The organism is Pseudomonas sp. S3_B11 (assembly GCF_054667715.1).
In genome coordinates this window covers 3,666,447-3,892,738 of the sequence record NZ_CP162749.1, presented here as the reverse complement: position 1 = coordinate 3,892,738, position 226,292 = coordinate 3,666,447, and the positions used below count along the sequence as shown (strand labels likewise).

At 60.9% G+C, this 226,292-nt stretch carries 199 protein-coding genes, 3 tRNA genes, 1 other RNA gene and 7 pseudogenes (2 of these 210 cut by a window edge); 99 read left to right on the top strand and 111 right to left on the bottom strand.

Features of this window, described 5'->3' with window-relative positions:
* Positions 1-1,559, bottom strand: the 5' portion of a protein-coding gene (gene xdhB, locus AB4O22_RS17505) for a xanthine dehydrogenase molybdopterin binding subunit (RefSeq protein WP_460096838.1). It extends 841 nt beyond the left edge of the window; 1,559 of the gene's 2,400 nt are visible here — the first part of the coding sequence; it begins with the start codon at positions 1,557-1,559; its stop codon lies beyond the left edge, outside the window.
* On the bottom strand, positions 1,552-3,006 hold the full coding sequence (gene xdhA / locus AB4O22_RS17500; RefSeq protein ID WP_460096837.1) for a xanthine dehydrogenase small subunit: 1,455 nt from the start codon (positions 3,004-3,006) through the stop codon (positions 1,552-1,554). The genes xdhB and xdhA overlap by 8 nt, the downstream gene beginning before the upstream one ends.
* 382 nt (positions 3,007-3,388) lie before the next feature.
* Here xdhA and AB4O22_RS17495 point away from each other — a divergent pair, with 382 nt between their 5' ends.
* The 6 genes from AB4O22_RS17495 (at position 3,389) to ffs (ending at position 12,685) form a co-directional block, all read left to right on the top strand.
* Positions 3,389-4,048, top strand: coding sequence for a GntR family transcriptional regulator (locus AB4O22_RS17495; RefSeq protein ID WP_003199566.1), 660 nt, complete (start codon positions 3,389-3,391; stop codon positions 4,046-4,048).
* A gap of 2 nt (positions 4,049-4,050) precedes the next feature.
* Complete coding sequence (gene smc / locus AB4O22_RS17490) at positions 4,051-7,539, top strand: chromosome segregation protein SMC (protein ID WP_460096836.1); 3,489 nt, start codon at positions 4,051-4,053, stop codon at positions 7,537-7,539.
* 258 nt (positions 7,540-7,797) lie between these two features.
* Complete coding sequence (zipA, locus tag AB4O22_RS17485; RefSeq protein ID WP_003199570.1) at positions 7,798-8,643, top strand: cell division protein ZipA; 846 nt, start codon at positions 7,798-7,800, stop codon at positions 8,641-8,643.
* Between the two features lie 118 nt (positions 8,644-8,761).
* Positions 8,762-11,119 (top strand): NAD-dependent DNA ligase LigA, encoded by a 2,358-nt coding sequence (gene ligA / locus AB4O22_RS17480; RefSeq protein ID WP_460096834.1) that lies wholly within the window; start codon positions 8,762-8,764, stop codon positions 11,117-11,119.
* 128 nt (positions 11,120-11,247) lie between these two features.
* Positions 11,248-12,408 (top strand): zinc-binding metallopeptidase family protein, encoded by a 1,161-nt coding sequence (locus AB4O22_RS17475; RefSeq protein WP_013692610.1) that lies wholly within the window; start codon positions 11,248-11,250, stop codon positions 12,406-12,408.
* Between the two features lie 180 nt (positions 12,409-12,588).
* An RNA gene (ffs, locus tag AB4O22_RS17470) (signal recognition particle sRNA small type) lies at positions 12,589-12,685 on the top strand.
* A 193-nt stretch (positions 12,686-12,878) separates the two neighbouring features.
* Here ffs and AB4O22_RS17465 read toward each other — a convergent pair.
* Positions 12,879-13,385 (bottom strand): DUF4823 domain-containing protein, encoded by a 507-nt coding sequence (locus AB4O22_RS17465; RefSeq protein WP_223473049.1) that lies wholly within the window; start codon positions 13,383-13,385, stop codon positions 12,879-12,881.
* Positions 13,386-13,597: 212 nt separating this feature from the next.
* Positions 13,598-13,912, bottom strand: coding sequence for a helix-turn-helix domain-containing protein (locus AB4O22_RS17460; protein ID WP_003199578.1), 315 nt, complete (start codon positions 13,910-13,912; stop codon positions 13,598-13,600).
* Between the two features lie 338 nt (positions 13,913-14,250).
* Between AB4O22_RS17460 and AB4O22_RS17455 the strand changes: the two genes are divergently transcribed.
* Positions 14,251-15,999 carry a putative bifunctional diguanylate cyclase/phosphodiesterase gene (locus tag AB4O22_RS17455; RefSeq protein ID WP_223473048.1) on the top strand — a complete coding sequence of 583 codons (1,749 nt, stop codon included), beginning with the start codon at positions 14,251-14,253 and terminating at the stop codon, positions 15,997-15,999.
* On the opposite strand, the gene AB4O22_RS17450 is transcribed toward AB4O22_RS17455, so the two are convergent.
* A complete protein-coding gene (locus AB4O22_RS17450; RefSeq protein WP_223473047.1) occupies positions 15,945-16,715 on the bottom strand; it encodes a substrate-binding periplasmic protein in 771 nt (256 codons plus the stop codon). The genes AB4O22_RS17455 and AB4O22_RS17450 overlap by 55 nt on opposite strands.
* A gap of 143 nt (positions 16,716-16,858) precedes the next feature.
* On the opposite strand from AB4O22_RS17450, the gene dnaX reads away from it, so the two are divergent.
* The 4 genes from dnaX (at position 16,859) to recR (ending at position 21,324) form a co-directional block, all read left to right on the top strand.
* Positions 16,859-18,934, top strand: coding sequence for a DNA polymerase III subunit gamma/tau (gene dnaX / locus AB4O22_RS17445; protein ID WP_223473046.1), 2,076 nt, complete (start codon positions 16,859-16,861; stop codon positions 18,932-18,934).
* Between the two features lie 64 nt (positions 18,935-18,998).
* Positions 18,999-19,337, top strand: coding sequence for a YbaB/EbfC family nucleoid-associated protein (locus AB4O22_RS17440; RefSeq protein ID WP_223473045.1), 339 nt, complete (start codon positions 18,999-19,001; stop codon positions 19,335-19,337).
* 283 nt (positions 19,338-19,620) lie between these two features.
* Positions 19,621-20,655, top strand: coding sequence for an NADP-dependent oxidoreductase (locus AB4O22_RS17435; RefSeq protein ID WP_003199583.1), 1,035 nt, complete (start codon positions 19,621-19,623; stop codon positions 20,653-20,655).
* Positions 20,656-20,721: 66 nt separating this feature from the next.
* Positions 20,722-21,324, top strand: coding sequence for a recombination mediator RecR (recR, locus tag AB4O22_RS17430; protein ID WP_003199585.1), 603 nt, complete (start codon positions 20,722-20,724; stop codon positions 21,322-21,324).
* Positions 21,325-21,453: 129 nt separating this feature from the next.
* Here the strand turns inward: recR and AB4O22_RS17425 are convergent, their stop codons facing one another.
* From AB4O22_RS17425 to ccoN (AB4O22_RS17350), 16 genes and pseudogenes are all read right to left on the bottom strand, one after another.
* Positions 21,454-22,002, bottom strand: coding sequence for an adenine phosphoribosyltransferase (locus AB4O22_RS17425; protein ID WP_003199587.1), 549 nt, complete (start codon positions 22,000-22,002; stop codon positions 21,454-21,456).
* Positions 22,003-22,078: 76 nt separating this feature from the next.
* Entirely contained in the window at positions 22,079-22,813 is a 735-nt protein-coding gene (fnr, locus tag AB4O22_RS17420; RefSeq protein ID WP_003199588.1) for a fumarate/nitrate reduction transcriptional regulator Fnr, read from the bottom strand.
* 94 nt (positions 22,814-22,907) lie between these two features.
* Entirely contained in the window at positions 22,908-24,290 is a 1,383-nt protein-coding gene (gene hemN / locus AB4O22_RS17415) for an oxygen-independent coproporphyrinogen III oxidase (RefSeq protein ID WP_460096830.1), read from the bottom strand.
* Positions 24,291-24,468: 178 nt separating this feature from the next.
* Positions 24,469-25,152, bottom strand: coding sequence for a sulfite exporter TauE/SafE family protein (locus AB4O22_RS17410; protein ID WP_013692616.1), 684 nt, complete (start codon positions 25,150-25,152; stop codon positions 24,469-24,471).
* On the bottom strand, positions 25,145-25,363 hold the full coding sequence (gene ccoS / locus AB4O22_RS17405; RefSeq protein WP_003183505.1) for a cbb3-type cytochrome oxidase assembly protein CcoS: 219 nt from the start codon (positions 25,361-25,363) through the stop codon (positions 25,145-25,147). The genes AB4O22_RS17410 and ccoS overlap by 8 nt, the downstream gene beginning before the upstream one ends.
* 24 nt (positions 25,364-25,387) lie before the next feature.
* Positions 25,388-27,838 (bottom strand): heavy metal translocating P-type ATPase, encoded by a 2,451-nt coding sequence (locus tag AB4O22_RS17400; RefSeq protein ID WP_223473043.1) that lies wholly within the window; start codon positions 27,836-27,838, stop codon positions 25,388-25,390.
* Positions 27,839-27,988: 150 nt separating this feature from the next.
* Entirely contained in the window at positions 27,989-28,528 is a 540-nt protein-coding gene (locus AB4O22_RS17395; protein ID WP_003199599.1) for a FixH family protein, read from the bottom strand.
* Positions 28,529-28,539: 11 nt separating this feature from the next.
* Complete coding sequence (ccoG, locus tag AB4O22_RS17390; RefSeq protein ID WP_003199601.1) at positions 28,540-29,955, bottom strand: cytochrome c oxidase accessory protein CcoG; 1,416 nt, start codon at positions 29,953-29,955, stop codon at positions 28,540-28,542.
* A gap of 407 nt (positions 29,956-30,362) precedes the next feature.
* Positions 30,363-31,346: a cytochrome-c oxidase, cbb3-type subunit III gene (gene ccoP / locus AB4O22_RS17385; RefSeq protein ID WP_003199603.1), complete on the bottom strand. Its 984-nt coding sequence runs from the start codon at positions 31,344-31,346 to the stop codon at positions 30,363-30,365.
* Positions 31,343-31,528, bottom strand: coding sequence for a CcoQ/FixQ family Cbb3-type cytochrome c oxidase assembly chaperone (locus AB4O22_RS17380; protein ID WP_003183474.1), 186 nt, complete (start codon positions 31,526-31,528; stop codon positions 31,343-31,345). The genes ccoP (AB4O22_RS17385) and AB4O22_RS17380 overlap by 4 nt, the downstream gene beginning before the upstream one ends.
* A gap of 6 nt (positions 31,529-31,534) precedes the next feature.
* Positions 31,535-32,143, bottom strand: coding sequence for a cytochrome-c oxidase, cbb3-type subunit II (gene ccoO / locus AB4O22_RS17375; RefSeq protein ID WP_003199605.1), 609 nt, complete (start codon positions 32,141-32,143; stop codon positions 31,535-31,537).
* Complete coding sequence (gene ccoN, locus AB4O22_RS17370; protein WP_003199607.1) at positions 32,143-33,585, bottom strand: cytochrome-c oxidase, cbb3-type subunit I; 1,443 nt, start codon at positions 33,583-33,585, stop codon at positions 32,143-32,145. Before ccoN (AB4O22_RS17370) ends, ccoO (AB4O22_RS17375) begins: the two co-directional genes overlap by 1 nt.
* A 481-nt stretch (positions 33,586-34,066) precedes the next feature.
* Complete coding sequence (ccoP, locus tag AB4O22_RS17365; RefSeq protein ID WP_003199609.1) at positions 34,067-35,020, bottom strand: cytochrome-c oxidase, cbb3-type subunit III; 954 nt, start codon at positions 35,018-35,020, stop codon at positions 34,067-34,069.
* A pseudogene (locus tag AB4O22_RS17360) lies at positions 35,017-35,219 on the bottom strand (cbb3-type cytochrome oxidase subunit 3). The gene ccoP (AB4O22_RS17365) and the pseudogene AB4O22_RS17360 overlap by 4 nt, the downstream one beginning before the upstream one ends.
* Positions 35,220-35,222: 3 nt before the next feature.
* Positions 35,223-35,831, bottom strand: a complete 609-nt coding sequence (gene ccoO, locus AB4O22_RS17355; RefSeq protein ID WP_003199612.1) for a cytochrome-c oxidase, cbb3-type subunit II — start codon at positions 35,829-35,831, stop codon at positions 35,223-35,225.
* Between the two features lie 10 nt (positions 35,832-35,841).
* Complete coding sequence (ccoN, locus tag AB4O22_RS17350) at positions 35,842-37,266, bottom strand: cytochrome-c oxidase, cbb3-type subunit I (protein WP_003199614.1); 1,425 nt, start codon at positions 37,264-37,266, stop codon at positions 35,842-35,844.
* Between the two features lie 96 nt (positions 37,267-37,362).
* Between ccoN (AB4O22_RS17350) and AB4O22_RS17345 the strand changes: the two genes are divergently transcribed.
* Complete coding sequence (locus tag AB4O22_RS17345) at positions 37,363-38,055, top strand: alpha/beta family hydrolase (protein ID WP_003199616.1); 693 nt, start codon at positions 37,363-37,365, stop codon at positions 38,053-38,055.
* Between the two features lie 109 nt (positions 38,056-38,164).
* On the opposite strand, the gene AB4O22_RS17340 is transcribed toward AB4O22_RS17345, so the two are convergent.
* The 3 genes from AB4O22_RS17340 to acnA form a co-directional block, all read right to left on the bottom strand.
* Positions 38,165-39,730: a methyl-accepting chemotaxis protein gene (locus AB4O22_RS17340; RefSeq protein WP_460106030.1), complete on the bottom strand. Its 1,566-nt coding sequence runs from the start codon at positions 39,728-39,730 to the stop codon at positions 38,165-38,167.
* 86 nt (positions 39,731-39,816) lie between these two features.
* Positions 39,817-40,605: a CPBP family intramembrane glutamic endopeptidase gene (locus AB4O22_RS17335; RefSeq protein WP_013692618.1), complete on the bottom strand. Its 789-nt coding sequence runs from the start codon at positions 40,603-40,605 to the stop codon at positions 39,817-39,819.
* Between the two features lie 328 nt (positions 40,606-40,933).
* On the bottom strand, positions 40,934-43,675 hold the full coding sequence (acnA, locus tag AB4O22_RS17330; protein WP_003199621.1) for an aconitate hydratase AcnA: 2,742 nt from the start codon (positions 43,673-43,675) through the stop codon (positions 40,934-40,936).
* A gap of 172 nt (positions 43,676-43,847) precedes the next feature.
* On the opposite strand from acnA, the gene rlmM reads away from it, so the two are divergent.
* Both rlmM and tusA read left to right on the top strand, forming a co-directional pair.
* Complete coding sequence (rlmM, locus tag AB4O22_RS17325) at positions 43,848-44,921, top strand: 23S rRNA (cytidine(2498)-2'-O)-methyltransferase RlmM (protein WP_460096827.1); 1,074 nt, start codon at positions 43,848-43,850, stop codon at positions 44,919-44,921.
* A 190-nt stretch (positions 44,922-45,111) separates the two neighbouring features.
* Entirely contained in the window at positions 45,112-45,363 is a 252-nt protein-coding gene (gene tusA / locus AB4O22_RS17320; RefSeq protein ID WP_003183455.1) for a sulfurtransferase TusA, read from the top strand.
* Here the strand turns inward: tusA and AB4O22_RS17315 are convergent.
* On the bottom strand, positions 45,360-46,763 hold the full coding sequence (locus AB4O22_RS17315; RefSeq protein WP_223473039.1) for an MATE family efflux transporter: 1,404 nt from the start codon (positions 46,761-46,763) through the stop codon (positions 45,360-45,362). The two genes, tusA and AB4O22_RS17315, sit on opposite strands and share 4 nt — an antisense overlap.
* A 294-nt stretch (positions 46,764-47,057) precedes the next feature.
* Between AB4O22_RS17315 and pdxB the strand changes: the two genes are divergently transcribed.
* On the top strand, positions 47,058-48,212 hold the full coding sequence (gene pdxB / locus AB4O22_RS17310; RefSeq protein ID WP_460096823.1) for a 4-phosphoerythronate dehydrogenase PdxB: 1,155 nt from the start codon (positions 47,058-47,060) through the stop codon (positions 48,210-48,212).
* Between the two features lie 120 nt (positions 48,213-48,332).
* Here pdxB and AB4O22_RS17305 read toward each other — a convergent pair whose 3' ends face one another.
* Entirely contained in the window at positions 48,333-48,512 is a 180-nt protein-coding gene (locus AB4O22_RS17305) for a PA1571 family protein (protein WP_003199629.1), read from the bottom strand.
* Between the two features lie 249 nt (positions 48,513-48,761).
* Between AB4O22_RS17305 and AB4O22_RS17300 the strand changes: the two genes are divergently transcribed.
* Complete coding sequence (locus AB4O22_RS17300; RefSeq protein WP_013692620.1) at positions 48,762-50,543, top strand: ABC transporter transmembrane domain-containing protein; 1,782 nt, start codon at positions 48,762-48,764, stop codon at positions 50,541-50,543.
* Between the two features lie 89 nt (positions 50,544-50,632).
* Here AB4O22_RS17300 and AB4O22_RS17295 read toward each other — a convergent pair whose 3' ends face one another.
* Positions 50,633-52,561, bottom strand: a complete 1,929-nt coding sequence (locus AB4O22_RS17295) for a transglycosylase SLT domain-containing protein (protein ID WP_223473036.1) — start codon at positions 52,559-52,561, stop codon at positions 50,633-50,635.
* A gap of 214 nt (positions 52,562-52,775) precedes the next feature.
* Here AB4O22_RS17295 and AB4O22_RS17290 point away from each other — a divergent pair.
* Positions 52,776-54,694: pseudogene (locus tag AB4O22_RS17290) on the top strand (ATP-binding cassette domain-containing protein).
* A gap of 124 nt (positions 54,695-54,818) precedes the next feature.
* On the opposite strand, the gene AB4O22_RS17285 reads toward AB4O22_RS17290, so the two are convergent.
* On the bottom strand, positions 54,819-55,259 hold the full coding sequence (locus AB4O22_RS17285; protein ID WP_003199636.1) for a universal stress protein: 441 nt from the start codon (positions 55,257-55,259) through the stop codon (positions 54,819-54,821).
* A gap of 102 nt (positions 55,260-55,361) precedes the next feature.
* On the opposite strand from AB4O22_RS17285, the gene AB4O22_RS17280 reads away from it, so the two are divergent.
* From AB4O22_RS17280 to AB4O22_RS17250, 7 genes are all read left to right on the top strand, one after another.
* A complete protein-coding gene (locus AB4O22_RS17280) occupies positions 55,362-55,799 on the top strand; it encodes a hypothetical protein (RefSeq protein WP_003199638.1) in 438 nt (145 codons plus the stop codon).
* Between the two features lie 487 nt (positions 55,800-56,286).
* A complete protein-coding gene (fadB, locus tag AB4O22_RS17275; protein ID WP_003199641.1) occupies positions 56,287-58,434 on the top strand; it encodes a fatty acid oxidation complex subunit alpha FadB in 2,148 nt (715 codons plus the stop codon).
* 30 nt (positions 58,435-58,464) lie between these two features.
* A complete protein-coding gene (gene fadA / locus AB4O22_RS17270; protein ID WP_460096818.1) occupies positions 58,465-59,640 on the top strand; it encodes an acetyl-CoA C-acyltransferase FadA in 1,176 nt (391 codons plus the stop codon).
* A gap of 109 nt (positions 59,641-59,749) precedes the next feature.
* Positions 59,750-59,986, top strand: a complete 237-nt coding sequence (locus AB4O22_RS17265) for a DUF1653 domain-containing protein (RefSeq protein WP_025212748.1) — start codon at positions 59,750-59,752, stop codon at positions 59,984-59,986.
* Between the two features lie 115 nt (positions 59,987-60,101).
* Positions 60,102-62,714, top strand: coding sequence for a type I DNA topoisomerase (gene topA / locus AB4O22_RS17260; protein ID WP_223473035.1), 2,613 nt, complete (start codon positions 60,102-60,104; stop codon positions 62,712-62,714).
* Between the two features lie 233 nt (positions 62,715-62,947).
* Complete coding sequence (locus AB4O22_RS17255; RefSeq protein ID WP_003199647.1) at positions 62,948-63,472, top strand: DUF6586 family protein; 525 nt, start codon at positions 62,948-62,950, stop codon at positions 63,470-63,472.
* A gap of 106 nt (positions 63,473-63,578) precedes the next feature.
* Positions 63,579-63,812, top strand: a complete 234-nt coding sequence (locus AB4O22_RS17250; RefSeq protein WP_003183419.1) for a hypothetical protein — start codon at positions 63,579-63,581, stop codon at positions 63,810-63,812.
* 71 nt (positions 63,813-63,883) lie between these two features.
* On the opposite strand, the gene sulA is transcribed toward AB4O22_RS17250, so the two are convergent.
* Both sulA and lexA read right to left on the bottom strand, forming a co-directional pair.
* A complete protein-coding gene (gene sulA / locus AB4O22_RS17245; RefSeq protein WP_014339358.1) occupies positions 63,884-64,357 on the bottom strand; it encodes an SOS-induced cell division inhibitor SulA in 474 nt (157 codons plus the stop codon).
* A 10-nt stretch (positions 64,358-64,367) separates the two neighbouring features.
* Positions 64,368-64,976, bottom strand: a complete 609-nt coding sequence (gene lexA / locus AB4O22_RS17240; protein WP_003199651.1) for a transcriptional repressor LexA — start codon at positions 64,974-64,976, stop codon at positions 64,368-64,370.
* A gap of 241 nt (positions 64,977-65,217) precedes the next feature.
* Here lexA and AB4O22_RS17235 point away from each other — a divergent pair, with 241 nt between their 5' ends.
* The 3 genes from AB4O22_RS17235 to AB4O22_RS17225 all read left to right on the top strand — a co-directional run bounded on the left by AB4O22_RS17235 (position 65,218) and on the right by AB4O22_RS17225 (position 70,439).
* Positions 65,218-65,925, top strand: a complete 708-nt coding sequence (locus tag AB4O22_RS17235; RefSeq protein WP_003199653.1) for a TetR/AcrR family transcriptional regulator — start codon at positions 65,218-65,220, stop codon at positions 65,923-65,925.
* Between the two features lie 183 nt (positions 65,926-66,108).
* A complete protein-coding gene (gene nagZ / locus AB4O22_RS17230; RefSeq protein ID WP_223473090.1) occupies positions 66,109-67,107 on the top strand; it encodes a beta-N-acetylhexosaminidase in 999 nt (332 codons plus the stop codon).
* Positions 67,108-67,148: 41 nt separating this feature from the next.
* Positions 67,149-70,439 (top strand): DEAD/DEAH box helicase, encoded by a 3,291-nt coding sequence (locus AB4O22_RS17225; protein WP_460096815.1) that lies wholly within the window; start codon positions 67,149-67,151, stop codon positions 70,437-70,439.
* Positions 70,440-70,519: 80 nt separating this feature from the next.
* On the opposite strand, the pseudogene AB4O22_RS17220 reads toward AB4O22_RS17225, so the two are convergent.
* From AB4O22_RS17220 to mfd, 3 genes and pseudogenes are all read right to left on the bottom strand, one after another.
* Positions 70,520-73,211: pseudogene (locus AB4O22_RS17220) on the bottom strand (SNF2-related protein).
* Positions 73,212-73,222: 11 nt separating this feature from the next.
* On the bottom strand, positions 73,223-73,789 hold the full coding sequence (locus AB4O22_RS17215; RefSeq protein ID WP_223473032.1) for a CsiV family protein: 567 nt from the start codon (positions 73,787-73,789) through the stop codon (positions 73,223-73,225).
* A 10-nt stretch (positions 73,790-73,799) separates the two neighbouring features.
* A complete protein-coding gene (gene mfd / locus AB4O22_RS17210; RefSeq protein WP_460105427.1) occupies positions 73,800-77,249 on the bottom strand; it encodes a transcription-repair coupling factor in 3,450 nt (1,149 codons plus the stop codon).
* Positions 77,250-77,417: 168 nt separating this feature from the next.
* Here mfd and AB4O22_RS17205 point away from each other — a divergent pair, with 168 nt between their 5' ends.
* Positions 77,418-78,881 carry a glyceraldehyde-3-phosphate dehydrogenase gene (locus AB4O22_RS17205; RefSeq protein WP_003199666.1) on the top strand — a complete coding sequence of 488 codons (1,464 nt, stop codon included), beginning with the start codon at positions 77,418-77,420 and terminating at the stop codon, positions 78,879-78,881.
* Between the two features lie 108 nt (positions 78,882-78,989).
* Here AB4O22_RS17205 and tcuC read toward each other — a convergent pair whose 3' ends face one another.
* On the bottom strand, positions 78,990-80,288 hold the full coding sequence (gene tcuC / locus AB4O22_RS17200; RefSeq protein ID WP_013692626.1) for an MFS transporter: 1,299 nt from the start codon (positions 80,286-80,288) through the stop codon (positions 78,990-78,992).
* 269 nt (positions 80,289-80,557) lie between these two features.
* Here tcuC and AB4O22_RS17195 point away from each other — a divergent pair, with 269 nt between their 5' ends.
* Both AB4O22_RS17195 and sthA read left to right on the top strand, forming a co-directional pair.
* Entirely contained in the window at positions 80,558-81,547 is a 990-nt protein-coding gene (locus tag AB4O22_RS17195) for an FAD:protein FMN transferase (RefSeq protein ID WP_460096810.1), read from the top strand.
* Between the two features lie 211 nt (positions 81,548-81,758).
* Positions 81,759-83,174, top strand: a complete 1,416-nt coding sequence (sthA, locus tag AB4O22_RS17190) for a Si-specific NAD(P)(+) transhydrogenase (RefSeq protein WP_460158231.1) — start codon at positions 81,759-81,761, stop codon at positions 83,172-83,174.
* 20 nt (positions 83,175-83,194) lie between these two features.
* On the opposite strand, the gene AB4O22_RS17185 is transcribed toward sthA, so the two are convergent.
* Positions 83,195-83,917 carry a glycerophosphodiester phosphodiesterase gene (locus AB4O22_RS17185; RefSeq protein WP_003199672.1) on the bottom strand — a complete coding sequence of 241 codons (723 nt, stop codon included), beginning with the start codon at positions 83,915-83,917 and terminating at the stop codon, positions 83,195-83,197.
* A complete protein-coding gene (locus AB4O22_RS17180) occupies positions 83,914-84,510 on the bottom strand; it encodes a PilZ domain-containing protein (RefSeq protein WP_003199673.1) in 597 nt (198 codons plus the stop codon). Before AB4O22_RS17180 ends, AB4O22_RS17185 begins: the two co-directional genes overlap by 4 nt.
* Positions 84,511-84,604: 94 nt before the next feature.
* Between AB4O22_RS17180 and AB4O22_RS17175 the strand changes: the two genes are divergently transcribed.
* The 3 genes from AB4O22_RS17175 (at position 84,605) to AB4O22_RS17165 (ending at position 87,854) form a co-directional block, all read left to right on the top strand.
* Positions 84,605-85,855 (top strand): lipoprotein-releasing ABC transporter permease subunit, encoded by a 1,251-nt coding sequence (locus tag AB4O22_RS17175; protein ID WP_003199675.1) that lies wholly within the window; start codon positions 84,605-84,607, stop codon positions 85,853-85,855.
* A gap of 7 nt (positions 85,856-85,862) precedes the next feature.
* A complete protein-coding gene (gene lolD, locus AB4O22_RS17170) occupies positions 85,863-86,546 on the top strand; it encodes a lipoprotein-releasing ABC transporter ATP-binding protein LolD (RefSeq protein ID WP_162843734.1) in 684 nt (227 codons plus the stop codon).
* Positions 86,547-86,609: 63 nt separating this feature from the next.
* On the top strand, positions 86,610-87,854 hold the full coding sequence (locus AB4O22_RS17165; RefSeq protein WP_003199679.1) for a lipoprotein-releasing ABC transporter permease subunit: 1,245 nt from the start codon (positions 86,610-86,612) through the stop codon (positions 87,852-87,854).
* Between the two features lie 167 nt (positions 87,855-88,021).
* Here AB4O22_RS17165 and AB4O22_RS17160 read toward each other — a convergent pair whose 3' ends face one another.
* Complete coding sequence (locus AB4O22_RS17160; RefSeq protein WP_003199681.1) at positions 88,022-89,371, bottom strand: heavy metal sensor histidine kinase; 1,350 nt, start codon at positions 89,369-89,371, stop codon at positions 88,022-88,024.
* Positions 89,368-90,048, bottom strand: coding sequence for a heavy metal response regulator transcription factor (locus tag AB4O22_RS17155; RefSeq protein ID WP_003199682.1), 681 nt, complete (start codon positions 90,046-90,048; stop codon positions 89,368-89,370). The genes AB4O22_RS17160 and AB4O22_RS17155 overlap by 4 nt, the downstream gene beginning before the upstream one ends.
* 157 nt (positions 90,049-90,205) lie before the next feature.
* On the opposite strand from AB4O22_RS17155, the gene copI reads away from it, so the two are divergent.
* A complete protein-coding gene (gene copI / locus AB4O22_RS17150) occupies positions 90,206-90,751 on the top strand; it encodes a copper-resistant cuproprotein CopI (protein WP_027912665.1) in 546 nt (181 codons plus the stop codon).
* A 61-nt stretch (positions 90,752-90,812) separates the two neighbouring features.
* Positions 90,813-91,643 (top strand): NADPH-dependent 7-cyano-7-deazaguanine reductase QueF, encoded by an 831-nt coding sequence (gene queF, locus AB4O22_RS17145; protein WP_460096807.1) that lies wholly within the window; start codon positions 90,813-90,815, stop codon positions 91,641-91,643.
* A gap of 186 nt (positions 91,644-91,829) precedes the next feature.
* Here the strand turns inward: queF and AB4O22_RS17140 are convergent, their stop codons facing one another.
* Positions 91,830-92,093, bottom strand: coding sequence for a DUF4404 family protein (locus AB4O22_RS17140; RefSeq protein WP_003199688.1), 264 nt, complete (start codon positions 92,091-92,093; stop codon positions 91,830-91,832).
* A gap of 109 nt (positions 92,094-92,202) precedes the next feature.
* The gene (locus AB4O22_RS17135) at positions 92,203-92,823 is read right to left on the bottom strand and encodes an HAD family phosphatase (protein ID WP_460096805.1); all 621 of its coding nucleotides are present in this window, start codon (positions 92,821-92,823) and stop codon (positions 92,203-92,205) included.
* 202 nt (positions 92,824-93,025) lie between these two features.
* On the opposite strand from AB4O22_RS17135, the gene AB4O22_RS17130 reads away from it, so the two are divergent.
* From AB4O22_RS17130 to rssC, 3 genes are all read left to right on the top strand, one after another.
* Positions 93,026-93,715, top strand: coding sequence for an MlaA family lipoprotein (locus AB4O22_RS17130; RefSeq protein ID WP_003199692.1), 690 nt, complete (start codon positions 93,026-93,028; stop codon positions 93,713-93,715).
* 345 nt (positions 93,716-94,060) lie between these two features.
* Positions 94,061-95,242 carry a two-component system response regulator RssB gene (gene rssB / locus AB4O22_RS17125; protein ID WP_003199694.1) on the top strand — a complete coding sequence of 394 codons (1,182 nt, stop codon included), beginning with the start codon at positions 94,061-94,063 and terminating at the stop codon, positions 95,240-95,242.
* The gene (gene rssC / locus AB4O22_RS17120) at positions 95,242-95,724 is read left to right on the top strand and encodes an anti-sigma factor antagonist RssC (RefSeq protein ID WP_003199696.1); all 483 of its coding nucleotides are present in this window, start codon (positions 95,242-95,244) and stop codon (positions 95,722-95,724) included. The genes rssB and rssC overlap by 1 nt, the downstream gene beginning before the upstream one ends.
* A gap of 133 nt (positions 95,725-95,857) precedes the next feature.
* Here rssC and tal read toward each other — a convergent pair whose 3' ends face one another.
* Together tal and dusA are read right to left on the bottom strand one after the other, a co-directional pair.
* On the bottom strand, positions 95,858-96,784 hold the full coding sequence (gene tal / locus AB4O22_RS17115) for a transaldolase (RefSeq protein WP_003199698.1): 927 nt from the start codon (positions 96,782-96,784) through the stop codon (positions 95,858-95,860).
* Positions 96,785-96,962: 178 nt separating this feature from the next.
* Positions 96,963-97,949, bottom strand: coding sequence for a tRNA dihydrouridine(20/20a) synthase DusA (gene dusA, locus AB4O22_RS17110; RefSeq protein ID WP_460096803.1), 987 nt, complete (start codon positions 97,947-97,949; stop codon positions 96,963-96,965).
* 175 nt (positions 97,950-98,124) lie between these two features.
* Between dusA and AB4O22_RS17105 the strand changes: the two genes are divergently transcribed.
* The 3 genes and pseudogenes from AB4O22_RS17105 to AB4O22_RS17095 form a co-directional block, all read left to right on the top strand.
* A complete protein-coding gene (locus AB4O22_RS17105) occupies positions 98,125-98,400 on the top strand; it encodes a BrnT family toxin (protein ID WP_028237683.1) in 276 nt (91 codons plus the stop codon).
* Positions 98,378-98,686, top strand: a complete 309-nt coding sequence (locus AB4O22_RS17100; protein ID WP_028237682.1) for a BrnA antitoxin family protein — start codon at positions 98,378-98,380, stop codon at positions 98,684-98,686. The genes AB4O22_RS17105 and AB4O22_RS17100 overlap by 23 nt, the downstream gene beginning before the upstream one ends.
* A gap of 112 nt (positions 98,687-98,798) precedes the next feature.
* Positions 98,799-98,933 (top strand): annotated as a pseudogene (locus AB4O22_RS17095) (DNA adenine methylase); the annotation flags it as partial.
* A 256-nt stretch (positions 98,934-99,189) separates the two neighbouring features.
* Here the strand turns inward: AB4O22_RS17095 and AB4O22_RS17090 are convergent.
* The 4 genes and pseudogenes from AB4O22_RS17090 to AB4O22_RS17075 form a co-directional block, all read right to left on the bottom strand.
* A complete protein-coding gene (locus AB4O22_RS17090) occupies positions 99,190-99,912 on the bottom strand; it encodes a metallophosphoesterase (RefSeq protein ID WP_060613676.1) in 723 nt (240 codons plus the stop codon).
* Positions 99,913-100,006: 94 nt separating this feature from the next.
* Positions 100,007-100,606 (bottom strand): putative adenosine monophosphate-protein transferase Fic, encoded by a 600-nt coding sequence (locus AB4O22_RS17085; RefSeq protein WP_223473000.1) that lies wholly within the window; start codon positions 100,604-100,606, stop codon positions 100,007-100,009.
* Entirely contained in the window at positions 100,606-100,776 is a 171-nt protein-coding gene (locus AB4O22_RS17080; protein ID WP_003199786.1) for a YhfG family protein, read from the bottom strand. Before AB4O22_RS17080 ends, AB4O22_RS17085 begins: the two co-directional genes overlap by 1 nt.
* A gap of 136 nt (positions 100,777-100,912) precedes the next feature.
* Positions 100,913-101,095 (bottom strand): annotated as a pseudogene (locus AB4O22_RS17075) (BrnA antitoxin family protein); the annotation flags it as partial.
* 662 nt (positions 101,096-101,757) lie between these two features.
* Here AB4O22_RS17075 and AB4O22_RS17070 point away from each other — a divergent pair.
* Entirely contained in the window at positions 101,758-102,033 is a 276-nt protein-coding gene (locus AB4O22_RS17070) for a hypothetical protein (protein ID WP_013692639.1), read from the top strand.
* A gap of 312 nt (positions 102,034-102,345) precedes the next feature.
* Here the strand turns inward: AB4O22_RS17070 and AB4O22_RS17065 are convergent, their stop codons facing one another.
* A complete protein-coding gene (locus tag AB4O22_RS17065; protein WP_223473198.1) occupies positions 102,346-103,278 on the bottom strand; it encodes an IS110 family transposase in 933 nt (310 codons plus the stop codon).
* Positions 103,279-103,932: 654 nt separating this feature from the next.
* Here AB4O22_RS17065 and AB4O22_RS17060 point away from each other — a divergent pair.
* Both AB4O22_RS17060 and AB4O22_RS17055 read left to right on the top strand, forming a co-directional pair.
* Positions 103,933-104,220 carry a metal-sensing transcriptional repressor gene (locus AB4O22_RS17060; protein WP_003199793.1) on the top strand — a complete coding sequence of 96 codons (288 nt, stop codon included), beginning with the start codon at positions 103,933-103,935 and terminating at the stop codon, positions 104,218-104,220.
* 7 nt (positions 104,221-104,227) lie between these two features.
* Complete coding sequence (locus AB4O22_RS17055) at positions 104,228-105,118, top strand: nickel/cobalt efflux transporter (RefSeq protein WP_460096801.1); 891 nt, start codon at positions 104,228-104,230, stop codon at positions 105,116-105,118.
* A gap of 10 nt (positions 105,119-105,128) precedes the next feature.
* On the opposite strand, the gene AB4O22_RS17050 is transcribed toward AB4O22_RS17055, so the two are convergent.
* Positions 105,129-106,076: a LysR substrate-binding domain-containing protein gene (locus AB4O22_RS17050; protein ID WP_003199798.1), complete on the bottom strand. Its 948-nt coding sequence runs from the start codon at positions 106,074-106,076 to the stop codon at positions 105,129-105,131.
* Between the two features lie 182 nt (positions 106,077-106,258).
* Between AB4O22_RS17050 and AB4O22_RS17045 the strand changes: the two genes are divergently transcribed.
* Positions 106,259-107,554: a dicarboxylate/amino acid:cation symporter gene (locus AB4O22_RS17045; protein WP_003199800.1), complete on the top strand. Its 1,296-nt coding sequence runs from the start codon at positions 106,259-106,261 to the stop codon at positions 107,552-107,554.
* Positions 107,555-107,564: 10 nt separating this feature from the next.
* On the top strand, positions 107,565-109,061 hold the full coding sequence (cuyB, locus tag AB4O22_RS17040; RefSeq protein ID WP_100263698.1) for a cysteate racemase: 1,497 nt from the start codon (positions 107,565-107,567) through the stop codon (positions 109,059-109,061).
* A gap of 4 nt (positions 109,062-109,065) precedes the next feature.
* On the opposite strand, the gene AB4O22_RS17035 is transcribed toward cuyB, so the two are convergent.
* Positions 109,066-109,974, bottom strand: coding sequence for an AraC family transcriptional regulator (locus AB4O22_RS17035; protein ID WP_041931128.1), 909 nt, complete (start codon positions 109,972-109,974; stop codon positions 109,066-109,068).
* Positions 109,975-110,160: 186 nt separating this feature from the next.
* Between AB4O22_RS17035 and AB4O22_RS17030 the strand changes: the two genes are divergently transcribed.
* The 3 genes from AB4O22_RS17030 (at position 110,161) to AB4O22_RS17020 (ending at position 113,206) form a co-directional block, all read left to right on the top strand.
* Positions 110,161-111,210: an NAD(P)-dependent alcohol dehydrogenase gene (locus AB4O22_RS17030; protein ID WP_003199809.1), complete on the top strand. Its 1,050-nt coding sequence runs from the start codon at positions 110,161-110,163 to the stop codon at positions 111,208-111,210.
* 388 nt (positions 111,211-111,598) lie between these two features.
* The gene (locus tag AB4O22_RS17025; protein WP_460096799.1) at positions 111,599-112,816 is read left to right on the top strand and encodes an MFS transporter; all 1,218 of its coding nucleotides are present in this window, start codon (positions 111,599-111,601) and stop codon (positions 112,814-112,816) included.
* 153 nt (positions 112,817-112,969) lie between these two features.
* Positions 112,970-113,206, top strand: a complete 237-nt coding sequence (locus AB4O22_RS17020) for a hypothetical protein (RefSeq protein ID WP_223472372.1) — start codon at positions 112,970-112,972, stop codon at positions 113,204-113,206.
* Positions 113,207-113,252: 46 nt separating this feature from the next.
* Here the strand turns inward: AB4O22_RS17020 and AB4O22_RS17015 are convergent, their stop codons facing one another.
* The 3 genes from AB4O22_RS17015 to AB4O22_RS17005 all read right to left on the bottom strand — a co-directional run bounded on the left by AB4O22_RS17015 (position 113,253) and on the right by AB4O22_RS17005 (position 114,486).
* Positions 113,253-113,741, bottom strand: coding sequence for a hypothetical protein (locus AB4O22_RS17015; RefSeq protein WP_460096797.1), 489 nt, complete (start codon positions 113,739-113,741; stop codon positions 113,253-113,255).
* Between the two features lie 140 nt (positions 113,742-113,881).
* Positions 113,882-114,169, bottom strand: a complete 288-nt coding sequence (locus AB4O22_RS17010; protein ID WP_058545613.1) for a helix-turn-helix domain-containing protein — start codon at positions 114,167-114,169, stop codon at positions 113,882-113,884.
* A gap of 2 nt (positions 114,170-114,171) precedes the next feature.
* Positions 114,172-114,486, bottom strand: coding sequence for a type II toxin-antitoxin system RelE/ParE family toxin (locus tag AB4O22_RS17005; protein WP_114731147.1), 315 nt, complete (start codon positions 114,484-114,486; stop codon positions 114,172-114,174).
* Between the two features lie 131 nt (positions 114,487-114,617).
* Here AB4O22_RS17005 and arsN2 point away from each other — a divergent pair, with 131 nt between their 5' ends.
* Positions 114,618-115,049 (top strand): arsenic resistance N-acetyltransferase ArsN2, encoded by a 432-nt coding sequence (gene arsN2 / locus AB4O22_RS17000; protein ID WP_460096795.1) that lies wholly within the window; start codon positions 114,618-114,620, stop codon positions 115,047-115,049.
* Here the strand turns inward: arsN2 and chrA are convergent.
* A complete protein-coding gene (gene chrA / locus AB4O22_RS16995; protein ID WP_460096794.1) occupies positions 115,046-116,404 on the bottom strand; it encodes a chromate efflux transporter in 1,359 nt (452 codons plus the stop codon). The two genes, arsN2 and chrA, sit on opposite strands and share 4 nt — an antisense overlap.
* A 196-nt stretch (positions 116,405-116,600) precedes the next feature.
* Here chrA and AB4O22_RS16990 point away from each other — a divergent pair, with 196 nt between their 5' ends.
* The 6 genes from AB4O22_RS16990 (at position 116,601) to AB4O22_RS16965 (ending at position 125,264) form a co-directional block, all read left to right on the top strand.
* Positions 116,601-117,260, top strand: coding sequence for a ribonuclease T2 family protein (locus tag AB4O22_RS16990; protein WP_028237671.1), 660 nt, complete (start codon positions 116,601-116,603; stop codon positions 117,258-117,260).
* A 202-nt stretch (positions 117,261-117,462) separates the two neighbouring features.
* Positions 117,463-119,034, top strand: a complete 1,572-nt coding sequence (locus tag AB4O22_RS16985; protein ID WP_460096792.1) for a GGDEF domain-containing protein — start codon at positions 117,463-117,465, stop codon at positions 119,032-119,034.
* A gap of 205 nt (positions 119,035-119,239) precedes the next feature.
* Positions 119,240-121,816 carry a bifunctional diguanylate cyclase/phosphodiesterase gene (locus tag AB4O22_RS16980; RefSeq protein ID WP_460096790.1) on the top strand — a complete coding sequence of 859 codons (2,577 nt, stop codon included), beginning with the start codon at positions 119,240-119,242 and terminating at the stop codon, positions 121,814-121,816.
* A gap of 69 nt (positions 121,817-121,885) precedes the next feature.
* Positions 121,886-122,680, top strand: a complete 795-nt coding sequence (xth, locus tag AB4O22_RS16975; protein WP_223472376.1) for an exodeoxyribonuclease III — start codon at positions 121,886-121,888, stop codon at positions 122,678-122,680.
* A gap of 115 nt (positions 122,681-122,795) precedes the next feature.
* On the top strand, positions 122,796-123,620 hold the full coding sequence (locus tag AB4O22_RS16970; protein WP_460096788.1) for an arylamine N-acetyltransferase family protein: 825 nt from the start codon (positions 122,796-122,798) through the stop codon (positions 123,618-123,620).
* Positions 123,621-123,743: 123 nt separating this feature from the next.
* Entirely contained in the window at positions 123,744-125,264 is a 1,521-nt protein-coding gene (locus tag AB4O22_RS16965; protein WP_460086948.1) for a nucleobase:cation symporter-2 family protein, read from the top strand.
* A gap of 75 nt (positions 125,265-125,339) precedes the next feature.
* On the opposite strand, the gene AB4O22_RS16960 is transcribed toward AB4O22_RS16965, so the two are convergent.
* The gene (locus AB4O22_RS16960; protein WP_003199833.1) at positions 125,340-125,693 is read right to left on the bottom strand and encodes a hypothetical protein; all 354 of its coding nucleotides are present in this window, start codon (positions 125,691-125,693) and stop codon (positions 125,340-125,342) included.
* A 262-nt stretch (positions 125,694-125,955) separates the two neighbouring features.
* Here AB4O22_RS16960 and AB4O22_RS16955 point away from each other — a divergent pair, with 262 nt between their 5' ends.
* Positions 125,956-126,777: a shikimate 5-dehydrogenase gene (locus AB4O22_RS16955; RefSeq protein ID WP_460096786.1), complete on the top strand. Its 822-nt coding sequence runs from the start codon at positions 125,956-125,958 to the stop codon at positions 126,775-126,777.
* A gap of 6 nt (positions 126,778-126,783) precedes the next feature.
* Here the strand turns inward: AB4O22_RS16955 and AB4O22_RS16950 are convergent, their stop codons facing one another.
* The gene (locus AB4O22_RS16950) at positions 126,784-127,431 is read right to left on the bottom strand and encodes a YceH family protein (RefSeq protein ID WP_013692649.1); all 648 of its coding nucleotides are present in this window, start codon (positions 127,429-127,431) and stop codon (positions 126,784-126,786) included.
* Between the two features lie 130 nt (positions 127,432-127,561).
* Here AB4O22_RS16950 and AB4O22_RS16945 point away from each other — a divergent pair, with 130 nt between their 5' ends.
* A complete protein-coding gene (locus AB4O22_RS16945) occupies positions 127,562-128,071 on the top strand; it encodes a DUF1993 domain-containing protein (protein WP_003199840.1) in 510 nt (169 codons plus the stop codon).
* Between the two features lie 210 nt (positions 128,072-128,281).
* Here the strand turns inward: AB4O22_RS16945 and sstT are convergent, their stop codons facing one another.
* Positions 128,282-129,514, bottom strand: coding sequence for a serine/threonine transporter SstT (gene sstT, locus AB4O22_RS16940; protein WP_003199842.1), 1,233 nt, complete (start codon positions 129,512-129,514; stop codon positions 128,282-128,284).
* A gap of 282 nt (positions 129,515-129,796) precedes the next feature.
* Between sstT and AB4O22_RS16935 the strand changes: the two genes are divergently transcribed.
* The gene (locus AB4O22_RS16935; protein ID WP_003199844.1) at positions 129,797-130,948 is read left to right on the top strand and encodes an MFS transporter; all 1,152 of its coding nucleotides are present in this window, start codon (positions 129,797-129,799) and stop codon (positions 130,946-130,948) included.
* On the opposite strand, the gene nhaR is transcribed toward AB4O22_RS16935, so the two are convergent.
* Complete coding sequence (gene nhaR, locus AB4O22_RS16930) at positions 130,945-131,841, bottom strand: transcriptional activator NhaR (protein WP_460096784.1); 897 nt, start codon at positions 131,839-131,841, stop codon at positions 130,945-130,947. The two genes, AB4O22_RS16935 and nhaR, sit on opposite strands and share 4 nt — an antisense overlap.
* Before the next feature lie 139 nt (positions 131,842-131,980).
* Between nhaR and AB4O22_RS16925 the strand changes: the two genes are divergently transcribed.
* Together AB4O22_RS16925 and AB4O22_RS16920 are read left to right on the top strand one after the other, a co-directional pair.
* On the top strand, positions 131,981-132,232 hold the full coding sequence (locus AB4O22_RS16925) for a hypothetical protein (RefSeq protein WP_003199848.1): 252 nt from the start codon (positions 131,981-131,983) through the stop codon (positions 132,230-132,232).
* Between the two features lie 26 nt (positions 132,233-132,258).
* Positions 132,259-133,008: a TerC family protein gene (locus AB4O22_RS16920; protein WP_003199850.1), complete on the top strand. Its 750-nt coding sequence runs from the start codon at positions 132,259-132,261 to the stop codon at positions 133,006-133,008.
* A gap of 70 nt (positions 133,009-133,078) precedes the next feature.
* Here AB4O22_RS16920 and AB4O22_RS16915 read toward each other — a convergent pair whose 3' ends face one another.
* Positions 133,079-133,243, bottom strand: a complete 165-nt coding sequence (locus AB4O22_RS16915) for a hypothetical protein (protein WP_003199851.1) — start codon at positions 133,241-133,243, stop codon at positions 133,079-133,081.
* A gap of 223 nt (positions 133,244-133,466) precedes the next feature.
* Between AB4O22_RS16915 and AB4O22_RS16910 the strand changes: the two genes are divergently transcribed.
* On the top strand, positions 133,467-134,144 hold the full coding sequence (locus tag AB4O22_RS16910; protein ID WP_223472383.1) for a peptidase C39 family protein: 678 nt from the start codon (positions 133,467-133,469) through the stop codon (positions 134,142-134,144).
* A gap of 99 nt (positions 134,145-134,243) precedes the next feature.
* Complete coding sequence (locus AB4O22_RS16905; protein ID WP_223472384.1) at positions 134,244-134,438, top strand: DUF6021 family protein; 195 nt, start codon at positions 134,244-134,246, stop codon at positions 134,436-134,438.
* A 173-nt stretch (positions 134,439-134,611) separates the two neighbouring features.
* Here AB4O22_RS16905 and pbpG read toward each other — a convergent pair whose 3' ends face one another.
* On the bottom strand, positions 134,612-135,550 hold the full coding sequence (gene pbpG, locus AB4O22_RS16900) for a D-alanyl-D-alanine endopeptidase (protein ID WP_003199856.1): 939 nt from the start codon (positions 135,548-135,550) through the stop codon (positions 134,612-134,614).
* Positions 135,551-135,861: 311 nt separating this feature from the next.
* Positions 135,862-136,716, bottom strand: a complete 855-nt coding sequence (folD, locus tag AB4O22_RS16895; protein ID WP_003199858.1) for a bifunctional methylenetetrahydrofolate dehydrogenase/methenyltetrahydrofolate cyclohydrolase FolD — start codon at positions 136,714-136,716, stop codon at positions 135,862-135,864.
* 279 nt (positions 136,717-136,995) lie between these two features.
* Here folD and AB4O22_RS16890 point away from each other — a divergent pair.
* The 10 genes from AB4O22_RS16890 to AB4O22_RS16845 all read left to right on the top strand — a co-directional run bounded on the left by AB4O22_RS16890 (position 136,996) and on the right by AB4O22_RS16845 (position 147,490).
* Positions 136,996-137,072: transfer RNA gene (locus AB4O22_RS16890), tRNA-Arg, on the top strand.
* A 41-nt stretch (positions 137,073-137,113) separates the two neighbouring features.
* Positions 137,114-137,189: transfer RNA gene (locus tag AB4O22_RS16885), tRNA-His, on the top strand.
* 58 nt (positions 137,190-137,247) lie between these two features.
* Positions 137,248-137,332: transfer RNA gene (locus AB4O22_RS16880), tRNA-Leu, on the top strand.
* A 423-nt stretch (positions 137,333-137,755) separates the two neighbouring features.
* Positions 137,756-139,066 carry a trigger factor gene (gene tig, locus AB4O22_RS16875; RefSeq protein WP_003199860.1) on the top strand — a complete coding sequence of 437 codons (1,311 nt, stop codon included), beginning with the start codon at positions 137,756-137,758 and terminating at the stop codon, positions 139,064-139,066.
* A 93-nt stretch (positions 139,067-139,159) separates the two neighbouring features.
* Positions 139,160-139,795 (top strand): ATP-dependent Clp endopeptidase proteolytic subunit ClpP, encoded by a 636-nt coding sequence (gene clpP, locus AB4O22_RS16870; RefSeq protein WP_003199862.1) that lies wholly within the window; start codon positions 139,160-139,162, stop codon positions 139,793-139,795.
* A gap of 112 nt (positions 139,796-139,907) precedes the next feature.
* The gene (gene clpX, locus AB4O22_RS16865) at positions 139,908-141,191 is read left to right on the top strand and encodes an ATP-dependent Clp protease ATP-binding subunit ClpX (RefSeq protein WP_003183176.1); all 1,284 of its coding nucleotides are present in this window, start codon (positions 139,908-139,910) and stop codon (positions 141,189-141,191) included.
* Between the two features lie 161 nt (positions 141,192-141,352).
* Entirely contained in the window at positions 141,353-143,749 is a 2,397-nt protein-coding gene (gene lon, locus AB4O22_RS16860) for an endopeptidase La (protein WP_003199864.1), read from the top strand.
* Positions 143,750-143,896: 147 nt separating this feature from the next.
* Positions 143,897-144,169, top strand: coding sequence for an HU family DNA-binding protein (locus AB4O22_RS16855; protein ID WP_002552737.1), 273 nt, complete (start codon positions 143,897-143,899; stop codon positions 144,167-144,169).
* 224 nt (positions 144,170-144,393) lie between these two features.
* Positions 144,394-146,265, top strand: a complete 1,872-nt coding sequence (locus AB4O22_RS16850) for a SurA N-terminal domain-containing protein (protein ID WP_460096782.1) — start codon at positions 144,394-144,396, stop codon at positions 146,263-146,265.
* Between the two features lie 391 nt (positions 146,266-146,656).
* Positions 146,657-147,490, top strand: a complete 834-nt coding sequence (locus AB4O22_RS16845) for a DUF2242 domain-containing protein (protein WP_460096780.1) — start codon at positions 146,657-146,659, stop codon at positions 147,488-147,490.
* Positions 147,491-147,794: 304 nt separating this feature from the next.
* Here AB4O22_RS16845 and AB4O22_RS16840 read toward each other — a convergent pair whose 3' ends face one another.
* The 3 genes from AB4O22_RS16840 to AB4O22_RS16830 form a co-directional block, all read right to left on the bottom strand.
* Positions 147,795-148,832, bottom strand: coding sequence for an AraC family transcriptional regulator (locus AB4O22_RS16840; RefSeq protein ID WP_003199937.1), 1,038 nt, complete (start codon positions 148,830-148,832; stop codon positions 147,795-147,797).
* Between the two features lie 2 nt (positions 148,833-148,834).
* Complete coding sequence (locus AB4O22_RS16835) at positions 148,835-149,965, bottom strand: carbon-nitrogen hydrolase family protein (protein ID WP_003199939.1); 1,131 nt, start codon at positions 149,963-149,965, stop codon at positions 148,835-148,837.
* 172 nt (positions 149,966-150,137) lie between these two features.
* Positions 150,138-151,355 (bottom strand): DUF3422 domain-containing protein, encoded by a 1,218-nt coding sequence (locus AB4O22_RS16830; protein WP_013692652.1) that lies wholly within the window; start codon positions 151,353-151,355, stop codon positions 150,138-150,140.
* A gap of 240 nt (positions 151,356-151,595) precedes the next feature.
* On the opposite strand from AB4O22_RS16830, the gene AB4O22_RS16825 reads away from it, so the two are divergent.
* Complete coding sequence (locus AB4O22_RS16825) at positions 151,596-153,635, top strand: oxidoreductase (protein ID WP_003199946.1); 2,040 nt, start codon at positions 151,596-151,598, stop codon at positions 153,633-153,635.
* A gap of 187 nt (positions 153,636-153,822) precedes the next feature.
* Positions 153,823-154,731, top strand: a complete 909-nt coding sequence (locus tag AB4O22_RS16820) for a 1-aminocyclopropane-1-carboxylate deaminase/D-cysteine desulfhydrase (protein ID WP_027912603.1) — start codon at positions 153,823-153,825, stop codon at positions 154,729-154,731.
* 6 nt (positions 154,732-154,737) lie between these two features.
* On the opposite strand, the gene AB4O22_RS16815 is transcribed toward AB4O22_RS16820, so the two are convergent.
* Positions 154,738-155,286 carry a cytochrome b gene (locus AB4O22_RS16815; RefSeq protein WP_003199949.1) on the bottom strand — a complete coding sequence of 183 codons (549 nt, stop codon included), beginning with the start codon at positions 155,284-155,286 and terminating at the stop codon, positions 154,738-154,740.
* 126 nt (positions 155,287-155,412) lie between these two features.
* Positions 155,413-156,819, bottom strand: coding sequence for a type VI secretion system Vgr family protein (locus AB4O22_RS16810; RefSeq protein WP_460105431.1), 1,407 nt, complete (start codon positions 156,817-156,819; stop codon positions 155,413-155,415).
* Between the two features lie 219 nt (positions 156,820-157,038).
* Here AB4O22_RS16810 and AB4O22_RS16805 point away from each other — a divergent pair, with 219 nt between their 5' ends.
* A complete protein-coding gene (locus tag AB4O22_RS16805) occupies positions 157,039-157,743 on the top strand; it encodes a YebC/PmpR family DNA-binding transcriptional regulator (protein ID WP_003199952.1) in 705 nt (234 codons plus the stop codon).
* A 3-nt stretch (positions 157,744-157,746) separates the two neighbouring features.
* On the opposite strand, the gene AB4O22_RS16800 is transcribed toward AB4O22_RS16805, so the two are convergent.
* The 8 genes from AB4O22_RS16800 to AB4O22_RS16765 all read right to left on the bottom strand — a co-directional run bounded on the left by AB4O22_RS16800 (position 157,747) and on the right by AB4O22_RS16765 (position 166,051).
* Positions 157,747-159,099 (bottom strand): leucine-rich repeat-containing protein kinase family protein, encoded by a 1,353-nt coding sequence (locus AB4O22_RS16800; RefSeq protein WP_223472391.1) that lies wholly within the window; start codon positions 159,097-159,099, stop codon positions 157,747-157,749.
* A gap of 250 nt (positions 159,100-159,349) precedes the next feature.
* Complete coding sequence (locus tag AB4O22_RS16795) at positions 159,350-160,411, bottom strand: ABC transporter substrate-binding protein (protein WP_003199958.1); 1,062 nt, start codon at positions 160,409-160,411, stop codon at positions 159,350-159,352.
* An 18-nt stretch (positions 160,412-160,429) separates the two neighbouring features.
* A complete protein-coding gene (locus tag AB4O22_RS16790) occupies positions 160,430-161,545 on the bottom strand; it encodes an NAD(P)/FAD-dependent oxidoreductase (protein WP_223471592.1) in 1,116 nt (371 codons plus the stop codon).
* A complete protein-coding gene (locus tag AB4O22_RS16785; protein WP_223471593.1) occupies positions 161,542-162,897 on the bottom strand; it encodes an FAD/NAD(P)-dependent oxidoreductase in 1,356 nt (451 codons plus the stop codon). Before AB4O22_RS16785 ends, AB4O22_RS16790 begins: the two co-directional genes overlap by 4 nt.
* Before the next feature lie 166 nt (positions 162,898-163,063).
* Positions 163,064-163,354: a (2Fe-2S)-binding protein gene (locus AB4O22_RS16780; RefSeq protein ID WP_003199964.1), complete on the bottom strand. Its 291-nt coding sequence runs from the start codon at positions 163,352-163,354 to the stop codon at positions 163,064-163,066.
* Between the two features lie 7 nt (positions 163,355-163,361).
* Entirely contained in the window at positions 163,362-164,156 is a 795-nt protein-coding gene (locus AB4O22_RS16775; RefSeq protein WP_003199966.1) for an ABC transporter permease, read from the bottom strand.
* 3 nt (positions 164,157-164,159) lie between these two features.
* On the bottom strand, positions 164,160-165,029 hold the full coding sequence (locus tag AB4O22_RS16770) for an ABC transporter permease (protein ID WP_223471594.1): 870 nt from the start codon (positions 165,027-165,029) through the stop codon (positions 164,160-164,162).
* Positions 165,026-166,051: an ABC transporter ATP-binding protein gene (locus AB4O22_RS16765; RefSeq protein WP_460096776.1), complete on the bottom strand. Its 1,026-nt coding sequence runs from the start codon at positions 166,049-166,051 to the stop codon at positions 165,026-165,028. Before AB4O22_RS16765 ends, AB4O22_RS16770 begins: the two co-directional genes overlap by 4 nt.
* A gap of 244 nt (positions 166,052-166,295) precedes the next feature.
* Between AB4O22_RS16765 and AB4O22_RS16760 the strand changes: the two genes are divergently transcribed.
* Entirely contained in the window at positions 166,296-167,132 is an 837-nt protein-coding gene (locus tag AB4O22_RS16760) for an IclR family transcriptional regulator (protein ID WP_460096774.1), read from the top strand.
* 138 nt (positions 167,133-167,270) lie between these two features.
* Here AB4O22_RS16760 and AB4O22_RS16755 read toward each other — a convergent pair whose 3' ends face one another.
* Both AB4O22_RS16755 and AB4O22_RS16750 read right to left on the bottom strand, forming a co-directional pair.
* Entirely contained in the window at positions 167,271-168,023 is a 753-nt protein-coding gene (locus tag AB4O22_RS16755) for an anti-sigma factor family protein (protein ID WP_223471597.1), read from the bottom strand.
* Positions 168,020-168,526 carry a sigma-70 family RNA polymerase sigma factor gene (locus AB4O22_RS16750; protein WP_003199976.1) on the bottom strand — a complete coding sequence of 169 codons (507 nt, stop codon included), beginning with the start codon at positions 168,524-168,526 and terminating at the stop codon, positions 168,020-168,022. Before AB4O22_RS16750 ends, AB4O22_RS16755 begins: the two co-directional genes overlap by 4 nt.
* 168 nt (positions 168,527-168,694) lie before the next feature.
* On the opposite strand from AB4O22_RS16750, the gene AB4O22_RS16745 reads away from it, so the two are divergent.
* Together AB4O22_RS16745 and AB4O22_RS16740 are read left to right on the top strand one after the other, a co-directional pair.
* Positions 168,695-169,777 carry a catalase family peroxidase gene (locus AB4O22_RS16745; RefSeq protein WP_460096773.1) on the top strand — a complete coding sequence of 361 codons (1,083 nt, stop codon included), beginning with the start codon at positions 168,695-168,697 and terminating at the stop codon, positions 169,775-169,777.
* Positions 169,774-170,310: a cytochrome b gene (locus AB4O22_RS16740; protein ID WP_003199979.1), complete on the top strand. Its 537-nt coding sequence runs from the start codon at positions 169,774-169,776 to the stop codon at positions 170,308-170,310. The genes AB4O22_RS16745 and AB4O22_RS16740 overlap by 4 nt, the downstream gene beginning before the upstream one ends.
* Before the next feature lie 56 nt (positions 170,311-170,366).
* Here AB4O22_RS16740 and AB4O22_RS16735 read toward each other — a convergent pair whose 3' ends face one another.
* The gene (locus tag AB4O22_RS16735) at positions 170,367-171,518 is read right to left on the bottom strand and encodes a M14 family metallopeptidase (protein WP_003199982.1); all 1,152 of its coding nucleotides are present in this window, start codon (positions 171,516-171,518) and stop codon (positions 170,367-170,369) included.
* Between the two features lie 493 nt (positions 171,519-172,011).
* On the bottom strand, positions 172,012-172,353 hold the full coding sequence (locus AB4O22_RS16730; RefSeq protein ID WP_460096772.1) for a DUF6124 family protein: 342 nt from the start codon (positions 172,351-172,353) through the stop codon (positions 172,012-172,014).
* Positions 172,354-172,484: 131 nt separating this feature from the next.
* On the opposite strand from AB4O22_RS16730, the gene AB4O22_RS16725 reads away from it, so the two are divergent.
* Positions 172,485-173,132, top strand: a complete 648-nt coding sequence (locus AB4O22_RS16725) for a LexA family protein (protein ID WP_223471601.1) — start codon at positions 172,485-172,487, stop codon at positions 173,130-173,132.
* Between the two features lie 29 nt (positions 173,133-173,161).
* Here AB4O22_RS16725 and AB4O22_RS16720 read toward each other — a convergent pair whose 3' ends face one another.
* From AB4O22_RS16720 to AB4O22_RS16705, 4 genes are read right to left on the bottom strand one after another with little or no spacing between them, the layout of a single operon-like run.
* Positions 173,162-175,111: an acetyl/propionyl/methylcrotonyl-CoA carboxylase subunit alpha gene (locus tag AB4O22_RS16720; RefSeq protein WP_223471602.1), complete on the bottom strand. Its 1,950-nt coding sequence runs from the start codon at positions 175,109-175,111 to the stop codon at positions 173,162-173,164.
* A complete protein-coding gene (locus AB4O22_RS16715) occupies positions 175,108-175,926 on the bottom strand; it encodes a gamma-carboxygeranoyl-CoA hydratase (protein ID WP_223471603.1) in 819 nt (272 codons plus the stop codon). The genes AB4O22_RS16720 and AB4O22_RS16715 overlap by 4 nt, the downstream gene beginning before the upstream one ends.
* 13 nt (positions 175,927-175,939) lie before the next feature.
* Entirely contained in the window at positions 175,940-177,547 is a 1,608-nt protein-coding gene (locus AB4O22_RS16710; protein WP_003199993.1) for a carboxyl transferase domain-containing protein, read from the bottom strand.
* A gap of 11 nt (positions 177,548-177,558) precedes the next feature.
* Positions 177,559-178,722 (bottom strand): isovaleryl-CoA dehydrogenase, encoded by a 1,164-nt coding sequence (locus AB4O22_RS16705; RefSeq protein WP_003199994.1) that lies wholly within the window; start codon positions 178,720-178,722, stop codon positions 177,559-177,561.
* A gap of 210 nt (positions 178,723-178,932) precedes the next feature.
* Here AB4O22_RS16705 and AB4O22_RS16700 point away from each other — a divergent pair, with 210 nt between their 5' ends.
* Together AB4O22_RS16700 and AB4O22_RS16695 are read left to right on the top strand one after the other, a co-directional pair.
* The gene (locus AB4O22_RS16700) at positions 178,933-180,630 is read left to right on the top strand and encodes an AMP-binding protein (RefSeq protein ID WP_460096770.1); all 1,698 of its coding nucleotides are present in this window, start codon (positions 178,933-178,935) and stop codon (positions 180,628-180,630) included.
* A gap of 64 nt (positions 180,631-180,694) precedes the next feature.
* Positions 180,695-180,916 carry a hypothetical protein gene (locus AB4O22_RS16695; RefSeq protein ID WP_223475015.1) on the top strand — a complete coding sequence of 74 codons (222 nt, stop codon included), beginning with the start codon at positions 180,695-180,697 and terminating at the stop codon, positions 180,914-180,916.
* A 368-nt stretch (positions 180,917-181,284) separates the two neighbouring features.
* Here AB4O22_RS16695 and AB4O22_RS16690 read toward each other — a convergent pair whose 3' ends face one another.
* The 3 genes from AB4O22_RS16690 to AB4O22_RS16680 all read right to left on the bottom strand — a co-directional run bounded on the left by AB4O22_RS16690 (position 181,285) and on the right by AB4O22_RS16680 (position 183,792).
* The gene (locus tag AB4O22_RS16690) at positions 181,285-182,184 is read right to left on the bottom strand and encodes a hydroxymethylglutaryl-CoA lyase (protein ID WP_223471606.1); all 900 of its coding nucleotides are present in this window, start codon (positions 182,182-182,184) and stop codon (positions 181,285-181,287) included.
* A 154-nt stretch (positions 182,185-182,338) separates the two neighbouring features.
* Positions 182,339-182,740, bottom strand: coding sequence for a MerR family transcriptional regulator (locus AB4O22_RS16685; protein ID WP_003200000.1), 402 nt, complete (start codon positions 182,738-182,740; stop codon positions 182,339-182,341).
* 122 nt (positions 182,741-182,862) lie between these two features.
* Positions 182,863-183,792, bottom strand: a complete 930-nt coding sequence (locus tag AB4O22_RS16680) for a LysR family transcriptional regulator (protein ID WP_003200002.1) — start codon at positions 183,790-183,792, stop codon at positions 182,863-182,865.
* Positions 183,793-183,968: 176 nt separating this feature from the next.
* On the opposite strand from AB4O22_RS16680, the gene AB4O22_RS16675 reads away from it, so the two are divergent.
* Positions 183,969-185,198 (top strand): acyl-CoA dehydrogenase, encoded by a 1,230-nt coding sequence (locus tag AB4O22_RS16675; RefSeq protein ID WP_223471607.1) that lies wholly within the window; start codon positions 183,969-183,971, stop codon positions 185,196-185,198.
* 42 nt (positions 185,199-185,240) lie between these two features.
* Here AB4O22_RS16675 and AB4O22_RS16670 read toward each other — a convergent pair whose 3' ends face one another.
* The 11 genes from AB4O22_RS16670 to AB4O22_RS16620 form a co-directional block, all read right to left on the bottom strand.
* Positions 185,241-186,110, bottom strand: coding sequence for an isocitrate lyase/PEP mutase family protein (locus AB4O22_RS16670; RefSeq protein ID WP_003200006.1), 870 nt, complete (start codon positions 186,108-186,110; stop codon positions 185,241-185,243).
* 185 nt (positions 186,111-186,295) lie between these two features.
* Positions 186,296-186,478, bottom strand: coding sequence for a hypothetical protein (locus AB4O22_RS16665; RefSeq protein ID WP_003200007.1), 183 nt, complete (start codon positions 186,476-186,478; stop codon positions 186,296-186,298).
* Positions 186,479-186,513: 35 nt separating this feature from the next.
* Positions 186,514-187,155 carry a transposase gene (locus tag AB4O22_RS16660; protein WP_223471608.1) on the bottom strand — a complete coding sequence of 214 codons (642 nt, stop codon included), beginning with the start codon at positions 187,153-187,155 and terminating at the stop codon, positions 186,514-186,516.
* On the bottom strand, positions 187,152-187,925 hold the full coding sequence (locus AB4O22_RS16655; RefSeq protein WP_223471609.1) for a hypothetical protein: 774 nt from the start codon (positions 187,923-187,925) through the stop codon (positions 187,152-187,154). The genes AB4O22_RS16660 and AB4O22_RS16655 overlap by 4 nt, the downstream gene beginning before the upstream one ends.
* Positions 187,926-188,065: 140 nt before the next feature.
* A complete protein-coding gene (astA, locus tag AB4O22_RS16650; protein WP_223471610.1) occupies positions 188,066-189,100 on the bottom strand; it encodes an arginine N-succinyltransferase in 1,035 nt (344 codons plus the stop codon).
* Positions 189,101-189,161: 61 nt separating this feature from the next.
* The gene (locus AB4O22_RS16645) at positions 189,162-190,178 is read right to left on the bottom strand and encodes an arginine N-succinyltransferase (protein WP_460096768.1); all 1,017 of its coding nucleotides are present in this window, start codon (positions 190,176-190,178) and stop codon (positions 189,162-189,164) included.
* Between the two features lie 110 nt (positions 190,179-190,288).
* Positions 190,289-191,638 carry an APC family permease gene (locus tag AB4O22_RS16640; RefSeq protein WP_460096767.1) on the bottom strand — a complete coding sequence of 450 codons (1,350 nt, stop codon included), beginning with the start codon at positions 191,636-191,638 and terminating at the stop codon, positions 190,289-190,291.
* Between the two features lie 72 nt (positions 191,639-191,710).
* Positions 191,711-192,463, bottom strand: a complete 753-nt coding sequence (locus AB4O22_RS16635) for an N-formylglutamate amidohydrolase (protein WP_460096765.1) — start codon at positions 192,461-192,463, stop codon at positions 191,711-191,713.
* Positions 192,447-193,799 carry a type I glutamate--ammonia ligase gene (locus AB4O22_RS16630; RefSeq protein ID WP_460096764.1) on the bottom strand — a complete coding sequence of 451 codons (1,353 nt, stop codon included), beginning with the start codon at positions 193,797-193,799 and terminating at the stop codon, positions 192,447-192,449. Before AB4O22_RS16630 ends, AB4O22_RS16635 begins: the two co-directional genes overlap by 17 nt.
* Positions 193,796-194,440, bottom strand: coding sequence for a cysteine hydrolase family protein (locus AB4O22_RS16625; protein ID WP_223471613.1), 645 nt, complete (start codon positions 194,438-194,440; stop codon positions 193,796-193,798). Before AB4O22_RS16625 ends, AB4O22_RS16630 begins: the two co-directional genes overlap by 4 nt.
* 2 nt (positions 194,441-194,442) lie before the next feature.
* On the bottom strand, positions 194,443-195,297 hold the full coding sequence (locus AB4O22_RS16620) for a MurR/RpiR family transcriptional regulator (RefSeq protein ID WP_057447774.1): 855 nt from the start codon (positions 195,295-195,297) through the stop codon (positions 194,443-194,445).
* A 299-nt stretch (positions 195,298-195,596) separates the two neighbouring features.
* Between AB4O22_RS16620 and AB4O22_RS16615 the strand changes: the two genes are divergently transcribed.
* Both AB4O22_RS16615 and cobF read left to right on the top strand, forming a co-directional pair.
* On the top strand, positions 195,597-196,175 hold the full coding sequence (locus AB4O22_RS16615; protein ID WP_223471614.1) for a histidine phosphatase family protein: 579 nt from the start codon (positions 195,597-195,599) through the stop codon (positions 196,173-196,175).
* Positions 196,172-196,930 (top strand): precorrin-6A synthase (deacetylating), encoded by a 759-nt coding sequence (cobF, locus tag AB4O22_RS16610; RefSeq protein WP_223471615.1) that lies wholly within the window; start codon positions 196,172-196,174, stop codon positions 196,928-196,930. The genes AB4O22_RS16615 and cobF overlap by 4 nt, the downstream gene beginning before the upstream one ends.
* A gap of 161 nt (positions 196,931-197,091) precedes the next feature.
* Here cobF and ftrA read toward each other — a convergent pair.
* A pseudogene (ftrA, locus tag AB4O22_RS16605) lies at positions 197,092-198,060 on the bottom strand (transcriptional regulator FtrA); the annotation flags it as partial.
* A 101-nt stretch (positions 198,061-198,161) separates the two neighbouring features.
* Here ftrA and AB4O22_RS16600 point away from each other — a divergent pair.
* The 4 genes from AB4O22_RS16600 (at position 198,162) to AB4O22_RS16585 (ending at position 201,605) form a co-directional block, all read left to right on the top strand.
* Positions 198,162-198,596, top strand: coding sequence for a rhodanese-like domain-containing protein (locus tag AB4O22_RS16600; RefSeq protein WP_223471616.1), 435 nt, complete (start codon positions 198,162-198,164; stop codon positions 198,594-198,596).
* Positions 198,597-198,882: 286 nt separating this feature from the next.
* The gene (locus AB4O22_RS16595) at positions 198,883-199,662 is read left to right on the top strand and encodes an ABC transporter substrate-binding protein (RefSeq protein WP_223471617.1); all 780 of its coding nucleotides are present in this window, start codon (positions 198,883-198,885) and stop codon (positions 199,660-199,662) included.
* 49 nt (positions 199,663-199,711) lie between these two features.
* Positions 199,712-200,824 (top strand): succinylglutamate desuccinylase/aspartoacylase family protein, encoded by a 1,113-nt coding sequence (locus tag AB4O22_RS16590; protein WP_460096762.1) that lies wholly within the window; start codon positions 199,712-199,714, stop codon positions 200,822-200,824.
* A 64-nt stretch (positions 200,825-200,888) separates the two neighbouring features.
* Positions 200,889-201,605 carry an alpha/beta hydrolase gene (locus AB4O22_RS16585; protein ID WP_223471619.1) on the top strand — a complete coding sequence of 239 codons (717 nt, stop codon included), beginning with the start codon at positions 200,889-200,891 and terminating at the stop codon, positions 201,603-201,605.
* 132 nt (positions 201,606-201,737) lie between these two features.
* Here the strand turns inward: AB4O22_RS16585 and AB4O22_RS16580 are convergent, their stop codons facing one another.
* The 3 genes from AB4O22_RS16580 to AB4O22_RS16570 form a co-directional block, all read right to left on the bottom strand.
* The gene (locus AB4O22_RS16580) at positions 201,738-202,325 is read right to left on the bottom strand and encodes a DcrB/PsbP domain-containing protein (protein ID WP_460096760.1); all 588 of its coding nucleotides are present in this window, start codon (positions 202,323-202,325) and stop codon (positions 201,738-201,740) included.
* Positions 202,326-202,411: 86 nt separating this feature from the next.
* Complete coding sequence (locus tag AB4O22_RS16575; RefSeq protein WP_027912582.1) at positions 202,412-203,197, bottom strand: hypothetical protein; 786 nt, start codon at positions 203,195-203,197, stop codon at positions 202,412-202,414.
* Positions 203,198-203,400: 203 nt separating this feature from the next.
* Positions 203,401-204,330 (bottom strand): LysR family transcriptional regulator, encoded by a 930-nt coding sequence (locus AB4O22_RS16570; protein ID WP_028237659.1) that lies wholly within the window; start codon positions 204,328-204,330, stop codon positions 203,401-203,403.
* 143 nt (positions 204,331-204,473) lie between these two features.
* Between AB4O22_RS16570 and AB4O22_RS16565 the strand changes: the two genes are divergently transcribed.
* Positions 204,474-205,076, top strand: a complete 603-nt coding sequence (locus AB4O22_RS16565) for an NADPH-dependent F420 reductase (protein ID WP_028237658.1) — start codon at positions 204,474-204,476, stop codon at positions 205,074-205,076.
* 59 nt (positions 205,077-205,135) lie between these two features.
* On the opposite strand, the gene AB4O22_RS16560 is transcribed toward AB4O22_RS16565, so the two are convergent.
* The 3 genes and pseudogenes from AB4O22_RS16560 to AB4O22_RS16550 form a co-directional block, all read right to left on the bottom strand.
* On the bottom strand, positions 205,136-205,417 hold the full coding sequence (locus AB4O22_RS16560; protein WP_028237657.1) for a hypothetical protein: 282 nt from the start codon (positions 205,415-205,417) through the stop codon (positions 205,136-205,138).
* Between the two features lie 221 nt (positions 205,418-205,638).
* Positions 205,639-206,664 carry a purine-nucleoside phosphorylase gene (locus AB4O22_RS16555; RefSeq protein ID WP_223471623.1) on the bottom strand — a complete coding sequence of 342 codons (1,026 nt, stop codon included), beginning with the start codon at positions 206,662-206,664 and terminating at the stop codon, positions 205,639-205,641.
* 46 nt (positions 206,665-206,710) lie between these two features.
* Positions 206,711-207,660, bottom strand: a pseudogene (locus tag AB4O22_RS16550) (nucleoside-specific channel-forming protein Tsx).
* Between the two features lie 299 nt (positions 207,661-207,959).
* Here AB4O22_RS16550 and selD point away from each other — a divergent pair.
* Both selD and mnmH read left to right on the top strand, forming a co-directional pair.
* Positions 207,960-208,994 carry a selenide, water dikinase SelD gene (selD, locus tag AB4O22_RS16545; protein WP_003200050.1) on the top strand — a complete coding sequence of 345 codons (1,035 nt, stop codon included), beginning with the start codon at positions 207,960-207,962 and terminating at the stop codon, positions 208,992-208,994.
* Positions 208,994-210,097, top strand: coding sequence for a tRNA 2-selenouridine(34) synthase MnmH (mnmH, locus tag AB4O22_RS16540; RefSeq protein ID WP_038856125.1), 1,104 nt, complete (start codon positions 208,994-208,996; stop codon positions 210,095-210,097). Before selD ends, mnmH begins: the two co-directional genes overlap by 1 nt.
* A 136-nt stretch (positions 210,098-210,233) precedes the next feature.
* On the opposite strand, the gene AB4O22_RS16535 is transcribed toward mnmH, so the two are convergent.
* Positions 210,234-210,905, bottom strand: coding sequence for a histidine phosphatase family protein (locus AB4O22_RS16535; RefSeq protein WP_460097723.1), 672 nt, complete (start codon positions 210,903-210,905; stop codon positions 210,234-210,236).
* Between the two features lie 319 nt (positions 210,906-211,224).
* Between AB4O22_RS16535 and AB4O22_RS16530 the strand changes: the two genes are divergently transcribed.
* From AB4O22_RS16530 to AB4O22_RS16520, 3 genes are all read left to right on the top strand, one after another.
* Positions 211,225-211,923 carry a glutathione binding-like protein gene (locus tag AB4O22_RS16530; RefSeq protein ID WP_003200057.1) on the top strand — a complete coding sequence of 233 codons (699 nt, stop codon included), beginning with the start codon at positions 211,225-211,227 and terminating at the stop codon, positions 211,921-211,923.
* 190 nt (positions 211,924-212,113) lie between these two features.
* A complete protein-coding gene (hemB, locus tag AB4O22_RS16525; protein WP_003200059.1) occupies positions 212,114-213,088 on the top strand; it encodes a porphobilinogen synthase in 975 nt (324 codons plus the stop codon).
* Between the two features lie 254 nt (positions 213,089-213,342).
* Positions 213,343-214,437 (top strand): DUF1615 domain-containing protein, encoded by a 1,095-nt coding sequence (locus AB4O22_RS16520; protein ID WP_053162241.1) that lies wholly within the window; start codon positions 213,343-213,345, stop codon positions 214,435-214,437.
* 109 nt (positions 214,438-214,546) lie between these two features.
* Here the strand turns inward: AB4O22_RS16520 and AB4O22_RS16515 are convergent, their stop codons facing one another.
* Positions 214,547-215,059 carry a phage infection protein gene (locus AB4O22_RS16515; RefSeq protein ID WP_460096756.1) on the bottom strand — a complete coding sequence of 171 codons (513 nt, stop codon included), beginning with the start codon at positions 215,057-215,059 and terminating at the stop codon, positions 214,547-214,549.
* Positions 215,060-215,251: 192 nt separating this feature from the next.
* On the opposite strand from AB4O22_RS16515, the gene AB4O22_RS16510 reads away from it, so the two are divergent.
* Positions 215,252-215,881, top strand: a complete 630-nt coding sequence (locus AB4O22_RS16510; RefSeq protein ID WP_223471629.1) for a glutathione S-transferase family protein — start codon at positions 215,252-215,254, stop codon at positions 215,879-215,881.
* Positions 215,882-215,991: 110 nt separating this feature from the next.
* Here AB4O22_RS16510 and AB4O22_RS16505 read toward each other — a convergent pair whose 3' ends face one another.
* From AB4O22_RS16505 to AB4O22_RS16485, 5 genes are read right to left on the bottom strand one after another with little or no spacing between them, the layout of a single operon-like run.
* Entirely contained in the window at positions 215,992-216,528 is a 537-nt protein-coding gene (locus AB4O22_RS16505; protein WP_223471630.1) for a PqiC family protein, read from the bottom strand.
* Positions 216,529-216,545: 17 nt separating this feature from the next.
* Positions 216,546-218,204, bottom strand: coding sequence for a PqiB family protein (locus AB4O22_RS16500; protein WP_223471631.1), 1,659 nt, complete (start codon positions 218,202-218,204; stop codon positions 216,546-216,548).
* Positions 218,185-218,829 (bottom strand): paraquat-inducible protein A, encoded by a 645-nt coding sequence (locus AB4O22_RS16495; RefSeq protein WP_027912575.1) that lies wholly within the window; start codon positions 218,827-218,829, stop codon positions 218,185-218,187. The genes AB4O22_RS16500 and AB4O22_RS16495 overlap by 20 nt, the downstream gene beginning before the upstream one ends.
* An 11-nt stretch (positions 218,830-218,840) precedes the next feature.
* Positions 218,841-219,437 (bottom strand): paraquat-inducible protein A, encoded by a 597-nt coding sequence (locus AB4O22_RS16490; RefSeq protein WP_003200073.1) that lies wholly within the window; start codon positions 219,435-219,437, stop codon positions 218,841-218,843.
* Between the two features lie 25 nt (positions 219,438-219,462).
* On the bottom strand, positions 219,463-219,948 hold the full coding sequence (locus AB4O22_RS16485) for a CBS domain-containing protein (RefSeq protein ID WP_460158230.1): 486 nt from the start codon (positions 219,946-219,948) through the stop codon (positions 219,463-219,465).
* 313 nt (positions 219,949-220,261) lie between these two features.
* On the opposite strand from AB4O22_RS16485, the gene AB4O22_RS16480 reads away from it, so the two are divergent.
* On the top strand, positions 220,262-222,625 hold the full coding sequence (locus AB4O22_RS16480; protein WP_460096754.1) for a DNA polymerase II: 2,364 nt from the start codon (positions 220,262-220,264) through the stop codon (positions 222,623-222,625).
* A gap of 185 nt (positions 222,626-222,810) precedes the next feature.
* Here the strand turns inward: AB4O22_RS16480 and AB4O22_RS16475 are convergent, their stop codons facing one another.
* A complete protein-coding gene (locus tag AB4O22_RS16475; RefSeq protein ID WP_223471633.1) occupies positions 222,811-223,632 on the bottom strand; it encodes an aldo/keto reductase in 822 nt (273 codons plus the stop codon).
* Between the two features lie 155 nt (positions 223,633-223,787).
* Complete coding sequence (locus AB4O22_RS16470) at positions 223,788-224,939, bottom strand: aldose epimerase family protein (protein ID WP_003200080.1); 1,152 nt, start codon at positions 224,937-224,939, stop codon at positions 223,788-223,790.
* A 298-nt stretch (positions 224,940-225,237) separates the two neighbouring features.
* On the opposite strand from AB4O22_RS16470, the gene AB4O22_RS16465 reads away from it, so the two are divergent.
* Both AB4O22_RS16465 and AB4O22_RS16460 read left to right on the top strand, forming a co-directional pair.
* Positions 225,238-225,987, top strand: coding sequence for a hypothetical protein (locus AB4O22_RS16465; RefSeq protein WP_460096752.1), 750 nt, complete (start codon positions 225,238-225,240; stop codon positions 225,985-225,987).
* 107 nt (positions 225,988-226,094) lie between these two features.
* Positions 226,095-226,292 carry the beginning of a sulfite exporter TauE/SafE family protein gene (locus AB4O22_RS16460; protein ID WP_003200084.1) on the top strand. 588 nt of this gene lie beyond the right edge of the window, so 198 of the gene's 786 nt are visible here — the first part of the coding sequence; the start codon lies at positions 226,095-226,097; its stop codon lies beyond the right edge, outside the window.

Sequence of the window (226,292 nt, the reverse complement as noted above, 5' to 3'; positions counted from 1 at the left end):
GCGGTGATTTGCACGCGGTCCATTTCCACCTGGAACACCTCGGCCACCACTTGCGCGACCTTGGTGTTCAAACCCTGGCCCATTTCGGTGCCGCCATGGTTCAGGTGGATGCTGCCGTCGGTGTAGACGTGGATCAGCGCCCCGGCTTGGTTGAGGAAACTGGCGGTAAAGGAAATGCCGAATTTGACCGGGGTCAGCGCCAGGCCCTTTTTCAGGATCGGGCTATTGGCGTTGTAGCGACGGATCGCTTCGCGGCGTTCGGCGTACTGGCTGCTTTCTTCAAGCTCGGCGGTCATTTCCTCGAGCATGTTGTGCTCGACGGTCTGGTAGTAGTGGGTGACGTTGCGTTCGGTCTTGCCGTAATAGTTGGCCTTGCGCACGGCCAGCGGATCGAGCCCCAGGTGCCGGGCGATGGCATCCATCACCTCTTCGATGGCGACCATGCCTTGGGGCCCGCCGAAACCGCGGTAAGCGGTGTTCGACGCGGTGTTGGTCTTGCAGCGGTGGCCGTTGATGGTCGCATCGCCCAGGTAGTAGGCGTTGTCGGCATGGAACATCGCCCGGTCGACGATCGAGGCCGACAGGTCCGGCGAGCAACCGCAGTTGCCGGCCAGTTCCAGGGCGATGCCGTGCAGGCGTCCGGTGCTGTCGAAGCCGACGTCGTATTCGATGTAGAAGGGGTGGCGCTTGCCGGTCATCAGCATGTCTTCGACACGGGGCAGGCGCATCTTGGTCGGCTGGCCGGTGAGGTGCGCGATGACGGCGCACAGGCACGCCGGGCTGGCGGCCTGGGTTTCCTTGCCGCCAAAGCCGCCGCCCATGCGGCGCATGTCCACCACGACTTTGTTCATCGACACGCCCAGCACCTCGGCCACCAGTTTTTGTACTTCAGTGGGGTTCTGGGTCGAGCAGTAGACGAGCATGCCGCCGTCTTCGGTGGGCATCACCGAGGAAATCTGGGTTTCCAGGTAAAAGTGTTCCTGGCCGCCGATGTGCAGCGAGCCCTGGATGCGATGCTCGGCGCTCGCCAGTGCCGTGGCCGAATCGCCGCGCTGGTGGGTGTGGCTGTCGAGCACGAAGTGCCGCTTGCGCAGGGCCTCGACCACGTCCAGCACCGGTTCCAGGTCTTCGTATTCGACGATGGCCGCCATCGCCGCCTTGCGCGCGGTGTCCAGGTCCTTGGCGGCGACGGCCAGCAGTGGTTGGCCGACGAACTGCACGTCATCGATGGCCAGCAACGGATCACCCGGCAACAGCGGGCCAATGTCCTTCAGGCCAGGGATGTCTTGGTGGGTAATGGCGATGCGCACGCCTTCGAAGGCGTAGCAGGGCGTGGTATCGATGCGAATGATCCGGGCGTGGGCGCGGTCCGACAGCCGGGCATAGACGTGCAACTGGTTCGGAAATTCCAGGCGATCATCGATGTACTGGGCCTCGCCGGACACATGCTTGGCGGCGCTGTCGTGCTTGACGCTGCGGCCCACGCCGGTGGTCAGGTCGCGGGCGAACAGCTCGGCGAGTTCGGCTTGGGTCTTCTCTACGGTGTGATGGTTAGACATAAGCGGTCACCCGAGTCTCGATGTGCGGCGTTTGCAGTTCGATGAAGTATTTGCGCAACAGGTTGCGGGCGCTGAGCAGGCGGTATTCCTTGCTGGCGCGGAAGTCCGACAGCGGCGTGAAGTCTTCGGCCAGTGCGAGGCAGGCGCGTTCGACGCTGCTGTCGGTCCACGGCGCACCGATCAATACCGCTTCGCAATGCTTGGCGCGTTTGGGCGTCGCGGCCATGCCGCCGAAGGCCACGCGGGCGTCGCGGACCACGCCGTTGTCGATGCGCAGGTTGAACGCCGCGCACACGGCGGAAATGTCGTCGTCCAGGCGCTTGGAGACCTTGTAGGCGCGGAACGCCTGTTCGGCGCTGGCCCGTGGCACGATGATCTTTTCGATGAATTCGCTTTCCTGGCGGGCGGTGATCCGGTAGTCGATGAAATAGTCTTCCAGGGCCAGGGTGCGGCGGGTCTGGCCCTTGCACAGCACGATCTGCGCGCCGAGGGCGATCAGCAGGGGCGGCGAGTCGCCAATCGGTGAGGCGTTGCCGATGTTGCCGCCCAGGGTGCCCTGGTTGCGGATCTGCAGCGAGGCGAAGCGCTGCAGCAATTCGCCAAAGTCCGGGTATTCGGCTTTCAGGGCTTCGTAGCAATCGGAGAGGGCGGCGGCGGCGCCGATCTCCAGGTGATCGTCGAAGCGTTCGATACGCTTGAGTTCGGCGACGTTGCCCACGTAGATCATCACCGGCAGTGTGCGGTGAAATTGCGTGACTTCCAGGGCCAGGTCCGTGCCGCCGGCCAGCAGGCGCGCCTGGGGATAGGCATCGTAGAGACCGGCCAGGTCGGCGACGGTCAGCGGCACCAGGCAGCGTTTGTCGCCACTGTTAAGCTCGCCGGTCTCGGTCGGCGCAATGGCTTTGAGGCGGGCGATGGTTTCGGTTTCGCGGGCATCGAACTGGTCTGGCTGCTGGCCACAGCAGGCCTGCTCGGCAGCGGCCAGGATCGGCCGGTAGCCGGTGCAACGGCAGAGATTGCCGGCCAGGGCTTCGTGGGCTTTATGGGCGTCGGGTTGCTCGCTGTTCTTTTGCAGGGCGAACAGCGACATGACAAAGCCCGGTGTGCAGAAGCCGCATTGCGAGCCGTGGCAATCGACCATCGCCTGCTGGACGCTGTGCAGTTGGCCCTGGTGCTTGAGGTCTTCGACGCTGATCAGTTGCTTGCCGTGCAGGGACGAGACGAAGGTCAGGCACGCGTTGAGGCTGCGATAGCGAATGCGTTCGCGGCCATCGGCGTCCGTTTCCAATTCGCCCACCACCACGGTGCACGCGCCACAATCGCCGCTGGCGCAGCCTTCTTTGGTGCCTGGTTTACCAACGTGTTCGCGTAAATAGTTGAGCACGGTCAGGTTCGGGTCCAGGGCGTGCTCGCTACGGAGTTCCTGGTTGAGTAAAAACTGGATCACGGAAGGCCTCGCAGACTCATTATTGTTGTACCGACGTGGGCTGAATTTATCAGTTCTGACTTTTCGGTCAATGATTTTCTGACTTAAAGGTCAAGAAATTCCACTTGGTCGATGAACAACGATCTATGGACACTGTAGAACCCTGTGGGAGCCGAGCTTGCTCGTGATGACAGCGGTACATTCAGTATGGATGCAAGATGACAGACCGTTATCGCGAGCAAGCTCGCTTCCACAGGTTCTTCCACAGGTTCTGTTTCAGCAGGAAAGCTCAAACTTTTTTTGCTTGAATCGTGCCAAAAACCCGGTACAGGCCCTGCGCCATGACGTATCGAGTGCGCTACACTGCGCCGCTTGTGCAAATCGAAGAGTTTGAAGGACAACCATGACGTTCAAGGCCCCGGACAGCCTCGCCGAGCAAATCGCCCATCACCTCGCCGAACGCATCATTCGCGGCGAAATGAAACCGGGAGAGCGCATCCAGGAGCAGAAGGTCACGCTGGCACTCAACGTCAGCCGCGGCTCGGTCCGCGAGGCCTTGCTGATCCTGGAACGACGCCACTTGATCGCGATCCTGCCGCGCCGTGGCGCCCACGTCACCGAACTCACCGAACACAAGGTGCGCAGCCTCTGCACGCTGATGAGCGAGCTGTACATCCTGCTGGGCAACGCCGTGGCCCATGGCTGGAAAGAGCAGGCCGACATGGCGCCGTTCGTAGCGATCCAGCAGCGTCTCAACGACGCCTACGCGCGCCAGGATATCCGTACCTTCGTCGATGAAAGCTTCAGCGTGATGCGCGCCGCCTATCCCTTTGCCGACAACCCGTACTTGCAGGAAACCGTCGAGAACCTGCAACCGGCCATGAGCCGTGCCTATTTCCTGGCCCTGGACCAGCGCAAGGCGGAAATGAGCGAGTTCCTCGACCTGTTCCAGCGCCTGCTCGCCGCTGTGCTGGCCCGTGATTTACCGCAGATCCGCATCGTGCTCACGGCCTACGCCCAGCGCAGTTGCGACCTGGTGGTCTCTGCCTTGACGAAGGCCTGAACGTGCGGCTCAAGTGCATCAAGCTGGCGGGGTTCAAATCCTTCGTCGACCCGACCACGGTGAACTTCCCCAGTAACATGGCGGCGGTGGTCGGGCCCAATGGTTGCGGCAAGTCGAACATCATCGATGCCGTGCGTTGGGTGATGGGCGAGAGCTCGGCCAAGAACCTGCGCGGCGAGTCGATGACCGACGTCATCTTCAACGGCTCCACCAGCCGCAAGCCGGTGAGCCAGGCCAGCATCGAGCTGGTGTTCGATAACTCCGACGGTACCCTGGTCGGCGAGTACGCGGCGTATGCGGAAATCTCCATTCGTCGCAAAGTGACCCGCGACAGCCAGAACAGCTATTTCCTCAACGGCGCCAAGTGCCGGCGTCGCGACATCACCGATATCTTCCTCGGTACCGGCCTGGGCCCGCGCAGCTACTCGATCATCGAACAGGGCATGATCTCCAAGCTGATCGAGGCCAAGCCCGAAGACCTGCGCAACTTCATCGAAGAAGCCGCCGGTATTTCCAAATACAAGGAGCGGCGGCGCGAGACTGAAAACCGCATTCGTCGCACCCACGAGAACCTCGCGCGCCTGACCGACCTGCGCGAAGAACTCGAACGCCAACTCGAGCGTTTGCACCGTCAGGCCGAGGCCGCGAAGAAGTACCAGGAATACAAGGGCGAGGAGCGCCAGCTCAAGGCCCAGCTGTCGGCCCTGCGCTGGCAAGCGTTGAACGAGCAGGTCGGTCAGCGTGAGGCGATCATCGGCAACCAGGAAGTCAGCTTCGAAGCCCTGGTGGCCGAGCAACGCAACGCCGACGCCGCCATCGAACGCCTGCGTGACGGACACCACGACCTGTCCGAGCGCTTCAATCTGGTGCAGGGGCGCTTCTATTCCGTGGGGGGCGACATCGCCCGGGTCGAGCAGAGCATCCAGCATGGTCAACAACGACTGCGGCAGTTGCAGGATGACTTGAAGGAAGCCGAGCGGGCGCGCCTGGAAACCGAATCGCACCTGGGCCACGACCGCACGTTGTTGCTGACCCTTGGCGAAGAACTGGACCGGCTCACGCCAGAGCAGGAAATCACCAGTGCCGCCGCCGAAGAGGCTGCCGCGGCCCTGGAAGAGGCCGAGCTGACCATGCACGGCTGGCAAGAGCAGTGGGACAGTTTCAACCTGACCTCGGCCGAGCCACGGCGCCAGGCTGAAGTCCAGCAGTCGCGCATCCAGCAGTTGGAAACCAGCATGGAGCGCCTGGCCGAGCGTCAGCGCCGCCTGTCCGAAGAGCGCGCCTTGCTCGCGGCGGATCCGGAGGACGCGGCGATTCTGGATCTGAGCGAGCAACTGGCGGCCAGTGAAGCCACCCTCGAAGACTTGCAGGCCAGCGAAGATGCCCAGGTCGAACGGCTCGAGCAACTGCGCCAGGCCTTGCAACTGGCCTTGCAGAACCAGCAGCAGGGCCAGGGCGAATTGCAGCGGCTCAATGGACGCCTGGCCTCGCTGGAAGCCTTGCAGCAAGCCGCGCTGGACCCAGGCACCGGCACCGCCGAATGGCTGCGCGATCAGCATCTGGCCGAGCGTCCGCGACTGGCCGAGGGTCTGAAGGTCGATGCCGGTTGGGAGCTGGCGGTGGAAACCGTGCTGGGTGCCGATCTGCAGGCGGTGCTGGTGGATGACTTTGGCGGCTTCGATTTGTCGGGTTTCACCCAGGGCGATCTGCGCCTGCTCAGCCCGGCTGGCGACGGCGTACGAATCCCCGGCAGCTTGCTGGACAAGGTCGAGGCCCAGGTTGACCTGTCGCCCTGGCTGGGGCAGGTCAAACCGGTGGACAGTCTTGAGCAGGCCTTGGCCCTGCGTGGGCAATTGGCGGTCGGCGAAAGCCTGATCAGCCGTGACGGGTATTGGGTCGGCCGGCATTTCCTGCGGGTACGCCGGGCCAGCGAAGCCGAGAGCGGCATGCTTGCCCGTGGTCAGGAAATCCAGCGCCTGGGCGAAGAGCGCGAGGAGCGCGAGGCCAGCGTCGAAGCCCTGGAAACCGAATTGCAGAACCTGCGGGCGCAACAGCGTCAGCAGGAGAACGGTCGCGAACACCTGCGGCGGCTATTGCAGGATGAAGCGCGCCAGCAAGGCGAGCTCAAGGCGCAATTGTCGGCCGGCAAGGCCAAGGTTGAACAGCTGGCGCTGCGCCGCACCCGCCTGGAAGAAGAAATCGCCGAACTGGGCGAGCAGCGGGCGTTGGAGCACGAACAGATCGGCGAGGCGCGCTTGCAACTGCAGGAAGCCCTCGATGCCATGGCGCTGGACACCGAGCAGCGCGAACTGCTGCTGGCCCAGCGCGACAGCCTGCGCGAGCGCCTGGACCGGGTGCGCCAGGAAGCACGCCAGCACAAGGACCATGCCCATCAGTTGGCGGTGCGCCTGGGCTCGCTCAAGGCCCAGCACGATTCCACGCGCCAGGCCTTGGAACGGCTGGAAATGCAGTCCGAACGCCTGACCGAAAAACGCGAGCAGTTGAGCCTCAATCTGGAGGAGGGTGAAGCGCCGCTGGAGGAGCTGCGCCTCAAGCTCGAAGAGTTGCTCGACAAGCGCATGAGCGTCGACGAAGAGCTCAAGACGGCGCAGATCGCCCTGGAGGACGCCGACCGTGAACTGCGCGACGCCGAAAAGCGCCGCAGCCAGGCCGAGCAGCAATCGCAACTGATTCGCGGCCAGATGGAACAGCAGCGCATGGAGTGGCAAGCCCTGACCGTGCGGCGCAAAGCCTTGCAGGACCAATTGCTGGAAGACGGCTACGACCTCGACGGCGTGCTGGCCACCCTGGTGGCCGGGGCGAACGAGAAGGACGCCGAGGAGGAGCTGGAGCGCATTGCCCAGCGCATCCAGCGCCTGGGGGCAATCAACCTGGCGGCCATCGACGAGTACCAGCAGCAGTCCGAGCGCAAGCGCTACCTGGACGCCCAGAACGACGATCTGGTGGAAGCGCTGGAGACCCTGGAAAACGTCATTCGCAAGATCGACAAGGAAACCCGCAACCGCTTCAAGGATACCTTTGATCAGATCAACGGCGGTTTGCAGGCACTTTTCCCAAAAGTTTTCGGTGGCGGCAGCGCTTACTTGGAACTGACGGGCGAAGATTTACTCGATACAGGGGTGACAATCATGGCGCGTCCTCCTGGCAAGAAGAACAGCACCATCCATTTGCTCTCCGGTGGCGAAAAGGCGCTGACCGCGCTGGCCCTGGTCTTTGCCATCTTCAAATTGAACCCGGCGCCGTTCTGCATGCTCGACGAAGTCGACGCACCACTGGACGACGCCAACGTAGGCCGTTACGCACGGCTGGTGAAGGAGATGTCTGAAACGGTGCAGTTCATCTACATCACCCACAACAAGATCGCCATGGAAATGGCCGATCAGTTGATGGGGGTGACCATGCATGAGCCGGGCTGTTCGCGGCTGGTGGCGGTGGATGTGGAGGAGGCCATGGCAATGGTGGATGCCTGAAGAACGGTTTGTAGGGCTTCTACTTGGAACGCTGTAGGTATTTTTTACCCTAGGGCCTGTTGTTCAAATCACAGATTGGACACAAGCCTGTGCGACAGACGGTGTAAAGTTATCTTTGGTCGTGCTAGTTTAATGTCAATTTTTCGTATGCGTGGGCAAAACGCCATTCAGAACATAGAGTTGGCGCCACGTTTTAAAGCGGTTTGCAAATAGCTAAGCCCCTTATTTTTCAGCATTTTTATAGAGGCACGGGATTACATGGAAATCGGTCTGCGCGAGTGGCTGATCGTCATCGGCATCATTGTCATTGCCGGTATTCTTTTCGACGGCTGGCGCCGCATGCGCGGCGGTAAGGGGAAACTGAAGTTTCGCCTGGACCGCAGCCTTTCGAACCTGCCCGATGAGGATGACAGCGCCGAACTGCTAGGCCCGCCCCGGGTGCTGGACACCCACAAGGAGCCGCAGCTGGACGAACACGACTTGCCGTCGATGAGCGCGCCTGCCCGTGAGCCTCGGGAGTCGAGTTCCAAGCGCGGCAAGCGCAACAGCGAGCCGTCCCAGGGTGATTTGAACCTGAACCTCGACCTGGATGGTGGCCCGAGCTTCAGCAGTCGCGACAGCGATTTCCCGGACGAGAACAAAACCTCGAGCGCCGACAAAGACCAGGCCCAGGCTGAAGAAGTGCTGGTGATCAGCGTGATCTGCCGCGACCCGGCCGGCTTCAAGGGCCCGGCGTTGCTGCAGAACATCCTGGAAAGCGGCCTGCGTTTCGGCGAGATGGACATTTTTCATCGTCACGAGAGCATGGCCGGCAACGGCGAGGTGCTGTTCTCCATGGCCAACGCCGTCAAGCCTGGCGTGTTCGACCTGGATGACATCGATCATTTCAGCACGCCGGCGGTGAGTTTCTTCCTCGGCCTGCCGGGCCCGCGTCATCCCAAGCAGGCCTTCGACGTGATGGTGGCCGCGGCTCGCAAGCTGTCCCAGGAGCTCAATGGCGAACTCAAGGATGACCAGCGCAGTGTGCTGACTGCCCAGACCATCGAGCACTATCGCCAGCGCATCGTCGAATTCGAGCGCCGGGCATTGACCCAGAAGCGCTGAGGCTAAAGATCGCTGGCCTGTAGGAGCTGACGAGTGCAGCTCCTACAGCTCCTGCACGCGATCGAAGTATTGAGAATGAGCAGCCTAGGCTGCTCTTTTGCTTTATGAGAGAGCACCCATGAACGCCGTTGAAACCCGCATCCAACAGCTGCGCACCGAGCTGGATCAGCACAACTACCGCTACCACGTCCTCGACGAACCGAGCATCCCGGACGCCGAGTACGACCGCTTGTTCCACGAGCTCAAGGCCCTGGAAGAACAACACCCGGAGCTGGTGACCGATGATTCCCCGACCCAGCGCGTCGGCAGCGTGGCCCTGTCGGCGTTCAGCCAGGTGCGCCACGAGATCCCGATGCTCAGCCTGGGCAACGCCTTCGACGAAACCACCATGCGCGAATTCGACCGGCGGGTGACCGAAGGCCTCGATCTGCCCATGGGCGATTTGCTGGGCGGTGGCGCGGCGGTGGAATACAGCTGCGAGCCGAAACTCGATGGCCTGGCGGTCAGCCTGTTGTATCAGGACGGCATGCTGGTGCGCGGAGCCACGCGCGGTGATGGCACCACGGGCGAAGACATCAGCGTCAACGTGCGTACCGTGCGCAATATTCCCCTCAGGCTGCAGGGCAGCGGCTGGCCGCCATTGCTGGAAGTGCGCGGCGAGGTGTACATGTCCAAGGCCGGCTTCGAGCGCCTCAACGCTACGCAACTGGAAGCGGGTGGCAAGACCTTCGCCAACCCGCGCAACGCGGCGGCGGGGAGCCTGCGCCAGCTGGATTCGAAGATCACCGCCAACCGCCCGCTGGAATTCTGCTGCTACGGTATCGGCCAGGTGACCGCGGACATTGCCGATACCCACATCGGCAATCTCAAGCAGCTCAAGGCCTGGGGCTTGCCCATCAGCCGTGAATTGAAGCTGGCCCACGGCATTGACGAATGCCTGGATTACTACCGCGACATCGGTGAGCGGCGCAACGCGTTGCCGTATGAAATCGACGGGGTGGTGTTCAAGGTCAACAGCATCGCTTCTCAGCGCGAACTGGGTTTCCGCGCTCGGGAACCACGCTGGGCCATCGCTCATAAATTCCCGGCCTCTGAAGAACTCACCGAGTTGCTGGACGTCGAGTTCCAGGTCGGCCGCACTGGCGCCGTGACGCCCGTGGCGCGCCTCAAACCGGTCAAGGTCGCTGGCGTGACCGTGGCCAACGCCACGTTGCACAACATGGACGAAGTGGCGCGCCTGGGCCTGATGATCGGCGACACCGTGATCATCCGCCGTGCCGGCGACGTGATCCCGCAAGTGGTGCAAGTGATCACCGAGCGCCGCCCGGACGATGCCCGCCCTGTGGAGATCCCCCGGCAGTGTCCGGTGTGTGGTTCCCATGTCGAGCGCACGCAACTGATCAAGCGCAGCAAGGGCCGTGAAACCATCAGCGAAGGTGCAGTGTACCGTTGCGTCGGTCGCCTGGCCTGTGGCGCGCAGCTCAAGCAGGCGATCATTCATTTCGTGTCGCGCCGGGCCATGGACATCGAGGGCCTGGGCGAGAAGAGCGTCGAGCAACTGGTGGATGAGGGGCTGGTGGGTTCGCCCGCCGATCTGTATGCCCTGATCTTCGAGCAGGTGGTCGACCTGGAAGGCTTCGCCGAACTGTCGAGCAAGAACTTGCTGGCGGCCATCGTCGACAGTAAGAAGCCGAGCCTGGCGCGTTTCATCTACGCCCTCGGCATCCCGGACGTGGGCGAGGAGACCGCCAAGGTCCTGGCTCGCTCTCTTGGTTCGCTGGAGCGCGTACAAGCGGCTGTGCCCCAGGTGCTCACCTACTTGCCCGATGTCGGCCTGGAAGTGGCCCACGAGATCCACAGCTTCTTCGAAGACCCACACAACCGCCAGGTGATCAAGGACCTGCTGCGCCACGGTCTAGAGATCCAGGACCAGGGCGAGTTGGGCGCCGAGTTCTCCGCCAGCACGACCCTGGGTGGCTTTCTCGACAAGCTGAACATCCCTTCGGTCGGGCCGGGCGGGGCGCAGAAACTGGCAGACAAGTTCGGTTCACTCGAGGCGGTGATGAACGCCGACTGGCTGGACATGCGTCAGGCGTTGCCGGAAAAGCAGGCCAACGCTGTGCGCGAGTTCTTCGCCGTTGCTGCCAACCGTCAGCAGGCCGAGGCAGCGGAACAACAGTTGCGCGACTTTGGCATGCATTGGCAGAGCGAGAAGAAGGTCGTCGAGGGCTTGCCCGAGGCAGGTCACACCTGGGTGCTGACCGGTTCGCTGGAGTTGATGAGTCGCGACGTCGCCAAGGACAAGCTGGAGAGCCTGGGGGCCAAGGTCGCCGGTTCCGTGTCGGCGAAAACCCACTGCGTGGTGGCGGGGCCGGGTGCCGGTTCGAAATTGACCAAGGCCAATGAGCTGGGGCTCAAGGTGCTGGATGAAGAGGCGTTTGTCGTCTTTCTGAGTCAGCATGGCATCACGGTTTAGCCGGGTTGGCTCTTGTGGCGAGGGAGCTTGCTCCCTCGCCACGGTTTATCGGGCACTATGACGCAACGCGTGGGAACGATCATGGAAGTGGGGTGATCTAGTCTTGCAGGCTCCAGGGAGAGATCGCCATGTACCGCTTCTTCGAACAACTGAGCTCACGCATCGCCGCGCCGTTCCTGGGCGATCGGTCACGTAACAGCAAGGTCTGGCCGTGCCGCTGTGGCCAGTCGTTGTTTTTTCGCAATAGCCAATGCCTGGCCTGCCTGGCGGCGCTGGGTTATCAACCTGAGCAGAGTCGCCTGACGTCCTTGCAACCCGGCGAGCAAGCCGGGACCTGGACCCTGGACGCCGATCCCCAAGCCGGGCTGTTCCGCCGTTGCGCCAACCTCGACACTGCGGCGGCCTGCAATTGGCTGCTGCCGGACAATGGGCGCGATACCCTGTGCATCGCCTGTAGCCTGAACCGTACTATTCCCGACCTGTCGATCCCGGAAAATCCCGAACGCTGGCGCAAGGTCGAGACCGCCAAGCGTCGTCTGGTCGCGCAGTTGATTACTTTCGGCTTGCCGGTCATCCCGAAAACCGTCGACGAAAATATCGGCTTGGCGTTTGATTTCATCGGTGTCGATCCCGACGGCACGCCACCCACCACCGGTCACGCCAGCGGACTGATCACCCTCGACATCAAGGAAGCTGACGATGCCCATCGCGAATACGTGCGCCAGCAGATGCGCGAGCCGTATCGCACCTTGCTCGGGCATTTCCGGCATGAGGTGGGGCACTACTACTGGGACCGGCTGGTCGCCAACAGCCATTGGCTCGAGGCTTTTCGCGAGCTGTTCGGCGATGAGCGCGCCAGCTACGCCGACGCCCTGGAGCAGCACTACCAGCAAGGCGCGCCGCTGGACTGGCAAACCCGCTACGTCAGCGCCTATGCCACCATGCACCCGTGGGAGGACTGGGCCGAAACCTGGGCCCATTACCTGCACATGATGGACGCGGTGGACACCGCCCTGGGTTTCGGCATGAGCGCTCGGGAAATGGATTTCGACTACCAGCCGTTCCCGCCCGAGACCTTGTACGACGCCGAACATGCAGGCGGTGCGGCTTTTCTTTCGTTCGTCAACGCCTGGATCGAACTGGCTGGCATGCTCAACGAACTGTCCCGCAGCATGGGCCAGCCGGATTTCTACCCGTTCGTCGTGCCGGCTGCCGTCATCACCAAGCTGCATTTCATCCACCTGGTGATCCAGGAAGAGGGTGGTCGGGCGGATGAGGTGTTGTTGTAGTTCTGTGAGAGCAGCCTGCATCCATGCCTGATGTGCCGACATCATCGCGAGCAAGCTTTGCTCCCACAGCAAGTGCTTGAACATCTTCAGTTTTTTAATCCGGCACGAACGGTTGTAACTTCTTGCCAGATAGGTACAATGGCGCGGCTCGCCGTCAGGCGGGCGTCGTTATGGTGACCCCATCGGTCCCCCCGCAACGATTACCCGTGAACCTGGTCAGATCCGGAAGGAAGCAGCCACAGCGGGAACATTGTGTGCCGGGGTGTGGCTGGTGGGGTTGCCTCCATAACGCCCAAACCTTCGTTCGCAAGGTTTGTCAAATTCCAATCATTTCTTTTGTTTCGCTGATCGATATCGGTCATTGCTTTCTGCTATCCGGATTTTGCCGCGGCCAGGGCAAACGAGTGCTGAAGGGGAAGTCCGGCCCGTCCTGCATCGACGGACCGAGTTCCTATCGTAGACCGATTGGATCAGTATTGAGCTTTCACATACTCAGCAATCGGCTCATGCAGCAAATCCTGTGGATGATCCCCGCCAAAGGTCGCCCATTTGCTTTTGCCGGACAGGACCGAGGACCCCAGCGGCTGCTCTCCTGTCGGGCCATAAATGGCGAGTTTTACTTCAATCTTGTCGGGAAGCCCCGACCATTCTGTGGCGCGTTCTTCCCAATGCAGGATTTCCGGGATGACGTAGTAACCAGAAGGTCCGTTCTGTCTCAGGCAGCTCAATTCACGGCACGCGCCCATTACCGTCACGCGGTTGGTGTAATAAGAAAAGGCCGTTTTAACGGCGGCAGCTGTCATATCGCCGGATGCCGGGTAAGGCGTTGTTTCGTAGCTGCCGTCGACCGGTGTGGCGATGGTGACGGGCATTTGTCGATCAAGTTTTGCCTGGTTGGAGAATACGTCTTGCTGTGCGTATTTGGCGGTGCAGCCGGTAGCGAGTATCGAGACAAGAATGATCGAAAATTTATGCACAGTGTCCCCTTGGATTTTATTGTGTCGACGAGTCATAGGCGCCATAGGGACGCAGGAATCAGCGCGTTGATAGTCGAGGTTCGTAGCTGGCGATGTCAACGTGACATTATGTCTTGCGTCACCCTCGGAATTAGTCGAGCGGGCAAACGAACGCCAAAGAAAAGCCCGGCCTGCCTCCCCTCGGCAGCCCCGGCTTCTCTTTCACATCTGCATCAAGGCTTGGACAAGGCCTGGTCGACCGCCGCGATCAGCTTGCCCAGGTCCTTGGAGGTGGCTTTGTGTATGACGCCGAACAGATACGCCCGCTGTTCGTCCTCATCGCCCATGTCGGCAAAAAAGGCTTTCAGTTGTACATCCAGCACATTGGCAAGCAGGAACAAGGCTTCGACGCTGGGGGTGTAGGTGCCGGTTTCGAAGCGGCTGATGGTTTTGGGGTCAAAACCGGTTTTTTCGCCAAGTTCAGCCTGAGTAAGCCCCGCTACTTTGCGGTAGCGTCTGATGGCTGGACCCAAACTTGAAATTTGCATCGCTTAATTCCCATTTAGAATCAAGAACTTAACGATAGATTTTCGCATTAGACAACCGCGTGATCCATCACCTTGCTTTGCAAAGTGTGATGTGTTTCGTAGAATCGGCCTTTGGCACGGGTATTTGGTGACTTGCTTCAGAAGCCGGGGTGTGTGCAAAGACCGGGCCTTGCGTTTCTTGCCGCGATACACGGCAAGGGCTGAAGCTCTCCCTTAGCACCGCCAGGGCCCGCGCTCCAGCTTCCCTCAAAGTGTTTGAGCCTAGTTGATTTTCGCCTGTCTTGAAGGCGGTGCAACCGCGCGCGACAAATGAGCCTGACTCATGGATGACTGCTTCGATGGATAAGAAGTACCGCAGAGCCGTTGACGCCGCCGCGATTTTTTCCGAAACCGATCTGAGCGGGCGCATCACCTACGTCAACGATCAATTTTGCAGCCTTTTTGGTTACCGGCGCGATGAGTTGTTGGGTGTGAACCATCGCCTGCTCAATTCCGGCCAGCACCCTGACGAGTTCTTCGGCGCCATGTGGCGCACCATTGCCCTGGGCCAGGTCTGGAAAGGGGAAATCTGCAACCGGGCCAAGGACGGTACGCTGCACTGGGTCGACACGACCCTGGTACCAGTGATCGATGACGATACAGGACAAATCGAACGCTACCTGGCAATTCGCTTCGATGTCAGCGAAAAGCGTCGCCTGCTGCATTCCCTGCAATGGCGGGTTGGTCACGATGTGTTGACCGGGTTGCCCAACCGCACTTATCTGTCCGATCTGCTGGACCAGGCCCTGGAGTTTTCCCGTGCGGAAAACTTGCCTCTGGCGGTGTGCATGCTCGACCTCGATGGCTTCAAGGCGGTCAATGACGGTTATGGTCATGCCAGTGGCGATCGGCTGTTGGTGGAGGTCGCCAGGCGCCTGCGCAGTATCGTGCGTGGCGAGGACGTGGTGGCGCGGCTGGGTGGGGACGAGTTCGTGCTGGTGCTGCGCCATGTGCGTGGGATGGATGAGTTGCATGCCGCGTTGAGCCGGGTGTTGATCGCCGTTTCCATGCCGTATGGCATTGACGGTAAGGACATCAAGGTCTTCGCCAGCATTGGCGTCACATTGTTCCCATGGGATAACGACGACGCCGAGACCTTGTTGCGCCACGCCGACCAGGCGATGTACGTGGCCAAGCAAAGCGGTCGCAACCGTTTCCACTTGTTCGATGTGTCCCGGGACAAGGAAGTGCGAGCCACTTACCAGACCGTCGAGCGGGTCCGCCAGGCACTGGCCGGTAACGAGTTGCGGCTGCATTTCCAGCCCAAGGTCAACATGCGTCATGGCACCGTGGTCGGCATGGAGGCGCTGCTGCGCTGGAAGCATCCGCAACGTGGCCTGGTGCCGCCACGGGAGTTCCTGCCGCTGGTGGAAGAGACCGACCTGATTGTCGAGATCGGCGAGTGGGTCATGGAGCAGGTACTGACCCAGTTGCAGCAATGGCAGCAAGCGGGGCAGGGCTGGCCGGTGAGCATCAATATCTCGGCGCGGCATTTCCAGCGGGCGGATTTTGTCGAGCGGTTGCGACAGGTGTTGGAACGGCATCCGGCGGTACCGCCACGCCTGTTGGATCTGCAGATTGTCGAATCGGTCGCATTGGAAAACCTTGCCCACGTCAGCGCCTGCCTCCAGGCCTGCCATGCCTTGGGCGTGGGGTTTTCGCTGGGTGGTTTCGGCACGGGCTACTGCTCGCTCAACGACCTCAAGCACTTGCGCACGCAAACCATCAAGATCGACAAGACCTTTGTCCGCGACATTCTCCATGACCGCGACGACCTGGCACTGACCGAAGCGGTGATCGGCCTGGCCCGGGCGTTTGGCCGTGAGGTGGTCGCCGAAGGGTTGGACAGCCTTGAGCATGGCCAACTGTTGCTGAACCTGGGCTGTGAGGTGGCACAAGGTTATTTCATCGCCCGGCCCATGCCGCCCGAACGGATACCCGGCTGGGTGCAGGGGTTCATCCCGCCGTCGCAATGGCAGCAGCGGCCAGGCGATCAGGGGGAGGGTGCCTCGCTCCTGGCCTGCGATGCGTCACTGCGGCCCGTGTAAAGCTGGATGATCGCGTCGATCTCCCCGGAGGTTTTCATGTTCAACAGGGTCCTCAGAATGCGTTGTGCTGGAATGTTCGGATCGTTGCGCACATAACAGCTCAACTGCTGTTCCTGAAGCACTGCCACCTCATGGAGTTGCCGATCAGCGGTATGACGTTGATTGAACCAGTCCAGCGCCCATTGGTTGCTGATCCCGTAGCGATAACGCCCGGCCAGCAGTTTCGCCAGCACTTGTTCCTGGCTGCGGGCGTCGTCGCGGTGCAGTTGGCTGCGGTCGAACAAGGGTTGCAAGGTCGGGTAGGTATAGCCGAGCACCGTGCCGATGGGCTGTTCCGGCAACGTGGCTAGTGTGACCGCCGCAGGGGCGCTTGCCGTGGCGACGAGCAGGTCGCGCTGGAAAAACAACGGGACGCTCCATAGGTAATCGCCACTGTCCTTTACCCAGTCGGGGCTGACGTAGCAACGCATGTCGATCTCGCCGTGTTTCATGGCGCCGTCCAGCCGGGCGCGGGATAGGACATGGAATTGCGCCGGCAGTCCCATCCGGGTCGCCAGGCTGGTCATTATGTCGGGAAGGATGCCCTGGGTCGGGCGACCCCGTTCGATCTGCACCATGGGCATCGCCCAGCCGTCGGTAACGGCAAAACGCAAAGGTACTTCATCAGCAAAACAACCTGTACCCAACAACAGCAAAGCCCCCATGGCTGAGCGCATAAACTCTCCTGACTGTGCAAAACCGCGTCGACAACCGAGTCCCTGATCCAATCTTAGTCAGATTAGACGAGCACACCGGATGCAATTTCGCCCCTGCTCCGCTAGCATTAGCCGCTTATGTTCCTTCGATGCGACGGTTTTCGATGAGTTATCAGGTTCTTGCACGTAAATGGCGTCCGCGCTCGTTCCGCGAAATGGTCGGCCAGACCCATGTGCTCAAGGCCCTGATCAATGCCTTGGACAGCCAGCGGCTGCACCATGCCTACCTGTTCACCGGCACCCGCGGCGTGGGCAAGACCACCATCGCGCGGATCATTGCCAAGTGCCTGAACTGTGAAACCGGCATTACCTCCACGCCCTGCGGCGAGTGTTCGGTCTGCCGGGAAATCGACGAGGGCCGTTTCGTCGACCTGATCGAGATCGACGCCGCCAGCCGTACCAAGGTCGAAGACACCCGCGAGCTGCTCGACAACGTGCAGTACGCGCCGAGCCGTGGGCGCTTCAAGGTCTACCTGATCGACGAAGTGCACATGCTCTCCAGCCATTCCTTCAATGCGCTGCTCAAGACCCTTGAGGAGCCGCCGCCCTACGTCAAGTTCATCCTGGCGACCACCGACCCGCAGAAACTTCCTGCAACGATTTTGTCGCGGTGCCTGCAGTTCTCCCTGAAGAACATGACGCCGGAACGGGTCGTCGAGCACCTGACGCATGTACTGGGCGTCGAGAACGTGCCCTTCGAGGACGATGCGCTGTGGCTGTTGGGCCGCGCCGCCGATGGTTCGATGCGCGACGCCATGAGCCTGACCGACCAGGCCATCGCTTTCGGTGAAGGCAAGGTCATGGCCGCGGATGTCCGGGCCATGCTCGGTACCCTCGATCACGGCCAGGTCTATGACGTTTTGCATGCGCTGATCGAAGGCGACGCGAAGGCGTTGCTCGAAGCGGTGCGTCACCTGGCCGAGCAGGGCCCGGACTGGAATGGCGTGCTCTCGGAAATTCTCAATGTGCTGCACCGGGTCGCCATCGCCCAGGCCTTGCCTGATGGCGTCGACAACGGCCACGGCGACCGTGATCGCGTACTGGCCCTGGCCCAGGCGTTGCCGGCCGAAGACGTGCAGTTCTATTACCAGATGGGTCTGATTGGTCGTCGCGACCTGCCCCTGGCACCGGATCCGCGCGGCGGCTTTGAAATGGTCCTGCTGCGAATGCTGGCGTTCCGGCCAGCCGATACGACGGACGTCCCGAGGCAAGCGCTAAAGCCAGTGGGGATCAGCCAGGCCACAGCTGATTCCGCCAAGCCAGTGGCTGCCGCGCCCGTCGTTGCGCCGGCAGTGGCTTCGGCTCCGGTAGCGCCGGCACCTGTGGCAGCACCGGCTCCGACACCCGTTGTCGCGGCCCCTGAGCCAGAACCTGAACCGGTCGTCGAGGCGCTGCCCGAACCGGTCGCTGAAGCCGTTGTCGATCTGCCCTGGAACGATCCGATCGAGCCCGAGGTTGTCCAGCAACCTGCCGTGGAGCCGGTTCTGGAGACCATCGCCGAGCAACCCGAGTTGCCGCCGATGCCTTTGCCGACGCCCGACAGTGTGGTGCCCGATGCACCGGAGTGGGTCGCCGCGCCGGTGCCCGAACCAACAGTGGCCGACGTCGATGTCGCCACGCCAGGCCTCGATCAGGACGACGAACCGCCGCTGGACGAGGATTACATCGAGCCAGACATGGATTCGGCCTACAGCTACCTGGACGACCTGGCCAGTGAGCACGCCGCTGAGCCGGCCCCGGAGCCCGAGCCGGAACCCGCGGCGATGCCGGCCACCGGGCTGGCCCTGCAATGGCTGGAGCTGTTTCCTAAACTGCCGATCAGCGGCATGACCGGCAGTATTGCCGCCAACTGCACGCTGATGGCCGTGGAAGGCGACCACTGGCTGCTGCACCTGGACCCGGCCCACAGCGCACTGTTCAACGCGACCCAGCAACGTCGCCTCAACGATGCGCTGAACCAGTATCACCAGCGCACCCTGACGCTGACCATCGAGCTGATCAAGCCCGAGCAGGAGACCCCGGCCCAGGCCGCGTCCCGGCGCCGTGCCGACCGTCAGCGCGAAGCCGAGGAGTCGATCCACGGTGATCCATTCATCCAGCAGATGATGCAACAGTTCGGCGCCGTGGTCCGTCACGATACTATCGAACCTGTCGAGGCCCCGGTCACCCAGGGCTCATAACTGAAGGCGCCGGGCCGAACGGGCCGGGCGCGTTGTTTATCCAAGTACTTTCGAGGTGATTCCCATGATGAAAGGTGGCATGGCCGGCCTGATGAAGCAGGCGCAGCAAATGCAGGAAAAAATGGCCAAGATGCAGGAAGAACTGGCCAACGCCGAAGTCACCGGCAAGTCCGGCGGCGACATGGTGACCGTGGTCATGACCGGTCGCCACGACATCAAGCGCGTCAGCATCGACCCAAGCGTGGTCGAAGGCATGAGCGAAGACGACAAGGAAATGCTCGAAGCCCTGTTCGCCGCCGCCGTCAATGACGCGGTGCGCAAGATCGAAGCCAACAGCCAGGACAAGATGTCTGGCATGACGGCCGGCATGCAACTGCCGCCGGGCATGAAACTGCCGTTCTGATTCGCCATCCCGGTCGGGATGGGCTACACACAATGCCAGGCATCGCGCCTGGCATTTTTGTTTCTGTCTAGGGGCGAGCGAAACCTTGCCTGTGAGAGCAAGGCTCTGTGGGAGCAAGGCTTGCCCGCGATGCAGACGCCTCGATTTGTCGGAACTGCGCGCCATCGTTCATCGCGGGCAAGCCTTGCTCCCACAAGTACCCGCTGAACAAACATCGAACGCCGCCCCCTCGGCAATGGTCTGCTCCCTATACGTGCCACTCAACGATCAAGGAGACGCTTCCATGTCACAAGCATCGACCTCCAACCAGCGCATCGTCCTTGCCTCCCGTCCTCACGGCGCCCCAACCGCGGACAATTTCCGCCTGGAGCACGTGACGCTGCCGGACCTGGCGCAGGGGCAGATCCTGCTCAAGACGCAGTTTTTGTCCTTGGACCCTTACATGCGCGGGCGAATGAGTGACGCGCCTTCCTACGCTGCTCCGGTAAAAATCGACGAGGTGATGACCGGCGGCGCCGTGAGCCGCGTGGAGCGCTCGATGCACCCGAAATTCCAGGAGGGTGATCTGGTGGTGGGGGCCACCGGTTGGCAGAGCCACAGCATCAGCGACGGGCGCAACGTGATGCCCGTCCCTTCGGGGCTGCCGAGCCCGTCGATGGCCCTGGGTGTGCTGGGCATGCCGGGCATGACCGCTTACATGGGGCTGATGGACATTGGCCAGCCCAAGGCCGGGGAAACCCTGGTGGTCGCGGCGGCCTCGGGTGCGGTGGGCTCGGTGGTTGGCCAGGTGGCGAAGATCAAGGGCCTGCGTGTCGTCGGCGTCGCGGGTGGCAGCGAGAAATGCAAGTACGTGGTCGACGAGCTGGGGTTTGACGCCTGTGTCGATCACAAGAGCGCACGTTTTGCCGAGGAGCTGGCGCAGGCTTGCGACAAGGGCATCGACATCTATTACGAAAACGTCGGTGGCAAGGTCTTCGATGCCGTCGTGCCGCTGCTCAACGCCAAGGCGCGGATCCCGCTCTGTGGCCTGATCGCTTCCTACAACGATCATCAAGCACCGAGCGGCCCGGATCGCTTGCCGCAGTTGCAGCGCACTTTGCTCAACAAGCGTGTGCGGATCCAGGGGTTTATCGTGTTTGATGACTACGGTGACCGTCAGCCGGAGTTCATCAGCGCCATGGCCCCTTGGGTGCGTGATGGCAAGGTCAAGTTCCGTGAGGATGTGGTCGATGGCCTTGAGAATGCGCCACAGGCGTTTATCGGGCTGTTGGAGGGGCGCAACTTCGGCAAGTTGGTGGTGCGGGTCGCGCAGGATTGAGTATTTGACGCTAATCGGAGGCACGGGTATAAACCGCGTCTCGTTGTTATGTCGGACATTTCCTCCATGAGCTTCAGCCCTTTGATTCGCCAACTGATCGATGCCCTGCGAACGTTGCCGGGTGTAGGTCAGAAAACTGCCCAGCGCATGGCGTTGCAATTGCTCGAGCGTGATCGCAGCGGCGGTTCGCGCCTGGCCCAGGCCCTGAGCCAGGCCATGGAAGGCGTAGGGCATTGCCGTTTGTGCCGCACCCTCACCGAAGACGACCTCTGCCCGCAATGTGCCGACCCGCGTCGGGACGACAGCCTGCTCTGCGTGGTGGAAGGGCCGATGGATGTGTATGCGGTAGAGCAGACCGGTTTTCGTGGCCGTTATTTCGTGCTCAAGGGCCATTTGTCACCGCTCGACGGCTTGGGGCCTGAAGCCATCGGCATTCCGCAGTTGATCGCGCGGATCGAAGAAGCGGGTACGTTCACGGAAGTCATCCTCGCTACGAACCCGACGGTCGAAGGCGAAGCCACCGCCCATTACATCGCCCAACTGCTCAACAACAAAGGCCTGATCGCCTCGCGCATCGCCCACGGCGTGCCGCTGGGTGGGGAGCTTGAGTTGGTGGATGGCGGGACACTGGCGCATTCGTTTGCGGGGCGCAAGCCGATCGCGTTGTAACAGCAACCAATCCCTTGTGGGAGCGAGCTTGCTCGCGATAGCGGTAGATCAGCCAATATCTATGCTGGCTGACACATCGCTATCGCGAGCAGGCTCGCTCCCACAGGGGTTGTGTTTCGTTGCCGAGGATTATTTTTCGCTGAGCGAGAACTGCGTCAGGCAGAACGTGGGAATCCCCATGTCTTCCAGGCGCTGGGAGCCGAGCAGCTCCGGCAGGTCGATGATCGCCGCGGCTTCGTGGACCTTGGCGCCCATGCGGCGGATCAGGTTGGCGGCGGCGATCAGCGTGCCGCCAGTGGCAATCAGGTCATCGAACATCACCACCGAATCACCCTCGCACAAGCTGTCGGCATGCACTTCAAGGAAGGCTTCGCCGTATTCGGTCTGGTAACCCTCGGCCAGCACATCGGCCGGCAGCTTGCCTTGCTTGCGGAACAAGATCAGCGGCTTGTTCAGCTGGTAGGCCAGGATCGAGCCAATCAGGAAACCCCGCGCATCCATCGCGCCGATGTGAGTGAACTCGGCCTCGACATACCGGTGGGCGAAACTGTCCATGACCAGTCGCAGGGCGGTCGGGGATTGGAACAGGGGGGTAATGTCGCGAAAGATCACGCCGGGCTTGGGGAAATCGATCACGGGGCGGATCAGGGATTTGATATCGAAGGAGTCAAAGACCATCGTGGAGGTGTCCTGGCTGAGCTGCAAACGCGGCAGTATAGCGCGGCTGGGAACATCCCTCAGCCGCGCGCGGCCATCAGCCTTCGATCGAGCCGCCGGCCAGGGCGCAGAGCTGGATCGGGTCGAGAATGTGAATTTCCTTGCCTTCGGCGGCAATCAACTCGTTCTGCTGGAAGCGGGTGAAGACCCTGGACACGGTTTCCACCGCCAGGCCCAGGTAATTGCCGATTTCGTTGCGCGACATGCTCAAGCGGAACTGGTTGGCCGAGAACCCACGGGCGCGGAAGCGTGCCGAGAGGTTGACCAGGAACGTGGCGATACGCTCGTCGGCGGTTTTTTTCGAAAGCAGCAGCATCATTTGCTGATCGTCACGGATTTCCCGGCTCATGACCCGCATCAACTGGCGGCGCAGTTGCGGCAGCTGTATGGCCAGCTCGTCCAGGCGATCGAAGGGAATTTCGCACACCGAGGTGGTTTCCAGCGCCTGGGCCGAGACCGGATGGGACTCGGTGTCCATGCCGGACAGGCCCACCAGTTCGCTGGGCAGGTGGAAGCCGGTGAGCTGTTCTTCGCCGCCATCGCTCAGGTTGAAGGTCTTCAAGGCGCCCGAGCGCACCGCATAGACCGAATCGAAGGTATCGCCCTGGCGAAACAGGAATTCACCTTTTTTCAACGGGCGGCCCCGTTTAACGATGTCATCCAGCGCGTCCATGTCCTCCAGGTTCAGCGAAAGCGGCAGGCAGAGGGGGGCCAGGCTGCAATCCTTGCAATGGGCCTGGTTGTGGGCGCGCAGTTTGACTGGCTCGGACATTTCTTAAATCCTTGTGGGAAATCACGCATAAGGCGTAAGGGTACCCCAGAGATGGCACTCCGGCCAGTGCGATGTCGTCGTCAAATTGTCGCGCTCAAATGACTCGGGAGAAGCGTTGGCGATTGTGCTGGTCCAAGTAGGCATCGAATACCATGCACACGGATCGCACCAGCAGGCGCCCGGCGGGCAATACCCGGATATGGGTGTCATCCAGCTCGATCAGCCCATCCGCGGCCATGGCCTGCAATTGCGGCCATTGCGGCGCGAAGTAACCACGAAAGTCGATGTTGAAGGTTTGCTCGATCTCGGCGAAGGGCAGGTGGAAATGACAGATCAACTGCTGGATCACCGCGCGCCGCAACCGGTCGTCGGCATTGCAGATCAGCCCGCGACTGGTCGCCAGTTGCCCGTCGGCGAGGGTGTTCTGGTAATGGTTCAGGTCACTGCTGTTCTGGCAATACAAATCGCCGATCTGGCTGATGGCTGACACGCCAAGGCCGATCAGGTCGCAATGGCCATGGGTGGTGTAGCCCTGGAAGTTGCGCTGCAACGTGGCCTCTTCCTGAGCGATTGCCAGTTCGTCGTCGGGCAGGGCGAAGTGGTCCATGCCGACGTAGCGGTAGCCGGCGGCGGTCAGTTGTTCGATGGTGCCTTGCAGCATCGCCAGTTTCTGCTCCGGGGTCGGCAAGTCCTGGCTGTTGATGCGCCGCTGGGGCATGAAGCGTTCCGGCAGGTGGGCGTAGTTGAACACCGAGAGCCGGTCCGGTTGCAGGTGGATGACTTCCTGGACGGTGCGGGCGAAGTTTTCCGGGGTCTGCTTGGGCAGGCCGTAGATCAGGTCAATGTTGATCGAGCGGAATTGCAAGGTCCGGGCGGCTTCGACCACTGCGCGGGTTTCCTCGAGGCTTTGCAGGCGATTGACGGCCCGCTGCACCGCTGGATCAAGTTCTTGCAGGCCGATACTGACCCGGTTGAAACCCAGTTCGCGCAACAGGCCCATGGTCGACCAGTCGGCTTCCCTGGGGTCGATTTCGATGCCGTAGTCGCCGGAATCGTCGTCCAGCAGGTTCAGGTGCTGGCGCAGCTTGGCCATCAGTTGGCGCAGCTCATCGTGGCTGAGGAATGTCGGGGTACCGCCGCCAAAGTGCAACTGTTCTACGCGCTGGGTGGGGTCCAGGTGGCAGCCGATCAGTTGGATTTCCTGTTCCAGGCGTTGCAGGTAGGCGTGGGCGCGGCCGCGGTCCTTGGTGATGACCTTGTTGCAGGCGCAGTAGTAGCAAATGTTCGCGCAGAACGGTATGTGCACGTACAGCGACAGCGGCCGCAGGGCCTTGCGGCTGTCGCGCAGGGCGTGGAGCAGGTCGAAGGTACCCACCTGGCTGCCGAACTGCGCCGCCGTGGGGTACGAGGTGTAGCGTGGTCCCGCCAGGTCGTAACGGCGGATAAGATTTGAGTCCCAACAAATGGTGTCGAGCATGCGGGCATTCCCCGGATAGACTGGCATGGGGCGAGTCTAGGGGCGCGTGGGCGTGGCCGTTTTGATTTGCGTCAACGGGGCATCGGAGTTGTCGATGCAGGCCTCATCGCGGGCAAGCTCGCTCCCACAGGAGACTTTCCATGTGGGAGCGAGCTTGCTCGCGATTGGGGCAACTCGGTCAGTGCCCCATGAGCCAATGTTGATGCGGCCCCGGCAGTGTCCATACCCCGAAAATAATCACCAACAAACCACCGGCCATGCGCACGCTGCGTTTGCGCAGCAGGGCGGTGACGCGTTCGGCGGCCAGGCCCGTGGCGAGCAGCACCGGCCAGGTGCCCAGGCCGAAGGCGAGCATCAGCAGCGCGCTGTCCAGTGCATTGCCTTGGCTGGCGGACCAGAGCAGGGTGCTGTAGACCAGGCCGCACGGTAGCCAGCCCCACAGCGCGCCGAGCAGCAAGGCCCGAGGCAGGCTCGACACCGGCAGCAAACGGTTGGCGACGGGTTGGATGTGTCGCCACAAGCCGCGTCCCACACCTTCGATGCGAGTCAGGCCGCTCCACCAGCCCGCCAGGTACAGGCCCATGGCAATCAACAGCAAGCCGGCCAGCACCCGCATGATCATCGCTGCCGGGCTGTTGGACACGGCCCAACCGGCCAGGCCGATCAGCAACCCGGCGGTGGCGTAGCTCAGGATCCGTCCCAGGTTGTACGCCAGCAGCAACCGGAAGCGCCGGCTACGCTGTTCCTTGGGAATCGCCAGGGTCAGGGCGCCCATCAGGCCGCCGCACATGCCCAGGCAGTGTCCACCGCCGAGCAGGCCAAGGATGACCGCAGAAACCAACAGGGGTGCCAGGTCAAGCATGGGGCGGGGCCTTGTCGTCCGGCTTGCGGGCTTCGCCGCTGGCTTCGTCCACCGCCGCCTTGTGGTTCGGGTCCTGATCGTCGAACAGAATGCTGTGGGCCGGACCGTCGAGGTCGTCGTACTGGCCGCTGTCCACGGCCCAGAAGAAAATGTACACGGCGATGGCCACGATCAGCAGCGCGGCCGGGATCATCACGTAGAGAGCTGGCATGTCGGAACTCCATGCCCGCGCGGCTCAGGCCGGCAGCGGGCGGGTATCGGGCGTGGCGTCGAAAACCTGCGTCTTGGGCTGACGTGTCAGCCTCAGCGCATTCAACACCACGGTCAACGAACTGATGGACATGCCGACCGCCGCCCACACCGGGGTAATCCAGCCAAGGGCGGCGAACGGCAACATGAGGCCATTGTACAACCCTGCCCACACCAGGTTCTCAATGATCACCCGGCGGGTGCGTCGAGCCAGACTGAAGGCGTGGATCAGGGCGTCGAGGCGGTTGGACAGCAGCACCGCGTCGGCGCTGGTCTTGGCCAGGTCGGTGGCCGAGCCCATGGCGACACTGATGTCCGCTGCCGCCAGCACGGGCACGTCGTTCACCCCATCGCCGAGCATCAGCACCTTGCGGCCCTGTTGATGCAACTGCTGCAACACGGCCAGTTTGTCGTCCGGGCGCAGGCCGCCGCGAGCCTCATCGATGCCCAGTTCGGCGGCGACGCTGGCAACCATGGGCGAACTGTCACCCGACAACAGCAGCGTCCGCCAGCCCCGTGCCTTGCAGGCCGCCAGCAGCGCCGGGGCTTCGACGCGCAAGCGGTCATCGAGGACGAACCAGGCCAAGGGCCCGATCTCATCGCCGAGCAACAGCCATTGCCCGGGTTCGTCCGGCATTTGCGGTACGACGGCGCCACTCAGTTCGCAGACAAAACCCGGCTGACCGATGCGCAGGCGCTGTTCCGCCACGAGGCCTTCCAGCCCCAGCCCCGGGGTGCTTTGTACCTGCTCGGCGGCCAATGGCGCGCGGCCGAAGGCGCGGGCGATGGGGTGTTCCGAGCGGTTCTCCAGGGCAGCGGCCAAGCCCAGGCATTGATCACTGTCGAGGGCCGCCAATGGCCGAATGGCGCGCAACGCCAGGCGGCCTTCGGTGAGGGTACCGGTCTTGTCGAAAATCACCGTATCGATCTGGTTCAGGCCTTCCAGCACATGCCCGCGCGTCAGCAGCAGGCCGAGCTTGTGCAAGGTGCCGGTAGCGGCGGTGAGGGCGGTCGGCGTGGCGAGTGACAACGCGCAAGGGCAGGTGGCGACGAGCATCGCCAGGACGATCCAGAACGCGCGCGAAGCGTCCAGTTGCCACCACACCAGCCCGATGACGGCAGCGGCGACCAAGGAGAACAGCAAGAACCATTGGGCGGCGCGGTCGGCGATTTCCGCCAGTCGCGGCTTCTCGGCCTGGGCCCGCTCCAGCAGCCGCACGATGGCGGACAACCGGGTGTCTTGCCCGAGGGCCAGCACCTCGACCGTCAAGGCCCCTTCGACGTTCAGCGTGCCGGCGGTGACCGCGTCGCCCACCTGGCGAGGTTGTGGCAGGTATTCACCGGTCAGCAGCGATTCGTCGATGCTGGACTGGCCATCCAGGATCTTGCCATCGGCCGGCAGGACTGCCCCGGGATGCACCAGCACCCGGTCACCGGTGCGCAATTCGCTGAGCAGGATGCGTTCACTCTGGCCGTTATCCTCCAGGCGCAGGCACGAGGCCGGCAACAGATTGACCAGTTGGGCGGTGGCGGCAGCCGTGCGTTCCCGAGCCCGGCGTTCCAGGTAACGGCCGGCCAGCAGGAACAGGGCGAACATGCCAACGGCATCGAAGTACAACTCGCCGACCCCGGTGATCGACGTCCAGATCCCGGCAACGTAGGCACTGCCGATGGCCAGGGACACGGAAACGTCCATGGTCAGGTGGCGGGTGCGCAGGTCGCGCATGGCGCCTTTGAAGAACGGCGCGCAGCTATAGAAGACGATGGGCGTGGTGAGGAACAGGGCAACCCAGCGCAGGATGGTGTGCATCTCCGGGCTCAGGTCGATGTTGAATTCTGGCCAGGTGGCCATGGTCGCCATCATCGCCTGGAACCACAACAGACCGGCCACGCCCAATTGGCGCAGGGCCAGGCGGTTTTGTGCGGCGAGTTGTTCACAGGCCTGGTCGGCCTGGTACGGGTGCGCTACGTAGCCGATCTGGCGCAATTCGGCGAGCAGCGTGCTCAGCGGTAGTTGAGCGTCGGCCCAACGTACATGCAGGCGATGATTGGACAGGTTCAATCGCGCTTCGGCCACGGCCGGCAGGCTGCGTAATTGTTTTTCAATCAGCCAGCCGCAGGCGGCGCAACTGATGCCTTCCATCAACAGGGTGGTTTCGGCCAGTTCGCCTTCATGGCGCACGAATGATTGCTGTACGTCAGGGCGATCGTAGAGCGCCAGTTCATCGGTCAACTGGACGGGCAGGGATTCGGGATTGGCCGACGCTTCGCTGCGATGCTGGTAATAACTTTCCAGGCCTCCGGCGACAATGGCCTCGGCCACCGCCTGGCAGCCCGGGCAGCACAGCTCGCGGGTTTCACCGAGGACAACGGCGGTGAAGCGACTGCCCGGGGGGACGGGCAGGGCGCAGTGGTAGCAGGGCTGTGGAGTGGTCATTGCGTGTTCACAGAACGTTGTCCAATGATCGTTCCCACGCTCTGCGTGGGAATGCATCCTGTGACGCTCCGCGTCACGCTTAGAAGGGACGCAGAGCGTCCCGGGCCGCGTTTCCACGCGGAGCGTGGGAACGATCAGAAGCGCCGTCGTTTATTTCTTCAGGTCTTCAGCGCCTTGCAGCGGTTCATCGCCAAGCAAGAGGTCCTGGCCGTGATTGATCTGTTCTTCTTCGAACAGGCGCCAGGTCTTGTCGTTCTCCACACCCAGCAATTCGACAAAGCGCCGGCCTTCGACCTTGTCGGTCAACTGGCCGACGTAGCGCCCCGGTTCACTGTCGTTGCGGGTCAGGACGATCTTGCGGTCCTTCTCCGGCTGGGTCGGCGAGATCAGGCTCAGTTCCAGGGTCTGGGGACGGCTGTTGCCGTTCAGGCGCAGGTTCACTTCACCGGTGAGCTCGTCCAGTTGCACGTTGGCACGCAGTTGCAGGGTCTGGGCCAGCAATTCGCGCTCCAGCGAGCGGTTGATACCCTTGCCGGCTTCGTAATAGTTGTCGTTGACCAGGTTGTCCGGGTTCTTCACCGCAATGGTCACCATCGTCAGGCTCAGTGTCACCGAACAGGTCAGGATCGCGATGATGATCCACGGCCAGAGGTGCTTGTACCAAGGGCTGGAGGCGGTTGCTGCAGGCATGTTCAGTTCTCTCAACGAGTTTGTGGGCCGATGAACCGGCTCTTGGCTTCGACATGTACGCTTTCGTCATCGGCATCCTTGAGGATGAAGGTCACCTCGTTGGTGCTCGATGGCAGTTGTTCCGGTGCGCTGGACAGCTCGACCGGCTGGCTGTAGATCTCGCCGGCCGCGACCTTGATTTCCCGCCGGCCTTGCAGCTTGAGGTCGGGTAGGCCGGCGGCTTCCAGGACATACGTGTGGTCGCGTTGGTCTTTGTTCATGATCTTCAGGCTGTAGACGTTCTCGATCCGGCCTTCGGCGTTTTCACGGTAGAGCACGCGGTCCTTGCTGACGTCGAAACCCACCAGCGAGCGCATGAAGAACGCCGCCGCCAACAGGCTCATCATGGTCAGCAGCACCAAGGCATAACCGATCAGGCGCGGGCGCAGTTTATGGGTTTTCTGCCCCGAAAGGTTGTGTTCGGTGGTGTAGCTGATCAGGCCGCGTGGATAATCCATTTTGTCCATGATGTTGTCGCAGGCATCGATACAGGCCGCGCAGCCGATGCACTCGATCTGCAGGCCGTCGCGGATGTCGATACCGGTAGGGCAGACCTGGACGCACATGGTGCAGTCGATGCAATCCCCCAGGCCCAGGGCTTTGTAGTCAACGCCTTTCTTGCGCGGGCCACGGCTTTCGCCACGACGCGGGTCGTAGGAAACGATCAAGGTGTCCTTGTCGAACATCACGCTCTGGAAGCGTGCGTAAGGGCACATGTAGATACACACTTGCTCACGCAGCCAGCCAGCGTTGCCGTAGGTGGCGAGGGTGAAGAAACCCACCCAGAAATACGACCAGCCATCGGCCTGGCCGGTAAAGAACTCGAACACCAGTTCGCGGATTGGCGTGAAGTAACCGACAAAGGTCATGCCGGTGACGAAACCTATCAGCAGCCACAGGCTGTGCTTGGCGAGCTTGCGCAGGAATTTGTTGGCGCCCATGGGGGCCTTGTCGAGCTTGATGCGCTGGTTGCGGTCGCCTTCGGTGACTTTTTCGCACCACATGAAGATCCAGGTCCACACGCTCTGTGGGCAGGTATAGCCACACCACACTCGTCCGGCATAGACCGTGATGAAAAACAGGCCAAAGGCGGCAATGATCAACATCCCCGAGAGCAGGATGAAATCCTGGGGCCAGAAGGTGGCGCCGAAAATAAAGAATTTGCGCTCTGGCAAGTTCCACCAGACGGCCTGATGACCACCCCAGTTCAGCCAGACCGTACCGAAATACAGCAGGAACAATAGCGCGCCGCCAGCCATTCGCAGGTTGCGGAACAGGCCAGTGAAGGCGCGGGTGTAGATTTTTTCCCGAGAGGCATACAGGTCGACGCTTTTGTTCGCGTCCTTGGCAGGCGGGGTGACGTCATGTACCGGAATCTGGTTACTCATCGAATGCATCCCACGGCAGTGGAAAAGTGCCGGGGCCAGTACGTGCCGACCACGGTCAGAAAGGGTGTTGCGGTGGCGCAATGATACGCCTGTCGCTCTAGCCCAAGGGTGCGACCTTTGGTCGCGTTGGGGGTCTGCATAGAATGGTGTAGCGGATGTAACAAGTCATGACTCAGATCAATTGACTATAGACTTTCTGTGGCGTTGGCGAGCCGAAGGGCATCTTGTGATGACTGCCGAATATGCATCAGCCAACCCACGGGTCGAGCACTGCCACGCCGATGTAGGCATGTTGCTACCGGGGCGGGTGGCCGACAGGCGAAACAGATTTACCCAGGTTTTCGGCCGGTAACAAAAAGGCCCCGCCAATCAGATTGGCGGGGCCTTTGGTGTATCAGCTACTCGTCTTACTGGGCGTCAGCGGCCGGAGCCTTTTCGCCATGAGACAGGCTATAGACATAGGCGGCCAGCAAGTGGACCTTGTCGTTGCCTTGCAGGTCAGCCTGGGCAGGCATCTGGCCCTGGCGGCCGTAGCGGATGGTCTGCTGCAGTTGAGCGAAGCTCGAACCGTAGATGAACGCCGCAGGGTGCGTCAGGTCAGGTGCGCCCATGGCGGGCGTGCCTTTGCCGGCTGGGCCATGGCAGGCCACGCAGTTGGCCGCGAACAGTTTCTGGCCGTTGGCCGGATCGGCCTTGGCGCCTTCCGGCAGTTTGCGGCCGTGCAGGCTGGTCACCAGGTAGGAAGCCACGTCAGCGACGCCTTGCTCGCCAACCACGGCAGCCCAGCCCGGCATCACGGCGTGACGACCGCCCATGATGGTGGTCTTGATGGTTTCCGGCTCACCGCCCCAGCGCCAGTCGGCGTCGGTCAGGTTGGGGAAGCCATAGGCACCCTTGGCGTCGGAACCATGGCAAACCGAGCAGTTGGAGGCGAACAGGCGGCCACCCATCTTCAGGGCTTGCGGGTCCTTGGCGACTTCTTCGATCGGCATGGAGGCGAACTTGGCGAAGATCGGACCGAACTTGGCGTCCGAGCGAGCCATTTCCTTTTCCCACTCGTGAACACCTGTCCAGCCGGTCTGGCCGTTGGCGAAGGCGGTCTGCTTTTCGGTGTCCAGGTAGTTATAGCCTGGCAGCAGGCCTTTCCAGTTGCCCAGGCCAGGGTAGAGCACCAGGTAACCGAGGGCGAACACGATGGTGCCCACGAACAGCATGAACCACCATTTCGGCAGTGGGTTGTCGTATTCCTCGATCCCGTCGAACGAGTGGCCGACGGTCTCGTCCGTCTGCTCGGCGCGCTGGCCCTTGCGGGTCGACAGCAGCAGCCAGGTCAGGGAGAAGATCGTTCCCAGGCTGAGGACTGTGACGTACAGACTCCAGAATGTAGTCATTCTTTGTTACTCCTAGAAGCTTGCTCGACGTGCTTGATGGCTTCGGGATCATCCGCGAACGGCAGCAAGGTCGCGTCGTCAAACTCCGACTTGCGCTTGGGGCTGAACACCCACAGGGCCAGACCGATGAAGGCCACCATCACGACGACGGTGCCCAGGCCGCGAATCATCCCGATATCCATAAAGAATCACCGTTTGCTTTTGATGATGGTGCCCAGGCCTTGCAGATAGGCCACCAGCGCGTCCATTTCAGTCTTGCCCTTGACGGCATCCTTGGCACCGGCGATGTCTTCGTCGGTGTAAGGCACGCCCAGGGTGCGCAGGACTTCCATTTTCTTGGCGGTGTCTTTGCCGTCGAGCTTGTTTTCTACGAGGAACGGGTAGGCCGGCATTTTCGACTCAGGCACTACGTTGCGCGGGTTGTACAAGTGCGCACGGTGCCAGTCGTCGGAGTAGCGGCCGCCAACGCGGGCCAGGTCCGGACCGGTACGCTTGGAACCCCACAGGAATGGGTGGTCCCAGACGCTTTCACCGGCGACCGAATAGTGGCCATAGCGTTCGGTTTCGGCGCGGAACGGACGGATCATCTGCGAGTGGCAGCCGACACAACCGTTGGCGATATAGATGTCACGGCCTTCCAGCTCAAGGGCGGTACGTGGCTTCATGCCTTCGACCGGCTTGTTGGTCACGTCCTGGAAGAACAGCGGAACGATCTGGGTCAGGCCGCCGATGCTCACGGCGATGACCATGAAGAAGGCCAGCAGGCCGATATTCTTCTCTACTGCTTCGTGCTTCATCAGTGAGCTCCAACTACGGCGATCTTGGCGGCGGCTTCAGCTTCAGCCGGGTCAGAGGCACGAACGGTGCGGTACACGTTGTAGGCCATGAACAGCATGCCGCTGGCGAAGAACGCGCCGCCCAGGGCTCGGACGATATAGCCCGGGTGGCTGGCTTGCAGGGCTTCGACGAACGAGTAGGTCAGGGTGCCGTCGTCGTTGATCGCACGCCACATCAGGCCTTGGGTGATGCCGTTGACCCACATCGAGGCGATGTAGAGCACGGTGCCGATGGTCGCGAGCCAGAAGTGCGCGTTGATCAGGCCGGTGCTGTGCATCTGCGCACGACCGAACAGTTTCGGGATCATGTGGTAGATGGCGCCGATGGAAATCATCGCAACCCAGCCGAGCGCACCAGCGTGTACGTGGCCGATGGTCCAGTCGGTGTAGTGGCTCAGGGAGTTGACGGTCTTGATCGCCATCATCGGGCCTTCGAAGGTCGACATGCCGTAGAACGCCAGCGACACAACCAGGAACCGCAGGATCGGGTCGGTGCGCAGCTTATGCCAGGCGCCCGACAGGGTCATCATGCCGTTGATCATGCCGCCCCAGCTTGGCGCCAGCAGGATGATCGACATCGCCATGCCCAGGGACTGCGCCCAGTCCGGCAGTGCGGTGTAGTGCAGGTGGTGGGGACCGGCCCAGATGTACAGGGTGATCAGCGCCCAGAAGTGGACGATGGACAGGCGATAGGAATAGATCGGACGCTCGGCCTGTTTCGGCACGAAGTAGTACATCATCCCCAGGAAGCCCGTGGTCAGGAAGAAGCCTACGGCGTTGTGGCCGTACCACCACTGGATCATCGCATCCGTCGCGCCCGAATAGGCCGAGTACGACTTGAAGAAGCTGACCGGCAGGGAAGCGTGGTTGACGATGTGCAGCATGGCTGTCACGACGATGAACGCACCGTAGAACCAGTTACCGACGTAGATGTGCTTGGTCTTGCGCTTGACGATGGTGCCGAAGAACACCAGACCGTAGGTCACCCAGACGATGGCCAGCAGGATAGCCAGGGGCCATTCCAGCTCAGCGTATTCCTTGGTGGTGGTGTAACCCAGTGGCAAGGTCACGATCGCACCGACGATGACCGCTTGCCAGCCCCAGAAGGTGAAGGCGGCGAGGCTGTCGGAGATCAGTCGCGTTTGGCAGGTTCGCTGCACGACGTAGTAAGAAGTGGCAAACAATGCACAACCACCGAAGGCGAAGATCACCAGGTTGGTGTGCAGCGGGCGCAGGCGTCCAAATGTCGTCCATGGCAGATCGAAGTTCAACTCCGGCCAGACCAGTTGCGAGGCGATGAAGACACCGAGCCCCATGCCAAGGATCCCCCAGACCACCGTCATGATGGCGAACTGGCGGACTACCTTATAGTTATAAGCAGTCGGACTGATTGCTGTGCTCATTCTAAGGTTCCACGGTTTGGGTGTTTTATTAGGATAAAAATCGGTCGCAAGTATGGAGAAAGCGGGGGGTCATTGCAACGCGCCATGACCTGGGTCAATGCTTTCCAAAGCTGATTCTGCGGCCTTTCCATGTTCCTTGTAGGGACAAAAATGGCCCACGGCAAAATGTCGCAACGAAGGAATGAGGCGAGGGGGTCAGGTCGGTTGTAACGGGGTGTGTTCAAACACAGCGTTCGGGTGATGCCAGGCAACTGTCGCAACAGCCGGTATTCACCTGCCTTTGCGGCCTTTTTGACGAACGATTGTCGAACGCATCGGGTCGGGTCGACCTGAAACCGGCAGTCGCCAGCGCACGCAAAGGCAAGCTTAGACCCGATTCCGGGGAACCGAAAGAAAGACTATGGGAGGGTGCGACAATGCGTCGCGCAGGGACACGGAGCAGCCGCATCCAGACGGATGCGGCTGTTCACGCGGTCAAGATTTATTCGCTTTTGTGTTCGGCTTGCAGGCGCTCGGCACCGGCGGTGTGGGACAGACTGTAGACGTAGGCGGCCAGCAGCTGCACCTTGTCATTGCCCAGCAACTCATTCTGCGCTGGCATGTGGCCCTGGCGACCATGGCGAATGGTCTGCTGCAACTGTGCCAGGCTGGTGCCGTAGATGAAGCCGGCCGGTTTCGTCAGGTTCGGCGCGCCCATGGCTTCGGTTCCCTGGCCGTTGGCGCCGTGGCAGGCGACACAGGTGGTGCTGAAGGCCTGTTGGCCGGCTTGCAGGTCGGCACCACTGTCCGCCGGCAGAGGCAGACCGGCCAAATCGTGGCGTACGTACGCGGCCACGTTCTTGACCCCGGCCTCTCCCAGCACTTCACCCCAGGCCGGCATCGCCGCCATGCGGCCGCCCATGATGGTGGTCTTGATGGTGTCGGCAGCGCCGCCCCAGCGCCAGTTGCTGTCGACCAGGTTCGGGAAGCCGAAGGCACCCTTGGCGTCCGAACCGTGGCAGACCGAGCAGTTGGAGGCGAACAGGCGGCCACCCATCTTCAAGGCTTGTGGGTCCTTGGCCACTTCCTCCACAGGCATGGCGGCGAATTTGGCGAAGATCGGCCCGAACTTGGCGTCGGCCTTGGCCATTTCCTTTTCCCATTCATGGGCGCCGGTCCAGCCGTTCTCGTAGCCTGGCAGGATGCCTTTCCAGTTGCCCAGGCCCGGATAGAGGACCAGGTAGCCGACGGAAAACACCAGGGTGCCGGCGAACAACAGGAACCACCACTGCGGCAGCGGGTTGTCGTACTCCTCGATGCCGTCGAAGCTGTGGCCCATGGTCTGGTCGACGCTGCCCTTGGTCTCGCCCTTGCGAGTGCCGATCAGCAACCAAGTCAGGCCGATGAGGCTGCCGATGGTCAGTACGCAGATCCACGTACTCCAGAAGGTGGTCATGGCCGGGTACTCCTTGTTGCAGGGTCTTGGGGGTGGCGATGTCGGCAGGTGGCTCGTCGGCGAACGGCAGCAGGCGCGCTTCGGCGAACTCTGGACGACGTTTGCTGCTGAATACCCACAGGGTCAGGCCGATGAAGGCGATGAACACCACGACCGTGCCCAGGCCGCGGATCATTCCAGTACTCATTTCAAGAACCATGGCTCACCTCTTGCTCTTGATGGCAGTGCCGAGCACTTGCAGGTAGGCCACCAGCGCGTCCATTTCGGTCTTGCCCTTGAGCGAGGCCGTCGCGCCTGCGATGTCGTCATCGGTATACGGCACGCCCAGGGTGCGCATGGCGCGCAGCTTGCCTTCGGTGTGGCTGCTGTCTACCGCGTGGGTCACCAGCCACGGGTAGGCCGGCATTTTCGACTCGGGCACGACGTTGCGCGGGTTGTACAAGTGGGCGCGGTGCCAATCATCGGAGTAGCGCGCGCCGACCCGTGCCAGGTCCGGCCCGGTGCGCTTGGAGCCCCACAGGAATGGATGGTCCCAGACGCTTTCGCCGGCGACGGAGTAGTGGCCGTAGCGCTCGGTCTCGGCGCGGAACGGACGGATCATCTGCGAGTGGCAGCCGACGCAGCCTTCACGGATGTAGATGTCGCGGCCTTCCAGTTGCAGGGCGGTGTAGGGCTTCATGCCGTCTACCGGTTTATTGGTCACGTCCTGGAAGAACAGCGGCACGATCTGGGTCAGGCCGCCAATGCTCACGGCCAGGACCATCAGCAGCATCAGCAGGCCGACGTTTTTTTCGATTGTTTCGTGTTTCATGGTGGACTCCTCAGGCCATCTGCGCGGCAGCGGCGGCTTCGGCAGGCTGGTAGGCCCGCACGGTGCGCCAGGTGTTGTAGGCCATCAGCAGCATGCCGAGGAGGAAGATCGACCCGCCCGCCAGCCGCACGACGAAGCCTGGGTGGCTGGCCACCAGGGTTTCGACGAAGGAGTAGGTGAGCGTGCCGTCCTCGTTCACCGCACGCCACATCAGGCCCTGGGCGATGCCGTTGACCCACATCGAGGCGATGTAGAGCACGGTGCCGATGGTTGCGAGCCAGAAGTGCGCGTTGATCAGGCCGATGCTGTGCATCTGTGGCCGGCCGAAGACTTTCGGGATCATGTGGTACAGCGCGCCGATGGAAATCATTGCCACCCAGCCGAGCGCGCCGGCATGTACGTGGCCGATGGTCCAGTCGGTGTAGTGGGAGAGGGCGTTGACGGTCTTGATCGCCATCATCGGACCTTCGAAGGTCGACATGCCGTAGAACGCCAGGGACACCACCAGGAACCGCAGGATCGGGTCGCTGCGCAGCTTATGCCAGGCCCCCGACAGGGTCATCATGCCGTTGATCATGCCGCCCCAGCTTGGCGCCAGCAGGATCAGCGACATCACCATGCCCAGCGACTGTGCCCAGTCCGGCAGCGCGGTGTAGTGCAGGTGGTGGGGACCTGCCCAGATGTACAGGGTGATCAGCGCCCAGAAGTGCACGATGGACAAGCGATAGGAATACACCGGGCGCTCGGCCTGCTTCGGCACGAAGTAGTACATCATCCCCAGGAAGCCTGCGGTGAGGAAGAAGCCCACGGCGTTGTGGCCGTACCACCATTGCACCATCGCGTCCGTGGCCCCGGCGTACACCGAGTAGGACTTGGTGAAGCTCACTGGCAGTTCCAGGTTGTTGACGATGTGCAGGATCGCCACGGTCAGGATGAACCCGCCGAAGAACCAGTTACCGACGTAGATGTGCTTGGTGTTGCGCTTGGCCACGGTGCCGAAGAACACGATGGCGTAGGCCACCCAGACGATGGTGATCAGGATGTCGATCGGCCATTCCAGCTCGGCGTATTCCTTGGAACTGGTGTAGCCCAGTGGCAGGCTGATGGCCGCCAGCAGGATCACCAGTTGCCATCCCCAGAAGCAGAACGCGGCGATTTTCGGCGCGAACAGCTGCGTCTGGCAGGTGCGTTGCACCGAATAGAACGAACTGGCGAACAGGGCGCAACCGCCGAAAGCGAAGATCACTGCGTTGGTGTGCAGTGGGCGCAGGCGGCCGAAGCTGGTCCATGGCAAATCGAAGTTGAGTTGTGGCCAGACCAATTGGGCGGCGAGAAAAACCCCGAGCCCCATGCCGACGATGCCCCACACCACCGTCATAATGGCGAATTGGCGGACCACCTTGTAGTTGTAGGCGGTACTGATAGAAGTGTTCATGGTTCCCCATCCACGGTTCAGCCGAAGTGAGCGCCTGCGCAAGGCAGTGCGGCGTTCTTCGCCTGGAGTTATAGGCAGACTAAAAGCGAGGTCAGCATGGACAAACAGCACAAGGCCAGTATTGACGGGGATCAATGGGCGCGATGTGTAGCCGAACATGGCTGGTTATGGACAGCCGGACAATCGGTCGCTGGCGCCAAGGCGCCAACCCTGATCCTGGCCCATGGTGCCGGTGCGCCAATGGACAGTGGCTTTATGGAGGAAATGGCCGCGCGCCTTGCCGCGCATGGTGTCAACGTGTTGCGTTTCGAGTTTCCCTACATGGCCCAACGGCGCCAGGACGGGGGCAAGCGTCCGCCCAACCCGGCACCTAAGCTGCTGGAATGCTGGCGGGAGGTGTACACCACGGTGCGGCCTTATGTCGCTGGGCGGCTGGCGGTGGGGGGCAAGTCCATGGGCGGGCGCATGGCGAGCCTGCTGGCCGATGAGTTGGGCGCCGATGCGCTGGTGTGCCTGGGGTATCCCTTCTATGCGGTGGGCAAGCCGGAGAAACCACGGGTCGAGCACCTGGCGGCGTTGAAAACCCGGACCATGATCGTCCAGGGCGAGCGCGATGCGCTGGGCAATCGGGAGGCGGTGCAGGGCTACACCTTGTCACCGAGCATCGAGGTGTTGTGGTTGGTGGCGGGGGATCATGACCTCAAGCCGCTGAAGGCTTCGGGGTTCAGTCATGAGCAGCATCTGGAGGCGGCGGCGCAGAGAGTGGCCGGGTTTCTTCTTCAGAAATGATGATGCTGTTGCCGGCCTTATCGCGAGCTTGCTCGCGATAGCGATCTATCAGGCAACAAAAAACCCGGAAGCTTTCGCTGTCCGGGTTTTTTGATCAAGCCAACATCTATCAGCGATTAAACCGCTCCACCAACGAATACTGCGTGTTGGCCGTGCGGGTCAGCTCTTCGCTCAGCAGCGCCGAGCTGTGAGCCTGGCCAGAGGTCTGGTCGGCGAGAGCCGAGATGTTGCTGATGTTGCGGCTGATCTCCTCGGCCACTGAGCTTTGCTCCTCGGTGGCGGCGGCGATTTGGGTGGTCATGTCGGTGATGTGGGCCACCGCTTCGCTGATCCCCACCAGCGCCTCGTCCGCTTCCATGACCCGGGCCACGCCTTCTTCGGCCTGGCGATGGCCAGCGTCCATGGTCTGCACGGCGTTGGTGGCGGTCTGCTGGAGCTTGGCGATCAGGGCGTGGATCTGCCCGGTGGATTCGCTGGTGCGTTGTGCCAGTTGCCGCACTTCGTCAGCCACCACGGCAAAACCACGGCCCATCTCCCCGGCACGGGCCGCTTCGATGGCGGCGTTGAGGGCCAGCAGGTTGGTCTGGTCGGCGATGCCTTTGATCACGTCTACCACGCCACCGATCTCGTCGCTGTCCTTGGCCAACTGGGTCACGGTCTGCCCGGTTTCGCCGACCACCACCGACAGGCGCTCGATGGCTTCGCGGGTTTCGCCGGCGATGTCGCGGCCGCGGCTGGTCAGGCGGTTGGCTTCCTGGGTGGCATCGGCGGTGCGCTGCACGTGGCTGGCGACTTCCTGGGTCGTTGCGGCCATCTGGTTGACGGCCGTGGCGACCTGTTCGGTTTCCACCCGCTGGCGCTCCAGACCGCTGGAACTGTCATGGGCCAGGGTGTTGGACTGGCGAGCCTGGTCGTTAAGGTGCTCGGCGGTGTCCTGCAGGCGGGTCAGGCAGGTTTTCAGGCGCGCCTCCTGGCTGAGGATCGACATCTCCAGGCGTGCCTGGACGCCGCGGCTGTCGGTGTACATCCGGGCGATCAGCGGGTCGGACGTGGTCTGTTCGGCCAGGCGCAGCAGGCGCTTGATCCCGCGTTGCTGCCATTGCAGGCCCATCAGCCCCAAGGGCACCGCCAGCACGGCCGCCAGGGCAAAGCCCCAGGAGGAATCCAGGAACGCGCCGACGACGAAACTCAACTGGCTGACCAGGATAAACGGTAGCCAGTCCTGCAGCATGGGCACCCATTTGTCGCTGCCCGGAACCGCGGACTTGCCTTGGTTGATGCGTTGATAAAGCGCTTCGGCCCCGGCGATCTGTTCGGCGGAGGGCTTGACCCGCACCGATTCGTAGCCGACCACCTGATTGCCCTCGAACACAGGCGTGACATAGGCGTTGACCCAGTAATGGTCGCCGTTCTTGCTGCGATTCTTGACGATGCCCATCCATGGCAAGCCTTGTTTCAGCGTACCCCACATGTGTGCGAACACCGCGGATGGGACGTCGGGATGGCGCACGAGATTGTGCGGCGAACGAATCAGTTCTTCCTTCGAATACCCGCTGATGTCAACGAATGCGTCGTTGCAGTAGGTGATCACGCCCTTGGCGTCGGTGGTCGAAATCAATCGTTGCTGGGCCGGGAAGGTCCTTTCGCGTTGTGTGACGGGTTGGTTGTTACGCATGTGTGTAGATCCGCAAGGCTTTGAAAGGCTATGAAAGGTTGTCGGCGGTGTCAGGTTTAAATTGAAGTTATTTTTGCCTGTCGCTATCACGCCAGCATCGGGTAGGTAAATAGGGCGAAATGAAGCAGATTGAGGAGAAAATGCGTGGCAATCGCCGCACCCAGGCCGCCAAAACGATATGCCAGGCCGTAGCCGACCCCCGCCAGGCCCGACAGCAGCACCCATTGCCAACCTGCGCCAGCGTGTACCAGGCCGAACAGCAGCGAGGTCAGGAGCAGCGCCAGGTTGTCGCCGTAACTCAGGTGTTTGAAGCGCTGGCTCAAGCCTCCCTGAATGTAGCCGCGAAACAGCGCTTCCTCCACGAGCGTCACCAATAAAAGATTATTGAGCACCCACAGCCAGGCGTGCTCCGGCCACTTTGGTGCCCAGTGGATCATGCCCAGCAGCATCGCCCCGCCGAGGGCCAGCACCGCGCTCAGCGCCAGACCCAGGGCCGTGGCATAGACCGACAGGCGCAACGAGCGCCGACCGACGATCCAGGGGCAGGCCAGCAGCAGCCAGAATCCGATCAGGGGCTTGTCCTGGTTGAGGTACATGGCAAATGGCGCGGCGTCGTCGGTCAAGCGTTGCGCGGGGATCACCCGCCCGTTGAAGAAGCCGGGCATCCAATGCAAGGCCAACGCCAGGGCCATTACCACAAATAGAATGTGACCGAGAAACCGGCCGATTGGCATGGGTTGCTGGCGAACGGCATACCCGGCGAACAGCAATAGCGCGACTGAGATGAGGGCGGTCCAGGCCAACTGACCGTAAGCCAGGGCCAGGCCATAGCCGATGGCGAGCATGGCCAGGTAGGGCCAAGGTAAAGCGGGCATATAACATCCTTTTAGACGGTAGAGCTTTGGGCGAAAGTGGCCGCCGCGTCTATGACGCCGCCAGGTCGCGCAAAGAACACGTTTTGTATCCATGCAGGTTCATGCGTAGGAGGGTGCAAGCCGTTGGCTGACTCTGTTCCGTGAGTGCCGACGGGATTATAGGCAGGCTCGTGCAAAAACGCCGCCTGTTAAAACGCTAATGACGGTCAGGCAGCCGCAGAACCTGTGGGAGCGAGCTTGCTCGCGATAGAGGCTTGTCAGTCAACATCGATGTTGGCTGTTCTACCGCTATCGCGAGCAAGCTCGCTCCCACAGGGGGTGCTTATCTTTAACTGGCAATCAATTGCCGCAACACATAGTGAAGGATCCCGCCGGCCTTGAAATATTCCACTTCATTCAAGGTATCGATCCGGCACAACACTTCGATTCGCTCCTGGCTGCCGTCCTCGCGGGTAATGACCAGGGGCAGGTTCATGCGCGGCGTCAGTTCGACGTTGTTGAGCCCGAGGATGTCCAGGGTTTCCTTGCCCGTGAGGTTCAGGCTCTTGCGGTTCTGGTCGAGCTTGAACTGCAACGGCAGCACGCCCATGCCCACCAGGTTGGAGCGATGGATACGCTCGAAGCTTTCGGCGATCACCGCCTTGACCCCCAGCAGGTTCGTGCCCTTGGCTGCCCAGTCCCGGCTCGACCCGGTGCCATATTCCTGGCCGGCGATCACCACCAATGGTGTGCCTGCGGCCTGGTACAGCATGGCGGCGTCGTAGATCGGCATTCGTTCGCCACTGGGAATGTAGATCGTGTTGCCGCCTTCTTCGCCGTCGAGCATTTCGTTGCGAATGCGGATATTGGCGAAGGTGCCGCGCATCATCACCTGGTGGTTGCCGCGCCTGGACCCGTAGGAGTTGAAGTCTCGCGGCTCCACGCCTTGTTCGCGCAGGTAGCGACCGGCCGGGCTGTCCGCCTTGATATTGCCAGCCGGGGAGATGTGGTCGGTGGTCACCGAGTCTCCCAGCAGGGCCAGGACCCGGGCGCCTTCGACGTTCCTGACAGCCGGTGGCGGCCCGTCGATGTCGTCGAAGAACGGCGGGTGCTGGATGTAGGTCGAGTCGTCCTGCCAGACGTAAGTCGCCGCTTGCGGCACTTCGATGGCCTGCCATTGCTCGTCACCGGCAAACACGGCGGCGTATTCCTTGTGGAACATGCTGGTGTTGACCTGGGCCACGGCGGCGGCCACTTCCTGGCTGCTGGGCCAGATGTCCCGCAGGTACACCGGCTTGCCGTCCCGGTCGTTGCCCAGCGGCTCGCTACTGATATCGATACGCACCGTGCCGGCCAGGGCATAGGCGACCACCAGTGGCGGCGAGGCCAGCCAGTTGGTCTTCACCAGTGGATGCACCCGGCCTTCGAAGTTGCGGTTGCCTGACAATACCGAGGCCACCGTCAGGTCGGCTTTCTGGATGGCTTTTTCGATGGGCTCCGGCAATGGTCCGGAGTTGCCGATGCAGGTGGTGCAACCATAGCCCACCAAGTCGAAACCAAGTTTATCCAGGTACTCGGTCAGGCCGGCCGCCTTGTAGTAGTCGGTGACCACCTTGGAGCCCGGCGCCAGGGAACTCTTGACCCAAGGCTTGCGGGTCAGGCCTTTCTCCACGGCTTTTTTCGCCAGCAGCCCGGCGGCCATCATCACGCTGGGGTTGGAGGTGTTGGTGCACGAAGTAATGGCGGCAATCACCACCGCGCCGTTTTTCAGGCGATGGGTGTGGCCTTCGAATTCATATTCGGCTTCGCCCACCTGATCGGCATTGCCCACCGCGACGCCACCGCCACCTTCACTTTCCAGGCGACCTTCTTCTTTGCTGGTGGGTTTGACCTGCAACCCCAGGAAGTCGCTGAAAGCCTGGCCGACATTCGGCAACGAGACCCGGTCCTGCGGGCGTTTCGGTCCGGCGAGGCTGGCTTCGACGCTGCTCATGTCCAGCTCCAGGGTGTCGGTGAACACCGGTTCCTGGCCGGGCAAGCGCCACAGGCCCTGGGCCTTGCAATAGGCCTCGACCAATTTCACCGTTTCCGCTGGGCGTCCCGACAGGCGCAAGTAATCCAGGGTCACATCGTCCACCGGGAAGAAACCGCAGGTGGCGCCATATTCCGGGGCCATGTTGGCGATGGTGGCGCGGTCGGCCAGGGGCAGGTCGGCAAGGCCGTCGCCATAGAACTCGACGAATTTGCCCACCACGCCTTTCTTGCGCAGCATCTGCGTGACGGTCAGCACCAGGTCGGTGGCGGTGATGCCTTCGCGCAGCTTGCCGATGAGTTTGAAGCCAATGACCTCGGGAATCAGCATCGACACCGGTTGGCCGAGCATGGCGGCTTCCGCCTCGATCCCGCCGACGCCCCAGCCCAGCACGCCGAGGCCATTGATCATGGTGGTGTGGGAGTCGGTGCCCACCAGGGTGTCGGGGAACGCGTAGGTGCGACCGTCTTCCTCTTTGGTCCACACGGTGCGGCCCAGGTATTCGAGGTTGACCTGATGGCAGATGCCAGTGCCCGGCGGCACCACGCTGAAGTTGTCGAAAGCGCTCTGGCCCCAACGCAGGAAGGCGTAGCGTTCGCCGTTGCGTTGCATTTCGATGTCGACGTTCTGCTCGAACGCCTGGCTGCTGGCGAATTTGTCCACCATCACCGAGTGGTCGATCACCAGGTCCACCGGCGACAGCGGGTTGATCCGCTGGGGATCGCCGCCGGCCTTTTCCACGGCGGCGCGCATGGCGGCCAGGTCGACCACGGCGGGGACGCCGGTGAAGTCTTGCATCAACACCCGGGCGGGGCGGTATTGAATCTCGCGGTCGGAACGGCGCTCCTTGAGCCACCCGGCCAGGGCCTTGAGGTCGGTGCCGGTGACGGTTTTTTCATCTTCCCAGCGCAGCAGGTTTTCCAGCAGTACCTTCAACGACATGGGCAGTTTGTCCAGGTCGCCCAGGCTTCGGGCAGCATCCGGCAGGCTGAAGTAGTGGTAGGTCCTGGCGTCGACTTGCAGTGTTTTAAGGGTTTTCAGGCTATCGAGGGACGGCATTGAAATCACTCCTTTGAGTCCGCACGGCTACGGACTGACGGAACGGACAGAGCCTTTAACCTAGCCCTGTTTTGAGCGTATGACTAATCACTGGACTCTATGGGCAGGTTCGCGGTTCCGAACTCCGCTATCATGCGGCGGTTTTCGTGACAGGCTTTGCTACGGAGTTTCAATGAACACGCTTTTCATGCACTGCCGGCCAGGCTTCGAAGGCGAGGTCTGTTCCGAGATCGCCGAACACGCGGCCCGGCTCAACGTGGCCGGCTACGCCAAGGCCAAACCGGCCAGTGCCTGCGCTGAATTTGTCTGCACCGAAGACGACGGCGCCGAGCGGCTGATGGGCGGCCAGCGTTTCGCCGAACTGATTTTTCCGCGCCAGTGGGCGCGCGGTACGTTCATCGATTTGCCGGAAACCGATCGCATCAGCGTCATCCTGGCCCACATGGCCGCTTTCCCGACCTGTGGCAGCCTGTGGCTGGAAGTGGTGGATACCAACGACGGCAAGGAACTGTCGAACTTCTGCAAAAAATTCGAAGGCCCGTTGCGCAAGGCGCTGATTGGCGCCGGCAAGCTGGTGGACGACTCGCGCAAGCCGCGCCTGCTGCTGACTTTCAAGAGTGGCCGCGAAGTGTTCTTGGGCCTGGCCGAATCCGATAACTCGGCGATGTGGCCCATGGGCATTCCCCGCCTGAAGTTTCCCCGGGAAGCGCCGAGTCGTTCCACCCTCAAGCTTGAAGAGGCCTGGCACCATTTCATTCCCCGGGATCAGTGGGACGAGCGCCTGCACAGCGACATGACCGGCGTGGACCTCGGCGCCGCGCCGGGTGGCTGGACCTGGCAACTGGTCAACCGGGGCATGCTGGTGACCGCCATCGACAATGGCCCGATGGCCGAAAGCCTGATGGACACCGGCCTGGTGCAGCATCTGATGGCAGACGGCTTCACGTTCAAGCCCAAGCAGCCGGTGGACTGGATGGTCTGCGATATCGTCGAGAAACCGGCACGCAACGCGGCGATGCTGGAAGAGTGGATTGGCGAAGGGCATTGCCGCGAGGCCGTGGTCAACCTCAAGCTGCCGATGAAACAGCGTTATGCCGAGGTCAAGCGCCTGCTCGAGCGCATCGCCGAGGGGTTCAAGGCTCGGGGGATCAAGGTCGAGATCGGTTGCAAGCAGCTGTACCACGACCGCGAGGAAGTGACGTGCCATCTGCGGCGGTTGGACACGAAAAAGCCGAAGTCCCGCTAGTCCCTTAGAGCCAATGAAATCCCCTGTGGGAGCGAGCTTGCTCGCGATGGCGTCGGCACATTCAACATTGATGCAAGCTGACCCACCGCCATCGCGAGCAAGCTCGCTCCCACATTAGGGTACGGCGTTAAGCCAGGGGTGACCGAACGCCGACATTGCGCGACAATGCGGCCAGTTTCAGGAGTAGAACATGAGTGAAATGAACGACACGCCGGTCGACGGCACGCTGGATGCCACGGGGCTCAATTGCCCGGAACCGGTGATGATGCTGCACCAGCACATCCGCGACCTGGCCCCCGGTGGCCTGCTGAAAGTCATCGCCACCGACCCCTCGACTCGCCGCGACATCCCCAAGTTTTGCGTGTTCCTGGACCACGAGCTGGTGGCCCAGCAGGAGGAAGCGGGCACTTACCTCTACTGGATCCGCAAGAAACTCGCTTAATCCGTCGAGCGGCTGACGCGGATCTGCTTGCGCGCGCTGCGTGCCAGGCGGATCGACAGCATCAGCGCCGCGCAGCTCAAGCCCACGATCAGGCCTTGCCACAATCCGCTCGGGCCGCTGGCGGCACCGAGCCAGTCGGTCAGGCCCAGGGCGTAACCCACCGGCAGGCCGATGCCCCAATAGGCGAACAGGGTCAGGATCATCGTTACCCGGGTGTCCTGGAAGCCGCGCAACGCGCCTGCCGCCGTGACCTGGATCGCATCGGAAAACTGAAACAGCGCCGCGTAGACGATCAGCATCGAAGCCACGTCGATCACCACCGGATCTGCGGTATAGATCGCCGCGATAGGCCCGCGCAGCGCGAACATCAGGCTCGCCGACAGGCAGGCGTACGCCAGGGCCGTGCCCATGCCCACCCCGGCAGCGAAGCGCGCTTCGCGAGGCTGACGACGGCCCAGGGCCTGGCCGACCCGCACCGTGACGGCCATGCCCAGGGAGTAGGGGATCATGAACACCAGGGAACTGAAATTCAGCGCGATCTGGTGCCCGGCCACTACTGTGGCGCCAAGGCTGCCGATCAGCAGCGCGATCACCGCGAAAATACTCGACTCGGCGAACACCGCAATGCCAATCGGCAAGCCGATGCCCAGCAGACGCTTGATGACCACCCATTGCGGCCAGTCGAAACGGCTGAACAGCCGGCTCGACTGATAGGCCGGTGCCCAGCGAGCCCAACCGGCCATGCCCAGGGCCATGACCCACATCACGATGGCTGTGGCCCAGCCGCAACCGACGCCGCCCATGGCGGGCACGCCCAGGTGCCCGTAGATGAAGATGTAGTTGAGCGGAATGTTCAGCGCCAGCCCGCACAGCCCCAGCACCATCGCCGGCCGCGTGCGCCCCAGGCCGTCGCTGAAGCAGCGCAGTACGTGGTACAGCGCCACGGCCGGCAGGCCCGTGCCGATGCCCCGCAGGTATTCCATGCATGGGCCAATCAGTTCGGGGTCGACATTCATGATGTGCAGGATCGGTTCGGCGCTGAACAGCGCCAGTGTGGCGATCAACCCCACCACCAATGCCAGCCACAGCGCCTGGCGTACCAGCGGCCCGATTTCGTCGAACGTACCGGCGCCGAAGCGCTGGGCAACTTTCGGCGTGGTTGCCAGCAATGTGCCGGTCATCAACAGGAACACCGGCACCCAGATAGAGTTGCCCAGGGCTACGGCCGCCAAGTCCCGCGGGCCAACCCGACCGGCCATCACCGCATCGACAAACCCCATGGCGGTGGTTGCCAGTTGCGCCACCATGATCGGCAAGGCCAGGGCCAGCAAGGTCCTGAGTTCCAGGTGAACCCGGGCCGGGCGGGAGAGGGTGGTGGCGGTATCGATTACAGGGTTCACAGGGAAAGCGTCCGAAAAGGTTAAGCGCAAGGCGGCGAATTCTACGCTTTGACGCAGTGGTCAGGAAAAATCCTGTGTTGTGGATTTGTAATCGCTTTTTCAGTTTTCGAGCACCTGTGGGAGCAAGGCTTGCCCGCGATGAAGATGATGCGGTCTGCCGAGTAACCGAGGCGTCGGCATCGCGAGCAAGCTTTGCTCCCACATACATTCCCTCGCCACAACATCATTCGCTCCGGGTAATGCACAGGCCCAACGGAACGCCTACACTGCCTACCCCGCCAAAGGAGCTCTGCCATGCTGATCGTCGCCGACGAAAACATCCCCCTGCTTGACGCATTTTTCCAAGGATTCGGCGAGATCCGCCGGGTACCGGGCCGGGGGATCGACCGGACGATGGTCGAGCAAGCCGATGTGCTGCTGGTGCGTTCGGTCAGCCAGGTCAATCGGGCGCTGCTGGAAGGCAGCAAGGTGCGCTTTGTTGGCACGTGCACCATCGGCACCGATCACCTGGACCTGGACTATCTTGCCGAGGCCGGTATCCGCTGGGCCAGCGCGCCGGGCTGCAACGCCCGTGGCGTGGTGGACTATGTGCTGGGCAGCCTGATGACCCTGGCAGAAATCGAAGGCGCGCAACTTGAGCAACGAACCTTCGGTGTGGTCGGCGCAGGCCAGGTGGGCGGGCGGTTGATCGAGGTGCTCAAGGGGTTGGGCTGGACCGTGAAGGTCTGCGATCCGCCGCGTCAGGCCGCCGAGGGGGGCGACTATGTGAGCCTGGAGCAGATCATCGAGCAGTGCGATGTGATCAGCCTGCACACACCGTTGACCCGCGACGGCGGGCAACCGACCTGGCACCTGTTCGACGAAGCGCGTCTGAACCAGCTCAAGCCCGGGACCTGGCTGATCAATGCGGCCCGCGGCCCGGTGATCGACAACGCCGCGCTACGCGAAGTGTTGCTGGAACGCGAAGACCTGCAAGCGGTGCTGGATGTCTGGGAGCAGGAGCCCACCGTGGATGTGGACCTGGCCGATTTGTGCGTGATCGCCACCCCGCACATTGCCGGTTACAGCCTCGATGGCCGCCAGCGTGGCACCGCCCAGATCTACCAGGCCTTGTGCGCTTTCCTGGAGCGGCCGGTTGAAGTCAGCCTCAGCGACCTGTTGCCTAGGCCTTGGCTGGGTGGCATCGCCCTGGATGCCGAAACCGATCCGGCCTGGGCCTTGGCGGCGTTGTGCCGGAGCGTGTACGACCCCCGTGGCGACGACGCGAACTTTCGCCGCAGCCTGGTGGGCACAGTAGGCGAACAACGCAGCGCGTTCGATGCCTTGCGCAAGCACTACCCACCACGGCGGGAAATCGACAGCCTGAAGGTTCGTATCGAAGGGCAGTCGGCGGCTTTGCAACAGATCGTGACTGCGCTGGGTTGTGGGAGCAAAGCTTGCTCGCGATGAACGATGACGCGGTCAGGGGACCGAGGTGCCTGCATCGCGGGCAAGCCTTGCTCCCACAACGTTTCTCGCAGGCATAAAAAACCCGACATCAAGGTCGGGTCCAATTGAAGACGGGCTGTATCACTTTTGTTCGGCAGGCTTGACCAGTCGTTTTTCCAGCTCGCTGCAGGCTTTCTGGATCATGTCTTCGGTGATCGGAACTTCGCGCCCTTGGGCATCGATGAACGAGCAGCCCAGAGACTGGTCCGGTTGCGTGCGGATTACTTGAATCTTGTCGTCGCTGCTGTGTTGCAAGGACATGGCCTGTCTCCTCATCAGGTTGTGTGCCTACTTTAATGTCGCCAGGTGACCGAGCCATGACACTCCTTGTAGGGTCATGGCGACACCTCCACTCAATCAGAAACACAGTTGCGTTTCCAGCCAGACTTTAGACCGATAACATCTAGCCTCTAGTCGTTGTGGTCATATTTAACCTGACTCATTCTGATTCAATTTGGTTCCGCTACGCTTTGGCGTCGCTGGCCGGCCTTTTTCCTGCTGCATTATCGGATGCCCTTGATGCTTTCTTCCCGACATCGCCGTGCCATACGCCTGGCCAGCGGCTTCATCGCCCCTTACCGCAAACAGGTCGTCGGCGCCTTGCTGGCCCTGATTGTCACCGCCGGTATTACCTTGTCCATGGGCCAAGGCATCCGGTTGCTGGTGGATCAGGGCTTCATGACCCGCTCACCGCACCTGCTCAATCAATCCATCGGCCTGTTCATGGTACTGGTGGTGGGGTTGGCGATCGGTACGTTTTCACGTTTTTACCTGGTGTCCTGGATCGGCGAGCGGGTGGTGGCCGATATCCGGCGGCAGGTCTTCAACCATCTGGTGTACTTGCACCCCGGTTTCTACGAAAACAACCGCAGTTCGGAAATCCAGTCGCGGCTGACCGCCGATACGACCTTGCTGCAATCGGTGATCGGTTCGTCGCTGTCGTTGTTTTTGCGCAACGCCTTGATGGTGGTAGGCGGCATCGTGCTGCTGTTCATCACCAATCCCAAGTTGACCAGCATCGTGGTGATTGCCCTGCCGCTGGTATTGGCACCGATCCTGGTCTTTGGTCGTCGGGTGCGCAGCTTGTCGCGCCAGAGCCAGGACCGGATTGCCGACGTCGGCAGCTACGTCTCCGAAACCCTTGGGCAGATCAAGACCGTGCAGGCCTACAACCACCAGGTCCAGGACGAACAACGATTCTCCGTGACGGTGGAACAGGCTTTCGACACTGCCCGCAAGCGCATCGCCCAGCGGGCCTGGCTGATCACCCTGGTGATCGTGCTGGTGCTGGGCGCGGTGGGGGTGATGCTCTGGGTCGGCGGCATGGATGTGATCGCCGGGCGGATTTCCGGCGGTGAGCTGGCGGCATTCGTGTTCTACAGCCTGATCGTCGGCAGTGCCTTCGGCACCCTGAGCGAGGTGATCGGCGAGCTGCAACGGGCGGCGGGTGCGGCAGAGCGCATTGCCGAGTTGCTGCGTTCGGAGAACATTATCCAGCCGCCGGCTTCAGGTCTTGTCACGTTGCCGGAGCGGGTCCGGGGCGACCTGCGCCTCGAAGGCGTGCGTTTTTCCTATCCCTCCCGGCCTGACAGCTATGCGGTCGACGGCCTCGACCTGACTATCAAGGCCGGTGAGACCCTGGCCCTGGTCGGGCCTTCCGGTGCGGGCAAGTCAACGGTGTATGACCTGCTGCTGCGTTTCTACGATCCGGTGCAAGGGCAGATACTGATCGACGACGTGCCGTTGACTCAACTTGATCCGTTGGACCTGCGCCGTCACTTCGCCCTGGTTTCACAAAATCCGGCACTGTTTTTCGGCACGGTCGAAGAGAACATCCGCTACGGCAACCCTGGCGCAACGTCCGAGCAGGTGCGTGAGGCCGCGCAGATTGCCCACGCCCACGATTTCATCGAAAAAATGCCCGACGGCTACCAGACCCACCTGGGTGACGGTGGTCTCGGGTTATCCGGCGGTCAACGCCAACGCCTGGCCATCGCCCGGGCGTTGCTGGTGGACGCGCCGATCCTGCTGCTGGACGAAGCCACCAGCGCCCTCGATGCGCAAAGCGAACACCTGATCCAGCAAGCCCTGCCCAACCTGATGAAAAACCGCACGACCCTGGTCATCGCCCACCGCCTGGCCACGGTGAAAAACGCTGACCGGATCGCGGTGATGGATCAAGGCAAGGTGGTTGCGGTGGGCACTCACCAGGAGCTGGTTGCCAGCAATGCGCTGTATGCGCGGCTGGCGGCGTTGCAGTTCAATGTGGGGTTGGAGGCGGCAACCGACTAAGTATGGTCCCTTGTGGGAGCGAGCAAAAAAAAGCCCGCATCTTTCGATGCGGGCATTTTTTTCTCCTCAGGAACAGCTTCCGCTAATAATCACTGATCATCGAAATACCGCTCATGCCAATCCACCAGCGGTTGCGGCGAGTTGAGTTTCTGGCCGTAGATCACCGAGTACGACAATACGTTCTGCACGTATTGGCGGGTTTCGTCGAACGGGATGCTTTCGACCCAGACGTCGAAGCTCAAGTGGTCGGCGCCGCGCAGCCACTGGCGCACGCGACCGGGGCCGGCGTTGTAGGCCGCCGAGGCCAGGACGCGGTTGCCGTTGAACTGGCTGTGAACCTGGCTCAGGTACGCCGCGCCCAACTGGATGTTCTTGTCCGGGTTCAACACTTGCTGTGGTGAGGCCAGGGGAATGCTGAACTTACGCGCGGTTTCCTTGGCGGTGCCAGGCATCAGTTGCATCAGGCCGGCGGCACCGACGCCGGAACGGGCGTCGTCCATGAAGGCGCTTTCCTGGCGGGTAATGGCGAACGCCCAGCTTGGATGCAGGCCGCGGATCTTGGCTTCGCGCACCAGGGTGTCGCGGTGGGCCATCGGGAAGCGGATGTCCAGGTCGTCCCAGTACTTGGCCTGGCTGATGGTGCGAATGGCCGGGAAATACCACTTCAGGTCATACGCCAGTTTGGCCTGGGCGACCATTTCGTCGCGGTTGAAATGACGGCTGACGTGATACCACTCGCGGCGCCCGTCGACGATGTCCCCGCGGGCATGAAATTCCAGCGCCCGACGCACGCCAGGGGTGTTGCGCACTTTGTTGATCAGCGCCTGGCTCATCACCAGCGGCTTGTTGACCAGCGAGTATGGCAATTGGGAGCGATCGGCGGCCAGGAAACCATAAAAATCCCGTTCACGGGCCAAGTGCTTGTAGAGTGCCAGCGCCTCGGGGTTCTGCGGCTGCGCCAGTTCCAGCGTACGGGCTTGCCAGTACCGCCAGCGGTTGGTGCTCGACAGCGACTCGGGCAGGCGACGGGTCAGTTGGTAGGCATCGTCCCAGCGGGCCAGGCGCAGGAGCAGGCGCAAACGCCATTCCGAAACGGTGTCATCGCGCAGTTCCGGGTCGTATTTCGTCATCACGTCCAAGGCCCGGCTGTCGAAGCGCTTGGCCAGGGTCAGGCCGATTTCCCGGGCAATCGCAACTTTTTCATCACGGGAAAAATGCATGGTGCTGGCGTAGCCGTCCAGCAGTGCCATGGCCTTTTCCGGATCCTGGCGGGCCAGGCGGCGCAGGCCGAGGCTGACGATATCGGACATCGGTTCATCGGCCGGGATGAAGCGCGAGGGCTGGTTGAGCAACTCGGGCTTTTGCGCCACGTCCACCAGCAGCTTGCCGCGGGGGGCGAGGGTGGTCAGGCCGCTGACCAGGCTGTTGGCCAGCGGGTAGTTGCGGGCCTGGGCCGCCAGTTTTGTGCGTTCCCAGCGTTTCTGTTCGGTCAACTGGCCCTGGGAGGCCCATAGACCGAACAAGGCATCGCACGCCTGGGGCTGGGATTTACCGGAGAGCCACAGCTTTTCGGTATTGGCATAGCCTTCGGCCTTCAAGCCATGGCTGAGCTGGTACTGGGCGTTAAGGCAGTCCAGTTCGGTGAAATTGAGCTTGGGATCGTAATACTTGACGAAGGTCTCCCAGTCGCCGCGTTCGGTCAGCCAACGCAGCCAGCGCAATTTCATCCAGTTGGCCTGGGGCAGGTCACCATGTTCGGCGAGGAACTTCTCGATTTCGGCGTTGCTGGCGCTCTTGAGGCGAGCGGTCAATTCGTCGTAGGCCAGGTAGGGCTCCAGCGGATAATCGCGCAGGGCCTGGCTGTAGCGAAAGTAAGGGCCGGAATCACCCTTGGCCAAGGCGCGCTTGGCCTCGTCGTAATATTGGCGTTGAGTGGAGATATCCACCGCCTGCGCGGATTGAACGGCAGTGGCACATACAAAAAGACACGATAAAACACTGAAAAGGCGACTGCGCATGAGACGTCCGGGCATAAAAAAACATGACAAGCCCAAGGGGTAACCCAGGGTAACTGTCTGTAGCTTAGCCTTTTGCCAGCAGCCGGCGAAAGCTTTGCAGGGCCGTCGGTGCAAGTTCGCAACATTTGTTATGCAGAGTGCTTCGGTGGCGAAATTGGCGGAACCTTGAGGCCTCATCTCAGGTAGAATGCGCGCCCGGTTTTTGGAGAAGCTCATGACCCTGCTCAAATTCAGCGATGTGTCCCTTGCTTTCGGCGCTATGCCGTTGTTGGACAAGGTGTCCTGGCAGATCGCCCGTGGTGAGCGGGTGTGCATCATCGGCCGCAACGGCACTGGCAAGTCCAGCATGATGAAGCTGGTCAAGGGCGATCAAAAGCCCGATGACGGCTCGGTCTGGCGCGCGCCAGGCCTGAAAATCGGCGAATTGCCCCAGGAACTGCCGGTGGCCGACGAGCGGACCGTATTCGATGTGGTCGCCGAAGGCCTGGACGGTGTCGGCGCGCTGTTGGCCGAGTACCACCACCTGAGCCAGAACATCGTCACCGATGCCGACCTGGACAAGTTGATGCACGTGCAGCACGACCTTGAAGCCCGAGACGGCTGGCGTCTGCAGCAACTGGTCGACAGCACCCTGAGCCGCCTGCAATTGCCGGCCGACAAGACCCTGGCCGAGTTGTCCGGCGGCTGGCGTCGTCGCGTCCTGCTGGCCCAGGCCCTCGTGTCCGAGCCGGACCTGCTGCTGCTCGACGAACCGACCAACCACCTGGACATCGGCGCCATCGCCTGGCTTGAAGAAGCCTTGAAGGACTTCCAGGGTGCGGTGCTGTTCATCACCCACGACCGTTCCTTCCTGCAAAACCTGGCGACCCGCATCCTTGAACTGGACCGTGGCGGCCTGATCGACTGGAACGGCGACTACGCCAGCTTCCTGGTGCACAAGGAAGCGGCGCTGGCGGCGGAAGAAACCGCTAACGCGTTGTTCGATAAGAAACTGGCCCAGGAAGAAGTCTGGATTCGCCAGGGTATCAAGGCGCGTCGCACCCGCAACGAAGGCCGTGTGCGGGCGCTCAAGGCCTTGCGCATGGAGCGCAGTGAACGTCGCGAGCGCACCGGCAAGGCCAACATCCAGCTGGATACCGCTGACAAGTCCGGCAAGCAGGTGATGGTCCTTGAGAATGTGAGTTTCGCGCACCAGGGCGGCCCGTTCCTGATCAAGGACTTCTCCATGGTGCTTCAGCGTGGCGATCGCATCGGCCTGCTGGGTGCCAACGGTACCGGCAAGACCACCTTGCTCAAGCTGATGCTCGGTGGCCTGGTGCCGACCAATGGCAAGGTGGAAGAGGGCACGAAAATCGACGTCGCCTACTTTGACCAGTTGCGCCATCAGTTGGACCTGGAAAAGACCGTGATCGACAACGTCGCCGAAGGCCGCGATTTCATCGACATCGATGGCCAGAGCCGCCATGTGCTGAGCTACCTTGGCGATTTCCTGTTCAGCCCCCAGCGTGCCCGTACGCCGGTCAAGGCGCTGTCGGGTGGCGAGCGCGCCCGTCTGTTGCTGGCCAAGTTGTTCAGCAAACCGGCGAACCTGCTGGTGCTCGACGAACCGACCAACGACCTGGACGTGGAAACCCTGGAGTTGCTGGAAGAGGTGTTGCTGACCTTCAACGGCACCGTGCTGATGGTCAGCCACGACCGGGCATTCCTCGACAACGTGGTCACCAGCACCCTGGTGTTCGAAGGCGAAGGCCTGGTGCGTGAATACGTCGGTGGCTATCAGGACTGGCTGCGCCAGGGCGGCTCGCCGCGTCTGCTGGGAGTAACCGAAAGCAAGTCTGGCAAGGCCGACCTGAATTCGGCCGTGGTCAAGGCCGAGCCAGCCCCGGTAGCTGCCGCGGCGACCCCGGCACCGGCCAAGAAAAACTCAGCTACAAGCTGCAGCGTGAGCTGGAGGCGCTGCCGGGTGACATCGACGCGAAGGAACAGCAGATCGCCGCGGTGGAAGCCGAGATGGCTGACGCCGGCTTCTACCAGCGACCTGCTGCCGAAACCGCCAAGGTCATCGCGCACCTGGAGCAGTTGCAGGTCGAGCTGGACGCACTGGTCGAGCGCTGGGCTGAACTGGACGCTTGATCCGCTGTTGAAAAAAATCCCGGAATTCAGCAATGAACGCCGGGATTTCTATTTGAGACGCTATTCCCCTGTAGGGGTGAGCCTGTGGGAGCAAAGCTTGCTCCCACAAGGTCAGGGTCTGGGGTTATGTGCGCTTGACCAGATGTACCGCCAGCACATCGCAAGGCGCGCCATGCAGCACGTCGTTGGCGGTCGAGCCCAGCAACAGCGCCAGGCCGTGGCGACCATGGCTGCCGACCACAATCAGGTCGCAGCCCTGTTCCTTGGCCAGGTGATGGATCTCCTGGCGCGGCTGGCCGTAGGTCAGGTGGCTGAATTCCTTCTTCAGGGCAGGGTATTTCACGATCAGTCGGTCAAGGCGTTCCTTGGCCTGGTCGAATTGCTGCTGCTGCAATTGGGAAAGGTCCATGGGCACGTCGCCGCCGAAGGCCATGGCCATCGGTTCGACGATATGCACCAGCGACAGCTTGGTGTCCCGGCTTTCGCAAAGGGCGAGGGCGCGCTTGACGACCGGATCGCATTCTTCAGTGAGGTCGACGGCGACCAGAACGTGTTCGTAGTACATGGAAAGCACTCCAGAGAATTGCGATACGGTAAGTATGGCTGGTTTCAAGCGCATTGACGGCGACGTGGCTCAATGGGCTCATCAGAATTCGGGAGTACGAATATGACGGTCTGGATAGTGGTGTCAATCCTGTTGGTGGTGTTAAGTCCACTGGCATGGTTGCGTCCGTCCCGTGTTCAGAGCGGTCGCATGGCCCTGCGCATGGAAGCACGACGCCTGGGCCTGGCCATGCAGCTGGCGCCGCAGGAGTGGCCGCACTGGCTCGGCCAGCAGCCGCCAAACCCCTGCGCCCAGTACCACCGGCCCCGGCGTGGCAAGGAACCGGCGGTCTGGAGCTATTGGCAGACTGCGCCAGGCGTCTGGGTCAACCAGTGGCGAGAAGTCTGCCAGGATGAGTCCCTGCTCAATCATTTCGAAAAATTGCCGGCCAACGTCTACAAGGTCGAAGCCGATCGGCAAATGATCGCCTTGTACTGGGGCGAGAAGGGCGAAGCGACTGTTTTGCAAGATATTTGCGCGGTGCTCAAGGCGCTGGCCTGAGGCATAAAAAAGCCCGACAGTCTCATCGGGCGGGTTGGCCAGGCAGGCCGGTAATCAATCTCGTGTCAGGACGTGCGTTCGTAACGTCCTTTGTTCCCAATTTTCAATCGCGTCCCGACAGCGTAGACGGCTGGATCCGATATGCCTGGAATTAGGGCGATTTTTCTAATTATTGATCCTATGAATAGCTGCTCATGCGGCGCCGTGTTGCGGATCCGTACGGTACGGAAATGACCGAGAAGTCGCGTTCACGCCTGTGTTTAGGGCGATTGACAATTGTCGGAAATTCCGTGAAGGTGACGTACCCAAATCAAACGGGCGTATGAATTGAGCGTTTGTATTTTCAGAATGCTCCTACAGACCCCGACTATCGCGTTGACGGGTGTGCCTGGCGGATTGGCGTAGCATCGACGGTAAACGTCAATGCCGAACCAGTGGTCAGCGTTCAACGTGTACTGTTCAGCTTCCATATCGTGGAGATCAGTTGATGATTTACGAAGGTAAAGCCATCACGGTTAAGGCTCTTGAAAGTGGCATCGTCGAATTGAAATTCGACCTCAAGGGTGAGTCCGTCAACAAGTTCAACCGTCTAACCCTGAATGAATTGCGTCAGGCCGTGGACACTATCAAGGCAGATGCTTCGATCAAGGGTGTGATCGTCAGCAGCGGCAAGGACGTGTTCATCGTCGGTGCCGACATCACCGAATTCGTCGACAACTTCAAGCTGCCCGATGCCGAACTGATCGCTGGCAACCTCGAAGCCAACCGTATTTTCAGCGACTTCGAAGACCTCAACGTACCGACCGTCGTGGCCATCAACGGCATCGCCCTGGGTGGCGGCCTGGAAATGTGCCTGGCGGCGGATTACCGCGTCATGTCCACCACGGCCAAGATCGGCCTGCCGGAAGTCAAGCTGGGCATCTACCCAGGCTTCGGCGGCACCGTGCGCCTGCCGCGCCTGATCGGTGCCGACAACGCCATCGAGTGGATTGCCGCCGGCAAGGAAAACCGTGCTGAAGACGCGCTGAAGGTCGGCGCCGTGGATGCCGTGGTCGAACCTGGCAAACTCCAGGAAGCGGCCCTTGAAACCATCAAGCGCGCCATCAGCGGCGAGTTCGACTACAAGGCCAAGCGTCAGCCGAAGCTGGAAAAGCTCAAGCTCAACGCCATCGAACAAATGATGGCCTTCGAAACCGCCAAGGGTTTCGTGGCCGGTCAGGCAGGCCCGAACTACCCAGCGCCGGTCGAAGCGATCAAGACTATCCAGAAAGCCGCGAACTTCGGTCGTGACAAGGCTCTGGAAGTCGAAGCCGCCGGCTTCGTCAAGCTGGCCAAGACCTCGGCTGCGCAAAGCCTGATCGGTCTGTTCCTCAATGACCAGGAACTGAAGAAAAAGGCCAAGGCCTACGACGAAATCGCCAGTGACGTGAAGCAGGCCGCCGTGCTCGGCGCCGGCATCATGGGTGGCGGTATTGCCTACCAGTCGGCGTCCAAAGGCACGCCGATCCTGATGAAGGACATCAACGAACACGGGATCGAACAAGGCCTGGCCGAAGCCGCCAAGCTGCTGGTCGGCCGTGTCGACAAAGGTCGCATGACCGCTGCGAAGATGGCCGAAGTGCTCAACGGCATTCGTCCGACCCTGTCCTACGGCGATTTCGGCCATGTCGACCTGGTGGTCGAAGCCGTTGTCGAGAACCCGAAGGTCAAGCAGGCGGTACTGGCTGAAGTCGAAGACAAGGTCAAAGAGGACACCATCCTGGCCTCGAACACCTCGACCATCTCCATTTCGCTGCTGGCCAAGGCCCTCAAGCGTCCGGAGAACTTCGTCGGCATGCACTTCTTCAACCCGGTGCACATGATGCCGCTGGTGGAAGTGATCCGTGGCGAGAAATCCAGCGAACACGCCGTTGCCACCACCGTGGCCTACGCCAAGAAAATGGGCAAGAACCCGATCGTCGTCAACGACTGCCCGGGCTTTTTGGTCAACCGCGTGCTGTTCCCGTACTTTGGCGGTTTCGCCAAGCTGGTCAGCGCCGGTGTGGACTTCGTGCGCATCGACAAGATCATGGAAAAATTCGGCTGGCCGATGGGCCCGGCGTACCTGATGGACGTGGTCGGCATCGACACCGGCCACCACGGTCGCGACGTCATGGCCGAAGGCTTCCCGGACCGCATGAAGGACGACCGTCGTTCGGCCGTCGACGTGCTCTACGAAGCCAAGCGCCTGGGCCAGAAGAACGGCAAGGGCTTCTACGCCTATGAGACCGACAAGCGCGGCAAGCAGAAGAAAGTCGCCGACTCGTCGGTGCTGGAAGTGCTCAAGCCGATCGTCTACGAGCAGCGCGAAGTCACCGACGAGGACATCATCAACTGGATGATGATCCCGCTGTGCCTCGAAACCGTGCGTTGCCTGGAAGACGGCATTGTCGAAACCGCCGCCGAAGCCGACATGGGTCTGGTCTACGGTATCGGTTTCCCTCCATTCCGTGGCGGTGCGCTGCGCTATATCGATTCGATCGGTGTGGCCGAGTTCGTTGCCCTGGCTGACCAGTACGCTGATTTGGGCGCGCTGTACCACCCGACCGCGAAGCTGCGTGAAATGGCCAAGAACGGCCAGAGCTTCTTCGGTTAAGCGCCCAACGACTAGAGCGAGAGAACATTTATGAGCTTGAATCCTAGAGACGTCGTGATTGTCGACTTCGGTCGTACGCCGATGGGCCGCTCCAAGGGCGGCATGCACCGCAACACCCGCGCCGAAGACATGTCGGCGCACCTGATCAGCAAACTGCTGGAGCGCAACGTCAAGGTCGACCCCACCGAAGTCGAAGACGTGATCTGGGGCTGTGTGAACCAGACCCTGGAGCAGGGCTGGAACATCGCCCGCATGGCCTCGCTGATGACCCAGATTCCTCACACGGCGGCGGGCCAGACCGTCAGCCGCCTGTGCGGTTCGTCCATGAGCGCACTGCACACCGCCGCCCAGGCGATCATGACCGGCAACGGTGACGTGTTCGTCGTCGGTGGTGTCGAGCACATGGGCCACGTGAGCATGATGCACGGCGTCGATCCGAACCCGCACATGTCGCTGTACGCGGCAAAAGCCTCGGGCATGATGGGCCTGACAGCGGAAATGCTTGGCAAAATGCACGGCATCACCCGCGAACAGCAGGATGCCTTTGGCGTGCGCTCCCACCAGCTCGCCCACAAGGCGACCGTGGAAGGCAAGTTCAAGGATGAGATCATCCCGATGCAGGGCTACGACGAGAACGGTTTCCTGAAGCTGTTCGACTACGACGAAACCATTCGTCCGGAAACCACCCTGGAAAGCCTGGCGGCCCTCAAGCCGGCATTCAATCCAAAGGGCGGCACCGTGACAGCCGGTACCTCGTCGCAGATCACCGATGGTGCCTCGTGCATGATCGTGATGTCGGCCCAACGTGCCCAGGACCTGGGTATCCAGCCGATGGCGGTGATTCGTTCGATGGCCGTGGCGGGTGTGGATCCGGCGATCATGGGCTATGGTCCAGTACCGGCCACGCAGAAAGCCTTGAAGCGCGCAGGCCTGGGTATTGCCGATATCGACTTCTTCGAGCTCAACGAAGCTTTCGCCGCACAGGCCCTGCCAGTGCTGAAAGATTTGAAAGTGCTCGACAAGATGAACGAGAAGGTTAACCTGCACGGCGGCGCGATCGCCCTGGGTCACCCGTTCGGTTGCTCCGGTGCGCGTATCTCCGGCACGCTGCTCAACGTCATGAAGCAGAATGGCGGCACCTTTGGTGTGTCCACCATGTGCATTGGCCTTGGCCAGGGCATCGCCACTGTCTTCGAACGCGTCTAAGCGTTGCGTTGATGGAAGCCGGGGCCAAGTGCCCCGGTTTTTGTTTTTTCGGGTTTAGTAAAAAAAGATTTTGTTTTTATTTTGAAAAAATTTGAGTGAGGGCCAAAGCATGCCGATACAACCTGGGCTCTACCAGCATTACAAAGGTCCGCAGTACCGCGTATTCAGCATCGCGCGGCATTCCGAGACCGAGGAAGAAGTGGTCTTCTATCAAGCCCTGTATGGCGATTACGGCTTTTGGGTGCGTCCTTTGAGCATGTTCCAGGAGTCCGTCGAGGTTGACGGCGAACAGGTGCCACGCTTTGCTTTGGTGCAGGCCGAGGAGAGCATTTTTTCCAAGCCTTGAGGCCGGTAAGCGGGCAACCCTGCGCTTGACCTCACCTTGCAGCCACTATATATAGCGGTGCCGCGTCAGGCGCCAACCGCCTTTCACTTTTTAGAATTCAGGAATTTTCTGATCCATGGGCAAATCGCTGGTCATTGTGGAATCCCCGGCTAAGGCCAAGACCATCAACAAGTATCTGGGCGACCAATACGTGGTGAAGTCGAGTATCGGCCATATCCGAGACCTGCCCACCAGCGGTTCGGCTAGCGCCAGCAAGGAGCCAGCCGCCAAGCGCGGCAAGGCTGCTGCCGGTGAAGCGCCGGCGCTGTCGCCGAAAGACAAGGCGCGCAAGCAGCTGGTCTCACGCATGGGGGTCGATCCGGAACACGGCTGGAAAGCCAAGTACGAGATCCTCCCGGGCAAGGAAAAGGTCATCGAAGAGCTGCGCCGGCTCGCCAAGGATGCTGACACCATCTATCTCGCGACGGACTTGGACCGCGAAGGGGAAGCCATTGCCTGGCACCTGCGCGAAGCCATTGGTGGGGATGACAGCCGCTACAAGCGCGTGGTGTTCAACGAAATTACCAAGAAGGCCATCCAGGAAGCCTTCTCCCAGCCGGGCGAGCTGGATATCGATCGGGTCAACGCTCAACAGGCGCGTCGCTTCCTCGATCGCGTGGTGGGCTACATGGTCTCGCCCCTGCTGTGGGCCAAGATCGCCCGCGGCCTGTCGGCCGGTCGCGTGCAGTCGGTCGCCGTGAAACTGGTGGTGGAACGCGAGCGGGAGATCCGTGCGTTCATCCCTGAAGAGTACTGGGAAGTCCACGCCGACCTCGGCACCGCCAAGGGCGCCACCGTGCGCTTCGACGTGGCCCGGGAGAAGGGCGAGGCATTCAAGCCGCTCAACGAAGCCCAGGCCATGGCCGCGCTGGAGAAGCTCAAGGCTTCCAGCTACAGCATCGTCAAGCGCGAAGACAAGCCGACCAGCAGCAAACCGTCGGCGCCGTTCATCACCTCCACGTTGCAACAGGCCGCGAGCAATCGCCTGGGCTTTGGCGTGAAGAAAACCATGATGATGGCCCAGCGTCTGTACGAAGCCGGCTACATCACTTACATGCGTACCGACTCGACCAACCTTTCGACCGATGCCGTGGCGATGGCGCGCACTTATATAGAAAGCGAGTTCGGCAAGAAGTACCTGCCGGACACGCCGAACGTCTACAGCAGCAAGGAAGGCGCGCAGGAGGCTCACGAAGCGATTCGTCCGTCCGATGCCAACACCGAGCCAAGCAAGCTGTCGGGCATGGAGCGCGATGCCGAGCGTCTCTACGAGCTGATCTGGCGCCAGTTCCTGGCCTGCCAGATGCTGCCGGCGCAATACCTGTCGACCACGGTCAGCGTCGGTGCCGGCGACTTCGAGCTGCGCGCCAAGGGCCGCATCCTGAAGTTCGACGGCTATACCCGCGTCATGCCGCAGATCACCAAGCCTGGGGATGACGACGTCCTGCCGGACATGGCCCAGGGCGACGTGATGAAGCTGATCAAGCTTGATCCGACCCAGCATTTCACCAAGCCACCGGCTCGTTACTCCGAAGCCAGCCTGGTCAAGGAGATGGAAAAGCGCGGCATCGGTCGTCCTTCGACCTACGCAGCGATCATCTCCACCATCCAGGACCGCGGTTATGTGGCGCTGCACAACCGTCGTTTCTATTCGGAGAAGATGGGTGACATCGTTACCGAGCGTTTGTCCGAGAGCTTCTCGAACCTGATGGACTACGGCTTCACCGCCGGTATGGAAGAGAACCTCGACGATGTGGCCCAGGGCGAGCGCGACTGGAAAAACGTTCTCGACGAGTTCTACGGCGACTTCAAGAAAAAGCTCGAGGTGGCCGAAAGCCCTGACAGCGGCATGCGCGCCAACCAGCCGGTCATGACCGATATCCCGTGCCTGACCTGCGGGCGTCCGATGCAAATCCGTACCGCCTCGACCGGCGTGTTCCTCGGTTGCTCGGGCTACAGCCTGCCACCCAAGGAGCGCTGCAAGGCGACGGTCAATCTGGTGCCGGGTGACGAAATCGCCGCGGACGACGAGGGTGAATCGGAATCCCTGGTGCTGCGTGGCAAGCATCGCTGCCCGATCTGCAGCACGGCGATGGACGCCTACCTGCTGGATGAAAAGCGCAAGCTGCACATCTGCGGTAACAATCCGGACTGTGCTGGCTACGAGATCGAAGAGGGCACTTATCGCATCAAGGGCTACGAAGGTCCGAGCCTGGAGTGCGACAAGTGTGGCAGTGAGATGCAGCTCAAGACCGGCCGTTTCGGCAAGTTCTTCGGTTGCACCAACCCGACCTGCAAGAACACCCGCAAACTGCTCAAGAGCGGTGACGCGGCGCCGCCGAAAATGGACCCGGTGAAGATGCCTGAGCTCAAGTGCGAGAAGGTCAACGACACCTACATCCTGCGCGACGGTGCTTCCGGCCTGTTCCTGGCGGCCAGCCAGTTCCCGAAAAACCGTGAGACCCGTGCACCGTTGGTGATGGAAATCGTGCCGCACAAGGACGAGATCGATCCCAAGTACCATTTCCTCTGCGAAGCGCCGCAGAAGGATCCGGAAGGGCGCCCGGCGGTCATTCGCTACAGCCGCAAGACCAAGGAGCAATACGTGCAGACCGAAGTCGACGGCAAGCCGACCGGCTGGAAAGCCTTTTACGACGGCGGTAAGTGGACGGTGCAAGACAAGAGTTGATGGCAGCACTCGCGTGTGACAAAGGGACTTGCTGTGGCGAGGGCGCTTGCTCCCGCTGGACCGGTCCGACGTTTCGGACGCAGCCGTCCCAATAAGTCCCATGTGAACAAAAGGCCGCATGACAACCCATAGGTTTTCATGCGGCCTTTTGTTTTTGGCTTGCAGTGGCCTCGGTTGATCCATGACACTGTCGCACTTGCGTGAAGCTTTCATTTCGTTGGGGAGATGCCGCCATGGCCCACGAACTCTATACCCGCACCAATCAGAAAATCTATTTCGCCGGTCTGTCGCTCGAGGCGCTTACCAGGGCCGAGGACGGACGTGCGATGAATTCCCCGGCGCTGCTCCAGGCAGGGCGCGAATCCGTGCTGTTTCACCTGTACGGTGCATTGTTGGGGTTGTGCCATGAAATCGCCGGTTTCTATCGCCTGCCTCAAGCGAATGCACCGCGGGCCGAGCTGTTGTTGACCCGCGAAGTGCTGGAAACCATTGCTATCCCGGAATTGGCCGAAATGGTCGAGCTGGCGCACAACCCGGAAACCTGGCTGGCGAAGCTATTGGCGGCCCATGCGGCGCTGTTCGAACCGCCACGTGCCCCGCGCAAGCCCAAGGGGGACGTGACCCAGCCGTTGATCGTGGCGGTCAATCTGGACGAACAAGAACCCGAGCAGGAGTTGAGCCGGGAGGAGCTGGAGAGTTGGCGTCAGAACCTCAAGAGCCTGGCGATACGCTTTCGTGAAGGTTTGAACGAGTGCTGAGTTTCCCCACGGCCCGTTACGTTCGTTGATAACGCTTGGTCAAGATCCCGAGCGGAGCCTGGCCGATGACTATATAATCCTCGCCTTTCGTGGAGAACAGACTTTTATGCCTACGTCCTTTCTAGAAATTGTCGAACTTCCTGATGGCCGCATCGAGCTGCGCAGGGCTGAGGACGAGGGTTCTCTGGTTACCCTGAACTTCTCCGAAGATGCCAAGGTATTCCTCCAGGGCCAACACGTCGAAGTCGCCAAGGCGATGCTGAGCGTGGGCGTTCAGATGGCAGGTCGCCTGGTTGAAGGCGAATTCAACAAGGAAGAGGGGCCGCGGGTTCTTCATTGATCCCGTCTGTCGGCTTTTTTGGATAGTGTGGCTGGTCGGCTTCTCTGCCTTGGAGAAGCCCCGCGTTTGTCTTAGCCCAATCGAATGTTCAGACTTTGTGCGTCCCCGGTACGGGCGGCGCTGATCAACTGTTGCCGTGCGGTGGCGGTCAACGGGTTGAGCCAGCTGACCACGGTGTGGCTGCGGCCCAGGCGCAAGGCTTCGCAGGTCAACTGTTGGGCGCTTTGGGTGCCCCGCGGCTGCAACAACAGGATGCGTTCGCGGTTCAGGCCGGCATCCCGCAGCCAGGCCTGGGTGACGCTGGCCGGTGGTGCGATCAGCGTCAGCCAGCGAGCATCCTGGTCCTGGCTGAGTTCTCGCAGAATCGGCGCCAGCAGGTTCAGGCAGTTTCCAGCCGCACCACGTAACGACAGTTCGCTGAAAGCCTCGGGCTCGACGCCCCAGGGCGACTCGATGACCTCTTTCAGGACTGGAGCCAGCGGTTGGGCCATGAATGCCTCGAACAGCGGAAGTTGTGTGTGTTGTGGTGTGTGAGGGAACTGCATAAAGCCTCCTTTAGCGGCGAATGACGCCGACGCTCAAGCCTTCGATGACCAGGTCCTGATCTTTCAGATTCACTTCGATGGGCGCGAACTCCGGGTTCTCGGCGATGAGCCAGACCTTGCTGCCGTCGCGCTTGAAGCGCTTGACGGTCACTTCGTCGCCGATTCGCGCCACCACGATCTGGCCATTGCGGGCTTCGCGGGTGGTGTGCACGGCCAGGAGGTCACCGTCGAAGATGCCGATGTCCTTCATGCTCATGCCGTGTACACGAAGCAGGTAGTCGGCCCGAGGATGGAAGAACGAAGGATTGATGTTGCAGGACTCCTCGACATGCTGCTGGGCCAGGATCGGTGCGCCTGCCGCTACCCGGCCGATGATCGGCAGGGTGGTTTCGTCGGCCTTGGCTTCGAAGCCGGGGATGCGAATGCCACGGGATGCGCCCGGGGTCATTTCGATAGCACCCTTGCGCGCCAGCGCCTTGAGGTGTTCTTCAGCCGCGTTGGGCGACTTGAAACCCAGTTCCTGGGCGATTTCCGCGCGGGTTGGCGGGTAGCCGTTGTCTTCGAGGCAGCGTTTGATGAAGGCCAGAATCTCTGCTTGGCGTGGCGTCAGCTTTAGCATATTGATCGCTCTGTCTTTTTATACAGTGACTGGGATTATATACAGTGGACGGCGCTTGGCAATCCTCCTTTTTTCACCGGCCGCTGGACGGTCGGTCAGGCTGTTGGATGCGACATGGCTACCACCCGTGAAAAGGTGTGGTTAAATACGTGACCGGGCGTTCGCAAAACGCCCCGGCAGGCTTGACAACCCCTAGGCTGAAACGTATGTTTCAAACAAGTGTTTGTCAGGCGGAGTAACCATGGCCCAGTCGGAAACCGTTGAACGCATTCTCGATGCTGCCGAGCAGTTGTTCGCGGAAAAAGGTTTCGCTGAAACCTCGTTGCGTCTGATCACCAGCAAGGCCGGGGTGAACCTGGCGGCGGTGAACTATCATTTCGGCTCCAAAAAGGCCTTGATCCAGGCGGTATTCTCGCGGTTCCTCGGACCTTTCTGCCTCAGCCTCGATCGCGAGCTGGAGCGCCGGCAGGCCAAGCCTGACGTCAAGCCGACCTTGGAAGAGCTACTGGAAATCCTGGTCGAGCAAGCCCTTGTCGTGCAACCGCGCAGCGGTAACGACCTTTCCATTTTCATGCGCCTGTTGGGCCTTGCTTTCAGTCAGAGTCAGGGCCACCTGCGACGTTACCTGGAAGACATGTACGGCAAGGTTTTCCGGCGCTACATGCTGCTGGTCAACGAAGCCGCACCGCGTATTCCGCCCATCGAGTTGTTCTGGCGAGTGCACTTCATGCTCGGCGCCGCGGCGTTCAGCATGTCCGGTATCAAGGCGTTGCGCGCCATTGCTGAAACCGACTTTGGCGTGAACACCTCGATCGAACAGGTGATGCGCCTGATGGTGCCGTTCCTGGCAGCCGGCATGCGTGCCGAAAGTGGCGTCACCGATGAAGCCATGGCTGTCGCGCAATTGCGTCCGCGCAGTAAATCGACGCCGGCGCTGGCCAAGGCGTAAGTGCATGGGTGGGCGCGGCTGCCTACATCCGCTAAGCTAGCCGCCCATGCCGACTCTCGTTTCGAACCCGTTCCATTTTTTGTTGCATGACCGCGACCTGCCGGGCCTTGGGCCCAGCGGTGTGGTCGTGCCTGTGTTGTCGCGCGGGTTCATCGTTATTAAGGAAATGCTATGACTGCTGGCCTGCAAGGCTCGTTGATGGTGGACGTCGCCGGTACCTGGCTGACGGCCGAAGATCGCCACCTGTTGCGCCAGCCTGAGGTAGGCGGGCTGATCATCTTTGCCCGCAATATCGAGCATCCACGTCAGGTGCGTGAGTTGAGCGCGTCGATCCGCGCCATCCGCCCTGACCTTTTATTGGCGGTGGATCAGGAAGGTGGTCGTGTCCAGCGGCTGCGCCAGGGTTTTGTGCGGTTGCCGGCGATGCGGGCGATAGCCGATAACCCGAACGCCGAGTACCTCGCCGAGCAGTGCGGCTGGATCATGGCCACAGAAGTGCTGGCGGTCGGTCTCGACTTGAGCTTTGCCCCGGTGCTGGACCTCGATTACCAGCGCAGCGCCGTCGTCGGCAGTCGTTCCTTCGAGGGTGACCCCGAGCGCGCTGCGTTGTTGGCCGGTGCTTTCATCCGCGGCATGAACGCCGCCGGGATGGCCGCCACTGGCAAGCATTTTCCGGGGCATGGCTGGGCCGAGGCCGATTCCCACGTGGCGATTCCGAACGATGAGCGCAGCCTGGAGCAGATTCGCGCCAACGACCTGGTGCCATTTGCCAGGCTGAGCAAACAACTGGCCGCCGTCATGCCGGCCCATGTCATCTATCCGCAGGTTGACCCCAATCCAGCCGGGTTTTCCCGCCGCTGGCTGCAGGACATCCTGCGCGGCGAGTTGCAATTCGATGGGGTGATCTTCAGTGATGACCTGTCGATGGCCGGGGCTCATGTGGTCGGTGATGCTGCCAGTCGTATCGAGGCTGCTTTGGCGGCGGGTTGCGACATGGGCTTGGTGTGCAATGACCGTGCTGCCGCGGAGTTGGCCTTGAGCGCTGCCCAGCGCCTGAAGGTCAAGCCTTCGGCACGGATCGCCCGCATGCGCGGCCAGGCCTGTGCCTCCACTGAATACCGTCAGGACCCTCGCTGGCTGGCGGCGCTCGGCGCGCTGAGGGCTGCCCAGCTGGTTGATTGAGGAAGTGTCGTGACTGATATGCGTAATGCTCGGCGGTGCCCATGACCCAGCCAATTGAGGCGCTTCTTGAGACGGATTGGGGAGAAGACTTCCATCAGAGTTACCTTCAGCGCGGGTTCGACTACGCCGAGAGAGACCGAGTACGGATACTGCGGATAGACGAGCAATCGATTCACGCCGAATGCGAGGGTGGCGGCGATAATGTCTATCAGCAGGTGATCGAGCTCACTCGTTATCGGGGCTACGACGGCGTTCGTTACGAATGTTCGTGCCCGGTCGGTAACAGCTGCAAGCACTGCGCTGCCGTCATGTTCCATTTGATGTGGAATCCGCAAGCGCTGGAGGCCGGCTCCGCCAGCGAGCGCCTGAGTTCTGAACTTGAAACCTGGATCAAGGGTATTCCCGAGTGGGACGCCGATTCGCTACCGAGCAAAAAAGACGCCGATGTCCGGATCTTCTACAAACTCAAGAAGACGCACATAGGACAGTGGATTTTGGAACTCTTCAAGGGGCGCCAGCTCGATGATGGTTCCCTGAAGGATCTGAAAGCGTTTGGCCAACTGACGGACATGCTGAATCGTTCTCCGAATTATATGTCCGACGTCGACAAGCAAATTGGCCAGTCGCTTATCAGCAGTCAGCATTATCACAGCCAGAACAGCTTTCCGTTGCAAGGTCGCAGCGGCGCCGAAGTGCTGGCGCTGGCATTAAAATCCTCGCGCTTGTTCCTGGATTTCGACCCGCCGCAGCCATTGGGCGCAGGTCCGCTAAAAAATGCGCAGTTTTTCTGGGCTGAGCAGGCCAATGGCAACTATCGGTCTCGGTGGCGCAGTGGCGATCAGGTACTGGATAACCTCCTGGTGCTTGAGCCGCTTCATTATCTGGATTTATCGCGCAGGGAACTTGGCCGGCTGTCCTATGAAGTGGACGACAAATTGGCGTGCCATTTATGCCGTGCGCCGGAGGTACCCGCTCGGGATGTTGTGCTTTTCAGCCATAGGATCAACGCTGTCGACCGACCTATCCCGCCGCCGAAAGAACTGACTGAGCGCATCATCGAAGGTGTTGAACCGCGAGCGTTGTTGACGTTGGGAAGTGCAATCACCTTCCGGCACTGGAAATCTGTTCCAGAACATCGCGCGGCACTGACCTTTATTTATGATGGTCATGTGGCGGACGACAAAGCGTCCACCGAACTGTCGATCCTGTCCGGAACCGAAATTTTGCGCATTCAGCGTAAACCGGATGTCGAGCAAGCCTTTCGCACCGTTCTGCGTAAGGTAGGTTTCAAGAAAACCAGTCGCAAGAGCCTTGCGCTGGCGGACATCGGGGGTGAGCTATTTCAAATGGCGGATGACCACGCCTGGTTGGCCTTCATGGACAAAGGCCTGCCGCGATTGCGTGCCGCCAATTGGCAGATCGATATCGAAGCGGGTTTTCATTTCGATCTGCAACCGGTGGAGCAGTTGTACGCCGACATCGACGAGTCTCCCGGTCGAGAGTGGTTCGATTTACAACTAGGCATTGTCGTGGATGGAAAACGGCACAGCCTGCTGCCGATCTTGCTTCATCTGCTCCGCTCAAGCCCCGAGATGATGGATCCGGACAACCTTGATCGGCGTGGTGATGAGGAGTTGATGTTGCTCGATCTCAACGGCGGAAAGTTCGGGGCGGGTCCTGGTGTGAAGGTCGCGTTGCCATATGGGCGGGTCAAGCCGCTGATGGCAACGCTTGGTGAGTTGTACATGAAGGAGCACCGGGGTGACTCGATACGGTTGAATGCCTTTGATGCGGCCAGGTTGAATGTGCTTGAAAGCGTGCCATTGACCTGGCAAGGCGGGGAGCGGTTGCGTACGTTCGCCAAGCGACTACACGAGTCGACTCATGCTCATGTCCCGGCGCCGATGGGGCTCAAAGCCACCCTGCGACCTTATCAACTGGAAGGGTTCAATTGGATGCAGACCCTGCGCGAGCTGGAAGTCGGCGGCATCCTGGGCGATGACATGGGCTTGGGTAAAACCTTGCAGACCCTGGCTCACCTGCTTTGTGAGAAGCAGGCCGGGCGCCTGGATGTCCCGGCGCTTGCAGTCATGCCCACCAGTCTGATTCCCAACTGGCTCGACGAAGCGGCACGCTTCACGCCGCAGCTCAACGTCGTGGCGCTTCATGGTGCAGCCCGGCAAAAAGATTTCGCCAGCCTTGCACAGTACGACCTGATTCTGACGACTTATGCCTTGTTGCCGCGGGATCTGGAGGCGCTGAAACCCCAGGCCTGGAGTGTGCTGATTCTCGATGAAGCGCAGAACATCAAGAATCCCACCAGCAAGGCCGCCCAGGCTGCTCGCGAACTCAATGCCCGGCAGCGCTTGTGCCTGTCCGGTACGCCCCTGGAAAATCACTTGGGCGAACTCTGGTCGCTGTTTCATTTCCTCCTGCCCGGCTGGTTGGGGGATAACAAAAGCTTCAACCGAGACTACCGGACGCCGATCGAAAAACATGGCAACAGCGAGCGAATGCACCATCTGACGGCGCGAATAAAACCATTTCTACTGCGGCGTAAAAAAGAACAAGTCGCTACTGAGCTGCCACCCAAGACTGAAATCGTCCATTGGGTCGACCTCAGTGACGGACAGCGGGATGTCTATGAAGCCGTGCGTGTGGCCATGGACAGGAAAGTGCGCGACGAAATCGCTCGCAGCGGCGTGGCCCGTAGCCAGATTATCATTCTCGACGCGTTGCTCAAGTTACGCCAGGTCTGCTGCGACCTGCGGCTGCTCAATACCGTACAGACCGCCAAAGCGCTACGTTCCGGCAGCGGCAAGTTGATCAGTTTAATGGAGATGCTTGAAGAGTTGCTCAGCGAAGGGCGCAAGATTCTGCTGTTTTCCCAGTTCACCTCGATGCTGTCCCTGATCGAGGAGGAACTGCAAAAGCGCAGCCTGACCTATTCCTTACTGACCGGATCCACCACGGATCGCCGCACCCCGGTGAGGGAATTTCAGAGTGGCAAGGTGTCGCTGTTTCTAATCAGCCTCAAGGCCGGCGGTACGGGGCTCAATCTGACGGCTGCCGACACGGTGATTCACTTCGATCCGTGGTGGAACCCAGCGGTGGAAAATCAGGCGACCGACCGGGCTTATCGGATCGGTCAAAACAAGCCAGTGTTCGTCTACAAGCTGATTGCCCGAGGCACGGTGGAAGAGAAGATACAGGCGCTTCAGGAGGATAAGGCCGCGTTGGCGGGCAGTCTGCTGGATGGCGGCGCGACGGGTGGGTGGAAGCTTGAGCAGAGCGATATCGAAGCGTTGTTTGCACCGTTGCCCAAGACCTGATTCACCGGCACATTCACTGGCTATGTCGCCTGATAGTCAGCCATCGCGAGCAGGCTCGCTCCCACAGGAAACGGTGTGAATCAGCGCTTTTCCAGTTTGTCCGGCAGCGGCGCGAACAATGCTTCGATATCGTCGCTCTGCAGTTTCCAATCCCCGGCCACACGCCCGTCCAGCACACCGGCCGCGAGGTCGGATTTTTCCTTTTGCAGTAGCTGGATCTTCTCTTCCACCGTGCCTCGGGCAATCAGCTTGTAGACGAATACCGGCTTTTCCTGGCCGATGCGGTAGGCACGGTCGGTCGCCTGGTTTTCGGTCGCCGGGTTCCACCATGGGTCGTAGTGAATCACTGTGTCGGCCTCGGTCAGGTTCAGGCCTACACCGCCAGCCTTCAGGCTGATCAGAAAGATCTGACGCTTGCCGCTCTGGAATTCCTTGACGGGCGTGCGTCGGTCGCGGGTCTGGCCGGTCAGAATGGCGTACTCGACGCCGCGTTTCTTCAGCTCCTCTTCAATCAGCGCCAACATGGACGTGAATTGGGAAAACAACAGCACCCGGCGACCTTCTTCAAACAGTTCTTCGAGCATTTCCATCAGGCTGTCGAGCTTGCCCGAGGTGCTGCCTCGGGCGGGCAGGGTGGCGTCGTTGATCAGGCGCAGGTCGCAACACACCTGGCGCAGCTTGAGCAGCGCTTCGAGAATGATGATCTGGCTGCGGGCCACGCCTTTGCGGGTGATCTCGTCGCGGACCTTCTTGTCCATCGCCAGGCGCATGGTTTCGTAGACGTCCCGCTGGGCATCGCTGAGTTCGACCCAATGGATGATCTCGGTCTTGGGCGGCAGCTCTGTCGCCACTTGCTCCTTGGTCCTGCGCAGCAGAAAGGTTTTATCCGACCATTGAGGTGCTGCAGTCGTACATCGCTGCCGCGCTTTTCTATCGGTACACGGTAATCGCGGTTGAAACTCTTGACGTCCCCAAGCCACCCCGGCAGCAGGAAGTGAAACAGCGACCACAATTCGCCCAGGTGATTTTCCAGCGGCGTGCCGGACAGGCACAGCCGCTGGCGGGCATTGAGCTCGCGGGCGGCCTGGGCGGCTTTGCTGGTGGGGTTCTTGATGTACTGGGCTTCGTCGAGGATCAGCACGTGCAACGGCTGCGCGGCGAGGCGCTCGACATCCTTGGGCAGCAGGGCATAGGTGGTGAGGACCAGGTCGTATTCGGCCAGCCGGTCGAAATGTTTTTTCGCCCGGCGCCATACAGGGCCAGCACCTTGAGCTGCGGCGTAAAGTGAGCCGCCTCGTCGAGCCAGTTGGGGATCAGGCTGGTGGGCATGACGACCATGCACGGTCGGTCGAGGCGTCCGGCGTTTTTTTCGCTGAGAATGTGCGCCAGGGTCTGTAGGGTTTTACCCAGGCCCATGTCGTCCGCGAGAATACCGCCGACTTCCAGCTGTCGCAGCGATTGCATCCAGCTCAAGCCTTCGAGTTGATACGGCCGCAGCGTCGCGTTCAGGCCCTCTGGCGCAGTGGTGGTGTAATCCTTGATGTCCCGCAGGCGTTGGGCCAGGCCGCGAATGTGTTCGCCACCTTCCCAGGTCAACGGCATGTCCTGCAGCGGGTTCAGGCGCAGGGCGTCCGCGCTGTTGAGGCGCAGTTTGGTAGTGCCGGGCTCTTGCAGGTAAAACTCGCCCAGGGTCGCCAGCACCGGCTTCAGCCGGCCATAGGGCAGGGCCACCTGCTGCGGGCCGAACTCCGAGTTCGGACGGTTGGGCAGGTTGACCAGAATGAGTTCGTCGTCCCGACGCCGGGCCAGGCGTTCCGGGTTGAACAATTCGATGTGCGAGCGCATCAGGTTCAACAGGATCGGCAGCAGGCTCAGGCGCTCACCGTTGACGATGATCCCCAGTTCGAGGTCGAACCAATCCCGCTCCGGCGTTTCCTCGACGGTGGCGTACCACTCGTCCACAGCCGTCAGGTCGAAGCCGAAGTCCTCGTCGATCTGCAGTTCCCAGCCCTGGCTGCGCAGTTTCGGCAGGTCGTTGAGGGTGAAGGTCAGCCAGGCACTGTCGTTGACCATCTCGTACAGTTCGCCGGCGCTTTCCGGCAGGGCCTTGCTTTGTCGGGTCGCGACCTTGAAGCCGAGGATTCGCAGCTGTTCGCGGTAGGACTGTTCCACGTCGGTGTGGCGTTTTATCCGCAGTGTCTGGGTTTCCTGGCGAATCAGCACGTCGGTGTTGCGCTGGCCGCTGACGTATTCGTCCAGGTAACTGAAGGACAGCGCGGCGCGGTGTTGAATGTAGCGCTGCATTTTGCCGTTGCGCGGCTCGAAGGCGCTGAACTCGATACTGGCCAGCCACAGGCGCGGCACCGGTTGCACGTTGTCCACCAGCACTTGTGGCGGGGCCTTGGGGCTGCGGTTGTCCAGCACGGCCTGGAGTTTCTCCAGTAATTGCGCGTCTTTTTCGGCGGCTGGGTAGGCCAGGGTTTCCTGGACTTGCAGCAACACGGCTGCGCAGTGCTTGCAGTTGATGCGCACCGGGCAGGAGCACGCGGCTTCGAGCAGAATCAGCGTGCCCTTGGCTGACTCTTTAAGGCGAATGGTCTGACGGTAGACGTTACCGCCAGAGCCTTCGCAGCTGGCGGTGATGGTGCTGTCGCCGGCCTCGACAATCCTGACGCGGTTTTCCAGCGCATAACGGCGCCCGCGCTCCAGGCTCTGTTCCTTGAATCGATTGACCCAGGAAGGTGCCAGGGGTTTGCTCAGGGGCGAGGGCATAGGCGCGCCAATCAGTCCGGAATGACTTCAGGTGCCTGCCGTGGCGCGGGCGCGGTCAACGAGGTGATCTTGATCAGCAGGCCAAGATGACCGTTGTCGAGGAAGTTCAGTTGGCCATTCTTGGTATGGCTCTGCTGCTTGAGGCGCTCGCTGGCGGTGACCAGGCCATTGGCGTTGATCTGGTTGATCCAGAAATCGGCATCCACGTCGGTGAAACGGCCCAGCTTCAGTTCCAGGGTGCCTTCGATGGGGAATTGCCCGAACTGTTCGGCACCGTCGCTGATGGCGACTTTGCGTCCCTGCTCACCGAGGGTCTGCTGCCAGGCCTTATGCATCAATACCGTGTATTGGCCGTTGGCGGTGAGTTTCTCGACGATGTTGCCCATGGCCGGTGTGCGCTGGCTATCCGCGTCCAGGCGTTGCGCGCCGGCGTCCCAGTCTTCCGGTGCGGCACGGCTGACAATCGCCGGCTCGGCGTTCTGGCGCACCAGGATCATTTCAACCTGATACAGGTCATCGGCAAACGCCAGGGGAGCGACCAGGGTCAACAACAAGGTCAGTGAGCAAAACAGGCGCATGTGGCGTCCTTCAAGCAGTGGTCGGAGTGAGGCGCTCGAACAGCGCTTCTACGATATTGAAACGCTCTTCCGCGCGCTCCATGGGCACCATGAATTTGAACATCGTGGCACCTTCGAACTTGTAGCGTTTGGGCTGGCCCTGGATCAACTTGATCAGCACCAATGGATCGACCGGGGTCTGGGCCTCGAACTCGATCCGGCCGCCGTTGGGGCCGCCGTCGACTTTCTTGATGCCCAGTTGTTCGGCCTTGAGCTTGAGCTGCGTGGTACGCACCAGGTTCTTGGTCGGTTCCGGCAGCAGGCCGAAGCGGTCGATCATCTCAACTTGCAAGTCCTTGAGGCCTTCCTCGTCGCTGGCCGAGGCGATGCGTTTGTAGAGGATCAGCCGTGCGTGAACATCCGGCAGGTAGTCTTCCGGGATCAGTGCCGGCACCCGCAGGTTGATTTCCGGCCCGCCGCCCAGGGGTTGATCGAGGTTCGGCTGTTCGCCCTTGCGGATCGACTTGACCGCGCGCTCGAGCATTTCCATGTACAGGGTGAAGCCGACGGCCTGGATCTGGCCGCTCTGGCCGTCGCCGAGCAATTCGCCGGCACCGCGGATTTCCAGGTCGTTGGTGGCCAGCACGAAGCCGGCGCCAAGGTCCTGGGTATTGGCGATGGCTTCCAGGCGCTTTTCCGCATCCGGGGTGATTTGCTGGCGCGGTGGCGTCAACAGGTAGGCATAGGCCTGGTGGTGGCTACGACCGACCCGGCCGCGCAACTGGTGCAACTGGGCCAGGCCGAATTTGTCGGCGCGCTCGATGATGATGGTGTTGGCGCTCGGCACGTCGATGCCGGTCTCGATGATGGTCGAGGCGATCAGCACGTTGAAGCGCTTGTGGTAGAAGTCGCTCATCACCTGTTCGAGTTCACGCTCGCGCATTTGCCCATGGCCGATGCCGATCCGCGCTTCCGGCACCAGTTCGGCCAGGTCGGCGGCGCATTTCTCGATGGTCTTCACGTCGTTGTGCAGGTAATAGACCTGGCCGCCACGCAGCAACTCACGCAGCAAGGCTTCCTTGACCGTGCTTTTGTTCTGCTCCATGACAAAGGTGCGCACCGACAGGCGCCGGGCCGGCGGCGTGGCGATGATCGACAGGTCGCGCATGCCCGACACCGCCATGTTCAGCGTGCGCGGGATCGGCGTGGCGGTCAGGGTCAGGATGTCGACTTCGCTGCGCAGGGCCTTGAGCTGTTCTTTCTGGCGCACGCCAAAGCGGTGCTCTTCGTCGATGATCACCAGCCCCAGGCTCTTGAACTTCACGTCGTCCTGCAGCAGCTTGTGCGTGCCGATGACGATGTCGATCTTGCCCTCGGCCAGGTCGGCCACGGCGGCGTTCACTTCCTTGGTGGATTTGAAACGGCTCATCACTTCCACGGTCACCGGCCAGTCGGCAAAGCGGTCGCGGAAACTGTTGTAGTGCTGCTGGGCGAGCAGGGTGGTCGGCACCAGGATCGCCACCTGCTTGCCACCGTGCACGGCAATGAACGCGGCGCGCATCGCCACTTCGGTCTTGCCGAAGCCCACATCGCCACACACCAGTCGGTCCATGGGTTTGGGCGTGAGCATGTCGGCGCGCACGGCTTCGATGGTGGTCTGCTGGTCGACGGTTTCTTCGAACGGAAAACCGGCGCTGAAGGTTTCGTAGTCGGCTTTCGGATCGGCGAAGGCATAGCCCTCGCGGGCCGCGCGGCGGGCGTAGATGTCCAGCAGCTCGGCGGCCACGTCGCGCACCTGTTCGGCCGCCTTGCGCTTGGCTTTCTGCCAGGTTTCCGAGCCCAGGCGATGCAGCGGGGCCAGGGCGTCGTCGCTGCCGGTGTAGCGGGCGATCAGGTGCAGGTTTGCCACCGGCACGTAGAGCTTGGCGCCTTCGGCGTATTCCAGGGTCAGGAACTCGGCGGCCTGGTTGTCGATTTCCAGTGTCGCCAGGCCCAGGTAGCGGCCCACGCCGTGGTCGATGTGCACCACGGGTGCGCCTTCGCGCAGTTCGGTGAGGTTCTTGATGACGGCGTCGTTGGCGGCGTCGGCGCGTTTCTCGCGACGGCGGCGCTGCATGACGCGCTGGCCGAACAAAGGACTTTCGGCGACCAGTGCCAGGGCCGGATCGTCCAGGACCAGGCCGTCGTTCAACGGCGCGATGGTAATCGCCAGGCGATCCTTGCCGGCGACGAAGTCCGGCCAGCTGTCCACCGTCTTTGGTCGCAGCTTCAGGCGCTCAAGCAGCTCCAACAGCACTTCGCGACGACCCGCGGATTCGGCGGTGAACAACACGCGACCGGGGAATGCATCGAGAAATCCGGCCAGCGCCGCCAAAGGTTGCGTGGCCTTGGCTTCGATGGCCAGGTCCGGCAATGCCTTGGCCGGGAAACGTTCACGGCCGACGCCGGTTTCCACGTCCTGCTGGCTCGCCACCACCCGCGGCCAGCTCTTGAGGCGGGCAAAACAGTCTTCCACCGGCAGGAACAGTTCGGCCGGCGGCAATAGAGGCCGGGAAGGATCGACGCGACGCTCTTCGTAGCGGTTGCGCACGTCGTTCCAGAAGTTTTCCGCGGCCTGCTCGATGCCCGGCAGGGAAAACACCTGGGTGTCCTGGGGCAGGTAATCGAACAGGGTGGAGGTTTCTTCGAAAAACAGCGGCAGGTAATACTCGATGCCGGCGGGGGTGATCCCGCTGCTCAGGTCCTGGAAGATCGGGCAGCGCCGGAAATCCACATCGAAGCGCTCGCGAAAGCGCGCCTTGAAGCGGGTTACGGCATCTTTCTGCAGCGGGAACTCCTTGGCCGGCAACAGGCGGATCGACTGCACTTTGTCGATGGACCGCTGGTTTTCCGGGTCGAAGGTGCGCAGGGTCTCGATTTCGTCATCGAACAGGTCGATGCGATAAGGCAGTTTGCTGCCCATCGGGAACAGGTCGATCAAGGCACCGCGAACCGCGAACTCGCCGTGCTCGTACACCGTGTCGACGCAGCGATAGCCACTGGCCTCAAGGCGCGTGCGCATTTGCTCGACATCGAGCTTCTGGCCGATGTCCAGCACCAGGCTGCTGCCAAGCAGGAATTGGGTCGGTGCCAGGCGATGTAGGGCCGTGGTGATCGGCACTACCAAAACGCCATGACTGAGTTCCGGCAGCCGGTAAAGGCTGGCGATTCGCTGGGAAATGATGTCCTGGTGTGGTGAAAACAGATCGTAGGGCAGGGTTTCCCAGTCCGGGAAATGCAAGACCGGCAAATCCGGGGCGAAGAAACTCAGCTCCTGTTCCAGCCGCTCGGCGCTTTGGCTGTCGGCGGTCAGCAGCAGGGTGAAGCGCTTTGCAGCGCTGGCAGCCTCGGCGATGGCCAGGCTCAGGGCGGCACCGGGCAGGTTGCCCCAGTGCTGTTTACCTGCCGCGGCAGGGAGAAGCGGAAGACGCAGAACGGGCACGGAAGGTTGAGCTCCAGCGTTGCGACAAAGTCGACAATTGTAGCGGGGGAAGGGGCCTGCTGTCAGTCGCAGACTACCCAGGCAGACAGGAAAACCACGGTGCGACAGGCGCGCATTGCTCCGCCGAGGACTCGGCGGCATAATGTAGCCCCTTTTTTCAGCCCCTACATGTGGAAGGTTACCGTGACTCAGAAGCCCGACCAGTGTCTTGGTGAATGGATTGATCGTGAAGCTCTCGCAGAAGCGATGATCCCTCTCATCGGTCAGCTCTACCGCAATAACAACGTGGTGAGCTCGATCTATGGCCGCAGCCTGATCAACCAGTCTGTCATCGCGATCCTCAAAGCCCACCGCTTTGCTCGCCACCGTTCTTCCGACGACAGCGAACTCTCCGTCCACGAAACATTCCCCCTGCTCAAAGCCATGAGCGAGCTCAAGCTCGGCGCGGCTTCGGTGGATCTGGGCAAGTTGGCGTTCAAATTCCGCAACGAAGGCAATGGCCGTAGCGCCGAGCAGTTCGTTCGTGAAGAGATGGCCGATGTGGTTGGCCAGCAGAACGCTTCGCCTCGCAAAGGCACTGACGTGGTCCTGTACGGCTTCGGTCGTATCGGCCGTCTGCTGGCGCGCATCCTGATCGAAAAAACCGGTGGCGGCGACGGCCTGCGCCTGCGGGCCATCGTGGTGCGCAAGGGCGCCGAGAACGACCTGACCAAGCGCGCCAGCCTGCTGCGTCGTGATTCGGTCCATGGTTCGTTCAACGGCACCATCATCATCGATGAAGAAAACAACACCATCCTCGCCAACGGCAACCTGATCCAGGTGATCTACGCGAAGAACCCGACCGAGGTCGACTACACCCAGTACGGCATCAAGGACGCACTGCTGGTGGACAACACCGGCGTATGGCGTGATGCCGAGGGCCTGGGCCAGCACCTGACCTGCCCGGGCATCGCCCGCGTCGTGCTGACTGCGCCTGGCAAGGGCAAGCTGAAGAACATCGTTCACGGCATCAACCACGGCGAAATCACCGCTGACGACAAGATCATCTCCGCTGCTTCTTGCACCACCAACGCCATCGTGCCGGTGCTCAAGGCAGTGAACGACAAGTTCGGCATCGTCAACGGTCACGTCGAAACGGTCCACTCGTACACCAACGACCAGAACCTGATCGACAACTTCCACAAGGGCGACCGCCGTGGCCGCAGCGCCGCGCTGAACATGGTCCTCACCGAGACCGGTGCTGCCACCGCCGCTGCCAAGGCCCTGCCTGAGCTGGCTGGCAAGCTGACCGGCAACGCGATCCGTGTGCCGACGCCGAACGTGTCGATGGCCATTCTCAACCTGAACCTTGAGAAAGCCGCCACCCGTGAAGAGATGAACGAGTACCTGCGCTACATGGCGCTGCACTCCGATCTGCACAAGCAGATCGACTTCGTCAATTCCCAGGAAGTGGTGTCCACTGACTTCGTGGGCTCGCGCCACGCCGGTGTCGTGGATGCTGAAGCCACCATCAGCCAAGACAACCGCGTTGTTCTGTACGTCTGGTACGACAACGAATTCGGTTACAGCTGCCAGGTGGTTCGCGTGATGGAAGACATGGCCGGTGTAAACCCGCCAGCATTCCCGCGCTAAGCCTTAGCCGCTTGTGAAAACGCCCCGATTTGTCGGGGCGTTTTTGTATCTGAAGGTTTGTGTTGGCTGGGCCGGCCTCTTCGCGAGCCTGCTCGCGATAGCGATGTGTCAGGCGCCGCCGACGACTGAAGCTTGTGCAGTCCGCAGTGCATGCCGATTGCCCTTGAACAGCACCAGAGTCGCAATCAACCCCAGCACCGCCGCACCACTGAGCCATATCCCTGGTGCAGCCTTGTTGTCGAGCACATGAATCAGATATGTACAGGCTGCCGGGGTAAATCCGCCGAACGTCGCTGTCGCCAGGCTGTAGGCCAGGGAGAAACCGGTGGTGCGCACCTCGACCGGCATGATTTCCGTCAAGGCCACTACCATTGCACCGTTGTACGATCCATACAGGAATGACAACCACAGCTCGACGATCAGCAAATGGCTGAAGCTGGGGTTCGCCACCAACCAGGACAGCGCCGGATAGGCGGTGAGGATCGCCAGGACAGTCGCACCGAGCAGCAGGGGTTTACGTCCGATCTTGTCGGAAAACGCCCCCATCACGGGCAGCCAGAAGAAATTCGACAAGCCGATGCACACCGTGACCAGCAGCGCATCCAGGTCCGACAGGTTCAGCTCGGCCTTGCCGAAGGTCGGTGTGTAGGCGGTGATCAGGTAGAACGACACGGTGGTCATCACCACCAGCGCCATGCCGGCCAAGACAATGCCGAAGTTCTGACCGATAGAACGGACAATTTCCGACAGGCTGGGACGATGTTTTCTCGCTTGGAACTCAGGTGTTTCTTCCAGTGAGCGACGAATCACGAATATCGCCGGCACAATCATGCACCCCACCAGGAACGGTACGCGCCAGCCCCATTCGCCCATTTCCTGGGGGCTCAGCCAGTGATTGAGGCCCACCCCCAGCAGGCCGGCAAACACCACGGCAGCCTGTTGGCTGGCGGATTGCCAACTGACAAAGAAACCCTTGCGCCCCGGCGTGGAAATTTCCGCCAGGTAAACCGACACGCCGCCCAGTTCCACGCCCGCGGAGAAACCTTGCAGCAATCGACCCAGCAGCACCAGCAAGGGGGCCGCCACGCCCAGGGTGGCGTAGCCCGGCACGCAGGCGATCAGTATGGTGCCCATGGCCATCAGCGCCAGGGTGATGATCAAGCCTTTGCGCCGGCCGTGGCGGTCGATGTAGGCACCGAGAAAAATCGCTCCGAGGGGACGCATCAGGAACCCGGCACCAAACGTGGCCAGGGACAGCATCAGCGAGGCGAACGCACTGTCGGCGGGGAAGAACGTCTTGGCGATGGCCGTGGCGTAGAAGCCATAGACCATGAAGTCGAACATCTCCAGGAAGTTGCCGCTGACAACGCGAAAAATCGCCTTGCCGTTGCTCGTTTGGGAAGACATGTGTAGGTACTCACTCTGGCAAATCTTGTATGGAAGCGCTGCGTCCCCTGCGGGAGCCTTGGTGCCTTGGAACCTGTGGGAGCAAAGCTTGCTCGCGATGAACGATGACGCGGTCTTGCAGCTAAACCGTATCGTCTGCATCGCGAGCAAGCTTTGCTCCCACAGGGCTCCATTGGCTCCCACAGTTTTTGCGTGCGCTGGAGTTCATAATGGCCGGCGCGGTTTTGAGGGGAGATGAAGATTTGTTAACTGGACGATGGATTGGGCTTATGGTGCTGGCCGGCGTGTTGTCGGGTTGCGGCAACGGCGACACCCTGGAACGCTTCGACGGCCCGACCATGGGCAGTCACTATTCCATTCAGTACGTCAGACATTCCGCCGGGCCCGCTGTGAAAACGGTGCAGGCCGAAGTGGAAAGCATCCTCGCCGAAGTGGATCGGCAACTCTCGACCTATCGCAGCGACTCGGACATCGAGCGTTTCAACGCGCTGCCGGCCAACAGCTGTCAGGTCATGCCTGGCCCGGTCCTGGAGTTGGTCCGCGTGGGTGAGCAGTTGTCGGTTCAAAGCGACGGCTCCTTCGACCTGACCGTGGAGCCGCTGCTGAACCAGTGGGGCTTCGGTCCCCAGTCCCGGGAAGAGAAAGTGCCGACCGCAGAAGCTTTGGCCCTGGTGCGCCAGCGCGTCGGCCATGGTCATTTGCGCATCGAGGGTGATCGGTTGTGCAAGGACGCTGCGGTGGAAGTCGACTTCAACAGTATCGCCGCAGGCTATGCCGTCGACCGCATCGCCGCCAGGCTCCAGGCCCTGGGGATCGACAGTTACCTGGCCGAAGCCACCGGCGAACTCAAGGCCGCGGGGCACAAGCCCGATGGTTCGGCCTGGCGCATTGCCCTGGAGGAGCCTCGGGACGACCGGCAAGTGGCCGAGCGTGTCATCGAGGTCGACGGCTACGGGGTTTCGACCTCGGGCGACTACCGTAAATATTTCGAACAGGGCGGCAGGCGTTATTCCCACACCTTTGATGCACGTACTGGTGCGCCGGTCCTACACAACCTGGCGTCAGTCACGGTGATTCATCCTTCGGCGTTGATGGCCGATGGACTATCGACGCTGTTGCTGATTCTCGGTCCTGAACGGGGTTGGGACTATGCCCAGAAACATGGCATCGGGGTATTTTTCGTGTTGCGCGATGGCAATCGTTTTGTCTCCCGTACCAACGATGCATTTGAACGGATCGGCAGCGGAAGAACCCAATGATGGCAGCGCCCTGAAAGGTTACCTGTGGCGAAATAGCACAGGCAAAACTAGCCTACGACGCGACCAAGGGGTAATGTGCGCGGCGTTGACGCTTCTATAGACTGTGGCCGGGCTCGTGAACCGGCCCCAAATTGTTCCTTCATGCCGCAGGCCGGCATGATTTAGCCGTCGGTGCCAAGTGAGGCACAGCGGCCTGTTCTGAGGAGTACGCATGGCTGTCTACAACTACGACGTGGTGGTACTGGGCTCCGGCCCGGCGGGGGAAGGCGCGGCAATGAACGCGGCCAAGGCAGGGCGCAAGGTGGCGATGGTCGACAGCCGTCGGCAGGTCGGCGGCAACTGCACCCACTTGGGTACCATCCCGTCCAAGGCCTTGCGTCACTCGGTCCGGCAGATCATGCAGTTCAACACCAACCCGATGTTCCGGGCCATCGGCGAACCGCGCTGGTTCTCCTTCCCGGACGTGCTCAAGAGCGCCGAGAAGGTGATCTCCAAGCAGGTGGCCTCGCGCACCGGCTACTACGCGCGTAATCGCGTTGATGTGTTCTTCGGCACCGGCAGCTTTGCCGATGAGCAGACGGTTGAAGTGGTCTGCGGCAATGGCGTGGTCGAGAAGCTGGTGGCCAAGCACATCATCATCGCCACCGGTTCGCGCCCGTATCGCCCGGCCGACATCGATTTCAACCACGCACGTATCTACGATAGCGACACCATCCTGAGCCTGGGTCACACCCCGCGTAAGCTCATCGTCTACGGCGCCGGCGTGATCGGTTGCGAATACGCCTCGATCTTCAGCGGCCTGGGTGTGCTGGTGGAGCTGGTGGATAACCGCGGCCAGTTGCTGAGCTTCCTGGACTCGGAAATCTCCCAGGCCCTGAGCTATCACTTCAGCAACAACAACATCACCGTGCGCCACAACGAAGACTACGACCGCGTCGAAGGCGTCGACAATGGCGTGATCCTGCACCTCAAGTCCGGCAAGAAGATCAAGGCCGATGCCTTGCTCTGGTGCAACGGTCGTACCGGCAACACCGACACCCTGGGCCTGGAAAACATCGGCGTGAAGGTCAACAGCCGCGGCCAGATCGAAGTCGACGAGAACTACCGCACGTGCGTGCCGAACATCTACGGTGCCGGTGACGTGATTGGTTGGCCGAGCCTGGCCAGTGCCGCTCACGACCAGGGCCGTTCGGCCGCCGGCAGCATTGTCGACAACGGCAGCTGGCGCTTCGTCAACGACGTACCGACCGGCATCTACACCATTCCGGAGATCAGCTCGATCGGCAAGAACGAGCAGGAGCTGACCCAGGCCAAGGTGCCGTACGAAGTGGGCAAGGCGTTCTTCAAGAGCATGGCGCGGGCGCAGATCGCCGGCGAGCCGCAAGGCATGCTGAAGATCCTGTTCCACCGCGAGACCCTGGAAGTGCTGGGCGTGCACTGCTTCGGCTACCAGGCCTCGGAGATCGTGCACATCGGCCAGGCGATCATGAACCAGCCGGGCGAATTGAACACGTTGAAGTACTTCGTCAACACCACGTTCAACTACCCGACCATGGCCGAAGCCTATCGGGTAGCGGCCTATGACGGGCTCAACCGGCTTTTTGAGCGGCTCCGGCCGGTGGCCTGAGCCGGCCGGGGAGACCGATTTCAGCAATTCTCGAGGGTGGCAGTGGCCAAACCGGGAAAGTCTGTAATCAGGCTGTCAGCGCCAAAGTCGGCGAGCCTGCGCATCAGCGCGGGCTCGTTGACGGTCCACACCGACACATGCAGCCCCTGGCGCTGCGCCTTGATCAGGCGTTCCGGCGTGCACAGGGTCCAGTTCAGCGCCAGAATCTCGCAGCCGTAACTCTGGGCGACCTTCAACGGGTCGAGCCAGGCGTATTCGGCCACCAGTCCGCGGGAGATGTCCGGGGTCAGGTCCAAGGCTGCCTTGAGCACTTCCCGGGAGCTGGACGTGATGGTGATTTTGTCCAGCAGCCCGAAACGCTGGGCCATTTCGCGGATGCCCAGCACCGTGGCGGCGGCGCGGGTGCGCGAGGCGCTCTTGACCTCCAGTTGCCAGTGCTCGAAATCACACTTCTCGAACAGCTCCTCCAAGCGTGGGATCGGGCACGGCTTGATCCAGCCCGGGCCACCCTTGCGCGCATCGTAGGTCACCAGCTCGGCGGCGGTATGCTCCACCACCTTGCCCCGGCGATCGGTGGTGCGCTTGAGGGTCGGGTCGTGGATCACCATCAACTCGCCGTCCATCGAAAGGTGCAGGTCCAGCTCGCAACGGCGTACGCCGTGCTTGAGGCACTCCTGAAAGCCGGTCAGGGTGTTTTCCGGTGCTTCGCCCTTGGCGCCGCGGTGGCCATAAATGAGGGTCACGGTTCTTCCTTATTGATACCTGAGTCGTTCTGTTCCCGGGCCAGGCGCCGCTCTTGCGCCTGTTTCTGCAGGATATAGCGGGCCAGCAACTGGCGCTGGGCGTCGGTCGGGCGTTCAAACTCGGTGCCGACGTCGAAGCCGTCGCCCTTGGGGTCGCAGTGGGTGACCCGTGCCCGCAGCAACAAGCCGAGGGCTTGCGGCATCAGCACCAGTTTGATCGACAGGTGGGTGCCGACCGCGATCGGCGTGGGGTGTTGGAAGTCGATGCCGCCTTCGGAAATGATCACCGGCTGCGGCTCGCCGATTTCGCCGAGCACCGTCAGGGCAATGACCTGGCTGAGCAGGTCGATGCGTTTGTTCATTGCCTTGAGGTATGCCGCGATGCTGCGTTCGCGCTCGCTGATCTGGCGCAGCAGGTGCTGTGACTCGAATTCGCTCAGGTGCAATTCACTGAGCAGATTGAACAGTGGAGAAGCATCCTGCAACACTTCCTGATCAGCAGCTTCAGGAATGGACAGGGGCCGAATTTCCAGTGCGATCGTGTCCTCGATACGGTAGTATTCGCGGCGATCTTCTTCATCTAATGTCGACATGGCGAACCCATGGTAGCGGCGGTGGTCTGAGTGTAAAGCTGGTTTGTGACCCCCGCCACAAGGACGTTCCTTTTCCCTCCGAACAAGCCCCGACATGTTCAGACCTCTCTTCGTATTTATCGGCACGCGTTATACCCGTGCAAAGCGTCGCAATCATTTCGTATCGTTCATTTCCCTGACGTCCATCATCGGGCTGGCCCTTGGCGTGGTCGTGATGATCGTCGTGCTCTCGGTGATGAACGGCTTCGACCATGAGATGCGCACCCGCGTGCTGGGCATGGTGCCCCACGCGACCCTCGAATCCGGCGAAGCCATCAGCGATTGGCCGAGCCTGGCCGCCAAGGTCAAGCAGAACCCGCAGGTGCTGGCCGTTGCGCCGTTCACCCAGATGCAGGGGCTGCTGACCAATGACGGCAAGGTGTCCAAGGTCTTGCTCAATGGCATCGATCCTGGGCTCGAGCGGCAGGTGTCGATCATCGACAACTTCATGCAACAGGGAAAACTCGATGACCTGGCGCCAGGCAGTTTCGGCATCGTCATCGGCGACAAGGCCGCGGCCAAACTCGGCGTGGCCATCGGCGACAAGCTGACCTTCGTCGCCCCGGAGGTCACCGTGACCCCGGGCGGCATGTTCCCGCGCATGAAACGCTTTACCGTGGTCGGCATTTTCCATGTCGGCGCCGGCGAGCTGGATGGTTACCTGGGCGTCACCAATCTCCAGGACCTGGCGCGCCTGCATCGCTGGAAGCCGGACCAGGTCCAGGGCCTGCGGCTGAAGTTCGACGATCTGTTCCAGGCACCGCGCGTTGCGTGGACCATCGCCCAGCAGCTCGGCGAAGACCGTTACTACGCCCGGGACTGGACCCGTACCCACGGCAACCTGTACCAGGCGATCCGCATGGAAAAAGCCATGATCGGCCTGCTGCTGTTGCTGATCGTCGCCGTGGCGGCGTTCAACATCATCTCCACGCTGGTGATGGTGGTGAACGACAAGAAGGGCGACATCGCCATCCTGCGCACCCTCGGTGCCACGCCGGGGCAGATCATGCGGATCTTCATGGTCCAGGGCACGGTCATCGGCGTGATCGGTACGTTCGTCGGCGCTCTGGTCGGGATGTTCGCCGCGCTGAACGTCAGTGCCGCGATTGCCGCCCTCGAAGGCCTGATCGGGCACAAGTTTCTCAACGCCGACGTGTACTTCATCGACTACCTGCCATCGCAATTGCAGGCCGATGACGTGTTGATGGTCTGCGGCGCCGCGTTGGTCCTGAGTTTCCTCGCCACCCTGTATCCTGCCTGGCGTGCCGCGCGCACCCAGCCTGCGGAGGCGTTACGTTATGAGTGAGTCGGGCATGAGTGAAAAAGCAATCTTGAGCTGCCGCAACCTGGGCAAATCCTACGAGGAAGGTCCGGAGTCGGTGGTGGTGTTGTCGGGCCTGCAACTGGAGTTGCATCCTGGCGAGCGCGTGGCGATTGTCGGCACCTCCGGGTCGGGCAAAAGTACCTTGCTCAACCTGCTGGGCGGCCTGGATACGCCGACCGCCGGCAGTGTCTGGCTGGCTGGCGAAGAACTTTCGGCACTGAACGAGAAGGCCCGTGGCCTGTTGCGTAACCGTTCCCTGGGCTTCGTCTACCAGTTCCACCATTTGCTGCCCGAGTTCACCGCGCTGGAAAACGTCTGCATGCCGCTGTTGATCGGTCGCACGGCGATTCCTGAGGCCCGCCAGCGTGCCACGGCGTTGCTGGAGCGGGTAGGGCTGGGGCATCGCCTGGAGCACAAGCCGGCCGAATTGTCCGGTGGTGAGCGCCAGCGCGTGGCGATTGCCCGGGCCCTGGTCAACAAGCCTGGCCTGGTGATGCTTGATGAGCCGACCGGCAACCTCGACTCCCACACCGCCCAAGGCATCCAGGATTTGATGCTGGAGCTCAGCACGTCGATGCGCACCGCGTTCCTGGTGGTGACCCACGACATGAACCTGGCCCGGCAGATGGACCGCGTCCTGCACTTGCAGGAAGGTTGCCTGACGCCCATCTGACCGACCGAAACCCGGCGTTTGCTACACACGCCGGGTCTTTTATTTTTATACGGTGCCCCGCGAATGTTCAGACCGTTATCGATCTTTATCGGCACGCGCTATACCCGCGCCAAGCGCCGCAATCGCTTTGTTTCGTTCATCTCCATGACCTCGATGATCGGCCTCGCCCTGGGTGTGCTGGCGATGATCGTGGTGTTGTCGGTGATGAACGGCTTCCAGCGCGAAATGAGCTCGCGCATCCTCGGCATGGTGCCCCACGCCACTATCGTCGGCGTCAATCCGATCGACGATTGGCAGCCGGTGGCCGCCGCGGCGTTGAAAAACCCTGAAGTGACTGCCGCCGTGCCGTTTACCGAGATGGAAGGGATGCTGAGCCATAAGGGCTCGATGCAGCCGATCCAGATCAGCGGCGTCGACCCGGCCCAGGAAGGCAAGGTGTCCATCGTCGCCCAGCATATCGTCCAGGGGCGTCTCGATGCCTTGAAGCCGGGCGAGTTTGGCGTGGTGATCGGCGAAATCACCGCCCGGCGTTTTCGTCTGAATGTCGGCGACAAAATCACCCTGATCGTGCCGGAAGTCAGCACGGCCCCCGGCGGCATCACCCCACGGATGCAGCGTTTGAATGTGGTGGGTGTGTTCAAGGTGGGCGCCGAGCTGGACGGCTCCATGGCGCTGATCCACCTGGCCGATGCCGCACAGATGCAGCATTGGCAGCCGAACCAGGTGCAAAGCGTGCGTCTGGCGGTGAAGGACTTGTACGCAGCGCCGAAGGTCTCCGGTGACATTGCTACCGGTCTTGGCGCGGCCTACAAGGCCGACGACTGGACCCACACCCAGGGCAGCCTGTTCAGTGCCATGAAAATGGAAAAAACCATGATCGGCTTGCTGCTGCTGATGATCGTCGCGGTGGCGGCGTTCAATATCATCGCCACCCTGATCATGGTGGTGAACGACAAAGGCGCGGACATCGCGATCCTGCGCACCATCGGCGCCACGCCGCGGCAGATCATGGCGATCTTCATGGTCCAGGGCACGGTGATTGGCGTTGTCGGTACGCTGATTGGCGGCGTGCTGGGGGTGATCGCGGCGCTGAACGTCAGTGCGCTGGTGGGTTGGCTGGAACGGGTCAGTGGCCAGCACATCTTCAGTTCCGATGTGTATTTCGTCAGCAACCTGCCGTCGGAGCTGCAGCGCGGTGATGTACTGCTGATCTGCTCGGCCGGGTTCATTCTGAGCTTCCTTGCCACCGTGTACCCGGCGTGGCGTGCGGCGAAGATCGAACCGGCGCAGGCGTTGAGGTATTCCTGATACGACACAGACCTCCGTGGCAGAAGGGCTTGCTGAAGATTCCGCTGTGGGAGCAAGGCTTGCCCGCGATGCAGACGACGCGGTCTGCGGGAGAAACAAGGCGCCGGCATCGCGGGCAAGCCTTGCTCCCACAGATATGTTCCTTCGCCACAGGGGGGGCGTCGGGCTTAATCTCCCTTCGGTAATTCGATCAGGAACCGCGTCCAGCCATCGGCCGATTCACAGCGGATCTGTCCGCCATGGGCGCGGATGATCGAGCGGGTGATGGCCAGTCCGAGCCCCGCGTGTTCGCTGCTGCCCTCCTGGCGGGCTGGGTCGGCGCGGTAGAAGCGGTCGAACAGGCGCGGCAGCAAGTCCGCTGCAATCCCCTCGCCACTGTTTTCCACGCTGATGTTCACCCCTTGAGCCTCATCGACAATTCGCACCCGCACTTCGCCGTCAGCGGGGGTGAAGCGCAGCGCGTTGTCCAGCAGGTTGGAAAGCGCCCGGCGCAACATGTTGCGGTCACCCTCGATGCGGCCATCGCCCTCGCGGCTCAGGCGTACGTTGGTGTCTTCGGCCAGCGGCGCGAAAAAGTCCAGCAGCACGTCCACTTCCTCGGCCAATTGCAGCGGTTCGCGATTGAGCGCCAGCAGGCCGTGGTCGGCCTTGGCCAGGTACAGCATGTCGTTGACCAGTTGCGCCATCCACTGCAGTTCTTCGAGATTGCTGTGCAACGCCTCGCGGTAATCCTCCAGGGGGCGTTCGCGGGTGAGGGTGACCTGGGTGTGGGTCAGCAGGTTCGACAGCGGCGTGCGCAATTCATGGGCAATGTCGGCAGAGAACGCAGAGAGTCGCTGAAACGCATCGTCGAGGCGTCCGAGCATGGCGTTGATGCTGTGGGCCAATTCCGCCAGTTCGGCGGGCATTTGCTCTTCCGGCAGTCGGGCGTTGAGTGAGCGGGCCGAGACACTGCCGGCAATGGCGCCCATGCGCCGCAAGGGGCGCAAGGCCCGTCGGGCGGCCCAGGCGCCGAGCAGGGCAGTGGCCAGGGCCGAGAGACCGACGGTCAGCCAGATCAAGCGCTGCATGCGTTGCAGGAAGTGCTGGTGATGGGTGATGTCCAGCAGCAGGGTCAGTTGCGGCGAGTCGGCTCGATCGGGATACAACGGCGCATTCAACACCCGGTAATCGGTGTCGGCATCGTTGAGGGTCGACAGGCCGGGCCGCTCTGGCAATTGAGCGGGAATCCGGATCGAGCTGTCGTACCAGCGCACACCATCGCTGCCCTTGATGCGCAGCGCCAGGTCGGCCTGACGGCTCAGTTCATCCTCCAGGCGGGCCTGGGTCTGCTCGGCGTCGAGATCTTGCAGGGCCCGGCGCAGGCCGATCAGCTTGCCTTCGAGCAGTTGCTGGTCCAGCTCGATGAAATGCGCCTCGCTGCCACGGCTGAACAACACCCCGGCAAACAATGACACCACGGCAGTGCAGGCGGCGAACAGCAGCGCCAGGCGGCTGCTCAGTGACCACCGCCTCACAGGCTGCGCTCTTCAAGCACATAGCCCATGCCCCGCACGGTATGGATCAGTTTGCTGGGGAAGTCATCGTCAATCTTGATTCGCAGGCGTCGTATCGCGACTTCGATGACGTTGGTGTCGCTGTCGAAATTCATGTCCCAGACCTGGGACGCGATCAGCGATTTGGGCAGCACTTCGCCCTGGCGGCGCAGAAGCATTTCCAGCAAGGCGAATTCCTTGGCGGTGAGGTCGATGCGCCGACCGCTGCGTTCGACGCGACGGCGGATCAGGTCCAGGCGCAAGTCGGCCAGTTGCAGGCTGGTTTCCTGCTGTGTCGAACTGCCTCGACGCAACAGGCTGCGCACCCGTGCCAGCAACTCGGAAAAAGCAAAGGGCTTGACCAGGTAATCATCGGCGCCCAGCTCCAGGCCGTGTACGCGATCCTGTACCGCATCCCGCGCGGTGAGAAACAGCACCGGTGTATCCAGCCCGGCGCCACGGACGGCTTGCAGGATCTGCCAACCATCGCGGCCGGGCAACATCACGTCGAGGATCAGCAAGGCGTATTCACCGCTCAAGGCCAATTGCTGGCCGGTGATGCCATCGGCCACCAGATCGGCGTTGAACCCGGCTTCGCCCAGGCCCTGGCGCAGGTATTGGCCGGTTTTGGTTTGGTCTTCGACGATCAGCAATTTCATGGGCAGCTCAGGGCATGGTTTGAACGTGGGCGTTATACCGCGGCGGCCGGGGTCGTGGCACAACCTGACAGAGTTGTAATGCAACTGTCAGTCAATTGGCAGCCGCACCGATCTAGAGTCTTGGGCAAGTTGAACCTTACCTTGTCGGAGTATGAACATGTTGATGGTAAACCGTCTGATCCTGGCCGCCTCTGCGTTGGTATTGAGTACCTCGTTGTGGGCATCGCCCGGTGCGCACTTTGATTTCGGCCAGCCCGCACCGGCGGCCAAGGCCAGTCGCACCATCGAGGTGGTGATGGGGGACATGTCGTTCAATCCTGGCACGCTGGATATCAAGGCGGGCGAGACGGTGCGGTTTGTATTGATTAATAAAGGCCAGTTGTTGCACGAATTCAACCTCGGTAACGCCGCGATGCATGCCCAGCACCAGCAGGAAATGCTCAAGATGCAACAGAGCGGCATGTTGACACCCACCGGGATGAAGCCGGGAATGGACCATGCCTCGATGAATCCGGCCTCGATGGGGCACAGTGGTAAAGACGGCATGATGGGCCACGACGACGCTAACAGCGTGCTGGTTGAGCCGGGCAAGTCCGCCGAGCTGACCTGGGCTTTTGGCAAGGCTACCCGGCTGGAATTTGCCTGCAACGTCCCCGGTCATTACCAGGCCGGGATGAAGGGCGACCTGACAGTCAGTCAGTAAGCACTCAAAGGCTGCGGCAAAGGCTGATAGAATCGGCTGATTCTTCAGTCAGGTTTCCGTCATGCATCCCGCAGCCGAACATTCGCCGCTGGGCAAATCCAGCGAATACATCGCCACGTACACGCCGTCATTGCTGTTCCCGATCCCGCGCACGGCGAAATGGGCGGAACTGGGCCTGACGGCCGAGACCCTGCCGTACAAAGGCGTGGATTTCTGGAACTGTTTCGAGCTGTCCTGGCTGTTGCCGTCCGGCAAGCCGGTGGTGGCCATCGGTGAATTCGCGATTCCGGCGGATTCGCCGAATATCATCGAATCCAAATCCTTCAAGCTGTACCTCAACTCCTTGAACCAGACCCCGTTTGCCGATACCGCGAGCCTGGAAGCGACCCTGCGCCAGGACCTGTCGGCGGCTGCCGGCAAAGCAGTGGGCGTGCGGATCCGCAGCCTCAAGGATGTGGAGCGTGAAGGCATCGTGGCATTGCCCGGTACGTGCATCGATGATCTGGACATCAGCGTCGACTCTTACGCGCACCCGCGTCCGGAGCTGCTGCGTTGCGATGCTTCGCGCATCGTCGAGCAAAGCCTGCACAGCCATCTGCTCAAGTCCAACTGTCCGGTGACCAGCCAGCCAGACTGGGGCAGCGTGGCGGTGGAATATCGCGGCGCGGCCTTGGACCCGGTCAGCCTGCTGGCCTACATCGTCAGCTTCCGCCAGCATTCGGATTTCCATGAGCAATGCGTGGAGCGGATCTTTCTCGACCTGCAGCGCTTGCTCAAGCCAGAGAAATTGACGGTGTACGCGCGGTATGTGCGTCGGGGAGGGTTGGATATCAACCCGTATCGCAGTACTGAAGACGTTCAACTGCCAAACCATCGCCTGGTCCGCCAATAAACGTTCCTTGTGAAAGTGAGCTCTTGTGGGAGCGAGCTTGCTCGCGATGAGTCCGGTACATTCGACATTGATGTCAGCTGACACACCGACTATCGCGAGCAAGCTCGCTCCCACAGGGATTGCATTGCAGGTCGTGAAACTAAAAAGCCCCGCTAGCGATAGCAGGGCTTTTTGCATTTAAAGGGTTCAGATCCCCATATTGCCCAAGGCTTGCACGATGTTGCGCAAGGTCCCGGCAAGGGTAGGGTGTTCCACCTCGAAGCGCTCGACAGCCAGGTTCACATTGTCGGCGAGGTTGTTGTCCGGTGCTTTGGTTTCCAACTCAAGCTCAAGTTCGATCTTTTGCATCAGCGCGTGCAGGTCATCGCGCTCGATTTCGGAAAGCGGTGGATTCTGGTCCAATTGCTCGCGCAGTTTGTTGAGCTGTTCTTGCAATTCGCGGGCAGGCATTGGCGTACTCCCTTTATTGATAGGCACTGCCATGGACCGCGACGCCGGGTCAAAAGTCCATGGCCTGCCTTAAGAGTAATCTACCCTCGTGTTCCCTGCATGATCCCGGTCATGGCTTCTCGCCTTTGAGTCGGCGCAGGCTGATGTCCGCCAGGCAGGTGTCGAGCTCGCCCAGGTGATCGATCACCGAATGCACCCCCAGGCCGAACAATTGCACGGTGGCCTTGGCGCGCTTGGTTTCCCGTTCCTGTTGGCTCAGCGCCTGCCATTCGCCAGGCGTCAGGCCACACAGCGAGCCGCAGGACGCCAGGCCGATGGTCCACAAACCGGCGTTGAGCCCTGACTGCAACAACCGGGGTTCGCCACTGACCAACACGCAACCGTCCAATTGCTGGACGTTCAACGCCATCAGCGCCTGCCAGCAGGCATGTGGCGCCGGCCAAGGATTATTTGTTGCAGGAAGTTGCGGCGGTTTGATCCATGTCGGCAATGAAGCCGCCAGGGCATGGCTGACGGCAGGTGGCAATTCGTCGAGCCAGGCGCAGGGGATTTCCTGGAGCTGCAAGTGGTGCAAGCTCTCCAGGGCGCCAGGTGTTGGCTGTGCATGCTCATCCGGCGCTGCCCCTGGCTGACGGATGCGCGCGCCGAAGTCCACCAGGCATCCGCTCAGGCCAAACAGTACCGCGGTCAGGCTGGGGGCGGGGAGGGGCAGGGCTTCGGGGCGGGGCATGGGAACGTCCTTGAAATAACCAGCAGCCTAAAGGGCCTCGATGACAGTCCGGTGACAGTGAAGTGAAGGGTGCCAGTCGTGGAAACGTCCTACGGCCTACTTGTTTTTTCGGTGCTGCCTATCCACGCGTTCCGTCTTATACTAGCCACCTTACCGCCTGGGCTCGGCGCCCTTGCCTGATTAATCCAAGGAGTTTTCCCCTATGCGCTGGAGCCATCGTCTAGCTCAGCTGTGTTTGTCTGCCAGCGTCGTGCTGGTTCCGTTCGCTGCCCAGGCCGCCACGGAAGAAGATCCTTGGGAAAGCATCAACCGTCCGATCTTTACCTTCAACGACACCATTGATACCTATGCGCTCAAGCCACTGGCCCAGGGTTATCAATACGTGACGCCGCAGTTCCTCGAAGACGGCGTCCACAACATGTTCCGCAACATCGGTGACGTGGGCAACCTGGCCAACAACGTGCTGCAGGCCAAGCCGGCCGCGGCCGGGGTCGACACTGCGCGGTTGATCTTCAACACCACCTTCGGCCTGCTGGGCTTCTTCGATGTGGGCACCCAGATGGGCCTGCAGCGCAGCGATGAAGATTTTGGCCAGACCCTGGGCTACTGGGGGCTGGGTAGCGGGCCGTATGTGATGCTGCCGCTGCTGGGGCCAAGCACCCTGCGTGACGCCCCGGCGAAGCTGGTCGATGACTACACGGCCCCGTATCGTTATATCGATAACGTCTCGGTGCGTAACTCTATTCGAGGCCTGAACGTCGTCGACACCCGCGCCAGCCTGTTGTCGGCCGAGAAGATGGTGAGCGGCGACAAGTATGTCTTCATCCGCAACGCCTACCTGCAAAACCGCGAATTCAAGGTCAAGGACGGCCAGGTCGAAGACGATTTTTAATTCCGACCAGTAAAACCACGAAGGCGGCCCAAAAGGCCGCCTTCTGTGCTTTGGCGTCGTGTTTGAGCGGGTTTGATCCTTCCATTGAGTTACGCTTCGCTCGGTTCTTATAACTCTCTGTACTTTGACAAATAAAGACGGCAAGCGGCTATCTGCCTGAGCTTGAAACGCCCCGCGGATGGGAGTACCGTCTGCGCCTTAGAAGGGCACCTCTGATGTAGCTGTGTGTAGGGCAAAGGCCTGAAACCGGTACGACAGAGAGGCTAGAAAGCGAATCCAGTAGTGCGTGCAAGGCCAGACGGCCCAGCCCGCTACGCCAACCTAATTCTGGCGCCGTTTGCCCACATGCCAAAAACCAGTGCCACGCTGCTGATAATCGATGATGACGAAGTGGTGCGAGCCAGTCTCGCAGCCTACTTGGAAGACAGTGGTTTCAGCGTCCTGCAGGCCAGCAATGGCCAACAGGGTCTTCAGGTATTCGAGCAAGACAAGCCCGACCTGGTCATCTGCGACCTGCGCATGCCGCAGATGGGCGGACTCGAACTCATTCGCCAGGTCACCGAGCTTTCCTCGCAGACCCCGGTGATCGTGGTTTCGGGCGCGGGCGTGATGAACGACGCGGTCGAGGCGTTGCGCCTGGGCGCGGCGGATTACCTGATCAAGCCCCTTGAAGACCTGGCGGTGCTCGAGCACTCGGTGCGCCGGGCCTTGGACCGTTCGCGCCTGTTGGTGGAAAACCAGCGTTACCGCGAGAAGCTGGAAACCGCCAACCGCGAGCTGGAAGCCAGCCTGAACCTGTTGCAGGAAGACCAGAACGCCGGGCGCCAGGTGCAGATGAACATGCTGCCGGTCAGCCCCTGGGCCGTCGACGATTTCCGTTTTGCCCACCAGATCATCCCGTCGTTGTACCTGTCGGGCGATTTCGTGGATTATTTCCGGGTCGACGAGCGGCGAGTGGCGTTCTACCTGGCGGATGTTTCCGGCCATGGTGCTTCTTCGGCATTCGTGACGGTGCTGCTGAAGTTCATGACCACGCGCCTGTTGTTCGAGTCCAAGCGCAATGGCACGCTGCCTGAGTTCAAGCCTTCGGAGGTCCTTGGGCATATCAACCGAGGCCTGATCAGTTGTAAGCTGGGCAAACACGTCACAATGGTCGGTGGAGTCATCGACGAGGAGACGGGTTTGTTGACCTATAGCATCGGCGGTCACCTGCCTTTGCCTGTGTTGTATACGCCAGACAGTGTGCGTTACCTGGAAGGGCGTGGTTTGCCGGTGGGCCTGTTCAACGAGGCCACCTACGAAGACCACGTACTGGAATTGCCGCCGACATTCAGCCTGACGCTGATGTCTGATGGCATTTTGGACCTTTTGACAGAACCTACACTCAAAGAGAAAGAAGCGGCCTTGCCTGAACGGGTGAGCGCAGCGGGCGGCAGCCTGGAAGGCTTGCGTCAAGTGTTTGGATTAGCCACGCTAGGGGAGATGCCGGATGATATCGCCCTGTTAGTGTTGAGCAGGAACCTTTGATGAGTACCGGTAGAATCCAGTTCGCCGAGCAGGACGGCACCTTTGTCCTGAAGTTTGTCGGTGAAGTGCGCCTGACCCTGTGTTCGGCGCTGGATGCGACTATTGAGCGGATCTTCACTTCGTTGAATTTCAACGCCATCGTGATCGACCTGACCGAAACCCGCAGCATCGACAGCACCACATTGGGCCTGCTGGCCAAACTGTCGATCCTGTCGCGGCAGAAGGTCGGCCTGCTGCCGACTGTCGTCACCACCCACAACGACATCACCCGTCTGCTGCAATCGATGGGCTTCGACCAGGTGTTCAACATCGTGGGCGACCCTGTGCCGTGCCCGGAGTGCCTGGACGACCTGCCTGACCAGGACCAGTCCGAAGAGGAAGTGCGGGTCAAGGTGCTCGAAGCCCACAAGATCCTGATGGGGCTCAACGATTCCAATCGTGAAGCCTTCCATGACCTGGTGAATGCGCTGGAAGGGCCTTGACCCTTGGGACCGTGTAGATCGAACTGACGCTTTCGCGAGCAGGCTGGTCAGCCGCCACATCCCTCAGGCCAAGCCACATAAAAAAGGGCGAACCCACCAAGGTTCGCCCTTTTTGCATGCCTTGTGAATCAGCTCAAAGCTTGGCTTGCAGCAACGCCTCCAGCTTCTCCTGGTCCCGGGCAAACTGACGAATGCCTTCGGCCAGTTTCTCGGTCGCCATGGCGTCCTCGTTGGACAACCAGCGGAACTGCGCTTCATTGAGGATCAAGCGCGCCTCCCCGGCTTGCCCTGGCGCCAGCTTGCGCTCCAGCTTGCCTTCGTCGGCGGCCAGTTTTTCCAGCAGGTCCGGGCTGACGGTCAGGCGGTCGCAGCCGGCCAGTTGCTCGATCTGGTTGAGGTTGCGGAAGCTCGCGCCCATGACCACGGTCTTGTAGTCATTGGCCTTGTAGTAGTTGTAGATGCGTGTCACCGACTGCACGCCCGGATCATCAGCGCCGGTGTAGTCGTTGCCATTGGCTTTCTTGTACCAGTCGTAGATACGGCCCACGAACGGCGAAATCAGGAACACCCCGGCATCGGCGCAGGCGGCGGCCTGGGCGAAGGAGAACAGCAAGGTCAGGTTGCACTGGATGCCTTCACGCTCCAGTTGCTCGGCGGCGCGAATGCCTTCCCAGGTGGAAGCGATCTTGATCAGCACGCGCTCGCGGCCAATGCCGGCCTTTTCGTACAGATCGATCAGGCGATGGGCACGCTTGAGCATGGCCTCGGTGTCGAACGACAGGCGCGCGTCCACTTCAGTGGAAATACGCCCTGGGATCACTTTCAGAATTTCTTGCCCGACCGCCACGGCAAAACGGTCGCTGGCCAGGCCCACATCGCCCTTGCAGTCCGCCACACAGGCGTTCAGTTGCTCGGCATAACCTTGAATGGCCGAGGCCTTGAGCAGCAGGGAAGGGTTGGTGGTAGCGTCCACGGGTTTGACGCGGGCGATGGCCTCGAAGTCGCCGGTATCGGCCACGACGGTGGTGAACTGTTTGAGTTGTTCCAGCTTGGAAGTCATGAGCGTGCTCTGTCCTATGGGTCCGTTGACATTACCCGAGGGCTGGCAGCCACTCAAGGGCGTGAAGGGGTATCGACGGGCCCCAGCGGCAACAACCTGAAAACGGCTGTTTGAAAGGCCGGGGCGGTATCGGTAGATACGATGCCAAAACAGCGCGCAGGTTCAAAGCAAGTGACGGTTAACGCCCTTGCAGCAGTTGCCCCGCCTGATCCAGCAACGCCAGCGGATCCTTGGTTTTGTGAATATCCACCGACAACAACTGCCGAAACCGCCGTGCCCCCGGAAAGCCGGTACCCAGCCCGAGCACGTGACGGGTGATGTGGTGCATCGCGCCACCGGCGGCCAAGTGATCGGCAATGTAAGGCCGCAACTGCGCCAGCGCCTCGGCCCGGGTGATGATCGGCGCTGTGCTGCCGAACAGCTGTTGATCGACTTCGGCCAGCAGATACGGGTTGTGATAAGCCTCGCGCCCCAGCATCACGCCGTCGAAGGTCTGCAAATGCTCGTGGCACGCCTCCAGCGTCTTGATCCCGCCGTTGAGCACAATCTCCAACTCCGGAAAATCCGCCTTCAACCGCGCGGCCACGTCATAACGCAGCGGCGGGATGTCGCGATTCTCCTTCGGCGACAATCCCTCCAGAATCGCAATCCGCGCATGCACGGTAAAACTCGTGCAACCGGCCTCACGCACCGTCCCGACAAACTCACACAACTGCTCGTAACTGTCCCGCCCATTGATCCCGATGCGATGCTTGACCGTCACCGGAATCGACACCGCATCGCGCATGGCTTTCACACAGTCAGCCACCAAACCCGGATGCCCCATCAGGCAGGCGCCGATCATGTTGTTCTGCACCCGGTCGCTGGGGCAGCCGACGTTGAGGTTCACCTCGTCGTAGCCGTGCTCCTGGGCCATACGGGCGCAGGCGGCCAGGTCGGCTGGGACGCTACCGCCTAGTTGCAGGGCCAGGGGGTGTTCGGATGGGTGATGGCGCAGGAAGCGTTCGTGGTCACCGTTGAGTAGCGCGCCGGTGGTGACCATTTCGGTGTAGAGCAGGGCGTGCTTGGAGAGGATGCGTAGGAAGAAGCGACAGTGGGCGTCGGTCCAGTCCATCATCGGGGCGACGGAGAAGCGGTGGGAGAGCGGGGCAGTTTGTAGGGGCATTGGGAATCTGATTCATCGGGGCGAATGGACGCAGTTTATCAGGGATGCTTGTCGGGTACTTGGCGGGCTCTCAAGCCTGGCAGCTCAATCTTTGATGACAACCAGGCAGAGCGCATGCTCGGTCAGCGTTTCAACTCACCTTGTGTTGACGATTTAATGTGGCTACGATAATTGCATGCAGATTACTTATGACCCAGCCAAAGACGCTCGCAACGTCGAAGAACGTGGACTTCCGTTTGCCCTCGTGCGGGACTTTGAATGGTCTACAGCATTGATCCTGGAAGATGATCGATTCGACTACGGCGAGTGTCGTTATCGGGCGATGGGGTACATAGGGGATCGGCTGCATGTCGTAGTGTTTACCCCACGGGGTGACGCGGTCCACGTCATCAGCTTTCGTAAAGCCAACAAACGGGAGGTCAAAAATTATGACCAAGAAACCCAGTCCTGAGAGGGTCGATACGGCAAACCCCGAATGGTCGACCGAAGACTTTGCCAAGGCCAAACCAGCCAGCGAGGTGCTTGGTGGGTTGTTTGGCAAAGCTCAGGCAAAGGAAATGCTCAAGCCAAAGCGTGGTCGACCCAAGTCGGTAGCCACTAAAGAGCACGTCAATGTTCGTTTCGATGCTGACGTGCTAGAGAGATTCAGAGCTTCTGGCCCGGGCTGGCAAACACGGATGAACGCCGCCTTGGCCGATTGGCTCAAGACGCATACACCGGAAGAACTGAAGGCTTAGTCGCTAAATATTATTCGTAAAAAATTAGCCGTCGATGAGGCGGCTTTTTGTTGTCTGCTGATTGGATTTGTTTCGGTAGCGGTACAATAGATCCTTCCCCTTTTTCGGGTTTGATTGTGCTGAGTGCTACCACTGCGCTCATACGTTTCACTACATGGGCCCGCCGTACTGGCAGACCGCTGGATATGGCGTGGACTTCCCGTTCGAGAACTACGAACGGATGACTGACTTCATGCCTGGCTGTCAGCGGTGATGATCACGAAGCGTTAGCGTCAGCATAGTCCAGCGGGCGATCCGTCGACGAAGCACAGGTAAGCGGCTCACGACCGCGACCTGCATCAGCCCGGGCCTGCTCAGCCACTTGTCAGAATATTCTTACTAGGGCTGCAGAGTCTTTGATTTCTCAAACGCAATCGCCTGCTACGCGCCCTGGTAGCCTCGGCCCCTATCATCTGATAGCGATTTTACCTCGAAGAAAAACTGAGTAGAGGCGATGCCTTGTCTCACTGGTTCATATTTATACTAATGATTGTTTCGGTTTGGATATCAACTAGGCTTAACGCACCATCGGAAAATGAGCAGCCTGTGTCGATATAAATGACGTTGCCCAGGCGTGTAACGCCGGGTACTGTTGAGTGCCCAACATAGAGCCGGTCTATTCCTTTGATGGAAGTGTGGTCTTGTTGCTCGATTTTCTCTCTTGCATACAGCGCTGTTCTCAAGGCGTGCCGCTGATGTGGCTCCCCAGAACTTCCAGTGATAGCGTCTTTGGCTTCCTGCCAGCCATCGTTACTTCGGATGACAGGAGCTTCGGCATGGACTATTCCAATTGTTTGATCACTTGATAAATTGATCTCAATGATCAGTGGAAGTGCTTGCAGGGCTTTTGATAGTTCTTGCTGAATGTCGGGTTGTAACTCGTAGAGCCAGGCACCACCGTTTCGGATATGTCGGGGTATGTCCCCATGGCCGGAGATGCAGTCAATAAGCATCTGTTCATGATTGCCGCGCACGGCATGGAACCACGGCTTCTCAAGCCAATTCAATATGTCTATGGAGTCGGGACCTCGGTCGATGAGGTCTCCCACGGAAAAGATGCGATCCAGCTCAGTGTTGAAGTCTAGTTTGTTCAAGGCTGCTGTTAGAAGTTTGAAATGCCCGTGAATGTCGCCCACCACAAAGTCGCGACCTTTTTTGTTGGGTGGGAAAGATCTCGTCCTGTACATTTTCAGTGCTTCAGCAGATGTTGATTGGCGGTGACTGTATCACTTGGCGAAATAAACAGTAAGACGCTGGGCGGGGGGGAATAACGTCGTACGGTCAAGCTTGAATCGCCTGCCCAATGCATTTCTCAAAAACCTGCTCCATAGGCTCCATGACGCCGTTATAAGCCGCGATATTGGCGTAGATCCACTCGTCCTTCTCTATCCCCCACCAACTGATTTCAAATCCGGCATTCATGATCAGGTGTTCAAACAGGATGCGTTGCGCACGACCGTTGCCTTCGCGGAAGGGGTGTACGACGTTGATGTCGGAATAGGCCTCTGCCACAGCGACGATCAGCTCAGCCCGCTCCATGCCCTCGAACCAGTTTGCCGCGGCCATCTTGGCGATGATCTTATTGGCTTCCTTCTCCATGTACTCAGGTTGGCAGAAGCGGGTGGTTTGTTTGGACATGCCAACGGTGCGCAGCTCTCCAGCCCATTCGAACAGGTCTGAAAAGAGGACTCGATGAATGTTTTGGAGGTAGGCCAGGCTGTAGGAGGGAGGGCTGAACTCGACGTTGTCGGCTGCGATGGCCGAGAGCTGTTGTTCGGCTTCGCTTAGGGTCGGTTCGTCTCGAATATCGAGTTTGTTGCGAAGGACAGTGGAGCCGGGATAGCAATAAGCGTCCTCGCCGACTCCATATTTGTCAGCCATCAGGTTCTGGTCTGGGTAAAGGCCTTCAAGACCTCTTCACGCGTTGGCATTTTGCGTTCGCCGTCGGCGAAGGTCGTTTTGAAACCTTCCAGACGGAGGCTGGCCGCGTAGTTGGATCTACGCGTCCTGGCGGCATAGGCTTTTTTGGTTTCAAGGCTGACATTGCCCATGGGCTGGACCTCAAATCGCGCTGGTGGGCGGATTATAGCCCATCCGATTGGCATGGCCTACGTCGCGCCTGGACGAATCAGGTTTGACCGTGCGAGGCCGCTTTCGGGCTGACTATTCCAGACTGTGAGCAGTCTTTGATAGCAGGCCCTGGCGCAGTAGATGGTTGATGACGGTTTGATATCCAGTGCCGAGACTTTCGGCGTACTCGTAAGCGGCCTTGATCACTTCATCATCAAGCATGATGGTTATGCGGGTTTTTCCTTCGCTGTTCGTAACGGGACCCCGCTTGGCCGTGCTGAAGTCATATTCTTCTTTCATAAGTTATCCCTGGGTACTGCGCAGTTTATTTTTGAGGCTATTCGTGCGCCCATGGCTGCGCTTCACCGTACGATAGAATCTTTGATGATACCAAGGCGTTGGTCGCTCATTCGTTTCGAGATTTGTCCTTGTCGCCCATAGCTGCGCTGCCCAATCCATCGCCGGACACTCTCATCGGAAATTTCCCTCAAGACGCGTCGCTCCCCGCTGACTATCCACCCAATCACCCCGTGCGCTAAGTTCTCTCCTCGCTGCAAATTCAGCGAGAGGGTGTGGAAGCCCTCACGAAAACCTAGCGCGTTGCACCGCTAAATTAAAAAGCAGACGCTTTTCCTAGGTCTGCTGTTAAATTACGGCGGCTGTACGCGGGGCGCCTTCGGGTGCGCCGGGTCCTAGGTTCTCGGTCTTCCACACCCGCGTACAGCTGCCACCCACCAGGTGGAAGTGGTGAAGGCAGTTCCTTTACATAACCTAGGTACAAGCCAATGAAAAAGCTCACCCCCAACCCTCCGAAAACCACAATCTATCCAAGGTGGCTTTCGTCTAGCGTCACCCAAGAATATCTCCTGCCAAATATCCGAATCTCGATCCGGGATTCGCTTCCTTTGCCAGCGGCATCCCAATCCGCCACTGACCTCCCATCCCTGCAGGAGTAACCCCTCATGTCCCGTTACATGCCCATCACCGGTATCGAAAACAATTTCCATGCGCTCTTGATCGACACAGAAGCTCCGCTGGACGTGCTGCACGACACCGCCGCTTACCGCATCGCCGCTGTCACCCAGTTGTTGGAAAACCTCGCCATGCGTTCCGACATCAGTACGGACGCCGTGATACTCCATGATTTTGCCCAAGTGCTAGCGATCCCACTGCGCGATGGGTGTGATTTGCTGGATGTGATTGGGCGGCGATTGCAGGCGCAGGTTTTGGCGTCGTAAGGGAAGTGGGCGACTTCACGAGGTCGCCTGCACTGTCTTGCTCATCACCCTTTGCAGTCTGCAATCCTGTGGGAGCGAGCCTGCTCGCGATAGCGATGGGGCAGTTGATGGAGGCGTTGGATGTGATGCCGTCATCGCGAGCAAGCTCGCTCCCACAGTTTTTCCGGGTTGTTCACAGATAGTGCGTTCACCACAAATCTTTGTGTGGGAGCAACTGTCTTGGATGATTTATTTAGCCATCTTTTCCAGGGACAGCGAGGCTCCCACAGCTCTGGGCTATGCAAGTCTGAAGGGGATTCCCATAATCACAATTCAGGCGATGCGGCCCTTCCACTCAGAACCATCCCGGATCATTGCGTTTAGACGTACCAACAAGACTCGCATACATGCGATGAGCGCAACCTTGGCGCATTTACCTCTCTCGCGCAGCGCCTTATACCGCGCATTGAAGTCAGGCTGAAACCTGATCACAGACCAGCAGGCCATATACAGAGCGCGTCTGGCGGCGAACCTACCGCCACTGATGTAGCGTTTGCCTTTGTGCGTACCGCTATCGTCGTTGTAGGGGGCGATACCTGCTAATGCAGCGATCTGACGCCGGCCAACCTCGCCGAGCTCTGGAAGATAGGCCATTACACTAGCCGCCGTAACGAGACCGATCCCCTTGACCGAGCGCAGACGAGTAACTTTTTCACGGTCCAGGCTTTCAGCGCTTTGACGGATCAATTTTTCTATCAGCTTAACGGCTTCACATAGATAGTCGATATGACTCTGCAACGCGGGTTTGACTGCCTCAGACGAGGCCGTTTTAAGTCTGCGCTTGTCGTCATCTCTTTGCTGAACAAAGTTTTCCCGTTGCTGGACCAGTGCGCGTAAGTCGTCCTGTTCGGCACTTGTGACCCGGCTGTTAGCAGATTTGATAACCGCTGCAAATTGTGCCAGGAGGCGCGCATCTATCGGGTCGGTTTTAGCTTGTTGTCCCATTGCTTTGGCAAAGTTCTTGGCACGGCAAGGGTTGATCCGAATGACCTCAAAGCCTGCAGCCTGAAGCGCTTTCATGACGTTTCGTTCGTAACCGCCTGTGGCTTCCAGCAACACGCGACCGACCTGATGGAGCAGTAGCCAACCAATTAATCCAGGAAAATCACCCTCGGCGTTAGGGCAACTCACCCCGACATCTAACAGATCAACCTGAACCTGAAGACTGTCTTTGGAAACATCAATACCTGCTGGATAGGAAAACATAGCCAAACCCTCTTACACTCAAGGTGAGAGCGCTCTGGCTTGGCCCACGCTTGTAACTGTTCGAGGTGGGCTCGTTCAACTGTTCGGGCTCAATGACCAGAGTGGAGAGGTGAGTGGCAGCATGGGCTCCCACACGTGCTTTAAGCACTTCGGGCGTTCAGCTTGCCGCCCACCGCTCTCACCTTCAGTCTAATCGCAGCGCAAGACACAAGCGGGCTTGCTCGCGAAAGCGGTGTGTCAGTTTGCAGGATGCTGGTTGTGCTGGCGCCTTCGCGAGCAAGCTCGCTCCCACAGTTTTTCCGGGGTGTTCACAGATAGTGCGTTCACCACAAATTCCTGTGTGGGAGCGGGCTTGCTCGCGATAGCGGTGGGTCAGTTGGTGAGGATGTTGGATGTGATGCCGTCATCGCGAGCAAGCTCGCTCCCACAGTTTTTTCCGGGGTGTTCACAGATAGTGCGTTCACCGTAAATCCATTGTTGGAGCGAGCTTGCTAGCGATAGCGGTGGGGCAGTTGGTGGGGATGTTGGATGTGCTGCCGTCATCGCGAGCAAGCCCGCTCCCACAGGTTAGTCGGCGTTTCGATGGGTTTGCTTGTATCCTCCCTGGGGGGATAGGATGACGGGGTAAATTCACCGAAACACAGGGCTCAAGTCATGAGTGCGCACGACCACGAACATCCCCACCAAAGCCATGCGGCGATCGTCAAGCGTCTCAAGCGGGCAGACGGTCATTTGCGCAGCATTATCACGATGATCGAAGAGGGTCGTGAGTGCGTGGATATTGCCCAGCAGTTGCATGCGGTGGAGAAAGCGGTGTGCCAGGCCAAGCGGACGTTGATCCAGGATCACATCGATCACTGCCTGGAGGACACCGTTTCGTCGTTGCATAAAGGCGAGCGCGCGCCGCTGGAAGCCTTCAAACAAATCACCAAGTATCTCTAGGCCCGACATGCCCAATTTTGCTGAATTGCTACAACAGGGTGGCACTCACGCCTGGCTGTATTTCCCCAGCGCTATCTTGCTGGGCGCCTTGCATGGCCTGGAGCCTGGTCATTCGAAAACCATGATGGCGGCGTTTATCGTGGCGATTCGGGGCTCGGTCAAGCAGGCGGTGTTGCTGGGCTTGGCGGCTACGCTATCCCACACTGCGGTGGTGTGGCTGGTCGCGATCGGCGGCATGTACTTGGGCCAGGAGTTGGACGCCGAAACCACCGAGCCTTATTTCCAACTGGCATCCGCTGCGCTGATCATTGCCATCGCGCTGTGGATGCTGTGGCGTACCTGGCGCGGCGAGCAGATGTTCAGGTTCGCGCAAAGTCACGACCACCATCATCACGATCACGATCACGATCACGATCACGATCACGATCACGATCACGATCACGATCATCATCACCACCACCACGAACATGACCACGGGCATCCCGAACCCAAAGGCCTGGCGCTGTCGCTGGAGGGTTACCAGGACGCCCACGAACAGGCGCATGCCAATGATATCCGCAAGCGCTTCACCAACCGGGAGGTCACCACCGGCCAGATCATCGTGTTCGGCCTGACGGGCGGGCTGATTCCTTGCCCCGCGGCCATTACCGTCCTGCTGTTGTGTCTCCAGGTCAAAGAAGTCGCGCTGGGCGGCCTGCTCGTCCTGTGCTTCAGCATCGGCTTGGCGATTACCCTGGTGACCGTGGGGGCTGCGGCGGCCATTGGCGCACGGCAGGCGTCCAATCGCTGGCCTTGGCTGGGCACCGTTGCTCGCCGGGCACCTTACTTGTCCAGCGTGTTGATCATCGGCGTCGGTCTCTACGTGGGCATCCATGGCTGGATCGGCTTGAACGCGTAGCCTCCACCGATCAGTTCGCACCTTCTGACACAGAGGGTGCGCTGCCCGGCCGCTGCAACGAAGCGCCTTCCAAGGTCTTCCACAGCTTACGCATCGTCGGGTTGCGATTGGCAATCGCACAGTACGAGCGAATCTCCAGGCGCGTGCTCCATTGCTCGCCACCGGCCCGCACCAACAGCCCGCGCTCCAACTCGTCGGCCACCGCACTCTGCGGCAACCAGGCCACGCCGTAGCCCTCGATGGCCATGCGCATCAGCAGCATCGCCATGTCCGCTTCATAGCAGCGTTCCAGCGCGATCGGTTCAGGGCCGTTGTTGATGACGATATCCGCCACGCGTCCGAGGAACGTCGTTGCCGTGTAGGCCAGGTAGGGCACTGGTTTACCGGCGCGGCCGGGCAGGCGGAACAGCGGTTCGCCCTTGCGGTTGGGCGCGCACAGGGGGATGAACGCATCGTGGCCGAGCACCAGGCTGCCAAAACGCTCGGGGTCCAGCAGGATGGGCGCAAGCGGATGGTGGTAGACCATCATCAAGTCGCAACTGCCTTCTTCCAATGCAATGACGGCGTCATGAATGTTGGCGGCCACCACCCGGGCGTTGAACTGTTCGTTGTGTTGCTGGAACTGCGAGAGCCACTTGGGCAGGAAGGTCATGGACAGGCTGTGGCCGGCGGTGATCTGGATCGAGCGTCCGGGCATTCGTTCCACGTCGCGCAGCGTCGAGCGCAACCTCAGTAATCCGGCGAGGGCCTCTCGGCTTTCATCGCAGAAGGTGACTCCCGCGGGTGTGAGTTGGACAGGGTAGGTGCCCCGGTCCACCAGCTTGACGCCCACCCATTCCTCAAGTGAGCGGATACGCCGTGACAAGGCCGATTGCGTCACGCAACGAACCTCGGCCGCACGGGAGAAGTTTTTCCATTCACCAATCGCCAGAAGATCATCCAGCCACTTGAGTTGCATATCGGAATCCCCGTTGTGAGGGCTCGATTTTACTGTGCAACTCCCCGGCATAGCGCGGCCTTTTGCTAACTATTCCAAAAGCGCATGGGGCTAGCTGGATTACTCATCATCCTCCCGAATACGCTCCTTAGAATCGATCCCTGCCAAGTAAAAAACTCCAAGAACTACTTGAGGACAGCACCGTGAAGAAGAATAAGCTCCCACGTCGAATTGCAATGGGCATTGCCCTGGGCGTACTTGTTGGTTGGGCGTGTCACCATTTCGCAGGGAGCGAGCAAAGTGCCAAAGAGATCGCCACTTACTTCTCGATGGTCACTGACATTTTCCTGCGCATGATCAAGATGATCATCGCGCCGCTGGTCTTCGCGACATTGGTGGGTGGTATCGCCAGCATGGGCAATTCCCGTTCCGTTGGCAGGATCGGGGCTCGGGCGATGGCCTGGTTCGTCACCGCTTCGCTTGTGTCGCTGCTGATCGGGATGGGCCTGGTCAACCTGTTTCAACCCGGTGCCGGGTTGAACATGGACGTGGCCCAGCACGCAACGGCGGCCGTGCCGGTCAATACCGGCGACTTCAGTCTCAAGGCGTTCATCGGCCATGTGTTTCCGCGCAGCATTGCCGAAGCGATGGCCAACAACGAGATCCTGCAGATCGTGGTGTTTTCGCTGTTCTTCGGCTTTGCACTGGCCGGTGTGAAACGGGCGGGCTACACCCGGATCACCGATTCCATCGAAGAGCTGGCGAAGGTGATGTTCAAGATCACCGACTACGTGATGGCGTTCGCGCCGATTGGGGTGTTTGCCGCGATCGCCTCGGCCATTACCACCCAGGGGCTTGGCTTGCTGGTGGATTACGGCAAGCTGATTGCTGAGTTCTACCTGGGGATCATGATTCTCTGGGCGTTGCTGTTCGGTGCCGGTTACCTGTTCCTTGGTCGCTCGGTTTTCCACCTCGGCAAGCTTATTCGCGAACCGATTCTCCTGGCCTTTTCCACCGCCAGCAGTGAGTCCGCCTACCCGAAAACCATCGAGGCGCTGGAGAAGTTTGGCGCGCCAAAGCGCGTGTCCAGCTTCGTGTTGCCCCTGGGTTATTCGTTCAACCTCGACGGTTCCATGATGTACCAGGCGTTCGCCATCCTGTTCATTGCCCAGGCCTACAACATTGATTTGAGTTTCACGCAGCAGATCCTGATTCTTCTGACACTCATGATCACCAGCAAGGGCATGGCCGGTGTCGCGCGGGCTTCGGTGGTCGTGGTCGCGGCCACGTTGCCGATGTTCAATCTTCCCGAGGCGGGGCTGTTGTTGATCATCGGTATCGACCAGTTCCTCGATATGGCCCGCACGGCCACCAACGTGGTGGGTAACAGCATCGCGACGGCGGTTGTCGCCAAGTCCGAACCACACGAAGAGGTCGACGAGGACGAGGGCGTACATGCCCCGGTTCGGTCGCGATCCGAGCCGGTGCCGGTGGCTTGAGGAGACGTTCATGAAGGCTAAAGCGAAGTCGAGTCACAAGGCTTCTGTGGTGCGCAAGTTGGGCATCGTCGGCGGGCTTGGGTCACTGGCCGGGGGCGATCTGTTCTACAAATTGGTCAAGTCCCGGGCAGTGCTCGAGGATCAGGGGCGCTACCATTTCCTGTTCGAGCAGCACCCGTTCAAGGACGTGCTGCTGCCGCTGGACCAGGGCGCGAGCATGACGTCGCGCAAGTTCTATGTGTTCCAGGTGTGCAAGTCGTTCGAGGACAGTGGCTTCGATGCGGTGATGCTCCCGTGCTTCGCCAGCCATACCTTTCGCGCTGAAATCGAGGAGGAGTTGGGCATTCCCGTGCTGGACATGATGGCCGCCTTGACCCGGCACGTCAGCCACACGGTGCCGCCCAAGACGACTTTGGGGGTGATCGCCTCCGACTTCGTGCGCCATTGCGGATTGTTCGAGCGACATTTCGGCAAAGACTTCCAGATTGTTTACCCCGACGCAGACGCTCAAGCGGGGTTGATGGAGGCGATGTACGGTCTCAACGGCATCAAGGACGGTCACCTCGAAGGCGTGCCGCTTGAAGCGGTCTATCGGGCGTGTCTCTCATTGCAGGCCCAGGGTGCGACGGTGATCCTGCCCGGCATGACCGAGCTGTCCCTGGTCTGTGCCGATTTGCAGCGTCGCGGGATCACCGTGCTGGACGTCAATGAGATCTACGCCGACTTCGCAACGCTGGACCAGCAGCCCAGGCGCCCACCTTTCAAGCTGGGCATCGTGGGCGGCGTTGGGCCAGCCGCCACGGTGGACTTCATGGCCAAGGTGGTGGCCAATACCCCGGCGGGGAAGGACCAGGACCACATCAAGATGGTGGTCGAGCAAAACCCGCAGATACCGGATCGGACGGCCAACCTGCTGCGCGATGAAACCGACCCGACGATGGCGATGTATGCCGCCTGCAAACGTCTCGAAAGTGCTGGCGCCAATGCCATTGCGATTCCCTGCAACACTGCCCATGCCTTCGTCGAGCGGATCCAGGCGCACCTGAGGGTGCCCATCGTGAATATGTTGAGTGAGACGGTGGAGTGGATCGCGCGCACCTATGGTTCGGGCAAGGCGATTGGCCTGCTGGCGACTTCCGGTACGGTGCAGAGCCAGGTCTATCACCAGGCGGCGCGCCAGGCCGGGCTCCAGGTCCTCACGCCAGGTGTCGATTACCAGGCGATGGTCATGGACGCCATCTACGGACCGCGGGGTATCAAGGCCGGCTTCACACAGGGGCTCTGCAAGGAGCAACTGTTGCTGGCGGCCGAGCATCTGTGCGAGCTGGGGGCGGGGGTGTTGATCCTGGGGTGCACGGAGTTGCCGCTGGTGCTGGCGCATTGCGAGGCGTTCGAGATCAATGGGCACAGGGTGGCGCTTGTTGATCCGACGATGATCCTGGCGCAGAGGTGCGTTGCGTTGGCGCAAAAGGCACCGCTCAGTGGGAGCAAGCTTTGCTCCCACTGATGAATCAACCAGCCTTGGCCGACCCGCGCAGCGCCGCAATGTCGCGCTTGGGCGGCACGCCAAACAAGCGGGCGTATTCGCGGCTGAACTGGGAAGGGCTTTCATAGCCCACCTTGAAGGCCGCACTCGCCACGTCTACGTGTTCGTTGAGCATCAAGCGTTTTGCTTCGTTCAACCGCAGCCACTTCTGGTATTGCAGCGGGCTCATCGCCGTGAGCTGGCGGAAGTGGTGGTGAAACGTCGGCGCGCTCATTTGCACCCGCGCGGCGAGGTCGTCTACGCGCACGGGTTCGGTGTAGTTCAATTTCAACCAGTCGATGGCCTTGGCGATCCGGTAGCCCTGGCTATCGACCGAAACGATCTGCCGCAGCCGGGCGGCCTGGTCGCTGAGCAGCAACCGGTAGTGGATCTCGCGCTGGATCAACGGCGCCAATATGGGGATCGCTTCGGGTTCATCCAACAACCCCAGCAGACGTGCGAACGGCGCCAGCAGGTCGGGTGTCGCGGTGCCGATTCCCGCGCCGATCCCGACCGCTCGATCACGCGGCGGCGACAGGCTGCCTTGGGCGATCAGATCGGCCACCATGCGCAAGTCGAGCCTCAGGACCAGGCCCAGGCAGGGCTGTTCCGGGCTGGCCTGCATCACCTCGGAATTGGCGGGGATGTCCAGGGAGGTCATGAGGAACCGCCCGGTGTCGTAGCCATAGGCTTCGCCGCCGATCCAGACCTGCTTCTCGCCTTGGGCCACCAGCACGATGCTCGGTTCGATCATGCAAATCACCGGCGGCGCTGGGGCTTCACGCCGAAAGAAGGCGAGGCCGGCGATGGGCGTTTCAAAGTCGCCCGGGTGTGAGGTCCGGCCGCCGATGATGGCGGCCAGAGTCTCTTGTACGGATCTGCGTTGGATGGCCATGTCGGGTCCGGGTGTCATCTCAGCTCAAGCGCTATAGGCAGAACATTAACTCGGCAAACGAAGCGCTGCCTATGCGAAATGGAGAAGCTCATAGAATCAGGCAAGAATTTAACCGTAATGCACTACCTGCCGGCCGGGATGAGCCCTGAAGATAGAACCTCATTCAATCCAGCAAGGAGTCTTCTGATGCGTGTACAAGCCTACGGCGCCCACGCGGGCGACAAGCCCCTTGAACCCCTGCAGATCACTCGTCGCACGCCGGGCGCGCATGACGTCCAGATCGACATCGCTTTTTGTGGTATCTGCCATTCGGACCTGCACCAGGTGCGTGCCGAGTGGGCGGGTACCCAGTTCCCTTGCGTGCCGGGCCACGAAATCGTCGGTCGGGTCGCGGCGGTCGGCGCCCATGTGTCCGGCTTCAAGACCGGCGACCTGGTGGGCGTCGGCTGCATCGTCGACAGCTGCAAGCATTGCGACGACTGCGACAGCGGTCTGGAAAATTATTGTGACGGGATGATCGGGACCTACAACTTTCCCACCCCGGATGAGCCCGGTTGGACGCTGGGTGGCTATTCGCAAAACATCGTGGTGCATGAGCGCTATGTGTTGCGCATTCGTCACCCCGAAGCCCAACTGGCCGCCGTCGCGCCGCTGCTCTGCGCAGGCATCACCACCTATTCGCCGCTGCGCCACTGGAACGTCGGGCCGGGCAAGAAAGTCGGCGTGGTCGGCATCGGTGGCCTGGGCCACATGGGCATCAAGCTTGCCCATGCGATGGGGGCTCACGTCGTGGCGTTCACCACCTCCGAGTCCAAGCGTGAGGATGCCAGGCAGTTGGGGGCCGACGAGGTCGTCGTGTCGCGCAATGCTGAAGAAATGGTTGCGCACACCAAGAGTTTCGATTTCATCTTGAACACCGTGGCGGCCCCTCACGACCTGGACGCGTTGCTGGTGCTGCTCAAGCGCGACGGCACGATGGCCCTGGTGGGCGCCCCGGCAACCCCCCATCCTTCGCCGAATGTCTTCAACCTGATCATGAAGCGGCGCACCCTCGCCGGGTCGATGATCGGCGGCATCCCCGAGACCCAGGAGATGCTCGATTTCTGCGCAGAGCACGGCATCGTCGCCGACATCGAACTGGTCCGGGCCGAGCAGATCAACGCGTCCTACGAGCGCATGCTCAAGGGCGATGTGAAGTATCGCTTCGTGATCGATAACGCGACCTTGGTCGGCTGAAGACAGGCGCTAACCGACCGCTCGCGATAGCGGTCCGCCTGCGACAGAGATGTTGGATGTGCCACCGTCATCGCGAGCAAGCTCGCTCCCACAAGGGAATATGTGGCGGGCACGAAACGCATGAACACCCCCCATTCAAAACTGTGGGAGCGAGCCTGCTCGCGAAAGCGGTCTGCCTGAGGCGGTGATGTTGGATGTGCCGCTGTCATCGCGAGCAAGCTCGCTCCCACACGGGGAGGTGTGGCGGGCACGAAATATGTGAACACCCCCATTCAAAACTGTGGGAGCGAGCTTGCTCGCGATAGCGGTCTGCCTGAGACAGTGGTGTTGAATATGCCGCCGTCAATCTGCCCACAGATCCATCAAAGAAACACAGGATTGTCCTCCAATGACAGATAACTCATCGCCACAAGTCCAGCCCGCCTGGGGCGCGGTACTTGCCATGGCCCTCGCCGCATTCGTGCTCGTTGCCTCGGAGTTCATGCCAGTCAGCTTGCTGACGCCGGTAGCGGCGGATCTTCACGTCAGCGAAGGGCAGGCCGGTCAAGGCATTGCCGTCTCTGGCGCCTTTGCCCTGATCACCAGCCTGTTCATCGCATCGATCGCCGCCCGGGTCGACCGCAAATGGCTCCTTTTGGGGCTGACATTGCTGATGATCGTTTCAGGCACCGTGGCGGCGTTTGCACCAAACTATGCGGTATTCATGCTCGGTCGCGCGTTGATCGGCGTGGCGATTGGCGGCTTCTGGTCGCTGTCGGCGGCCACGGCCATGCGGCTTGTGCCGGACGATCAGGTTCCGCAGGCACTGGCCATCGTCAATGGCGGCAATGCCTTGGCGACGGTGATCGCTGCGCCGCTGGGCAGTTTCCTGGGGGCGATCATCGGTTGGCGTGGCGCGTTTTTCTGCATCGTGCCCGTCGCCGCCATCGCCCTGGTCTGGCTGCTGTTACGCCTGCCCTCCATGCCTTCGCAGGCGAAGCAAGGCAGTACCAATGTCTTCAAGTTGATGACCCGGGCGCCGGTCGCACTCGGCATGCTGGCGGTCAGCACATTTTTCATGGGCCAGTTCATGTTGTTCACCTACCTGCGACCGTTCCTTGAAACGGTGACGCAGGTGAGCGTTTCCATGCTGTCCTTCATGCTGTTGGTGATCGGTGTGGCGGGATTGCTGGGCACCTTTCTGATCGGGGCCTGCCTGAAAAACAACCTCTATCGGACGCTCATCGTCATCCCGCTGTTGATGGCCGCGATTGCCATTGCCCTGGTGGGGTTCGGTGGCTCGATCACGATCACGACCGTCCTGCTCGGCCTTTGGGGCCTGGTGGCCACGGCGGCGCCCGTAGGTTGGTGGACCTGGCTTTCGCGGACGCTGCCGGAAGATGCCGAAGCCGGCGGCGGCCTGATGGTGGCGATCGTCCAGCTCGCCATCGCCGCGGGCGCGACAGTGGGCGGCCTTCTGTTCGACCTGAGTGGCTATCGCGCGACCTTCGAAACCAGTGCGGCGTTGTTGGGCGTTGCTGCTGTTCTTACGGTGCTGGCCGCTCGGTCAGCGCTTCGGGAATCTTCATCGGCTACGGATGCAGCACTCTATGGCTCGGCGGGTTGAGGCGAGCCGTGTAAGCCAAAGAAGATTGGAAGGACGACCGTTGGGCGCCTTGAGTTGGTGGCACATTGATGGCTTGTTATGCTCTGGGTTTGTTATCCATGACGTTGGTTGATTGTGACTACCGAGCGAATTTCCCAGTTAGAGCAAGCCCTTATGGCCGTGATCGCCGCTGCCGGGAAGATAGGGATCAACAGCGATGAACTGTGTGCACACGCCGTGGGCGGGCTGATGTTCGATCCGTACTGGAGCTGGGCGGATACCCGATACGCGCAAGGCGCGGCTGACGAAATCGACAATGCCTTGCATAAACTCGTGGGAAGACCGGTGGAGGAACTGACGCTACCGGTGCCAGGGAGCGATCCAACCGTCGAATCAGCGTCGCAGTTCTAGTGGGTTCTCCAAAGAAATGGGCGACCTCAAGGGTCGCCCATTTGCGTTAAAGCCCCAGGCCTTGCTCGACCAGCGCGAGCAAGGTGTCCTCGTCCAGCATGACGGGTTCAGGATGCGGTTGTGCGGACAGGCGCAGTGCCTGGATATGCCAGAGCGATTCACCATGTTCGCCGAGTGTGCGCACGATGCAGTGTTCCTGCTCCTTCATATGGACTTCAATGCAGCCTTCGCCCTTGGACGAGAAACGCGCAATCGGGTCGAATGAAATGCGCTGATGATTGCCTTCGATCACCAGTTGATCGATGGCGTAGCTGTACGTCGAACCGCTGGAATGACTTTCAAATACATGGGTGGGGTTGCGTCGAATGTCCAGGCCAGCCTCACACACGGGCGCCAACCAGATTTCGATCTGGCGATACAGTTCGTAGACCTGGGCGGGCCAGTGCTCGATCGCCAGGTCGGCGCAGTTGTCGGTATCCGCGCGGGTTTGCTGGGTTTTCCTCAGTTTGGCCGCTAGCTCGTCTGCCTTGCTCATGTCGATTCCCTGTCGTGATGATAGGTTGAGCTTAGCTGATGGGCTGGGGTGTTCATTTGCGCTGGGTCATGGAGTGGGGAAGCAAGCGCCTTCACAACATGGAAGCGGTGCCTGAGAGGTTCTGTTCATTTCGGTAACGCTTAAACTGCCAAAGCGCTGATCACGTGTTTCGGATCATTATGAATCGCCCGCAACAGCGCTTTAGCGGGGCCGGTTGGCTCGCGTCGTCCTTGCTCCCAATTGCGAAGCGTGCCCAATTGGACGTCGATCAGTGCTGCAAATTTGGCTTGGGTCAGGCCGGTAGCCTTGCGTATTTCTTTCACCTGCAGCGCATCGACGATGAACTCCCGGGACGGCTGGCGCTCGCCTCGAACGATTTCATCCATCTGTTGTACGCTTTCCATCAGCTCATCGAAAAATTTGCTCATGGTTATCTCCAGTGCTCGACAATCATTTTTAATGCTTTGCGTTGATCGACAGTCAAATCTTGCTGTTCATTTTTCGGGTATATCATCAACAGCGCGATCCGCGAAGCATGGACAAAGTGGTAGTAGATCACCCTGGCCCCACCCCGTTTGCCATGGCCTTTGGCTGCGATGCGGATCTTTCGGATCCCCCCGGTGGCTTCCATAACATCACCAGCGGAGGGGTTGCAGACCAATAGTTTCTGTAGGACAGCGAAATCATCGTCATCCATCAGTTCTTTGACTCGCCGGGTAAAAATTGGAGTTTCAATAAAAATCATTGCTAATGTACGCCAGTGGCTTACTTTTGAGCAATCCTATTGAACTTCACCTTCCGATTCACCCCGTGAGTTGTAACCAAATTCGGGAATGCCCCGATGATCAGGGCAGGACACAGGACCGAGCACCAACCATGCGCATGACAACACTGAGCAATAACGATCTGGGACCGTTGCGCGATGCGCTCACCCTGGCCGGCCTTCCCGTGGACGACCTGACGTCTCCCGGTCGACAGTTCTTCAGCTTCAGCCACCAAGGCGTTGACGTGGCATTTGGTGGCCTTGAGGGGGAGGGGCGCGACCGGTTGCTACGTTCGCTGGTTGTCCTTGAGGGGCAGCGGGGGAAGGGCACTGGCGCGGCGGTGTTGGCCGCTATCGAGGCGTTTGCGAAACGTGAGGGTGTAGAGCAGCTCCATCTGCTGACTGACAGCGCCGCGGCGTTTTTTACCGGCCAGGGCTATCAGGCGCGGGACCGCTCGCTGGCGCCTGCTTCGATCGGTGCGACGGCTCAATTCAAAACCTTGTGCCCGGCTTCGGCGACGTACCTGAGCAAACGCCTCGTCTAGCGCAGCAAGTGCACCGCCAGCCCAGCCAGCCCGCACGCCAGCAACACCTGGATCACCCCCAGCTTGTAGCGAAACAGCGCAATGGCCGCTGCGATTGCGATGATTGCCGACGGCCAGTCCAGGGCACCTGCAAAACCGTTGGGCCAGAGTACGTGGTAACCGAAGAAGCACGCCAGGTTGAGGATCACCCCGACCACCGCCGCGGTGATCGCAGTCAGCGGCGCGGTGAATTTCAGCGCGTTGTGCGTCGATTCCACCAACGGGCCGCCGGCCAGGATGAACAGAAACGAGGGCAGGAACGTGAACCAGGTCACCAGCGTGGCCGCGACGGCCCCGGCGAGAAACGCCTGTTCGGGACCAAACACCTGCATCACGTAGCCTCCGACGAAACCAACGAAGGCCACGACCATGATCAGCGGCCCGGGCGTGGTTTCGCCCAGGGCCAGGCCATCGATCATTTGTGTCGGCGTCAGCCAGCCGAAGTGTCCGACGGCGCCCTGGTACACGTAGGGCAAAACCGCATAGGCGCCGCCAAACGTCAGCAATGCAGCCTTGGTGAAGAACCAGGCCATTTGCGTCAGCGTGCCTTCCCAGCCGAACACCGCGGTCAGCAGGCCCATTGGCAACGCCCACAACAGGGCACCGATGATCACCAGCCGGGCGAGCCTGAAGGCGCTGAACCGGACGTGGTCCGGGGGCGGGGTGTCATCGTCGATCAATGCCGGGCCGAAGGATTGGTGCTTGTCATCGTGGCCGCCCAGGCTGAATTTTTCCGGTACCCAGCGACCGCCCAGGTAACCGATGACGGCGGCACCCAGCACGATCAGCGGGAAGGGCACGTTGAAGGCGAATATCGCGGCGAACGACGCCGCGGCGATCGCCCACAGCCAATTGTTCTTGAGTGCGCGGGAGCCGATCCGGTGGGCGGCATGCACCACGATTGCCGTTACCGCTGGCTTGATGCCGTAGAAAATGCCCGCCACTATCGGCACTTCGCCAAAGGCGACGTACAGCCAGGACAACGCGATGAGAATGAACAACGAAGGCAGCACGAACAGTGCCCCGGCGATGATCCCGCCCCAACCGCGGTGCATCAGCCAGCCCAGGTACGTGGCCAGTTGCTGGGCTTCTGGTCCCGGCAGCAACATGCAGTAATTAAGGGCATGCAGGAATCGTCGTTCGGAAATCCAGCGTCGGCGCTCCACCAACTCCTGGTGCATGATCGAGATCTGCCCCGCAGGGCCGCCGAAGCTGATGAAGCCCAGTTTGAGCCAGAACCAGAAGGCCACGCGCAGGCTGACGGCGTCGGGTCTGGTCAGGGGGCGTTTGTCATCGGTTCGGGTCGGTTTGCTCATGGGCGACGGGGCACGTAAAAGTCAAAGGCGATCTACGTTATGAGGCGTTACGCAATTTAGATAGCCCCCCGGCAAGCTTTGTTTGTAAAAAAGGTCTGCTTGTGAAAAACAGCCCTTCAAACAGTTGAAACACAAGGTTGAAACAATCATCGCCCGATCATCCCGCTTTCGCACAGTCGCCCCAAGGAGTGGGTCAATGAAACAACGTCTTGCCATTGTCGTGCTGATCGTACTGACACTGGGTTCCATGGGCGCGGCCAATGCCCGCGAATCCGGCAACGCACGGGCGCAATCCGTGGCCGGGGTGTTTGATTACTACTTGCTGGCGCTGTCCTGGTCACCGACGTTCTGCCTGACTCACCAGAAGGATGCGCAGTGTTCCGGCAAGGGCTACGGCTTTGTGCTCCATGGCCTCTGGCCGCAATACACCCGGGGTGGGTGGCCGCAAGCCTGTGCGCCCCAGGTGCCGTTGACGGCGGCGGAGCAGAACAAGGGCCTGACCTTGTTTCCCACCCGCAAGTTGATGGCACATGAATGGTCCAAGCACGGCACTTGCAGTGGCCTGGGTGCCATGGGCTACCTGGAAGTTGCCGACAAAGCCTTGGGCGCGGTGAAAATCCCACCGCAGCTGCAACCATTCAATTCCTCGTATTATTTCGAGGCTGATGAAATCATCCGGCTGTTCCGCCAAAGCAATCCAGGCATCGCTCCCGACGGCATTGCGGTGATTTGCAGCGGGCCGCAACTGTCGGAAGTGCGGGTGTGCATGGACAAGGACTTGGCGTTCGCCGCGTGTGGCAGGGGCGTCAGGACACAATGCCGCGCCGGGGAGATCCGGGTGCCGCCGGTACGGTGAGAGCGACGGCCCTAGCCACCAGTGTTCATCGTTCTGAAGAGGGCATTTTTATCGGCTGGCAGGCGGGGTTTTGGATCCACTGCAGCCACCCATCGGCTCTGCTGCACGGGCAAATTGCCGCCTCACAAGCGGTAGGCTAAGCTCACGAATATTGGGGGCTTTGAGCGAATTCGCTCATGTTTTGCCCCCTTCAGGAATTCGCTTGCCAATCTCTATTTTCGATCCTTTCCATGTCCCTGGCGGTGCCTTGAAGCGCCTGCCGTTGCTCAAGGCAGCGGTTACGTTTATCGCGGCGGTGTGCCTGTGCCTGTGCGGTCTGCTTTACCTGCAACTGGAGCAATCGCGCAGCCACGATCTGGAGTCGGCCCGCGTCGCTTCGGCGACCCTTACCCGGGCCATGGCCCAGCAGGCCCAGGACACCTTCCTCCAGACTGATCTGGTGTTGGCCAGTCTGACGGATTGGATCCAGGTCGATGGCTACGGCCCCGCCGTACAGCCACGCTTGCAGCAGACCTTTGCCCGCCGTGTGCAATCGCTTGAGCAATTGCATGGCCTGTTCCTGTTCGACAAGCACGGTCACTGGGTGGTGACCTCTTTTGACAACCTGCACAGGGGCGCAGGGGTGGCGGACCGGGATTATTTTGCTTTCCACCAACAGAATGCCTCCTTGATCGCTCATATCGGCCCGGCGATTCGCAGCCGGCAAAACGGCGAATGGATCATTCCCGTTTCCCGCCGTTTGAACGATCAGGATGGCAACTTCCAAGGCGTGTTGATGGCCGGCATCAAAATGTCGTACTTCGACCGATTCTTCAAAAGCTTCAGCCTGGATGAGCAAGGCGAGATGGCCCTGGCTTTGTCTGACGGGATACTCTTGGCCCGGCGCCCCTTCGATGAGGGGCGGATCGGTCACCCGCTGGCCGAGGAACACATCTACAACCATATCCTGACCGGCGGGATGTCTGGCGATGCACTCATTCGTTCGACCATCGACGGTGTCGTCAGGCTGTATGGGCACCAGCATCTACAGGCTTATCCGCTGGTGGTCACTGCTGCGATGTCTGAGGACGCGATCCTGTCGGGGTGGCATGACCGGGCTTTCCAATCCAGCCTCATTGTCGGCCTGGTGGTGCTGGGTATTTGCTTGTTCGGCTGGGTATTCGTGCGCCAGGTACGTAACAGCGAACGGATCGAAGCGGACTTGCGCAAGGCTCAGCAAGCGTTGGAGCTGATTGCCACCCATGACAGCCTCACCGGGCTGGCGAACCGGCGCCTGTTCGAACGGGCCCTGGACATCGAGTTCGGCCGGGGCGCCCGTCAGCGCAGCCCCTTGAGCCTGATCATGCTCGATATCGATTTTTTCAAGCGCTACAACGACGCCTATGGGCACGTGGCCGGGGACCATTGCCTGGCGGAAGTGGCCAAGGTGCTCAAGGACTGTTGCCATCGCAAGGCCGATCTGGCGGTGCGTTATGGCGGCGAAGAGTTTGCGGTTTTGTTGCCCGACACCAATCTTTCGGGGGCCATGGCGTTGGCCGAGCAGATCCGCCGCAGCGTCATCGACAAGCACATCACCCATTCCGGCTCCCCGACCGGCTACCTCACGGTGAGCCTGGGCTGCTATGCCTTTGTGCCCAGCGGCCTGGACAGCATCGAAGTCTTCATCCAGCGGGCCGATGCGGCGCTTTACCAGGCCAAGCACGGCGGCCGCAACCGTGTGGCGGTGTTATCGACGGAAGGTGGGCTCGATACGCTGGCGCGCTCGGATCGTTGAGATCGGTTGGAATCATCGGCAACGTGCCACGGTCCATTGTTCAGACACTGCGCTGGTGCCATTTACGAGGTGTGTAGGTTCTTTCGCAAAAAACCGTGGGCTCGCCAAGTGATCAGGCAGCGGGTGCTAAGGTTGGGAGCATGACTGGCCGCGGATCCTCACCGTCCTCGATCCAAGCCAGCGTTGACAGGACAGGAGCAGATCAATGGATTCCGCTGCCGATACGCCTTCAAGCACTGCGCGTCACACACCGATTACCCGTCGCCTGGTCGTGGCGGTCGGGGCACTATTTGTCCTGGGCGTCCTGGTGGCGGTTGCCGCGTTGTTCGATATTGCGCAAAAGCTGGACGCGGAGGATGTGCGCAAGACGCATTTCTATATCGAGCGCGCCCTCGAGAATCGCACCGCCGCCGCGAAAAACTACATCGCCAGTTACGCCTACTGGACCACGGCCTACGAGCGCCTCAACGGCGAGGTCGACGTGCAATGGGCCTACGCCGAACAGAACATGGGCAAGACCCTGTTCACCAATGATGAATACGAGGGTGTGTTTGTCATTGATCGGCAACGCACCAAATACGCCGTGGTGCGCGGGCGCAATGTCCAAGGTGATGCCGCGGTTTATATGAATGCGTCGCTGACCAACCTGGTGGACCAGCTCCAGGCGCAGCCCGACCTGACGATGTCCACGACCCGCTACACCTTGTTCGAGGGCTGGCCGGCCATCGTCACGGCTTCGGTGATTCTGCCCAATGACGAACGGCCCCAGGTCGAGTCCAAAGGCACCTCGGTCTTGCTGTTTGTCGACCAACTGACACCGGTCAAGCTACGCAAGCTGGGCAAGAGTTATGGCCTCGCCGACTTGAACCTCAAGAAAGACATCGAGCTTGAGCCCGGCCAGCCGGCCGTGCCGCTGGACAGTACCGGTTTCAGCCTGGTGTCCCGCCTGGAGCGGCCGGGCCAGCAATTACTCTGGTCCCTGGTGCCGCCGCTGGGTGGCGCATTGTTTATTCTCGCACTGCTGACTGCCTACTTTTCTCGCTATGCGTTGCGCACGGCACGGCATGTGGACGCCAGTTACGACAGCCTGGAACATTCGGCGCATGCCCTCGAGGCCAGCGAAGAGCGCTTTCGGGCCGTGGCCGAGGCGGCTTCCGACTGGATTTGGGAAATCGACGGGCAGCAACGCATCACTTATCTGTCGGGGCGTTTCAATACGGTCACCGGGTTTTCCGACCAGCAATGGCTGGGGCAGGACATCGAGCAACTGCTGTATTGCGATACCACACCGATTGCCCTCTGGCTGGGCAAGTTGACGGAGGAACAGAGCGCCAGCAACTTGCGCTGTTCCTATCGCGATCATTCCGGGCAATTGCGTTTCTGCCGTGTATCGGCACGCCCGATCTATAACAAGGCTGAGGTGGTGGGCTATCGCGGCACCGCCAGCGACATCACCGATGAAGTGGCGGCCCATGCCCAGGTCCAGCATCTGTCGATGCACGATGCGCTGACCGGCCTGCCGAACCGTAACAAGCTGGCGCGGCACCTCGATGATGCGCTGGTGGCCAAGGAGCATTCCGCACCGTTGACCTTGCTGATGGTCGACCTGGACAATTTCAAGCCGATCAACGACTCCCTCGGCCACCCGGCCGGCGACGCGGTGTTGCTGGAAGTGGCCCAGCGATTGCGCGACTGCACCCGCGAGCAAGACCTGGTGGCGCGCCTGGGAGGGGACGAGTTCGTGGTGGTGCTCAACGGGATGGAGCACACCACTGAGATCGACCGATTCTGTGAGCGGCTGATCGACAGCCTGCAGCAGCCGATCCTCTACGAAACCCATTCGTTGCACATCGGTGCGAGCATTGGTATCGCTGTCAGCCGCCGCCAGGGTTATGTACCCGGAGAACTGATCCGCTGCGCCGACATTGCCTTGTACCAGGCCAAGTCCGAGGGCAAGAAAACCTGGTGTTATTTCGCCTCGCAGATGAACGATCAGATCCAGCATCGTCGCCAACTGGAAAGCGACCTGCGCCAGGCTGTGAAGAAAAACGAATTCGTCCTGCATTTCCAGCCGCGCTACACCGTCGATGGTCGGGAGATCGTGGCGGTCGAGGCGTTGGTTCGCTGGCAGCATCCGACCCAAGGCTTGTTGAGTCCCGACGCCTTCATTCCGTTGGCCGAGCAAACCGACCTGATTGTCCCGCTTTCGCGATGGGTATTGCGCGAGGCCTGCGAAACCGCGCTGACCTGGCCGGGAGAATTGATGGTCTCGGTCAACCTGTCGCCGGCGCAGTTCGAGCGCAGCGATGTGGTGGAGGATGTTCGACAGGTGTTGATCGAAACCCGTTTCCCGGCGAGCCGCCTGGAACTGGAGATCACTGAAAACGTGATGCTCAACGACGTTGATGGCGCCCTGCAGGTCATGAATGCCCTAAAGGAACTGGGCGTGCGCTTGAACATGGACGATTTCGGTACCGGTTATTCGTCCCTCGGTTATCTGCGCACCTATCCATTCGATGGCATCAAGATCGACAAGCGCTTCATTGCTTCGATGAGCAATAGCAGCAATGACCGCGCCGTGGTGCAGGCGATCATCAACCTGGGCAAGGCCATGGGGCTGACGGTGACTGCCGAGGGCGTGGAAACCCAGGCCCAGCTCGGCTCACTGGGCTCGGACCAATGTCACGAAGTGCAGGGTTATTTCCTCAGCCGGCCGATCGACAAGCAAGCCTTTGCACACTTATTGGCGAGTGGCCTGCCGTTGCCGAAAACGGGTTCCTGAAAACCTGTTGCAACCACCCAGTCCGGTTGTCGGTCACAACTGTGACTTGGCATTTCGAGTTCTGGCGCTATGAAAAACCTTCGGATCGCGACCTTCAACATCAATGGCATCCGGGCCCGGCTGCCCAACCTGCTGGAATGGCTGGAGCGGGAAAAACCCGACATTGCCTGTTTGCAGGAGCTCAAGGCGGTGGACAAGGATTTCCCGGCGGCGGAGCTGGAGTCGGTAGGGTACGGGGCGATCTGGCATGGGCAGGCGTCCTGGAACGGCGTTGCGATCCTGGCCCGTGACTCGCAGCCGCTGGAGAGCCGCCGAGGCTTGCCCGGTGGGGATGACGACAATCACAGTCGCTATCTGGAGGCGGCGGTGCATGGCGTGCTGGTGGGCTGCCTGTACCTGCCCAACGGCAATCCGCAACCGGGTCCGAAGTTCGATTACAAGCTGGCGTGGTTCGAACGGCTGATCGACTACGCCCAAGGGTTGCAGGCCAGCGATCACCCCGTGGTGCTGGCCGGTGATTACAACGTGGTGCCCACCGACATGGACATCTACAACCCGCGCTCCTGGCTCAAGGATGCGCTGTTGCAGCCAGAAAGCCGCGCGTGCTACCAGCGGCTGCTGGACCAGGGCTGGACCGATTCGTTGCGCCACCTGTATCCGGACGAGCGGATCTATACCTTCTGGGACTATTTCCGCCAGCACTGGCAGAAAAACTCCGGGCTGCGCATCGATCACCTGCTGCTCAACCCGGCGGCCAGCGCCTACCTGAGCGAGGCCGGCGTGGACGCCTGGGTCCGGAACCAACCCCATCCCAGTGACCATGCGCCCACCTGGATCCGGCTGGCGTCACGCAAGCGGCGGTGACCAGGGAGGCATCCGGTCGATTGTTGTCTCTGTGAGGGGAATGCCTTATACCTGGCGCCCAATAGCAGTGCGCTTGTCGTGAGCGCAGCGCCGACCCTGGAAAAGGACACCCCTCATGAGTCACCCCCAACTGAGCGACACGGCCCGCTATCTGCGGCGCCTGGGTTTCGACGCCCCCCCAGCGCCGACCCTCGACACGTTGCGCCAACTGCAACAGCGCCATACCGCCGAATTCCCTTTTGAAACCCTGTCGACGTTGCTGCGTCAGCCCGTGCCCGTCGACCTTGAATCGGTCGAACGAAAAGTGTTCGAACAGGGGCGCGGTGGCTATTGCTATGAACTCAACCAACTGTTTTTGGCGCTGTTGCTGGAGTTGGGTTTCGACGCCCGCGGCATCACCGGGCGCGTGGTGATGAACGCGCCTGAAGGCTCTTGGGCTGCCCGGACCCACCGGTTGAGCCTGGTGACGTTTGACGGCGAGCTCTACATCACCGACGTCGGCTTTGGTGGCATGGTGCCCACTGCGCCGTTGTTGCTGGACAGCCGTGAAGCCCAAACAACGCCCCATGAGCCGTACCGCATCGAAACCCATGCGGACGGTTACATGTTGCGCGCCAACGTCGCCGACGAATGGCGGCCGATGTACCTGTTCGATCTGCAACGCCAGGAAGACATCGACTACACCCTCGGTAATTGGTACGTCAGCAGTCACCCGGAATCGCCGTTCATGGGCCGGTTGATGGTCGCGCGTACCGGTGACGGGTTGCGCAAGACCCTGAACGGCAACAGCTATGCGGTGCACCGGATAGGGCAGGAGAGCGAGCGCCGGGTGATCGCCGATGCCGATGAGTTGATCGACTTGCTCGAACAAGAGTTTGGCCTGCGCGTACCGCCGCGCGAGCTGTTGCGGCCGGCGATAGTGGGGTTGCTCCAGCCATAAAAAGGCTGTTGGCCGGGGAGCCTGTTCCTGCGTATGGCAACAAGTTGTATACAACTCTATGGACATTTGTCCTGAGTTTTGAATACAGTGTGCCCATAACAAAAAACAGGGAATCCCCGAACCATGAAAACGCCCCATGTTTCACTCCCACGGCCCGAGGACGAAAACCTTGGCGTCGGCGCGAATATGGCTTACGGCCTGCAACATGTGTTGACCATGTACGGTGGCATCGTCGCCGTGCCATTGATCATCGGCCAGGCGGCCGGGCTCTCGCCCGCGGACATCGGTCTGTTGATTGCCGCGTCATTGTTCGCGGGGGGCTTGGCAACGTTGCTGCAAACCCTCGGCCTGCCGTTTTTCGGCTGCCAACTGCCCTTGGTGCAAGGCGTATCGTTCTCGGGCGTGGCGACGATGGTGGCGATTGTCGGCAGCGGCGGGGAAGGCGGCTTTCAAGCCATCCTTGGCGCGGTGATCGCCGCGTCCCTGATTGGTTTGCTGATTACCCCGGTGTTTTCACGCATCACCCGGTTCTTTCCGCCACTGGTCACCGGCATCGTGATCACCACCATCGGCCTGACCCTGATGCCGGTGGCGGCGCGCTGGGCCATGGGGGGCAATAGCCATGCCGCTGATTTCGGCAGCATGGCCAACATCGGCCTGGCCGCAGTGACCCTTGTGCTGGTGCTCCTGCTGAGCAAAATGGGCAACGCAACCATTTCGCGGTTGTCGATTCTGTTGGCGATGGTGATTGGTACCGTCATCGCTGTGTTCCTCGGCATGGCGGACTTTTCATCGGTCAGCCAGGGCCCGATGTTCGGCTTCCCGACACCGTTCCATTTCGGCATGCCGACTTTCCACATCGCCGCGATCCTGTCGATGTGCATCGTGATCATGGTGACCTTGGTGGAAACCTCCGCCGACATCCTGGCGGTGGGCGAGATCATCGACACCAAAGTCGACTCCAGGCGCCTGGGCAACGGCTTGCGGGCCGACATGCTGTCGAGCATGATCGCGCCGATCTTCGGTTCCTTCACCCAGAGTGCCTTTGCCCAGAACGTCGGGCTGGTGGCGGTGACCGGGATCAAGAGCCGTTTCGTGGTGGCGACCGGCGGGGTCTTCCTGGTGGTGCTCGGCCTGCTGCCGTTCATGGGCCGGGTGATCGCGGCGGTGCCGACCTCGGTACTGGGCGGTGCTGGTATCGTGCTGTTCGGCACGGTGGCTGCCAGTGGCATCCGCACGCTGTCCAAAGTCGACTACCGCAACAACGTCAACCTGATCATCGTCGCCACTTCCATTGGTTTTGGCATGATTCCCATCGCTGCACCGAACTTCTATGACCATTTCCCGAGCTGGTTCGCGACCATCTTTCATTCGGGCATCAGTTCTTCGGCAATCATGGCGATCGCGCTGAACCTGGCGTTCAACCACTTCACCGCCGGTAACTCCGACCAGCAGTCGGTTTTCGCCGCCGGCACCGAGCGAGTGTTGTGCTACCAGGACCTGGCGGCGCTTCGTGAAGGTGATTACTTCAGCGATGGCAAGCTGCACGACTGCGATGGCAACGAGATTCCCGTGGTGACTGAGCCTGTTCACGGGGCGGCGGAGCATGCGCCGGTCCGTTTGAAAAGCAGCGAGCACGTCTGACAATTACACTGTGGCGAATATGAAAAAGCCTGTGATCATTGATCACAGGCTTTTTTTTGCCACCCGGGAAGCTGATTACCAGCGACCGTAATGACCACGAGGCGGGCCATAGTAGTAGCCCCGTGGTGGCCCGTAATACACCGGCGCTGGGCGATAGTAGATCGGTTGCTCTACATACACCGGCTGTGGCTGGTAGTAGACCGGCGGTGGTTGCTGCACATAGACCGGCTGCGGTTGGTAGTAGACCGGTTGTTGCTGCACATACACCGGCCGATCACGGTTGATGAGGGCCGAGCCAACGATGGCCGAACCGACGATTGCGCCAAACACTGCGGGCCCCTCCCAACCACCACGACCGTGGGCGGATGCCTGGCCGGTGACCGCGAGTGCCCCCATGAGCAGGGCGATGATGGGAAGTCTACGATTCATGGCTGTTCCTCGTTTCGGCCCCGGCGCCTGTGGTCTGTAACAGACCCGATGAGGGTCGCGGGGATACTTGCTCTGACAACGATTTTCTCAGGATTTGCGACGCCGTTGGGTAAATATTGTGTAAGGTCTGTAGCGCTTTTCCTTACCGCGCCGCGTCATCCAGGGGCCTGAGACCGGGCTGGGGCTGGCGGTATCATCATCGAATAAAACCTTTCGCAGCGGTGATTCCGTCTGTCCGAAAGTGAATTGCAAGGAGACACGCATGCAGATCAATCCCAACAAAGACACCCGACTGTGCATGTCGCTATCGGGGCGTCCCGGAAACTTCGGCCTGCGCTTTCATAATCACCTGTATGAACAATTGGGCCTGAATTTCTATTACAAGGCGTTCAGCAGCCAGGACCTGCCTGGAGCCGTGGGCGGTATCCGTGCCCTGGGAATTCGTGGATGCGGCGTGTCGATGCCGTTCAAGGAAGCCTGCATTGCCCTGGTGGATGAGCTGGATCCTTCCGCCACGGCGATCCAGTCCATCAACACCATCGTCAATACCAACGGCCATCTGAAGGCCTACAACACCGACTACATCGCCATCACCCAGTTGTTGCAAAGCCACGCGGTGCCCAAGGACTCGACCTTTGCCTTGCGCGGCAGCGGCGGCATGGCCAAGGCTGTGGCCAGTGCCTTGCGCGATGGGGGTTACAAGAACGGGCTGATCGTTGCCCGCAATGAAGCCGCCGGGCGAGCCCTGGCCGAGTCCCTGGGGTATGAATGGCAAGCTGACCTGGGTACCCGGCGGCCACAGATGCTGATCAACGTCACGCCGATCGGCATGACCGGGGGGCCGGAAGCCGACCAGTTGGCGTTTGAGCCCGAGACCATCGTCGCGGCCGAAACTGTGTTCGATGTCGTGGCGATCCCGTCGGAAACGCCGCTGATCGTGCGCGCCAGGGCCGAAGGCAAGCGGGTCATCACCGGGCTGGAAGTCATTGCGATCCAGGCACTGGAGCAGTTCGTGCTGTACACCGGCGTGCGGCCCAACCTGGAGCAATTCGAAAAAGCCGTGGCCTTCGCCCGGTTGGCGTAGGCGCTGCTATTCCAGCCGCGACAGGCGTTCTTCCAGGGCCGCGATCCGCGCTTCGAGTTCTTCGATGCGCTCCAGCGAGACAGCGCCGCCGGCTCCACGCTCCACCGGGTGCTGGCGGGCGGCGAGAATCGCCTCGATGTCCGCCGGGTCGCCCATGGCGTGCACATAGCGGTCTTCGCGCTGGCCGGCCTGGCGTGGCACCAGCAGCGCCAGTCCCCGGGCGATCAGGCGTTCAAGCTGGTGCACCACTTGTTCGGCGTCTTCGAAGTCGTGCATCCGACCGCTGCGGGTCAGTAGCTCATTGACGGTTTGCGGGCCACGCAGGAACAGCAGGCCCATCAGGATCACTTGGGCCGGTACCAGCTCCAGGGCTTTGTCGACCCGATGTTCCCAGCGGTCGGCGCGGCTGCCCATCACCAGTTTGGTAAAGCCGCGACCTTCCAGTGCCCGCAGGCTCTGGCCGACCTGGCCCGGATTGAGGTTCATCACCGGTTCGCGGCTGGTTTTCTGGTTGCAGGCCAGGACCAGGGCGTTGAGCGTCAGCGGGTAGGTCTCGGGGTTGGTGGCCTGCTTCTCGACCAGCGCGCCGAGGATGCGGATTTCCGTGCTATTGAGCCGTGGTTCTTCAGCCTGGCTTTGTTCTTCGATGCTCATCGCGCGTTCCCTATGCTGTGGAAGCCGCCTAGCCTAATCCTTGCGCAATAAAAGACAAGCTGTGCAACAAGCCGTGGCTATAATCGCAGCCGTTTGATTCATTCTTTCCTGCCACCTGCATGAGATCGCCATGACTATTTCCCTGTACGCCGCTTCCGTCCCGGTTTTCAAGCAGATGCTCAACGCGTTGAGCGACGTTCTGAACAAGGCCGAAGCCCACGCCACCGCGAAGAACATCGACCCGAACGCCTTCCTGCAAGCTCGCCTGTACCCGGACATGTTCCCACTGGTGCGCCAGGTGCAGATCGCGGTGGACTTCGCTAAAGGTGTGTCTGCACGCCTGGCCGAGATCGAAGTGCCGAAGTATGAGGACAGCGAGACCACGTTCGCCGAGCTGCAAGCCTTGATCGCCAAGGTCTTGGCCTTCATCGATGGCATCCGCCCTGAGCAGATCGATGGCAAGGAAGGCATCGAAATCGTCACCCGTCCGGGCACGCCGAAGGAAAAACGCTTCAGCGGCCAGAACTACCTGCTGACCTACGGCCTGCCGCAGTTCTTCTTCCACGTCACCACCACCTACGCCTTGCTGCGCCACAATGGCGTGGAAGTGGGCAAGCGCGACTACATGGGCGCGTTCTAACCCCGCAGGCATGAAAAAGCCCGGGACGGTGTGGGCCGTTCCCGGGCTTTTTTGTGGCTGACTGGCACATCCTCGGCGGATGTACCGCCGCTATCGCGAGCAAGCTCGCTCCCACAGGGGGCAGTGGCGCTCACACAATAGCTGCTACACAACACATCCCCTGTGGGAGCGAGCTTGCTCGCGATAGGGACCGAACAGCCACCGCAACTGTTACGCCGTACGCGCGAGCTTCTCTTCCTCACCCAGGCATGCGGCCGCTGTGAACAGCACATCCGTGGACGAGTTCAACGCCGTCTCCGCCGAGTCCTGCAGGACACCGATGATGAAACCCACCGCGACCACTTGCATGGCGATTTCGCTGGGAATGCCAAACAGGCTGCATGCCAGGGGAATCAGCAACAGCGAACCGCCGGCCACCCCGGATGCGCCGCACGCGCAAATCGCCGCGACAACGCTCAGCAGCACGGCCGTTGGCATATCCACTGCGATACCCAGGGTATGCACGGCCGCCAGGGTCAGCACGGTGATGGTAATGGCGGCGCCCGCCATGTTGATGGTCGCGCCCAGCGGGATCGACACCGAATAGGTGTCTTCGTGCAGGCCCAGGCGTTTGCTCAGTTCCAGGTTCACCGGAATGTTCGCCGCCGAGCTGCGGGTGAAAAACGCCGTGATACCGCTCTCGCGCAGGCAGGTGAACACCAGCGGGTAGGGATTGCGACGCAGTTTCCAGAACACGATGAGCGGGTTGACCACCAATGCCACGAACAGCATGCAGCCAATCAGTACGGTGAGCAGGTGCAGGTAGCCGAGCAGGGCGCCGAAACCGGAGGTTGCCAGGGTCGAGGCGACCAGGCCGAAGATCCCCAGTGGGGCGAAGCGGATCACTAGGCGCACGATCACGGTCACGCCGTTGGACAGGTCTTCGAGCACGGTACGGGTGGTCTGGCCAGCATGACGAATGGCGATGCCCATGCCGATAGCCCAGGCCAGGATGCCTATGAAGTTACCGTCCATCAGCGCCCGGACCGGGTTATCCACCACGCTCAGCAGGAGGCTTTGCAGCACCTCGCTGATGCCACCGGGCGCCGTGACTGCGACGTCTTGGGTCGACAGCACGAGGCTGGACGGAAACAGCGTGCTGGCAACCACCGCGACCACTGCGGCGGCGAAAGTGCCCAGCAGGTAGAGGAACAGAATCGGCCGGATATGGGTTTCCTGGCCATGCTTATGGTTGGCGATCGAAGCCATGACCAGCACGAACACCAGGATCGGCGCCACGGCCTTGAGCGCGGACACGAAGACCTTGCCGATGAATGCGGTGGACTTGGCCACGTCGGGCGCCAGCCAAGCCAGGACGATACCGGCGATCAGGCCGATGACGATTTGCGTCACCAGACTGGTGCGTTTGAGGCGTTGCATAGGGGTAACGGACGAAGCTGTCATAGCGGCATCTCTGATTTTATTGTGTGCGACGGTCGACGAGTCAGGGCAACAAGCGGGCAGGCCACATGAGCGGACCGTGAGAAAAGTACGGCGTTTTGCAGGCCGCGGACTTTATCACAGCCCGATGAAAAATCTGACGGACCTGTGACGATCCGTCACTCGGGTGTTCAGCGCGTTTTGTCTGGTGGACGCATTCTGTTAGGCTTTGCCCTCATCACCTTTCTATATCCGCCAGCGAGCCCACGGGCTGACGCTGGTGTCGTCGTTTCGCTGGAGTTCTGCATGTTGTTACCCATTTTCCTGTTGTCGGCCGCCGGTTTTACGGTGCTGACCACGGAATTCGTCATCGTTGGCCTGTTGCCCTCTATCGCCCGCGATTTGCAGGTCAGCATCCCCCAGGCCGGGCTGCTGGTGACGTTGTTCGCGTTTACGGTGGCGGCGTTCGGGCCATTCCTGACGGCCTGGTTCGCCCGCTTTGAGCGGCGCAAGTTGTTTATCAGCGTGCTGGTGATGTTCGGCCTGGCCAACATGCTCGCCGCAGTCGCCCCCAACATCTGGGTGATGGCCGTTGCCCGGTTGATCCCGGCCCTGGGCCTGCCGGTGTTCTGGGCGCTGGCCAGTGAAACGGCGGTGGACATTGTCGGGCCACAGTTGGCCGGGCGGGCCATCGCCCGGATCGGCTTTGGCATCGTCTGTGCCACGGTGTTCGGCATTCCCGTGGGCACGTTGATTTCCGATGCGTTTGGCTGGCGCAGTGCGTTCGCGATCCTGGCGGTCATCGCCTTCGCCAAGGCGTTGCTGCTGTTTATCTACCTGCCGAAAACCAATCTGCACCAGCATCAGGTGAGCTTTCGTTCGCAATTCAAGATCCTGCGCAGCCCGTTGATGCAAGGGCATGTGCTGTTGTCGATCCTGGTGTTCAGTGGCATGTTCACCGCCTACACCTATCTGGCGGATATCCTCGAACGCCTCGCCGGGTTCGATGGCACCCTGGTGGGCTGGTGCCTGATGGGCTTCGGCGCCGTCGGGCTGCTGGGCAATTCCCTGGGCGGTCGGGCGGTGGACCGGCATCCGTTGATCGCATCGATGGTCTTCTGCCTGTTCCTGATCGGCGGCATGGTGGCGTTGGTGCCGAGCATTCATTCACCCCTGGCGCTGGCGGCGGCGATGGGCATCTGGGGCGTGACCCAGGCGGCCTTGTTCCTGGTCAGCCATGTGCGGCTGATGAAGGCGGCCCCGCAGGCCCCGGCCTTTGCCGCATCGTTGAACATCGCCGGGGCCAACCTGGGGATTGGCCTGGGGGCGATGGTTGGTGGCCGGGTCATCGATACCCTGGGCCTGGGCAGTGTCGGGTTTGCGGCGGCCGGGTTCATCTTCGTATCGATCCTGCTGGCGTTGCTGCTGATGACCTTCAAACCTCGTGTCGCCTGCTAAGCGCTGAACAACTCGCGACGCGCGCCCTCGGCAATCGCGACGATTCCGGGGTGGCTGACCTTGCGCTCCACGGAAATGGCGTAGAAGGATTCGCTCACCGCATCGGTCTGGCCGATCACTTCTACGCCGTACTGGCGCTTGACCTCTTCGGCGATCACGCTCGGGCCGATGAAAATCCCGCTGCCTGATTGGCCGAAGGCCTGCATCAATGCGCTGTCGTCGAACTCGCCGACGATGCGCGGCTGGATCTGTTGCTCGGCGAACCAGCGTTGCAAGCGGCTGCGCACCACGGTTTCCGGCCCGGGAATCAGCAGCGGAGCGTCATGCAGGCCGTGGGGGAAATCCCGCCCGTGGCGTTCGGCCAGCGCGGTGGTGGCGAAAAAGCTGATCCCGCATTCCCCCAGTTTCTGGCTGTAGCCCTTGATGTCCAGGTGAGTCGGCATCGGGCTGTCGGAAATCACCAGGTCCAGACGCTGGATCGCCAGGTCCGCCAGTAGCCGTTCGAGCTTGTCTTCGCGACAGGTGATGCGCAGCGGTTCACTCAGCTCCATGGTCGGCGCCAGCAGCCGGTAGACGATGGATTTGGGCACCACATCCGCCACCCCGACCCGAAACAGGGTTTGCTGCTCGTTGGGCTGGGCGCGCAGCATCAATTCCAGCTCACCGCCCAACTGGAACATGTGTTCGGCGTAGGGCAAGGTCTGGCGGCCGGCCTCGGTCAGTTCCAGCTGCCGTCCGACGCGGCGAAACAGCTTGATGTTATAGGTCTGCTCGAACAGGGAAATCTGCCCGCTGATGGTCTGTGGGGTCAGGTTCAACTGCTCGCAGGCGCGCACGATGCTGCCGGTTTTCGCCACCACCCAGAAGTAATGCAATTGTCGGTAATTGAGCATGGGTTTTCGCGGATTCGTAAAAAGCGAAGTATAACCGCTGAAAATACGAATTTTCCTGAAGTATTCGCGTCTCTAGAATGCCTGGCCATTGGCGGGCCATTTTCGTGCACCTTCTATTCTCTCAAGAGGCATTTATTTCATGACATACAAATCCCTGGGACTTGCAGCCTTGTTGACGATGTCTGCAATGACATTGGCGGGCTGTGAACAGGCTGAAAAAAGTGCCCAGCAACTGATGGGACAGGCAGCGCAAACCGCCAAGCAGGCCATCGACGACACCCACAAAGCCGCCGAACAGGCGATCAGCGAAGCCACCGGCGGGTTGATCAGCCCGAAGAAAAAGCCGGCGGACGAAGCTGACGAAACACAAACCCCGACCAAAACCATCTAACACGTCACATCAGTCAGGACTGACCCATGGATTATCTTCTGCAGCTCGCCGCCAGCCCCACCGCGTGGATCGCCCTGGCAACTCTGGTGGTCATGGAAATCGTGCTCGGCATCGATAACCTGATCTTCATTTCGATTCTGACCAACAAGCTGCCCGCCCAGCACCGTGCCAAGGCACGGCGGATCGGTATCGGCATGGCGCTGATCCTGCGCCTGGGCTTGTTGAGCACCATTGCCTTCATTGTGCAGTTGACCGAACCGGTCATCGAAATCCTGGGTCAGGCGTTCTCCTGGAAAGACATGATCCTGATTGCCGGTGGTCTGTTCCTGCTGTGGAAGGCGACTACTGAAATCCACCACAGCATGGACCCGGCACCGGATGATCCCAAGTCGGCCACGTCCGGCGTGACCCTGGGCTTTGCTGCAGCGATTGGTCAGATCCTGATGTTGGACCTGGTGTTCTCCATCGACAGCATCATCACGGCCGTGGGCATGACCGAGCATTTGCCGATCATGATCATCGCGGTCGTTGTGTCGGTACTCGTGATGCTGCTGGCAGCCGAACCGCTGGCCAAGTTCATCAATGACAACCCGACGGTGGTGATGCTGGCCCTGGGCTTCCTGATCATGATCGGCATGACGCTGATCGCCGAAGGCTTCGGTGCCCATGTGCCCAAGGGTTATATCTACGCGGCCATGGCGTTCTCGGCGGCGATCGAGGTGTTGAACATGTTGTCCCGTCGGGCCAGGGAAAGGGCGTTGGCCGACAACGCCTGATGCCAGGCAAACAGAAGCCACCCGGGTCGAGGCCCGGGTGGTTTTTTTTGAGGGTTTGAAAAGCGAATGCTCAGTGTGCGGTGGCGTGGCGTCGCGCGGATTTTGTGGTTTTTTCCGATTGCGCAGGTGGCGCGTGATGATGGCGGCGGGTGATCCGAAGCACGCCCCACAGCATGGCCGTGGCTACGCTCAGCCAGCCGAATATCAGCATCAGAATTGTCGTGGTCAGGCTCATCTGTGCCTCCTTTTATCCCCAGTCCGGGATCACGCACCTAATACATGGACAGTCTAGTCGCTCAAGTGTTGCAGGTAATCGATCCGTGGCGGTCGGGCACGGATCGGTTCGTTCTATCGCGCTCGTAAAACTGCCGTTATGGCTATACCCAGGGCTGTGCGCGCCTTATGATCGTCGACCCAAGCCTGGCCCGGATGCCGGGTGCCTGAACAAGAGAGTCATCATGTCGCCGGTCATTTCATCTTTTCGATCACTGGTCCTGACGCTGTCCTGCCTCGTTGCCCTGGCGGGGTGTGCGGGCAGTGTGTCGCCGCAGATCCAGCGCCTGCCCGAACGGGTGGAGCTCAACAGCGTGCCGTTCTACCGTGGTGAAATGCACCAGGGAGCTCCGCAGTCCCTGGCCGCCTTGCTGACGTTGCAAGGCACTGTCATCACTCCGGGGCTGCTGGAAAAACCGTTGCACCTGCCCGGTGGCGAAGCTGGTTTGCAGCAGAATATGCCCACCCTGGCGCGGGAGTACGGGTTGCTGGTGTATCCCCTCGGCCCCAGGCTGCCGGCATTGTTGGAGCAGGTCGCGGCGGGTTATCCGGTGCTGGTGCGCTATATCGAGGGTTCGGTGTTCTGGCCCGCGCCTCGGTATGGAATTCTCGTCGGCTACGACCGTCGGAAGCAGACGGTGTTGCTGCGTGCAGGCATGAACCCGCGGCAGTTGATGAGCTTCAGTGCCTTCGAATCGGACTTCCAGAGCGCGGGCGGCTGGGCGGTGCTGGTCCAGCGACCTACGCAGCTTCCGGCCAATGTCGACTCGCAGCGGTGGCTCAAAGCGGCGGCCGAATTGGGCGGGGCAGGGCAGGAGCAAGCGGCGGCGCGGGCCACCAAGACCTTGGAAGCGGCGCATTGACCGTTCACCCCGTTCGTCACTTGCCGGGCACAACCTGGCAGGCCTGAGGCTCTTATCGTCAGGGTTGGCATTTTCCGACCGTGATTGGAGGAGGCACGCATGGCACAGTCGAAAACACCTACGGGGCCACATTCGTCAGAGCATTCCAGCGGTGATGACCTGGGGTTTGATCCGGATTCGCCGGATCTTGAGGACCCCCAGGTTGATCCGGTAGGGCCGGCCAAGGCGCCTCTGGACAAGAAGGATGAGCGCAAGCCCAAGCCCTATGATCCGTTGGGTGACCTGAAGGCCTAGGCATTATCTGTTCCGAGAGGCGTGGGTTGGGGTGTATATCCGTTATTTAGGTAACGGATATAAACACCAAAGCAATAAAACAAAAAAACGGCGCTCCCCATTTCTGAAAGAAGCGCCGCTTTTTCTAAGTGAACAGCATTACGACGAGTCGGGGCTTTTCTGTGTGCCGCGGATTATTGGGAGGCTTCCACCACACCACTCTGGCGGCTCTTGAGATTCTTGGCAGCCTTGTATTGCAGGGCCACTGACGGCACGTCGGTGCTTTTTCCGGTCTCGACCCAGCTACGAATCCGGCTGGCATCGGCGAAGTGCGTGAACTTGCCGAATGCATCGAGGATCACCAGTGCCATCGGGCGATTGCCCATCTTCGTCACCAGCACCAGGCAGTGGCCGGCCTCGTTGGTGAAACCGGTCTTGGTCAACTGGATATCCCAGTTGGCCTTGTGGATCAAGTGGTCAGTGTTGCGAAAGCCCAGGCTATACACAGGCTTGCGGAAGGTAACGGTCTTTTCCTTGGTGGTGCTCAGTTCGCTCAGCAATGGATACTTGCGAGCGGCGATCAGCAGCTTGGTCAGGTCCCTGGCGGTCGAGACGTTGTGAATCGACAGGCCCGTCGGTTCGACGTAATGGGTGCTGGTCATGCCCAGCGCCTTCGCCTTGGCGTTCATGGCGGCAATGAACGCCGCATAGCCACCTGGATAGTGGTGGGCGAGGCTGGCGGCGGCGCGGTTTTCCGAAGACATCAGGGCGATCAGCAGCACGTCCCGGCGCGACAGCTCGCTGTTGAGTTTGACTCGGGAAAACACGCCCTTCATCTCTGGGGTGTTGGCAATGGTGATGGAGATGTACTCATCGAGGTTCTGTTTGGCATCCAGCACGATCAGGCCGGTCATCAACTTAGTCACCGACGCGATGGGTACCACCACGTCCGGGTTGCTCGAATAAACGACTTTATCCGTCTGCAGGTCCAGCAACATCGCGCTGCCCGAGGCGACTTGCAGCTTGGTCGTGTCCCGAGGGGCCGCGATGGTTTCCTGTGCAACGACATTTTGCGTGATAAAGCTGCCTGTGAAAGCGATGAATAGGCTGATGATGGAAAGACGGATTTTCACGCGAGTAGACTCGATAGAGTTGAAGGTGCCGTTGAGCAACGACTTTTAAAAAAACGTCGCATTTTAGGAGTATGGGCGACAGCAGCGCTATATGCCTGTATCGCCAGGGCTTGTGAATAAATAAAGTTTCATGGAGGGGGATTTTGGCGAAACGAATCTGAAAAACTTGTAATTTGGCGGCTAAAGTCCGGTCGCCAGAAACACCTGTGGGAGCGAGCTTGCTCGCGATAGCGATGTGTCAGTCAACTGGATGTTGGCCGGTCCATCGCTATCGCGAGCAAGCTCGCTCCCACAGGTTTTTGTCGGGCGTATCAGCTGTGCAGCGTTTCAGCCGCGTACAGCGTGTTTTCCAGCAGGCAGGCGCGGGTCATCGGGCCTACGCCACCCGGTACCGGCGTGATCCAGCCGGCGCGGGGCAGGGCGGTCTCGTAGACCACGTCGCCCACCAGCTTGCCATCTTCCTGGCGATTGATGCCCACGTCGATGACGATGGCGCCTTCCTTGATCCACTCGCCTTTTACCAGGCCGGGTTTGCCGGCGGCCACCACCACCAGGTCCGCGCGGCCGACATGGCCAGCCAGATCCTTGGTGAAACGATGGGTCACGGTCACGGTGCAGCCGGCCAGCAGCAGCTCCATGGCCATTGGACGACCAACGATGTTGGACGCACCCACCACCACGGCGTCAAGGCCGTACAGGTCCACGCCAGTGCTTTCCAGCAACGTCATGATGCCTTTAGGGGTGCAGGGACGAAGCAACGGGATACGCTGGGCCAGGCGACCGACGTTATAAGGATGGAAGCCATCGACGTCTTTGTCCGGGCGGATACGCTCCAACAGCTTGGAGGCGTCGAGGTGTTCAGGCAGCGGCAGCTGGAGCAGAACGCCGTCGATGTTCGGGTCATCGTTCAGGCGATCGATCAGATCGGCCAGCGCTTGCTGGGTGGTTTCGGAAGGCAGGTCGTAGGCCTGGGAAAGGAAGCCGACCTCTTCACAGTCTTTACGCTTGTGCGAGACATAAACCTGAGAGGCAGGATCGCTGCCGACCAGGATCACCGCAAGGCCGGGCGTACGCAGGCCTTGCTGGCGGCGCTCGGTAACTCGTTGGGCGATCTGCTGGCGCAGGCTGGCGGCGATCGATTTGCCGTCGATAAGTTGTGCAGTCATTGCGCGTGGTTAACCATCGAGAGGGGAAAAAAGAGAACGCATTCTCGCATGCCGGGGCGTGGGGGCAAAGGCGCTTGGTCTGCAAATTCCCCTAACCCCTTTAATTAAATGAATTTTTTTAAAAAAGTGTTGACGACCTATCAGGCCGTCTATAACATTCGTCGCACTTGTCGGGCACAGCCTAGCACTGGTTAAGAAGGTGGAGCGGAGTTGGTTGTTTCAACTCGGTAAAACTGAAAGCACTTAGTTTGTAATCGTCCAAGAATACAGATTAAAAAGGCGCCCGTAGCTCAGCTGGATAGAGCATCCGCCTTCTAAGCGGATGGTCGCAGGTTCGAGTCCTGCCGGGTGCGCCAATTAGGCAGCTTTGGCACAAGTAAGGCAACAAGGCAATATGGTGGGCGTAGCTCAGTTGGTAGAGCACGGGATTGTGACTCCCGTTGTCGTGGGTTCGATCCCCATCGTCCACCCCATATTCTAGAAAGGCGCCAGATCTAACAATCTGGCGCCTTTGCTTTAAAAGCTTGATACGCGGATGTGGTGGAATTGGTAGACACACTGGATTTAGGTTCCAGCGCCGCAAGGTGTGAGAGTTCGAGTCTCTCCGTCCGCACCATACAAGTCGCTATTTAAATAGCAGAAAACGGCGCAGTACCTGAAAAGGGCTGCGCCGTTTTTGTTTTCAGTGGTTTTGTGTTTGGCGTCGGTACGGTTTCTTGGAGCTGCGCGCAGCGGTCGGTTCGTCGCGAATGTGTTTCGTGATGATGCGTGACATGTCCGTCGGTCCCTTTGTGGGGGCGGGCGTCGCGTGATCGGGCAAGCCGCTTCTATATATAGAAGCGTTGGCGCAGAGCCCTGGGCTGAGTCGACTGTATTTGCAATCCGGGTGGGGCATGACCGTTTGTCCCGTCCTAAATCCGGCGCCTGTTTCCAGCGCGTTTTCAGTAGGGTGACTTCTTGAGTTTGACCTACTAGAATGCATGCCCTTGATTCTGGGGTCGGAAACGCCCGGCCAACGTCTGTGCAACGAGGAATATCCATGCAAGTTTCTGTTGAAAATACTTCTGCTCTTGAGCGCCGCATGAGCATCACCGTGCCGGCTGAGCGCATCGAGACTCAGGTCAACAAGCGTCTGCAGCAGACTGCCCAAAAGGCCAAAATCCCAGGTTTCCGCCCAGGCAAAGTGCCAATGAGCGTGATTCGTCAGCGTTACGAAGCTGATGCGCGTCAGGAAGCCGTGGGCGACGTGATCCAGTCTTCGTTCTACGAAGCGGTCGTCGAGCAGAAGCTGAACCCGGCCGGCGCTCCGTCCGTCGAGCCTAAAGTGCTGGAAAAAGGCAAGGACCTGGAATTCGTCGCCACGTTCGAAGTGTTTCCTGAGTTCACGGTTGCCGGTTTCGAATCCATCGCTGTCGAGCGCCTGAGCGCTGACGTGTCGGATGCCGACCTGGACAAGATGCTGGACATCCTGCGCAAGCAGAACACCCGTTTCGAAGTGACTGAGCGTGCTGCCCAGAACGAAGATCAACTGAACATCGATTTCGTCGGCAAGGTCGACGGTGAAGTGTTCGCGGGCGGTTCCGCCAAGGCTACCCAGCTGGTGCTGGGTTCCGGTCGCATGATTCCTGGCTTCGAAGACGGCCTGGTTGGCGCCAAGGCCGGTGAAGAGCGCGTTCTGAACGTGACCTTCCCTGAGGACTACCAGAACCTGGACCTGGCTGGCAAAGCCGCCGAGTTCACCGTGACCGTCAACACTGTTTCCGAGCCGAAACTGCCTGAGCTGAACGAAGAGTTCTTCGCCCAGTTCGGCATCAAGGAAACCGGTCTGGAAGGTTTCCGCACCGAAGTTCGCAAGAACATGGAGCGTGAGCTGCGCCAGGCCATCAAGTCCAAGGTCAAGAACCAGGTCATGGACGGTCTGCTGGCCTCCAACCCGATCGAAGTGCCAAAGGCCCTGCTGGACAACGAAGTGAACCGTCTGCGCGTGCAGGCTGTTCAGCAGTTCGGTGGCAACATCAAGCCGGACCAGCTGCCTGCCGAACTGTTCGAAGAGCAAGCCAAGCGCCGCGTCGTGCTGGGCCTGATCGTCGCCGAAGTGGTCAAGCAGTTCGAACTCAAGCCTGACGAAGCCCGCGTTCGCGAGCTGATCCAGGAAATGGCCTCGGCCTATCAAGAGCCTGAGCAAGTCGTGTCCTGGTACTACAAGAACGACCAGCAACTGAACGAAGTCCGTTCGGTTGTGCTGGAAGAACAAGTTGTGGATACTGTTCTGCAGAAAGCTAGCGTGACCGATAAAGCGGTCTCTTACGAAGAAGCGGTCAAGCCGGTGGAAGCTCCACAAGCCGATTGATGGTTCTGCGGTAAGAAATAAACACCCATAAGCCAGCCTTCGCGCTGGCTTATGCGTATTCAAGACATAACTATTTGGGAGTGACTGCGAGACATGTCCCGCAATTCTTTTTATCAGCAGAGCTCTGACATCCAGGCCGCAGGCGGCCTGGTCCCGATGGTTATCGAGCAGTCCGCCCGCGGCGAACGTGCCTATGACATCTACTCGCGTCTGCTCAAGGAACGCGTCATCTTTCTGGTGGGCCCGGTAGAGGACTACATGGCCAACCTGATCTGTGCGCAACTGTTGTTCCTTGAAGCCGAAAACCCGGACAAGGATATCCATCTCTATATCAACTCCCCTGGCGGTTCGGTGACGGCGGGCATGTCGATCTACGACACCATGCAGTTCATCAAGCCTAACGTTTCGACGACCTGTATCGGTCAGGCTTGCAGCATGGGTGCGTTTTTGCTGACAGCTGGTGCCCATGGCAAGCGTTACTGCCTGCCGAACTCGCGCGTGATGATTCACCAGCCGCTGGGCGGTTTCCAGGGCCAGGCATCGGATATTGAAATCCATGCCAAGGAAATCCTCTTCATTCGCGAGCGCCTCAATACCTTGATGGCCAAGCACAGCGGGCGCACGCTAGAAGAAATCGAGCGCGATACCAACCGCGACAATTTCATGAGCGCTGAAGCCGCACGTGAATATGGTCTGATCGATGAAGTGATCAACCAGCGCCCCGCTTAAAATAAGCAGCTCAAAATGAGGTTGATCGGCAGGTCCGATCACCTGCGGGCTTGAAAAAGCCCGCAATTGCCTTCATCTTGTGTTGCAAGCCTATCGGATTTGGATCGATCGAATGACTGACACCCGCAACGGCGAGGACAACGGCAAACTGCTTTATTGCTCCTTCTGTGGCAAAAGCCAGCATGAAGTGCGCAAATTGATTGCCGGCCCCTCGGTCTTCATTTGCGACGAGTGCGTCGACCTGTGCAATGACATCATCCGCGAGGAGGTGCAGGAAGCCCAGGCCGAGAGCAGCGCGCATAAATTGCCTTCGCCTAAAGAAATCAGCGGCATCCTTGATCAGTATGTGATTGGTCAGGAACGTGCGAAAAAGGTACTGGCCGTAGCGGTGTACAACCACTACAAGCGCCTGAACCAACGTGACAAGAAGAATGACGACGTCGAACTCGGCAAGAGCAACATCCTGCTGATCGGCCCGACAGGCTCGGGTAAGACCCTGCTTGCCGAAACCCTGGCCCGCTTGCTGAACGTTCCGTTCACCATCGCCGACGCAACCACCCTCACTGAGGCGGGTTATGTGGGTGAGGATGTCGAGAACATCATTCAGAAGTTGTTGCAGAAGTGCGACTACGATGTGGAAAAGGCCCAGATGGGCATTGTCTACATCGATGAAATCGACAAGATTTCCCGCAAGTCCGACAACCCGTCCATCACCCGGGATGTTTCCGGTGAGGGCGTGCAGCAGGCCTTGCTCAAGTTGATCGAAGGTACGGTCGCTTCCGTTCCACCCCAAGGTGGTCGCAAGCATCCGCAGCAGGAATTCCTGCAAGTCGACACCCGTAACATCCTGTTCATCTGCGGTGGTGCGTTCTCCGGCCTGGAAAAGGTTATTCAAAACCGTTCCACCCGTGGTGGCATTGGTTTCAACGCCGAAGTGCGCAGCAAGGAAGAAGGCAAGAAAGTCGGTGAATCTCTGCGTGAAGTCGAGCCTGACGATTTGGTCAAGTTCGGTCTGATCCCGGAATTCGTCGGTCGTCTGCCGGTCCTGGCGACGCTGGACGAGTTGGATGAAGCGGCGTTGATGCAGATCCTGACCGAGCCGAAGAACGCCCTGACCAAGCAGTATGCCAAGTTGTTCGAAATGGAAGGTGTAGACCTGGAATTCCGTTCCGACGCGCTGAAATCGGTCGCAAAACGTGCCCTGGAGCGTAAGACCGGTGCCCGTGGATTGCGCTCGATTCTCGAAGGCGTATTGCTCGACACGATGTACGAGATCCCCTCGCAGTCCGAGGTGAGTAAAGTCGTGATCGATGAAAGCGTCATAGAAGGCAAGTCCAAGCCACTGTATATCTATGAAAACAGTGAGCCGGCTGCCAAGGCCGCACCGGACGCTTAAGCGTTCGGCTGCCGGAACAAAGGAGGGGCCTTCGGGCCCCTTTGCTTTTTGCGCGTTTTAGACGTGTCTTAGCGCTTGTTTTTTTTCAAGGCTGCCCCCATCTTGGTTTCAAGCTTACTTCCATCTGTTTCCGGCCCGAGGGCCGCCGTAGAGGCGAAATCATGAAGACAACCATCGAATTGCCTCTCCTGCCATTGCGCGATGTCGTGGTGTATCCGCACATGGTTATCCCGCTGTTCGTGGGGCGCGAGAAGTCCATCGAAGCCCTTGAGGCTGCGATGGCGGGTGACAAGCAGATTCTTTTGCTGGCTCAGAGAAACCCGGCCGATGATGATCCCGGCGAAGACGCACTGTATCGCGTAGGTACGATTGCAACGGTTCTGCAATTGCTCAAGCTGCCCGACGGCACCGTCAAGGTCCTGGTCGAAGGCGAACAGCGCGGTGCTATCGAGCGTTTCAGCGAAGTGGACGGCCATTGCCGGGCCGAGGTGTCGCTGATCGAAGAGGTCGATGCGCCCGAGCGTGAGTCAGAGGTGTTTGTCCGCAGCCTGCTGTCGCAGTTCGAACAATACGTGCAACTGGGCAAGAAGGTGCCTGCAGAGGTCCTGTCGTCGCTTAACAGCATCGATGAGCCTGGGCGACTGGTCGATACGATGGCGGCCCATATGGCCCTCAAGATCGAGCAGAAGCAGGAAATTCTCGAAATCATTGATTTGTCGGCCCGTGTCGAACACGTGCTGGCACTGCTCGACGGCGAAATCGATCTGTTGCAGGTCGAGAAGCGCATTCGCGGTCGCGTCAAGAAACAGATGGAGCGCAGCCAGCGCGAGTACTACCTGAATGAGCAGATGAAGGCCATTCAGAAAGAGCTGGGCGATGGTGACGAAGGCCACAACGAAATCGAAGAGCTGAAAAAGCGCATCGATGCCGCCGGCTTGCCCAAGGATGCACTGGCCAAGGCCCAGGCTGAGTTGAACAAGCTCAAGCAAATGTCGCCGATGTCTGCTGAGGCCACCGTAGTGCGCTCCTACATCGACTGGTTGGTCCAGGTGCCGTGGAAAGCCCAGAGCAAGGTGCGTCTGGACCTGGCGCGTGCCGAAGACATCCTCGACGCCGACCATTACGGCCTGGAAGAGGTCAAGGAGCGTATCCTTGAATACCTCGCCGTGCAGAAGCGCGTGAAGAAGATTCGTGGCCCGGTCCTGTGCCTGGTCGGTCCTCCTGGGGTCGGTAAAACCTCCCTTGCGGAGTCGATTGCCCACGCGACCAACCGCAAATTCGTACGCATGGCTCTTGGCGGCGTGCGCGATGAGGCGGAAATTCGGGGGCATCGCCGTACCTACATCGGTTCGATGCCAGGAAGATTGATTCAAAAGATGACAAAGGTCGGCGTGCGCAATCCGCTGTTCCTTTTGGACGAAATCGACAAGATGGGTAGCGACATGCGCGGCGATCCCGCCTCTGCGTTGCTCGAAGTCCTCGATCCTGAGCAGAATCACAACTTCAACGATCACTACCTGGAGGTCGACTACGACCTGTCGGATGTGATGTTCCTCTGCACCTCCAACTCCATGAATATTCCGCCGGCGTTGCTGGACCGGATGGAGGTGATTCGTCTTCCGGGCTACACCGAGGACGAGAAGATCAACATCGCCGTGAAATACCTTTCGCCCAAGCAGATCCAGGCCAACGGCCTGAAAAAAGGCGAGCTGGAATTCGACGAGGAAGCGATTCGCGACATCATCCGCTACTACACCCGCGAAGCCGGTGTACGTGGCCTGGAACGGCAGATTGCCAAGGTCTGCCGCAAGGCGGTCAAGGAACATGCGCTGGAAAAACGCTTCGCGGTCAAGGTCACTGCGGACCTGCTGGAGCACTTCCTGGGCGTACGCAAGTTCCGCTACGGCCTCGCCGAGCAACAGGACCAGATCGGCCAGGTGACTGGCCTGGCCTGGACCCAGGTCGGTGGTGAGTTGCTGACCATCGAAGCGGCCGTGGTGCCGGGCAAGGGGCAACTGATCAAGACCGGTTCCCTGGGCGACGTGATGGTCGAATCGATCACCGCTGCGCTGACGGTGGTTCGCAGCCGCGCCCGGAGCCTGGGCATTCCCCTGGACTTCCATGAGAAGCGCGACACGCATATCCACATGCCTGAAGGGGCTACGCCCAAGGACGGCCCAAGCGCTGGTGTAGGCATGTGCACGGCCCTGGTCTCGGCATTGACCGGTATCCCGGTGCGCGCCGACGTCGCCATGACGGGTGAAATCACACTGCGCGGCCAGGTCCTGGCGATTGGCGGCCTGAAGGAAAAACTGCTGGCGGCACACCGTGGCGGGATCAAGATCGTGATCATTCCCGAAGAGAATGTCCGCGACCTGAAGGAAATTCCTGACAACATCAAGCAAGATCTTCAGATCAAACCCGTTAAATGGATTGACGAGGTCCTGCAAATTGCGCTGCAATACGCGCCGGAGCCCTTGCCGGATGTGGCTCCGGAGATTGTCGCGAAGGAAGAAAAGCGAGAGTCTGACTCTAAGGAAAGAATTAGCACGCATTAATACGCATTTGCCTGGGGGGCTTCCTTGACAGTTTTTTAGAGCCCTTGTTATAAAGCGGCTCTTAAGTGTCTGCAGGCCATTCAGCACTCGTTTTGCTTTCACCAAAAAAACTTAGAATCATCTCAAATAGATATAAGGGGACTTAGAGTGAACAAGTCGGAACTGATTGATGCTATCGCTGCATCCGCTGATATCCCGAAAGCTGCTGCTGGCCGTGCGCTGGACGCTGTAATCGAATCCGTCACTGGCGCTCTGAAGGCTGGCGACTCCGTTGTTCTGGTTGGTTTCGGTACCTTCTCCGTGACCGATCGTCCTGCTCGTATCGGTCGCAACCCGCAGACCGGTAAGACGCTGGAAATCGCTGCTGCCAAAAAGCCAGGCTTCAAAGCTGGTAAAGCACTGAAAGAAGCCGTTAACTAAGGTTTCGTTGAGTTTATCCGGGTCGGGGTCATGCCTGGCTTGGCAGCGGAGCGGTAACACGGCCGGTTGCAACCGGTCTGGCACACCAGGGCTTGAAGGTTAGAGCCCGGTCCGCTCCGCCAGTTACGAGAAGGCGCATCCTCGGATGCGCCTTTCTTCTATCCGGATTCTACCCACGCTCCACGGTTGCCTAAATTTGAAGTTCAACCGTTTCTGGGGGACGCATGCTGCAGAATATCAGGGACAATTCACAAGGCTGGATTGCCAAGACCATCATCGGGGTCATCGTCGCATTGATGGCGTTGACCGGTTTCGATGCCATTTTCAAAGCCACTACCAACAGCAACGAAGCGGCCAAGGTCAACGGCGAAAACATCAGCCAGAACGAGCTGAGCCAGGCGGTCGACATGCAACGCCGTCAGCTCATGCAACAGCTGGGCAAGGATTTCGACGCCTCCCTGCTGGACGAAAAAATGCTGCGTGATTCGGCGCTCAAGGGCCTGATCGACCGCAAGTTGTTGCTGCAAGGCGCACACGATGCGAAATTCGCTTTCTCCGAAGCTGCGCTTGATCAAGTGATCCTGCAGACGCCTGAGTTCCAGGTCGATGGCAAATTCAGTCCCGAGCGTTTCGATCAGGTGATCCGCCAACTGGGTTACAGCCGTATGCAGTTCCGCCAGATGCTGGCTCAGGAAATGCTGATCGGTCAGTTGCGCGCCGGCCTGGCAGGCAGCGGTTTCGTCACCGATGCCCAAGTGCTGGCATTTGCACGCCTTGAAAAACAGACGCGTGATTTCGCCACTTTGAACATCAAGGCTGATCCTGCCTCCGTCAAGCTGACCGATGATGAGGTCAAGGCTTACTACGACCAGCACGCCAAGGAATTCATGACGCCTGACCAGGTGGTCATCGATTACCTCGAACTGAAGAAGGCCTCTTTCTTCGATCAGGTCAGCGTCAAGGACGAAGACTTGCAGGCGGCCTATCAGAAAGAAATCGCCAACCTGTCCGAACAGCGTCGGGCTGCGCACATCCTGATCGAAGTGAACGACAAGGTGACCGAAGCCCAGGCCAAGGCGAAGATCGAAGAGATCCAGGCTCGCCTGGCCAAAGGCGAGTCGTTTGAAGCGTTGGCGAAGGAGTTTTCCCAGGACCCGGGTTCGGCTAACAACGGCGGCGATCTGGGCTACGCCGGTCCTGGTGTCTACGATCCGGAATTCGAAAAGGCCTTGTACGCCTTGAACAAGGACCAGGTCTCGGCACCGGTACGCACCGATTTCGGTCTGCACCTGATCAAGCTGCTGGGTGTCGAAGCGCCTGAAGTGCCTACGTTTGCCAGCCTCAAGGACAAGCTGACCCGCGAGCTGAAGACTCAACAGGTGGAGCAGCGTTTCGTTGAGGCGACCAAGCAGTTGGAGGATGCCTCGTTCGAAGCGTCCGACCTGGCGCAACCCGCCCAGGACCTGAAGCTGACCGTCCACACATCGGCCCCATTTGGTCGTGAAGGCGGCGAAGGGATTGCGGCCAATCGTGCCGTGGTTACTGCTGCGTTCAGTCCGGAAGTGCTGAATGAGGGCGCCAACAGCACCGCCATCGAGCTGGACCCGGAAACCGTCGTGGTGCTGCGTGCCAAGGAGCACCGCAAGCCTGAGCAACTGCCGCTGGAAAGCGTGGCAGGGCCGATTCGTGCTCAATTGACCAAGGAACACGCTAGCGCGGCAGCCAAGACCCGGGCCGACGAGCTGATCGCCGGCCTGCGCGATGGCAAGGTTGCACTGGACAAGCCGGTCGACGGCCAAGGCTGGAAAGCCACCCAGGCGGCAACCCGCAACCAGGAAGGCATCGATCCGGCGGTGCTGCAAGCACTGTTCCGCATGCCCAAGCCTGAGTCCAAGGACAAGCCGACGTTCACCAGCGTGACCTTGCCTGATGGCAGCCTGATGGTCGTGCGTTTGAATGGCGTGAACGAAGCGGCGGCACCGACTGACGAAGAGAAGGCGGAATATCGCCGCTACCTCGCGTCCCGTGTTGGTCAGCAGGACTTTGCGGCGTATCGCAAGCAGCTGGAGAGCCAGGCGGAGATCAAGCGTTTCTAATTGCTTGATGCTTTTTCAAACCTGGTTGTGATGCTGTTCAGTTAGAAAAAACGGCGCTTCTTCAGAAATGGGGAGCGTCGTTTTTTTTGGCTTGGGTTTTGTGTGTAGATCCATTACCGCAGAAATGGATATACACACTGAACTACGCCGCTCTGAACGTGATATCAAAATCTTCATTAACGGCGCAACTGAACAGGATTAAGCTAAATCCCGGATTTTTTTGTGTCTGCTTGTTGCTCGGGGCGGGTGTTCGTCGATCTATCCGCTTGGCGTCTTTTTCCTGCAGACAACCCCCAGTAAACTTGTAACCCCCTTGAAACAAGATTAGCCACGCTGCCAGGTCGCGTTCTGTTGCACAATACGCCCCGGACCGTTTTTCTCAGGATGTTCAATGTTCAAATCATTTCCCATGCGCACCGTCGGGCTTGCACTGGTGCTGGCCGCCGCAGCCGGTTGCTCGTCGAAGAAAGCCGCCATTTACGAGCACGAGAACTTCGATGACTCCGGCACGTTCTCGCGCACGTATCCGGTGAACGACGCGGCGACCTGCGAGGCCGGGCGTCGGGCGTTGCTCAGCCAGGGCTACATCATCACCAGCAGCGATCCGAAGCTGGTCAGCGGTCACAAGAGTTTCCAGCAGACCGGCGACACTCACATGGAAATCAGTTTCAACCTGGTCTGTGCCGAGGATGGCGGTGCCGGACACCGTGCGACGATGTTCGCCAACGCCTTGCAGGACCGTTATGCCCTGAAGAAAACCAACAACTCCGCCAGCCTGGGTGTGGGCGTGCTGGGTTCGGTGTCGATGCCGATCGGCTCCTCGGATGATTCGATGGTCAAGGTCGCCAGCGAAACCGTGTCGGCGGCCAAGTTCTATGAGCGCTTCTTTGCCCTGGTGGAGCTGTTCCTGCCTCCCGAGGCGAAGAAAGCGGCCGACAACGCCGAGAAACCGAAAACTGAATTGGGCATTCCGGAAACCAAGGTCGAACCTGCCGCCCTGATGCCTGCTCCAGCGCCTGCACCGGAGCCTGTCGCCCCCGCGCCCGCGCCGCCCCCTGTTGAAACAGCTCCTACGGTGTCGGAGCCCGTCGCACCGCCGAGCGAGCCTGCACCGATTGCGCCCGAGTCGTTCGAGTCTGCGCCGACGACGGAAACCGTTACACCACCACCGTCCAGTTCGTTGCCGGCCCCGACCGAGCCGATCCAGCCGCTTCCGGCATCCTGAGGTCCAGTGGCAGGGAGTAACGCCCTGTCACACTTCACACGGTAATTTCCTGACCCTGTGCTACGTTTAATTCATGAAGCCTTTGCTTCATGTTTTGTTCATAAAGCAGCTTTATGCTGATGCCAGCGCCATCAGGCATTGGTTTCAATGACAGGGGAAGGACACGTAATGGATGATTATCAGGAAGAGCTGCTGGAATACCAGGCGTATGAACTGGACCCGTTGGAACCCGCCGAAGATGCGACGGAGTTGTGAGGATTGCGACAAGCTACAAGTGGTAAGCACCAAGCCAGGTTCTTGAAGCTCAAACCCCTCTGTGACTACGACGAAACTCTCCGGGCGTCTGGTTGTTCCAGCGCTTGAAGGCTCGTTGAAATGCCTCGGCTGAGGCGAATCCCAATAGATAAGCGATTTCGCCGAACGCCAGTTCGGTATCGCGTATGTAGGTCATGGCCAGGTCGCGGCGGGTGTCGTTGAGGATGGCGCGAAACTGCGTGCCTTCCTCGGCCAGCTTGCGACGCAGGGTCCAGGTCGGCAGCTTCAGGCGGGCCGCCACTTCTTCCAGGTCGGGTTCCCGGCCGCCGTTGAGCAACGGTCCCAGCAGTTGGATGATGCGCTCGCGCAGGCTGCGGGTGCGGGTCAGTTGTTCCAGTTCCCGTTCACACAACTGAAGCAGATGGTGCCAGGTGCTGGGGCAATGCTGTGGGTTGCGCTGGGCGAGGCTGTCCAGGCCCAGGCGCAGTTGATTCTGTTCGGCGCCAAATTGGATCGGGCAGTCACCGAGCGTGCGGTAGGCCTCCAGGTATGCCGGCTCCTCGAATTCGATTTCGATGCGTTCTGGCCGCAGCGCGATGCCGCTGACGCTGGACAGTTGCGCAAGCCAGCCGGCAATGATCGAGTCCACGACAAAGCGGTTGTAGGCGTTATACGGGCTGATGGAATAGAACCGTAGCCAAGCGCCTCGGGCATCTTCATGGAAACTCGATTGGCCGCGATAGTTGGAGCCATACAGCGGCTCGAAGCGGATCATGCAGCGGGCGGCCTCGCGCACGGTTGGCGCCTGGGCCGCGGTGACGCCCGCGAGTCCGGCCTGGCTCAGACGGCCGAGTTGGCCCATGCGCAGGCCCAAGGCCGGGTCCTGGGTCTGTTGAATCGCGGCGTGGCCCAGGCGCATGTAGCGTGGGATCGACAGCCTTGCCCCGGGCTCGGCCAGGCGCGCGGCATCGAGACCGTACTGTTCGAGCAAAGGTTGAGGGTCTTGCCCATGGCTGGCGACGGCGTCAGCCAGGCTATGGACGAAGCCCACTGACAGGTCGCCCAGGCGCATCGGCCGCGGTTTCATGTTCACAACCACAGGTTCAGCAGGCGGGCGCCACGGGCGTTGCCATCGGAGAAGTGTTGGCCGTCGTGGCTGATGAAACTCTGGCCGGCACTGCCGCTGTCCCAGAACTGGCCCCGCAGGAACACGCTGACGCCGGCCCGGGCCTGGCTGATGGGCAGTTGGCCGGTCAGTGTCAGGCGATGCCAGGCTTGGCCCTCGCTCACTTCACCGGGCTTGAGGCTCACCTCGCTCGGCGTGGACAGGCCTTTATAACCGCTCCAGGGTTTTTCCCACGTATCGCGACCGGTGATGAAGGCGGGCACGGCAATCAGTTGTGCGCCCTGGTCGTTGAGTTGCCGGTAGTGGAGCGGATACCAACTGTCGCTGCCGATCAGCACGCCCAGGCGCCCGGCGGGGGTGTCGATGACTTGGACAGCGGTCGGTCGGTCGGCCCCAAGCACGTCGCGCTGTTCAAACACTGGATGTCGTTGGCGTTGTGGCTGGCCGATCGGCCGGCCATCGCTGCCGAACACCAGGCTGCTGTTGTACAGCGCACCGCGACCGATCTTCAGTTCACCGTCGCTGACACTGGGCTCGGGAAGCACGATGGAGCCGGCCACCAGGGTGATACCGAACTCCTTGGCCAGCCCACCGAACAGTGCTTGATAGTCATGGGCCATGCGCTCGGCTTTCATGCGCAGGTAGGCATCGTCCAGTCGGCTATCGCCTTGAGCGCTGACCAATGCCTGGATAAACGCCAGCGGATTGCTGACCGCCAGCCAGTTCATGGCGTCCTTCAGGCTGGTGGCCTGGTACAACTCGTCTTTTTCGCCGCCGACCATCAGCCAGGTGCCGATGTGCTCGGGCAGGACCACCACGGTCTTGGCATTGAGAAAGCCCTGGTCGCGAGCCGTCTGCAGATAGGCCGCCAGTTTGCGATGCAGGCGCTCGGGGCTCTGGTAGTCGGTGGGGAACAGTTCGGGTTGGATGCCCAGCAGGTTGCCGCGGTCGGCGGGCGTGCCCTGGTCGACCGCCAGGCTGATGCGCAGGTCTGACAGGTAATGACCCGCCGGACGATCCGTCGTCCACAGTGCGTAGGTGATCAGGGCGGCAATCAAGGCCAAGGAAAACAGCAGGTACAGAAATTTGCGCATGGGGGAACAGTCAGCGGCCGTGTGCAGGTTCGTGATTTTTCATCAAGAGCTACGGGGCAGGGTACGGTAAAACAAGGGATTAGCGAAGGGCGGGCGCTGATTTGTACGCACGGTAAGCACACACAGGGGGTGTCCAGGAATCTTGGGACACCCTCTGCGCTGGCAAGGCGCGCTAGTGACTTTTGGCTTTCCGGATCCGGATCAGAATCAGCAACATGATCAGCAGCACCGGTGGCGTCATGCCCACCAGCGCTTCGCGGGCCGAGAGGTTTGCGCCCAAGGTGTGCAGCCCGCTATAGACCAGTTTGAACAGGTTGATCAGGTAGTAGGTGATGGCAATGATCGACAGACCTTCCACCGCGCGCTGGATCTTGATCTGTGCATCGGCACGCGCATTGAGGCTGCGCAGGATCTCGGCGTTCTGGTCTTCCATCTCGACTTGTACGCGGGCTTGCAGCAGGTCACCCAGGTTGGCGACGCTCATGGCCAGTTGTTCAAGGCGCTGTTCGGTGGCTGCGCAATAACGCACCGTGGGTTTGAAACGCCGTTCGATGAACACGCCCAGCCGCTGGCAATCGCCCAGGTGACTTTCGCGCAACTCCCCCAGGCGCTCGAACACCAGTTGGGCGTAGGCGCGGGTGGCGCTGAAACGGTGGCGATTCTTGACCGTGCTACTGACGACCTGGCGAGACAGCAGGGCGATGTCCTCCAGCAGGGCCTTGGCATGCACGCCGCTGGCATTGGCGTTGCGTTCGGACAGGCTCACCAGGGTGCGATCGAATTCGTTCAGTTGCGGGTCCAGTGCCTTGGCGGTATTGAGCGACAAGGACGCCATCATGCGATAGGTCTCGATTTCCAGCAGGCGCCGGATCATGCGGCCCTGGCGATAAGCGTTGAGCCGTCGGTTGATGAACAGCAGGCGATTGGTGCCATCCTCGGTCAGGCGAAAATCGCTCCAGACCACCGCATCGCCACCGCCCACGCAAGAGCCGCAAGGGTCCTTGAAACCGTAGCTGGGCAGGTCGAGACCGGCTTCGGCGCGCACCACCACCTGAACCGCATTGATGAGGTGCTGGGAATGGCCTTCGATACCCTGGGCAAGGCATTCGGGCAGCGTTGTCCAGTGCAGTTCATTGGTGCTGGCGGGAACAACCAGGGTCAGGGTGAAGAACTCGGCGTGGCGCTCCCACTTGAGCGGATGTCCTTCAAGGCGGGTGATGCCTTGTGCGGCCTCTGCTGCGACGGTTTCAGGGCACAGTCGTTCGAGCAACGCGTTGCACTGGGCATTGTCGCCAAGAAACGCCAGGTGGAAGACGTGGGCCGGCTCGTCGAAATACAGCGACGGGCGGGCGTGCAACTCGTTGTGCAGCATTTTTCGTTGGGGATGCATGCAATGAGCACCATGTTATTAGGGTTATTTTTGGTTTCAGCACCTGGGCCAGCGTTGATAGGACTGGCTCACCCCGCCGAGAGTCACGCACGACTGATCGGCACCCTGCACATTTGGATCATTAAGTTGTCAGTTACGGTCATTGAGTGCCCGCATCCCGACTCTTACGCTGTGGGTCATGACAGACGCAGGCCGCAGAGCTTGCGCTTTTCCCCGTGATCGCCCGTTGTGGAGTTACCGATGACCGCCTCTCATTACCCGCATCTGCTGGCCCCGCTGGACCTGGGTTTCACCACCTTGCGCAACCGTACCCTGATGGGCTCGATGCACACCGGCCTGGAAGAGAAACCCGGCGGCTTCGAGCGTATGGCGGCGTATTTTGCCGAGCGCGCCCGGGGCGGCGTGGGTCTGATGGTCACCGGCGGGATCGGACCGAACGACGAGGGTGGTGTCTACTCCGGCGCGGCCAAGCTGACCACCGAAGAAGAAGCGCTCAAGCACCAGATCGTTACCCGGGCCGTACACGAGGCCGGTGGCAAGATCTGCATGCAGATTCTCCATGCCGGGCGCTACGCCTACAGCCCCAAGCAGGTGGCACCGAGCGCGATCCAGGCACCGATCAACCCATTCAAGCCCAAGGAGCTGGACGAGGAGGGTATCGAGAAACAGATCAGCGATTTCGTCACCTGCTCGGTACTGGCCCAGAAGGCCGAATACGACGGCGTCGAGATCATGGGCTCGGAAGGTTATTTCATTAACCAGTTCCTGGCGGCCCACACCAACCACCGTACCGACCGTTGGGGCGGCAGCTATGAAAACCGCATGCGCCTGCCGGTGGAAATCGTCCGTCGAGTGCGCGAGGCGGTAGGCCCGAATTTCATCATCATCTTTCGCCTGTCGATGCTCGATCTGGTGGAAGGTGGCAGTTCCTGGGACGAAATCGTCCAGTTGGCCAAGGCCATCGAGCAGGCTGGCGCGACGATTATCAACACCGGTATCGGTTGGCACGAAGCGCGAATTCCCACCATCGCCACCAAGGTTCCGCGCGCCGCGTTCAGCAAGGTCACGGCCAAGCTGCGTGGTTCGGTCAGCATCCCGCTGATCACCACCAACCGCATCAACACCCCGGAAGTGGCCGAGCAGATCCTGGCCGAAGGCGATGCCGACATGGTCTCCATGGCCCGGCCGTTCCTGGCCGATCCGGAGTTCGTCAACAAGGCCGCTGCCGGTCGCGGCGATGAAATCAACACCTGCATCGGCTGCAACCAGGCGTGCCTGGACCACACCTTTGGCGGCAAGCTTACCAGTTGCCTGGTCAACCCGCGGGCCTGCCACGAAACCGAGCTGAACTACCTGCCGGTGACCCAGGTGAAGAAAATCGCCGTGGTCGGTGCCGGCCCGGCCGGGTTGTCCGCTGCCACGGTGGCGGCCGAGCGTGGGCACCAGGTGACGCTGTTCGATTCGGCCAGTGAAATCGGTGGTCAGTTCAACATTGCCAAGCGCGTGCCGGGCAAGGAAGAGTTTTTCGAAACCCTGCGCTACTTCAAGCGCAAATTGCAGACCAGCCATGTCGAGCTGTGCCTCGACACCCGGGTGGATGTGGCGCAATTGGTGGCTGGCGGTTATGACGAGATCATCCTCGCCACCGGCATCGCACCGCGCGTGCCGGCGATTCCTGGCGTGGAGCATGCCAAGGTGTTGAGCTACCTGGACGTGATCCTCGAGCGCAAGCCGGTGGGCCGCAGTGTCGCGGTGATCGGTGCCGGCGGTATCGGCTTCGACGTGTCGGAGTTCCTGGTTCATCAAGGCGTTGCCACCAGCCAGGACCGCGAGGCGTTCTGGAAGGAGTGGGGCATCGACACCCACCTCGAGGCTCGCGGCGGCGTGGCCGGGATCAAGGCCGAACCTCATGCGCCGGCGCGCCAGGTGTTCCTGCTGCAACGCAAGACATCCAAGGTCGGTGACGGCCTGGGCAAGACCACCGGCTGGATTCACCGCACGGGCCTGAAGAACAAGCAGGTGCAGATGCTCAACAGCGTCGAATACCTGAAGATCGACGACGAGGGCCTGCACATTCGCATCGGCGAAACCGGTGAGCCGCAAGTGCTGGCCGTGGACAACATCGTGATCTGCGCCGGCCAGGATCCGCTGCGTGAATTGCAGGAAGGCCTGGAGGCGGCGGGGCAGAAGGTTCATCTGATCGGCGGTGCCGACGTGGCGGCGGAACTGGACGCCAAGCGGGCGATCAACCAGGGTTCGCGGTTGGCGGCGCAGTTGTAAGGCAGCGCCCCAGGAAAACCCTTGTGGGAGCGAGCTTGCTCGCGATAGCCGCAGGTCAGTCAACATTCATGCTGCTGACTAACCGCCATCGCGAGCAAGCTCGCTCCCACAGGGGATGTGGTGAACCTGAAATCACCCGCTGCCAAGCTGTTAAGATGCCGGCCTGTTTCCCCTCGGGCCCGCTGCCATGCTGCTTCCCGCCCTCGATTGGCATCCCCAACCCCGACTCGAACCCCTTCACCTGGACTGGCTCGCCCGTGCCGGTGTTGAGGTGGCGGTGTTGCGCCTGGACCGGATCGATCCACTGATCAGCGGCAACAAGTGGTTCAAGCTGGTCCATCATTTGCGCGCCGCCCATGAGGCCGGTGCCGAGGGGGTCATGAGCCTGGGCGGGGCCTATTCCAACCATTTGCATGCGTTGGCGGCGGCGGGCAAGCGCTTCGGGTTTCCCACGGCGGGGCTGTTGCGTGGTCAGCCCCAGGACACGCCGACGGTGCGCGACCTGAAAGCGTTTGGCATGGACCTGCACTGGTTGGGGTATGGCGGGTACCGAGAGCGACACGCGCCGGGTTTCTGGGCGCCGTGGCAGATCCGCTATCCACATTTGCATCCGGTGCCCGAGGGCGGTTCAGGATTACCCGGCGCACAAGGCTGCCAGGTATGGGCAGCCAGTGTCCGTGAACAACTGGCGACGTTGGGATGGGCGGATTTTCACGGTTGGTGGCTGGCCTGCGGCACCGGTACGTCGTTGGCCGGGCTGGTGCTGGCCGAAGCGGGACAGCGCCCGGTCTATGGCGTGCTGGCGGTGCCCCAGGACCATGGCGTGGCGCAGCAAGTCGAACGCATCGTGGGGGAGGCGGGGCTTGGCAGTCCACTTTATGAATTGTTCGACGGCAGCCGTGGCGGTTTCGCCCGGGTCGATGCTGAACTCACCGCGTTCATCGACAGCACGGCGGCCATCGAACTGGAGCCGTTGTACACCGGCAAAGCCTTGATGTTGCTTAGAGCACGGGTCGAGGCCGGAGGGTTTGCCCCAGGCACCCGTTTGATCTTCGTCCACACCGGCGGTTTGCAAGGCCGCCGAGGGTTCGAGTAACGGCGATCAGCCGCGCTTGGGCATCATCCGCAGCAGCGTGTTGTCCCGTACCACATAGTGGTGGTACAGCCCCGCCAAGGCATGCAGGCCAATCAACCAATAGCCGATAGTGCCGCCCAGCACATGCCAACCTTCCAGCTGCTTGGCAAATTCCTTGTCCTGATCGATGAGCAAGGGCAGATCGAAACCATAGAACATCACCTGATGCCCTTCGGCGCTGGTGATCAGCCAGCCCAGCAGCGGCATGGCGATCATGAACAGGTACAGCGCCCAGTGCATCAGGCGAGCGAGAACGGTTTGCCATGCAGGTGACGCCGGGAAAATCGCCGGTGCCTTACCCATGCTGCGGGCGAACAGGCGTAGCCAGACCAGCAGGAACACCGTCAGGCCGAGCATGAAGTGTGCTTCCTTGATCAGGGTCCGGCCGCCACTGCCCTTGGGGAAAATCCCTCGGAACTCGATGCAGGCATAAACCACGGCCAGCAGAACCAGCATCAGCCAATGCAAGGTTACCGTGACGGTACTGTAGCGGCTTTCTGAGTTTTTCCAGGGCATTGCAGGTATCTCCAACGATCAGGGTAGAGCGCCGTCTAGAGCGGCGTTATCCGTTTACTGTAAGCCCGTTTCGCTGGGTTTGCATGAGCCAGATCAGTTTTGCCGGCATGAAGTTACAGGGTTGAGTCAGGGCGTGAAGTCCGGCGGATTCAGCAGCCAGTCCAACAGCAGCCCCGCATCATGATTGCCACGGGGCGATTTCGGGCGCGTGGCGGTATGGTCTGCGCCGGTATCGACAGCCCCTGGGCACAGCACCGGTCGATCAGGGTCGCCATCGAGAAAACTCACCAGCACTTTGCTGCCGGCCATCAGGTTGGGGCTGCCATCCAGCGTCAGCCGCGATACGGGCAGCGTGATGCCGTCCTGGTCCGGCGTCCATAGGCTGACACGCACCTGGCCACGTTCATCGGGGCTGGCCGGCTGGCCGGCGCGGCCGAGTACATGGGCCAGGTGGTACCCGGGGATGCAGGGTTTGGCATGCTTGAGGGCTGGCCTGAACGCGGTGGACCAGGGAATGGCGGTGAACCGGTTGCGGTAGTCACGGGACGACGGTGCGGCGGGCTGGTCCGGTTCCAGGATCGAAAACTGCCGTCCGCGGTGCTGGACCTCGGTGATCAGCCATTGATCGTTGAAGGCTGCAACCGGGTGTTCGCAGATCTGCACGATGTTGCCACCGTGCAGGGTCGGTTGGGTACTGTGGCCATGGATTTCCCGTTGCCGGCAGCGCAGCCGTTCAAGGTGGCGGCGACTGGCCTGGTAACGGTGTGCCAAGGCCGGGTTGTCGCGCATGGCTTTGTGATCGATCCGCTCAAGAGGTTGATTCGCCGCCGAGGCGTTGGCTTCGGGCGGGGCCCGGTCACTGAACCCGACGGGCAGGCCAGGCATCATCGGATGGTGACGCAAATACAAGCGTTTGGCGGCCGGTAGCTGGCTGTCGTTCGGACGCTGGGGCAGTTCGACGGGGCGCGCGGGAAAGCTCTTCGGGTCTTCGGCAAACACCAGGGCATGACCCTGGGGAGCGTGTTCGAAGTGGTAATGAATGCCTTCTTCCTCGCACAGCCTTTGCAGGAGGGTCAGGTCGCTTTCGTCGTACTGTATGCAAAACGGGCGACATGGATACTGCCCATGGGGCAGTTCGAAACGGTAACTGTCGACGGGTAGCGCGTGTTCTTCCAGCAGCCGTTGCAGCACCTGCACCACGCTGAGTCGATGGAAAACCCGGCGCCGCGGGCCTTGCTCCAGTTGCTGGAGGTAGGGGACCAACGTCAGGCGATAGCCGATGCGCCGCGGCGCCAGGGTACTCAGGCTAACGCTGTGGACAATCCCATGGACGCCCGATTCGCCGTCCAGGCGCAGGAAAGCCGGATGCCCCAAGAACAGCTCAGGATCTATCGGCGGGGCCAGGCCGATCAGTTCGAGGTCAAAGCGGTATGGCTGGTTGAGGGCTTCGCGGCCGTTGAACCGCAAGACTTGCAGTTGCAAGTCGCTTTGCGTGAGCGTCAGGCTGAAGGGACTTTCCGTGTCGTTGCGCATCGCAGTTCCTACTGGCGGGAAGAGAGGCGCAGAGGGTACGAAACTGCGGGGGGAAACGGTGCTTGTGAGTCGCTATTTCAGAAATGCCCTACAACACGCTGTGAAAATGTCGATCCGGCGGGGTGAATTTTTTGGTCGATCAGCCGGTTTAGGCCGTATAAACTTGCGCCACAGCGCCGACCGGCAGATGTCTCGGCGCGTCAGACAAGAGAGTGAGTAATGGGCGCACAGTGGAAGGTTAAACACAAAGAAGCGGCTGCCAACGCCAAGGGCAAGATCTTCGGCAAATTGGTGAAGGAAATCACCATTGCCGCACGCAACGGCGCTGATACCGCTACCAACGCGCACTTGCGACTGGTGGTCGAACAGGCGAAGAAGGCCTCGATGCCCCGCGAGACCCTGGAACGTGCGATCAAAAAAGGTTCTGGCCAGCTCGGTGAAACCGTGCAATACCACCGCGTCACCTACGAAGGGTTCGCGCCGCACCAGGTACCGCTGATCGTTGAATGCGTGACCGATAACATCAACCGTACCGTTGCCGAAATTCGCGTCGCGTTCCGCAAGGGCCAACTTGGCGCCTCGGGTTCGGTGGCGTGGGACTTCAACCATGTCGGCATGATCGAAGCCGCGCCGGACAGCCCGGACGCCGATCCGGAAATGGCCGCCATCGAGGCCGGTGCCCAGGATTTCGAGCCGGGCGAAGAGGGTGCGACCTTGTTCCTCACCGATCCTGCCGATCTCGATGCCGTCCAGAAGGCCTTGCCGGAGCAGGGCTTCACTGTGTTGTCGGCCAAGCTGGGCTACCAGCCGAAAAACCCGGTCAGTGGCCTGACCGACGAGCAGATGGCTGAAGTCGAAGCCTTCCTCGAAGGCCTCGACAACCACGATGACGTGCAGGACATGTTTGTCGGGTTGGCGGGTTAAGCGTTACCCGCAATGTCCTGTGGTGAGGGAGTTTGCTCCCTCGCTACGGTCGCGCAGTAAACCTTCAATCTCATCAAAGCCCGGCCGCGCCAGCACATCCGGCTGACAGCAGCGCGCCTCCAGATCCTGCAGCCACGCAAGATCCTGCGCACCGAGCCCCGGTTCGATCCGCGCCAGCAATTCCCCCAGCAAAATCCCGAAGGCCCGCACTTCGATGCGTTGCAGTTCGCGGGTTTGCACGTTGTCCGTGGTGGCGTGGAACGACGCCGCGCCAAAATCCCCCAGCAGGCAATCGCCCTGGTCATCGCACAGAATATTGTGCCCGTAGAGATCCCCGTGGGTGATGCCCTGGCGGTGCAGGTGCGCCGCCACCGAGGCGATGCCATGGGCGATGCGCAGGACCTCCGGAGCGCTCAGGCGCAGTTCATCGGCATAGACGTCGCGGCTGCACGACGCCAGGCTCGGCAGTCCGGCGAGGTTACGGTAGCTGGGTTCGATCAGCGCCATCACCAGCCCGGCCTGTTGCTCGGGGTGCCCGGCAACCTGGCCCAACACCTCAATCAGGTTCGGGTGTCGACCGGCAGTGATGCAGGCATGCATCTCATGCAGGGGCGAGCCGTCGCTGGTCATCTGGCCTTTGTACAGCTTCACGGCGACCTTTCGTGCCGCCTGGCCGGGCGCCTGCCAAAGCGCCTGATGAATCACCCCCGACGCACCTTCGCCCAGTTGTTGCTGCAGTTCCAGATGTGACCAGTCGATAGGCGTCGTGGTATTCAGGGCCGCCGCTTCTGCCTGGGCTTCCAGCGGGTTGCCGGCGTAGGCCAGCCAACTGAGGCTCGGCAGCTTGAGCAGCCATTGCGGCAGTTCGCTCAGTTGGTTGGCGGCGATGCGTAGCAGTTCGAGGCGATGACACTGGCCCAGGCTCGCCGGCAACTGCTGTAAACGGTTGCCGGCCAGCATCAGTTTTTGCAGATAGGGGCGTTGGCCCAGTTCATCCGGCAATTGGCTGACGCAGTTGTCGGTCAGGATCAGCCAGCGCAGCAGTGGCGGCAATGCGGCGCCCGTGACGTGCGTGATGCGGTTGGCCTTGAAACCGACCATGGTCAACGCGCTGCAACGGCCCAGGCATTCGGGCAGTTCTGTGAAGCGGTTGTCCGAACAGAACAGCACGCGCAGGCGAGTCAGCCGATGCAGGTCGTCGGGCAGCGTGTCCAACTGATTGCCGCTGAGGTTGAGAATCTCGAGGGAGTCGGCCAGGTCGAAGATTTCCCGGGGAAATTCCGTCAAGCCGCAGGCCAGGTCCAGCCGGGTAATGCCTGAGAGCTGGCCGGCGCGTAGTTGAGCGAGGGTGTGCATGGAGGGGTTCGCTGTTGATCAAGGGGAGGGGCTGGCGCCCGTAGCCAGACAGTTAACCAATAATCAGCGCAGTACAACACCCTGTGGCGAGGGGATTTATCTGTGGGAGCAAGGCTTGCCCGCGATGAAGGCGGCGCGGTCTCTGAGAAAACGAGCCACCTGCATCGCGGGCAAGCCTTGCTCCCACAGCAATTTTTTCACAGTGGTTTTTCCTTCAACAGTGTTGGTCCCCTCGTCACAGTCGATCGCGCTAGCGCTCGATGCTGCGGTTCCAGCGGGCGTTCCAGGCCGGGCGTTGTTCGTTGACCTGATCCCAATCCACGGCAATCGCCGTTTCCAGGTATTGCTTCATCGCTTCCACCTGGCCGCGGGTCTTGTCGGTGGTCGGGGTGTTGGGGTTGGACGGGATCTGGTCGCCTTCTTCCAGGGCGATGGCCTGGGCTTGCGGGGTCAGCAGGAAAGCGGCGAGCTTTTGCGCCAGTTCCGGTTGGGTATTCTGGGCGATGGCACATTCGGCGACGTTTAGGACCACGGCGCCTTCCTTCGGCTGGGCATATTCGACCGGCATGCCCTTGATTTTCAATGCGGTCACCTGGGTTGGCGTCAGTGGGAACAGCGCGGCTTCGTCGGTCTGCAGCATTTCGGATATCTTCGCCGAGCTCGGGATGTACTCCAGCACGTTGCGCCCCACCGTGTTCGGCCAGGCCTTGAAGCCCGGTTCGACGTCGGTTTCGCTGCCGCCCTGGATCCGGTTGAACATCAAAAAGCCGTGCAGGCCGAACGTGGATGAGGCCATCGACTGGAACACCACTTTGTCCTTGAAGCGTGGATCGGCCAGGTCCATCCATGAGGTGGGCGTATTCCAGCCCTTTTCCTTGAAAAGCCGGGTGTTGTAGGCCAACCCCGTCACCCCGAGGCTGACGGCCACGGCCTGATCCTTGATGCGCCCCTTGGCCGGGATCTGCGCCAGGGGCGGGCTGTCCTCGAGCTTGTCGCACAGGCCCATGGCGATGGCGCGATACATGATGCCGTCATCGAGGAACATCACATGCATCTGCGGGTTGCCTTTGCTGGCCTGGACTTTGGCCAGGATGTCGGCGGAGGTGCCGGGTACGATGACCACTTTGACGTTGTTGGCTTTCTCGAAAGCCGGCAAGACCTTGTCGGCATAGAGCCGCTCCATCGTTCCGCCGTTCATGCCCAGGTAGAGCGTCGGCTCGGCCAACGCCTGGGTGACCGGGAGCAGGGCGCCCAGGCAAGCGGAACCCAGCGAGCAGAAACCGAACAGTGCACTGCGTTTGACGTTATTCATTGGCGCGACCTTCCTCTATCAAGCAACGGAGATGGAGTGAAACCGGGTGATGGAAAACGCATCCAGCGGCGTGGTCGAAGCCCCGCTGCAGATGATCTCGGTGAGCGCCTGGCCCACCGCCGGGCCGATCTGGAAGCCCGCGCCGGCAAAGCCGAATGCGTGCAACAGACCAGGCTGGGTGCTGCTGTGGCCGATCACCGGTTGGCGATCTGGCAGGTAACCTTCGGTGCCGCTCCAGGTACGAATCGCCTGGGCGCCCTCCAAAAACGGGTAGAGCTCGACGGCCTGGCGCAGGATTTCCAGCACTGCGCTCTGGCCGGGTCGGGCGCGTGCAGCGTCCAAGGCAAAACCCTGCCCGCCGCCCAGCACGCAATTGCCGCGCGAGACTTGGCGGGCATAGATACCGCCGCCCTCGACGCCAGTGCTGGCGTCCATGACCAAAGGCAAGGGTTCGGTGACCAGCATCGCTGGGTGCCCGGCGTGCATCGGCACCGCTTCGCCGAATTGCGCGGCGAACTGGCTCGCCCAGGCACCGGCGCAGTTCAGCAGCCAGGGCGCGTGGTACGTCAGGCCCGTTGCGGTGTGTACGACAAAGCGCTGGCCGTCGTGCACAACGTTGCTGACGGCGCATTGTTCGTGGACTTGCGCGCCATGCCGGCGAGCGGCCTGGGCAAAGGCTGGCGATACCAGGCGCGGATTGGCATGGCCGTCGTCCGGGCACAGCGACGCCCCGACCGCAACGGCGCCGACCCACGGAAAACGGGCGCGCAGGGCCTTGCGATCGAGCAGCTGCAGATCCAGGCCAAAGCCCTGGCTGGCGGCGGCATAGTCGTGCAGCGCTTGCAGATCTTCAGCGCTGCGGGCCAGCTTCAGATGACCGCTGCGCTGGTACTCACCGTCGATGCCAATCAATTGTGGCAACTGGCTCCAGATCTCATGGGCCCGTTGCGACAAGGGCAATTGCGACAGCGGCCGGCCCTGGCGGCGCACACCGCCGTAGTTCACGCCGCTGGAATGCGAGCCGCAGAAGTCGCGCTCCAGCAACGCCACCCGGCGTCCGGCCTTGCTCAGGAACAATGCGGCCGAGGCGCCGACGATGCCGCCGCCAATGATCACTGCATCCACTTCGATCATGGCTCGACCTCCAGGCCGAACGGCACGGGCTTGATCGGCGCCTGGGCCCGCAAGCGGCCGATGCTGGACACGGTGCGGCCACTTTCGCGGGCAATGATTTCCGCTGCGGCGGCACCGCACATTCGTCCCTGGCAACGGCCCATGCCGACCCGGCAATGCGCCTTGACCCGATTGATCTCCCAATGGCCTTCGCCCACCACCCGGCGAATGTCGCCGGCGCTGACTTCTTCGCAGCGGCAAATCATCAGGTCATCGACAGCGTCTGCGGCCCATTCTTCAGGAAAGGCAAACGCACGTTCCAGGCCCTCTCGGAAATGGCCGGTACGTTCGAGGGATTGTTCCAACTGAGTGCAACGCTGCGGGTCGATCAGATAACCAATGTCTTCGAGCAAGGCGAGGGCCGCCCGTTCACCGGCCATCTCAGCGGCGTCGGCGCCCATGATGCCGGCGCCGTCACCGGCCAGATAGATCCCCGGCACGCTGCTGCGACCAGCGCGATCCCGTCGTGGCAGCCAGGCGCGGTTGAGGGCGTTCCAGGAAAACTCGCAACCCAGCAGGTCGGCCAGTTGGGTTTCACTGCGCAAGCCGTGGGCGAAGGCCACAGCGTCGCAGTCAAGGGTGTGTTCGCCGTTGGCGTTGCACCATTTCAGCGACTGCACCCGGCGTTCGCCGTCGAGACGCGACAGGCTCGCGCCTTGATGCACGGCAATGCCATGGGCAGTCAGCCAGGCGCGATAATAGAGGCCCTTGGCGAGGGTAGCCGGTTGTGCGAGCAGGCCGGGCAGGGCGCGGACCTGGGCGCTAAAGGGCGAACTGTCGAGGACCGCGACCACGTTGGCGCCGGCCCGGGCGTATTGATAGGCCACCAGATACAGCAAGGGGCCGCTGCCGGCGAACACCACCCGCTCACCGATGGCGCACCCCTGGAACTTCAGGGCGATCTGCGCCGCGCCCAGGCTGTACACCCCGGGCAGAGTCCACCCGGGTACCGGCAGGATCCGGTCGGTGGCACCGGTTGCGACGATTATGCTGGCGTACTCGAGGCGGTCGGCGCGGCCTTCATGCAGGGTATCGAGCAGGCCGGCTTCGGCGTTCCACACCAGGGTGTCGGGACGGTAATCGAGCTGTTCGCGCAATGCGTCGAGCGTCTGGTGGATGGCGTTGGCCTTGTGCGCTTCGAAGCCATAGAGCTTGCCTGGCGAGCGCTTGAAGTTGGCCGGTTGGCGCCGATAGATCTGCCCGCCACCGCGGGCGGCTTCGTCCAGCAGGATCGGGTATAGGCCGTGGGCGACCAATGTCTGCGCGGCACGGATACCGGCGGGGCCGGCGCCGATGATGGCTATAGGTTTCATTGCCACCTCATTGGCCGGGCCGGGGGATTTGTGCTGTGCTTGAAGCCGTCATCGCGAGCAAGCTCGCTCCCACAAGGGGTCTGTGGTGGATGCGGCTCTTGTGCGCGCCGCGATACCCCTGTGGGAGCGAGCTTGCTCGCGATGAGGCCAGGCCAGTCGACAGTGTTCATACCTGACGCCCCGGTTCGCGGCTGATGTGCTGGCCGGCTTCGAGCAGGGTCGAGCAGGCGCGTACGCGGCGGCCGTCGCCCAGGCGGACCCAGCAGTCCTGGCAGGCGCCCATCAGGCAGAAACCGGCCCGGGGTTCGGCGCTGAAGTCGCTGCCGCGCAGGTGTTCGCTGCAGGTCAGCACGGCGGTCAGCAGCGTGTCCCCCAGCAGGCCGGTGGCAGGCTGGCCGTCGAGGGTAAAGTCCAGGGCCGGGCGGTCGCCTTCGGCCAGTCGTTTCAGCAGCGCCATGGTGTCCTCATTGTTTGCCTACCAGGACCCGATCCAGGCCATAGACCCGGTCGAGCAGAATCATGGTCAGCGCGGTGAGCGCGATGACCAGTGCCGAAACCGCCGCCATCATCGGGTCGATGGATTCGGTGGCGTACACGTACATGCGCACCGGCAAGGTTTGCGTGGCCGGCGAGGTGACGAAGATCGACAGGGTGACTTCATCGAAACTGTTGATGAACGCCAGCAGCCAGCCCCCGGCTACCCCCGGCAGGATCATCGGCAAGGTGATTTGCCGGAACAGCGTGAAGCGCCCCGCCCCCAGCGATTGCGCGGCCTGTTCGGCGCTGCGGTCCAGGCCGATGGCCGAGGCCAGCACCAGGCGCAGTACATAGGGCGTGATCACCAGCACGTGGGCGAAGATCAGCCAGGCAAAGCTGCCGTTCACGCCCATCAGCGCAAACAGGCGCAGCAATGCGACCCCCAGCACCAGGTGCGGAATGATGATCGGCGACAGGAACAGGCCGTTGAAGAAGTCCCGGCCGGGGAACTCGAACCGGGTAATCGCGAGGGCCGCCGGCACCGCGATCAACGTCGCCAGCGAGGCCGCGCTGAACGCCAGGACCAGGCTGTTGTAGAACGCATCGACAAAGTCCGCGCGTTCGAACACGGCGCGAAACCAGCGCAGGGAAAACGTCGTGGTCGGCAGGCTCAAGGTGTTTTCCGGGGTGAAGGCGACGAGGCAGACCACCACCAGCGGCGCGAGCATGAAGACCACCACCAGGGCGTGAAACAGCAGCGCGAAAGGACCGTTTCTGGACATGAATTACCCCAATGACTTCTTGTAGCGGCCTTCGATCATCCGGTTCCACGACAGCATGATCAGCAGGTTGAGCAGTAGTAGCGCGACGGCAATGGCCGCGCCCATTGGCCAGTTCAGTTCCGACAGGTACTGGTCGTAGATCAACGTGGCGACCATCTTCAAGCGCCGTCCGCCGAGCAGACCGGGAATCGCGAAGGAACTGGCGGCGAGGCCGAACACAATCAGCGTGCCGGACAGCACGCCGGGCATGATCTGCGGCAACACCACTTTGCGGATCACCGTGAACTGGCTCGCTCCCAGGGACAGCGCGGCCTGTTCGGCGGCCGGGTCGAGTTTCTGCAGCGAGGTCCAGACCGGAATGATCATGAACGGCAACATCACGTGGACCAGGGCGATGACCACGGCGAACGGCGTATAGAGCAGCTTCATCGGCGAGCCGCCGAAGGCTTGCTGGGCCTGGTTGACCAGGCCGTCGGCGCCGAGCAGGAGGCTCCAGCCAAAGGCGCGCACCACCACTGAAATCAGCAGCGGGGTGAGAATCAGGATCAGGAAAATCGAGCGCCACGGTGCGCCCATGCGGCTGAGAATGTACGCCTCGGGCACGCCGATCAGCACGCACAGGAAAGTGGTCAGGGCGCTGATCCAGAACGTGCGCAAAAAGATCTCGTAGAAGTACGGATCGCCCAGCAGGCTGGTGTAGTGCTCGAAGGTATAGGCGTCGCCGTTGATGCCCGAACTGTAGTCGAAGACGTTGAACGACAGGACCAAGGTCAAGCCCAGGGGAATGACCAGCAAGCCCAGGTACAAGGCCAGGGCTGGCGCGGACATCAGGTAGCCTTGGCGACCGCGGCGCATCGCATCGATCAGCTTCATGCCGGCACCTCGTCCGCAGTCAGCACCCGCAGCAGCGCCGGGTCCCAATCCAGGCCCACCGCCGTGCCTTCGACCAAGGGCGCGGAGCCGTCGTTGCGGCGCACCACGCAGAGTTCACCCAGGCTGGTCGAGACGCCGTACAGCCATTGGCTGCCAAGGAAGAAGCGGCTGACGAGGGTGCCTTGCAGTCGCCCTGAACCGGCCTCGCACAGGTCGATTTTTTCCGGGCGCAGGCTTAGCGTCAGCTCGCCATTGCCCTGGCTGCAGGCTTGAACGACGCCCGCACTGTCCCGCATGCCGGGCAGCAGGTTGGCTTTGCCGACGAAGCCGGAAATGAACTCGGTGCGAGGGTGCTCGTAAAGGGTGTACGGCGCATCGATCTGGGTGATGCGCCCGGCCTGCATCACCACGACCCGGTCACTGATCGAAAGGGCTTCGGACTGGTCGTGGGTCACCATCAGCGTGGTGATCCCGACTTCGCGCTGGATGCGGCGGATTTCGTATTGCATCTCTTCGCGCAAATTGGCGTCGAGGTTGGACAGTGGCTCGTCGAGCAACAGCACCGGCGGCTCGATCACCAGCGCCCGGGCCAGTGCCACGCGTTGGCGCTGGCCGCCCGAGAGTTCTCGCGGGTAGCGGTCGGCGTGGCGGTCCAGGCGTACCAGTTTCAACACCCGGTCCACCCGTTGTTGCAGTTCGGTATTGGCCACTTTGCGCATGCGCAGGCCGAAGGCGACGTTGTCCTTGACGGTCATGTGGGGAAATAGCGCGTAGCTCTGGAACACCACACCCAGGCCACGGCTGGCGGGCTTGGCGTGGGTAATGTCGCGGCCATCCAGCAGGATGCGCCCGCTGCTGACCTCGACGAAGCCGGCGATCATCTGCAGGGTCGTGGTTTTGCCGCAGCCGGAAGGTCCCAGTAGCGAGACGAACTCGCCTTTTTCCACCGACAGATTGGTGGCGACCACGGCGTCGATATCGCCGTAACGTTTGCCAAGTCCTTCAAGTTGCACAAAAGCCATAGCTGCGCTCCACCTGAGATTGTTATGCGTCGCCCGCGGGCGCGCTTTTTTATGGGCAGATACGAAAGGGTGTTGCTGGGGTGCGTTGGCGCTCGACCTTGAGTCGGCTGCCGCTGTTGTTCGAATCGCCCCTGTCTGGACGAAGAGTAGGACGAAGAATAGGATGGGCTCAATGGACTATTTCACTGAAGCGAAGACTATTTTCAATTTCATTCAGTGAGTAAATTGAATAATGAGAAATGGCATGTCTAATTCCACTGATCGGAATAATGAGAAAGGCGAAGTCGGTGTCGGTGCGGTCTCCCGACTGTTTGCCGTGCTGCGCAGCCTGGGTGACACCGCCGAGGATGGGGAGCGGGTGACACAATTGGCCCAGCGCATCGGCCTGTCCCAGCCCACCACGCATCGCTTGCTGCGCAGCCTGATGGACGAAGGCATGGTCGAGCAGGACGCACGCAGCAAACGCTATCGCCTGAGCCTGGAGTTCTTCACCCTGGCCGCCCGCGCCGGCAACACCGGCAACCTGCGCGAATTGGTGCGCCCGGCGATGCTGCGGTTGTCGGCCTCCCTGGGGGACTCGTTATTTTTGCTGGCACGCAGTGGTTTCGATGCGGTCTGCCTGGATCGCAGCGAGGGGCCGTTTCCGATCCGCACGTTCACCGGCGACATTGGTGGCCGCGTGGCGTTGGGCGTGGGGCAGGGCAGCCTGGCGATCCTGGCGTTCCTGCCGGAGGAAGAGCGCGACACGGTGATTCAATACAACCTGCCGCGGCTCAAGGATTTCCATTTGTACGATGAAGTCTTCCTGCGTTCGGAAGTGGAGAACGTCCGTACGCTGGGCTACGCCGGGCGCAATACCGGCGTATTGCAAGGCATGGCCGGGGTGGCCGTGCCGATCCTGGACCGCGACGGCCGCGCCGTGGCCGCCTTGAGCGTGGCAACGGTGAGCGACCGCCTGGGGCCCGATCGCCTGCCAACGGTGGTGGACATGCTCAAGCGCGAGGCGGCCCTGATCGGACCGCGGATCAACCCGTTCGACCCGTTGCTGCGCAGGCCTTCGCAGGTGTTTGGGCAGGGGTGAACACACTCTCAAGAGCGGCCTGTATCCCCTGTGGGAGAGAGCTTGCTCGCGATAGCGGAGGTTCAGTTAGAAATGATGTCGACTGATACACCGCCATCGCGAGCAAGCTCGCTCCCACAGAGATTCCCACAAGGGGGCTCAGAACTTCAGGGTCTGCTTGAGCCGTTGCACCGTCGGCGTATCACTGGGAATGACCATCGCATAGTTGTAGCCCGGCCCGGACCAGTACTCGGCTTGCAATTCGCCCTCGCGGCGACTGCCCCGGGGCAGGAGGAAGTTTTTCGGGCCGGGTGGGCGCACGTAGAAGCTGATTTTCTGACCGCTCGGGTCCTGATAGACCACCATTGCCGCCGCGCCTTGTTCGGTGCTGAGCAAGCGCCCGCTGACCGGCTTGAAGCCTGCGCCCGACAGGTCTGGCAGCCGGTCGGCCTGGGTGAAGTAGCGGTCGAGCCAGCCTTGCATGCTCAGCTCGTCACTCGTCTGGTAATCGGCCGGAAGGATGCCCTGTTGGGCAATCAAGCGGTATGCCTGCAGGGCGTCAGCCATCGGGGCAGCAGCGCTGAGCAGGGTCATTTGCCGCGCCTGCCAGCCACTGACCCCGCCCACGCTGACAGCCAGCAGCAACACCGCGGCGCTGGCCAGGTGGCGGCGGGAGCGATGTTTCAGGTGCTGGCGAATCATGGCCGGGTCGAGGTCGGGGTTGGGCGGCTGTTGCAAAGCGCCGCTCAGGGCCGTGCGCAGGTGTTGCGCGTCCTGTTGCCAGGCGCGGACCCGGGCGGCGACTTCCGGCTGGTTGGCCAGGTAGGCCTGCACCAGGCGCTGGTCGGCCTCGCTCAGTTGGCGATCGACGTAGGCGTGCAGGTCGCTGTCGCTGGGGGGCATGCTGATCATTTGAGTATCCGCAGGGTAGGGCGGGTGATTTCGCCGTCGCTGAGTTGGCGCAGGGCCTGGCGAGCGCGGGACAGGCGGGACATGACCGTGCCGATCGGCACGTCGAGGATGTCGGCGACTTGCTGGTAACTCAAGCCTTCCACCGACACCCACAACAACAGTGCACGTTGTTCCGTCGTGAGTTGATCGAAGGCCTGCAGGGATGATTGCGCGATCACGCTGCGCTCGGCCGAAGGGTGGGCATCGTCGCGGCCGGTGAAAAACTCCAGCATGCGCGCATACCGACGGGAGCGGCGATGACCGTCGAGAAACTGCCGGTACAGAATCGAAAACAGCCAGGCCCGCAGATCGCCGTCCGGGCGCTTGTCGTTCCACTTGGACAACGCCCGTTCCAGGCATGCCTGCACCAGGTCATCGGCGTTGCTCGGGTTGCGCGTCAGCGACACGGCAAAACGCCGTAGCCTGGGGATGAGCTCGCGCAACTGTTCGTCGAGTGCGTTCATGAAAGTGTGGTTTCTATGGGCAGTCATTGCGCCGGGACTGGAAAGACGACCCGCGAACGAGATTATTCCAGTGCAGGAAAAATAAATACGAGGTGTGGGAATAAACCTGTCACGCCTTCGTCTGACGGGTCCTTTCCAACAAATGGCCCCGAGCCCTGGAGCTTTCTCATGGTAGATCCTTCACCCTCGTCGAGCCGGCCACCCTTGAGTGCCGCCGGCCTGATATTGCGTCTGAGCGGCATCGCGGTGATTGTTGCCGCGCTGGCCGGGGCGTTTGCCTACGTCAATGGCAGCCTCGACCCACAGCGCCTGACACCGCAGGCGTTGGTCAATGTGCTGGAAAAAAACAACGGCGTTCATCCGGGCTTCCGACGCAACCATTCAAAAGGAGTCTGCGTCGCGGGCTATTTCCAAAGCACGGGCGAGGCCAGCGCCTATTCCAGCGCCCAAGTATTCTCGCAGCCGCAAACGCCAGTGGCTGGGCGTTTCGCCTTGCCCAGCGGCAACCCCTATGCGCCGGACGGCAGTGTGCCGATTCGCAGCCTGGCACTGCGTTTTACCCAGGCCAACGGCCAGCAATGGCGCACTGGCATGAACAGCATGCCGGTGTTTCCGGTGGGCACGCCCGAAGCCTTCTACCAACTCCAGCAAGCCCAGTCGCCGGATCCTGCCACCGGAAAACCGAACCCTGCGGCCGTACCGGCGTTCTTTGCCGCGCACCCCGAAGCGATGCCGTTCCTGCAATGGATCAAGACCGCCAAGCCGTCGGCCAGTTATGCCACCGAAACCTACAACGGCATCAACGCGTTCTATCTGGTCAACCCCGCCGGGCAGCGTCAGGCGGTGCGCTGGGGCGTGGTGCCGATGAGCCAGGACGCTGCGGATGCGACGCCACCCCAGGGGGGCGACTTCCTCGAGCAAGACTTGGTGAAGCGTCTCGCCGCCGGGCCGTTGCGCTGGCAGTTGAATATCTCCCTGGCCAACCCGGGGGACCCGGTGAACGATGCCAGCAAGACTTGGCCCGCCGACCGCAAGGTACTCAATGCCGGCACGCTGGTGCTCGAGCGCACTCAGGCGCAGGACAACGGCGAATGTCGCGACATCAACTATGACCCGCTGATCCTGCCCCAAGGGATCGAAGGTTCCGAAGACCCGCTATTGGTCGCGCGTTCCGCCGCCTATGCCAGTTCCTATCTGCGCCGTACCAGCGAAGTGAGCCAGTTGCCCGCCAAACAGGAGTCCCGCCCATGAGCGCCCCTCGTCACTTTGCACCGCTGGCCCGGCTGCTGCACTGGCTGATGGCAGTGATGATCATCGCCATGCTGTTCATCGGCGCGGGCATGGTCGCCTCGGTCTCCGAACGCCATGAATGGCTGCTGCAGTTGCACAAACCATTGGGTATCGCGATTTTACTGTTGGTGATCGTGCGCCTGGTGGTGCGTTTTACCACCCGTCAACCGCCGCTGCCGGCGGATCTGCCGGCCTGGCAAGTGCTGGCGGCAAACGCCTCGCATGTGCTGTTGTACGCCCTGATGCTGGTCCTGCCGCTGTTGGGCTGGGGCATGATTTCGGCGGCGGGGGACCCGGTGATGCTCGGCGACTCGTTGCAACTGCCTTCGATTCTGCCAGCCCACGCCCAGACGTTCGCACTGCTGCGCAAGGCCCACGGGTACTTGGCTTACCTGTTGTTCGTGACGGTGCTGGTGCATCTGGCGGCGGCGTTGTTTCACGCTTGGGTGCGCCGGGATGAGGTATTGGACAGTATGTTGCGCGGCAAGGGTTGATGGGTTGTGGCCAGGAGCAAGCTCCCTGGCCACAGAGGATTGATCAGGTCATTGGATCAGCGCAATTCGTCGACCATGGCCTCGATGGTGCTCAATACATCCTTGCCCAGTTGCATCGAGCGTTTGCCAGACCAGCCGGTGATCGGGTTCGGGTGATCGTTGTGGTCCTTGAACGGCATTTCCAGGGTCAGGGACAGGCAGTCATATTTCTGCCCGACCGCGTTGCAGGCCAGGGTCATGTTGGCCTGGCCCGGTTCGTCGCGGGTGTAGCCGTGAATGGTCTGGAAGTCTTTGGTCTGGTGCTTGAGATGGCTGCGAAAGCGCTCTTCGAGTTCGGCAATGCGTGGCGTGTAGCCCGGGTTGCCTTCGCAACCGGCGGTGAAGACGTGGGGAATTTCCTCATCGCCATGAGCATCGAGGAACAGATCGACGCCGTACTTTTCCATTTGCTGCTGGACGAAAAAGACCTCGGGACTGATTTCCGGACTGGCGTTCTGCCAGGCACGGTTGAGGTCCTGGCCCATGGCGTTGGTCCGCAGATGCCCGTGGAACGCGCCGTCCGGGTTCATGTTCGGCACCAGGTACAGATCGGCCTTGGCGAGCAACTGGTTCAGTTGCGCATCGTCCTGCTGCTGGAGGCGTTCGATCACGCCCTCCATGAACCACTCGGCCATGTGCTCGCCGGGATGCTGCTGGGCGATGATCCAGACTTTGCGCCGGCCTTGCGCACCGCTGCCTTTGCGCAGCAGCTGAACGTCACGGCCTTCCACGCTTTTACCGACGGCCAACAGTTCGGCGCCGGCCTTGTGCTGCGCTTGCTCGATCAGCCAATCGTGCCGGCCGCGACTGTAGGGTTCGAAGTAGGCGAACCAGGCGTTGGTCTGTTCGGTCTCCAGATAAAAACGCAGGGCGTCGCCTTCAAATTGGGTCGGAATGCGGAACCAGTTGACGTGATCGTAGGAAGCAACGGCCTGGTAGCCCGTCCAGGCCTTGTTGTAAGACGATTGGCTGGCGTTGAGCAGCCGGAAGGAATACTCCTGGCCGACGTGCAGGCCGCTGGCCTTGAAGTGGAACCACTGGAAATGGGCGCTGCGGGTGTCGGGCCTGATCTTGAGCAACGACTGCAACGGGTTGCTGATGTCGACGACCTCGATGTTACCGCTGTCGAAATTGGCACTGATATCAAAGGAAGATTTAGCCACGGTCACGATTCCTGGAGAGGATTTTCATGGCCATTACTGTACACGCAAGAAGGGGGAGCCGAGACGATTTACGTCACGTAAAAGAGGGGGCGTCCTCCCTGGACGCCGAGCCAGCTTAGAGAGTCTGCAATTGATTCTCAAGCGCTGGCTGCCGATAGTTTCAGCCTGCGTGGCGGGGCTGCTCTTGCAATCAGATATTCATTTGCTATCATCGCCGCCACCAAATTGGCAGCACCCAAAAAGACTTCTTTAGCCTGAAGCCATAAGCCGAAAAATCGGCAAAAAAAAGACCCGGCAAAAAGCCGGGTCAAAAACCGTGATTAGCCTGATGAGGAGATATTCCAGAAGTCCGACCTAAGGTCTTCTGGTCTATCGACTGATCTCGCGATCAGCTGATGCAATAATAATCATTATCATTTGCAAGTCAAATGGTTTTATCGCATCGATTGGAAAATTTTCTCGTCGTCCGCGTTCGCGGCGACATTCCCAAGCGTTACCCCTAGCGAGTCGGGTAGCGATCCAGGGATCGGTCAAGTATCACCTTGACCAGATCAATCATGTGCACCACCGAAAATGCCAGGTCACGGCTCGAACCGTTCAACTGGTTGGCGGACTCGTGGGCGGTCGCCGCTGCACAGCGCAGCAGGTCGCAGGCATGAACAAGGGCTTCTTCTGCGCCGATGCTGTGGTGGACGTCGAAGAAACGATGTTCTGCCTGTGCCTGCGAAACACCTGGTTTCAAGTAGTAGTCGAGGGCGCGTTTGGCCGCCGGGCAATCCTGCAAGGAAGGGAACGTGCTGTCGAAAGGGCTGCCGGGTTGGTCTTTGTCGGGTGTATCCATGGTGATAAAAATCTCCGTGTGTGGGGCTGAACTCCTGAATCCAGAGTAGTACTTATCGTAATTGTGACGATAATTTAAATACTACAATTTGTGTTTTGAATGGCCGGAGTCATCCACGTATCGTGCCGCACATGGATAAATGGATAGAGTTGGTCAAGGCCAAGATGAAGGAGCTGCGCATCACGCAAGTGGTGCTGGCAGAACGGTTGGGAATGTCCCAGGGCGGCGTCGGCCATTGGCTGACCAGGCGCCGGCAACCCAGTGTCGAAGACATGAACCGGGTCCTGCGGGAGCTGGGGCTGGAGTTTTTGGAAGTGGCGATGGTGATTCGCGAGCCGGACACCTCCACGGACGAAGGCATGACCCTGGCGCAGAAGTACAACCCGTACTTCCGCTACCCGGTCAGTGAGTGGCACGAGGTTGGCGAGGTTCGCGAAGGCGATCCTGGCGCCTACAGCCAGGTGCGCTACGAACTGACGGACTACCACGCCCTGGGGGCCGCGTTCTGGCTGGTGGTGGTGGGCGACGCGATGACCGCACCCAGCGGGTTGAGCATTCCCGAGGGCATGTCGATCCTGGTGGATCCGGCGATCGAGGCGGTGCCAGGCAAACTGGTGGTCGCCTGCTTGCCTGGCAGCAGTGACGCGACCTTTCGCAAATTGATCGAAGAGAGCGGGCAGCGTTACCTGGTTCCGCTCAATCCGACTTACCCGAAAAACCTGTACACCGAGCAATGTCGCCTCATCGGTGTGGTGGTGCAGGCCACCATCAGGTTCTGACTGGATCGGCCCAAGGAGCGGGCCGATGCCTATTCTTCGAACGCCACCAGGGCGCTGCCTTCGCTGACCATTTCGCCTTCCTGGCAATACAGCGCCTTGATCACCCCGGCCTTGGGCGCACGAATGCTGTGCTCCATTTTCATGGCCTCCAGGACCACCAGTTGAGCCCCGGCTTCTACCGGCTGGCCGACACTCACCAATACCCGCACGATACTGCCGTTCATGGGCGCGACCAGGCCGCCTTGATGGCTGTGGCTGGCCTCGGCGGCGGCCAACGGGTCGTACAGGTCGATCCGGTGCAGGTCACCCGCCCATTGCAGATACAGGCTGTCGCCTTGGCGAATGACCCGATGACTGCGGCGCATGCCGTGGTGCTCGATCACCAGTTGCTCGCCCTTGAGTTCCGCGCAATGGGCGCTAACGTCCAGCGTCAGCGCGCGATCCTGGCCTTCGCAGCTCAGGTGCAAGGTGGTTTCCCTTGGCAGCCCCAGACGCAGCCCGGTGGTGCTGGCCCAAGGCGAATCGACATCATCGCAGCGCACGCGCGGTGTCAGGCTCAAGGCGAAGCCCTGGGCGGCTGCGAACCAGAACGCATCATCCAATTCGCCCGGCTCTGGCAGCAATTGCGCCTGGTAACGTGGGATAAATCCGGTGTCCAGTTCTGCTGCCGCGAAGGCGGGGTGGGCCACGATTCGGCGCAGGAACCCGATGTTGGTTTTCAGCCCGCCAATGGCAAATTCGTCGAGCATGCTCAACAGCCGCAAGCGCGCCTGCTCACGGTCTTCACCCCAGGCAATCAGCTTGCCGAGCATCGGGTCGTAGAACGGCGAGATTTCATCGCCTTCTTCAACCCCGCTGTCGACCCGTCGGCCCGGACCCTCGGCCGATTCGCGATACAACGCAAGGCGTCCGGTGGCCGGCAGGAAATCGTTGACCGGGTCTTCGGCATATAGCCGCACTTCGATGGCGTGACCGAGCAGCGGCACTTGCGCTTGAGTGATCGACAAAGGTTCGCCTTGGGCGACGCGGATCTGCCAGGCTACCAGGTCCAGTCCGGTGATCGCTTCGGTGACTGGATGCTCGACCTGCAAGCGGGTGTTCATTTCCATGAAGAAGAATTCGCCCCGCGCATCCAGCAGGAACTCCACCGTGCCGGCCCCGACGTAACCAATCGCTTGGGCTGCGCGCACGGCGGCTTCACCCATGGCCTGGCGCAATTGCGGGGTCAGGCCGGGGGCGGGGGCTTCTTCCACCACTTTCTGGTGGCGGCGCTGGATCGAGCAATCGCGCTCGTTGAGGTACAGGCAGTTGCCGTGTCGGTCGGCAAATACCTGGATTTCCACATGGCGTGGCTTGAGCAGGTACTTTTCCACCAGCATCCGTGAGTCGCCGAACGAGGACTGCGCTTCACGCTGGGCCGAGGCCAGGGCTTCGGCCAGTTGGCTGACGTCCTCGACGACTTTCATGCCCTTGCCACCACCGCCGGCCGTGGCCTTGAGCAATACCGGGTAGCCGATGTGCTCGGCGGCGTCGCGAAAGTTCTCCAGGTCCTGGGCTTCGCCGTGATAACCGGGCACCAGGGGCACCCCGGCGGTTTCCATCAAGGTCTTGGCCGCCGATTTGCTGCCCATGGCATCGATGGCCGAGGCCGGTGGGCCGAGGAAGATCAGCCCGGCGCTTTCAATCGCCCGGGCGAACCCGGCGTTCTCGGATAGAAAACCATAACCGGGATGGATGGCCTGGGCGCCGCTGGCTTTCGCTGCGGCGATCAGTTTGTCGATTTGCAGGTAGCTGTCGGCGGCCTTGCTGCCGCCCAGGTCGACGCGGATGTCGGCTTCACGGCTGTGGCGGGCATCGCGGTCGGTGGCGCTGTGGACGGCAACGGTGGTCAGGCCCATGGCCTTGGCGGTGCGCATCACGCGGCAGGCGATTTCGCCACGGTTGGCCACCAGCAACGTGGTTAGGGCAGGGGCGTTCATCGACGCGGCTCCTTGTTATTCGATTCGGCTTGCCAGTTTGGCGCACGCTTTTGCAGGAAAGCCCGCAGGCCTTCCTGGCCCTCCGGGCTGACGCGGATGCGGGCGATGGCGTTTTCGGTGTAGCGCCGCAGCGCCGGGGTAAGGGCGCCGTTACCGACTTCACGCAGCAGTTCCTTACTGGCGCGCATGGCCGCCGGGCTGTTTAGCAGCAGGTTGTCGATCCACTGTTCGACCTGCTGGTCCAGGGCCTCGGCCGGGTAGCTTTCCGACAGCAAACCGATTTCTTTCGCACGTTGCCCGTCGAAGCGTTCCGCCGTCAGGGCATAACGACGCGCGGCACGCTCGCCGATGGCTTGCACCACGAACGGGCTGATCACCGCTGGCGCCAGGCCAATACGCACTTCCGACAGGCAGAACTGTGCTTCATCGGCGCCAATGGCCATGTCACAAGCGCTGATAAGCCCCAGTGCGCCACCGAACGCGGCGCCCTGGACGACGGCAAGCGTGGGAATCTTCAGCTTGGCGAGGTTGTACATCAGCTCCGCCAGTTCCCGGGCATCATCGAGGTTGGTGTGGTAGTCGAGCTCGGCCGATTGCTGCATCCAGGCCAGGTCAGCGCCGGCGCTGAAATGCTTGCCGCGACCGCGGATCAGCAGGAAGCGCAAGGTTGGATCGCTGCTGACGTGGTCCAGCGCCAGGATCAGTTCGCGGATCATTTCGGCGTTGAACGCGTTGTTTTTCGACTCGCGGCTGAGCCACAGGGTGGCAACGCCCCGTGGGTCGGTGTGCAGTTCGAGGGTGTTGAAATTATCCATGGGCATTCCCCGTTTACATCCGGAACACGCCGAAGCGGCTCGGTTCGATAGGCGCGTTCAGTGACGCGGACAAGGCCAGGCCCAGCACATCGCGGGTCTGGGCCGGGTCGATGACGCCGTCGTCCCATAGCCTGGCACTGGAATAGTAGGGGTGACCCTGTTCTTCGTACTGATCGAGGATCGGTTGCTTGATCTCGGCTTCCTGCTCGGCGCTGAAGGGGTGGCCGCTGCGTTCGGCTTGTTCACGCTTGACCTGCACCAGCACGCCGGCCGCCTGTTCGGCGCCCATCACGCCAATCCGCGCGTTCGGCCACATCCACAGGAACCGCGGGTCGTAGGCGCGACCGCACATGCCGTAGTTACCCGCGCCGAAACTACCGCCAATGATCACGGTGAATTTTGGCACTTTGGCGCAGGCCACGGCCGTCACCAGTTTGGCCCCGTGCTTGGCGATGCCGCCGGCTTCGTACTTCTGCCCGACCATGAAACCGGTGATGTTCTGCAGGAACAGCAGGGGGATTCCGCGCTGGCAGGCCAGTTCGATGAAGTGCGCGCCTTTCTGCGCGGCTTCGGCGAAGAGAATGCCATTGTTGGCCAGGACCGCGATCGGGTAGCCATGCAAATGGGCGAAGCCGCACACCAGCGTCGTTCCGAACAGCGCCTTGAATTCGTCGAACACCGAACCGTCCACCAGGCGCGCGATCACCTCCCGCACATCGAACGGCTGCTTGGCGTCGGCCGAAACCACGCCGTACAACTCGTCGCCCGAGTAAAGCGGGGCAATCGGCAGGCGATGCTGCAACTCGCCCTGTTTGCGCCAATTGAGGTTGGCCACGCTGCGGCGAGCCAGGGCCAGGGCATGTTCGTCGCTGTCGGCGTAATGGTCGGCCACGCCTGAGATCTTGCAGTGCACATCGGCGCCGCCCAGGTCTTCGGCACTGACCACCTCACCGGTGGCGGCTTTCACCAACGGTGGGCCGGCGAGGAAAATCGTCGCCTGCCGGCGAACCATGATCGCCTCGTCCGCCATGGCCGGCACATAGGCGCCACCGGCGGTGCAGGAACCCATGACCACGGCGATCTGCGGGATGCCCTGGGCACTCATGTTGGCCTGGTTGAAGAAGATCCGGCCGAAGTGCTCGCGGTCCGGGAACACTTCGTCCTGGCGCGGCAGGTTGGCGCCGCCGGAGTCCACCAGGTAAATGCAGGGCAGGCGGTTCTGCTGGGCGATGGTCTGGGCGCGCAGGTGTTTTTTTACCGTCAGCGGGTAGTAGGAGCCACCTTTGACCGTCGCGTCGTTGGCGACAATCATGCATTCGACGCCTTCCACTCGGCCGATGCCGGCAATCACGCCAGCCGCCGGCACGTCTTCGCCATAGACTTCATGGGCTGCCAATGGGCTGATTTCCAAAAACGGCGAGCCCGGGTCCAGCAGCCGGTTGATGCGCTCACGGGGCAACAACTTGCCTCGCGAGGTGTGCCGCTCCTGGGCCTTGGGACCGCCGCCTTGGCGAATTTGCGCGAGCAGTGTGCGCAGGGCCTCGACGTGTCCGAGCATTGCATCGCGGTTGGCGATGAACTCCGGCGAGCGCGGGTTGAGCTGAGTGTGCAGCGTGGCCATGGTCAGCTCCGTTAGCGGGTTTCGTTGAACAGTTCGCGGCCGATCAACATCCGACGAATCTCACTGGTGCCAGCACCGATTTCGTACAGCTTGGCGTCACGCAGCAGACGACCGGCCGGGAATTCATTGATGTAGCCATTGCCGCCGAGGATCTGGATGGCGTCGAGGGCCATTTGCGTGGCGCGTTCGGCGCTGTAGAGGATCACCCCGGCGGCGTCCTTGCGGGTGGTTTCGCCGCGCTCGCAGGCCTGGGCCACGGCATACAGGTAGGCGCGGCTGGCGTTGAGCTGGGTGTACATGTCAGCGACCTTGCCCTGGATCAGCTGGAATTCGCCAATGCTCTGGCCGAACTGCTTGCGGTCGTGGATGTAGGGCACGATCAGGTCCATGCAGGCCTGCATGATCCCGGTCGGGCCGCCAGAGAGCACGACGCGCTCGTAGTCGAGGCCGCTCATCAGCACTTTCACGCCACCGTTGAGTGCGCCGAGGATGTTTTCTTCCGGCACTTCGACGTCATCGAAAAACAGCTCGCAGGTGTTGGAGCCGCGCATGCCGAGCTTGTCGAATTTGTTGCTGCGGCTGAAGCCTTTCCAGTCGCGCTCGACGATGAAGGCGGTGATGCCATGGGGACCTTTTTCCAGGTCGGTCTTGGCGTAGATCACGTAGGTATTGGCATCGGGGCCGTTGGTGATCCAGGTCTTGCTGCCATTGAGCACGTACTTGTCGCCATGCTTGTCGGCCCGCAGTTTCATCGATACCACGTCGGAGCCGGCGTTCGGCTCGCTCATCGCCAGGGCACCTATGTGTTCGCCGCTGATCAGCTTGGGCAGGTATTTGGTTTTCTGTTCGTGATTGCCGTTGCGGTTGATCTGGTTCACGCAGAGGTTGGAGTGGGCACCGTAGGAGAGGGCGACCGAGGCCGAGCCGCGGCTGATTTCTTCCATTGCCACTACGTGGGCCAGGTAGCCCAGGCCAGCGCCGCCGTATTCCTCCGGTACGGTGATGCCCAGCAGGCCCATGTCGCCGAACTTGCGCCACATGTCGGCGGGAAACAGGTTATCGATATCGATCTGCGCTGCTCGCGGCGCCAGCTCGGCCTTGACGAAGGCCTGCACCTGGTCGCGCAACATGTCGATGGTTTCGCCGAGGGCAAAGTTCAGGGATGGGTAGCTCATGGGACACCTTTGGCTTTTTTATCGGGTGCGGAGAGTGGCGGAATCGCTCTCACCTTTACGTTAACGTAAGCTTGTGACGAGAGGCTGTCAATCGCCCTTTACGTTAACGTCAACTTGAGCCAGAGTAAGTGCGCTTCAATAGCTTTACCCAAGGCATCTGTGCGTGAGATTCCACTGCTACACCCACTAATAAAGACAAGAGGGGGCGTCATGGATCAACCCGGTTCGCATTCGCAGCTCAGCTACACCCGTGGCTCCCAGGCCAAGGCTTTGCTGGCCCAAACCATCGGCGAGGTTTTCGACCAGACGGAGGCCCGCTATCCCGAGGGCGAGGCGTTGGTGGCTCGCCATCAATCGCTGCGTTATACCTGGCAACAACTGGCCGACGCCGTTGATCTGCACGCCCGAGCCTTATTGGCGCTAGGCTTGAAAGCCGGCGATCGCCTTGGCGTGTGGGCGCCCAATTGCGCCCAGTGGTGCATCAGCCAGTTCGCCAGTGCGAAGATCGGCGTCATTCTGGTCAACATCAATCCGGCCTATCGCGTCTCTGAGCTCGAATACGTGCTGAAACAATCCGGATGCCAATGGCTGGTGTGTGCCGGGTCGTTCAAGACTTCGGATTATCACGCCATGTTGCAAGCGCTGGTACCAGAGCTGGCGGAGCAATCGATTGGCCACCTGCAGAGCGAACGTTTGCCGGATTTGCGCGGTGTGATCAGCCTCGATTCCCAGCCACCATCAGGTTTCCTGCCCTGGTCGCAACTGGCCGCCCTGGGTGCGGCGGTGACGCCGGAACAACTGGCTGAACGCCAATCCAGCCTGCGGTCCGATCAACCGGTGAATATCCAGTACACCTCCGGCACCACTGGTTTCCCCAAGGGCGCCACCCTCAGTCATCACAACATTCTCAATAACGGATACATGGTCGGCGAAAGCCTGGGCCTGACGGCTGGCGATCGGCTGGTGATCCCGGTGCCGCTCTACCATTGCTTCGGCATGGTCATGGGCAACCTGGGCTGCATGACCCATGGCAGCACCATGATCTACCCCAGCGATGCCTTCGACCCGTTGCTGACGCTCAAGGCCGTGGCCGAGGAAAAAGCCACGGCACTGTATGGCGTGCCCACCATGTTCATCGCCCTGCTGGACCAGCCGCAGCGGGGCGACTTCGACGTGTCCAGCCTGCGCACTGGCATCATGGCCGGGGCCACATGCCCCATCGAAGTGATGCGACGGGTCATCAACGAAATGCACATGGCCGAAGTGCAGATTGCCTACGGCATGACGGAAACCAGCCCGGTGTCATTGCAGACCGGTCCTACAGACGAACTGGAACTGCGCGTAACCACCGTCGGCCGTACCCAGCCGCAACTGGAAAGCAAAATTATTGATGAGGCCGGCAATATCGTCCCGCGTGATGCTGTCGGTGAGTTGTGTACCCGTGGCTACAGCGTGATGCTCGGTTACTGGAACAACCCCAAGGGCAGCACCGATGCCATCGACCCGGATGGCTGGATGCACACGGGCGATCTGGCGACCATGGACGAGCAGGGCTACGTGCGCATCGTCGGGCGCAACAAGGATATGATCATCCGCGGCGGGGAGAATATTTACCCGCGTGAGCTGGAGGAGTTCTTCTTCACTCACCCGGCGGTGGCGGACGTGCAAGTGATCGGCATCCCGTGTTCGCGCTATGGCGAGGAAATCGTCGCCTGGATCAGGTTTCATCCCGGCCACAGTGCCTCCGAGCAAGAACTGCAGGCCTGGTGCAAGGAGCGCATCGCTCACTTCAAGACGCCGCGTCATTTCAAATTCGTCGAAGAATTTCCCATGACGGTCACCGGCAAGATCCAGAAATTCCGCATGCGCGAAATCAGCATCGAAGAACTGCGCGATAGAGAAGGCTGAGCAAAATCCCCTGTGGGAGCGGGCTTGCTCGCGAAAGCGGCGTCACAGTCGATGAAGATGTTGGATGGGCTGGCCTCTTCGCGAGCAAGCTCGCTCCCAGAAGAAAAACCCAAACCCCAGACAGCACAAAGGGGAGCCGAAGCTCCCCTTTAATTTTGTCGTCGCGTGCTCTTTTTTTATTATTGAGGGGCGGCCTGTTGTTGTTTTTGGCAGCCGTTGCCCTTTACCGCTGTTTTTGGCGATCCCCATCCGGGATCAAGAGCAAACGTATTTTTTTGAGCGCTGATCTGCTTTTTCGCCTGGCGATCCAACCGATTCGGGAGCTACCTGAAGGTAGTTTTATTGTTCTCTGCCCGGTTGCGGGTTGCTCCTGAAAGCACCCTGAAAAGCACATCCTCTCCAAAAAAATCTGTTAGCTGCGTCTCTGCCGTGTTGTTTTTGTTATGTCAGAGTCGTTTCGTCTTGTTTTTATTGGGTTTGCTGCGTTTTTTTATTCTTGTTATACAAGAGATATAGCAGGTGGCGTGCCAACTTTTAAAAATTTATATAAATCAATGGGTTGTATTTTTTCGTCGAAAAAGCTGACGCGCCAGACCTGACAAATTGTTTCCGTGTTACTCGTTTCACCGCTGTTACAAGGCCAGCGGTAACACCTCACTGTGCGCTGCGGGCCTTGGCGACACGCGAACCGCTAGGGCGACCGAGCACGTCGCAGATCTGCCGACCCGCGGCGATCAGGGCGTCCAGGTCGACACCGGTTTCGATACCCAAGCCATTGAGCAGGTACAGCACGTCTTCGGTGGCAACGTTACCGCTGGCGCCCTTGGCATAAGGGCAGCCGCCCAGGCCGGCGATGGAGCTGTCGAACACCGCGATGCCTTCCAGCAGGCTGGCGTATACGTTGGCCATGGCTTGGCCGTAGGTGTCGTGAAAGTGTCCGGCGAGCTTGTCCCGAGGCACTTCGGCGCCCACCACCTCAAACATCCTGCGGGTGGCCCCGGCGGTGCCCGTGCCGATGGTGTCGCCCAGGGAGACCTCGTAGCAGCCCATGGCATACAGCTCCCGAGCGACCCAGGCCACCTGTTCAGGCTTGACCGTCCCTTCATACGGGCAGCCCAGCACGCAGGACACGTAGCCGCGCACACTGACGCTGTGCTGCTTGGCGGCTTCCATGATCGGCGCGAAGCGCTCCAGGCTGTCCTTGATGGAGCAGTTGATATTGCGCTGGGAAAACGCTTCGGACGCGGCGGCGAACACCGCCACCTCTTTTACACCTGCTGCCAGCGCGTCTTCAAAACCTCGCAGGTTCGGCGCCAGGGCGCCATAGGTCACACCGGGCTTGCGCTGGATCTGCGCGAACACCTCGGCGGAACCGGCCATTTGCGGCACCCATTTGGGCGAGACAAAACTGCCGACTTCGATGTAGCCCAGGCCGGCGGCGCTCAAGGCATCCACCAGGCGCACCTTGTCGGCGACGCTGATGGGTTGGGCTTCATTCTGCAGCCCGTCACGGGGGCCGACTTCGATCAGGCGTACAAAGGAGGGGAGGGACATGGGGGTTGACCTGTAGTGAGTTGCCAATATATCGAGAACGATGCTGCCCCTGTGGGAGCGAGCCTGCTCGCGATAGCGGTATGTCAGTCAACATTAATGTTGTCAGTTACATCGCTATCGCGAGCAGGCTCGCTCCCACAGGGGGCATGTTGTGTTACTGGACGATTTCCTCGCCCTTGATCGTCTGCTCCAGCGCCTGGATGCAGCGTTCTTCGGCGGTGTCGAGTTCCAGCTTCATCTGTTCGATGTCCAGCAATTGCTGTTCGAGCTGTTCCCGGCGCTCGGTGATTTTCGCCAGCATGCTGTGCAGCTGTTTCTGATTGCCGCTGGAGGGGTCGTAGAGTTCGATCAGCTCGCGGCACTCGGCCAGGGAAAAACCAATGCGCTTGCCGCGCAGGATCAGCTTCAGGCTGACCTTGTCCCGCGGCGAGTAAATGCGCTCCTGGCCCCGTCGCTCCGGGCTCAACAGGCCTTGTTCTTCATAGAAGCGGATGGCCCGGGTGGTGATATCCAGTTCGCGGGCGAGGTCGGAGATGCTGTAGGTCTGGCTGCTCATGGAAGCGCTCGAAACGAAAGGGGCTGGCGCTAAGCTAAAGGCAGGTTGACGTTCGCGTCAAGCAATGAGGTTTCTGCACACAAAAACTGTGGGAGCAAGCTCGCTCCCACAATTTTGATCGCCTAAACCTTGTCGAGCTTCTTCTCATGGGCCGTCACCTGCTGGCACAGCTCGATCATCTGCTCGCGCATCCAGCGGTTGGCCGGGTCCTGGTCGGTGCTTTCGTGCCAGTAGAGGTGGGTTTCCACCGGCGGCACATCGTTGACCGGTAACAGGAAGGCGTGCAGATCGTGGCGACGGGCAAAGCGCTCGGGGACGGTCATGACCATGTCCGTTTGTTGCAGGACCTGGGAGGCCATCAGGTAATGCTGGGAGCGCAGGGCGATCTTGCGCTGGATACCCATCTTGCCGAGGGCCAGGTCGACATAACCCAGCCCGTTGCGGCGGCTGGAAATATGCACGTGGGTCTGCGCCAGGTAATCATCGAGGCTGATTTTTTCCTTGCCCGCCAACGGATGACCCTTGCGCATGGCGCACACGTAGCGATCTTCCATCAACTTGACGTGGCGTACCTGCGGGTCGGTGTTGAGCGGTGCGTCCACCGCGAAGTCGAGGCGGCCGGCGGCCAGCTCCTTGGTGGTTTCACGGCGCTTGGACAGGAAACTCTCGATCGCCACGGTCGGTGCCAGGCGACGCAGGCGCTGGAACAGCAGCGGCAGGATTACGCCTTCGGTGAGGTCGGTCATGCTGATGCGGTAGGTCTTGACGGCCTGCAACGGGTTGAAGATCCGGCTTTCCTGCACCGACACCCGCAGCAGCGACAGGGCGTTGCGCACCGGACCGATGATGTTCTGGGCCATGGGCGTCGGCACCATCCCCTGGGCGGTGCGCACGAAGAGCGGGTCGTTGAAGGTTTCCCGCAGACGCGCCAGGGCATTGGACACGGCCGGCTGAGTGATGCCGACGATCTGCCCGGCGCGGGTCAGGTTGGCTTCGGTGTAGATCGCATCGAAGACAATGAAAAGGTTGAGGTCGACCTTGCTCAGATTCATGGCGCTGCACTCTTATTCTTGGGCTTGTTGTGAGGTGCCGGGTGGCGATGAGAATCAGTGAAACATATATCGGTGATGAATGTTAATACACGCCGAGAATAGGTTAGGTAAATTTTCGTAGCTGAACTAGCATCGATTTCATGACCTAAACAACCTCTGCCAAGAAGGTGCTGCTCATGGATTTTGCCTATTCCCCCAAGGTTCAGGAACTGCGTGAACGCGTCACGGCGTTCATGGATGCCTATGTCTACCCGGCCGAAGCAGTGTTCGAGCGGCAAGTGGCCGAAGGCGACCGCTGGCAACCCACGGCCATCATGGAAGAGCTCAAGACCAAGGCCAAGGCAGAAGGCCTGTGGAACCTGTTTCTGCCTGAGTCCGAACTGGGTGCCGGCCTGACCAACCTGGAATACGCACCGCTGGCAGAGATCATGGGGCGCTCGTTGCTGGGGCCGGAGCCGTTCAATTGCTCGGCGCCGGACACCGGCAACATGGAAGTGCTGGTGCGCTACGCCAATGAAGAACAAAAGCAACGCTGGCTCGAGCCACTGCTGCGCGGCGAGATCCGCTCGGCTTTTGCCATGACCGAGCCGGACGTTGCCTCTTCGGACGCCACCAACATGGCCGCCCGTGCCGAGCGCGACGGCGACCAGTGGGTCATCAATGGCAAGAAGTGGTGGACCTCAGGAGCCTGCGACCCGCGCTGCAAGATCCTGATCTTCATGGGCCTGAGCAACCCTGATGCGCCACGCCATGCCCAGCACTCGATGATCCTGGTGCCAGTGGACACCCCTGGCGTCAAGATCGTCCGGCCGCTGCCGGTGTTCGGCTACGACGATGCGCCGCACGGGCATGCCGAAGTGCTGTTCGAGAACGTGCGGGTGCCGTACGAAAACGTCCTGTTGGGTGAAGGACGTGGCTTTGAAATTGCCCAGGGTCGCCTTGGCCCGGGCCGGATTCATCACTGCATGCGTTCCATCGGCATGGCCGAGCGCGCATTGGAGTTGATGTGCAAGCGTGCCGTCAGTCGCACGGCCTTCGGCCAGCCGTTGGCGCGTCTTGGCGGTAACATCGACAAGATTGCCGACTCGCGGATGGAAATCGACATGGCGCGCCTGCTGACGTTGAAGGCGGCGTACATGATGGACACGGTCGGTAATAAAGTGGCGAAGAGCGAAATCGCCCAGATCAAGGTCGTCGCGCCGAACGTGGCCTTGAAGGTCATTGATCGGGCGATCCAGATCCACGGTGGTGCCGGGGTCTCCAACGATTTCCCGCTGGCCTACATGTACGCCATGCAACGCACCCTGCGCCTGGCCGACGGCCCGGATGAAGTCCACCGCGCGGCCATCGGCAAGTTCGAGATCGGCAAGTATGTGCCCAGGGAAATGTTGCGCAGCAAGGGCTAGGATCTGGCCCACCACAGGCTAATCCTGTGGGAGCGAGTCCGCTTACTCCTTGACGCTCATGTATTCCTCGGCCCAGCGGATGTAGTCCTCGGGCTGGGTGTAGGTGTGGGTCAGTTCGGTGGCGCTCAGGTCCGAAGCCTGGGTGAAGATCTGCCGTTGTTCGCGAAGGCTGTCGTAGGTCGCCTTGATCGCGGCGAAATAGGCGCCGTGGCCGTCGATGGTCACGCGCACACCCAACTCGGCCAGGCGCTTGTCGTCGCGCAGCAACGGGTTGCCATAAGTGACAAGCATCAGCGGCACCGTCAGGTTTTCGCTGATCTTCTCCAGATGATCGAAGTCTTGCACGCCCACCATGCAAATCCCGTCCGCCCCGGCACGCTCATATTGCTGGGTACGGCTGATGATTTCCTGGACCGGCAGAATCGCGGCGTTGGTCCGGGCGATGATCGCCATTTCCGGATCGACTCGCGCCTCCAGCGCCGCACGAATCTTGCCGACACCTTCGGCTACGCCGATCAGGTCGGTGGATTTACGCCCGAACTGGGCCGGCAGCAAGGTGTCCTCGATGGTCAGCGCCGCGATGCCGGCCCGTTCCAGTTCAACGATGGTGCGCATCACGTTCAGGGCATTGCCATAGCCGTGGTCGGCGTCGGCAATGACCGGCAGTTGGGCCACGCGGCCGATGCGGGTGGCCTGTTCGGCAAATTCGCTGAGGGTGATCAGGGCGAAGTCCGGCGCGCCCAATACTTGCAACGATGCCACCGAGCCTCCCAGGATGCCTACTTCGAAACCCAGGTCAGCGGCAATGCGCGCCGACATCGGGTCAAACACCGAGGCGGTGTGGTAGCAGGTGTTGGAAGCCAGCAATTGGCGAAAGTTACGACGCAAATCTTGATGGGAAAGCCTGGACATATGAGTTCCACCAATGGAATGGAAAGGCTTGAGCAAAAGTGTCAACGCCGAAAGATCCAAAGGCTATCACGTGGCAGGCGCAAAGATGATGACGAATGTGTATGGGTGATGCCGTTATGGCATCGAAAGAAGGCTGCAGGCCCGGAAAGTCTGCAGCCGGGCAAAAAAAGCCCATTTCAAACTATTCAGTCTTCGGTCGGTAGGCTCCAGAACTGCTTGATCTCATGGATGTTTCCGACGTTGAAACGCGTCGGGAAGCCGGGGAGTGTGCAGTGGATTTCGTTGGTTAACTGCATGGCGGTATCGACCACATTGGTACCCGCCCGCAGTAATGGGGTTTCATCCCAGTCTTTCATCAGGTTATTCATGGTTTCTCCTTCTTTAGTTGTTGGACAGCGAATGACTAGCTGGCGTTGAGCTGTGACAGCGTCTCTGTAAACAGTGCGATCTCTGGCGCAGCGATGCCGGGGTAAAGCGGTCTGTAATTTTTATCGAAACACCAAGCTTCGTCGATCTTGACCAGGTGTTTAGGATGAATAAGTACACTCAATGAAGCGGACATTGACTTCGGGGCGATTTGCTTGTGGATTTCCTGTAGTGCAGGCATGTGCAGGACTTCACCTGGCGCAAGTTTAAGTTTTCGCACTTTACCCAGTCTGGGTTTTTTACCTTTTTGCAGCGGTAGATCATCAAGTATTTCGCGTGTAATGGTGGTGTAGCCATCTCCGCTGTAGCCGACTGCATACATTTCAAAGTCGTGACTGTGGTTCAGGTTATAAATGAATGTTTCGCTTTCATCATGAGTCTCTACCGGCGACCAGAATCCCAGGCGAAGGGTGAATGAATCATTCTTGTGCAGTACAAAACCATAGGCGTTATAGAGGCTGTTGCGCGTACTAAAACCGTCTCGCTGGAGGGTGGTATAAAGATGATCGCTCAATAGACAACGGTTGTTGGCCAGTTGGCGCAAGTCTGCAATGATCCTGGTTTTGTCTCGCAGCAGGTCATAAGTGTTCAGTCGCTCGACAAACGTTTCCAGGTTCATGCCGCCAGCTCCAGTGGACGGAGCAAATTGTCCAGGCGTGCGTCCTTGCGTTTTTTCAGCGACGGGACGTAACTCAACGCGTTTTGCGGGTCAGCCCGATAAAGCATCTGGAAGGCTTTCCATGCCACGGCAGGGTGATAATGGTAGATCAGCTCCCCGGCAACCCTGACACCTTCCGGGTCCTGGATCGTTTCGAGTAATTCGAGGCTCAACAGGTACCGGGCGGTACTATTGTCTTGAGGCAGCCAGGCTGTTTTGCGCAATGAGACAGGATCAAATACGTTGATGTCTGCACTGCGGTCGGGGAAATTAATTCTGCCAATCAATGCAGGTTGTTTTTCGCCCCTTTGAGAATAGTCGAATAAGGTTCGATTGCCATCAATGATCAGCGGATTGCAGTTGTCGATGATCGAGGTGTCGGTTTTTTCAAGTTGATGCGTTTTGAGGGTGTATTGCTGGATTTCGAAAGGCTGATCAAGTGCGAATAGAATACTTTGACCGGGCACCGAGTACAGTTGCGAAGAGGCGGTGTTAGATGCTGGTGCCTTGATACTGATATTGCCCACGCTCGTGCAATGCAGCGTGATGGTCCCGGTATGCGGGTTGGTCATGTTCATGATGGCCGCGCGTCGAGACTGTGCCGTGGCAACGTTGTGTTGTATATCCAGATCGGCGATCAATTGTTTGACTTGCGCGGTCATGTCTAATGTCTTGATTTTCTCCGCTATGCGTTCGAGCGGTATTCGTGTAGCAATCAGATTCTTGATCATGAATATTGTCGTTACAGTGGGGCGATGCGCGAAAGTATGGGTCCCGAGTAGGTAAGTGGCAATTATGCAATTGTGGAGAAGTATTGCTGATTAACGAAGTTCTTATGTATTGAATATCCAAGGTCGGGCGGTACCTTTGGCTACGCCGCCACCGCCTGTTGCCCCTGCCTGGGCAATGCCACGGCCCGCACCGTATCACCCGGTTGCACTTGCAGGCGTTTGGCGGTGAGGCGATCAACGAGCAGCTTGTGGCCATGCAGGTGTGCGCGAGCGCTGGTGACGCGGCAGTTTTCCAGGCGCCGATTGTGAATCAGCCAGACCGGTGCCTGTTCGTCCGGGGTGCCAATGACCAGGGTCAGCATCTGGCTGTCGCGCACGGTACGGATCTTCGACACTGGCGCCTCGATCACCGGGCCGCCGTCAAAGATGTCGATGTAGCCCTTATGGCTGAAACCTTCGGCACTGAGGATCTTCAGGGCCGGCTCGGTGTTCGGGTGAGCCTTGCCGATCACCGCCTGGGCCTGTTCGGTGAGCAGGCAGGTGTACAGCGGTTGGCGTGGCATCAGCTCGGCGATGAACGACTTGTTGCCCATGCCGGACAGCTGATCGGCATAGCTGAAGTCCTTCTTGAAAAAATGCCGTCCCAGGCTGTCCCAGAACGGCGAACAGCCTCGTTCGTCGGCATGGCCACGCAGTTCGGCGATCAGTTTTTCGCCGAACAGCTGGGAGAACTCGGCCACGAACAGCAAGCGCGCCAGGGACAGCAGGCGTCCGTTGTGACCGCGACGTTGCTCGGGGTGCAGGAACAACGAGCAGATTTCCGATTGCCCGGACATCTCGTTGTTGAGGAACAGGGTCGGGATCTGCCGCTGGATCCCCAGCTCTGGCGCCGAGCTGACCGTCAGCCCGACCCGATAGTTGTACCAGGGCTCGCGCAGCCCGACCGCGCCGGTCAGGGCACTGATACCTAGCACCTGCCGGTCATCGTCTTCGAGCACGAACAGGTAATCGGCGTCGGCACGTTCGACTTGCCCGGCAAAAGTTCGTTGGGCCCAGCGAATGCGGTGGGCCAGGCGCTCTTCGTTGGCCGGCAGGCTGGTGAAGCCGGGACCTGCGCAACGGGCCAGGTCCAGCAACGCGGGCAGATCGGTAGTGGCGACCGGACGGACAATCATGCTGCAGCTCCTTCATTGTGTCGGTCCAAGCGTCGATGCGTGCCACGGGATCGAGTGAGTTTCATAGGGCAACCACCCGGATCCGCTCGCCATCCGTGACGCCCAGGGCGACCAGCATGTCGGGCGACAGGGCCACGGGGCCTTCGGCGTTGACGTCCAGCTCGGCGACGATGGCCCGGTAGTTTCCCAGACGGTCGTTACTCACCAGGTAACGGCCTCTGGCATCGATCTGCAGGCTTTGCCGGGCCGTGGCGCTCCGACTTTGCGTGATGGTGCGGACGTTGGCGATACGGGCATGCAAGGTCGGCCCACCGTCGAAGATATCGACGTAGCTGTTGGTCTCGAAACCCTCGCGCGCCAGGATGTCGAAGGCTTCCTGGCCGTCGGGATGCACTCTGCCGATGCAGGCCTGGGCGGCTGGCGGCAGCATGGGTACGTAGATCGGGTATTGCGGCATCAGCTCGGCGAGAAAGGTTCGGCTCTGCAAGCCACACAACCGTTCGGCTTCGACGTAGGGCAGGTCGAAGAAGTGCTGGCCTATGGCGTCCCAGAAAGGCGACTGGCCGTCCTCGCTGCTGAAACCGACGATTTCGGTGATGACCGATTCGGCAAAGCGCTGGGGATGGGCGGCGATGAACATCAGTCGGGCCCGGGACAGCAGCTCCGATTCCGGCGTGCGCACCCGCTCGGCGTCGATGTGGAAGCCACGTAGCAGCGTCTGTCCGTTGAGGTCCTGGCACAGCGACAGCGCGGGCACGCCATGCTGGATGTTCAGCTCCCGGGATTCGCTGGAAAACGGCCGGTTGCGCAGGCTGTAGAACGGTTCGTTGCACCCGGTGCTGGAGAGAATTTCCGAACAACCGACCAGGCGCCCGGATTCCAGGTCCTCCAGGACAAAAAAATAATTCTCCGCGCCAGGGCCCTGCACATCGGCCTCGAACGAGGCGCACGAGTCGAGGATCTTTTCCTCCAGGCGCGCGGTATCGTCCGGCAGCGACGTGACACCCACCAGGCTGTCACGGGCCAGTTGTTGCAGTTGCGGCAGATCGGTTAATTGAACTGGACGTAAGGCCAGCATGGATTGCACTCCTGTTCCAGAGAGCCCGATGACCAGCACTGGGCTTGACGATCACTGTCGATGTCCACGCGTTGTAACCACGGTTGGCCGAGTCCTTCGGCCGCCGGCCCTCACTGACCGGCCGGATCGGGCACGGCGGTAGGGTTGCCGAATTTGTTGAGCACACACAGATAGATCACGCCCGCGGCGATCCAGATCAGGCCGAGCTTCTGCGCAGCCACGCCCATGTTGTACATGATGGCCGCGACGATCACGAAGCCGATCAGCGGGCAAATCAAGTGGCGAATCAGTTGGCCGGACTGCTGGCGACGCCAGTAATGGTTGATGACGGTGATGTGCAGCAACATGAAGCCGCTCAGGGCACCGAAGTTGACCAGGGAGGTGAGGGTGTCCACGGCGTCGATGAACAGGTAGCAGATCAACAGCGACAGCACTGCCACCAGGTAGATGCTCAGGTACGGGGTGTTGTGTTTCGGATGGACCTTGGCCAGCACCTTGGGCAACTGGCCGTCCCGGGCCATGCCGAACAACAGGCGCGATACCGCCGCCTGCGAAGTGATCGCCACGGCCACGCCCCAGGCCAGGGCCGTGGCAACCGCGGTCAAGGTGGCCAGCCAGCTGCCGGCTGCCAATTCGGCGATTTCATAGAATGCGGTGTCGGCGGACTTGAAACCCATGCCGGCGGCCAGGTCCGTGGCGATCCAGGTCTGCACCACGAAGATCGCTCCCATCACCAGCAAGGTCACCAGGGCAGCCTTGCCGACGCTGCGGCCCGGGTCGTCCTTGATCTCTTCAGCCAGGGTGGAAATGGCGTCGAAGCCCAGGAACGACAATACCGCGATGGACACGGCTTGCATCAGCAGGGCGAAGTTGAAATGTTCGGGGCTGTAAAGCGGTGCCAGGGTCAGTTGGCCGTTACCGGCACCACCGTGCAGGGCATTCCAGGCGTTGAACAGGAAAATCCCCAGCACCACCAGTTGCGCCAGCAGGAAAATGATATTCATCCGCGCGGTGAAGGTGATGCCCCGCAGGTTGACGAAGGTCGCGCTCACCAGGAAGGCCAGGATGAAACCGACCTTGGGGATGTCCGGGTACAGATGGTTCAGCGCCATGGCGGCGTAGACATAGAGCAGCGGCGGGATCAGCAGGTAGTCCAGCAGCATCAGCCAACCGGCAATGAAGCCAACGTGTGGGTTAAGGCCCCGTTGCGCGTAGGAATAGACCGAACCTGCCACCGGAAAGGCTCGGGCCATGCTGCCGTAGCTCAAGGCAGTAAACAGCATCGCCACCATGCCGATGATGTACGCCAGCGGCACCATCCCCGGTGCCTCGGCGTTGACATAGCCATACACGCCGAACGGGGCGATGGGGATCATGAAAATCATCCCGTATACCACCAGGTCTGTCAGCGACAGGCCGCGTTTCAATTCCTGTTTGTAGCCAAATGCCTCAATGCTCATGAGCCGTTTTCCTTTTCAGCTGTGGGGTTGCTCTTGCTTGCTGTCTGTCGCTGGAAACTTGCCGCTGCCGCGCTACAGCAGGGGCGCCAGGTAGGCGCTCCAGGTCCGTACCGCTTCGGGGTTGCGCAGTTGGTCGTTGCGCACTTCGATCAACACCGAATCCAGGCCGCGGCCATCGCCGTGCACCGGGACCGTCATGTCGGTCAGGGGGTTGATCTTATAGGGCTGGTTGCCCGCTGCTCGCAGCGAGTGCCGGCCCAGCCCGTCGACGATGTGCTGGGCGTATTCCTTGGCTTCGCCGAACAGCACGCCCGCTTCGAGGGCGCGCGGCTGGCCATAGAACACCGGGGTAAAACTGTGGATGCCCACCACGCGCACCGGTCGGTTGGCAGCCAGGCGCTGGTCGATCAACGCCTGCAACCGATCATGGAAGGGATGGAACAGGCGCTGCTGGCGATATTCGCGAGTGGCTTCGTCCAGGGCATGGTTACCCGGAACCTGGTAGATCTCGCTCTGGGCCGGAATGCTGTCGGGCACGTGCAGCGGGCGGTTGAGGTCAATCAACAGCCGTGAGTAATTGGCCGACAGCAACGTTGCGCCGAGGGTTTCGGACAGGCGTTCGGCCAAGGCCAGGGCACCGATGTCCCAGGCAATGTGCTCCTGGGCGGCCGTTTCATCCAGGCCCAGGTCGTTCAGCGCATCGGGAATGAAGCGGCTGGCGTGTTCGCACACCAGCAGCACCGGGTGTTCGGATTCCTCCCGGGCCAGTCGGTAGGGTGGCCTGGTGTAGAGGCCCGATTCAGCACACTCAATAGATTCGTGCATAGTGCTCACAACGCTCGGCAGGTGACAGCGCCTCGGTCAAGGCCAGCTCCTGGGCCTTCAAGGCGAAGTAGGTTTCAACCAGCGGGCCGGGCAGGGTCTCAAGCAGCGCCCCGCTGTGGCGCAGGCAGTCCAGTGCCTGGGCCAGGGTGGTCGGCAGCGCGATAATGCCACGGGCGTGCCGTTGTGCTTCATCCAGCTCATCGGGTATTTCATCAGTGACAGCGTTCAGGGCCAGTCGTTGCTGGATGCCCAGTCGCCCGGCGATCAACAGCGCAGCCATCGCCAGGTGCGGCGAAGCGGTGGCGTCCATGGCGCGGAACTCCAGGTTGTACTGGTTCGCCAGCGGTTTGCCGCTCAGGCTTACGGTCGGGCAGATGCGCAGCGCCGCTTCGCGGTTGCGCTGTCCCAGGCACGCATAGGACGCGCTCCAGTGATGAGGCTGCAGGCGTTCGTAGGACACCGGTGTCGGCGCGGTCAGCGCACACAGTGCTGGCAGATAGTGCAGCACGCCGGCGGCCCAGTGCTGGCCGAGGCTGGACAAGCCGTTGCTGCTGGCGGCGTCATGCAGCACCGGGGCCGCGCTCAGATCCTGCAGGCTCAGGTGCAAATGCACGCCGTTGCACACGGCGTTTTCCGCGGTCTTGGGGGCGAAGCTCAGGTCCAGGCCCATTTGCCGGGCGATCTCGCGGGTGATTTCCCGTACGTTCACGGCCCGGTCGGCGGCGGCTACGCCCAAAGTCGGGCGGCAGGTGATTTCGTATTGATGCTGGCCATATTCCGGCAGGAACATTTCCGGCTCGACACCGCCGGCCCTCAGGGCACTGAGCAACCATCCGGCGAATTCGGCCTGCTGGCGCTGGGCCTGGAGGCTGAAGGCCAGGCGATCAGGCTGCGCAGGCGTGGCAACCAGGTTGAATTCATGCTCGAACGCGGCGAAAACCTGCAAGCCCAGTTCGGCGCGATAACGCTCCACTTCGTCCTGCAACAGCGTGCGCGGGCAGGCGCTCCAGGGCCGGCCGTCGGTCTCGCGTACATCGCAATGGATGAAGTCGAGGACGGGCGCCTGGGTGTCGGGGCCGTTGTTGACGGTCACCCGGCTGGACAGGTCCGGCACCAGTCGCAGGTCGCCATAGGCGCCCCAAGGGTTGGTCGAAGCGATGATGTCCTGGGGCGTCAGCGCGCTGTTAGCTGGCACCCAGCCACAGCCAGCGGTGACGTAGTGGGGCAACTCATCGCTGGGAAACGAGCGCCCGCGGGTCACGCCGATCAGGTCGGTGGTCACCAGGGTCGTGACGGGCAACGGGGCGAGGACGGCGGCAGGATCGAGGCGGCTCATGGCTGCATCTCCTGCAAACGCGCGAGCACGGTGTCGGTATCGGTGATCCAGCAATAGCCCTTGATCGCGTTCAGGCACGCCAGGTGCCGTTGTTCGGTGTAGGTGGCGCAGGCATCTTCCACCAGCGTGACCAGGTAGCCGCGATCGGCGGCGTCGCGCACGGCCATGTCGACGCACTGGTCGGTGACGATGCCGGCGACGATCAAGTGGCGGGTCTGCAGGTTACGCAGCACGTAGTCGATGTTGGTGGAATTGAAGACCCCGGAGGAGGTCTTGGGCAGCACGATTTCGTTTTCCAGCGGCGCCAGTTCGGCGATGATCTGCGCCTCGGGGCTGCCCTTGGGCAGGTGCATGTCCGACAGCTTGTGATCCAGGGAACGGTCGCGGCCATCGGCGGTGAGGCTTTCGATGTGGGTGTGCAACACGTTGTGCTGCGCTTCGCGCATCGCGTTGAGCAAGCGCTGCTGGTTGGGGATGACCTGCTGGCGGGCTCGCTGGATGAAATACTCGGCCTCGCGAGTGTGCAGGTGGGCATCGAATTGCGGTTCCAGCCAGGCGCGTTGCATGTCCACCAGCAGCAAGGCGGTGTGCTGGCAGGTGAACGGCAAATCCCGGGGCGAGTGGTGGGGGAGCGAGAACATCCTTATTTTTCCTCCAACAGATGTGTGTTGAATTCCGTGCGCAAGGCATCGATGCCTTCCAGGCGTTCGGCCAGCTCGGGGCATTGCAGGGTCAGGCAGGCAATCAGTGCCTCGACCTGGGCCAGCGCTGGCACCAGGCTGTCGAAGGCCGAGATCGATTCCACCGGGGCGCTGATGATCAGGTCGGCCAACTCGCGCAACGGCGAAGCGTAGACGTCGCTGAACAGCACGACGCGGGCGTGGCGCTCCTTGGCCGCGCTGGCCACACGCAGGGCCTGGGCCTGGTAGCGACGGTAATCGAAGATCAGCACCACATCCTGGCGCTGCACGTCGAACAGCCGGTCAGGCAGTTGGGCGTTGTCTTCCAGGGCGAAACAGCCGGCGCGCAACAGCCGCAAATGGTTGAGCAGGTAGTGGGCCAGGAAGCTGCTGAAGCGCCCGCCGAAGCAATGCACCTGGTGGCGGCTGTCGAGCAACCACTGCACGAGAATGCGCACGTCTTCGGGTTGAGTCAGGGCCTGGGTGTCGATGAGGTGGCGTTGACTGGCGGCCAGGTACTGGCTCCAGGTATCGCCTTGCTGCAATTTGGCCCGCGGTTTCAACAGGGTGCGGGGGGAGCGCAGGCGATGGTCCATGTCACTGAGCAGGGCATCCTGGAATTCGGCGTAACCGCCAAACCCGAGTTTTTTCACCAGCCGCACGATGGTCGGGTCGCTGACGCCGGCATGGTCTGCCAGGCGTGACATCGGGCCGAGGCCGTTGCGTGGGTAGTGATCGAGCAGGGCACGTACGACCTTGCGTTCCGACGGCGTCAAAACCAGGCCGGGATCGGTGATCAGGTCTCTGAGAGGTGGCATCCGTGCTCCTTGCCAGGATGGGTGTTGAATTTCTTTCATAACTCCTGAAAACAGTATTTATGTAGCTGGTGCTACATGTCCAGTGGTTTTTACGTTCCGTTTAAAATGCTCGAATATTGTGCGAAACCCTTGTAGGAGTTGGTCCCGGCTGGGTAGACCAGGTATGTCAGTCGATACTTCTGGCGATGTCGGACATAACGCCTTTTTGTCTCATTTATTTGATTTCGTATAAGGTGCTGTACAACTAAAAGCATGAATGTCCCGCCCATGCGACCTTTTCGATTGCCTGAGAATCCAGTGTGCAAGCCACTCGTCTGACCTTGATCTGCCACGCCCGCACCGTCGCCCAGAAGCAGGCGCGCTTTGGCCTGGACGAACCACTGGACGCCGACTGGCTGGCATGCCGCGCGCAGGTCGAGCATCGCTACCGAAATATCCGGCAACTGCTGTGCGGGCCGGAACTGCGCACGCGCCAGACCGCCGCGTTGTTCGGCGCCGAGCCCGAGCAGGACCAGGCCCTGGCCGATTGCGATCTGGGACGCTGGGGCGGGTTGTCCATCGATGACTTGCTCCAGGCTGAACCGCAAGCCCTGCAGAGTTGGCTCGACGATGCCGAGGCGGCTCCCCATGGTGGTGAATCTGTCGCCCAGTTGTGTCGCCGTGTCGGGGGTTGGCTGGCCAGTCTGGAAACCCGGCCAGGACATCTGCTGGCCGTCACCCACCCCTTCGTGATCCGCGCAGCCCTGGTGAATGTCTTGGGTTGCCCGGCCGCCACATTCAACCGGATCGACATTGAACCGTTGTCCACCCTCGAATTGCGTTTCAACGGCGTATGGCGATTACGCACCCAGGGACCTGGCCAGGAGTCGTCGCGATGAAGAAATTGTCAGTCATCGGCATTGGGGCCGGCGATCCGGATCACCTGACGATGCAGGCAGTGAAAGCCTTGAACCGCTTGGACGTGGTCTTTCTCATGGACAAGGGCCCGGCCAAGGACAAACTGTTGGACCTGCGGCGCGAAGTCTGTCGGCGCTACATCGTTGATCGCACCTACCGTTTCGTCGAAGCCTACAGCCCGGAACGCCAACGCGGCGACCTGGACTACAAGGACAGCGTCGAAGCGTTGAACCGCGCTAAACAGGCCACCTTCGAACGCTTGATCAATGAAGAACTGTCCGACGGTCAACGGGGTGGTTTTCTGGTGTGGGGCGATCCGGCGTTGTACGACAGTACCGTGCGCATTCTGCAGGCGATCCTCGATGCGGGCCGCTGCGCCTTCGAATTCGAGGTGATCCCCGGCATCACCAGCGTCCAGGCTCTGGCGGCCCGGCACAAAGTGCCGTTGAACCGCATTGGCGGTTCGCTGGAAATCACCACCGGACGCCGGTTGGCGGCGGGGCAGGTGGGCGACTCGACGAGTGTGGTGGTGATGCTCGATGCCGAGGACGCCTATCGCCAGGTGAGCGATCCGGATACGCACATCTACTGGGGAGCCTATGTGGGGACGCCGGATGAAATCCTTATCGCCGGCCGCCTGGGGGACGTGGCCGATGACATCGAGCGCACCCGCAAGGCCGCGCGCAAGGTCAATGGTTGGATCATGGATACTTATTTGTTGCGTAAACCTCAATGACGCTTGCACATCAACCTGTGGCGAGAGGGCATGTGGGAGCAAGGCTTGCCCGCGATACAGGCGATGCGGTCTTCCAGAAATCGAGGCGCTCATATCGCGAGCAAGCCTTGCTCCCACATATATGCCCTCACCACAGCAGCGTTCGACAGCTTCATCACCAGTAGGCTATTTACCCCCCGCCCAAACCGCTCCCGATACACCGACGGCGCCAACCCGACGACGCTGCGAAACGCCACGCGAAAGCTTTCCACCGAGCGGTAGCCGCACAGTTGCGCGATGTTGTCGGTGTTGTCCCCGGTGCTTTCCAGCAACTCGCGGGCCCGGGCCAAGCGTTCATGTTGCAGCCAGGCCTTGGGCGACACGCCGCAGGCCTGGGTGAAATGGCGCAGGAAGGTGCGTTCGCTCATGGCCGCCTGGCTGGCCAGTTCGCGCACCCCGAGGGGTTCGTGCAGGCGTTCGCGGGCCCATTGCATGACACTCGACAGGTCGCTGCGTGGCGTGCGGCTGACCGGCGAGGGAATGAACTGCGCCTGCCCGCCCGTACGTTGCGGCGACATCACCAACCGGCGTGCCACGGCGTTGGCGACCTGGACGCCATAGTCCCGTGCCACCAGGTGCAGGCAGGCATCGATACCGGCGGCGCTGCCCGCCGAGGTGATGACCTGTCCTGAATCCACGTACAGCACATCCGGGTCTACCCGCACGGCCGGAAAGCTTGCGGCCAGTTCGTCGGCGTAGCGCCAATGAGTCGTGGCGCCCAGGCCGTCGAGCAACCCGGCGGCGGCGAGTACGAAGGCACCGGAGCAGATCGACAGCAGGCGCGCACCACGGGCGTGGGCCCTGCGCAGTGCTTCGAGCAACGCCTGGGACGGTGGTTCGCTGCGGTTGCGCCAGCCTGGCACGATGATGGTCCGGGCGGTTTCGAGCAGTTCCATACCGCCATCGGCCAATACCTGGAAGCCGCCCATGGCGCGCATCGGGCCGTCATCGACCGCGACGATCCGATGCGTGTACCAGGGGAAATCGAATTCCGGTCGCTCCAATCCGAAGATCTCGACGGCGACACCGAATTCGAACGTGCACAGGCCGTCGTAGGCAAGAATCGCGACCAGACCAGGGTTAGGCTGCATTTGGCGGAAAATTCCCACAGAGTGTCTTGTGCGCCACTGTAGCGGTAAGCATCGGGGGGATAAAGTCTCTTCACGCCTTATCTATCCTGGAGTACACGCCCATGACCAGCCTGGTTCGCGAAGTGCCTGCTGCCCCCTCCGATATCGCCCTGCAGCATTTCAGCCGTCGCCTGACATTCGAAACTGATTGTTCCGACGTTCACGCCAGCCAACAGGCCGGCGATATCGATTTTGTGCTGGTGGATGTACGCGGACCACTGGCCTACGAACGCGGCCACGTACCCGGGGCGATCAACCTGCCAACCCGCACGCTCACCGCCCAGGCACTGGCCGCCTATGCCAAGACCACCCTGTTCGTGGTGTATTGCGCCGGCCCGCATTGCAATGGCGCGAACAAGGCGGCAGTGCGCCTGGCAACGTTGGGCTACCCGGTCAAGGAAATGATCGGCGGCGTCATGGGCTGGCTCGATGAAGGCTTTCGCCTGAGCGGCACAGTGGAGCGCATGGCGGAGGAGGCGATCAGCTGCGACTGCTGAGACAGCGCAAACAGCTTTTTGTGGGAGCGAGCTTGCTCGCGATGACGGCGGCACATTCGGCATTGAGGCACGCTGACGCACCGCGATCGCGAGCAAGCTCGCTCCTACAGAACTTCGGCATTACAACACGGCATTAGTGGCTTTTTATAAATATTTGTCGCCTCAACATAATTCCCCTCCCGAGTGCCCCTCTAGACTCCCGGCCACTTCGGTTTTTGCTGACCGAACGCTGCCTACGAATCTGCCTATAACGATCAATAAAATACCTGCGCACTCAGGAGCGAAAATGAACAAGCTAGCCATGTTCGGTGCCCTGGCACTGTCCGTATTGTCCCTGTCGGCCGTGGCCGAAGAGGCCAAGCCGATCCGCCTCGGGATCGAAGCCGGTTACCCGCCTTTTTCGATGAAAACCCCCGACGGCAAGCTGACCGGCTTCGATGTCGATATCGGCGATGCCCTCTGCGAGCAGATGAAGGTCAAGTGCACCTGGGTCGAGCAGGAGTTCGATGGCCTGATCCCCGCGCTGAAAGTGAAGAAGATCGATGCGATCCTGTCGTCCATGACCATCACCGACGATCGCAAGAAAAACGTCGATTTCACCATCAAGTACTACCACACCCCGGCACGGTTCGTGATGAAGGAAGGCTCCGAGGTCAAGGACCCGCTGACCGAGCTCAAGGGCAAGAAAGTCGGTGTGCTGCGCGCCAGTACCCACGACCGTTTCGCCACCGAAGTGCTGGTGCCCGCCGGGATCAACCTGGTGCGCTACGGCTCCCAACAGGAAGCCAACCTGGACATGGTCGCTGGTCGCCTCGACGCCATGCTGGCCGACTCGGTCAACCTCGACGACGGTTTCCTGAAGACCGATGCTGGCAAAGGCTTCGCCTTCGTGGGCCCGACCTATGAAGACGCGAAATACTTCGGCGGTGGCGCCGGCATTGCGGTGCGCAAGGACGATAAGGTCCTGGCCGACAAATTCAACGCCGCCATCAGCGAAATCCGCGCCAATGGCACGTACAAGAAAGTGCAGGACAAATACTTCGCCTTTGATGTCTACGGGCATTAATCGGTAAGAGCTCCTACACAGCTCCTACGCCTAGTCATTCGGAGATTTCATGCAACGTATCGACCATACCCTGCCATGGAGCCACTTGGGCACCGAGCGTCGGCTCAGTGTGTTTCGTTACGGCCATGGCCCGCGCAAGGTTTATATCCAGGCCAGCCTGCACGCCGACGAACTGCCAGGCATGCGTACCGCCTGGGAGCTGAAGCAGCGGCTCAACGACCTCGAGGCGCAAGGCCTGCTCAAAGGGGTGATCGAGCTGGTGCCGGTGGCCAATCCCATCGGCCTGGATCAACATCTGCAAAGCGCCCACATGGGGCGTTTCGAACTGGGCAGTGGCAAGAATTTCAACCGCTCTTTCGTGGAGCTCAGTGCGCCGGTGGCGCAACGCATCGGTGATCGGCTGGGTGACGACCCGGCCGCCAACATCACCTTGATCCGCCGGACCATGGCCCAGGTTCTCGACGAGCTGCCGGCGCCGCTTTCGCAACTTGAAGCACTGCATCGCCTGCTGCTGCGCCATGCCTGCGACGCCGACATCACCCTGGACCTGCATTGCGATTTCGAGGCAGCGATCCACTTGTATGCCTTGCCGCAACAGTGGCCGCAATGGCGCTCCCTGGCCGCACGCTTGAAGGCCGGGGTGGCGTTGCTGAGTGAAGATTCCGGTGGCAGTTCGTTCGACGAGTCCTGCTCCTCACCCTGGTTGCGCCTGGCCAAAACCTTTCCGGCGGCGTCGATCCCAGCGGCGAACCTGGCGACGACGCTGGAGCTGGGCAGCATGGGCGACACTCGCGTGGAACAGGCCCAGGCCAATTGTGAAGCCATCCTCGGGTTTTTGGCCGAGCAGGGTTTTATCGCCGGGGACTGGCCATCCGCCCCCGTCGAATGCTGCGAAGGCTTTCCGTTCGAAGGCACCCAATACCTGTTCGCGCCCCACCATGGCGTGGTGAGCTTTCTGCGTGAGGCCGGTGAATGGGTGGAGCGCGGCGATCCGCTGTTCGAAGTGGTCGATCCGTTGAATGATCGGGTCACCATCGTGCGGGCTGGCACCAGTGGCGTGCTGTTTGCCCTGGACCGCGGGCGCTACACCCAGCCGGGCATCTGGCAGGCAAAAGTCGCCGGGCGTGAACCGATTCGTACGGGGAAATTGAGCAACGACTGATAAGTGCTGTCTACCTCACCGCACGCTTCTTGTCGTGCGGCTATCGAACGATGGAGGAAGATTGATGTTTAAAGCGCTCGCCCTGTTTCTATTGCTGGTCTCGTCCGGGTTGCAAGCCCAACCCTCGCTGCACACGGACTTGCCGCTCAACTACCTGGCCCAAGCCGATGAGCAAGCCGGCAACCGCCCGCTGGTGATCTTCCTGCACGGCTCCGGCAGCAACGAACAGGACCTGTTCGAACTCAAGAGCGAGTTGCCCCGGGATTACAACTACCTCTCGGTGCGGGCGCCGAAGAGCATGGAACAGGACCGTTATCAGTGGTTCGCGAAGACGGGCGACGGTGCCTACGACGGTGACACCTCGGACTTGAAGGCCAGCGGTCAGATGCTGCTGGACTTCATCGACAAGGCTCGGGCCAAGTACTCGACCGATGCGAGCAAGGTCTACCTGGTAGGGTTCAGCCAGGGCGCGATGATGAGCTACGAAGTGGCCCTGCGACACCCCGAAGCCGTCGGCGGTATTGCCGCAATGGGTGGGCGGGTCCTGTCAGTGCTGCAGGCGGAACTGACCCCAGATGAATCGCGCCGGACACTGGCGGTGTTCATCGGCCATGGCACGGCAGACCCGATCATTCCCTACCACGATGGTACCGAGGCCAACAGCTTCCTGAAGACCCTGGCGCTGGAACCGGAATTCCATGCCTACCCGGGCGTCGGCCACAGCATCAGCGCCCTGGAAGTGCAGGACCTGCGGGCCTGGCTGGAGCGGCTCAATCCCTGACCACCCTAAGCCCCTGTGGGGAAACCCTGTGGGAGCCGAGCTTGCTCGCGATAGCGGTGGGTCAGCTTGCATCAAAGTTGAGTGTGCCGACGCCATCGCGAGCAAGCTCGGCTCCCACATGTTCCGGGGCGCTTATTTACCGCTGGCGATCCGCTTCACCAACGCTTCATGACCGGCCTTGTCGCTGGCCCGGGAGATGACCTGCACCACGGCCATGTGCGTACCGGAGGCGCCCAGCACCGTGGTGTCGAGGGTTGGCCCGCCGCCCTGGGTCGCGCTGGTGTCGAGCTGACGCAGGCCCAGGCCGGTGCCTTTTTGGGTCAGGCTTTTTTCGCTGAGGATCTTGGCGTCCGGCAGGGCCTTGATGCGTTGGGCGGCGAAGTCGGCCATGGTGGTGTCGAGGAATGCACCATCGTCGTCCTTCACATTCGTACCGTTGACGATGGTGTTCTCAGCGGCAATCACCACGGTCCTGCTGGTGGCATTGCTGTACATCGTCCCTGTCGCCCCAGCGGTGCCCTGGGCCACTTCACCAGCGGGTAGCGGCGTCGCCGTGAAGCCCTTGGGCAAGGTGAAGGTGAACTTGCCGCCGAGCATCGACACTTTCTGCGCCGGTGCATCGCCGGCAGGTTTGGCCGGGGCCGCTTGGGCGGATACCACGACCAGGCTGGCGATGGCCCCCAGCAACAGGGCGGCGGCTTGTTTACTCAGCAATGACATTGAAACGCTCCACAGATGGTCGTGCCTGGAGGCCGATCATCCCATGGGCGTCGCACCTGACTCCAGCGCCAGTGCAGAAGAGACCGTCATTTTGGCGAAAGGTGTGCGGTGTCGCCGGGCGGTGGCCGCACCAGCAGGCGTCGGGTCACCAGCAACATGGCCATCGACACCGCGACGCCCAAGGCAAAGGCGGGCATGCCCAGCACCGGCAGGGCGAGGGCCAGGGTCAGGCAGAAGGCGGCGAAGCAATACATGCCGGTGGCCGTCGCCCGCAGCAGCGCGGCGGTAAAGGCCGGTCCCCGGGTTTGTTGGGAGAACACCGCCATGACACTGCCCAACACCGGGAATACCGCCAGCAGCCCGCTCCAGCGCTCGCCCACGGTACTGGCCAGCAGCGTCACCGCCAGGGTCAACAGCGCGCCGGCGATCATGCGCAGCAGCAATTTGTCGGATTTGGCCGCCGGCCCGTTCATCACCGGCCGGACCGTCGGGAACAGATATGGCGCCGCCAGCAGCGCGACCAGGGCGATCAGGCTCGACAACGGCAGCGAAGCCGGTAGCCAGGACAGGATCAACGCCACCAAGGCCCAGACCCCTAGCGCGATGCCCAGCGCCCAGGGCCAGTTGCGATGCTGGGCGACCTGGGCGTACACCACGCAGAAAGCGATCATCGCGAACATCGCCGCCAGTGCCGCGGTCGCCGACTGCGCGGCAAACAGCTCGCCTTGTTCCACGGCCAGGAACAACAGGATCGGTCCCACTACGACGGGCAACCCCGAGAGCCAGCCGGCCACGCTCGGCCCCCAACGCCTGCCCGCCCGGGAAATCAGCAGCAGGAACGTGGGAATCACCAGCAATTTGAGCAGCAGCACGCGGTCATCCTTGTCAGTCGTCGAGGCGCCACGTTAGCACCGCCCGCATCGCAAACCCACTGTGGGGGCGAGCTTGCTCGAGATGGTGATCGTACATTTTTCGCGAATATGCCCGCGCACACTTGAACTAGCAGCCGATCGCCACGGGGGTGGGGTGTCTGGGCTGACGTCATCGCGAGCGCGGGCACGAAGGATTCCAGGGCTCAACCCCGCGCAGCACTGAAACGCTGCGCCAATCCCTCACGCTCGAAGTGTTCGGTGATGAAGTCGATAAAGGCGCGAGTCTTGGCCGGCATCAGCGTGCGGCTGGGGTAATAGAGGGAAATCAAGCCAAGGTCCATGTACCAGTCTGGCAGCAGCCGTACCAGTTCGCCGCGTTCCAGCCAGGGCAGCACATCCGGCACGGTCAGCAGCGAAATGCCCAGGCCCAGCAAGGTGGCTTCGCGCATGGCGACCGGGTCGTTGAGAATGATGGATTCAGGCAGCCGCAACGCCGACTCCAATCCGGCAGCATTGCGCATCGTGGCCTGGCGTACCCGCCCGGTGAGGCTGGAGCGCAGCACGATGTTATCGAACCGGGCCAGGTCTTCTGGGTGTTCGGGGCAGGAGCGTGCGGCCAGGTAGGCCGGGCTGGCTACCGCGACCAGATGTGCTGGCGCCAAGGTTCGCGAGATCACGCCAGGTGTCAGTTCGAAGCCGCCGCCAATCGCCGCGTCGAAACCTTCAGCGATCAGGTCTACCCGTCGGTTCTCGAAATGCCATTGCGGGCGGATCAACGGGTGCAGGGCCAGAAATTGCGGCAGCAACGGCAGCACATGGCCGATGCCGAAGCTTGGCGACAGGCTGAGGCGCAGTACCCCGGCCGGCTCGCCACGCTCAGTGGTCACGGCGCCGATGGCGACCTGCAAGGCTTCGAGATGCGTGCCGATGCTGGCCAGGAAGTGTTCGCCGTTCTCGGTCAAGGACAGCTTGCGGGTCGAGCGCTGGAACAGCCGCACCCCCAGGTTTCGCTCCAGCATTGCTACATTGCGGCTCACGGCCGCGGGCGTCAGGGCCAGCAACCTGGCGGCCGCCGAGAAACTGCCGGTTTCGGCGCTGCGGGCAAAGCATTCGAGATTGGCGAGGCTTTCCATCAAAGTGGCCTGATAGTAATGCTTGAAAATGATTCAACGTATTACTGGCTAATCATGACGTAATAGCAAGGGCAATATGCACCTCAACGGCGGACATCACCGCCCAGGGTTATCCAACTTTGAGGACGTACGACATGAGCAGCATCGACACCATCGGCATCATCGGCGCTGGCGCCATTGGCAGTGCATTTGCTCGGGCCTTGGCCCGCCAGAACATCAACGTCGTGATTGCCAACAGCCGCGGCCCCGAAAGCCTGGCCGGGTTGGTCACCGAGCTCGGCCCCAACGTACGCGCCGGCACCGTGCAGCAAGCCGCTGCCCAACCCATGGTGCTGGTGGCCGTCAACTGGCCGAAGTTGCCCCAGGCGTTGAGTGGCTTGCCGGACTTTGCCGGACGAATCGTGATCGATGCCAACAACGCAATCAAAGTCCCGGAGTTCGAGGCGATTGATCTGCAGGGCCGGGCTTCTACCAAGGTGTTCAGCGAATGGGTGCCGGGGGCACGGGTGGTCAAGGCGTTCAACCACATGTTGGCGCGCCTGCTGGAGGCTGATCCAGCGTCCGAAGGCGGCAAGCGCGTGTTATTCCTGACTGGCGACGATGAGCAGGCCCGTGGGGAAGTCGCGCAGTTGATCGCCCGGCTGGGATTCTTCGGCGTGGACCTGGGCCCATTGAGCGTTGGCGCACGCTTGACTCAATTCCCGGGCGGGCCATTGCCGGTGCTGAACCTGGTCAAGTTCGACTGAGTACTTCGCGACATGCGTAAGGAAGCGCTCGATCAGCGTGGGAACCCGGCCTGAAGCACTCAGTCGGGTTCCACGTCCAATTGCAGGCTGTCGTCTGCCAGGCGTTTGGCTCGCCGGACAATGCCGCTGATGCGTCGGCCTTCGGCATTGAACACCACGAGCTGGGCCTTATGCAGATCCTTCGGCAGTGGTGGTCGCACGTGCAGCGCGAACCAGGGTGGTTCGCCGTCATCGAGGCGTTTGACGTCGAACTCGCAGTCGACACTTTTGGTGTCACGACCAAACAGCGTGTCGAGGCCGTAGTCAAGATGAGTGCTGTCGGCAGCAGGGTCGAGGGACATCGGCGGTCTCCTGGATGGGTACGCACGGCTGATGTTCAAGTGATTCTTCCCGCAATGGAAAATTCCATTGAGTGATCTGTAGAGATTAGCCTCAATCTGTGGGAGCAAGGCTTGCCCGCGATGCAGGCGCCTCGGTTCACAAAGGACCGCGTCGACTTAATCGCGGGCAAGCCTTGCTCCACAGATCATTCCCTTCTCCCCAAGAGCCGGGCGGCTGTTGATCAAAGACCAGGCACGCCGTCTTTCCACGCCGACCAGTTTTTCACAATGTCCTGCACCAGCGGGTTGCCGGTGCGGAAGAGGTTTTCCAGCGCCGGGACGAACGCGCCCTGGTCGGCATATTTGAGCAGGTTGTCCACTTCGTTGCCGCCGGGCTCGGGGCGGTCGAAATCGGACCCGGCCCGCAGCACGGCCAGCCGGTTGATGTCCACCCGGCCTTCGCGGCTGGCCCGGAGCAGGGCCTCGTAGGTGGAGTTGTCTTCCTGTTGGGTGGTGCAGTAGACACCTTTGTTATCGGTGAGCAGGCGGGTCCAGACTTCGGCGCGCTCGCTCAGGCGCGTACCGGAGAACCAGGTGTTGCCGGCCAGGGTGTCGCAGCGGGTCACCACCGGCGGCTGGTTGGCCGGGGCGTACGGATACTTCAAGCGCCAGGCCGCCGATTCCTTGCTTTCCGCCAAGCTCACCTTCTGGCTGAGGGCAAAGGCCTTGGCTTGCAGGGCCGGGTTGAGTTCGAAGACTTCCGTCTTGTAGTCCAGCGGCGGCTTTTCATTCGGCCCCTTGGTATTGATGCCCAGGTAGCCGGTGGGCCAGTCCTTGGGCACATCCCGCGAATCCAGCTCCCACTGGGTGCCGAACTCCACCAGGTAATGGGCCCAGGCCGTCGTGCCAAGCGTGCCGTGGTGCGGGTTGATGCCGGCGATCCCGGCCACCAGGAAATAGCTTTTACGCAGGTCGACGGTGGGGGAGAGCGCCAGGGCCAGTGTCGAGGCTGCAGCGTTGGTCTGGCCCATGCCGGTGATCAGCAGGCAGACCCGTTCGGCATTGCAGCGGACCGTCGGATACTCGGCGGACAGCCCCGGCACGCGGATTTCAGTCTTGAGTTCGAGGCGTTCGATCCAGTTCTGTGCCTCGGGGGCGAACATCGTGATCAGCATCACTTTGGGTTGAAGCGGCGGCGCGGCCCCGGCAGTCGAGCAGAACAGGGCCGTGCAGGCCAGGCCGATTGAAATAGACAGGCGATTGATCATGTATTCGTGACCTCCATGGATTCGAAGTGGTGCTTCTACGGTTTGCTCAGAATTGATAGCCAACCCCGGCGTAGTATCCCCAGCCATCGGAGCGGGCGCGGAAGTTGCCCTCGCCAAAGTTAAGCTCACTGCCGTCCTGCCAATTGCCGCCGTTGTGGAAGTAACGGCCCACCAGCGTAAAGCGCAGGTGCTTGAACGAATACAGCAGGACGTTGGTGGCGACCGTGGCGTTGGCGGTGCGTGCGGGATTGTCCTTGTGCAGGTCCGAACCGAAATCGAAGTTGGTGAAGCCGATGTACGTCAGCGAGGCGCCGTTGCTGAACTGGCTGATCGGCACGATGTATTTGAGCTGGGCGCGGTAGCCGTCCCAGGAGTATTCATTGCTCGCGCCATAGTTTTCCCATTGATAACGGCCATAGAAGTTGGCCGACAGGTTGACCCTCGAGTGGGTGTCGATGTCGGTGCCCAGGCCGCTGTACAAGGTGTTCGCACGATTGGCGCTGTTGCTGCCGTGATCGTAGATCCAGTCGAACGCCACATACCACTCCTTGAACGGACCGATGGCCAGGCTGCGACCGGCAAGGTAGTCGATGGAAATACGCGGTTCGTGCTCCATGAACACCGGGGAACCGTGGTCCCACACCCCTTTATCGTGACTGTTGCCAATGTTGAAAATCTTTGGAATGTCGACGTAGCCATAGAGCTCGAAGGGCCCTTTGCGTCCGAAGTATTCATATTCCAGATAGACATCGTCGACCGGTTGCGGGCCGAAGCTGATGTCCTTGCTGCCGATGAGCGTCAGGTCCTGGTTGTACCAATCCGACAGGTAGGCACCTTTTTCGAGGGGGTGGCCTCGGGGCTGAGGGCTTCGCCTTGGGCAGACGCCTCGGCGGTTTGGGCTTGGGTCGTGGTGCTGAGTAGTCCGGTAACGGCGGTCAGTAGCAGGGCGGCTGCCAATACGCCGGGTGTAGCGCGACACCGGGAAGTGCAGTGCATGGAAAGTCCTTGTTCGTGCGGGCCGAAGCCCGGGTTCCGTGGTTGAAAAAAAGCCATCGATCCGCTGGGTAGGATTGATTGCGCAAACGTTTGCACATGTCGTACCAGTTTTTTGTATTGGCTTGAAATGCATGGGGTTCAGGCTTTTTTCCTGTCCTGTTGGTCAGGCTTGGTGCACCGAATTCGGCAGCGTCGTATGAAGTGGCACCAACGTGTTGCAGTAGCATGTGCTCGACGCGGCACTGAGTCGGTGGTGTTGCTGGTAGAATCGGCCATCTTGACTGACCAGAGGTATGCCCATGAGCGAGCCGATTCGCCTGACCCAGTACAGCCACGGCGCCGGCTGCGGCTGCAAGATTTCGCCCCAGGTACTGGAAGTGATCCTGGCCGGCAGCGGTGCGCAGAACCTTGATCCCAATTTGTGGGTCGGCAATGCGTCCCGGGACGATGCTGCGGTGTACGCCATCGACGAGGAGCGCGGGGTGGTCTCGACCACTGACTTCTTCATGCCGATTGTCGATGATCCTTTCGATTTCGGTCGCATCGCCGCCACCAATGCCATCAGCGATATCTACGCCATGGGCGGTGACCCGCTGATGGCCATTGCGATTCTCGGCTGGCCAGTCAACGTATTGGCCCCGGAAATTGCCCGGGAAGTGATTCGCGGCGGTCGCTCCGTGTGCGACGAGGCCGGTATTCCCCTGGCCGGCGGGCATTCGATCGACGCGCCTGAGCCGATTTTCGGCCTGGCGGTCACAGGCCTGGTGCAAAAGCGCCATATGAAACGCAACGACACGGCCACCGCCGGTTGCCGCCTGTACCTGACCAAGCCCCTGGGCATCGGCATCCTCACCACGGCGGAAAAGAAAGGCAAGCTGCGCGCCGCCGACGTCGGCCTGGCCCGTGACTGGATGTGCACCCTCAACAAACCTGGCAGCCGCTTCGGCAAGCTCGACGGCGTGACGGCGATGACCGACGTCACCGGGTTCGGCCTGCTCGGTCACCTGGTGGAAATGGCCGACGGCAGCCGACTGACCGCGCGCATCCGCTATGACGCGGTGCCGCGCCTGCCGGGTGTCGAGTACTACCTCGACCAGGGGTGTGTGCCGGGCGGTACGCTGCGCAACTACGACAGTTACGCCAGCAAGGTCGGTCGGGTCCAGGAACTGCACAAGCGCGTGCTGTGCGACCCGCAGACCAGCGGCGGCCTGCTGATTGCCGTCACCCCTGAAGGCGAGGCCGAGTTCCTGCGGGTTGCCGCTGAACTCGGGCTGGCGCTGGAACCTATCGGCGAACTGGTCGAGCGACAGAGTTACGCGGTCGAGGTGTCTTGATGAGCAATGACATCACCGATTACCGCGACATCTTCCTCAACGACCGGCCGATGATGGACACGCGCGCCCCGGTCGAATTCATCAAGGGGGCCTTCCCCGGCGTGATCAATTTGCCGTTGATGACCGACAGCGAACGGCAACGTGTCGGTACCTGCTACAAACAGCAGGGGCAACAGGCCGCCATTGTCCTGGGGCATCAACTGGTGTCCGGCGAAATCAAGGCCGAACGCATCCGGGCCTGGGCCGAGTTCGCCAAGACCCATCCTGACGGCGTGCTGTATTGCTTTCGCGGCGGCCTGCGTTCGCAGATCGTACAGCAATGGCTCAAGGATGAAGCGGGCATTGATTACCCCAGGGTCGGCGGCGGCTACAAGGCCATGCGCACCTTTTTGCTGGACACTGTCGAGCAGGCGGTAGCCCAATGCGACCTGGTGCTGCTGGGCGGCATGACCGGCACCGGCAAGACCGAAGCGCTGGGGCAACTGAGCAATAGCCTGGATCTGGAAGGTTATGCCAACCATCGCGGTTCCAGCTTCGGCAAACGCGCCACCGGCCAGCCTTCCAACATCGATTTTGAAAACCGCCTGGCCGTGGACGTACTGAAAAAACGCGCCAGTGGCATCGAACAATTCGTGCTTGAAGATGAGAGCCGTGCGGTCGGCAGTTGTGCCTTGCCGCTGCCCTTGTACCAGCGCATGCAACAGGTTCCGATGGTCTGGCTGGAAGACAGCCTGGAGCATCGGGTCGAGCGGATCCTGCAGGATTACGTCATCGACCTGTGCGCGGAATTTGTCGCCGTACATGGCGACGAAGGTTTCTCGTTGTTTTCCGAGCGGTTGCTGGCAAGCCTGGACAACATCCACAAGCGCCTGGGCGGTGACCGTCACCGGCGCTTGATGAACATCCTGGAAACCGCCCTGGCCGAGCAGGCCAACAGCGGCGCCGTCGACTTGCATCGCGGTTGGATCGAAGGCTTGCTGCGCGAGTATTACGACCCGATGTACGTGTTCCAACGGGAAAAGAAGGGGCTGCGGATCGAGTTCTCGGGGGAGCAGGCGGCGGTGCTGGAATATCTGCGGGAGCGTGTGGCCCGGGGAGGGTGACCACAGGTTTGATATCCACTGTCAATCCCTGTGGGAGCGGGCTTGCCCGCGATAGCGGTGTTTCAGTCACATCAATATCAATGGGTCTGACGCTATCGCGAGCAAGCTCGCTCCCACAAAGGGAATTAGCGACTGATCAAGTCGGGCAGGTTTCCTTGCCATTGTCCAAGCCCTGCTTGTAGCTTTGGCTGGTGAGGCTGGCCTTGCCGTTGTGCCAGGTCAGGGTCAGCACATACAGCGAATCGAAGTCTCCCGAGGCCCAGTCTTCGGTAATGGTTTGTTCCTTGCCGACCGCTTCGCCGGCGACCTTGTTGATCAGCTCCGGCAGGTAGCCATGGGACCAGGCGGTATAGATGGTGGCGTTGTGGTACTTGTCGTGCAGCAGTTCGTCAGCCAGGTCGCTGGTGTCGTTGGCCGAATAATTGATGTTCACCGGCAACCCGAGCTTGATGGCGCTGGGGCTGATGGTCATCAGCGGGCGAATATAACTGTAGGAGTTGTCCTGCTCGCCCTCTTCGACATTGCGGGTCGGGTTGGCCGCGAACACGTAGTCGGCCTTGCCGAATTTTTCCGGCAGCAGGGTGGCCAGGTCGATGGCGCGGTTGAGGCCCTGGCAGTTGAGTTGGCCCAGGCCACCGGCGGGTTTCTCGGCGTGGCGCAGGAACACCAGGGTCTGCACGCCGTCGGCTGGTTGGGCGCGGCTGATGCTGGATTCCAGCGCCAATCCCAGGCCGCAGACCACAAGCAGCGTCGGCAGCAGTAGCCACGAACGGTGTTTGAAGCGTCTGGCGAAATTCAGTGGGTTCATCATCGAATAATTATTCTTCAGCACTCTTGAGTCAGGCTGACAAACCCTGGCACCACGAAGCGGCTGGCCTCGGGTGTTTTCCCTGTCGTTACGCCGCGTTGAATCCTCGGGGCATTGCTCAGAGTCCCTTCAAGCCCTTTGGTTCGATCCTGGCGGGTCCCGGTGCACTGTAAGGCCTCCTGTTGGGAGGTAGGGCGAATGTTAGCGACAGGATGTTGCGGATTTAAGAAGGGCCGATGTGAATTCCGTGACGGGCAGTGATGCCATCCCGTACATCTTGGATTATCCTCGGGCTTTCCTTCATTTCCGAGCCGACCCCATGCCCGACTTGACCCCATTCCCCATCACCGAGAAGTGGCCTGCCCAGTACCCGGAGTGGATCCAGCTCTACTCCCTGCCCACCCCCAACGGCGTGAAGGTCTCGATCATGCTGGAAGAGATCGGCCTGCCGTACGAGCCCCACAAGGTGGACTTCGCCAGCAACGACCAGTTGTCGCCCGAGTTCCTTTCCCTGAACCCCAACAACAAGATCCCGGCGATTCTCGATCCCCATGGGCCGGGCGACCAGCCGTTGGCGTTGTTCGAGTCGGGGGCGATCCTGATTTATCTGGCGGACAAGAGCGGGCAGTTGCTGGCCCAGGAGTCGGCGGCGCGCTACGAGACGATCCAGTGGCTGATGTTCCAGATGGGCGGGATCGGGCCGATGTTCGGGCAACTGGGGTTCTTCAACAAGTTCGCCGGCAAGGACTACGAGGACAAGCGGCCGCGCGATCGTTACGTCGAGGAAAGCAAGCGCCTGCTCAAGGTGCTCGATGGTCGTCTGCAAGGGCGCGACTGGATCATGGGTGAGCGCTATACGATCGCGGATATCGCCACGTTCCCCTGGGTGCGCAATTTGATCGGATTTTACGAGGCCGGTGATTTGGTCGGTATCCAGAATTTCCCCAATGTGACGCGGGTGCTGGAGCGCTTCCTGGCTCGACCGGCTGTGGCGCGCGGGTTGAAGATTCCGGAATGAGTTAAACCCGACGACTCGCCGATTCGATTACAAGCCACCGGCTGACGTGCATCAATGGCTCGCTGACCTTGCGAGTAGATTATTGCCTGGCCGGTAACACTCTGTTTTCCACCCGCCGTTTGTGCCCTGGCCGGCCAGGGCATAAGCTTTGCCCTTTGTGATCGAGCACCCATTTCTGCCCAGGAGCCCCATGTCCAGCCAGTTCCCCGAAGCACGTCCACGCCGTCTGCGTCGCAATGCAAGCCTGCGCAGCTTGTTCCAGGAAACCGAGTTCACCTTGAACGACTTGGTGCTGCCGATTTTCGTCGAAGAAGAAATCGATGATTTTGTGCCGATCAAGAGCATGCCCGGCGTGGTACGCATTCCTGAATCGAAGCTGGCCGGCGAGATCGAGCGCTATGCCCGTGCCGGCATCAAGTCGGTGATGACCTTTGGTGTGTCCCATCACCTGGACAACGACGGCAGCGATACCTGGAGCGAGCGCGGCCTGGTGTCGCGCATGGCCGGGATCTGCAAAGACGCAGTGCCGGAGATGATCGTGATGTCCGACACCTGCTTCTGTGAATACACCGATCATGGTCACTGCGGTGTGCTCCACGGCGATGAAGTGGACAACGACCGGACCCTGGTCAATCTGGGCAAGCAGGCCGTGGCGGCGGCCCGAGCCGGTGCCGATGTGATCGCGCCATCGGCGGCCATGGACGGGCAGGTCCAGGCGATTCGCCGGGCCCTGGATGAAGCCGGCTTCAGCCAGACAGCAATCATGGCCTATTCCACCAAGTTCGCCTCGGCACTCTATGGCCCGTTCCGCGAGGCCGGCGGCAGCGCGTTGAAAGGCGACCGCAAGAGCTACCAGATGAACCCGATGAACCGCCGCGAAGCATTGCGCGAATCCTTGCTCGACGAGCAGGAGGGTGCCGATGCGCTGATGGTCAAGCCGGCCGGTGCCTACCTCGATATCATCCGCGACATTCGCCAGGCTTCGAACCTGCCGTTGTCGGCTTATCAGGTCAGTGGCGAATACGCGATGATCAAGTTCGCCGCCCAGGCTGGTGCCATCGACGAAGCCCGCGTGGTACGCGAGAGCCTTGGCGCCATCAAGCGGGCGGGGGCAGACCTGATCTTCACCTACTTTGCCATGGACCTGGCGCTGAGCGGGATCTGATCCCGCACTGCCCCCGGAGTTGGCTGTGAGTCCATGTTCACCGCCATTCCCACATGGTTTTAGATGATAGGAGATTCTAGGTACACCACCATTCTCCTGTGGGAGCGAGCTTGCTCGCGATAGCGGTGGGCCAGCTTGCATCAGTGTTGCCCGTGCCGCCGCCTTCGCGAGCAAGCTCGCTCCCACATTGGGCATAGCCCGCATCCACTTTTGATCGTATGGTTGCTCCGGAATAACGAACCCGATGGAGCACCATGCAATTCAACCGATTGATGATCAGCCTTGCTGCGCTGCTGGCCTTGGCCGGTTGCGGCAGCCGTCAGGCGCAGGAGCCTGAGCGTCAGCCTGCTGAGGTCAAGAAGCAGATTGTGCAGTTGTTGCCGGCCAAGACTGTGGATCGCGAAGGCTGGGCGACTGATATCTACGTGGCCTTTGCGGCCCAGCAGATTCCCTCTACCACGCAGAACATCTGTGCTGTCCTGGCGGTGACCGAACAGGAGTCGACGTTCCAATCCGATCCGCCAGTGCCGGGGTTGGGCAAGATCGCTCGTCAGGAAATCAACCGCCGGGCGGCGAAGGTGCACATTCCGGAGCTGTTGGTCAGTGGCGCACTCCAGGTGCGTTCGTCCAACGGCAAAAGCTACAGCGATCGGCTCAATGCGGCGCGTAGCGAGAAGGAGCTGAGCGAGATTTTCGATGATTTCATCAGCATGGTGCCGCTGGGCAAGACACTGTTCGGCGGTTTCAATCCGGTGCACACCGGTGGACCGATGCAGGTCAGCATCGCGTTTGCCCAGGCCAATGCGCGCAATTATCCCTATACGGTGGAAGGCTCGATTCGTCGCGAAGTGTTCAGTCGTCGTGGCGGGATGTATTTCGGCATCGCGCATTTACTGGGCTATCCGGTGAGCTACACCGAGCCGTTGTATCGTTTTGCCGATTTCAATGCTGGCTGGTACGCCAGCCGCAACGCAGCTTTCCAGCATGCGGTGAGTGTGGCGTCGGGCATTTCCCTGGCGCTGGACGGGGATCTGATTGCCCATGATTCCATCATGCCAGGCAGTACGGAACTGGCGGTGCGCACGCTGGGCAAGTCGTTGGGAATGCGCAACCCGACCATTCGCGATCAATTGGAGTTGGGTGACAGCCTGGCGTTCGAGGACAGCAAGCTCTACAAGCGCGTGTTCGAACTGGCTGAAAAGGCCGAGGGCAAAGCGTTGCCACGGGCGGTATTGCCGGGAATCGTGCTCAAGAGCCCGAAGATCACGCGCAAGCTGACCACGGCGTGGTTTGCCAAGCGGGTGGATGAGCGTTATCAGCGGTGCATGGCGCGGGCGTCGGGGCGTTAGCCAGGCGTTGGCGCGTGAAAAAGCCCGGTGGATGAGGCCGGGCTTTTAGGGGGATGGGTTTGGTGGGGGATCAGTCTCAAGCGGTGTATCGGGTAGGCTGCCAGGCAACTCATGCGTGGTTTTCGATCAGGCGATCAGAGCCACCTTCAGCGACGCGACGTTCCAGCAGGCGTTCGGCACCACCTTCAGCGACGCGGTTTTCCATCAGGCGATCAGAGCCACCTTCAGCGACGCGACGTTCCAGCAGGCGTTCGGCACCACCTTCAGCGACGCGGTTTTCCATCAGGCGATCAGAGCCACCTTCAGCGACGCGACGTTCCAGCAGGAGTTCGGCACCGCCTTCAGCGACGCGGTTTTCCATCAGGCGGTCGGAGCCACCTTCAGCGACGCGACGTTCCAGCAGGCGTTCGGCACCGCCTTCAGCGACGCGGTTTTCCATCAGGCGGTCGGAGCCACCTTCAGCGACACGACGTTCCAGCAGGCGATCGGCACCGCCTTCAGCGACGCGGTTTTCGATCAGGCGATCAGAACCGCCTTCGGCGACGACGGGTTGGGACGAGGCGGCAAATACGTTGGCGGCCAGTACAGAGAAAGCGAGGCTGAGGATGACTTGGCGTTTCATGATGGTGTGCTCCGGGGTGCAGTGGTTTGTGTGGGGCCATTGTTGTCCCGGGCGATCATCAAGAGAACTTCATTGACATGATGGTGAACATCGACAGCAGTGATAGCTCGTTGGCCCGCTGCCGGTCAGCTTGATGGAACACTGACAGGCTAGCGGGCTCTATCGGCTAACGCTTATGCAGGAGGTGCGTTCATGTATCAGTTATTCGGTTGCAGGCAATCCGGCTCTTCGGCGGTGGAGGTTGCCCTGTGTCTCTGTGAGGTGGCTTATCGGCGGGTCGATGCCTATTCGACGCAAGACAACGATGCGGCGAAAGAGCTCGAGGCGCTCAATCCTCTGAAGCAGGTGCCGACCCTGCAGTTGCCAGATGGCTCGGTGCTGACCGAAGCGGCCGCAATCCTGATTCACCTCGGGTTGACCTTTCCCGCATCGAAGCTGCTCCCGCAAGACCCTGCCCAGCGCGCGCAAGCCATACGGGGCCTGGTCTACATCGCGGCCAATTGCTACACGCCCATCGGCATTATCGATTTTCCGGAACGCTGGCTGGACGAGGCGGACGAAGCGACTCGGCAGCGATTGATATCCGGCACGCAGCAACGGCTGTATCTCAATTGGGCGCGGTTTGCCGACCAGTTCCCGGCCCGACCTTTTCTAGGCGGTGACGAACCGGGGGCGCTGGATATTCTGGCGGCGGTGATCACGAAGTGGAGAAACACGCGGGAGGCGATGCTGAGCGCCCGCCCAGCGTTCCACGAGTTGTTGGAGCGCATCGACCACCATCCGCGCGTTGCGCCGGTGCTGTCGCTGCACTGGCCGTTGTAGGCGCTGCCGAGCGAAGCGAGGCTGCGATCTTTCCCCTGACGCTTGCGTCTCAAGCGAAAGATCAAAAGATCGTCCGAACGCGGCCCGAGCCTTCGGCAGCTCCTACAAGGTCAAGGACACGCCTTTCGTGCAGCCGCCTGTTCAACAAGGCCGGCAAATTGCCGGACATTTTCCTGATGCGCTGTCACCAGCTCGTCGATACTGGCTCCCGCTGGGGTTTGCAGGCTGCTGCGGCACGTGAGGGGGCGGGCGTCGTTGCCCAGGTTGCGCAGGCGCCATTGCACATCCATGCGGGCATAGCGGCCAGGGATCGAGTCGAAGCGTTGCACGTCTACCCGCAGCAATGATTTCGGTGCGCCAGGGTTGCCCAGTTGTTCGTCCAGGCTGCTGTGCAGTTCATCGGCCAGGCTGGCGCCCCACCATTCGGTTTCCAGGATCGCCAACCCGCTGTTGCCCTGGCGAATGACCATCTGGGTGCGATCCACTTGGGGTGGGACACTGACCTGTTCAATCTGGATGTCCACGCTGGAGCGCGATTGGCCTGCCGGTTGGGCCGGGCTCAGGGTGTGGTAGTGGATCGGATCGCTGCGGCAGGCGCCGAGCAGCAATGCCACGGCAACCAGAGTGAGTTTCAGCGTCAGTGGCATGGGGCGGGCTCCTGTGATCATTCTTTCACCGGCAATGTGAGGTTCTGCGCCGGTGCGTCCTTGGGACGGCCGCGAAGCAGCGATTCGGGATGGCGGCTCAGGTAGTCCGACAGTTCGCGCAGCGAGCGCGACATACGCCCCAGGTCGTCCAGGGTCTGGGTCAGTTGTTCGCGCTGCGGTGAGTCTTCGGCCAGGGTCGAGTTGGCCGATTGCAGGGTCTTGCTGACGTCTTGCAAGGTGCTTTGCACGCCCGGCAGGGTCTTGCTGTTGAACTGGGTCAGGCCTTTGCGCAACTCCACCAGGTTGCCATCCAGGTTGCCGGCAATGCTCTCCAGTGGCAGTTTGTTGATCCGCTCGATCATCGCCTGCAGTTGTTCCTGCAGTTGCTGGAGACTGCCCGGAATGGTCGGGATACGCACGGGCCGGGCGCTTGGGTCGAAGGCGACTTTTTCCGCCTTGGGGTAGAAATCCAGCGAGATGTACAACTGCCCGGTCAGCAGGTTGCCGCTGCGGGCCTGGGCGCGCAGCCCCCGCTCGACGAAGCTGCCGATCAGACGGGCGCCAGCGGCTTCGTCGTCTGGATTGTGATTGAGCGACTTGAGCAGTTTTTCATGGGCCTTGCCCAGGCGTTGCGGGTAGATCACCACGCCGACGTTGACCGGAAAGCTGCGCTGTTTCTCATCGAAATCCAGATGGATGGCCACCACCCTGCCGACTTCCACCCCGAGGAACTCCACCGGCGCACCGACGCGCAAGCCGCGCAGTGCCTGATCGAAGCGCAGGGCCAGGTATTGCGCCTTGCCGTCGGGCGGGGCGAGGGCGCTCTGCTGGTCGGCAAACAGCTCATAGGTCTTGTCCTCGCTGGCGGGGACGTCGTTGGGGCTGTACTCCGGCGCCCGAAACGCGATGCCGCCTAGCAGCAAGGCCGAGAGCGATTCGGTCTTGACCGCAAAACCATTGGCGCCGACGTTCACGTCCACGCCGCTGACGTTCCAGAACCGGGTGTTTTCGGTGACATACGCATCGTTGGGCGCGTTGACGAATACGTCGATGTTGACGCCTTTGCCTTCGGCGTCCAGGGCGTAGGACACGACCTGGCCCACCGGGATCTTGCGCAGGTACACCGGCGAGCCGATGTCCAGCGAACCTAGGTCCTGGGAATGCAGGGTGAAGCGCTTGCCCGGTTCGCCATAGGTGATGGGCGGCGGGTTCTCCAGGCCCGTGAAGGACTTGGCGCGCACTTTCGACTGGCCGGCGTCGGCGCCGATGAAATCCCCCGACAGCAAGGTGTCGATCCCCGAGATACCGCCGGCCCCGATGCGCGGCCGAACCACCCAGAACACCGAGTCTTCGTGAGTGAAGGTGTCGGCTGTCTTGGCGAGCTTGACCGTGGCGGTGACGTTCTTCTGGTCCTCGCTCAGTTGCACGTCGGTGACCTGGCCGATGACCACGTTGCGATATTTCACCTGGGTCTTGTTGGCGGTCAGGCCCTGGCCGGTCTTGAAGGTGATGGTGATGGTCGGGCCTTCCTGCAGCCAGTTGTGGACCACCAGGGAAATGCCCACCAGCACCGCGATGATCGGCACGATCCACACCAGCGACACCGTCCAGCGGCGGGTGGTGACGTGGGCGCGGCCGGGTGCGGGTTGCTGCCCGTCAGTGGCTTGCGACTTCATCCATGACCTCCTCGGATGGTTGGGTATCCCAGATCAGCCGGGGGTCGAAACTCATGGCCGACAGCATGGTGAACAGCACCACGAGGCCGAAGAACAGGATGCCCGGTCGTGGTTCGATGTCGCTCAATGCCTGGAACTTGACCAGGGCTGCCACCAGAGCCACCACCAGCACATCGAGCATCGACCAATAGCCAATGACTTCCACCAGCCGGTACAGTTTCGCCCGCTGGACCTGGGCCCAGGTGCTGCGCCGCTGTGCGGTCACCAGCAACAGGGTCAGCACCACGAACTTGATGCCAGGCACCGCGATGCTGGCGATGAAGATAATCAGGGCGATGTCCCAGGCGCCGCTTTGCCAGAACTCGATGACGCCGCTGATGATGGTGCTGTCGGCGCCTTCGCCGAGCATCTGGGTATTCATGACCGGCAGCAGGTTGGCCGGGATGTAGAACACCAGCGCGGCGAGCATGTAGGCCCAGGTGCGGGTGATGGCGTCGGGTTTGCGTCGATGCAGGGCGGCGTCGCAGCGGGGGCAGGTCTGGGGCTCGTCGGTCATGTCGCAGGCCAGGCCGCAACTGTGGCACAGGCACAGGTCCAGGTCGCGGGCCTCTGGCGGGGTGTCCAGCGGCTGGCCGTTCACAGGCTGTCCCACAGGTCGCGGACATCGCGCCCGGCAATGCGGATCATCAGCAGGCTCAGGGCCGCCAGGGCGAACAGGCCGATGCCCGGGAGCACGTCCAGCAGGCCGGCGAGCTTGATCACCGCCACCAGCGCGCCCAGCAGGCACACTTCCAGCATGCTCCAGGGCCGCAGGGTTTCCAGGCTGCGCATGCACAGGTTGAACCCCGGTGCCCGCCGCTGGAGGTAGGCATGGCCCAGTACCCAGAGCAGGAGCGCCAATTGAAAGGCCGGTGCGATGATGATCGCCACCGCTGTCACCAGGGCGATGAAGGTGATCGGCCCATGGCTCAGCGCCACGATGGAATCCCATAACGTCGCGCTGTTGCTCAGGCCCTGAAGGCGGATGCTCATGATCGGGTAGATGTTGGCGAAGGCCCACAGCACCGCTGCCGTCACGCTCAAGGCCAGGCGCTGCTCGATGGTCAGGCCGTTGTAGCGCTGGATCACCGCGTGGCAGCGCACGCACGAAGCTTTCTGGTGCGCGACGAGCACCACCGGCTCGTACACCGCATCGCAATGTTCACAAATGATCAGTCGGTCGGTGTTGGCCATTGGGATGCTCGCAGGAACAACCCCTTCAATATAGAAGTGCCTTGAGAATGAGCAACCCGACCGAATGGATCATTCCCCCGCGAATGTATTGCTCCAGTTGTTTGATCAGATCGGCCTGTTCGGCGATGGCTTCCTTGACCAGGTCGCCGATGGACAGCAGGCCGACCAGTTTGCCGTCCTCTACCACTGGCAAATGCCGCAGGTGTTTTTCGGTCATGATGCTCAGGCAGGTCTCGACGTTCTGGTGCGGGTCGATGGTGATCACGGGGGAGACCATGATGTCACTGACCTTCGTGCCCACCGATGAGCGCCCGCGCAAGACCATTTTGCGGGCATAGTCGCGCTCGCTGATGATCCCCAGCACTTCGTCGTTCTTCACCACCAGCAACGCACCGACGTTCTTCTCGGCCATGCGCATCAGGGCCTGCAATACCATGTCGTCCGGTGAGATGGTGTGCACTTGCTGGTTTTTCTCGTCTTTTATCCGGAGCAACTGCGCGACGGTTTTCATGGGGGGCCTCGGGTGTTGTTTTTGCTGGTTGTTAAAGCATCGTAGACCCAACGGCGCAGAGCAAGCGGTAAAGCGGCGGCCAGTCGTCCAAAAGCGTCATTGCCGGGGGATTTCCCACCGATGTGATGTCATCCAGCATTGTGGCGAGGGGCGTCCCTCTGTGGGAGCAAGCCTGTGGGAGCAAAGCTTGCTCGCGATGAACGATGACACGGTCTAGCAGTTGAACCGCATCGCGGGCAAGCCTTGCTCCCACAAATAAATCCCCTCGCCACAGGGTAGAATCGTCGCCTACGTAGAATTCGAGGTTGCAGCGGTGGATTTACAGCAGGGCTTCGTCCTGACCCGGCATTGGCGCGATACCCCGGCCGGCACCGAAGTCGAGTTCTGGCTGGCGACCGACGCCGGTCCCCAGCGCGTGCGCCTCCCAGTGCAAACGTCGGTGGCCTTTGTGCCGCAGATCCAGCGCGGCCAGCTCGAAGCCTTGCTGCAAGGGGAGAAGGAGGTAGAACTGCGCCCCCTGGACCTGCTGGATTTCGAGCATCGTCCGGTGCTGGGATTGTATTGCCAGCAGCATGCCCAACTGATGCGCCTGGACACCACCCTGCGCCGCGCCGGCGTGGAGGTGTTCGAAGCGGACATCCGGCCGCCGGAGCGCTACCTGATGGAGCGCTTCATCACCGCCCCGGTCTGGTTTGGCGGTACGCCGGCTGCCGATGGCCTGCTGGTCGACGCCCAGATGAAGCCGGCGCCCGAATACCGTCCACCGTTGCGCCTGGTGTCCCTGGACATCGAAACCACCGCCCAGGGCGAATTGTATTCCATCGCCCTGGAAGGCTGCGGCGAGCGCCAGGTCTACATGCTCGGGCCAGCCAATGGCGACGATACCGGCGTGGATTTCCAGCTGGAATACTGCGAATCGCGCACGGTGCTGCTGAAGAAACTCAACGATTGGTTCGCCCGTTTCGACCCTGACGCGATCATTGGCTGGAACCTGGTGCAATTCGACCTGCGAGTGCTGCATGAACACGCCCGGCGCCTGGCGGTGCCGTTGCGCCTGGGACGTGGTGGCGAAGAGATGCAATGGCGCGAGCACGGCGCGCGCAACAACCACTTCTTCGCCTCGGCCGCTGGCCGGCTGATCATCGACGGTATCGAGTCCCTGCGTTCGGCCACCTGGAGTTTCCCCTCGTTCAGCCTGGAAAACGTCGCCCAGACGCTGCTGGGGGAGGGCAAGTCCATCGATAACCCGTACCAGCGCATGGACGAGATCAATCGCATGTTCGCCGAGGACAAGCCGGCCCTGGCCCGCTACAACCTCAAGGACTGTGAACTGGTGACACGGATCTTCGCCAAGACCGAGTTGCTCAAGTTCCTCTTGGAGCGGGCCAGCGTCACCGGGCTGCCGGCGGACCGCAGCGGAGGTTCCGTGGCGGCCTTCACGCACCTGTACATGCCGCTGATGCATCGCCAAGGGTTTGTTGCCCCCAACCTGGGCCAGCGTCCGCCCGAGGCCAGCCCGGGTGGTTTTGTCATGGACTCCCAACCGGGCCTCTACGAGTCGGTGCTGGTGCTGGACTACAAGAGCCTGTATCCATCGATTATCCGCACCTTCCTGATTGACCCGGTGGGCTTGATCGAAGGGCTGCGTCACCCGGATGACCAGGAATCGGTGCCAGGCTTTCGCGGGGCGCGCTTCTCCCGTACTCGACATTGCCTGCCAGCCATCGTGGCGCGGATCTCCGAAGGCCGGGAGACCGCCAAGCGCGAGCACAATGCGCCGCTGTCCCAAGCGTTGAAAATCATCATGAACGCCTTTTATGGCGTGCTCGGTTCCAGTGGCTGCCGTTTCTTCGACACACGCCTGGCCTCGTCCATCACCCTGCGCGGTCACGAGATCATGCAGCGCACCCGCCAGTTGATCGAAGCCCAGGGGCATGTGGTGATCTATGGCGATACCGATTCCACGTTCGTTTGGCTTCGTCGTGCCCATGGCCAGGAGGAAGCGGCCAGGATCGGCCGCGAGTTGGTGGCCCACGTCAACCAATGGTGGCGAGAGCAGGTGCGTGCTGAGTTCGGATTGGAGAGTGCGCTGGAGCTGCAGTTCGAAACGCATTTCAAGCGCTTTCTGATGCCGACTATCCGCGGCGCCGAGGAGGGCAGCAAGAAACGCTACGCCGGATTGGTAACCCGTGCCGATGGCAGCGACGAAATCGTCTACAAGGGCCTGGAAACCGTGCGCACCGACTGGTCGCCGCTGGCCCGGCAATTCCAGCAGGAGCTGTACGGGCGGATTTTCCATCGCCAGCCCTATCAGGATTATGTGCGCGATTATGTGCAGCAGACCCTGGCCGGCGCGTTCGATGAACGATTGGTCTACCGCAAGCGTCTGCGTCGGCCGCTGGAAGACTATGAACGCAACGTCCCACCCCATGTGCGGGCCGCGCGGCTGGCCGATGAGTTCAACCAGCGCCAGGGCCGTCCGCGGCAATACCAGAATGGCGGCTGGATCAGCTACGTCATCACCGTCGCCGGCCCCGAACCGCTGGAGACCCGCAGTGCGTCAATCGATTACGACCACTACGTGACCAAACAGCTACAGCCAGTGGCGGATGCGATCCTGCCGTTTGTGGATGATGATTTTTCGACGTTGGTGGGTGGGCAGATGGGGTTGTTCTGAAACTCCGTGGTATTCAGGCCGAGCCCGTGGTCAGGGTTTATCCCCTGTAGGAGCAAGGCTTGCCCGCGATGCGGGCGCCTCGTTTTTCCCAGGACACCGTGTCGCCTCCATCGCGGGCAAGCCTTGCTCCCACAGATGAACTCCCTCGCCACAAGTCAGTGTGAATCCCGAGGTTGAATGGGTCTTCAGACCATCGCCAGGCGCTGCTTGCCCTGGGGCTGGGGAAATATCAGGTCTAGGGCTGCCAGGTCTTGCGGTTCCAGCTTGAGGTTGGCCGCTTCGGCATTCAAACGCACATGCTCAGGTTTCACGGCCTTGGGAATGGCAATCACATTGTCCTGGCGCAACAGCCAGGCCAGTGCGATCTGCGCCGGTGTGGCGCGATGGCGTTCGGCGATCTGTCCCAGGGTGTGATCCTTGAGCAGGTGTCCGCCCTGGCCGACCGGGCAGTAGGCCATGACGGGCATGGACTGGCGCTGGCACCAGGGCAGCAGGTCGAATTCGATGCCGCGTTCCTGCAGGTTGTACAGCACTTGGTTGGTCGCGCAGGCCGGCGCGGCCAGTTCCTCAAGGTCCGCTACATCGAAGTTCGACACGCCCCAACGGCCGATCTTGCCTTCTTCGCGCAGCCGCTCGAAGGCTTCGACGGTTTCGTCCAGTGGGTACTGCCCGCGCCAGTGCAGCAGATAAAGGTCGATGTAATCGGTGTCGAGCCGCCGCAGACTGCGTTCGCAGGCCAGGGGAATGCCTTTGCGACTGGCGTTGTGGGGATAGACCTTGCTCACCAGGAAAACCTGGTCGCGCAGGCCGGTGATCGCTTCGCCAACGACGGTTTCGGCACCGCCTTCGGCATACATCTCCGCCGTGTCGATCAGGGTCATGCCCAATTCGATTCCCAACCGCAGGGCGGCCACTTCTTTCTTGTGATGAGACGGTTCCTCACCCATGCGCCAGGTGCCCTGGCCAATGACCGGTACGGACACACCCGCCAATTCCAGCGTCCTCATGCCTTTCTCCTGTTGTGCTGATCGATAATCCAATGGACAGCAGGATAGTCGTAGGAGCTGGCGAAGCCTGCGATCTTTTCGCTCCAAACTCAATTGTCTGGGAAAGATCGCAGCTTCGCTTTGCTCGACAGCTCCTACGGGTGTGGTGCTTTTTTTTATTTCGCGGAGAACTTCAACACCATGGTCTGGGTGTAGGTCTGGCCCGGATCAAGCCGCGTCGAAGGGAAGTTCGGCTGGTTGGGCGAGTCGGGGTAGTGCTGGGTTTCCAGGGTGAACGCGCCCCAATGTGGATAGACCTTGCCTTGCTTGCCCTTGACGGTGCCGTCGAGGAAGTTGCTGGTATAGAACTGCACGCCAGGCTCGGTGGTGTAGAGCTGCAGGCGTCGTCCGGAGTCCGTGTCATACACCTCGGCGGCCAGTTTGTTCACGTCGCCCTTGGCGTCCAGCGCCCAGTTGAAATCGAAGCCGCCTTGTTTCGGTTCGGCGAATTTGAGTTGTGGGTGATCGGCCTTGATATGGGTGCCGATGGCGGTGGGTTGGGTGAAGTCCATCGGTGTGCCGGCCACGGGGGCCAGTTCGCCAGTGGGAATGAGCTTGCCGGTGACCGGCGTGTAATGGGCCGCGTGCAGGGTCGCGACCTGCTCGAGTATGTCGCCGTTGCCTGCCCCGGCCAGGTTGAAATAGCTGTGGTTGGTCAGGTTCAGCACTGTGGGCTTGTCGGTGGTGGCTTTGTACTCGATGCGCAACTCGTTCTGTTCGTTGAGGCTGTAGGTGACGTCGGTCTTCAGTGCACCGGGGAAACCCATCTCGCCATCGGCTGACAAGTAGGTCAGGGTGACGCCCACCGAGTCCTTGGCATTATGGGGCTGGGCCTTCCAGACGCGCTTGTCGAACCCTTGCGGCCCGCCGTGCAAGGAATTGCCATGGTCGTTCTGCGGCACCTGGTAACGCTTGCCGTCCAGCTCGAAGGCGCCGTCGGCCAGGCGATTGCCGAAGCGGCCGATGGTCGCGCCGAAATACACGCTGCCGTTCTTCTGGTAACCCTGCACGTCGTCGAAGCCGAGCACGATGTCGGCGGCCTTGCCGTGTTTGTCCGGCACGCTCAATGACTGGAGGATGCCGCCGTAGGTGATGACCGTGGCCTCCATGCCGTGACTGTTGCGCAGCACGAATTTTTCCACCGCCGTGCCGTCGTCGGTTTTGCCGAACGCACCACGTTCGTTGGTCAGGCCGGCAGCGTGGGAAGCCGAGGTGGCGATCATCAGAGACACTCCGAGGGCCGTGAGCAGTTGTCTGGATTCAAGCATGGTATGACCTTCCTTCCTGTTGTTTTGTTGTTGTTTTGAACGCGGGGCGAGTCCGCTACTGGTCGGACAGCGCTGAAGGTTTTTCTGGTTAGTAGTCTTTCTATTTGAAGGGTGAGAAGGGATTTATAGCCATTAATAAGGATTTATCAATTAAAAAGTAAGACTAATTGAGTGAGGGGGATGTTGCTGGAGACCGAAGGTTTGCTCCGGGTACTGCACTTTTGCGATTTTTGCCGCTCTATCCATGGCCTGGAAGCGACGACCCCCCATCGCTTCCCCATGCCCAGACCGAGATTCGATGGCCGCTGTTTTTTATTCTGTGACGAGATTGCGCCGTTGTTGCCTGGCATTGTTGGTCGGTGTGTCGATGCTGTTCAGCGGCGGCTGCAGCCATCAGCAGGGGCAGGACATGGTCACGCAGTTCAGCAACGCCAGGCCCCAGGAGTTCTTGCAGACCAGCGTCGATCGCATGGCCACGTTGTCGATGCACGACAACCTGCAAAGCCTCTATCTGCTGATGAACAAGCTGTACCTGCGCAACCCCGAGGAACTGCGCAAGTCCGGTTTTCTCGACGTCCGCACTGCGGAAAAACAGGTGCGCATGGCCATCGAGCAGCAACAGCCCTTGCCGACCCTGGGTGGCAAGAAGGACCTGGCAGCCCTGAGCTATGCCATGAGCCCGGAATTTCTCGGCGATCGGGTAGGGGCGTTCATCTATGCCATTGGCAGCATGCTGGTCACCGCGCACGGCAATCGCCTCGAGTTCTACATGACCGACACCATCGACCCGCGTTTTGTCAGCAACGCGGCGCGCAATATCGAAAAGGCCACCTGGCTGCTGAGCCAGCGGCAGAACAAGGACGGCAAGCTGTTGCTGTTTTCCAATGAGATTTCGGAGGAGGGCAGCAACCTGAGTTTCGCCGTGGAGTTCGGAAAAATCGTCGCCCGATTGGACCTGCTGACCCAGATGCTCGATGAGCGCTACCGGCGGATCGGCTTGAATTACGCCCAGAGCCTGCTGTTCCTCAACTTCCTGCCGGTTCAGTGAAGCTATGGAAAAGGAATAAAGATAGATCACATCGATATAGGAGGTTATAAGAAAAATCGCTATGCTCGCGGCCAGATTTTTCACGCGGTCGTGCTGAGACGGGTTTAATGGATTTCGGTAATGTCGGTTTAGTCGTTGCAGGCCTGGTGGTCGGTTTCATCGTTGGGATGACCGGCGTCGGCGGTGGTTCGCTGATGACCCCGATCCTGTTGTGGTTTGGTATCAACCCTGCGACGGCGGTAGGTACGGACCTGCTGTACGCGGCTATTACCAAGTCTGGTGGTGTCCTGGTTCATGCAAAAAAT

What these genes read in the sequence shown, in the direction of transcription:
- AB4O22_RS17495 (WP_003199566.1), top strand. Translation starts at nt 3,389, where the DNA reads ATGACGTTCAAGGCCCCGGACAGCCTCGCCGAGCAAATCGCCCATCAC.
- zipA (WP_003199570.1), top strand. Translation starts at nt 7,798, where the DNA reads ATGGAAATCGGTCTGCGCGAGTGGCTGATCGTCATCGGCATCATTGTC.
- ligA (WP_460096834.1), top strand. Translation starts at nt 8,762, where the DNA reads ATGAACGCCGTTGAAACCCGCATCCAACAGCTGCGCACCGAGCTGGAT.
- AB4O22_RS17475 (WP_013692610.1), top strand. Translation starts at nt 11,248, where the DNA reads ATGTACCGCTTCTTCGAACAACTGAGCTCACGCATCGCCGCGCCGTTC.
- AB4O22_RS17460 (WP_003199578.1), bottom strand. Translation starts at nt 13,912, where the DNA reads ATGCAAATTTCAAGTTTGGGTCCAGCCATCAGACGCTACCGCAAAGTA.
- AB4O22_RS17455 (WP_223473048.1), top strand. Translation starts at nt 14,251, where the DNA reads ATGGATAAGAAGTACCGCAGAGCCGTTGACGCCGCCGCGATTTTTTCC.
- AB4O22_RS17450 (WP_223473047.1), bottom strand. Translation starts at nt 16,715, where the DNA reads ATGCGCTCAGCCATGGGGGCTTTGCTGTTGTTGGGTACAGGTTGTTTT.
- dnaX (WP_223473046.1), top strand. Translation starts at nt 16,859, where the DNA reads ATGAGTTATCAGGTTCTTGCACGTAAATGGCGTCCGCGCTCGTTCCGC.
- AB4O22_RS17440 (WP_223473045.1), top strand. Translation starts at nt 18,999, where the DNA reads ATGATGAAAGGTGGCATGGCCGGCCTGATGAAGCAGGCGCAGCAAATG.
- AB4O22_RS17435 (WP_003199583.1), top strand. Translation starts at nt 19,621, where the DNA reads ATGTCACAAGCATCGACCTCCAACCAGCGCATCGTCCTTGCCTCCCGT.
- recR (WP_003199585.1), top strand. Translation starts at nt 20,722, where the DNA reads ATGAGCTTCAGCCCTTTGATTCGCCAACTGATCGATGCCCTGCGAACG.
- AB4O22_RS17425 (WP_003199587.1), bottom strand. Translation starts at nt 22,002, where the DNA reads ATGGTCTTTGACTCCTTCGATATCAAATCCCTGATCCGCCCCGTGATC.
- fnr (WP_003199588.1), bottom strand. Translation starts at nt 22,813, where the DNA reads ATGTCCGAGCCAGTCAAACTGCGCGCCCACAACCAGGCCCATTGCAAG.
- hemN (WP_460096830.1), bottom strand. Translation starts at nt 24,290, where the DNA reads ATGCTCGACACCATTTGTTGGGACTCAAATCTTATCCGCCGTTACGAC.
- AB4O22_RS17410 (WP_013692616.1), bottom strand. Translation starts at nt 25,152, where the DNA reads ATGCTTGACCTGGCACCCCTGTTGGTTTCTGCGGTCATCCTTGGCCTG.
- ccoS (WP_003183505.1), bottom strand. Translation starts at nt 25,363, where the DNA reads ATGCCAGCTCTCTACGTGATGATCCCGGCCGCGCTGCTGATCGTGGCC.
- AB4O22_RS17400 (WP_223473043.1), bottom strand. Translation starts at nt 27,838, where the DNA reads ATGACCACTCCACAGCCCTGCTACCACTGCGCCCTGCCCGTCCCCCCG.
- AB4O22_RS17395 (WP_003199599.1), bottom strand. Translation starts at nt 28,528, where the DNA reads ATGCCTGCAGCAACCGCCTCCAGCCCTTGGTACAAGCACCTCTGGCCG.
- ccoG (WP_003199601.1), bottom strand. Translation starts at nt 29,955, where the DNA reads ATGAGTAACCAGATTCCGGTACATGACGTCACCCCGCCTGCCAAGGAC.
- ccoP (WP_003199603.1), bottom strand. Translation starts at nt 31,346, where the DNA reads ATGACTACATTCTGGAGTCTGTACGTCACAGTCCTCAGCCTGGGAACG.
- AB4O22_RS17380 (WP_003183474.1), bottom strand. Translation starts at nt 31,528, where the DNA reads ATGGATATCGGGATGATTCGCGGCCTGGGCACCGTCGTCGTGATGGTG.
- ccoO (WP_003199605.1), bottom strand. Translation starts at nt 32,143, where the DNA reads ATGAAGCACGAAGCAGTAGAGAAGAATATCGGCCTGCTGGCCTTCTTC.
- ccoN (WP_003199607.1), bottom strand. Translation starts at nt 33,585, where the DNA reads ATGAGCACAGCAATCAGTCCGACTGCTTATAACTATAAGGTAGTCCGC.
- ccoP (WP_003199609.1), bottom strand. Translation starts at nt 35,020, where the DNA reads ATGACCACCTTCTGGAGTACGTGGATCTGCGTACTGACCATCGGCAGC.
- ccoO (WP_003199612.1), bottom strand. Translation starts at nt 35,831, where the DNA reads ATGAAACACGAAACAATCGAAAAAAACGTCGGCCTGCTGATGCTGCTG.
- ccoN (WP_003199614.1), bottom strand. Translation starts at nt 37,266, where the DNA reads ATGAACACTTCTATCAGTACCGCCTACAACTACAAGGTGGTCCGCCAA.
- AB4O22_RS17345 (WP_003199616.1), top strand. Translation starts at nt 37,363, where the DNA reads ATGGACAAACAGCACAAGGCCAGTATTGACGGGGATCAATGGGCGCGA.
- AB4O22_RS17340 (WP_460106030.1), bottom strand. Translation starts at nt 39,730, where the DNA reads ATGCGTAACAACCAACCCGTCACACAACGCGAAAGGACCTTCCCGGCC.
- AB4O22_RS17335 (WP_013692618.1), bottom strand. Translation starts at nt 40,605, where the DNA reads ATGCCCGCTTTACCTTGGCCCTACCTGGCCATGCTCGCCATCGGCTAT.
- acnA (WP_003199621.1), bottom strand. Translation starts at nt 43,675, where the DNA reads ATGCCGTCCCTCGATAGCCTGAAAACCCTTAAAACACTGCAAGTCGAC.
- rlmM (WP_460096827.1), top strand. Translation starts at nt 43,848, where the DNA reads ATGAACACGCTTTTCATGCACTGCCGGCCAGGCTTCGAAGGCGAGGTC.
- tusA (WP_003183455.1), top strand. Translation starts at nt 45,112, where the DNA reads ATGAGTGAAATGAACGACACGCCGGTCGACGGCACGCTGGATGCCACG.
- pdxB (WP_460096823.1), top strand. Translation starts at nt 47,058, where the DNA reads ATGCTGATCGTCGCCGACGAAAACATCCCCCTGCTTGACGCATTTTTC.
- AB4O22_RS17305 (WP_003199629.1), bottom strand. Translation starts at nt 48,512, where the DNA reads ATGTCCTTGCAACACAGCAGCGACGACAAGATTCAAGTAATCCGCACG.
- AB4O22_RS17300 (WP_013692620.1), top strand. Translation starts at nt 48,762, where the DNA reads ATGCCCTTGATGCTTTCTTCCCGACATCGCCGTGCCATACGCCTGGCC.
- AB4O22_RS17295 (WP_223473036.1), bottom strand. Translation starts at nt 52,561, where the DNA reads ATGCGCAGTCGCCTTTTCAGTGTTTTATCGTGTCTTTTTGTATGTGCC.
- AB4O22_RS17285 (WP_003199636.1), bottom strand. Translation starts at nt 55,259, where the DNA reads ATGTACTACGAACACGTTCTGGTCGCCGTCGACCTCACTGAAGAATGC.
- AB4O22_RS17280 (WP_003199638.1), top strand. Translation starts at nt 55,362, where the DNA reads ATGACGGTCTGGATAGTGGTGTCAATCCTGTTGGTGGTGTTAAGTCCA.
- fadB (WP_003199641.1), top strand. Translation starts at nt 56,287, where the DNA reads ATGATTTACGAAGGTAAAGCCATCACGGTTAAGGCTCTTGAAAGTGGC.
- fadA (WP_460096818.1), top strand. Translation starts at nt 58,465, where the DNA reads ATGAGCTTGAATCCTAGAGACGTCGTGATTGTCGACTTCGGTCGTACG.
- AB4O22_RS17265 (WP_025212748.1), top strand. Translation starts at nt 59,750, where the DNA reads ATGCCGATACAACCTGGGCTCTACCAGCATTACAAAGGTCCGCAGTAC.
- topA (WP_223473035.1), top strand. Translation starts at nt 60,102, where the DNA reads ATGGGCAAATCGCTGGTCATTGTGGAATCCCCGGCTAAGGCCAAGACC.
- AB4O22_RS17255 (WP_003199647.1), top strand. Translation starts at nt 62,948, where the DNA reads ATGGCCCACGAACTCTATACCCGCACCAATCAGAAAATCTATTTCGCC.
- AB4O22_RS17250 (WP_003183419.1), top strand. Translation starts at nt 63,579, where the DNA reads ATGCCTACGTCCTTTCTAGAAATTGTCGAACTTCCTGATGGCCGCATC.
- sulA (WP_014339358.1), bottom strand. Translation starts at nt 64,357, where the DNA reads ATGCAGTTCCCTCACACACCACAACACACACAACTTCCGCTGTTCGAG.
- lexA (WP_003199651.1), bottom strand. Translation starts at nt 64,976, where the DNA reads ATGCTAAAGCTGACGCCACGCCAAGCAGAGATTCTGGCCTTCATCAAA.
- AB4O22_RS17235 (WP_003199653.1), top strand. Translation starts at nt 65,218, where the DNA reads ATGGCCCAGTCGGAAACCGTTGAACGCATTCTCGATGCTGCCGAGCAG.
- AB4O22_RS17225 (WP_460096815.1), top strand. Translation starts at nt 67,149, where the DNA reads ATGACCCAGCCAATTGAGGCGCTTCTTGAGACGGATTGGGGAGAAGAC.
- AB4O22_RS17215 (WP_223473032.1), bottom strand. Translation starts at nt 73,789, where the DNA reads ATGCGCCTGTTTTGCTCACTGACCTTGTTGTTGACCCTGGTCGCTCCC.
- AB4O22_RS17205 (WP_003199666.1), top strand. Translation starts at nt 77,418, where the DNA reads ATGTGGAAGGTTACCGTGACTCAGAAGCCCGACCAGTGTCTTGGTGAA.
- tcuC (WP_013692626.1), bottom strand. Translation starts at nt 80,288, where the DNA reads ATGTCTTCCCAAACGAGCAACGGCAAGGCGATTTTTCGCGTTGTCAGC.
- AB4O22_RS17195 (WP_460096810.1), top strand. Translation starts at nt 80,558, where the DNA reads ATGGTGCTGGCCGGCGTGTTGTCGGGTTGCGGCAACGGCGACACCCTG.
- sthA (WP_460158231.1), top strand. Translation starts at nt 81,759, where the DNA reads ATGGCTGTCTACAACTACGACGTGGTGGTACTGGGCTCCGGCCCGGCG.
- AB4O22_RS17180 (WP_003199673.1), bottom strand. Translation starts at nt 84,510, where the DNA reads ATGTCGACATTAGATGAAGAAGATCGCCGCGAATACTACCGTATCGAG.
- AB4O22_RS17175 (WP_003199675.1), top strand. Translation starts at nt 84,605, where the DNA reads ATGTTCAGACCTCTCTTCGTATTTATCGGCACGCGTTATACCCGTGCA.
- lolD (WP_162843734.1), top strand. Translation starts at nt 85,863, where the DNA reads ATGAGTGAAAAAGCAATCTTGAGCTGCCGCAACCTGGGCAAATCCTAC.
- AB4O22_RS17165 (WP_003199679.1), top strand. Translation starts at nt 86,610, where the DNA reads ATGTTCAGACCGTTATCGATCTTTATCGGCACGCGCTATACCCGCGCC.
- AB4O22_RS17155 (WP_003199682.1), bottom strand. Translation starts at nt 90,048, where the DNA reads ATGAAATTGCTGATCGTCGAAGACCAAACCAAAACCGGCCAATACCTG.
- copI (WP_027912665.1), top strand. Translation starts at nt 90,206, where the DNA reads ATGTTGATGGTAAACCGTCTGATCCTGGCCGCCTCTGCGTTGGTATTG.
- queF (WP_460096807.1), top strand. Translation starts at nt 90,813, where the DNA reads ATGCATCCCGCAGCCGAACATTCGCCGCTGGGCAAATCCAGCGAATAC.
- AB4O22_RS17140 (WP_003199688.1), bottom strand. Translation starts at nt 92,093, where the DNA reads ATGCCTGCCCGCGAATTGCAAGAACAGCTCAACAAACTGCGCGAGCAA.
- AB4O22_RS17135 (WP_460096805.1), bottom strand. Translation starts at nt 92,823, where the DNA reads ATGCCCCGCCCCGAAGCCCTGCCCCTCCCCGCCCCCAGCCTGACCGCG.
- AB4O22_RS17130 (WP_003199692.1), top strand. Translation starts at nt 93,026, where the DNA reads ATGCGCTGGAGCCATCGTCTAGCTCAGCTGTGTTTGTCTGCCAGCGTC.
- rssB (WP_003199694.1), top strand. Translation starts at nt 94,061, where the DNA reads ATGCCAAAAACCAGTGCCACGCTGCTGATAATCGATGATGACGAAGTG.
- rssC (WP_003199696.1), top strand. Translation starts at nt 95,242, where the DNA reads ATGAGTACCGGTAGAATCCAGTTCGCCGAGCAGGACGGCACCTTTGTC.
- tal (WP_003199698.1), bottom strand. Translation starts at nt 96,784, where the DNA reads ATGACTTCCAAGCTGGAACAACTCAAACAGTTCACCACCGTCGTGGCC.
- dusA (WP_460096803.1), bottom strand. Translation starts at nt 97,949, where the DNA reads ATGCCCCTACAAACTGCCCCGCTCTCCCACCGCTTCTCCGTCGCCCCG.
- AB4O22_RS17105 (WP_028237683.1), top strand. Translation starts at nt 98,125, where the DNA reads ATGCAGATTACTTATGACCCAGCCAAAGACGCTCGCAACGTCGAAGAA.
- AB4O22_RS17100 (WP_028237682.1), top strand. Translation starts at nt 98,378, where the DNA reads ATGACCAAGAAACCCAGTCCTGAGAGGGTCGATACGGCAAACCCCGAA.
- AB4O22_RS17090 (WP_060613676.1), bottom strand. Translation starts at nt 99,912, where the DNA reads ATGTACAGGACGAGATCTTTCCCACCCAACAAAAAAGGTCGCGACTTT.
- AB4O22_RS17085 (WP_223473000.1), bottom strand. Translation starts at nt 100,606, where the DNA reads ATGGCTGACAAATATGGAGTCGGCGAGGACGCTTATTGCTATCCCGGC.
- AB4O22_RS17080 (WP_003199786.1), bottom strand. Translation starts at nt 100,776, where the DNA reads ATGGGCAATGTCAGCCTTGAAACCAAAAAAGCCTATGCCGCCAGGACG.
- AB4O22_RS17070 (WP_013692639.1), top strand. Translation starts at nt 101,758, where the DNA reads ATGTCCCGTTACATGCCCATCACCGGTATCGAAAACAATTTCCATGCG.
- AB4O22_RS17065 (WP_223473198.1), bottom strand. Translation starts at nt 103,278, where the DNA reads ATGTTTTCCTATCCAGCAGGTATTGATGTTTCCAAAGACAGTCTTCAG.
- AB4O22_RS17060 (WP_003199793.1), top strand. Translation starts at nt 103,933, where the DNA reads ATGAGTGCGCACGACCACGAACATCCCCACCAAAGCCATGCGGCGATC.
- AB4O22_RS17055 (WP_460096801.1), top strand. Translation starts at nt 104,228, where the DNA reads ATGCCCAATTTTGCTGAATTGCTACAACAGGGTGGCACTCACGCCTGG.
- AB4O22_RS17050 (WP_003199798.1), bottom strand. Translation starts at nt 106,076, where the DNA reads ATGCAACTCAAGTGGCTGGATGATCTTCTGGCGATTGGTGAATGGAAA.
- cuyB (WP_100263698.1), top strand. Translation starts at nt 107,565, where the DNA reads ATGAAGGCTAAAGCGAAGTCGAGTCACAAGGCTTCTGTGGTGCGCAAG.
- AB4O22_RS17035 (WP_041931128.1), bottom strand. Translation starts at nt 109,974, where the DNA reads ATGGCCATCCAACGCAGATCCGTACAAGAGACTCTGGCCGCCATCATC.
- AB4O22_RS17030 (WP_003199809.1), top strand. Translation starts at nt 110,161, where the DNA reads ATGCGTGTACAAGCCTACGGCGCCCACGCGGGCGACAAGCCCCTTGAA.
- AB4O22_RS17025 (WP_460096799.1), top strand. Translation starts at nt 111,599, where the DNA reads ATGACAGATAACTCATCGCCACAAGTCCAGCCCGCCTGGGGCGCGGTA.
- AB4O22_RS17020 (WP_223472372.1), top strand. Translation starts at nt 112,970, where the DNA reads ATGGCCGTGATCGCCGCTGCCGGGAAGATAGGGATCAACAGCGATGAA.
- AB4O22_RS17015 (WP_460096797.1), bottom strand. Translation starts at nt 113,741, where the DNA reads ATGAGCAAGGCAGACGAGCTAGCGGCCAAACTGAGGAAAACCCAGCAA.
- AB4O22_RS17010 (WP_058545613.1), bottom strand. Translation starts at nt 114,169, where the DNA reads ATGAGCAAATTTTTCGATGAGCTGATGGAAAGCGTACAACAGATGGAT.
- AB4O22_RS17005 (WP_114731147.1), bottom strand. Translation starts at nt 114,486, where the DNA reads ATGATTTTTATTGAAACTCCAATTTTTACCCGGCGAGTCAAAGAACTG.
- arsN2 (WP_460096795.1), top strand. Translation starts at nt 114,618, where the DNA reads ATGCGCATGACAACACTGAGCAATAACGATCTGGGACCGTTGCGCGAT.
- chrA (WP_460096794.1), bottom strand. Translation starts at nt 116,404, where the DNA reads ATGAGCAAACCGACCCGAACCGATGACAAACGCCCCCTGACCAGACCC.
- AB4O22_RS16990 (WP_028237671.1), top strand. Translation starts at nt 116,601, where the DNA reads ATGAAACAACGTCTTGCCATTGTCGTGCTGATCGTACTGACACTGGGT.
- AB4O22_RS16980 (WP_460096790.1), top strand. Translation starts at nt 119,240, where the DNA reads ATGGATTCCGCTGCCGATACGCCTTCAAGCACTGCGCGTCACACACCG.
- xth (WP_223472376.1), top strand. Translation starts at nt 121,886, where the DNA reads ATGAAAAACCTTCGGATCGCGACCTTCAACATCAATGGCATCCGGGCC.
- AB4O22_RS16970 (WP_460096788.1), top strand. Translation starts at nt 122,796, where the DNA reads ATGAGTCACCCCCAACTGAGCGACACGGCCCGCTATCTGCGGCGCCTG.
- AB4O22_RS16965 (WP_460086948.1), top strand. Translation starts at nt 123,744, where the DNA reads ATGAAAACGCCCCATGTTTCACTCCCACGGCCCGAGGACGAAAACCTT.
- AB4O22_RS16960 (WP_003199833.1), bottom strand. Translation starts at nt 125,693, where the DNA reads ATGAATCGTAGACTTCCCATCATCGCCCTGCTCATGGGGGCACTCGCG.
- AB4O22_RS16955 (WP_460096786.1), top strand. Translation starts at nt 125,956, where the DNA reads ATGCAGATCAATCCCAACAAAGACACCCGACTGTGCATGTCGCTATCG.
- AB4O22_RS16950 (WP_013692649.1), bottom strand. Translation starts at nt 127,431, where the DNA reads ATGAGCATCGAAGAACAAAGCCAGGCTGAAGAACCACGGCTCAATAGC.
- AB4O22_RS16945 (WP_003199840.1), top strand. Translation starts at nt 127,562, where the DNA reads ATGACTATTTCCCTGTACGCCGCTTCCGTCCCGGTTTTCAAGCAGATG.
- sstT (WP_003199842.1), bottom strand. Translation starts at nt 129,514, where the DNA reads ATGACAGCTTCGTCCGTTACCCCTATGCAACGCCTCAAACGCACCAGT.
- AB4O22_RS16935 (WP_003199844.1), top strand. Translation starts at nt 129,797, where the DNA reads ATGTTGTTACCCATTTTCCTGTTGTCGGCCGCCGGTTTTACGGTGCTG.
- nhaR (WP_460096784.1), bottom strand. Translation starts at nt 131,841, where the DNA reads ATGCTCAATTACCGACAATTGCATTACTTCTGGGTGGTGGCGAAAACC.
- AB4O22_RS16925 (WP_003199848.1), top strand. Translation starts at nt 131,981, where the DNA reads ATGACATACAAATCCCTGGGACTTGCAGCCTTGTTGACGATGTCTGCA.
- AB4O22_RS16920 (WP_003199850.1), top strand. Translation starts at nt 132,259, where the DNA reads ATGGATTATCTTCTGCAGCTCGCCGCCAGCCCCACCGCGTGGATCGCC.
- AB4O22_RS16915 (WP_003199851.1), bottom strand. Translation starts at nt 133,243, where the DNA reads ATGAGCCTGACCACGACAATTCTGATGCTGATATTCGGCTGGCTGAGC.
- AB4O22_RS16910 (WP_223472383.1), top strand. Translation starts at nt 133,467, where the DNA reads ATGTCGCCGGTCATTTCATCTTTTCGATCACTGGTCCTGACGCTGTCC.
- AB4O22_RS16905 (WP_223472384.1), top strand. Translation starts at nt 134,244, where the DNA reads ATGGCACAGTCGAAAACACCTACGGGGCCACATTCGTCAGAGCATTCC.
- folD (WP_003199858.1), bottom strand. Translation starts at nt 136,716, where the DNA reads ATGACTGCACAACTTATCGACGGCAAATCGATCGCCGCCAGCCTGCGC.
- tig (WP_003199860.1), top strand. Translation starts at nt 137,756, where the DNA reads ATGCAAGTTTCTGTTGAAAATACTTCTGCTCTTGAGCGCCGCATGAGC.
- clpP (WP_003199862.1), top strand. Translation starts at nt 139,160, where the DNA reads ATGTCCCGCAATTCTTTTTATCAGCAGAGCTCTGACATCCAGGCCGCA.
- clpX (WP_003183176.1), top strand. Translation starts at nt 139,908, where the DNA reads ATGACTGACACCCGCAACGGCGAGGACAACGGCAAACTGCTTTATTGC.
- lon (WP_003199864.1), top strand. Translation starts at nt 141,353, where the DNA reads ATGAAGACAACCATCGAATTGCCTCTCCTGCCATTGCGCGATGTCGTG.
- AB4O22_RS16850 (WP_460096782.1), top strand. Translation starts at nt 144,394, where the DNA reads ATGCTGCAGAATATCAGGGACAATTCACAAGGCTGGATTGCCAAGACC.
- AB4O22_RS16845 (WP_460096780.1), top strand. Translation starts at nt 146,657, where the DNA reads ATGTTCAAATCATTTCCCATGCGCACCGTCGGGCTTGCACTGGTGCTG.
- AB4O22_RS16840 (WP_003199937.1), bottom strand. Translation starts at nt 148,832, where the DNA reads ATGAAACCGCGGCCGATGCGCCTGGGCGACCTGTCAGTGGGCTTCGTC.
- AB4O22_RS16835 (WP_003199939.1), bottom strand. Translation starts at nt 149,965, where the DNA reads ATGCGCAAATTTCTGTACCTGCTGTTTTCCTTGGCCTTGATTGCCGCC.
- AB4O22_RS16830 (WP_013692652.1), bottom strand. Translation starts at nt 151,355, where the DNA reads ATGCATCCCCAACGAAAAATGCTGCACAACGAGTTGCACGCCCGCCCG.
- AB4O22_RS16825 (WP_003199946.1), top strand. Translation starts at nt 151,596, where the DNA reads ATGACCGCCTCTCATTACCCGCATCTGCTGGCCCCGCTGGACCTGGGT.
- AB4O22_RS16820 (WP_027912603.1), top strand. Translation starts at nt 153,823, where the DNA reads ATGCTGCTTCCCGCCCTCGATTGGCATCCCCAACCCCGACTCGAACCC.
- AB4O22_RS16815 (WP_003199949.1), bottom strand. Translation starts at nt 155,286, where the DNA reads ATGCCCTGGAAAAACTCAGAAAGCCGCTACAGTACCGTCACGGTAACC.
- AB4O22_RS16810 (WP_460105431.1), bottom strand. Translation starts at nt 156,819, where the DNA reads ATGCGCAACGACACGGAAAGTCCCTTCAGCCTGACGCTCACGCAAAGC.
- AB4O22_RS16805 (WP_003199952.1), top strand. Translation starts at nt 157,039, where the DNA reads ATGGGCGCACAGTGGAAGGTTAAACACAAAGAAGCGGCTGCCAACGCC.
- AB4O22_RS16800 (WP_223472391.1), bottom strand. Translation starts at nt 159,099, where the DNA reads ATGCACACCCTCGCTCAACTACGCGCCGGCCAGCTCTCAGGCATTACC.
- AB4O22_RS16795 (WP_003199958.1), bottom strand. Translation starts at nt 160,411, where the DNA reads ATGAATAACGTCAAACGCAGTGCACTGTTCGGTTTCTGCTCGCTGGGT.
- AB4O22_RS16790 (WP_223471592.1), bottom strand. Translation starts at nt 161,545, where the DNA reads ATGATCGAAGTGGATGCAGTGATCATTGGCGGCGGCATCGTCGGCGCC.
- AB4O22_RS16785 (WP_223471593.1), bottom strand. Translation starts at nt 162,897, where the DNA reads ATGAAACCTATAGCCATCATCGGCGCCGGCCCCGCCGGTATCCGTGCC.
- AB4O22_RS16780 (WP_003199964.1), bottom strand. Translation starts at nt 163,354, where the DNA reads ATGGCGCTGCTGAAACGACTGGCCGAAGGCGACCGCCCGGCCCTGGAC.
- AB4O22_RS16775 (WP_003199966.1), bottom strand. Translation starts at nt 164,156, where the DNA reads ATGTCCAGAAACGGTCCTTTCGCGCTGCTGTTTCACGCCCTGGTGGTG.
- AB4O22_RS16770 (WP_223471594.1), bottom strand. Translation starts at nt 165,029, where the DNA reads ATGAAGCTGATCGATGCGATGCGCCGCGGTCGCCAAGGCTACCTGATG.
- AB4O22_RS16765 (WP_460096776.1), bottom strand. Translation starts at nt 166,051, where the DNA reads ATGGCTTTTGTGCAACTTGAAGGACTTGGCAAACGTTACGGCGATATC.
- AB4O22_RS16760 (WP_460096774.1), top strand. Translation starts at nt 166,296, where the DNA reads ATGTCTAATTCCACTGATCGGAATAATGAGAAAGGCGAAGTCGGTGTC.
- AB4O22_RS16755 (WP_223471597.1), bottom strand. Translation starts at nt 168,023, where the DNA reads ATGATCAGCATGCCCCCCAGCGACAGCGACCTGCACGCCTACGTCGAT.
- AB4O22_RS16750 (WP_003199976.1), bottom strand. Translation starts at nt 168,526, where the DNA reads ATGAACGCACTCGACGAACAGTTGCGCGAGCTCATCCCCAGGCTACGG.
- AB4O22_RS16745 (WP_460096773.1), top strand. Translation starts at nt 168,695, where the DNA reads ATGGTAGATCCTTCACCCTCGTCGAGCCGGCCACCCTTGAGTGCCGCC.
- AB4O22_RS16740 (WP_003199979.1), top strand. Translation starts at nt 169,774, where the DNA reads ATGAGCGCCCCTCGTCACTTTGCACCGCTGGCCCGGCTGCTGCACTGG.
- AB4O22_RS16730 (WP_460096772.1), bottom strand. Translation starts at nt 172,353, where the DNA reads ATGGATACACCCGACAAAGACCAACCCGGCAGCCCTTTCGACAGCACG.
- AB4O22_RS16725 (WP_223471601.1), top strand. Translation starts at nt 172,485, where the DNA reads ATGGATAAATGGATAGAGTTGGTCAAGGCCAAGATGAAGGAGCTGCGC.
- AB4O22_RS16720 (WP_223471602.1), bottom strand. Translation starts at nt 175,111, where the DNA reads ATGAACGCCCCTGCCCTAACCACGTTGCTGGTGGCCAACCGTGGCGAA.
- AB4O22_RS16715 (WP_223471603.1), bottom strand. Translation starts at nt 175,926, where the DNA reads ATGGATAATTTCAACACCCTCGAACTGCACACCGACCCACGGGGCGTT.
- AB4O22_RS16710 (WP_003199993.1), bottom strand. Translation starts at nt 177,547, where the DNA reads ATGGCCACGCTGCACACTCAGCTCAACCCGCGCTCGCCGGAGTTCATC.
- AB4O22_RS16705 (WP_003199994.1), bottom strand. Translation starts at nt 178,722, where the DNA reads ATGAGCTACCCATCCCTGAACTTTGCCCTCGGCGAAACCATCGACATG.
- AB4O22_RS16700 (WP_460096770.1), top strand. Translation starts at nt 178,933, where the DNA reads ATGGATCAACCCGGTTCGCATTCGCAGCTCAGCTACACCCGTGGCTCC.
- AB4O22_RS16695 (WP_223475015.1), top strand. Translation starts at nt 180,695, where the DNA reads ATGGGCTGGCCTCTTCGCGAGCAAGCTCGCTCCCAGAAGAAAAACCCA.
- AB4O22_RS16690 (WP_223471606.1), bottom strand. Translation starts at nt 182,184, where the DNA reads ATGTCCCTCCCCTCCTTTGTACGCCTGATCGAAGTCGGCCCCCGTGAC.
- AB4O22_RS16685 (WP_003200000.1), bottom strand. Translation starts at nt 182,740, where the DNA reads ATGAGCAGCCAGACCTACAGCATCTCCGACCTCGCCCGCGAACTGGAT.
- AB4O22_RS16680 (WP_003200002.1), bottom strand. Translation starts at nt 183,792, where the DNA reads ATGAATCTGAGCAAGGTCGACCTCAACCTTTTCATTGTCTTCGATGCG.
- AB4O22_RS16675 (WP_223471607.1), top strand. Translation starts at nt 183,969, where the DNA reads ATGGATTTTGCCTATTCCCCCAAGGTTCAGGAACTGCGTGAACGCGTC.
- AB4O22_RS16670 (WP_003200006.1), bottom strand. Translation starts at nt 186,110, where the DNA reads ATGTCCAGGCTTTCCCATCAAGATTTGCGTCGTAACTTTCGCCAATTG.
- AB4O22_RS16665 (WP_003200007.1), bottom strand. Translation starts at nt 186,478, where the DNA reads ATGAATAACCTGATGAAAGACTGGGATGAAACCCCATTACTGCGGGCG.
- AB4O22_RS16660 (WP_223471608.1), bottom strand. Translation starts at nt 187,155, where the DNA reads ATGAACCTGGAAACGTTTGTCGAGCGACTGAACACTTATGACCTGCTG.
- AB4O22_RS16655 (WP_223471609.1), bottom strand. Translation starts at nt 187,925, where the DNA reads ATGATCAAGAATCTGATTGCTACACGAATACCGCTCGAACGCATAGCG.
- astA (WP_223471610.1), bottom strand. Translation starts at nt 189,100, where the DNA reads ATGATTGTCCGTCCGGTCGCCACTACCGATCTGCCCGCGTTGCTGGAC.
- AB4O22_RS16645 (WP_460096768.1), bottom strand. Translation starts at nt 190,178, where the DNA reads ATGCTGGCCTTACGTCCAGTTCAATTAACCGATCTGCCGCAACTGCAA.
- AB4O22_RS16640 (WP_460096767.1), bottom strand. Translation starts at nt 191,638, where the DNA reads ATGAGCATTGAGGCATTTGGCTACAAACAGGAATTGAAACGCGGCCTG.
- AB4O22_RS16635 (WP_460096765.1), bottom strand. Translation starts at nt 192,463, where the DNA reads ATGCACGAATCTATTGAGTGTGCTGAATCGGGCCTCTACACCAGGCCA.
- AB4O22_RS16630 (WP_460096764.1), bottom strand. Translation starts at nt 193,799, where the DNA reads ATGAGCCGCCTCGATCCTGCCGCCGTCCTCGCCCCGTTGCCCGTCACG.
- AB4O22_RS16625 (WP_223471613.1), bottom strand. Translation starts at nt 194,440, where the DNA reads ATGTTCTCGCTCCCCCACCACTCGCCCCGGGATTTGCCGTTCACCTGC.
- AB4O22_RS16620 (WP_057447774.1), bottom strand. Translation starts at nt 195,297, where the DNA reads ATGCCACCTCTCAGAGACCTGATCACCGATCCCGGCCTGGTTTTGACG.
- cobF (WP_223471615.1), top strand. Translation starts at nt 196,172, where the DNA reads ATGAAGAAATTGTCAGTCATCGGCATTGGGGCCGGCGATCCGGATCAC.
- AB4O22_RS16600 (WP_223471616.1), top strand. Translation starts at nt 198,162, where the DNA reads ATGACCAGCCTGGTTCGCGAAGTGCCTGCTGCCCCCTCCGATATCGCC.
- AB4O22_RS16595 (WP_223471617.1), top strand. Translation starts at nt 198,883, where the DNA reads ATGAACAAGCTAGCCATGTTCGGTGCCCTGGCACTGTCCGTATTGTCC.
- AB4O22_RS16590 (WP_460096762.1), top strand. Translation starts at nt 199,712, where the DNA reads ATGCAACGTATCGACCATACCCTGCCATGGAGCCACTTGGGCACCGAG.
- AB4O22_RS16585 (WP_223471619.1), top strand. Translation starts at nt 200,889, where the DNA reads ATGTTTAAAGCGCTCGCCCTGTTTCTATTGCTGGTCTCGTCCGGGTTG.
- AB4O22_RS16580 (WP_460096760.1), bottom strand. Translation starts at nt 202,325, where the DNA reads ATGTCATTGCTGAGTAAACAAGCCGCCGCCCTGTTGCTGGGGGCCATC.
- AB4O22_RS16570 (WP_028237659.1), bottom strand. Translation starts at nt 204,330, where the DNA reads ATGGAAAGCCTCGCCAATCTCGAATGCTTTGCCCGCAGCGCCGAAACC.
- AB4O22_RS16560 (WP_028237657.1), bottom strand. Translation starts at nt 205,417, where the DNA reads ATGTCCCTCGACCCTGCTGCCGACAGCACTCATCTTGACTACGGCCTC.
- AB4O22_RS16555 (WP_223471623.1), bottom strand. Translation starts at nt 206,664, where the DNA reads ATGATCAATCGCCTGTCTATTTCAATCGGCCTGGCCTGCACGGCCCTG.
- selD (WP_003200050.1), top strand. Translation starts at nt 207,960, where the DNA reads ATGAGCGAGCCGATTCGCCTGACCCAGTACAGCCACGGCGCCGGCTGC.
- mnmH (WP_038856125.1), top strand. Translation starts at nt 208,994, where the DNA reads ATGAGCAATGACATCACCGATTACCGCGACATCTTCCTCAACGACCGG.
- AB4O22_RS16535 (WP_460097723.1), bottom strand. Translation starts at nt 210,905, where the DNA reads ATGAACCCACTGAATTTCGCCAGACGCTTCAAACACCGTTCGTGGCTA.
- AB4O22_RS16530 (WP_003200057.1), top strand. Translation starts at nt 211,225, where the DNA reads ATGCCCGACTTGACCCCATTCCCCATCACCGAGAAGTGGCCTGCCCAG.
- hemB (WP_003200059.1), top strand. Translation starts at nt 212,114, where the DNA reads ATGTCCAGCCAGTTCCCCGAAGCACGTCCACGCCGTCTGCGTCGCAAT.
- AB4O22_RS16520 (WP_053162241.1), top strand. Translation starts at nt 213,343, where the DNA reads ATGCAATTCAACCGATTGATGATCAGCCTTGCTGCGCTGCTGGCCTTG.
- AB4O22_RS16515 (WP_460096756.1), bottom strand. Translation starts at nt 215,059, where the DNA reads ATGAAACGCCAAGTCATCCTCAGCCTCGCTTTCTCTGTACTGGCCGCC.
- AB4O22_RS16510 (WP_223471629.1), top strand. Translation starts at nt 215,252, where the DNA reads ATGTATCAGTTATTCGGTTGCAGGCAATCCGGCTCTTCGGCGGTGGAG.
- AB4O22_RS16505 (WP_223471630.1), bottom strand. Translation starts at nt 216,528, where the DNA reads ATGCCACTGACGCTGAAACTCACTCTGGTTGCCGTGGCATTGCTGCTC.
- AB4O22_RS16500 (WP_223471631.1), bottom strand. Translation starts at nt 218,204, where the DNA reads ATGAAGTCGCAAGCCACTGACGGGCAGCAACCCGCACCCGGCCGCGCC.
- AB4O22_RS16490 (WP_003200073.1), bottom strand. Translation starts at nt 219,437, where the DNA reads ATGGCCAACACCGACCGACTGATCATTTGTGAACATTGCGATGCGGTG.
- AB4O22_RS16485 (WP_460158230.1), bottom strand. Translation starts at nt 219,948, where the DNA reads ATGAAAACCGTCGCGCAGTTGCTCCGGATAAAAGACGAGAAAAACCAG.
- AB4O22_RS16475 (WP_223471633.1), bottom strand. Translation starts at nt 223,632, where the DNA reads ATGAGGACGCTGGAATTGGCGGGTGTGTCCGTACCGGTCATTGGCCAG.
- AB4O22_RS16470 (WP_003200080.1), bottom strand. Translation starts at nt 224,939, where the DNA reads ATGCTTGAATCCAGACAACTGCTCACGGCCCTCGGAGTGTCTCTGATG.
- AB4O22_RS16465 (WP_460096752.1), top strand. Translation starts at nt 225,238, where the DNA reads ATGGCCGCTGTTTTTTATTCTGTGACGAGATTGCGCCGTTGTTGCCTG.